The organism is Thermoanaerobacter brockii subsp. finnii Ako-1, assembly GCF_000175295.2.
GTDB lineage: Bacteria > Bacillota > Thermoanaerobacteria > Thermoanaerobacterales > Thermoanaerobacteraceae > Thermoanaerobacter > Thermoanaerobacter pseudethanolicus.
The window spans coordinates 725858-956543 of record NC_014964.1; the positions used below are offsets into that span (position 1 = coordinate 725858).

Here is a 230686-nt window from a genome sequence, read left to right on the forward strand (position 1 = left end):
AAGTCATGGGGTGGAATTTGAATTTCCTGATTTAGAAGAATTTCCTAAAAACAGATTGTTGTCCATGGAAAAAGAAACTTTAGGCCTTTATATAAGTGGGCATCCTCTAGAAGAATACATGGAGGATATTCCTAAAATTACTAATGCCACTACTTTGGATTTTAAAGTTAGCGAAGAGGAAATGTTTCAGCCTAAATTGCAAGATAACCAAGAAGTAGTGATAGCAGGAGTTATAGCTACAAAAAAAATTAAATTTACCAAAAATAACAATATGATGGCTTTTGTCACAATTGAGGACTTATATGGTACTGTAGAAGTAATAGTATTTCCAACTGTATATGAAAAGTATTCCAGTATAATAAAAGAAGACAACCCGGTTGTAGTGAGAGGAAAGGTTAGTTTAAAGGAAGAGGAAGAGCCTAAGATTTTATGCGATGAAATTAAGCTGTTGTCACAAGCGATAGTGAAAAAACTTTATCTTAATTTGCAGGATTCTACAAAGATTGAGATTGTTAAACAAATATTACGTAAAAATCCTGGTAATATGCCAGTAGTTTTAAAGCTTAATAGTAAAAAATTATTGGCGGCTAATAGAGACTTGTGGGTAAATGGAAGTAAGGAATTAATTAAACAACTGTATGTTGTTTTAGGAGAGGAAAATGTCAAAGTAATTTGAAATAAGCATTTGCAAATTTTTGAGTTGATAACTGCAAAAAAATAGATTAAAATATAATTTAGAAATACTAAGGAGGCCGTTTTATGTGGACGGTAATATACATGGCACAAGATATGGAGACAGCAGAAAAGGTCAAAGACGTTTTAACAAAAGAAGGTTTTTTGGTAAAATTGCGTCCACTTAATAAAAAAATAGACAAAAAAGGTTCTTATTGTGAGGTTTTAGTTCCAAAAGCAGAAGCTCAAGATGCGCAAAGCATTATTATTGAGTATGGCTTATAATTTTTTGCCCGAAAGGGCTGCTTTAACGAAAATGGGACAAGTAAAGTCCATGTGGGATAAAATGAGGAGGTAAAGTATGAAAACAATTGGTATACTTACGAGTGGTGGAGATGCACCAGGGATGAACGCAGCTATAAGGGCTGTGGTGAGGACAGGAATTTATTATGGGCTTAAAGTAAAAGGTATTATGAGGGGATATGCAGGCTTAGTAGAGGATGAAGTTATTGACTTAAATCTTTCTTCAGTAGGAGATATATTGCAAAAAGGCGGTACTATTTTGAGAACTGCTAGATGTGAAGAATTTAAGAAAAAAGAGGTGCGCAAAAAAGCTTACGAAACCCTTCAAAAACATGGAATAGAAGGTCTCGTTGTAATTGGAGGAGATGGCTCTTTTAGAGGAGCACAGCTTTTGAGTGAAGAATGGAATGTAAATACAATTGGAATTCCAGGTACAATTGACAATGACATACCTTGTACAGATTATACAATAGGTTTTGATACAGCTTGTAATACTGTTATTGATGCAATAAATAAAATAAGGGATACTGCTACTTCCCATGAGAGAGCAAATATAATAGAAGTGATGGGAAGAAATGCGGGTTACATTGCTTTGTATGCTGGTCTAGCTGGTGGAGCGGAGATGATTATACTTCCTGAAGTGGAATGGAGCATCGATGAACTTTGCGATAAAATTACTTACGGGATAAAGAGAGGAAAGCTTCATCATATAATTGTCCTTGCAGAAGGAGTTATGAGCGCTCCAGAACTAGCGAAAATGATTAAAGAAAGGCTACCAAAATTGGACTTAAGGTATACTATTTTGGGGCACATTCAAAGAGGTGGAGCTCCTACAGTGATGGATAGGGTATTGGCAAGCCAAATGGGAGCAAGAGCAGTGGAGTTGCTTTTAGAAAATAAAACCAAGAGGATAATAAGTATACGAAACAATCAAATTGTAGACGATGATATAGATGAAGCCCTTTCCATGAAAAAGGAGTTTAACAGAAAACTTTATGAGCTCAGCAAGATATTGTCTATATAAATAAATTTTAGGGAGTGAAGGTATGCGCAGAACAAAAATAGTGTGTACAATAGGACCTGCCAGCGAAGACTATAATATACTGAGAAAATTAATTGAGAAAGGTATGAACGTTGCTCGATTGAATTTTTCTCATGGGGATTTTGAAGAGCATGGGGCAAGAATTGACAATATTAAAAAGATAAGAGAAGAATTCGGGCTACCTGTTGCTATTTTGTTGGATACTAAAGGTCCAGAGATAAGGACAGGAAAGTTTAAAAATGGCGGAGTGGAATTAAAAGAAGGACAAACTTTTGTCATTACGACAAGAGATGTATTAGGAGACGAAACTATATGCAGTGTATCCTATAAAGGGTTGCCTCAAGATGTGGAAAGAGGTAGCCGCATACTAATTGACGATGGGTTAATTTCTCTAAAGGTTACTGATGTTAAAGGAGAAGATATAGTTTGTATTGTAGAAAATTCTGGTCCTGTAAAAGACCATAAAGGAGTAAATGTTCCAGGAGTAAAACTCAATCTTCCTGCTTTGACTCAAAAAGACGTAGATGATATAGAGTTTGGAATTAAAAAAGGTATTGATATAATTGCGGCTTCTTTTGTTAGAAAAGCAGCTGATGTTTTGGCAATAAGAAGACTTTTAGAAGAAAATAAGGCAGAGCATATTTTAATTATTGCTAAGATAGAAAATCGCGAAGGAGTAGAAAATATAGACGAAATCATTAAGGTTTCAGATGGAATAATGGTAGCCAGAGGAGATTTAGGTGTTGAGATTCCTCTTGAAGAAATACCAATCGTTCAAAAGATGATTATACAAAAATGCAATAAAGCAGGGAAACCTGTAATTACTGCAACTCAAATGTTAGACTCTATGATGAGAAATCCAAGGCCTACAAGAGCAGAAGTTACAGATGTAGCAAACGCTATTCTAGATGGGACAGATGCTATAATGCTATCAGGGGAGACAGCTCAAGGTAAATACCCCATAGAGGCCTTTGAGACAATGGCAAAGATTGCAGAAAAGACAGAAGCTTATGTGGGATACAGAGATATCATTGATAGAAATATTGATACAAATGTTTCTATTACAAACGCTATAAGCCATGCAACTTGTACTACTGCAAGAGATATAGGTGCAGCTGCTATAATAACTTGTACTAAATCTGGCTATACAGCGAGAATGGTATCAAGGTACAGACCTCAAGCTCCGATTATTGCTACTACTCCAAGCGAAAGTGTTGCAAGGAAGCTCTCTATAGTCTGGGGAGTATATCCTTTAGTTACAGAAGAGGTTTCTACTACAGATGAAATGATAGATGTTGCAATACAAAGTGCTTTAACTGCTGGACTTATAAGAAATGGCGATATCGTAGTAATTTCTGCAGGAATTCCTGTAGCTATGACAGGTACCACCAACATGTTGAAGGTACATATAGTAGGAGATGTTTTGTTGAGAGGAATAGGTATAGGTTCTAAGGCTACTACAGGTGTTGTATGTGTTATTAATGATATCAGCAAAGACAAAGATAAATTTAGAGAAGGCGATATAATAGTAACTGCAAAGACAGAAAGAGATTTTATGCCTCTTATAGAGAAAGCTTCTGCTATAATCACAGAAGAAGGAGGGCTTACTTCTCACGCAGCTATTGTGGGATTAAACTTAGGAATTCCTGTAGTTGTAGGTTGTGAAGGAGCGACTTCTAAATTAAAAGATGGCATGACTGTAACGGTTGACACAGTTAGAGGATTTGTGTATAAAGGAATTGTAAATATTAAATAAATAAGACAAGATTTTCTCTTGTCTTTGTTTTTTTAAGGAGTGATTTAAATTATGCATGTATGGGATGCCGAGGTAAGGGCTCGATACGGAGAAACGGACAAAATGGGTATAGTTTACTATTCTAATTATTTTAACTGGTTTGAAATTGGCAGGACAGAGTTTTTTCGCTCTTTAGGGATGTCCTATAGAAGTTTAGAAGAAAAAAATGTAATGCTACCTGTGATTGACGCACAGTGTAGATATTTTTCTTCTGCTTTGTACGATGACCTTATAATAATACGTACTCGATTAGAATTTGTTAAAGGAACCCGTCTTAAATTTTTATATGATATAATGCGAAAAGAGGATAACAAACTTTTAGCACAAGGTTATACAGAGCATCCCTTTACAAATCTTGAAAAAAAGCCTATCAATTTAAAAAAAGTCATGCCAGAAGTTTATGAAATGCTTGCAAAATGCTGTGATTAAAATTTATAAAAAATGGTATAAAATACTATAAAAATGAGTTATAATAAATAATAGGGTAACCGATTTTTTCTCAATACACTTTCTAAGTGTATTTTTTCTTTTTTATTCATAACAAACGTTTGCACAAATTTATGAAAACCCCTATATTTTTTTGCTATATAACGGTATAATAATTATGGGAAAAAGGAGGCGTTTTTGAATTGCACGACATAAAAGTAGGGGAAAAATACGAGGTATATATTGACAATATGGCCCATGAAGGCCAAGGAGTTGGAAGAATTGAAGGAGTGGCTGTCTTTGTAGAAGGAGCATTGACAGGAGAGAGGGTCGTTGCACAAATAGATAAAATTTCTAAAAATTACGTTATAGGTCATGTAGTAGAAATATTGGAAAAGTCCCGTGATAGAGTAGAACCTTTATGTCCTTATGCAGATAAGTGCGGTGGCTGTTCTTTACAGCATTTAAGCTACGAAGGGCAGTTAAAATATAAAACACAAAAAGTCAAAGACAATTTAGAGAGAATAGGCAAAGTGTATACTAGAGTCCACGATACCATAGGTATGGAAAAGCCTCAGCGGTATAGAAATAAAGCACAATTTCCAGTTGGAATGGTTGAAGGGAAAGCTGCTGTTACAGGTTTTTACGCTCCTCGCTCTCATGACATTGTGCCTGTGGAAAGTTGTATGATACAGCATGAGATTAGTGATGAGATTGCTAGGATTGTAAGGAATTGGATTAGAAAATACAACATATCTGTATATGACGAAAAAACAGGAAAAGGTCTGATAAGGCATATTGCCACAAGAGTTGCTTTTAAAACTGGGGAAGTTATGGCTGTTATTGTGATTAATGGAAAGGACATACCATATAAAAAACAACTGATTGATGCTTTAAAAGAAGAGATAAGGGGGCTTAAAAGTGTAGTAATAAATATTAATACCAAAAAAACTAATGTGATTATGGGGGAGGAAAATATAACTATTTACGGAAGCGATAATATTATTGACTATATAAAAGACATAAAATTTGAAATATCCCCTTTGTCATTTTTTCAGGTAAATCCTGTTCAAACAGAAGTCTTATACGGAAAAGCCCTTGAATATGCTGATTTAAAAGGTGAGGAGACTGTAATAGATGTGTATTGTGGTATAGGGACTATATCTTTGTTTGCAGCACAAAAGGCAGCCTTTGTCTATGGTATTGAGGCTGTCCACCAAGCAGTGGAAGACGCAAAGAGAAATGCTTACATAAATGGCATTAAAAACGTAGAATTTATTTCAGGGGATGCGGAAAAAGTAATGCCTGAGTTAGTTGATAAAGGAGTCAAAGCAGATGTAGTTATAATGGATCCTCCAAGAAAGGGCTGTGATACATCTGTTTTAGAAGCAGTTATAAAAATGAATCCGAAAAAAATTGTATACGTCTCTTGCAATCCTTCCACATTAGCACGGGATTTAAGATACCTTGAGGACAATGGATACAAAACGATGGAAGTTCAGCCTGTTGATATGTTTCCTTATACGTATCATGTGGAAAGTGTGGCGTTGGCGTTGCGTTCAATTTTTAAAGACCTATCAAATTAATGGAGGGTATTAACCCCTCACATTAATTTGATAAAAAATTATACACCATTGACTGATTTAAAATTTAAAACTAAGATATTACATAAAGAAAATTTTTATTTTTTTGTTGAACATGTATTAATGCCAAATAAGGCATATAATGGGCAGAAACCAAAAGCAGCTGTTAATATTGGCACAAGTCCTATTAATCCCAAAAATCTTAGGTTACTATGAACTAAAAACAACAGACTCAACAAAGCTATTCCTATTATATATCTGATTATTTTATCAATTTTTCCAACATTTTTCATTTTTATAACCTCCTCAATTTATTTTTCCTATCTTGATATCTATTATACAAGACTATAAAATTTAATTCAGTGACAAAGTCACATTAGAGTTATTTCCTTTCCTTCAGGAGAAAGTTTATATACTCTTACTACTCCATTTATAACAAAAACTATGTCGGTACAGTAATCTCCTTCTTCTAAAAGTTTTTCTCCATTTTTCAACTTGATAATTTTGATGATTTTCATAAAATTGTCTAACTTATTTTTATCCTTTAGGTTTTTAATAAAAGGGAATTTATTTTTGATTTCATGGATTAAGCCATCGTCAATCATTTTCTTTCCTCCAGTTGATTTTATAAAATGCTTAAATGGTGATAAAAAGGTGCAGTAAAGCGTATTAAAAATCTTTTACTGCACCTTTCAATTTGTTTATTTCTTTTCTAAAGTATAGATACATTGTACTTCCTTCAAAAGCCCATTGGATAGCTGTTACAAACCATACATATACAACTCCTAACTTTAAAATGTAGATGACTACGTACATAAGAGGAAGTCTTATAAACCAGCTGGATATTGTAGAGATAATAAAGGGAATCTTTGTATTTCCACTTCCTTTAAGGCCACCTCCATAAACCATGCCAACTGCCATAAAAGGTTGTTCAATAGAGGCTACCATAAGGCAGAGAATTCCTACTGCAATTACATCAGCATCTTTTATAAAAGCTCTCATAAAAAGATGAGGTATTGTAAGAAATAGTATAGACATTGTACCCATAATAGCTACAGCGAATAATGCTGCAATATTTGTATATCTTTTTGCACTTTCAAAGTCTTTTGCGCCAACCATTTGACCTGCCATTGTGGTTGCAGCCACTGCAAAACCCCATCCTGGCATAAAGGAGATAGATTCAATCGTAGTTGCAATTTGATTCGCTGCAAAAGCTACAGTTCCAAGGTGCATTATCATGAATATTGAAATAAGTCGACTTATGTCAAAGGCAGCTTCTTGAAGAGAAGCAGGAAAAGCAAGTTTTAGTATATTTACAATTATTTGTTTATCAAAGTTTACTATATCATGAAGCTCAATATTTAATATTTTTTGGCTGAAGTAATATGACATTATAAATATAAAGCCAGTGATTTGTGCTATAGTAGTAGCAATTGCAGAACCTTTTGCACCTAAAGCAGGAAAGCCTAATTTTCCAAATATTAAAATCCAATCCAATAAAATATTAATAAATATGATTATACTTGCTCCTATCATAGGTGTTTTTGTATTTCCTTGTGCTCTTAAAATTGTGTTTAATACATTCATAAACATATTAAAGAAAATACCTATTGATGCAAATTTTACGTATATTTTGCCTAAGAAAAGCACATTACCAGTAGCACCTGCTATTATTAAAAAATACTCTGCAAAAGTAAAAAGTATTAAAGAAATAAATAAAGCAACAATAAATCCTAAAAAAATTCCTTGAGATGCGTATTTTTCAGCAGCTTCAAAATCTTTCGCTCCTATACTGCGGGCGACATAAGAAGTTATTCCTATAGAGATTCCCATTGCAATAAAAATATTAGAGAAGGTATATATAATTTCTGAAGCAAGACCTACAGCGCTGACACTGTCTTTACCGCCAAATTGCCCCACCATCATCGTATCGACTACCCACACAACCATGTATAAAAGCATTTCTCCAACTGCAGGTAGTGCTAAATTAAGTATTTCTTTTATTTCTTTTTTAGTTGCCATATAACACCTCCTGTTTGTTGAGGAATTGGCGGTGGGCAAGTCATTTTACATCTAGCTTATTTACATGAAAGGAATCGTACTACTAATAGTATTATAGCACAACAGGAAAAAAGAAAGTAATGGAGTCGGAAGAATATAAATTTTTCTCTTCACTTTATCAGTTCAATTTGATAAAATATGTACTATACATAAAAAAGGTATAAAGGGGGATGCATTGTGAGGAACATACGGATATACGACACAACATTAAGAGACGGAGTTCAAGGACAAGGTATATCTTTTACTGTAGAAGACAAATTAAAGATAGTTAAGGTTCTTGATGAGTTTGGTGTAGCCTATATTGAGGCAGGTAATCCTGGGTCTAATCCTAAAGATATTGAATTTTTTGAAAGAGTTAAAAGTATTAAATTAAAAAATGCTAAATTAATCGCTTTTGGCAGCACAAGAAGAGCAAATACAACTACCAAAGAGGATGCTAATGTGATTTCTCTTTTAAATGCTGACACAGAGGTAGTAACTATTTTTGGCAAGTCATGGGATTTTCAAGTTACAGAAATTTTGAAAACCACTTTAGAAGAAAACTTAAAAATGATTTATGATACAGTAAAGTTTTTTAAAGACAAAGGTAAGTCAGTTATATTTGATGCAGAGCATTTTTTTGATGGTTACAAACAAAATCCAGAGTATGCTTTAAAGACATTAGAAGTAGCATTAGAGGCGGGAGTAGACAGTGTTTGTTTGTGTGATACAAAAGGTGGAGCTTTTCCGATGGAAGTTTATGATATAACAAAAACTGTTGTAGATAAATTTAATACGGAAGTAGGAATACATTGTCACAATGATAACGGAATGGCTGTTGCAGATTCTATAATGGCAGTACAAGCAGGGGCAATACAGCTGCAGGGTACAATAAATGGCTATGGGGAAAGGTGTGGCAATGCGAATTTATGTACCTTGATACCGAATTTGCAATTACTTATGGGATATAAATGTGTGCCTGATGAAAATCTAAAACAATTGACTCATTTAGCCAGATTTGTAAGTGAAATTGCAAATGTCACTTACGATGAAAGGGCGCCTTATGTTGGGAAAAATGCTTTTTCCCACAAAGCGGGGATGCATGCTGATGCTGTAAATAAAAATACTTATTCTTATGAACTGATTGACCCTTCTTTAGTGGGAAATAGTAGGACCTTTTTGATTTCTGAAGTTGCAGGCAGAGGAACAGTGCTAAATGCCATAAATGAAATAGATCCAACTATTACAAAGGATTCTCCTGAAACAAAGTTAATTTTAGATAAATTAAAAGAAATGGAGTATTTAGGGTATCAATATGAAAATGCAGGAGGTTCTTTAGAACTTTTGATAAGAAAGGTTCTTGGAAAATATAAACCAGCATTTAATTTAAAAGAGTTCAAAGTTATTGTAAATGAGCCTTCTGTAAATAGTGTTAATTCTTCAGCACTTATAAAAGTGGAAGTCGATAGTATAGAGGAGATAGCTGCAGCTGAGGGAGATGGGCCAGTACATGCTCTTGATAATGCTGTAAGAAGAGTACTGGAGAGATTTTACCCACAGATAAAAGAAATGAGGTTGACAGATTATAAAGTGAGGGTTTTGGATTCTAATTCTGCAACTGCTGCTAAAGTTAGAGTTATAATAGAGTCGACAGACGGAAAAGATTCATGGAGCACAATTGGGGTTTCTACAGATATTATTGAGGCCAGTTGGAGAGCCCTTGTTGATTCAATAGAGTACAAACTTAACAAAGAAAGTTAATTCAAAAGCGGAGAAATTGACATGAATTGTCATTGATGTTAAAGTAAAAATGAACATGTCAATTTCTCTTTTTTTGAAAGGAGAAATTTGAATGATAATAAGTGCAAGCAGGAGAACGGATATTCCGGCTTTTTACAGCGATTGGTTTTTTAAAAGAATTGAGGAAGGCTATGTTTTGGTGAGGAATCCTTTTAATTTTCATCAAGTCAGTAAAGTTTCTTTAAAGAAAGATGCAGTAGATGGCATTGTGTTTTGGACAAAAAATCCAGAAAAAATGATACCGAAATTGCATTTGATAGAGGACTATGCTTATTATTTTTTATTTACTTTAAATCCCTATGATAAAAGAATAGAGAGGAATGTGCCAGAAAAATCACATATAATTGAAGTTTTTAAAAAGCTGTCTAGCAAAATAGGGAAAGAGAGGGTAATTTGGCGTTATGACCCTATTATTTTAATTCCCGAATTTGATATAGAATACCATGTAAAAAGCTTTAAGGAAATAATGTCTGAACTTTATGGATATACATCAAAATGTATAATCAGTTTTGTGACTCTTTATCCTAAAGTTTACAAGACTTTGGAAAAAATAGGGGCTTATGAGATAAACAAGGAACAGAAGTTAGAAATTGCATATAGATTTTATGAAATAGCGAAAGAGCACTCAATTAAACTTGAGACTTGTGCAGAAGAATTGGATTTATCGCCCTATGGTATAGAGCATGCGAGATGTATAGATAAAACTTTAATAGAAGAGCTTTCAGGTAAAAAACTCAATATAGGAAAGGATAAGAATCAAAGGAAGTTTTGTGGTTGTGATGAAAGTATAGATATTGGTGCCTATGATACTTGTCTACATGGCTGTATTTATTGCTACGCAAACAGTAGTATCAGTACTATAAAAAGAAATACAAAGCAGTACAATGTAAATTCTCCTTTGTTGTGTAGCAAATTGACAGAAGAGGATGTAATAAAAGAAAGGGAAGTTAAATCTTGTGCTGTTTGGCAAACTTCAATTTTTGATAGATAAAAAATCTGTCTATGTGGAAAAGTTTTCTTGACTGTAGTATAATTGAATTATGAAATATTTGGAGGTGTTATTATGCAAAAGGCTGTTGAAATTACATATAACGGCAAAACTTTAAGAGGAATGATGCATTTGCCTGATGATGTTAAGGGTAAAGTGCCTATGGTAATAATGTTTCACGGTTTTACAGGCAATAAAGTAGAGTCTCACTTTATTTTTGTGAAGATGTCAAGAGCTTTAGAAAAAGTAGGTATTGGGAGTGTAAGGTTTGACTTTTATGGTTCTGGAGAAAGTGATGGGGACTTTAGTGAAATGACATTTAGCAGTGAATTGGAAGATGCAAGACAAATTTTAAAGTTTGTGAAAGAGCAACCTACGACTGACCCTGAGAGAATAGGACTACTTGGTTTGAGTATGGGAGGAGCTATTGCAGGGATTGTAGCAAGGGAATATAAAGATGAAATAAAGGCGTTGGTGCTATGGGCTCCAGCTTTTAATATGCCTGAGCTTATAATGCACGAAAGTGTAAAGCAATACGGAGCTATTATGGAACAATTGGGCTTTGTAGACATAGGAGGACATAAACTGAGTAAAGATTTTGTTGAGGATATTTCAAAATTAAATATATTTGAGCTGTCAAAAGGATACGATAAAAAAGTGCTTATAGTTCATGGGACAAATGATGAAGCGGTTGAATATAAAGTTTCTGATAGAATCTTAAAAGAGGTTTATGGGGATAACGCTACAAGAGTGACAATCGAAAATGCAGACCATACTTTTAAGAGTTTAGAATGGGAGAAAAAGGCGATTGAGGAGTCAGTAGAGTTTTTCAAAAAGGAATTGTTAAAGGGATAGCTCCATCGCTATCCCTTATTTTTCTGCGTAAAGCTCAATTATTTTTATTATAACTTCGACTGCTTTTTCCATTGCATATGTCGGTATAAATTCATATTTACCGTGAAAATTATGCCCTCCTGTGAATAAATTAGGTGTTGGAAGCCCCATATAGCTTAATCTTGCTCCATCAGTGCCTCCTCTTATAGGCACTATTTTAGGTTCCACTCCTACTAATTTCATTGCTTCTAATGCTGTATCGACTATGTGCATATGCTTTTCAATTATTTCTCTCATATTGTAATACTGGTCTTTAAGTTCAAGCTCTAGTGTGCCTTCACCATATTTTTTATTTAATGTTTCTACAATGCTTTTTAGGTATTCTTTTTTATCTAAAAAAGTTTGTTTATTAAAATCTCTGATAATATAATACATTTTAGTTTGTTCTACATTGCCTTCAAAATTGTTCAAATGATAAAAACCTTCATATCCTTCAGTATGGGCAGGAGTTTCATGTTCAGGTAACATATTTTGGAGTTCTATTCCAATCAAAATGGAGTTTTTCATCTTGCCTTTTGCTGTTCCAGGATGCACATTTCTGCCATTAATTTTGATTTTAGCACTGGCAGCATTGAAATTTTCGTATTCTATTTCTCCAATTCCACCGCCATCTACAGTATAAGCAAAATCACAATTAAATTTTTTTACATCAAATTTGTCTACACCCCTACCAATTTCTTCATCAGGTGTGAAGGCTACTTTTATATTGCCATGCTTTATTTCAGGATGATTTATTAAATATTCCATAGCTGTTATTATTTCTGCAATTCCTGCTTTATCATCAGCTCCCAAAAGAGTTGTTCCGTCTGTGGTGATTAAAGTTTTTCCTATGTAATTTTTAAGCTCTGGAAATTCAGTAGGAGATAATACTATGTTTTTTTCTTTGTTTAAGATTATATCTTTGCCATCATAATTTTCTATTATCTGAGGCTTTACGTCTTTGCCGCACATGTCAGGACTTGTGTCCATATGAGCTATAAATCCTATTGTAGGGAGTTTTTTGTCAGTATTTGAAGGAAGTAAAGCCGTAACATAACCGTTTTCATCTACATTTACCTCTTTAAGGCCTATTTCTTCAAGCTCATTTGCTAATTCTTTTGCAAATATTACTTGTCCCTCAGTGCTGGGATAAGTTGTTGAGTTTTCATCCGATGTTGTATGATATTTTACATATTTTAAAAATCTCTCCACTACTTTTGACATATTATAACCCTCTTTCATTTAAAATTTTTCCCAATGTAAAACTTCAGATAAAGCTTTTTTATATTTTGGTTGTGGCTCTTCTGCGGGATATCCTAATGATATAATAGAAATCATTCTTAAGTTGTCAGGAATGTTGAGGTATTCGTTTATTTCTTTTTCATAGGTTCTGTTATACCCAGCTACCCAACAGGAACCTATGCCGTAGGCAGTAGCTGCGAGTAATATATTTTCTGTTGCTGCTGAACCATCTTCTAAGTGATGTCTGTTATTTTTATCGCAGTAGACGATGACACAAGCTCCTGCATCTTTAATAAATTTCCCATATGTAGCTTTTTCTGCTATGAATTTAAGTCTTTCTTTGTCTGTTATAACGACGAAATGCCAAGGCTGTGCGTTATTTCCACTGGGAGCAAGCCTTGCGCAGTCTATTATGTCTTCTAATATTTCTTTTGGAATAGGTTTATCTATGTATTTCCTTATACTTCTTCTCTTTTTTAAAGCCTCTAATGCCTCCATAACTTTTGCACCTCCTCTTTATATTATATCCCATAAAGTAAAAATTCCAAAAAGATTGACAAAAATTTATGGGTATGTAAAAATAAAGCTAAGTAAACTTATACATACTTTTGAAAAACTTGAACAACATAGATTTATGGTATAAAATAAGTATGTAAATAAGGAATGGAGGTTTACATATGAAGAAATTGATAGGTTTTGATTATTCAAAAGCTCTACAATTTGTAAGTCAAAAAGAAATTGAATATATGGAAAAGCATGCAAAATTATCTCTTGATATGGTGCTTAGTAAAAATGCTCAAGGAAATGACTTTTTAGGATGGGTGAGTCTTCCCAAAAACTATGATAAGGCAGAGTTTGAACGCATTAAAAAAGCAGCAGAGAAGATTCAATCAGATTCTGATGTGCTTGTAGTAATAGGTATAGGTGGGTCTTATTTAGGGGCAAGAGCGGCAATTGAAATGCTTTCTCATTCCTTCTATAATTTGTTGCCAAAAGGCAAGAGGAATATGCCGGAGATTTATTTTGCTGGAAACAGCATAAGCTCTACATATTTAAGTGATTTATTTGAACTTATAGAGGACAAAGATGTATCAATAAATGTGATTTCTAAATCTGGTACTACCACAGAACCGGCAATAGCTTTTAGAGTTTTTAGAGATTTTCTTGAGAGAAAATATGGAAAAGAAGGGGCTAAATCGAGAATATATGTGACAACAGATAGAGCGAAAGGAGCTTTAAAAAAATTAGCTGATGAAGAAGGATATGAAACATTTGTGATTCCTGACGATGTTGGAGGAAGATACTCAGTTTTGACAGCTGTAGGCCTTCTACCAATAGCAGTAGCAGGCATTAGCATAGACGATATGATGCAGGGAGCTTTTGATGCTTCAACAGTCTATACCAAAGATAACCTTAATGAAAATATCAGCATGCAGTATGCAATTTTGAGAAATATTTTGTACAGAAAAGGCAAAGCTATAGAAATACTTGTAAATTATGAGCCAAAGCTTCACTATTTCTCTGAATGGTGGAAACAGCTTTTTGGAGAAAGTGAAGGTAAAGACAATAAGGGAATTTATCCTGCTTCAGTAGATTTTACGACAGATTTACACTCAATGGGGCAGTTTATACAAGAGGGAAGCAGAAATATTTTTGAAACAGTTTTAAATGTTGAAAAACCTGTTAAAGATATAGTTATAAATGAAGACAAGGACAATATAGATGGGCTTAACTTTTTAGCAGGAAAAACTATAGATTTTGTCAATAAAAAGGCTTTTGAAGGTACATTATTGGCTCATACAGATGGGAATGTTCCTAACCTTGTAGTAAATATCCCTGAAATATCAGCTTACTATTTTGGCAATCTGGTCTACTTCTTTGAAATGGCTTGTGCTATAAGCGGATATATAAATGGGGTTAATCCATTTGACCAACCAGGAGTAGAGGCTTACAAGAAAAACATGTTTGCACTTTTAGGAAAACCAGGATATGAAAAAGAAAAAGAATTGTTAGAAAAAAGATTGGGAAAATAAATTAAAGGCCGGACAATTGCGCGGCCTTTTTAAATAGGGGTTGACTTATTTTTTTGTGTACATTAAATCGTAGTATTCTTTTAACATTCTATTAGCTGAGAAAGCTTCATAAGTCGTCCTTATACTTTCTCTCATCATGTTTTCCCATTTCGCTTTATCATTGTAGTAGGTTGGAACTACTTTATTTAAAAGGACGTCATAGAGTGCTTCAAGGTCGTGTTTGTCTAATTCTTCTATATTGTCAGACTCAAAACCATCCCCAAATTGCCAGCCATTTACTCCGTCTATACAAGCTTCTGCCCACCATCCATCTAAAATACTTAAATTTAACACTCCGTTCATGGCGGCTTTCATGCCGGAGGTACCACTGGCCTCTAATGGTCTTCTTGGATTGTTTAACCACACATCAGTGCCTCGAGTAAGCATTTTTCCTATTGTCATATCGTAATCTTCTAAGAATACTACGCTTTCAGGATATTTCTTTGTCATCTCTATTAATTTTGCGACAATTTTTTTACCCACGTCATCTAATGGATGACCTTTTCCTGAAAACACCATTTGAATTTTTTTAGACCTTAGATAATCACCTATGACTTCGTCATTTGTAAATATAAGGTCGCTTCTTTTGTAAGGAGCAGCTCTCCTTGAAAAACCTATCAAAAGCTTGTCAGCGTCTAATTTAACTCCTGTCCTTTGATATACAAAATCAATTAATTCTTGTTTTAAAATATTATGAGTTTCTAAAAGTCCTTCACCTTTGTTGTAGGCTTCTATTATCCTTTTATCTACCCAAGTGTTTCTGTCAATTCCGTTTGTTATTGAAATTATAGGAGCCTTGTTGTCAACATGTTGCCACATTTTGTTTGCAGTTTGACCGTGAAGTTTTGAGACACCGTTTGCAATACGAGAAAGTCTCAAACCTGCGACTGTCATATTAAAAGGAACACCACCAATTTGAGCCATTTGCTCAATTGAAAGGCCATTGTTTGCACCCATGTACATGAGAAGTTCTAAATCGTGAGATTCGTTTCCTTCTTTAACAGGGGTATGGGTTGTAAATACTACTTCTTCCCTTGTGGCTTTCCACGCCTCTTCAAAACTCATATTTTGATTTTCCATTTTCTCTCTTATAAGCTCAATGGCTGCTAATACTGCATGCCCTTCGTTAAAATGATAAACATCAACATCAATTCCCAAAGCTCTTAAAGCTCTTACTCCGCCAATGCCTAATACTATTTCCTGTGCAACTCTTTCTTCACCAAACCATCCATAAAGTTGACCTGTTATCCATCTGTCCCCATTTTCTGGTATATCTGTGTCAAGCAAATACAGAGGAGCATTGTCAAAGTTGTCTATCAACCATACTTTGCAATACACATTTCTATTTCTTATTTTTACTTTTACCTTTACTCCAGTGTCCTTTAAAAAGTCGTACTTACGTGTGTAATTGCGATAGGCATCATAGGGGTATCCGTCTTCACCGATATGTTGTTCTGTATAACCTTGTTTCCACAGTATGCCTATTCCTACTAAAGGCATACCTAACTCTTTTGCAGCTTTTAGATGGTCTCCTGCTAAAATGCCTAAGCCACCTGCATATAGTTTGAAATCTGACTGTAAGCCATATTCCATGCAGAAATAGGCTACTCTTGGTAATTTTTCATTACCCATATTAAACCTCCTCATTTTCCAAGTGTTAAGTATATTATAATATTAAAAAAATCATTATGCAAGTGTTTGCACAAGTATTAAAAATAAAAACAGTGTTATTGCTCAATAATTTTTATATCTATGTACGGGCCACTCAGTGAATGCTAATACTAAAAGCATTATAAAATTCACAATAGGTATAAACATCAAAAGACCATATGCTCCTCCATAACCAGTTTTATCAAAAATTTTCCACCAGATTAAACCGTAAAGTATAATTGATCCAATAGAAAGGATACCAAAAATAAGAGATGAGAACATTCAAAACATTCCTTTCTCGAAAATTTATATTCTTTACAATTATAGTATAGCAAATAACATAAAAAATTTACAGATTTATTTTAAAAAAGTTAAAAGCCTGCAAAATCTTTAGAGAGGGACAAAAAAATTTCTATTGACATAGGAGTTAATCCATAGTATCATATAGCTTAAATAGTTTAACAATTTAATACTTTAAAATCTCTTATCGAGAGTGGTGGAGGGACTGGCCCGATGAAACCCGGCAACCGGCATTTTATATGCGTCTTGGTGCCAATTCCAGCAGCGTTTCGCTGAAAGATGAGAGAGTTTTGGTGTCTCTTCTTTTGGCGAAGAGACTTTTTTATTTTTAAAAATGGAGGCGATGTAGATGTTGAAAAATGAAAATTTGTGTACTAAACTTAAGAAAAGGAAGTTTGTTGTGACAGCAGAAATTTCTACGCCAAAAGGGGTAGATATAACGAAAACTATTGAAGAAGCGAGAAAATTAAAAGGCATTGTAGATGCCTTAAATATAACGGACTGTCCTATGGCGAATATGCGGATGAGTCCTATAGCAGTCGCTCACCTTTTACAAGACCACTTAAACATTGAAGCTATTTTTCATTTGACCTGTAGAGACAGAAATCTGATAGGCCTTCAGTCAGAGCTCTTAGGAGCTTATGCGTTAGGTGTGAGAAACATACTAGCCTTGACAGGAGATGAACCTTCCCGTGGAGATACTCCTCAGGCTAAAGGGGTATATGATGTAGATTCTGTTGGGCTTTTAAAGATTATCAGTGCTTTTAATAGAGGTTATGATTACAATGGAAATAAATTAGATTCCCCAACAGAATTTTGCGCCGGTACGACTGCAAATCCAAATGATTTAAGGGATGAAGCACTAGAGAAGCTTAAAGTTAAGATAGAGGCAGGGGCAGAATTTATTCAAACACAACCGGTTTATGATGAGGAAATTTTATTTAAGTTTATTGAAAAGATTAAAAATTTCAATGTACCACTTTTGATAGGCATATTACCTCTTAAAAGCTATAAAATGGCAGTCAATTTAAATGAAAAAGTGCCAGGTATAGATATTCCAGAAAAAGTTTTAGAAAGGCTAAAGGATGGAGGAAGAGAAGAGGGAATAAACATAGCTGTAGAGTTTATAAAGCGGATACGCAGTGAAGTTGCAGGAATTCACATTATGCCTTTAGGGAGTACAAATGTTGTGTTAGAAATAATTTCAAGAGTCGATGATTTAGTCTGTGATTTTGCAGAAAATAACGTACAGATGAATTAAATGGAGGTTAAAAATGTTAGACATTTTTAAAGAACTTTCAAATAGAGTGATTGTTTTTGATGGAGCAATGGGGACACAACTTCAAGAGAGGGGTTTAAAAACTGGAGAGTGTCCCGAATATATGAATATAACCCATCCAGAAGTAGTATTTGATATCCACAGGTCCTATATAGAAGCAGGAGCGGATGTGATTGAGACAAATACCTTTGGCGCTAACAGGATAAAATTAGCAAAATATGGACTGGAAAATGAGGTTTTCAATATTGTCACTCAGGCTGTCAAAATTGCCAAAGAAGCTTCCAAAGATAAACCTGTGGCACTTTCTATAGGACCTATTGGAGAACTTTTGACCCCTTATGGAGACATGACTTTTGACGAAGCTTATGATGTTTTTAAAGAAGTAGTTATAGCTGCAGAAAGAGCGGGAGCAGATATTGTTTTAATTGAAACAATGTCAGATATGCTGGAGGCAAAAGCTGCCATTCTTGCTGCTAAAGAGAATTCAAACATGAAAGTTATATGTACAATGACTTTTCAAGAAGATGGAAGGACTCTCATGGGGTCAGACCCTATAACTGTAGTAGTTAGTTTACAAGGGTTAGGATTAGATGCCATTGGCGTTAACTGCTCGACAGGCCCCGATAAAATGGTAAGTGTAGTGGAAAAAATGTCTCAAGTTTCTCGCATACCTATTATTGCACAACCTAATGCAGGTATGCCTGTCATTCGCGACGGCAAAACAGTTTACGACTTAAAACCAGAAGAATTTGCTAGTTTCTTTCCTTTACTTGTTGAAAAAGGCGCTTCTATAGTGGGAGGGTGCTGCGGTACTACTCCTCACTATATAAAACTTGTTAAAAAAGCTGTAAAAGATTTAAAGCCAAAAGTCAAAGTCAACAAATTTACAGCTGTAGCTTCCAATACAAAAACAGTTTTCATAGGTGAAAATTATCTTTTAAGGGTTATAGGGGAACGTATAAATCCTACTGGAAAAAAGAAGTTAAGTGAGGCTTTTTTGGCGGGAAATGTGAGTTTAGCAGTAGAGGAAGCTATAAAACAGCAAAAATGCGGAGCGGAAATATTGGATGTAAATGTGGGAGTTCCTGGGGTAAACGAAGAAGAATTACTTCCTAAAGTAGTTTCTGAAATACAAAATGTGGTAGACATTCCTCTTCAAATAGATAGCACTAATATTAAAGCTGTAGAAAAAGCTATAAGAATTTTAAGAGGTAGACCCATAATCAACTCTGTAAGTGCAAAAGAGGAAAGTTTAAAAGAAGTGCTTCCTATTGTCAAAAAATACGGAGCTTGTGTTGTAGGACTTACTGTAGGAGATAAAGGGCTTCCCAAAGATAGGCATGAAAGAATTGAAAATGCGAAAAAAATTATAAAAAAAGCGGAAGAGTATGGCATACCTAAAGAGGACATATTGATAGATTGTATTGTGCTGACGGTTTCTTCTGAGCAGGAGGCTGCAATTGAGACTTTAGAAGCGATAAAATTGGCTAAAGAAGAGTTAGGAGTAAATACTGTTGTGGGACTTAGCAATGTTTCCTTTGGTTTACCTGAAAGAAGGTTGATAAACTCTACTTTTTTAGCAATGGCAGCATCTTATGGGCTTACTACTGCTATTATAAATCCCTGCGATGAAGCCATGATGGACACTTTGAGGGCTTCAATGGTTTTACTAAACAAAGATAAAGGGAGTGTAAATTATCTAAAAATATATGGTAACAGGCAAAAAGAGGAAGGTAAAGAAAAAGAACAGCAAAAAATTCAGGAAGAAGATTTAAAGTCAAAGTTCTATATCCAAATTTTAGAAGGTAAAAAATCAGGAGTAGAAGATATAGTAAAAAATATTTTGGAGGAGGAAGTTCAACCTCTTTCTATAGTTGATAACATAATAATTCCTGCCTTAAAAGAAGTGGGAGATAGATATGAAAAAGGCATATATTTCTTGCCACAACTTTTGAGCTCTGCAGAAGTGGTGCAAAGCGCTTTTAAGATAATAAAAGAAAAGCTTCCAAAAGGTTCAGTATCTAAAGGCAAAATAATACTTGCTACAGTTGAAGGAGATGTACATGATATAGGAAAAAATATAGTAAAAGTTTTGCTTGAAAACTATGGATATGATGTAATTGACTTAGGAAAAGATGTCAAAGGAGAAGTGATATTAGAGGAAGTAAAGCGAACAGGGGCACCGTTAGTAGGTCTAAGTGCTTTGATGACGACAACTTTGTTTAATATGGAGAAAATTATCAAACTGCTTAAAGCAAATACTGATGTGAAAATAATGGTAGGCGGGGCTGTTTTGACTGAGGAATATGCCTATAAGATTGGAGCAGATTATTACGGAAAAACGGCTCAAGATGCAGTTAAAATTGCTGATAAGTTTTTCTTAAAAAATGCTCTTTTATGTAAAACTTGTGGTATTTAAAGGTGGTGTAGAGGTGTCAGTAGAAGCGGTGAAAGAGTTTTTTAAAGAGAAAGGATATGATATTAAAATAAAAATTTTTGAAGATACAAGCACTGTGGAAAAAGCAGCTAAATCTTTAGGGGTAACTCCTGGGGAAATAGCAAAGTCTATGCTTTTTAGATTAAAAGATAAATATATTATGAATATAACAGCAGGGGATAGAAAAATAGACAATAAAAAATTTAAAGATACTTTTAAAACAAAAGCAAAAATGGCATCCCCAGAAGAAGTGTTAGAAGTTACAGGGCATCCTGTTGGTGGCGTTTGTCCTTATGGGCTGAAAAATCCGATTGAAGTATATTATGATGTGTCTTTAAAAAATTATGAGGTAGTATATCCTGCAGCTGGTGATACAAATGCTGCTGCTACCATAAAAGTCGAAGACCTTGATAAAATAGTAGAAGGAAAATGGGTAGATGTATGCCAATAGACATACATCTACTTTTTTAAAAGAATTTTTTACTTTCCATATATTCTCTTACCTGTACTAAAGTTTCTCCAAATCTTTGAAAGTGTACAATCTCCCTTTCTCTCAAAAACCTTAGAGTATCTTTTACACAAGGGTCATCTGTGAGATTTATTAAATGTTCATAAGTTGCTCTTGCTTTTTCTTCGGCTGCCATATCTTCGTGTAGATCAGCGATTGCATCTCCTTTAGCCTGGATATAGGCGGCGGTCCATAACATTCCTGTTGTATCTGCATAGAATAGGCCTCTATCATGTTCTGTATAGTATTCCCCTAATCCTTCTCTTTTTAATATTTCTACTGGTACTCCCTTTAAAAGCTTGAAAACAAGAGTTGCTATTATTTCAAGGTGTGCTAATTCTTCTGTAGCAATGTCTGTCAAAACTGCTTTTGCTTTTCCTGTAGGCATGACGAATCGCTGAGTTTGATATCTTAAAGCGGCTGCCAATTCTCCATCAGGGCCTCCATATTGGGCGATGAGGTATTTTGCCATTTTTACATCTGGTTTGCATACTTTAGCAGGATATTGTAGTTTCTTTTCATAAACCCACATAGCAAAGTCCTCCTCAATATTCTATTTCCCAAGGCCATGGGTCATCTACCCATTTCCAAGGATATTGACTTTGTGAATGACCAAAAACCATCAAGGGCCCGTAAAATTGTTCATATTGCTGTTTTAGCATAGACAATTGATTAGAATAATAGTTGTAGTCTTGAAGAGCTTTTTGGTCCTCGGGATGAGTGTCTAAATATAGATTCAAATCTATGCAGGTAAACTCTATTTCCATGATTTTCTTAAGCATAGATATTTGATTGCCATCCATTTTATCACCTCATTTTTTCGCCTACATAAGGCATATCAAGTTCAGGAAAGACAGTGCCTTTTTTAATGGCTTCTTCCGGAGGATAAAGAGATACATACTTCTGTAAAGGCACATAAGCCTGTGCAAGCTTTAGAGAAGGAAAAGCATAATCCTGCACATAAGGATTATAGTCGTACATTTTTAAACCTCCCAAATCTGTATATTTACTAATATAATATTCTTGTATATATGTTTGTGATACAATAAAAAAACAATCAAAAGTGTGTACAACTTTATTAAAATTATGTAAAGGTTATTTTATTTTTTGATAAAAACATTTTAGTGAATTATATTAGAATTATTGAGAAAAAAGAGGTATAATCTAAATAGCGAAGGAGGAATGAGAGTGAAAAGAAATGATATTATAACAGTTGAGATAAAAGACATGGAATTTGGTGGATTTGGGATAGTCTATTTTGAGGGGAAAAAAGTAAAAATAAAAGGAGCACTTTTGGGGCAAATAATAAAGGCAAAAGTTAAAAAAGTAAAAAAGGATATGGTAGAAGGCGAAATAGTGGAAGTAATAGAGAATTCTCCTTTGGAGAAGCAAAGCTTTTGCCCTCACTTTGGAGATTGTGGTGGTTGTATTTATCAAAATGTTGATTATTCAGATCAACTTAAGATAAAAGAAGATATTGTAAAGAAGCTTCTTGAAAAAGAGGGAATAAGAGATTATGAATTTTTAGGGATTGTGAAAAGTCCTAAAGAGCATGGTTATAGGAATAAAATGGAATATACTTTTGGAAAAGATAAAGAAGGTAATGAGGTGTTAGGACTTCACAGAAAAGGTAGATTTTATGAAGTGGTTATGACAGATAAGTGTAATATTGTTGATGATGACTTTCTCAAAGCTTTAAATCTCACTTTTGATTATGCAATAAAAAAAGGACTACCTTTTTATGATAAAAAAACTCATAAGGGTTTTTTGAGACATTTGGTGGTTCGGAAAGCTTCAAAAGCAGGGGAAATTTTGTTAAATATTGTAACAACAACACAGTTGGAACATGACTTTAAAGAGCTTATTGAGATATATAAAAATGTGGATTTTGAAAGTCGGCTTGTAGGTGTACTACATACTCAAAACGATTCCTGGTCAGATGCTGTAGTATGTGAAAAGTTAAATGTGTTATATGGAAAAGATTATCTTATTGAAGAGCTTTTAGGATTAAAATTTAAAATAAGTGCATTTTCTTTTTTCCAGACCAATTCATATGGTGCAGAAAAACTTTATGAGACGGTGAGGGAATTTGCAGGAGATGTATCTGACAAAATAGTTTTTGATTTGTACTCTGGTACAGGGACCATAGGCATAATTATGGCTCCAATGGCTAAAAAGGTGATTGGGATAGAACTAGTAGAAGAAGCAGTTATGTCAGCAAGAGAGAATGCCAAACTAAACGGCCTTGAAAATTGCACTTTTATTGCCGGTGATGTATCTCAAAAGTTAAAGGAGATAAAAGAAAAACCTGATGTAGTAATTGTAGACCCCCCAAGGTCTGGAATCAATCCAAAAGCGCTTGAAGACATTGTGAAATTTAACGCTGAAAAAATAGTGTATGTTTCGTGTAATCCTGAATCTCTTGTAAGGGATTTAAAAACCCTCAGTGAAGATGTATATAAAGTGAAAAAAGTAAAATGTGTAGACATGTTTCCTCATACCTATCATGTTGAGACGGTAGTTTTAATAGAGAGAAAGTAAGAATGAGGAGGTGAGCCGTTTGGCCAATCAGAATTTAAAAAGGATTATTTTAGAGGTTGTAAATAACCAGATTAGAGACAATAATCCACCAATTACCAAAGTGACACTGGAAAGACTAAAAAAATCAGGATACACAGAACAACAGGCAAAAGAAAAAATCGCCGCAATATTAATAGAAGAAATATACGATGTGCTAAAAAATGGTGAAGCCTACAATGAAGAACGATATGCTAAGAAACTGTCGACTTTGAAATAGATGTCATAGTAAAAAAATTGACACTCATGCTATTATATTTGACATCATGGAAAGAAGAAATTATGGAGCTAAAATATCGTAGAATTCAAAAAGCTTTAAAATAAGATTTTATTGAAAAGGACATTAAAGTAGATTTTGAAGCAGGAGAAACCTTAGTTCATAGGTATGGTAAACAACAAAATACATGGATTACTCATGCTGCTCCTCTTGTTATTCCAGAAAGGAAATACTTAATTCCTGTATTAAAAGATGAATTGCTTTTATCGAGGATTGCCAAGCAAAAAAATACGGGGACTGACATAGAGATGGATATAGCTTATGTAAATAGTACAATAAGAGATAAACGGTATGAACGGCCTATTGCTATTAGAAGTTGTATTTTAGCTGATTCCCGAACAGAAATGGATAGATCAATATTTACTTGCTCCTGAAGATGATGAGGTCCAATATGTTTTAGATATGGTAATCAATTATATTTTAAATATAGGAAAGCCCAGAAGGATTTTTGTAAGAGATGAATATTTGCTTTATCTATTGACGGATTTATGTGAACGTGGAAAAATAGATTTACAGGTTAAAGAAAGGTTAAAAGCTATTGATAGATTTGTAGAAAGCTTTTCTGAATTTCAATTTTAATAAGAAAGCAGATAGTTTTGGGAGAATGAATTGCTATCTGCTTTTATTTATTTTCTAGGTAATATATGGTATACTTAATAGTGCAAAGTAGCGAAAAGGCAGGGATATAAAATGTATGGAGTAGTATTAGAAGGTGGAGGAGCGAGAGGGGCCTATCAAATAGGAGTTTATAAGGCACTGATAGAGGAAGGAATAGAAGTAGGAGGAATTGCAGGCACTTCTGTAGGCGCTTTAAATGGGGCTGTATTAGTGCAAGGAGATTTTGAAAAGGCTTATGAGCTATGGTATGATATTTCTTATTCCAAAGTCATAAAGGCTGAGGATGAAGAGATAGAGAAATTGAAAAAGGGTAAGCTGGAAAGAGAAGATATCCTTTTATTAGTTCAAAGATTAAAAGGCATCTTTGGAGATGGAGGCTTAGATATAACTCCTTTGAGGAATTTATTACAAGAAGTTATAGATGAAGACAAGATAAGAAGGTCAGGGAAGGATTTTGGCATTGTGACAGTGTCTTTAAGTGATTTAAAGCCGTTGGAATTATACATTGAAGACATTCCTCAAGGGAAATTGGTAGATTATTTGATGGCAAGCGCTTACTTGCCTGTTTTTAAGAGGGAAAAAATTGATGGAAAAAAGTATATTGACGGAGGGATATACAACAATCTTCCTGCTAATTTGCTAATGGACAAGGGATATAAGGACTTGATAGTCATAAGGACAGGAAGCTTTGGAATCGTGAGGAAACTTGATTTTAAAGGCTTAAATGTTTTGGTCATTTCTCCAAAAGAGGATTTAGGAGGGATATTAGATTTTGATAAAAATCTTTCCAGGTATAATCTTAAATTAGGGTACTTTGATGGTCTAAAAGCTTTAAAAGGACTAAAAGGATATAAATATTATATACACCCAGAGGAAAAAGAAGAATTTTTTATAAATTATCTTTTAAACTTAGAAGGGGAGAAAATAAAAGATATAAAGGAGATTTTTAGAATCAATCAAGAAATACCTGACAAAAGGGCTTTGTTTGAATTTATAATACCAAGACTTTGTGGAATCTTGGACTTAAAAGATACTGCTGATTACGAAGAAATATTTTTAGCATTGTTAGAAAATTTAGCAGAAACCTATGATGTAGATAGGTTTAAAGTTTACACCTATGCTGAACTTATAGAAGAAATAAAGAGAAAAGTTAGAATAGAGGAAGAGGAAGAAGAGGGCAATATAATCGAGAAAATAATTAAAAAAGTGGATGTGCTTTCTTTGTTTACAAAAAGTGAAGTCATAAAAGAATTAGGTAGGATTATTTTTAGTTAAAATTATGACAAGTTTTTTTTATTCCAATAATAGAGTATAATTAGTGTGAATACTAAAATATAAAACTGGAGGTAGTAAAAGTGTCAGAAGAAAAGGCAAATAGAATATACGATGTAAAAACATTTTATAAGTTTGTAGAAGATTTATTGACCCATGGAGGGCAGCCTAAACCTTCTAAAAAAGTGAAGTTAAGCAAAGATTTTATGGAAAGGATTATGCTGGCGGTAACACAAGTGAATGGTTGCCCCTATTGCAGTTATTTTCACGCCAAAGAGGCTTTGAAGTCAGGCATGTCAAAGGAAGAGATAAAAAATTTGTTAAATGGAGAATTTGGAGATGTTCCGGAAGACCAAGTGGTAGCTTTAATGTTTGCTGAGCATTATGCTGAGACTGCAGGACATCCTGATCCAGATGCCTATAAAAGACTTTTGGAGACTTATGGAGAGGACTATACTTATAGCATTATGAACGCTATAAGAGCTATTATGGTAGGTAATACTCATGGCAATGCTTTTCATGCTTTAAGAAGAAGATTAGGAGGTAAACCTCTTCCTAACAGCACATTGGGAAATGAATTAGGAGTAGTGTTTGGCATATTTGTATTTGTACCGGTCATACTAATTAAACAGCTTTTTAGAAGAAAGAATTAGCTTCTTATTTTCCTTTTATATGGCACGGTTTTTTATAAATAAAGGAAAGGGGGATTTAATTTTATTTATTTTAAACTTATTCCAATGTAAATCAGTAAAGGTATAGCTATTATATGGATAAGAAGCCACCAACCCCAACCTATAGAAGGAGTCCATTTTGTCATGTTATCACCTCCTCTTCCTATACAAACCTTATTGTGTTCAGTATAAGAAGTATTTATTCATTTATTAGAAGGAGATGAAAAGTATTGGAAGTAGATGAAAAGACTAAAAAAGTGTTTTTAAAAAATTCCTAAAATTAAAATAAAAGAGGGTCTTGTATGACTGTTTTGATTTTATCAATTATAGGAGTTATTAGTGGTTTTATATTATTTTCACGAGTTATTATTAAAAATGGTGTTCAACATTATACTGGTAATGTAAGGGTTTCTGTAATTATTCCTGCTAGAAATGAAGAAAAAAATTTACCATATCTTCTCGATAGTCTACAAAAACAAACTTATAAGCCTTATGAAATAATTGTAGTTGATGATTTTTCTGAGGATTATACAAGCGAAATAGCTAAAACTTTTGGAGCTAAAGTGATAAAAAATAGGGAATTACCCAAAGGATGGACAGGGAAAAATTGGGCTTTGTGGAATGGCTTTTTGGAGTCTAGTGGAGATGTACTTATTTTCCTTGATGCAGATGTGAGACTATCTCCTTTTGCAGTAGAGTCTCTTCTTAAGGAACAGGTGAAAGTTGGGGGAGCAATATCTGTAATTCCTTATCATTACACAGATAAGTTTTATGAAAGGCTTGCTCTTATAACTAATATTTTAGGGATATTTGCTTTTACTTCTCCTTTTGAAAGAAAAAGTCCAAAAGGCTTATATGGATCATGTATAGTAGTGGATAGGGAGAATTATGAGAAAGTTAAAGGGCACTATAGTGTAAAGGGAGAGCTATTAGATGACCTTAATTTAGGTAAAAAGTTCTCAGATGCCAAAATTAACATTAAAAATTTTATTGGATATGACCTTGTCTCTTTTAGGATGTACCCTTATGGTATTATAAGCGAAATACAGGGATTTAGCAAAGGAGCAATTTTGAGTGCAAATACTTTAAGTTTTGGAACGATTTTCTTGATAGTTTTATGGCTTTTAGGACTTGTATTAGTGGGATTTATAACTCCTTTTTTGGTTTTTTCTCATTCGCCTATTGCTATTTTTTACGAAATTGGCTATCTTTTTTATACTCTGCAAATACTATATTTTACAAAGTATACAGGAAGATTTGGTATATTTATTCCTATTTTTCATTTTATTTCGACAGCCTTTTTTATACTAGTAACTTTACATTCCTTTTATCAGGTGGCATTTAAGAAAAAAGTTTTATGGAAGGGTAGGGAAATAAGTGTAGAAAGAAGGAATAATGTATGATTATTCTGCTCAGTATATTGGAGTTTGGCTGTGGTTCATTGATGTTTTCATATTGGATGGGGCTTATGCTGGGAAAAAGATTAGAAGAAGTGAGGGATGGAAATCCCGGAGCTTTCAACTTAGGTCATGCAGCAGGCTTTAAAATGGGAGTCGTTGGCGCTACTTTTGATTTTATGAAGGGCTATTTTCCGCTGGTGTATTTTCTTGAAAAAGGGTATGTTACAGGAAATGCTATTGCAATTGTGGCAATAGCTCCTATTTTAGGCCACGCTTTTTCACCCTTTTTAAAATTTAAAGGGGGCAAAGCATTAGCCACTACTTTTGGAGTGTGGAGTGCCATTACTCGTTTTAAAGCTTCTTTGACCTATGCTGTCATTTTAGGTATTTTAAAATTAGGTGAGAGGCGGTATAATAGAGGAAAGCCTTCTATACCTGAAATAGATGCTGTATTAGACCTTGTAGGTTTTGGTATTCTAGGTGGGCTGTTGTTTTTGAGTAGTGTTGAAAGTTATTTACTTTTACTGTGGATGCTCAACTTTGCTGTGCTTTTATATAAAAGAAAGAATGATATGAATATTGTTTTAAAGGCCAAAATGGTAAAATAAAATATAATTTTAATTAAAATCAAGTTGGGAGTGTATGAGGTGGAATCTATTTATATTGCAATAACTGGATGTCAATATTATTACGGCACAAAAGTTTTGAAACCAGGCACGATTGTAAGATTAGAAAAGGATTTGTACAATGACTATGATGATGAAGCAATATCTGTTACCCTTGCCCCATTAGGACAAGTAGGATATGTAGCTAATAGTGTTGGAACTGTTCCAAGAGGTTGTTATAGTGCAGGGCGAATTTACGATAGATTTGGGAGTCATGCCTTTGCTGTGGTAAAATTTGTGACAAAGGACCTTGCTATTGCAGAATTTTTAGAAGAGGACTTTGTAAAAGTTACTATAAAGTTCCGACTAAAAGAAAAAAGAAAGAAAAAGTACAAAAATAAAACTTAGATGGTGAGAAAATATGGAATACAAACAAGCATCTATATTTGATAATGAAGTGAAAAAAAATAAACCTTTGGCCGACAGGATGAGACCCAAAACTTTAGATGAGTTTGTAGGTCAAGAACATCTTTTAGGTAAAGGGAAATTACTTAGGGAATTGATTGAAAAGGACAATATTACTTCAATGATTTTGTGGGGGCCGCCAGGGGTAGGTAAAACTACCCTTGCTATGATTATAGCCAATATGACAAATTCTAAATTTATCACCTTTAGTGCTGTTTTATCAGGAATCAAAGAGATAAAGGAGATAATGGCAAAAGCTGAATTGGATGCTATGTATGGAACTAGAACTGTTGTATTTATTGATGAAATTCATCGATTTAATAAAGCCCAGCAGGATGCTTTTTTGCCTCATGTGGAAAAGGGGAATATAATATTAATTGGTGCAACTACTGAAAATCCCTCTTTTGAGGTAAATTCTGCTCTTTTGTCTCGTTCTAAAGTTTTTGTCATGAAACCTCTTACAGAAGAGGATTTACTTATACTGCTTAAAAGAGCGTTAAAAGATGAACAAAATGGATTTGGCATGTACAAAATTGGTATAACAGATGAACAGCTCAAAAAAATTGCACTTTTTGCAAATGGTGATGCAAGGGTTGCTTTAAACACATTAGAAATTGCGGTTATGGGGGCTAAAGTAATTGAAGGGGAAAGAATTGTCACAGATGATATATTAGCTGATGCAATGCAGAAAAAGACTCTGCTTTACGACAAACAAGGAGAAGAACACTATAATTTAATATCTGCTTTTCATAAATCTTTAAGAAATAGCGATTGGGATGCGGCAGTGTATTGGCTTGCAAGGATGTTAGAAGCTGGAGAAGACCCTCTTTATATTGCGAGAAGAATGATACGATTTGCTTCTGAAGATATTGGGCTTGCAGACCCTCAAGCTCTTGAAATGGCTGTTGCAGCTTATAATGCTTGCCATTACATTGGAATTCCTGAGTGTAGTGTAAATCTCGCTCAAGTGGCAATATATTTAGCGTTAGCTCCTAAATCTAATGCGGTATACATGGCATATAATAAAGCGAAAAAAGATGCAGAAGAGACAATTGCTGAAAGTGTGCCTATACACTTAAGAAATGCTCCTACAAAGCTTATGAAAGAATTAGGATATGGCAAAGGGTATAAGTATGCTCACGATTTTGAAGAGAAAGTCACTGATATGCAATGCCTACCGGATAATCTTAAAGACAGGAAATACTATGTACCGACGGATTCTGGTTTTGAGAAGGACATACAAAAGCGATTAGAGCAAATTAGCAACTTAAAAAAGAAAGGAAAATAATTTTGAGTTATTTAATATAAAAAGGGGCAGATGCCCCTTTTTATTAAATAGTATTTTTAGGCTCTTCACATATAATGATGCCAGGTACAAATAACAAAATTATCAAAATGATGATTATGATCCAAATCCATTGATTTTCATGATGTTTGTGTTTGTCAGACATAAACTTACCTCCTTTTTTAGGTTGACTTCTACTTTATAATATGAAAGACATAATATAATGGCTACAAATTATAAAAGTCTCCTAGCAATACGCACTGCAAGGAGACTTTATGTTTTTAAACATTTGGGCCTGATTTTTTGATATCATCAGTTACACCTTTGTATTTTTCCGAAAAAGAGAGTGGTATCTCCATCTTTGCCCATATTTGCAGAACAGTGCATAGATAAAACTCCGCGCTTTGGCATCAGATAGTTCATGAGGGTAAAGATTGACTTTTTGATTTCTCCTCCATACTGAGAGCCACCGATTATAATTAGTTTTTTAGTGAAACTTAATATAATAAAAGCTTCAGAATTTACACCGTCTAATTCAGCTATAGAGTTAGAATTCTATATTCAGGGTCAGCTCCTACAAATCCATCAAATATAAAAAGGTCACGATTTTGCATATGGGCAGTTAAACGGTTGTACAACCTTTCAAATTTATCCATAGAAATAGCTTTATTATTTTCCCACCATATATCTTCATGAACTTCTGGTTCATCCACAATAAATTTATCATTTGGAGAACGACCTGTGTATTTACCAGTATAGACATTAAAAGCACCGTTGTTTGCAAGTACTCCTTCCTCTCTTTTTATAGCTTCTTCGATTAATTTAGAGACAGGAAGATTTCGGTAAATGTTTTTAACATTGATTATATTTATTTTTTCAAGGTCATACATTTAAGTGGCCTCCTTTTTGATGTTATGAAGACGTTTTTGCAAGCTAGATTATTAAAAATTGCAAAAAATATCTTATAAAGTTTAAAATTAACATTTACATTAAAATTCTAACATTATTCAAATAATATTTCAAGGGGTACGAAATTTTTGGCTAAAAATTTAAGGGATTTATGTCGAAATTTATGATATAATCAAATAGATAATTTCTTATCAACTTACCAAATTGACGGACAAGGAGTGAAACAAATGGAGAAATGCTTTTGTGGAGGTAAAATAGAGATAAAAAATGTGGATTATAAGTTGGTAAGAGGGAAAAAAACTATTATAATTAAAGATGTGCCGGCATATGTTTGTCAAAAATGTGGGGCAGTTTATTATGATACAGAAGTGCTTGATGAGGCTTTTAAAAATAAAGATAAGTACGAATACATTTCAACAAAATAGTTTATAATTTAAATTACCGAAAGGATAAAAGGTCGGGGGACAATTTATTATATACCACATAAATTTATTGCATTAAAATAAATTAGAGAATGGTGAATAAGATGAGATTAGTTGTTGGAGAAAATGAAAAGGGTGTTATATTAGAAAATTTTTTGAGGAACAAAGGTTTTTCTAAAAGACTTATTAGAATTTATAAGTGGCAAGGAGAGATATTGGTAAATGGCATAAAATCAAATGTGAAAAGAATTTTACAACCGGGGGATGTGATTGATTTAATCCTTCCTGAAAATGATTCGAATATTGCTCCGGAAAAGTTGGATTTGGATATATGTTACGAGGATGAGGAAATTTTAATTGTTAATAAACCTGCTAATATGGTTGTTCATCCTACCAAAAGATATCAGAGTGGGACTCTTGCCAATGGAGTTGCTTGGTATTTTAAAGAAAAAGGATTAAAGGCTTTAATCCGTCCTGTGAATCGTTTAGATAGAGGAACATCTGGGTTGGTTGTATTTGCTAAGCGCCCTTTTATGCAGTATTATCTTCAAATTATAAAACCTATGACTAAGCTCTATTTTGCAGTAGTAGAAGGAAAAATGGAAGGGGAAGGTCGAATTGACCTTCCCATATCGAGAAAACCACAAAGTGGAATTGAAAGAATGGTATCCGAGGAAGGGGACAGAGCTATCACCAATTACAAAGTGGTAAAAAGCAGTAAAAGGTTTTCTCTCCTCAAGGTAAAAATTGAAACAGGAAGAACTCATCAAATAAGAGTTCATTTGAGCCATATTGGTCATCCTATTGTAGGAGATACATTGTACGGCTCTTCTGATGATTATATTAAAAGGCAAGCATTGCATGCATATAGACTTACTTTTGTACACCCTTTAGAAGAAAAAAGTATTTCTGTTTATTCACCTTTGCCACAAGATATACAAAATTTACTAAAATTATTCTAATCCTTCCAAGTCAAAATCGGGAATGTAGTCTTCACTGGCGCTTTCCATTTCTTGAATTAGTCCATTTTCAAGACCGATATCAAAGAAAAAATTTATAGCTTCATCATATTCTTTAGGAGTGATTTTTCTATTTATTTCTGGATACTTTTGAGCTTGATAATAAGGGGTATATTGACTCATTAAGCTTACATATATTTCTTTTGGGAGGTTTTCTTTAATCCACAAAAGAATTTTTTTAGTGTCCTCTACACATCCCGGCATTATGAGATGTCTTATCACTAAGCCTTTTTTTAGTATTCCTTCTTCATCAAATTGAGGTATTCCTACCTGTCTGTACATTTCTAATATTGCTTTTATTGCATGCTCAAAATAATTAGGGGCTTTGGAATATTTTTTTGCAAGAGTGTCATCGTAATACTTAAGGTCGGGAAGATATATGTCAATTAGTCCTTCCAACATTTTTAAAGTTTCTACATTTTCATAGGCATTTGTATTATATACTATAGGTATTTGAAGCCCTTGATTTTTTGCTAATAAAATCGCCTCTTTTATTGAGAAGGCATGGATTGTAGGAGTAACAAGGTTTATGTTATGAGCTCCCTGCTTTTGCAAGTTTAAGAAAATTTGAGCTAACTCCTCAACAGATATAAACTTTCCAAATTGGTATTGACTTATTTCGTAATTTTGACAAAAGACACACTTTAGATTGCAACCACTAAAAAAAACTGTTCCAGAGCCTCTTGTACCACTTATAAAAGGCTCTTCCCAATGATGTAGATATGCTTTTGCTACTTTTACCTGCCAAGACATGTTACAAAATCCTTTTGATTTTGACCTATCTACATTGCAGCTTCTTGGACATATATTGCATTTTATTGTTGATTGCATACTATTCCCTCCACTCAATATTATATCACTCTTTATTTTTTTTATATAAAACTTGTATTTTCCACATTTTACACTTGAAATTAAAAAGTATTTGTCGTAAACTATAATTGAAAACGAAAAACAAAAGCAATCCTGGGAAGTTTGTATTAGGCTAATTTGTTTTCAACCAACGCACCTTTTTCGGGAATCCGGGTTCATCAGTGGAAGAAATGCCTGCTAAGACAGGACTTCAGAAGCTGATGACAGGGTACCCACCTGCGAGAGCGGGTATGAAAACATAGCCTTACGGCTTCGTGGGACAAAAATTAAAAGTCCTTCCGGAAGGAAGGGCTTTTAATTTTTGTTACAATAATGTATAATCCTAGTGAGGTGGTTTTATGAAAATTGCTATTGCGGGTGATATTTATGAATACCCAGAAGGGACAAAATTAGAGGATATTGCCAAAGATTTTGAGCATCTTTACAATGGGATAATAGTAGCTGCGAAAGTCAATAATGAATTAGTCGATCTAAACTGCACAGTTTCAAAGGATAGCACAGTGGAGTTTGTAGATACGACGATTGAGGAAGGTACGAGGATATATAGAAGAAGTTTGACTTTTGTTTTTATTAAAGCTGTAAAAGAGCTACTTCCTGGAGCTACAGTTACTATTGAACATTCTTTAGGGAAAGGATTGTATTGCGAGATACATGGTTATTCTCTCAACAATAAAATTGTTTCTATGATTAAAAAGAGGATGGAAGAAATAATAGAGAAGGATTTAAAAATAGAAAGAAAAATGTTGCCTAAAGAAGAGGCAATAAAGCTATTTGAAAAAGAAGGATTGACTGAGAAAGTAAAATTGTTTAAAGATACTGACAAAGACAAAGTTCCTGTTTATTATTGTGATGGTACAGTGGACTTTTTCTATAGCCCTTGTGTACCTTCTACAGGCTATCTAAAAGTATTTGATATACGATTTTATTTCCCGGGTGTTATTTTAATTGCTCCAGATGTATATAATCCCCGTTCATTGCCTGTATTTGTCGATGTTCCTAAACTTGCTTCAATTTTTAAAGAGGCAGAAGATTGGGCAAGCATTTTAAACATAAGTTATGTTTCTTCTTTGAACGACATGATAAAGCAGGGAAAAGGTAGAGATTTAATATTGGTTTCAGAAGCATTTCATGAGAAGAAAATATCCAAAATTGCAGATTATATAGCTTCAAACAAAATGATAAAAGTAGTTTTAATTGCAGGTCCTTCTTCTTCAGGTAAAACTTCTTTTATTCATAGACTTAGTGTGCAGTTGAGAGTAAATGGACTAAGGCCTTTTCCGATATCATTAGACAATTATTTTGTGCCGCGAGAACTTACTCCCAAAGATGAATTTGGAAATTACGACTTTGAATCAATTGATGCCTTAGATTTGCCACTTTTCAATGAGCATTTAATAAAACTTATACAAGGTGAAGAAGTAGAAATTCCTATTTTTAACTTTAAAACAGGGGAAAGAGAGCCAGAAGGAAGAAAAGTAAAACTTGACAAAAATCAAATTATTTTGATGGAAGGGATTCACGGTCTAAATGAAAAATTGACTTTGCAAATACCTAAAGATAATAAATATAAAATATACGTGAGTGCTATTACGCAGCTAAATCTTGACGAGCACAACAGAATACCTACTACTCAAACGAGGTTGATACGACGTATAGTGAGAGATAGCCAATTCCGTTCTAGCGATGCGGCAGAGACTATAAACATGTGGCCTATGGTCAGAAAAGGAGAAGAAAAATGGATTTTCCCTTATCAAGAACAAGCGGATGTCATGTTTAACTCTTTTTTACCTTATGAGCTACCTGTATTAAAAAAATATGCAGAGCCTTTGCTTAAGAAAGTTTCCCAAGACAATCCTGCTTATTCTATCGCTAAAGAAATATTAGAGTTTTTGAGTTATTTCCTTCCATTAGAAGATGAATTAGCAATACCACCTAATTCTATCATAAGAGAATTTATAGGTGGCAGTTGTCTTGATGTTTAAGTTTAGGAATCCTCAATGGATTCCTACTCGATTTTGTAGAATTTTTGCAAAAAAAGAAGGAATATTTAAAGTTTTGTAGAAATAAAGAGAAAAGGCTTTATATTTTTTGCAAATGCCAAATTTACGTATTAAATCAGGAGGAAAGGGGGATAAAAATGAATATAAGTATAGATGAGAAGGTAAAGGAATACCTGAAAAAGAAGGGTGAGTCAGCCATAACAATCAAACTGGTGACTGCTGATAACTGCTGTGTACCCGGTGCCTTTCCATCAGTTGAGATTGGAAAGCCCAAGGATAATGAACTGGATAGGTTTAAGAGATTCGATATAGATGGTGTCGATATCTATGTGCATAAGATGATAGAGGTTAAGGAGAGAGGCCTTAAGATTTATATGGAGGGCCTATCATTCTTGAGCAGGCCAGCTGTAGATGGTGTAAAGGTTTTATAGGGGGGTGAACTATGAGGATAGATATGGGAGATAAGGCCGGGCGCACATAAAGTAGGAATCCTCAATGGATTCCTACTTTATTTTGTAGAATTTTTGCAAAAAAAAGAAGGAATATTTAAAGTTTTGTAGAAATAATAAAAAAAGGCTTTACATTTTTTTGCAAATGGCAATGTTGTAATTAATGCAACTTAAAGAGGGGGGAATTTTATGCTTAAAAGTATCAAATTTAGGCTTTTGATGTACGGAGGTATTTTAGCTGGTGTAAACAGTATTTTAGTTGCTTTTACGGGTTATTGAAGGAGAAATAACAGTAACAGATCCTTACATTTCTTTAGCGACAAACGAAATTTGTACCACAATTGCAATTCCTGTTTACAATTCAGAGAAGAAAATAATAGGAGTTTTTGGAGGGGATGTACAATTAGGTAAATAAAATAGTACTTGTAAGCATAAAATATAATAAATATTACTTGAAATGTTATTTTTAAAGTGGTATAATGTTCTTGAAATGGAATTTTGGTTTTTTGGGTCAGTTTGATATTTTGGGATAAAAAATAAAGTAGAGGAGGATTTATGATGAATGTGATTGACCCGCTTGTCAGTACCATTATTAACTATGTGGATAAAAACCCAGAGAAAAATTTAGACACGTTAGCCAACCTCATGTCAAAAATTGCAATAATGCCACGGCATAAACAACAGATAGAAAGTGTGAAAAGATTTTTAAATGATAAGGAGAGCAACTGGTACAAATTTACAGTAAAGGGCCTTAAAAATATTGACAAAAATATTTTAAAAACGTTAGTGGTTAATTTCTTAGTAAATGCCAGTTTGAAAGGTATTCCTAAGCAGCAAGAGTGGGAAGAAAAGTTAGGTGTTTCTGTGCCATGGGCAATTTTAATGGATCCAACAGAGGCTTGCAATCTCAGATGTGTTGGTTGTTGGGCAGGACAGTACAAACCCCATAATCTCTCCTTTGAAGTGATGGATAGAGTATGTGCAGAAGCGGAAGAGTTAGGTATATATTTTATAGTTTTATCAGGGGGAGAGCCTACTGTTAGGATGAAAGATATTATAAAACTTGCGGAAAGGCATAAAAACCAGGTATTCCATTTATTCACTAATGGAACTTTAATTGACGAAGATATGATAAAAGAGGTTAAAAGAGTCGGAAATATCACCTTTGCAGTAAGTATCAATGGTTTCAGAGAAAGTAACGATGCAATACGTGGAGAAGGTACTTTTGATAAAATTATGAGAGCAATGGATTTGATGAGAGAAAATGGATTGCTGTTTGGATATTCAGCTACATATACAAGAACAAATGTAGAGGAAATTTCAAGTGATGAATTTGTAGATATGATGATAGATAAAGGTGCATATTTTGCTTGGTACTTTACTTACATTCCTATTGGTAGAGATCCAGATGTCAAGTTTATAGTAACCCCTGAACAGAGAAAGTACATGTATGAAAGAATAAATTATATAAGAGCTACAAAAGAGCTTTTCGCAATAGATTTTTGGAACGATGGTGAATTCAGCGGTGGATGTATTGCAGGTGGCAGAAGATATTTGCACATAAATGCAGCGGGAGAAGTTGAACCTTGTGCTTTCATCCATTATTCCAATGTAAATATAAATGAAGTGAGTTTGAAAGAAGCGCTGCAGTCTCCTATTATGAAAGCTTATAGAAAGAGACAGCCTTTTAATCAAAATCACTTAAGGCCTTGCCCACTGATTGATAACCCAGAAAAACTTTTAGAAATAGTAGAAGAGTCAGGAGCTAAACACACAGAAGCTAGTGAAGCCTCTCACATCAAAAACCTCTACGATGATTTAAGAGTGGTTGCTGATAATTGGGGTAAAGTAGCCAACGAAATTTGGGAGAAAAAAATGGAAATGAAAAAAGAGGCTTGACATAAATACTAAAATCCCCTATAAATTTAGATAGTATTACTTAATGGGGTGTTGAGATGCTGACAAATAGGAGGGTGGAATTTTTAAAAACACTAACTGAACTTTATGATTCAAAAGGTGAGCCTGTTCACTATACAGATGTGGCGCAGGCAATGAAAATTAGCAAATGGACAGCTTATGATATTTTAAAGGAATTAGAGAAAGGTGATTTTGTCAAGACTGAGTATTACCTTGGGGAGGAAAAAAGCCAAGGAAGATCTACTTTAAGATTTTTACCAACAGAAAAAGCTTATGAAATATTTAAAAAAGCGGATAAAGATGAATGGAATTCCCTGAGAGATACTTTGATTAAAAAAGTAAAAAATAGTAAGCCTAATTCTCTTGAGGAAATATTAAATGAGATGTTTCAGGCTACTAAGCCTATAGAATTTTGTGCATATGCTATTACTGCATTTTTACTAAAACTTAGGATGGCGGGAGGCCTTTCCATGGAGAGTATAGAAAATTTACTGGCCTCTGTTAATCCTACTTCTTCTTTAGTTTTATTTGTAGGAGCAGTATTAGGTGCTTTGTTGTACACTAAAATAAAGAGCGATATAGACAAAAAATTGGCTGAAAACATTCAAAAATTTTATATCAATTTAAATAAACTGAATTCGCAAGATGTCAATTTACTTAATAACTTTTTGAGAGAACTCCTTGCAATTGTATAAGGCTATATGCCTTATTTTTTTGCATATTTTCAAAGAGAAAGTTAAAAACTATTGAAGCAAGGGGAGGTTAATGATATAATGTATGTGTAAAATTTTACATAAAAAATTAGGAGGTAATCTTATGAGAGTATATGTTGACCAAGACGAATGCATAGCTTGTGGGGTTTGCATAGACATGTGTCCAGATGTTTTTGACTGGAATGATGAAGGAAAGTCCCATGTAATCGTAGATGAAGTTCCAGCAGATTTAGAAGATTGTGTGCAAGATGCTATGAGTTCTTGCCCAACAGAGGCAATAAAAGAAGAATAACCCGGATTTACCGGGTTTTTTCATACATTTTTAAAGAAGCTTTAGGGGAAAATATTGATAAAACGAAGTATGGAGGGTTTTTATGGGGAAAAGAAAAAAGTTATACCCTAAAGCTGAGAATGAGTTGGATTCTTTGAAGCAAGAAGTTGCTGAAAAGCTTAATTTAGATGACGATATTGAAAAACGCGGATGGGAAAATATGACTACAAGAGAGGTAGGTAAAATAGGAGGAAACATGGTAAAGAAAATGATAAAATTTGCAGAAAAAGAAATGGATGAAAGAGACGGAAAAATTGATGAAGAAGATTAATTGGCTGGAGGACTATCCTTCAGCCAAAATTTATTCTTTGTGTAAAAAGAGGAAAAATTGATTTGTTGGCGAATAATTATTATTAAAAAGATTGGGTGGGTGTTGTTATGGGAAAGTTGAGTTTTAACAGATTAAAAAGATATGTAAATCCAGAAGTTTTTGATTTTGACACAACTGAAGAAATCCCTCCATTAGAAGGAATAATAGGACAAGACAGAGCGAAAAAGGCAATGGAATTTGGAATTAAAATAAAACAGAAAGGTTACAACATATTTATAACAGGAATAACTGGAACTGGTAAAACTAGTTTTGCCTCCAGTTACATAAAGAAGATTGCAAGAACGGAAGAAAGGCCAAATGATTGGGTTTATGTATATAATTTTGAAAAACCTGCTCAACCAATAGCGATAGAATTACCAGCTGGAATGGGCAAGCAATTCAAAAAAGACATGGAGGATTTTGTGGAACAACTCCAAAGGGATATACCTAAAGCTTTTGAATCGGATTCTTATGATATGCAAAAGAGTGAGATAATAAAGAAATACCAAGAAAAAAAGAGTGAGCTAATGGAAGAATTAAATACGCTTGCAAAAAGTTTTGGATTTGTCTTAAAAGATACTCGCACAGGTATTATAAGCATTCCTGTTATAGAAGGAAGGCAAATAAGTCAAGAAGAGTTTCAACAGTTAGATGAAGAAGTAAGAAAGGAAATTGAAAAAAGAGCTGCAGAATTTGAAGTAAAAGCTCTTCAAATATGGAAGGAAATACAATCTATTGACAAACAAGCGAGAGATGAAATTAAAAATTTGGACAATAATATAGGTCTCTTTGCTGTAGGTCATTTGATTGAGGATTTAAAGGGGAGATATAAAGTAAATGAAAGTGTGCTAAAATATTTAGAAAGCGTCAAAAAGGACATCTTAGAAAATATTGGAAGTTTTAAGAGTACTGATGGAGAAGATATGCCATTTCCTCTTTTGATGAGGAAAGAAAAAGCCTTTTTAAAAAAGTACATGGTTAATTTGCTTGTAGACAATAGCAATACTGACGGTGCTCCAGTTGTGTTTGAGTATAATCCTAACTATAATAACATAATAGGAAGTATAGAATACGAAAGTGACTTTGGAGTTGCTACAACGGACTTTACTAAAATAAAAGCTGGAGCATTACATAGAGCAAATGGCGGTTATTTAATTTTGCAAGCAAAAGATCTGTTATCTTATGCTTATGCTTGGGATGCTTTAAAAAGGTCTTTAAAGACGGAAAAAATTATAATTGAAAATATATCTTCTCAATATGGATTTTTGTCAATTTCTTCTTTAAAACCAGAGCCTATAAAGTTGGATGTAAAGGTGATTTTAATAGGTACCCCTTATCTTTACTATTTGCTTTACAATTATGATGAGGACTTTAGCAAACTTTTTAAAATAAAAGTAGATTTTAACGAAGAGATGGAGCTAAATGAAGAAAATATGAAAAATATGGCTTCTTTTATAAAGACCCACTGTGTAGAAAACAATTTAAAGCCCTTTGACAGGGAAGGTGTTGCAAAAGTTATAGAGTATAGTACTAGACTTTCTGAGGACCAGGACAAATTAACTACCCGCTTTAACGAAATTGTGGAAGTATTGTATGAGGCAGATGCCTGGGCAGGTTTGGAAGGAAGTCAAGTAGTTACAGGAGTCCATGTTAAAAAGGCTATAGAAGAAAAAATAAAGAGGGTAAATAAGCTAGAAGAAAAAGTTTTAGAATATTTCAAAAGGGACATATATCTTGTTGATGTTGAGGGAGAGAGAGTAGGAGTTGTCAATGGATTAGCTGTTATAAATTTAGGGGATTATGAATTTGGTAAGCCTTCAAGGATAACTGTCACCACATACCCAGGGGAAGAAGGGGTTGTAAATATTGAAAGAGAATCAAAAATGAGTGGTAGAATACACGACAAAGGAGTTATGATATTGACAGGTTATTTAGGGAGTAAGTTTGCAAAAGATTTCCCTTTGACCCTCTCTGCTAGAATCGTTTTTGAACAGTCCTATGAAGGAGTAGAAGGAGATAGTGCTTCCAGTACAGAACTTTATGCACTCCTTTCCAGCCTTGCAGAAGTTTCTATAAAACAGGGAATTGCCGTAACAGGGTCAGTCAATCAATTTGGGGAGGTACAACCGGTGGGAGGAGTGACCCATAAAATAGAGGGATTTTACAAGGTTTGTAAAGAAAAAGGTTTGACAGGGGAGCAAGGAGTAATAATTCCTCATCAAAATGTCAATAATTTGGTTTTAACAGAAGAAGTTATAGAAGCAGTTAAAGAAGGGCTTTTCCACATCTACAGTGTAAAAACAATTGAAGAAGGGATAGAAATTTTGACAGGAAAAAGCTTTGAAGAAATTTACGATAAAGTTTATAGAAAGCTTAAATATTATTATGGATTATTGTCTAATAAAAAAGAAGATAAAGGGGATAAATAGTGGATTGTGTAACTAAGGAAGAGATAAAAAAATTTGCACAACAAATTGGTGTTGACTTAGTAGGTTTTGCAAGTCCTGATTGTTTGAAAGAATATGATAATTTTCTAAAAGAAAGAGAAAATTTAGGCTATAGTTGTTCTATTGAGGAGAGAGATATTCAAAAAAGAATCTCTCCTGAATTTATTTTGCCTGAAGTGAAATCCATTATAGCCATAGCTTTGTCATATAATGTAGAATATGAGATTAAATATTACAGCAGAAGCTTTGGTATAGTTTCAAGAAGCAGTTGGGGAATAGATTATCATAAAGTTTTAAAAGAAAAGATGGAAAAACTTTCTGAATTTATAAAATCAAAATGTGAAGGAGTAAAAACAGTATGTTTAGTGGACAATAACCCGCTTTTAGAAAGAGAAATTGCCTACCATGCAGGGATAGGGTGGTTTGGAAAAAATGGACTTATAATAAACGATGAATATGGTTCATATATTTTTTTAGGAGAAATACTCATAAACAAATATTTTGAGCCGGATGCACCGCAAAAAACTAAATGTGGGGATTGTGATTTGTGTATAAAAGCTTGTCCTACAAATGCTATAGTTGAACCTTATATAATAAATGCTCATAAATGTTTGTCTTATATCACAGTCAAAAAAGGGAAAATAGAAGAAAAAATGTCTAAGAAAATGGGTAGAAGAATATATGGCTGTGATACTTGCCAGCATGTATGTCCTTTTAATAAAAGAGCAAAAAAGGTAGTAAGGTCAGAATTTGTACCGGATAAGTTACTGCCAAGGCATGACTTAATAGAAATTTTAAATATGTCAAAAAAGGAGTTTGCAGAAATTTTTGGACCAACTTCTTCCTCTTGGAGGGGAAAAAGTATTATAATAAGAAATGCTATAATTGCTTGTGTCAATACAAAGGAAAAAAGTTGTATAGAGCCTCTAAAAAACTTGTTGAAGTCACAAAGTCCTCTTTTGAGAGGATATAGTGCATGGGCTCTTTCTCATTTGTGTGACAAAGAGATTTTAAGTGAAATAGAAAATGCCTTACTTAAAGAAAAAGATGAAATGGCAAAGAAAATGATGATAGAAGTATTAAATAAATTAAAGGGTGATAAAATTGAGAATAACGAAAGATGAAGCTTTAAAAGTTATAGAAATATTAAAAGAAACATATCCTAATGCTAAGTCAGGGCTTAAATTTACTAATCCGTTTGAACTTTTAATCGCTACAATTTTGTCAGCGCAATGTACAGACAAAAGAGTGAATATAATTACTGACAGGCTTTTTAAAAAGTATAAAACGCCGGAGGATTTTTTAAAGCTTACTCCAGAAGAACTTCAAGAGGAAATAAGGGAATGTGGTTTGTATAGGAATAAATCAAAAAGTATATTAGAGACATGTAAAATTTTAAAAGAGAAATACAATAGCAAAGTGCCTGAAACCTTAGAGGAATTGATGACATTGCCAGGGGTGGGGAGAAAGACTGCCAATGTAGTTTTAAGCAATGCTTTTTCCAAGCAGGCTATAGCAGTGGATACTCACGTTTTTAGAGTGTCCAATCGCATAGGTCTGGCGGACAGTAAAGATGTTTTTACAACGGAAAAACAGCTTATGGAATTAATACCAGAAAACTTATGGTCTTTGTCTCATCATCTTTTAATACATCACGGAAGAAATTTATGTATGGCGCGAAAGCCTAAATGTGATGAGTGCCCTGTAAATCATCTGTGTTTGTATTTTAAAGGAAGGAAAAATTAATATTTTCGTAACCTTTTTAAGAAATTATTAATTGTATTATAAAACTAATTGTAATATTATACTATTGTAAATGGAAGAAAGGAATAGGAGAGAACAAAATGCAAGCGAAGGGTGGTACTAAAAAAAATAATTATTTTTATATTGCAATTATTTTATTGCTTTTGGTTTTCTTATCATCTTCTTTTGCGTATTTTTATTTAATGCTTAATTCTAAAGTTATTGCAAAGGGGATTTTTGTAAATGGCATAAGCATAGGAGGGATGACAAAAGAGGAATCGGTAAATTTTCTTAAAGATAAGATAAAAATTTCTTCTTTTTCCGTTACAGCTAAGTATCAAGATAAAATTTTTGTTATCACATCAGAAGATATCAATTTATCTTATAACTATCAAGAAATGGTAGAAGAGGCTTACAAAATAGGTAGAGAAGGAAATCCTGTTGAAAGAATAAGAGAAATTTATGTAACAGAAAAAGAAGGAAAATATTTTAGCTTTTATCCCAAGTACGATGAAAATAAATTAAAAGAGTTTGTTAATAGAATTTCTCAAGAGATTGATAAAGAGCCAATTAATGCGAAAATAAAAATTACAAGAGGAGTAAAACAAATTACACCAGATGTAGAGGGTGTAAAAGTTAATAAAGACAAAACTTTAAAAAATTTAAAACAGCTTATGGATGAGTTAATAAAAGGAGAGACAGAGAAGCCAGAAGTAGAGATTGTTGCGGATAAAGTTGAAGCAAAAGTTACAAAATCAATGCTAGAAATGATTAATGGACGAATTTCTACTTTTTCTACTGTATTTAATCTTCAAGATGCAAACCGTTCAGGGAATATAGCAGTGGCGGCAAGAGCTGTAAACGGTACCTTGCTTATGCCAGGTGAGACATTTTCTCTTAATAAAACTTTAGGGCCGAGAATAATACAAAACGGTTACAAAGAAGCCCCCGTGATAATAGGCAATAAACTTGTACCGGATATAGGAGGAGGAGTATGCCAAATTGCTACAACCTTGTATAATGCAATTTTACGGGCAGATATAACAATTACTGAGAGATACCATCACAGTTTTCCAGTAGCTTATGTACCGCCAGGACAAGATGCTACTATTTCGGGAGATGTTTTAGATTTAAAATTTAGAAATTCTACTCAATATCCTATATATATCGAGTCCTACATAGAGGGCAACAAATTAGTAATGAACATATATGGCTATGTGACGAATCCTTCAAAATGGGTAGATATTCAGTCAGAGGTTGTTGAAAAATATGAACCTAAAATAAAATATATAGATGACCCCAAACTACCTCAAGGAGAAGAAGTTGTGGAGATACAGCCTCATATTGGCTATAAAGTCAATGTATATCGTTTGATTTATGAAAATAATAAATTGGTTAAAAGAGAATTTTTATATACAGATGTGTATAGGCCAGTGGATGGAGTAGTTAAAAAAGGAACTAAAAAAGTAGAAAATTCAAAATCTCAAGAGTCACCGACAGAAAAGGAAAATAATGCTCAAGTTAATCCAGAGCCACCACAGAATTCAGAAGAAGAAACTTCTTCGCCTTAACATAATATCACCTCCCATTTTTTATCAATGAAAATGGGAGGTGATATTTAATTATTAAGTTTCTAGCGACAGATCGGACAATAACCGTAGAAATAGAGCTTTTGGTCTACGAGTTTGTAATCAGTATACTGACTAACTTCATCTAAAACGTCTTTTAGAAGAGATTCATCGAGGTCTTCTACTTTGCCACAACTTATACAGACGACATGGGGATGAGAATTGGTGTTAGCATCGTATCTGAAGCTACCTTCCCCTACATTCAATTCTTGTATTAATCCCATGTTTTTCAAAATTTCCAATGTTTTATATACAGTCGCTAAGCTCATTGTGGGAAAATCAGAGGCAAGCTTTTTGTATATAGTTTCTGCTGTAGGATGTTCTTTTGAATTTCTAAGTAGATTAAGTATTGCTAATCTTTGAGGTGTTACTTTAAGCCCTTTTTGCTTTAAGAGGGCAGCAGCTTCCTCCATTATATCACTCCATTTCATAAAAGATAATATTTTTCTTTTGATATTTTGTGTCTTAATTATATCTCTATTCATTAATAATGTCAATTATTTTTGAACATATCGGCGATATGGCAATTTACAGTGATATAATGTATAATATAATTGAACACAATAAATTAAGGAGTTGAAAGGAATGCAATACAAATTAATTGCCATCGATATGGATGATACTCTTCTAAGACATGATAAAACTATATCTAAAGAGAATATAGAAGCATTACATAAAGCTCGGGAAAAAGGAGTATATGTAGTAATATCTACAGGAAGGGTTTTTGCTTCCGCGTATGCCTACGCAGATATGATTGGTTTTAGAACTTACATAATTGCAAGTAATGGTGCTTTGATAAGAGACCCTGATAATAATACTATTTATGAAAGCCTTCTAAACTATGACAGCATGGAGGAAATTATAAAAGTATGCCAAAAGTACAATACATATTTCCAGCTTATAAGTGACAAAACGGTGTTTTCTCCGGAGATAACAAATAAGTTTCAAAGGTATGCCGAGTGGAATGAGCTATTTAAAACAGAGTTAAAAGTGGATGTCCAGGAGGTAAAGGAACCGTTAAAAGAGTTGGACAAATTAAAAAGTAGTATTTTGAAAATCATAGTTTTTAACGATGATGTTGAAGTATTAAAAAGCATAAGAGAGGAATTGTCAAAGAATACCTCAATACAGATAACCAGTTCTTATATGGACAATATTGAAATTGTCAATAAAGGAGTCAGCAAAGGAAGGGCCCTTAAAATTCTAGGAGGTTATTTGGGAATAGAAAGAGAAGAAATGATAGCAATAGGAGATAGTGAAAATGATATAGAAATGATCAAATTCGCAGGACTGGGTGTGGCGGTTGAAAATGCTATTGATGAGGTCAAAAAAGTGGCAGACTTTATAACGAAATCTAATATGGAGGACGGTGTAAAGTACGTTATTGATAAATTTATATTACAATCATAAGAAAGGAGTATTTCTATGAAAAAAACAGTACATTTGCGCATAACCGGACATGTGCAAGGGGTGGGGCTGAGGTATTCTGTGTATCAAAAGGCAGTTTCTTTGGGAATTGCAGGTTATGCGGAAAATCTTTATGATGGCAGTGTAGAAGTTGTTGCAGAAGGGGAAGAGGAAAGTATTAAAGAATTGATAAATTTTATTAAAACAGGTTTGAGATGGGCAAAAGTAGATAATGTAGAAGAAAGATGGTCGGATTACAAAGGGGAGTATCGGGATTTCCGGATTTATTAGTTGCTCTTTTTTTTATTCAATAAAACGTTTAAATGTGATATAATAATTAAAAAATAGTTTTACTATTTTAATGAGTTAATTTATTAATAGCGATTGAGGGTGCATGAATATGAGGATGGAATTCGATTTAAAACTTCAACAAACTCAAAAACTTATAATGACTCCTGAACTAAAACAGGCTATTGAGATTTTACAATTAAATTCCTTAGAACTTAATGCTCTTATAGAACAGGAATTAGAGACTAATCCTCTTCTTGAAAAAGAAGAAGTTATCGAAGAAGATATATATGAATCTAATGATTTTACTGAGTTGGCTAAATATATACGAGAAACAGAAGAGAGAATGTATTATGATGATTCCGATGATGAAGAAATAGAAGAAGTCAATTATGAAAACTTTGTGTCCACAAAGCCTTCTTTGACTGACCACCTTTTGTTCCAACTTCACATAACCCCTGTTTCTCCTAAAATCCAGAAAATATGTGAATATATAATATTTAGTCTAAGTCCGAGTGGTTATTTGAGAGAGGATATAAAAGATATTGCGGAAATTCTGGAATGTACTGAAGAAGAGGTATTAGAAGGATTATCTATAGTTCAATCTTTTGACCCCCCAGGAATTGCAGCACGTAATTTGCAAGAATGTTTAAAACTTCAGCTTTTAGCCCAAGATAGTTACAAAGGCATTGTAAAAGAATTGGTAGACTATCATCTTGAGGAAATTGCTGAGGGGAAGTATTCATACTTAGCAAAGTTGTATAATATTTCCCTAAAAGAAGTGCAACAAGCTGTAGATTTTATAAAAAAACTCAATCCTAAACCGGGAAGCAGCTTTTCTTCTACAGCAGATGTTAGATATATTGTACCAGATGTGGAGGTAATAAAAAGAGAGGGAGAGTATTTTGTTATAGTAAACGATTCAGTCACTCCTAAGCTCAAGATTAATAATTACTATCATTCTATTTTAAATAGCCATGATGAAGAAGCTAAAAAATATATAAATTCAAAACTGCAATCAGCCATGTGGCTTATAAAGAGTTTAGAAAGTAGAAAAGAAACTTTGTATAAAGTAGTTAAAGCAATAGTGGAGTTACAAAGGGATTTTCTTGACAAAGGTATCAATTACTTAAAGCCTATGACACAAAAACAAATTGCTGATATTGTAGGTATCCATGAATCTACTGTCAGCAGAGCTATAAATGGGAAATATGTTGCGACTCCAAGAGGGCTTTTTGAACTAAAATTTTTCTTTCAATCTGGAATTTCTAATAAAAATGGGAATGAATTTTCTGCTGAAACTATTAAAAATCTCATAAAAAAATTGATCGAAGAAGAAGATCCAACAAATCCTTTAAGTGACCAGAAAATAGCGGATATTTTAAAAGAAAAAAATATTAATATTTCAAGAAGAACAGTGGCAAAATATAGAGAGGAATGCAACATTCCTTCTACTATCAAAAGAAGAAGATATTAAATGGGCATGTAAATGCCCATTTAGGCTATTGAAAAAGCTTTATTAATAGTATAAAATAGTTAATGTAAATACTTTTTATGAAATGTGGGACATTTATAGAATAACGGGACTTTAACCGTCCTGAAGAGGGAAATGGCATGAAAGATATTATAGCTTTACAACAAAAGATAGTACCAGAGTTAATAGATTTACTTCAAAAGAGATATACTATAATGCGAAACATATATTTTAATCAACCCATAGGGCGAAGGGCACTTTCACACCAGTTGAATATGGGGGAACGAATAATTAGAAGTGAGGTATCCTTTTTGAAGGCTCAAGGTTTGGTGGATATAAATCCGATGGGAATGACAATTACTAAAGAAGGAGAAGAACTTATTGAAAACCTCAAAGATTTTATTCATGAGCTTAAAGGATTAAATAACATTGAAAATCTTTTAGAAGACAAGCTACAGGTAGAAAAAGTTATAGTAGTACCAGGTGATGTTGAAGAAGACTCCATGATAAAAAAAGAGTTAGGCAAATCTGCAGCTAATTACCTAAAAACAATAATAAAATACGACAGTATAATTGCCTTAACGGGTGGCTCAACTGTCTTAGAAGTTGCAAATGGTATGCCTCAACTTTATTCCCAATCAAACATAGTAGTTGTGCCAGCCCGTGGTGGATTAGGCCGGGAAGTAGAAAAGCAGGCAAATACAATCGCTTCAATTTTAGCTAAAAAACTTGGCGGTACATACAAGATGTTGCACGTGCCGGACAATTTAGGCAAAGAGGCGGTAAAGAGTCTCATCAAAGAGCCGGATATAAAAGATGTGGTAGAAACCTTGAAAAAAGCAGATATTTTGATATTTGGAATAGGTCGCGCAGATATAATGGCAGAGAGAAGGAATTTACCACAAGATATTAGAGATTTTTTAGAAGCGAACAATGCTACAGCTGAAGCTTTAGGCTATTACTTTGATAAAGAAGGGAAAGTAGTCTATGCTACACCAAGTATTTTTCTGACTTTAGAAGACCTAAAGTTTGTTAAAAATTTAATAGCAGTATCTGGCGGAAAAGGTAAAGCAGAAGCTATTGTTTCTACTTGCAGAAGTGGCAATGTACAAGTGCTTGTCACTGATGAAGGAGCTGCTTTTGAGATTTTAAAAATTGTTTAAAACACCTTTTCAGGTGTTTATAAAATAAAAATCAAGGAGGAATACATAATGGGTGTTAAAGTTGCTATCAATGGTTTTGGAAGAATTGGAAGAAATGTATTCAGAGCTGCATTTAAGAAAAATGTTGACCTTGAATTTGTAGCTATCAACGATTTAACAGATGCAAAAACATTGGCTCATCTATTAAAATACGATTCTACTTTTGGTAAATTTGAAGGAGAAGTATCTTATACGGATGATGCGTTAATTGTAAATGGCAAGGAAATTAAAATTTTCAAAGAAACTGACCCTGCAAAGCTTCCATGGGGAGAATTAGGAGTAGACATTGTAATTGAATCCACAGGAAGATTTACAAACAAAGATGATGCTATAAAGCACATCCATGCTGGAGCTAAAAAAGTTATAATTTCTGCACCTGCTAAGAATGAGGACATAACAATTGTTATGGGTGTTAATGAAAACATGTATGACCCAGCTAACCATCATGTAATTTCAAATGCTTCTTGTACAACCAACTGCTTAGCACCAATAGCTAAGGTTATTAACGACAAATTCCGCATTAAAAAAGGTATGATGACAACAGTTCACTCTTACACAAATGACCAAAGAATACTTGACTTACCTCACAGCGATTTGAGAAGAGCAAGGTCTGCGGCTATGTCAATAATACCTACTACAACAGGTGCAGCAAAGGCTATTCACTTAGTAATTCCTGAATTAAAAGGAAAAATGAATGGTTTTGCGATGAGGGTTCCAACTCCAGACGTATCTGTTGTTGATCTTGTTGCAGAAGTTGAAGTACCTGTTACAGTTGAAGAGGTTAATGCAGCATTAAAAGAAGCTTCTGAAACATATATGAAAGGCATTTTAGGTTATTCTGAAGAGCCATTAGTTTCAATGGACTATAAAGGAGACGACAGATCTTCTATAGTTGATGCACCTCTTACAATGGTAATTGAAGGAACATTAGTGAAAGTTGTTTCTTGGTATGACAATGAATGGGGTTATTCCAACAGAGTTGTTGACCTTGCAAAATATATTGCTGACAGACTCTAAGTAGTAAAGGGTCCGTGTCCTTTGTGGACCGGACCTTTAAATCCTAATATAAGGAGGTTTTTGTGATGAAAAAGACAGTGCGTGATATAGATGTGGCAGGAAAAAGAGTTTTAGTGAGAGTAGATTTTAATGTGCCTATGGATGAAAACAAAAATATAACAGATGACACTCGTATAAAAGCAGCACTTCCTACTATTGAGTATTTAATAAATCACAATGCTAAAGTAATACTGGTATCCCATTTAGGAAGACCAAAGGGCAAAGTAAATCCAGAATATTCTTTAAAACCTGTTGCAAAAAGGTTGTCAGAGCTTTTAGGCAAACAAGTCATTATGGCAGAGGATGTAATTGGAGATGATGCTAAAACAAAAGCAGCTGCATTAAAAGAAGGAGAAGTATTGCTTTTAGAAAATGTGAGATTCCACGCAGAAGAAGAGAAAAATGACACTCAATTTGCAAAAGAGTTAGCTTCTTTAGCAGATATATATGTAAATGATGCTTTTGGCACAGCTCACAGGGCCCATGCTTCTACAGCAGGCGTTGCAGCTTATTTGCCGGCAGTATCAGGCTTTTTAATTGAAAAAGAACTTACTATTATGGGAGAAGCTTTAGAAAATCCAAAGAGACCATTTGTCGCTATATTAGGAGGAGCTAAAGTTTCTGACAAAATAGGGGTTATAACAAACCTATTAGAAAAAGTAGATAGCCTTTTAATTGGCGGTGGTATGGCTTACACCTTTATAAAAGCAAAAGGATATGAAATTGGTAAGTCGCTTTTAGAAGAGGATAAAATAGAGTTAGCTAAAGAATTAATGGAGAAGGCTAAGCAAAAAGGTGTTAATTTGATGCTTCCTGTTGATACAGTTATTGCTAAAGAATTGAAATCAGGCGTACCTTATGAAGTAGTCGATATAGACAAAATGCCTCAAGACCAAATAGGAGTAGACATTGGACCTAAGACTATTGAAGAATACTCAAAAGTGATAAAACACGCCATGACAGTAGTGTGGAATGGGCCTATGGGAGTTTTTGAAATTCCTGAGTTTGCAAAAGGTACAGAGGCTATTGCGAAAGCTTTGAGTGAATGCAAAGGTACTACTATAGTAGGCGGTGGTGATTCTGCAGCTGCTATAGAGCAATTAGGATATGCGGATAAAGTCACTCATATTTCTACTGGAGGAGGAGCTTCTCTAGAGTTTTTGGAAGGCAAAGTATTGCCAGGAATTGATGTTTTAAATGATAAGTAAAGGGGTGTTTGTTTTGAGAAGACCAATAATTGCAGGTAACTGGAAAATGCACATGACCCCTTCTGAAGCGGTGAAGTTAGTTGAGGAATTGATACCTCAAGTGAAAGACGCAAAAGCAGAAGTTGTAGTAATACCTCCTTTTGTTGACTTGACAGAGGTAAATAAAGTAATTCAAGGTACTAATATTCTTCTCGGAGCACAAGATATGTTTTGGGAAGAAAAGGGCGCATATACGGGGGAAATTTCACCTTTAATGCTTAAAGAGATTGGGGTGAAATATGTTGTAATAGGCCACTCTGAAAGAAGGCAGTATTTTGGTGAGACTGATGAAATGGTGAATAAAAAAGTTTTATCCGCTCTATCTCACGGCTTAAGTCCTATTGTGTGTGTAGGAGAATCTCTTTCTCAAAGAGAAGAAGGAAAAACTTTTGAAGTAGTTTTAAATCAAACTAAAGAGGCTTTAAAAGGTGTTTCCCACGATGATATTGTAAATGTAGTAATAGCTTATGAGCCAATTTGGGCTATAGGTACTGGCAAAACTGCTACAGCTAAAGATGCCAATGAAGTGATAAAAGCTTTAAGGAATACTATAGCTTCCCTTTATGGAAAAGAAAAAGCAAGTTTAGTTAGGATACAGTATGGGGGGAGTGTAAAGCCCGAGAACATTTCTGAACTCATGGCAGAGAGCGATATAGACGGGGCTTTAGTAGGGGGAGCAAGTCTTGTAGCATCAGATTTTGCAAAGATTGTCAATTATTAAGGAGAGGATTATATGCCTGAAAAATTAACCATGCTAGTTATACTGGATGGGTTTGGACTATCAGACAAAAAAGAAGGAAATGCAGTATATCAAGCTAATACTCCAAATTTAGATTTTTACTTTAAAAACTATCCCCATACGATTCTTTCCGCCAGTGGCCTTGCAGTAGGACTTCCTGAGGGACAAATGGGAAACTCAGAAGTAGGGCACTTAAATATTGGAGCGGGAAGAATAGTATATCAAGAACTTACGAGAATTAGTAAAGATATAAAAGAAGGTACTTTTTTTAAGAAAAAAGAATTTTTAGATGCGATAGAAAATGTAAAGAAAAACAACTCAAAACTACATCTTTTTGGCCTTTTGTCAGATGGAGGGGTTCACAGCCACATAACTCATTTATTTGCTTTAATGAAATTGGCAAAAGAACATGGGTTAAAAGAAATATATATTCATGCTTTCTTAGATGGAAGAGATGTTCCACCCGCCTGTGCAAAGGAATATATAAAGCAGTTTGAAGAAGAGTCAAACAGGATTGGCATAGGAAAAATTGCAACGATTTCTGGAAGATATTATGCAATGGATAGAGACAAAAGATGGGATAGAACTAAAAAGGCTTATGATGCAATAGTGTTGGGAAAAGGTGTTTATGCTAATTCACCAATGGAAGCAATAGATATAGCTTATTCAAAAGACCAAACTGACGAGTTTGTAGAACCAACGGTAATTTTAGAAAATGGAAAGCCAGTTGCTACGGTAGAAGCGGGGGATTCTATAATATTCTTCAATTTTAGACCTGACAGAGCAAGGCAACTTACCAGAGCTTTTATTGACGAGGTATTTAACCATTTTGAAAGAGAAAAAGGGTATTTGCCTGTATTCTTTGTGTCTATGACGCAATATGATGAAACCTTTGAAAACACACATGTGGCGTATAAGCCAGAAAGACTGGAGAATACTCTTGGTGAATACTTAAGTAAAAAAGGGATTAAACAGCTTAGAATTGCAGAAACAGAAAAATACGCCCATGTGACTTTCTTCTTCAACGGTGGCGTAGAAGAGCCAAATGAAGGGGAAGAAAGAATTTTAGTTCCTTCGCCTAAAGTAGCTACTTACGACCTAAAGCCAGAAATGAGCGCTTATGAGGTTACAGATACTGTAATACCTAAGATTATGTCAGATCAATATGGCTTTATTCTTTTAAACTTTGCAAATCCTGATATGGTAGGGCATACAGGAGTTTTAAATGCTGCAATAAAAGCGATTGAAGCAATAGATGAGTGCCTTGGAAGAATAGTAAATGCTGTTCAAAGTGTAGGAGGGACAATAATTATAACAGCTGACCATGGCAATGCGGAAGAGATGATTGACCCTGTGACAAAAGAGCCACAGACAGCTCATACTACAAACCCAGTTCCATTTATTGTTATAGGTGAGGGAGATATTGATTTAAGAAAAGATGGGATACTGGCTGACATTGCTCCTACAATTTTGGACATAATGAAACTACCAGTTCCTAAAGAGATGACGGGAAAATCTTTAATCATTGGAAGAAGATAAAATTTAAAATAAAATTTAAAAAGAAAGGAGAAATTGTCATGTCATCAATAATTGATATTTTTGCAAGAGAAATACTTGACTCCCGTGGAAATCCCACAGTTGAAGTAGAGGTAGAGTTAGATAGCGGTGCCGTAGGAAGAGCTGCTGTGCCTTCAGGGGCTTCTACAGGAGCTTTTGAAGCAGTTGAGTTAAGAGATGGAGATAAATCAAGATATTTGGGAAAAGGAGTGCTAAAAGCTGTTCAAAATGTCAATGACATTATTGCTCCTGAGCTAATTGGCATGGAAGCACAAGACCAAGTAGCAATTGACAAAGCGATGATTGAACTAGATGGAACTCCCAATAAGAGCAAATTAGGAGCAAATGCTATCTTAGGGGTATCTTTGGCAGTGGCAAAGGCAGCAGCTGAGGAATGTGGTTTACCTTTGTATCAATACATTGGTGGAGTAAATGCAAAAACTCTTCCTGTGCCAATGATGAACATATTAAACGGTGGAAAACACGCTGATAACAATGTAGATATACAAGAGTTTATGATAATGCCTGTTGGTGCTCCAAACTTCCGTGAAGCATTAAGAATGTGTTCAGAAGTTTATCACAATTTGAAAAACGTGTTACATTCTAAAGGGTTAAGTACAACAGTTGGTGATGAAGGAGGTTTTGCTCCCAACCTTACCTCAAATGAAGAAGCTATACAAGTCATATTGGAAGCTATAGAAAAAGCGGGATATGTGCCAGGAGAAGATATAGTATTAGCATTAGATCCTGCTTCAACAGAGCTTTATAAAGAGGATGGGAAATATCATTTTGAAGGAGAAGGAATTGTAAGAACCCCCGAAGAAATGGTAGATTTTTGGGAACAACTTGTTAACAAATATCCTATTGTCTCTATTGAAGACGGTCTTGCAGAAGAAGACTGGAACGGATGGAAACTATTGACTGAAAGATTAGGCAAGAAGATACAGCTTGTAGGAGACGACTTATTTGTAACGAATACTCAAAGACTTTCAAAAGGTATAAGCATGGGAGTAGCAAATTCAATCCTTATAAAACTCAATCAAATAGGAACTTTAACAGAAACTCTTGATGCTATTGAAATGGCAAAAAGAGCAGGATATACAGCTGTTGTGTCTCACCGCTCAGGAGAGACAGAAGATTCAACAATTGCAGACCTTGTAGTTGGAGTAAATGCAGGGCAAATTAAAACTGGAGCACCTGCAAGAACTGACAGAGTCGTAAAATACAATCAGCTTTTAAGAATTGAAGAAGCTTTAGGAAGCACAGCTCAATATCTTGGCAAAAATGCTTTTTACAATATTAAGAAATAAGGGGATCCAAAAAGGATTCCCTTTTTATATAAAAACCTCTTGATCAACATAGCAATTCTTTGTATAATATAAACTGTGGTATTGTGTTTCAAAAATTAGGATAAGGCGGTGTAAATATGCTAAAAACTGTACTCATGGTTATACATGTTTTAGTTAGTCTTTTCTTAATAGCTGTGATACTTTTGCAAAAAGGTAAAAGTGCAGGCATTTCAGGAGTAATAGAAGGAGGAGCAGAAACCTTTTTTGGGAAAAATAAAGCTCGAACCATGGAGGGGACATTAGAAAAGCTCACAACCATAGCGGCAGCGTTGTTTATAATTTTGTCTATGGTGTTGACCGTAATGATGGCTAAATAAAAAAGACGGTATCAAGAAAAGAAATGGAAAAACCCTTTTATGGGTTTTTATTTTTACCACCATAAATAAAAAAGGCTAGGTGGTCAAATGAAAATTAGAGAAATTACAGAGGAATTAGAATATCAACTGCTTTCTCCTTATGCGACAAAAAGCCGTGAAACTCGCGGCAGGGATAGAGAAGAAGAAAAATGCGATATAAGAACAGAGTTTCAAAGGGATAGAGACAGGATTATTCATAGCAAAGCTTTTAGAAGATTGAGCCACAAAACACAAGTCTTTATTTCTCCAGAAGGTGACCATTATAGAACAAGGCTAACTCATACTTTAGAAGTAGCTCAGATTGCAAGAACAATTGCAAGAGCTTTGAGGTTAAACGAAGATTTGACAGAAGCTATTGCTTTAGGTCATGATTTAGGACATACTCCTTTTGGCCATTCTGGTGAGGAAGTTTTAAATAGACTTTTAAAAGATGGCTTTAGACATAATGAACAAAGCATTAGAGTGGTTGAGATTTTGGAAAAGGATGGAAAGGGTCTTAATTTGACTTGGGAAGTTAAGGACGGCATTTGTAACCACTCTACCTCAGGAAATCCCCAGACTTTAGAGGGACAAGTAGTACAAATTTCTGATAAAATAGCTTATATTAACCATGATATTGATGATGCGATAAGGGGAAAAGTTTTAAATCCGGAGGATTTACCAAAAGATTTAATAGCAATTTTGGGTGATAAGCATAGTAAGCGAATAGATACAATGGTAAAAGATGTTATAAATAATAGCTTAGGAAAGCCGAAAGTTTCAATGAGTAAAGAGATTTATGAGGCTACTTATAGCCTGAGGGATTTTTTGTTCAAAAAAGTTTATATTGGGTCAAAAGCTAAAAAAGATGAGGAAAAAGCAAAAAGAATAGTAGAACAATTGTTTTATTACTTTTATGACAATATTGAAAAGATGCCTCAAGAATTTATAAAACTTGCTGAGATTTATGGAAGAGAAAGAGCTGTTGCTGATTATATTGCTGGTATGACAGACAAATATGCTTTTTTAAAATACAAAGAGATTTTTTTGCCCAGTCCTTGGTTTGAGTAAAATATTTTTTGATTTTAATAAAAATTTAATAAAACCAAAGAAGGATTTTTGAATCTTTTGTCGAATATATATTGGTCGTCACTAATAAATTAATTTGGTAAAGAGGAATTTAACAATTTTTGTCGAATAGAATAATTAGGTGATATTGATGGCTTACTCAAAAGAAATGATTGAAAAGGTCATAGAAGCAAATGACATAATAGATGTTATATCAGAGTATGTAGAACTAAAAAAAGCGGGAAAAGAATTTAAAGGTCTATGTCCTTTTCATAGAGAAAAAACCCCATCTTTTATGGTAAGTCAAGAAAAACAGGTTTATCACTGTTTTGGCTGTAATGCCAGTGGAAATGTTGTTACTTTTATAATGGATATTGAAAATTTGACTTTTAAAGAAGCAATTGAATTTTTAGCAGATAGAGTAGGAATAACTCTTGAAGAAACTGTGCTTACAGAAAGGGAGTACCAAAGAAAGAAACTTATTGACGAAATATATAAAGTAAATAAATTAGCAACTATGTATTTTTACAATAAGCTTTTTTCTGAAGAAGGTAGACAGGCTTTAACCTATATAAGAAAAAGAGGTTTGACAGAAGCAACGATAAAGAAGTTTGGAATAGGCTATTCATCACCTCATGGAAATGGACTTTTAAACTTTTTAAAAGAAAAAGGCTATACAGAAAGTTTTCTGGTAAAGGCTGGACTTTTGTCTCAAAAAAATAACCGCTATTACGACAGGTTTAGAAATAGAGTAATGTTTCCTATTATAGATGTAAAGGGTAATGTTATAGGTTTTGGAGGCCGTTCTATTGATGATAGTTTGCCTAAATACTTAAACACTCCGGAGACAGAGGTCTTTAAAAAAGGCAAAACGCTATTTGCAATAAATTTTGCTAAAAAAACTCAACAAGACAAATTTATAATTGTAGAAGGATACATGGACGCTATTTCCTTACATCAAGCCGGAATAGATTGTGCTGTAGCATCTTTAGGAACCGCTTTGACAGAGGACCAAGCAAGACTCATAAAAAGGTATAAAGGAAATGTTGTAATTGCTTATGATGCGGATGAAGCTGGTATTAGTGCCGCATTAAGAGGACTTGACATTCTTGATGAATTGAATTTAAATATAAAAGTACTGACTATTCCTTATGGGAAAGACCCTGATGAGTTTATAAAAAAAGAAGGAGTAAACGCATTTAATCAATTAATAGAAAATGCCGATAGTTTAATTGAGTTTAAAGCAAAGGTATTTAGAAAAAATCTCGACCTTGATAATCCTCAAGATAGAATAATATATGTTAAAAAAATTGCAAAAGATATTGCAAAACTTTCTGATGAAGTGAAAAGGGAAGTCTATATTTCTTCAGCTGCTAAAGTTGCTCAAATACCTGAGAATGCAGTGAGAACAGAGGTTGCGCGTTTTGTCAATAGGGAAATTGAAAAAAATCAAAAAAATATGTATATGGCTGGCAATATAAGGCATAATATATACAGTAGTAGTAAAATATCACCAGAAAAGTACTTAATTGCATTGCTGCTGTATGATAATAATCTTTACAAAAGGGTGAAAGAAACAATTACCGCCGATATGCTGGAGAATGTTAAATTAAAGCCAATTTTTGGAGAAATAATGTCAAGGTTGGAGGATGGAAAAAAAACTCAAATAAATGATATTGTTTATTTATTACAAGAGGAAAATCTCATATCTGATTTTAATGATATTATTAAAGCTTTTTATGAGAGTGAAAATGTTACTGAACAAGCTGTTGATGATATTATAAACAAGATTCTCATTAACAGTTTGGCAGTTAAAAGAGAAAAGATTAAAAGAGCTATCAATGAAGCTCATATGTTGGGGGATATAGAGAAAGAAAGGCAACTTTTAATAGAATTACAAAATTGTGAAAAGGAGATGCTAAAGATAAAAAATGGCTAAAAAGAAAGAAACCCATAGGGAGGGGAAACCTATGAACAACGAAGAATTGTCTAAAGAAGCCATTACAGAACTTATCAATAAAGGAAAAAAAACTGGGATGCTCACCTACAATGAGATAATGGATTCTTTAGAAGATATTGATTTAAATCCTGACCAAATTGAGAAAGTATATGATGCTTTTGAAGACATGGGAATTGAAATTGTTGGGGAAGAACCTCGTCAGGAAGAAATAACTGAAGAAGATTTAGATTTAGACCTTTCTCTTCCTGAAGGAATCAGTATAGATGACCCTGTTAGAATGTATTTGAAGGAGATAGGCAAGATTCCCCTTCTCACTCCTGAAGAAGAGATTGAATTGGCAAAAAGAATCGAACAAGGAGACGAAGAAGCTAAAAAAAGACTTATAGAAGCTAATTTGAGATTGGTTGTAAGCATAGCCAAAAGATACGTAGGAAGAGGAATGCTTTTCTTAGATTTGATACAAGAAGGAAATTTGGGGTTACTCAAAGCAGTTGAAAAATTTGACTATAGAAAAGGCTATAAATTTAGTACTTACGCTACATGGTGGATAAGACAGGCTATTACAAGAGCTATTGCAGATCAAGCAAGAACCATAAGAATCCCTGTACACATGGTAGAAACTATCAATAAATTGATAAGAGTCCAAAGGCAATTGCTGCAGGAATTAGGTCGTGAGCCCACTCCTGAAGAGTTGGCAAAAGAGATGGGGATGCCAGAAGAAAAAGTAAGAGAGATAATGAAAATAGCACAAGAACCTGTATCTTTAGAAACTCCTATTGGGGAAGAGGAAGACAGCCACTTAGGCGATTTTATACCCGATGAAGATGCACCAGCTCCAGCAGAAGCTGCTGCTTTTACAATGCTAAAAGAACAGTTGATGGATGTTCTTGATACCCTAACGCCAAGGGAAGAGAAAGTACTAAGACTTAGGTTTGGCCTAGATGACGGTCGAGCAAGAACTTTAGAGGAAGTAGGAAAAGAGTTTAATGTTACAAGAGAACGCATAAGGCAAATTGAAGCAAAGGCTTTGAGAAAATTGAGGCATCCCAGCAGGAGCAAAAAATTAAAAGATTTCCTTGATTGAATAAGCTTCTTGACAATAGGGCAAAAATCTGTATAATTATTATTGTATTCCTCAGTAGCTCAAGGGTAGAGCAACCGGCTGTTAACCGGTAGGTTGTAGGTTCGAATCCTACCTGAGGAGCCACTTTTTGGGCCTTTAGCTCAGCTGGCAGAGCGGTCGGCTCATAACCGATTGGTCCGGGGTTCAAATCCCTGAAGGCCCACCATTTAGAGAAAAAAAGCATTTAGCTTTAAATGCTTTTTTATTTTTTTATACTTTTAGGAGGATTACATGAAACTTACAGAGCGATTAGGGAAAATTGCTGAATATATTCCTCATGGGTCAAAAGTTGCAGATATAGGTACTGACCATGGTTTTATTCCTGTTTACCTTATCAAAAGTAAAATAGCTACCTACGTTGTTGCTTCAGATTTAAATAAAGGTTCATTAAATAAAGCTGTAAAAGAAGTTCAAAAGCGAAATTTGCAATCTTTGATAGACACAAGGTTAGGGAATGGTCTTAATGTTTTATCGCCAGGGGAAGTAGACGTAGTTGTTATTGCAGGTATGGGAGGAATTTTAATTACAAAAATATTAGAAGAAGGAAAAGATATTGCAAAAACTATTAAGAAATTTATACTTCAACCTATGAAAGATTCTGCATATTTGAGGAAATACTTAATAGAAAATGGATATAAAATTTGTGATGAGGAATTAGTTAAAGAAAATCAAAAATATTATGAAATAATAGTAGCAGAACATGGTAGACAAAAAGTCAAAAATGACATATATTATGAAGTAGGGGAAAAACTCATACAAAAAAAGCATCCACTATTAGAAGAATTCTTGCAGTATAAAATCGACAAAATGAAGAAAATCATAAATAAACTTCCCAAGACCAATGAAAAGCGTAAGCAATTAGATGAAAAAGTAAAGAAATTCGAGGTGTTGATAAATGGGCTTAAAATGCCAAGTAATAGCTTCCATAATGGATAAGCTTGCGCCGCGTAAATTCGCTGAAGAATGGGATAACGTAGGATTATTGGTAGGAGATGGTTCTAAAGATGTCTCAAAAATTTTAGTAGCTTTGGATGCCACTTTTGAAGTAGTTAAAGAAGCAATTGACAAAAAAGTAGATATGATTGTAACTCATCATCCGTTAATTTTTAAGCCAATAAAAAATGTCAAAGCTGATAATCCAGTGGGCTCATTGTTAATACAACTTATTAAAAATGATATCTCGCTTTATGCAGCCCATACCTCTTTTGATATAGCTCCAAATGGGATGAATGATATTTTGTGTAACGTCTTAGGAATATATGATAGGGAAGTTTTGGATGTCACTTATTCCGAAGGATATAAAAAAATTGCAGTTTATGTGCCACAAGGGTATGAAGAGATTGTAAAAAATGCTATGTGCAATGCAGGAGCTGGTTTTATTGGAAATTATAGTAATTCTACTTTTCAGACCCAAGGCATTGGAACTTATAAGCCTTTAGAGGGGACGAATCCATTTATTGGTGAAATAGGGAAGATAGAAAAAGTGGAAGAAGTAAAAATAGAAACAGTAGTGCCTCAGAAATATTTAGAAAAAGTAATAAATGCAATGCTAAATGTTCATCCCTATGAAGAGGTTGCCTATGATGTATATCCTTTGGAAAATCTTAAAGAAGAATATGGGCTTGGAAGAATTGGAACTATTTCAGAAACAACTTTAAAAGAATTGGCACTACAAGTAAAAGCAAAACTTAAAATCAATAATTTAAGAGTGGTAGGAGACCCTAATAAAAAGATAAAAAAAGTGGCTGTGTGTGGTGGAAGCGGTGCAAGTCTTATTCACAAAGCTGTTTCTAGAGGAGCAGATGTGTTGATAACGGCAGATATTGGCTATCACGATGCTGTAGAAGCCCAGCACCTCGGATTATCTTTAATTGATGCGGGACATTTTGCTACAGAGAATATTGCAGTTAGGTTTATTGCAGAATATATAATTGATGAAACTCAGAAACAGGGGAACGAAATAGAAGTATTAGTTAGTGAAAGTCAAAAAGATCCTTTTATGTATCTATAATTATGTTGACAAAAACGGATATATATGATAATATATACTCGCCTGATATTAGAAAGATATATAAGAAATAACGTATGTGAGTAAGTCGGATGGCCGCGTGCGATTTTCGCACGAGGAAAGTCCGAGCTCCACAGGGCAGGGTGCCGGGTAATACCCGGTGGAGGCGACTCCAAGGAAAGTGCAACAGAAATATACCGCCTGGCACTCAACTTGCTGAGTGCTGGGTAAGGGTGGAAAGGTGAGGTAAGAGCTCACCAGGGACCAGGCGACTGGTCTGCTCTGCAAACCCCACCCGGAGCAAGGCGAATAGGAGGGAGTAGGTGGCCCGCCGTTTCCCTCGGGTTATGCCGCTGGAGGTGTCAGGCAACTGACCCCCTAGATAGATGGCCATCCTCGACAGAACTCGGCTTACAGACTTGCTCACATGTGTTTAAAAATACCATAATTTTGTGGTATTTTTTATTTTTTTTTATACAAAATTAAAAAAATGTTTGATCCATAAATTTTTGTTTGATTTAAAAGTTGTTTTTTGCTAATATTATATATGGGCAAAACTATTATAGAAGGAGAGATTTAAATGAGCATACATATTGGGGCTAAAGAAAACGAAATCGCTCAAACGGTGTTGTTGCCAGGAGATCCTTTAAGAGCTAAATATATAGCAGAAAATTTTCTTGAAGATGCAAAATGTTACAATGAAGTTAGAGGAATGTATGGTTTTACAGGATATTATAAAGGGAAAAGAGTGTCAGTTCAAGGAACAGGGATGGGAGTACCTTCCTTGTCTATTTATGTAAATGAGCTTATAAACAGTTACAACGTGAAAAATCTTATAAGGATAGGTACTTGTGGCTCTTTACAACCAGATATCAAGCTTAGAGATATAGTAATTGCCATGAGTTCTTCGACAGACTCTGCAATAAATAAAATTAGATTTAATGGTATGGATTATGCTCCTACAGCAAGTTTTAAATTATTAAAAAAAGCCTATGATAAAGCAATGGAGTTAGGGATACAACCTAAAGTAGGGAATATTCTTACAACCGATACTTTTTATAACGATGACCCAGACAGTTGGAAACTATGGGCGAAGTTTGGTGTTTTGGCAGTAGAAATGGAAACGGCAGGACTATATACTTTGGCTGCTAAGTACAATGTAGATGCTCTTACAATATTGACAGTGAGCGATAGCTTGGTTACCGGAGAAGCAACGACAGCTGAAGAAAGGCAAAAGACTTTTATGAACATGGTAAAAATTGCACTAGAAATAGCTGAATAATAATTTTTTAAAAGAGGATAACCTTGTTTATCCTCTTTTAAAATAATCGAAAAAGGAGCTGATAGTTGATGAAACCTTTAAAATTTAAGCCTATTTTTATGGAGAGAATATGGGGAGGTACTGCATTAAGAGATAAATTTGGATTTGATATTCACGAGGGTAAAAAAATTGGAGAATTGTGGACAATATCTGACAATAGAACAGCTGTCAGTGTAATTGAAGGTGGAGAATTTGACGGGCAAAAATTAAGTGATATAACTTACAAATTTTCTGAGGATATATATGGCAAGGGGGTAAATTATCAAAGATTTCCTTTGCTTATCAAAATAATTGATGCGCAAGACAAACTTTCTGTCCAAGTTCATCCAGATGATGAATATGCTTTTAAATACGAAAATGGCGATTCTGGAAAAACAGAGATGTGGTATATAATAGATGCAAAACCAGGGGCTAAACTTGTATGTGGTTTAAAGGAAGGAACTACAAAAGAAGAATTTAAAAGGCTATTGGAGGAAGAAAGATTAGAAGAATGTTTAAAAGAAATAGAAGTAAAGCCAGGAGATGTGGTTTACATACCTTCAGGGATGGTGCATGCTATAGGTGAAGGCATACTTATTTGTGAAATTCAACAAAATTCAGACCTCACCTATAGAGTATATGATTACAATAGAGTAGATGAATTCGGGAGGAAGAGAGAGTTACATATAGAAAAAGCATTAGATGTTATAAATTTTAATTTAAAAACAGATAAAATAATACCTGAATTTAAAGGAATACAAGGCGGACGCATATCTCATGTTGTTAAATCTCCATATTTTCAGGTAAGTATAATTGAAATATATGAAGAAGTAAAAATAGATACAGAAGGAAAATTTAACACTTTAACAGCTGTAGAAGGAAATTGTAAAATTGACTATTATGAAGGTACTGTTGAATTAAAGGCAGGAGAAACTGTATTAATACCTGCTTCTATTCCAAGTTATACAATAGAGGGCAATTGCAAGGTGCTCAAAGCTTATATATAGAAAGCGTAAATATTGACAACCTTTTATTAAAATTGTATAATAAAAAAGCAAGAAGTGGGGTTATAGCTCAGCTGGTCAGAGCGCTACGTTGACATCGTAGAGGTCACAGGTTCGATCCCTGTTAACCCCACCAATAATATGAAGGCTTTCCGCATCTATTTAATGTCGGAATTTTTATTTTGGTGCCGTTTTGGTGCCCAAAAATTTTTCTATTTTTTGTATGGCTTCTTTTTTTATTTCAGGAGTTGTAGCTAAAAATTATCCTACAGTAACTGGACCGCTGGGGGATATATACCGGCCTTAGGAAAATGGAGAACTGTGCCGGGTTTTTTGTGGCCTGCGACCTGCTCTTTCTGAACGCAGAGCTCATAAAAGAATTGCTCAACGGCTTCGAGAGCTTCAATGTGGTGTGCTCCCGATACCGGGACTGCTGGAGCCTCTTCACGCCGTTTACAACAAAAACTGCATTGATGCCATCGAGGTCCTTCCATCGAGGTTATTATTGAAAAGAGTGGTCCCGTTCGGATCAGGGACCTTTTTGTTCTGGTCAGAACCCGCCTCAAATTTTTTGCATTAATACCAGTGAAGACTATGAAAGAGCGCTGTTGTTGGAAAAGGATTCGATTCCGGTAAACCGATTTTTAAGGAGGGTTCACTCGTGACCTTACTGGAACTTGCCATAATACTGGGAATATCCAGGATCGGCGGTTATCTGGCGGCAAGGTTCAACCAGATGAATGTACTGGGCCAGATCATCGCCGGCCTTCTCATAGGACCTTCGGTCTTCGGCTTGGTCCACTCCGATTATGTGCTGGAGTTCATGGCCGAAATAGGTGTGGTCCTGCTAATGTTCCTGGCAGGCCTCGAGACCGACACGTCGGAACTTATAGCGTCAGGATTTTCGTCTACGGCCATCGCCGCCGGAGGGGTTATAGTGCCCTTCGCTGCAGGTGCTTGGGGCGGACTGGCTGCGGGTGTTACCCTGCCCGAGGCCCTGTTCCTGGGGACCATGTTGACAGCCACCTCTGTCAGTATAACAGTGCAGGCACTGAGGGAAATGGGAAAGCTGAATTCAAAAGAGGGTATTGCCATTATGGCTGCTGCGGTAATCGACGACGTGATAGGTATAATCGTCCTCACCTTTGTGACCGGCTATATCTCCGGTGGAACCAGGATCCTGCCGCTGATGGAGAAAATAGGAGTATTTGCGGTCGCAGTGGTAGTTATTACAGTCGTGCTTCGGAGATACGGTGAACGCATAATGGAATTAATGAGACCGGGAACCAGGATCATAACCTTCGCCTTGGTACTATGCTTTAGCGTGGCTTACTTCGCCGAAAAGGCGGACATTGCCGCCATCACCGGTGCTTACATAGCGGGCTTGATTCTTTCAAACTACAGTACAAAAGAAAAAATTGTCCGCGGCATAGAAGAAATAGCCTACCTTTTCTTCACGCCCATATTTTTCATCAGCATCGGACTGAAGACTGATGTAAGGGCTGTGCTAGGCGATATCGGCTTCAGTCTTATCATAATAGCCATTGCTGTGCTCGGCAAGATCATCGGCTGCGGGCTGACGGCAAGGCTCGTGGGATTCAACTGGAGTGAGGGCTTTACAGTAGGCGCGGGCATGGTGCCCAGGGGAGAAGTGGCCCTGATCATCGCCAACCTGGGCTTGAAAAAGGGTATTGTTTCCCAGAGGATTTTCGCTGTTTCGGTGCTGATGGTTCTTGTAACTACTCTTATTGCCCCGCCGCTTTTAAAGCTGTTTTTCCATAGGGCAGAAAATACAGAAAACGGGGAGTGAAGGCAATGTACCTGATCGTTATCATCCTTAACCGGCCAGAACTTTTAAAAAAGCTCCTGACGGTAATGAAAAGGAACGGGGCCAAGGGGGCCACGGTGCTGGACTCCATGGGTCAGGGCGTTATTATGAAAAGTTTTGAAGAAGACAGGCCAATGATCGCCAGCATTAAAAAATTGAAAGAAGAGGGACTTTTCGTGAATAAGACCATCCTTTCGGTTATAGAAGACAAGCAAAAGCTCCAGAACATAGCCGATGCCGTAGAAAGAGAGATAGGTAGTTTCGCCGAAGACAGCGAAATGGGTATAATGTTTTCTGTGCCCCTCAACATGGTTAGGGGCGGTAAGCTCGGCCGTTACGATGGGCCATTCGAATAAGAAAAGACTCTTAGAGTTGTGCTCATGTAAGGAAGCAGGATCAGTAAGGACCGTAGCCTGCACAGTAGCTATAAAAGCAAGAGACTTTAAATTGCATATAAAAAGGTTTGCAACAAAATAAGAGGTGCAAAAATCGCACCTCTTATTTTGTATATTCTTCAATGTATTTTTTAATTTCATCCTTTGTTGCAACTCTGCCTGCAACTTTGACTTCTTCATTAATCACGAGAGCAGGTGTAATCATTACGTATTCTATAATTTTATTTAAATCCTGAACTTTTTCGACTTCTGCTTCAATTCCTAGTTCTTGTAATGCAGCTTTTGTATTTTCCTCCAAAGCTTTGCACTTTGCGCATCCCATTCCAAGAATTTTAATATCCATTGTATTTTCCTCCTTTAATTTCATTTATTTGCTTTATTTTCATATAAACATTTTAATTTTATCATAAATTTTTAAAAGAAAATCATTTAATCTAAAATAGTTTTAAAAAAAATTTCCAAAAACAAATCCAATAAAAGTCGACATTATAATTACTAAACTTACATAGGTAACAGTCTTTTTTGGTCCGAGGACGCTATTAATTACAAGCATGCTGGGGAGACTCAAAGCAGGTCCTGAGAGCAAAAGTGCGAGGGCAGGACCTTGCCCCATACCGTAACCCAAAAGGCCCTGAATTATGGGAACTTCTGTAAGAGTAGAAAAATACATAAAAGCACCTATTATTGAAGCAATGAAGTTTGAAAGTAATGAGTTTCCACCGACAAGAGCTTCAACATACCTTGAGGGGAGTATTCCCGCATCATACCCAGGCCTTCCCATTAAAAATCCTGCTATCGCAACACCTGCAAAAAGAAGGGGAAGTATCTGTTTGGCAAGACTCCAAGTAGCTTCAATCCATGAGGTAATTTCTTCTTTTTTGAACCATTTAACAAGGATTATTGTAAGGATCACAAGGAAAAATACTGTCAAGTACCATTTTACGTTATATACAGTACTGAAAAATCCTACAGGCTGTGCGGGTTTACCCCATGCTGCAAAAATTAATATAAATACAAGGCTTGCAAAAAACAAAAAATCCTGCAATAGGCTTCTTCCTTCATTTTTTGTTGAAACTTGATAGATTTTTGACAACCTTGCCACATCTTCTTTTTTAAATATTATTTCCATGATTAAGCCAATAACAATTGAAAATAACACTGCCCCAACTGCCCTTGCTATTCCCAATTTGTATCCCAAAATTCTTGCTGTCATTATTATTGCAAGGACGTTTATTGCAGGTCCCGAATACAAAAACGCTATTGCGGGACCAAGACCAGCTCCTCTTTTATAAATTCCCGTGAAAAGTGGCAAAATCGTGCACGAGCAAACAGCAAGAATTGTTCCGGATACTGAGGCGACCGCGTAGGAAAGCCATTTTTTTGCCCCACCGCCGAAATATTTCATAACCGCCTGCTGGGAAATAAAGTTTGAAATTGCACCTGCTATGAAAAGAGCAGGTATTAAGCAGGTTAATACATGATGCCTTGCATAATCTTGAAGCATGTAAAGGGATTCTATGACAGCCCCTTTAAAGTGCATACTCTCTAAAGGCATATAGTAAACAAAAAAGAAAACACCTGCAATGACTAGAAATTTTTTAATTTCTTCCTTCATTTGTAGCCTCCTTTTTAATAAATTTTAATATTAACAAAATTATTCAACTTTCTCCTTACTAGAATCAATAAAGGAAACCTTAGTTACAAGATCACACTTTATGGTTTTGTCAATACAGATAAAATAATCTTTCATACAAGGGAATCTTACTTTGTAAAATACTGAAAGACCTTCTTTTTTGCTTTCTAAAATGCCAGCTTTTTTTAATATATTTAAATGTTTTGATATTGTTGATTGATCTACACCTATTTTATTTACAATTTCGCATACGCAAATCTCCTTTTCATTTAAAATTACGTCTAAAATTTTCAGCCTTGTCGGATGAGAAAGGGCCTTAAAAAATTCTGCGCGGAGTTCATAGATGTTTTCTGCCATGGGATTCACCTCCTATATTCCTATATTAGCATATAGGAAATATTAGGTCAACAAAAAATTTTCAAAAACCTAATAAGACAAAAGTTGGCTCATTGTATAATTAAATACAGCAAGATAAAAAAGAGAGTTAAAGCAAAAAAACTAGTACGATATTGGTACCAAATCAAATACATGGAAGATTGTTGCTATGGTGGTTCTTACTATTTGAATAGATGAATTCAAAGTATATTCTGGAGGAGTGATTGAAGAAGAAATTACAAAAAGGTGAAAACATATTGAAAACATTTAAATGAAAGCATATAATAGAAGGTGTGATTACCAAAGTATTGGGGGGATTTTTATGGATTTAAATTCCTACATAGACAATATGAGAGATGACATTATAAAATCAGTTCAAGAGTTGGTCAGGATAAAAAGCGTACAAGATGAACCGAAACCAGGAATGCCTTATGGAGAAGGTATTGCTAAGGCATTGGACAAAGCTTTAGAGATTGCACAAAGTTTAGGCTTAAAAACTAAAAATGTGGATGGCTATGTAGGGTATGCAGAATACGGCGAAGGAGAAGAAATGATAGGAGTTTTGGGACATTTAGATGTGGTTCCAGAAGGTGATGGGTGGACTTATCCACCTTATGGTGCTGAAATCCATGATGGAAAGATATATGGAAGAGGTACTGTAGATGATAAGGGACCGATAATCGCTGCTTTATATGGCTTAAAAGCTATAAAAGATGCAGGATTAGAACTTTCCAGAAGAGTGAGGATTTTATTTGGTACAAATGAAGAGACTGGTTCTCATGAAATTCCTTATTATTTAAAACACGATGAAGCGCCTACAATGGGCTTTACTCCTGATGCTCAATATCCCATCATATATGCAGAAAAGGGAATAACAATGTTTAATGTAGTAAAAGACTTTAATAAAAAGCCCAGCAATATAGTTATAAAATACATCAAAGGTGGAGAAAGGCCTAATGTAGTGCCAGGCTTTTGTGAAGCTGGATTAAAGGTAAAAGAGGCAAATAAGAAGAAAGAAATTCAAGATAAGCTAGAAGCTTTCGTAAAAGAGACGGGTTACAATTTGAAGGCTGAAGAAAAAGACGAAATGCTTGTAATCAAATCAGTAGGGGTTTCGGCTCATGGCAGCCTTCCACACTTAGGGAAAAATGCTATAATGCAGCTATTTCTCTTCCTTGACAGAATCGATTTAGAAGATAGCGATGTCAAAGATTTTATACATTTCTTCGCTACAAATATTGGAATAGAAACAAACGGAAAAACTTTTGGAATATACTTAAAAGATGAAACAGGAGAATTGACTTTTAACGTTGGTACTATTCAATTAGATGAAAGCAAAGGAGTATTAGGTTTAAATATCAGGTATCCTGTAAAATATAAATATGAGGATTGGATGAATATTTTTGAGAATAAAATCAAAACTAATGGAATGAGAATAGAAGACATGCTCCATCAGCCACCTTTGTATTTCCCACCAGCCCATCCTTTGATAAAAACTTTGAGCAAGGTTTATGAAGAACAGACAGGACAGAAGGCAGAGCTTTTAGCAATAGGTGGAGGAACTTACGCGAAAGAGATGCCTAACACAGTGGCTTTTGGGCCTGTTTTCCCAGGCAAGCCAGAGTTAGCACATCAAGCGGATGAATATATAGAAATTGAAGATTTGATATTAAATGCAAAAATTTATGCTCACGCTATATATGAATTAGCAAAATAAAATCCCTCTTTTGAGGGATTTTATTTTAAACTAAAATATAGTTTGTTTTCCTCTACTATAAATCCTAATTCTTTCCAAGGCAAAGATATAACACAAAATGATATTCTTATTTGGCGATTTTTACTATATAGTATATGTTATTATGCAACTAAGTGGTTTTATATTATAAATTCTATTAAAACGTTTAAATTCCTTCTTTGTATTAAAAAATTTGAGATTGACATGTTTTAGAAGGATGTGTATAATAAAAATATAGAAAGTGGGGTTATAGCTCAGCTGGTCAGAGCGCTACGCTCACATCGTAGAGGTCACAGGTTCGATTCCTGTTAACCCCACCAGTAAAATAGCGAGTTTCCGGTACTTAGTTAGTACCGGGTTTTTTGTTTTATTGCCTATTTGGTGCCAAAACTTTTTATGGTTTGGAAGATTCTTTTTATTTCAGGGCCACATAAAAGCATTGTAAGGAAATAAAAGTCGCCTCTTGACATATTATCGAAATGCTGTAGAATGGTATTATAATGAAAATCTTATCAGAGTTTTCTGTTTAAAAACTATTGTATGGAGGTTGTATAATGTACATTCCGACAATTAGCCCTTATGCTTTTAAAATTGGACCTATTGACGTTCATTGGTATGGAATTTTTATGGCTATTTCCATTGCTATTGGTGGATATTATTTGTACCGACAAGCTATGAAATTGAACTACGATGAAGATTTTTTGCTTAATCTTTTGATGATTGTAGTAATTTCGGGAGTTGTAGGTGCCCGACTTATGTTTGTGTTGGCAAATTACCCTGAGTGGTTTATTAAAGATCCTGTTCAGGTTTTAAAAATTTATGAAGGCGGATTATCTTGGCATGGAGCAGTTTTAGGTGGTTTTTTGGCAGGGCTTTATTATTGTCGTAAAAAAGGTGTGAGGATAAATCCTTTGGAGGATTTTGCTGTTTTAGGACTTTCAATTGGTAATATATTAGTCAGAATAGGCAATATATTTAACCAAGAAGTATTAGGAAGGCCTACAGAATTTGCTTTTGGCAGATGGCCTGCACAGCTGGTAGGAGTTGCAATGGGAATAATTCTTCTTATAAGGTATTTTTATATACAAAAAAAACATATGCCTGATGGATATCAATTTTGGTCTTTTATATTTTATTATCAGTTGATGAGAGGATTAATTGAAGAAACCGTAAGGGATAATCCTTTGATATGGCCTGTATATTTAAATGAAAAATGGGGAATAGGTTTTTTTACTTTAACTCAGTTAGTAACACCTTTCATTTTAATTTTGGCCTATTGGATGATTAGAAGGGTTTTAAATGACCCCAATAAACAATTTTACAATTAAACACTGCCCTTGAGGCAGTTTCAGACTGTAGACAAACTTTCGAGAATAGGATATTTTGCATAAGGAACGACTTGTGACAAAGCGGCAACAAAACTTAGCAAGACCAAGGGTGGAGGCAGGGCCGAAGCCACGGATGGCGGAGGCGGGCACTAAGACAGGGATGTCGAATGTGCCCGGTACCCTGCCAGAACCCGAAGGTCGAGCTTTAGTTTTGTCGCTTTGGAACATCGGAGTGACGATGCAAAATATCCTATTTTAAAATTTTTGACTTTGTCAACAAGCTGAAACTGCCGTTGAGGCAGTTTTCTTATTTAAGGCAAATTGAATTAATCTTTAACTATTGATAAATCTAAAAGGGAACTACTTTATTTTACAACATTTTAATGGTAAAATTATATTTGATAAATTTTTTACAGAGGAGCTGAAAAGATGGAAAAAAGAAAAGTTTTTGATGATTTATTAGTTAGGATTGACCAAATGGCAAGAGAAATTGATGATATGGATGAATTTTATGGTGAAGTTGTTAAGATATTAGCAGACAATGTTCCTTACTACAATTGGACAGGTTTTTATTTCATGAAGGATGGAGAGTTAGTAATAGGACCTTATATTGGTAGACCTACAGAGCATGTGAGAATTAAAGTAGGACAGGGAGTTTGTGGAAGAGCTGTTGCAGAAAAAAATACTATAATTGTTGATGATGTCACTAAAGAAGACAATTATCTTGCCTGCAGCCTTGAGACGAAATCGGAAATTGTAGTGCCAATATGGGCTAATGGCGACATAATAGGAGAAATAGATATTGACAGCGATGATTTAGCTGCTTTTGATGAAGAAGATAAAAGATTTTTAGAAAAAGTTGCAGAAATTATAAGTCGAAAACTCAAAAAATAGATTTCCATTGATTTTTTGTGGTATAATAATTGTGTCAGGAAGGAGGATAGGCTATGAGAGAAAGAGTAGAAGAAGTATTAGAGCTTCTAAGGCCATCTCTTCAAGCAGACGGAGGAGATGTGGAACTTATTGACGTTACAGAGGATGGAATTGTAAAGGTAAGGCTGACAGGTGCTTGTGGAGGGTGCCCTTTTGCTACGTTGACGCTGAAAGAAGGCATTGAAAGGGCCATCAAAGAAGAAATTCCTGAAGTTAAGGAAGTAATAGCAGTTTAAAAATCCGGGTTATCCGGATTTTTTTATTATATAAGCGGAAATTTTTAACAATACATAGAATAGTGTAAGAGTATTGTTATCAAGATTAAGATTGTATATAGAGGATTGTATGTATGTCAGAATTGTGGGATTGTAGTAAATGGCGACGTGAATGGAGCAGTAAACATATTACGAAGAGTATCTCCGAATCTTAAAAAAGATAGGGGTAGAGGGTTCTTGGACAACCCAGTTAGGATAAAAGTATCCTAACGAATCTCCCTTTTCTATAAGAGGGAGAGGTTCAAGGGATTGATGCTAAAGGTGGTATTTTTACTAATTATAAAGGAAATGATATTAAAGAAGAAATGGTTACACTGGATTTTGTAAAATTAAAAGGTAATTATTTTGATTTAAGAAATCCAGAGACAAATGCTCATGATATAGCAAGAAGTTAAAAAATAGATAAAATTTCTTTGATTAAATCTGGCTATGTGAATAATTTTTATTTGACTGGTAAACCAGCTGTGAATATGATTGGAATTTTATAATGATAATATAACTATTGAAACAAATAGGGAAGGAATAATTGAAAATTGGGAGGAGGATTAAAATGGACAATGAAATTTTGAAACTTGAAGCGGCTGAAGAATTAGGACTTCTTGAAAAGGTAAAAAAAGTTGGATGGTCGAAGTTGTCTGCCCAAGAAACAGGGAAGATAGGTTCAATAGTTAAGAAAAAGATGAAATTGCAACAAGAGGTAGGAAAAAAGGAAAAGTTGTGATATACTCTATTTGAGGTGAATTGCCATGGGGGATAAAAATTTGTTTGAAAAAGCTGCTCGCCTCATTAAGCAGTCAAGAAAAACTATTGTATTGACAGGAGCAGGTATATCAACGGAAAGTGGTATACCTGATTTTAGAAGTCCCGGAAGGGGTTTGTGGGAGAACTTAGATCCAATGGAGGTTTTGTCAACGGGAGTATTGTACAATTTCCCGGAGGAATTTTATAAAGTTGGCTTCAAGATTTTGTCTTCAATGAGAAATGCTGAGCCTAATGAAGCTCATTACATATTAAGCGAAATGGAGAAAGAAGGTATAATTTTTGGAGTAATTACACAAAATATAGACAATCTTCATCAAAAAGCTGGTTCTAAAAATGTATTTGAAGTCCACGGCAATACGAGAGAAGGAAGTTGTTTACGTTGTGGTAAAAAAGTTTCTTTTGAAGTTTTAGAGGAAAAAGTAAGTAAAAAACAAATTCCTCCTCGCTGTGATGATTGTAATGGCGTATTGCGCCCAGATGTGGTGCTTTTTGGAGACCCTATGCCTTATGCATTTGATTTGGCAGTAAAAGAAGTAAAGTCCAGCGATTTATTAATAGTCATAGGTTCTTCCTTGGCAGTTTCGCCAGTGAACTTTTTGCCAGATACAGTAAGACATTTGATAATTATAAATGCGACAGAGACTCCCTATGATTATAAAGCTGATGTAGTTATAAGAGAAAAAGCAAGTTATGCTCTTAGAAATATATGGGATATAATAAAATTTCAATAAAAAAATTTGACAATTTGATATATAAGTGCTATGATAGAGAAGTAAATTATTTATCAAGTTTGGAGGAAGATATAAATGGTAAGAGGTAAAGTAAAATGGTTTAATGCCGAGAAAGGCTATGGCTTTATTGAAAGGGAGGATGGCACAGACGTATTTGTCCATTACTCAGCAATTGAAGGCGATGGCTTTAAGACATTAGAGGAAGGACAAAAAGTTGAATTCGAGGTAGTTGAAGCTACAAAAGGACCACAAGCTTCTAAGGTAAGAAAGGTAAACTGACGCGAAATCAAACCCTAACATTAAATATGTTAGGGTTTTTTGATATAGGAGGTATTTACGATGAGGGATTATATTGTGCGAGCTACAGCTTATAATAATAAAATATTAGCTATTGCAGCTTTTTCAACACAAACTGCCCAGAAGGCTAAAGAAATTCACAATCTCACACCTACCACTTGTGCAGCTTTAGGAAGAGCTTTGACAGCTGTCGCGATGATGAGAGTTATGATGAAGGGAGAAAAAGATAAGGTTACCTTAGTTATAAAAGGTGATGGACCGATTGGGAATATCGTTGTAGTGTCAAATTACCCGGGAATTGTCAAAGGGTATGTAGGGAATCCTACAGTGGATTTACCACTGTCTGAAAAAGGGAAATTAGATGTAGGCAAAGCTGTTGGTAAAAATGGATATGTGACTGTCATAAAGGATATAGGTTTAAAAGAACCCTACGTTGGAACTGTAGAGCTTCAAACTGGGGAAATCGGAGAAGATATAGCCTATTATTTTTATACCTCTGAACAGGTACCTTCTGCTGTTGGGGTAGGAGTGTTAGTTGGAAAAGAAGGAAATGTTTTAGCTTCTGGAGGCTTTATTATACAATTATTGCCTAATATTGAAGAAGAAGTTGTAGCAAAGGTAGAGGAAGCACTCAAGAATATTTCTTCAGTGACAGAATTGTTAAGGAAAGGATATCTGCCAGAAGATATATTGAACCATATATTAGGGGAGATGGGACTTAATATTTTAGAAAGAGTAGATTTAAAATATGAATGTGATTGTTCACAAGAAAGATTTGAAACTGCTATAATTGCTCTTGGAAAAGAGGAGATAAAAAAACTTATTGCAGAAGGACAATCAGTTGAAGCTGTATGCCATTTTTGTGGTAAAAAGTATCTGATAGAGGAAAGTAGGCTTAAAGAATTGCTGAGAATTGCAGAGGAATAAAGCAAATTTAAGAGAATAATTGATATTTTTTATTCTTAATTAGACGTAAAGGCGAAAAAATCCTCAAAATAGTGTTGACTAATAGCAGTTTTTTATGTATACTATTACTTGCACGGCAGTAAAATGGTCGTATAGCTCAGCTGGGAGAGCACCTGCCTTACAAGCAGGGGGTCATAGGTTCAAGTCCTATTGCGACCACCACGGCCCAATAGCTCAGTTGGTTAGAGCGCCAGCCTGTCACGCTGGAGGTCGAGGGTTCAAGTCCCTTTTGGGTCGCCAGTTATGCCTCGATAGCTCAGTAGGTAGAGCAAGGGACTGAAAATCCCTGTGTCAGTGGTTCGATTCCACTTCGAGGCACCATTTGTGCGGACATAGCTCAGTTGGTAGAGCATCACCTTGCCAAGGTGAGGGTCGCGAGTTCGAGTCTCGTTGTCCGCTCCAGTATGGCGACATAGCCAAGTGGTAAGGCAGAGGTCTGCAAAACCTTTATTCCCCGGTTCGAATCCGGGTGTCGCCTCCATAAAAATATGAAACTTTAGTGAATAAGGTTATGAAAAAGCCCTGGAAGGGGCTTATATTTTTTAATTTTTAAAATCTAATTGTTTATAGTCTTTTGGGTAGGAGGGAAATTATGGAGAAAATTATCGACATAGAAAATATAGAACAAATTATAAAGGAAAATGATATGGTATTTCTTTATTTTTCTACACAAGATTGCGGAATATGTACTTCATTGCTTCCTAAACTTGAAGGAATGCTAGTAAACTATCCAAAAATAAAAAGTTTTCACATTCCTATTGACGAGATTCCGCTGGCTTCTGGTAAGTTTTCTGTTTTTACTGTTCCTACTGTAATAGTTTATGTGGATGGAAAAGAGGCAATAAGAGAGGCTCGTTTTATAAGTATGGACACATTGGAAGAAAAAATTTCAAAATATTACTCTCTTTTCTTTGAAGAAACTGCATAAAATTTTATGTAAAATTTTTTCATTTTTAATTTAAATTTAATTTGCTAAAGTAGTAGTTTTTTTGCCAAAATTTTTATATAATATTATGGGGTTGTTAAATGTTTTTTTGTGGAGGAAGCATTGTGAAGGGGAGAAACATTCTTATTGTCGATGATAACAAACTTACAAGGAAAATTTTGAAAGATATTTTAGAAAATGCTGGGTATGGGGTGCTAGAGGCTAAAGATGGAGAAGAGGCTTTACAAATATACAGGAATAAACTACCTGATATGGTAATATTAGATATAGTTATGCCAGGCATGAATGGCTTTGACCTTTTAAGAATTTTGAGGAAAGAAGAAGAAAATTTGATGCTTCCTATAATACTTTTGACTTCACAGGACAATTTTGAAGAAAAAATTAAAGGGTTGGAATTGGGTGCAGATGATTATTTAGTGAAACCTTTTAATGACAAAGAACTTCTGTTTAAAGTCAATAATTTGTTTCAGCGGATAGAACACAACAGAATGGCCAACCCTCTTACTGGTCTTAGAGGAAATATTGACATTAAAGAAGAAATAAAAAGGCGAATTAAAGAAAACAAGCCTTATGCCATTTTGTATATTGATTTGGACAATTTTAAGTCTTATAATGATTACTATGGTTTTCTAAGAGGAGATAATGTAATAAAACTTACAGCCAAAATTTTATCAGATGCTGTAAATCTGATTGGAAATGAAAGAGATTTTTTGGGACACATAGGTGGAGATGATTTTGTGATAATTACTACTCCTGATAAAGCTGAAGAGATGTGTAAGTATATAATTTCTCGCTTTGATGAGGAAATAAAGTATTTATATGACGATGAAGATAGAAAACGGGGTTACATAGAGACAATTGGTAGGACTGGCGAAAAGATGATGTTTCCACTGGTGTCAATTTCTATTGCTATTGTCACAAATGAATTTAGAGATTTTAAAAATGATTTGGAAATAAGTGCAGTAGCTGCTGAATTGAAAAAGAAATTAAAGACAATGGATGGAAGTTGTTATTTAAAAGATAGAAGAAAAGGTTAAAGAAAAGGTTAAGGGCATACAACAGTATGCCCTATCTTTGTATAAAAGAGGTGAAAAAATGTCTAATCCCTTTGTTCCCCATGGCAATTTTAAATGGGTTGTAATTGATGGAAGAGAGAGGGAAATTGGAGATAGTTTGTCTAAGTTAGGGATAAAAGTCTTATATACTGAAAAATGTGCAGATTTATACGATGCTATTTCTTTTCATCCCGATATACTTTTGCATCCCTTAGGAGACAGAGAAATCATTGTAGCTCCCAATGTGACACCAGAGTTTATACGCAAATTGAAATTAATAGGTTTAAAAGTAAAAATAGGACAAACTTTTTTGAAACGTAACTATCCTTATGATATCGCATATAATGTAGCAAGATTGGGAAACACAGCTTTTCACAATTTCAAGTACACAGATCCTGTTTTGAGAGAGTCCTTAGAAAAAAAAGGTGTCAAGTTTTTAAATGTAAAGCAAGGTTATACAAAATGTAATATGGCAATCATAGATGATAATAGCTTTATAACTTCAGACAAAGGAATATTTGAGGTAGCAGTTAGCAATGGTTTTGAAGCGCTTTTGATAGAACCCGGAGGTGTTTTTTTAAAGGGTTTTGAATACGGGTTTATTGGCGGTGCAATGGGGCTTATAGGAGAGAAAAAATTAGCAGTAACTGGTGTATTTAATTCACATAAAAATTATGAAAAAATTATTGAATTTTTAAATAAAAAAGGAATTGAAATTGTTTATCTTACTTTTAAACAAATAAAAGACATTGGTTCCATCATTCCACTGATTTAAAACAGATAAAAATGATAAAAAGACACATATACTATTAACGAAGGGAGTGAGAAAATTGCAACTATTTTCCATAGGTGTTTCAAAGGATTTAAAACTAGATGCAGAAAATTTAAAACATGGCTTAAAAAATTTAGCTGAAAATGGTATAAAGATTGCGATAAATTCTAATGTGTGTGGCTCAGTTACCTATTATAGCTTAAAAGTGGAGGATAAACAAGGCTTTAGCAATGTTGCGAGAATAAGAAATTATATAGCGGAAGCTATTTCAGATATAATTGTTAACCAAATTGACAAACGGATAATAAAAAAATTAATCAATAAATATTACCATTATTTTTCAGAAGATGAAAAGGAGGAAATAGAAAAAATCGCTTACAATATTTTAGAAGATGATGTGAATAAAGAGACATTTAAATTAGCAAAAAAAGAGCAAATTTTTGTATTGGTAAGAGATTTTTTAAAAGAGAGTGATTATATAGACTTAGAAGGGTTTGTGAACTTTAGACTGAGGGATTTTATTGGTGAACTTAGCGAAGTAACAGATAAGGCTGTTGATGAATTTTTAATGAAAAAAGAGTACAATGAGTTTATAGGTTTACTTAAATACTTCGTCGAATTACAGGATTCAAAAGTTGAAATATTGAATATCATTGTCGATAAAAATGGCAAATTTAAACTTTATGATGAAAATGACAAACCAATATCTAATGATTTTATTAATGAAATAGTTGCTGAATTAAAAGATGGTGTTATAAGTGATGAAGATGCTTTGATAAGCACGCTTATAACCATTGCTCCTAAAAAAATATTTTTTCATTCTATTAACAATATGAGAGATAATGAAATTCTAGAGACGGTTAAAAAAGTTTTTAATGACAAAGTAGAAATTTGCTATGGCTGTGAATTGTGTTCAAAGATTAAATGTGAAAAATAGCCCAGCTTAAGGCTGGGTTTTAAAATTCGTCAAAATCTGATATTATTATATTTGTGATTTTTTAAAATTTAGAGGTGGTGGAATGCAATTTTTAACAAGGATGCTATTTTTAGCTTTTGTAGGAGCAGCTATTGGATGGCTTACGAATTTTGTCGCCGTTAAAATGTTATTTAAGCCTTTGAAACCTGTAAAAATTTTCGGTATTACGTTACAAGGACTTATCCCTAAAAGAAAATATGAAATTGCTAAATCAATAGGTGAAATTGTGGAAAGGGAATTGTTATCTTTTAATGATTTATGGGACAGGCTTTTAACAGAAGAAAATCGCAAGTTTCTATTATCGAATTTGGACTTAAAAGTTAAAGAAGTTACAGAAAATAAACTTCCTTCTTTTCTTCCCAAGGCTATAAAAGAGATGATATCAAACTACATTGGTGATATTATAAATAGAGAAGTAGAAGTATTTTTAAATTCTCCTTCTAATGAAGTGGTAGAGATTATTTCAACAAAACTTAAAATATCAGAAATTGTAGAGGAAAAAATAAAAAGCTTCAAATTAGAAAAATTGGAGGATGTGGTGATAAAAATTGCTCACAGTGAACTTTATATGATAGAGATTATGGGGGGAGTTTTAGGGTTTCTAATAGGAGTATTGCAAGCAATTGTGATACAATTTTTATAAGTTATTATTGACAAATGTCCGAGAGGAAGATATAATGATTAAAAAATTAAATATTAAAGCAATGAGGGGGAAAGTAGATATTTAAAGAACATCACAGAGATTGAATGACATAGGCTGAGATCATTCAAATGTTCTGAATATCGAAGACCACCCCGGAGCTGCGGATGATGAGTCCGAACGGTTATTCCGATATAATACCAGAGTATAAAAAAGAGTGGAACCGCAGATAACCTCTGCCTCTTTACGGGGTAAGAGGTTTTTTATTTAAGAGAAAAATTTTACAAAGGAGGTAATTGAATGATTATAATATTAAAGGATGGCACACAAAGAGAATTTGAAAAGGGTATGACAGTTTATGAAATAGCTAAAAGTATAAGTGAAAGATTAGCAAAAGAAGCCGTCGGTGGAAAGTTTAATGGCAAAGTAGTGGAACTTAATACAAAAATTGAAGAGGACGGAAAATTAGAAATTTTGACTTTTGATGATGAAGAAGGAAAAAAAATTTATTGGCACACTTCTTCCCATATTTTAGCACAAGCTGTAAAAAGGCTTTTTAAAGATGTGAAATTGGCAATTGGTCCAGCCATAGACAATGGTTTTTACTATGATTTCGACACAGATAGGCCTTTTACAACGGAAGACTTTGAGGCTATAGAGCAGGAAATGAATAAAATTATAAAAGAGGATTATAAGTTGGAAAGATTTGTTCTTCCAAAGGATAAAGCTATAAAATTAATGGAGGGAAAAGGTGAACCTTATAAAGTGGAGCTAATTAAAGAGATACCAGAAGGGGAGGAAATTTCTTTTTACAAACAAGGAGAATTTACTGACCTTTGCGCAGGACCTCACCTTATGTCAACAGGTATGGTAAAGACTATTAAATTGTTATCAGTTGCTGGTGCCTACTGGAAAGGCGACGAAAAAAATAAAATGCTTCAAAGAATATATGGAATAAGCTTTCCTAAAAAAAGCATGTTAGATGAATATTTACATATGTTAGAAGAAGCAAAAAAGAGAGACCATAGAAAATTAGGGAAAGAGCTGGATTTGTTTAGTATCCACCCTGAAGGACCAGGCTTTCCATTTTTCCATCCTAAAGGAATGATTATAAGAAACATTTTAGAAGATTTTTGGCGTAAGGAACATATGAAGCACGGTTATCAGGAAATAAAAACACCTATAATTTTAAATGAGGAATTGTGGCGTAGATCTGGACACTGGGACCATTACAAAGAAAATATGTATTTTACTGAAATAGACGGTGAAACTTACGCGATAAAACCCATGAATTGTCCTGGAGCAATGCTTGTTTACAAATCTACAATGCATAGTTACAGGGATTTACCCTTAAGACTTTGTGAATTGGGTTTAGTGCATAGACATGAACTTTCAGGAGTTTTGCATGGGCTTATGAGAGTAAGAAGTTTTACTCAGGATGATGCTCACTTGTTTATGACTCCTGAGCAGGTAGAAGACGAAATTTTAGGGGTTATAAATTTAGTGGATTATTTCTATAAAATCTTTGGCTTTGAGTATTTTGTTGAATTGTCTACACGTCCTGAAAATTCTATGGGGTCTGATGAAGACTGGGAATTGGCCACAAATGCTTTGATTTCTGCTTTAAACCGCGTGAATTTACCATATAAAGTTAATGAGGGGGATGGTGCATTTTACGGACCCAAAATAGATTTTCATTTAAAAGACAGCATAGGTCGTACATGGCAATGTGGAACTATCCAATTAGATTTCCAGATGCCTGAAAGGTTTGAACTGGAGTATATAGGCCCAGATGGAGAAAAACACAGACCTATAATGTTACACAGGGTAATTTACGGAAGTATAGAAAGATTTATTGGAATTCTTACTGAACATTTTGCGGGGGCTTTCCCAACTTGGCTGGCGCCAGTACAAGTTAGAGTTTTGCCTATATCTGATAAACACTATGCTTATGCCCAAAATGTATATGGGCGTCTGTTGGAAAATGACATAAGAGCTGAATTGGACGACAGAAATGAAAAAGTAGGATACAAAATACGAGAGGCACAACTTCAAAAGATTCCCTATATGCTGATTGTAGGGGATAAAGAAGTAGAACAAGGGACAGTATCTTTAAGGTCAAGAAAAGAAGGGGATCTAGGTGCTATTTCCTTAAGTGAGTTTATAGAAAAAATTCTTAAAGAAATCGCTACAAAAGCTTTATAAAATCAAAATGCTCCTTTAAGGGGCATTTTGATTTATTGTTTATTGAAAGAATTTAAAAAACGTGATAATCTAAAATTAAAATATCAATTTTGAGGGAGAGGTATGAAAAAGAACTTAGAGGTTTACAAGCATTTGAAATACAACATAAAAATGAATATGATAAATGGTCTTGCATGGGCTATAGGCTTTAATATGGTTAACCCTTTTATTGGAATATATGCCATAAAATTAGGAGCCGACGATTTTCAGGTATCTCTTTTAAATTCTCTTCCCGCCCTTATGGTGGTAATTGGAGTAATTCCTGTGACCTACTTGATTAATAGCTTAAAGAATGTTCATAAATTTGCTTATATTGTTCTTTATATTGCACGAGCTTTTTATTTTTTACTTGCTCTTGCTCCCTTTTTTGATAAGGAGTTCCAACCGTGGATTGTAGTCATATTAGTAGGAGTAATGAATTTACCTTCTATGGCAGTTGGTATGTGTTGGCAGTCTTTTATGAGTGAATTAATTCCTCCAGAATATAGAAGTAAAGTTTTCGCTGACAGAAATTTTTGGACGACAATTGTGGCAACAATTACAGTTTTGGTAACAGGATGGTTGCTTGATAAAATAGTTTTCCCTATTAATTATCAAGTAATATTTACTGTTGCATTTATTTTCGGATTAATAGAATCTTATTATTTTTCAAGGTTTCATGTAGTAAAAAGAGATTTGGATGAAGCCAAGCCCGGAAGTTTTTATGAAGCTTTTAGAAACATGTTTGAGTCTAAGAAATTTATATATTTTAATGTAACTTCTTTTATATATTATTTTGCATGGATGATGGCTTGGCCCATCTTTACCATATATAAGGTAAATTTTTTGCATGCTAACAATGCATGGATGAGTATATTTACTATTGTTTCCTCTATTGGGTCTATTTTAGCTTTTTATAAATGGGCTGACCTGTCCAACAAAAGGGGAAACGGATTTGCTGTTGCATTAAGTGCATTGCTTCTAGGATTTATTCCCCTCATGTGGGCTACAGCTAAAAACCTTTATGTTGGCGCTATTTTTGATTTTTTAGGGGGTATAGCTGTAGGAGGTTATAACATGTTGCTCTTAAATTGGCTGTTAGAGCTTTTACCTCCTACTTCAGAAAAAATGAATTACATCGCCGTGTTTACATTAATTACTCAAATTTCCGCTTTTATTGCTCCTATGTTTGGAATGTGGCTTTATACACAAATGGGTTATGTAGCTTTTATGATTTTAACAGGTATTGCAAGAATAGTAGTGAGTATTTTGTACTTTTTAGTAGCTAATTATGAAGATGAGATTAAAGAAATTGAAGCAAAGCAGTGAGGAGGTAAGATATGAGATATATTACTGCTGGTGAATCCCATGGAGAAGCATTAATTGCTGTTATTGAAGGTCTTCCTTCAAATCTTTTGATAGATGAAGAGTTTATAAATAAAGAACTTAAAAGAAGGCAAGGGGGGTATGGAAGAGGAGGAAGAATGGCAATTGAGGAAGATAAAGTTCATGTATTAAGTGGTATAAGAAACGGTAAAACTATTGGCTCACCTTTAACTTTAGAGATTATAAATAAGGATTATGAAAACTGGAAGAATAAAAAGACGCCTGAAGTGACAAGGCCTAGACCGGGTCATGCGGACCTTGCAGGAGCAATAAAGTACAATCAGAGAGATTTGAGAAATATTTTGGAACGTTCAAGTGCGAGAGAGACGGCTGCAAGAGTGGCGGTGGGAAGTGTAGCGAAATTACTCCTCAAAGAGTTAGATATATATGTGAAAAGCAAGGTTTTGGAAATAGGTGGTGTAAAGGCAGAAGAAAAGTGGAGAAGGACAATTGATGAAGCTAAATCAAAAGGAGATACCTTAGGAGGTATAATAGAGATAGTAATAGAGGGTGTGCCTGTTGGATTAGGAAGTCATGTGCAATGGGACAGAAAATTAGATGCGCTTTTAGCCTATCATGTCATGAGTGTGCAGGCGATTAAGGCTGTAGAAATAGGCTTGGGCTTTGAAGCAGCAAGAAAACCTGGCTCTTTAGTCCACGATGAAATATATTATGACGAAGAAAGAGGATTTTATAGGAAGACCAACAATGCAGGAGGAATTGAAGGTGGAATTTCAAATGGAAGTCCTATAGTTATAAAAGCTGCTATGAAGCCAATTCCTACTCTTTTAAAACCCCTTACTTCTATTGACATAAATACTAAAGAGGAAGTAAAAGCTGCTTATGAGCGTTCAGATGTGACTGCTGTTGAAGCTGCTGCCTGTGTTTTAGAAGCAGTTTGTGCTTGGGTGATTGCTGATGAATGCCTTAAAAAATTTGGCGGTGATTCAATTGAGGAACTAAAGAAAAATTATGATGCATATTTAGTATATGTAAAAAATTTTTAAATCTCCAAAATGGAGGTTATTTGACTAAAAGATTAGCAAAGGCAATCTAAAATAAATATTGACAAAAAAATAAAATAATGATAAACTAAAAAAGCGAATAAGTAGAAGCGCCCGCTTCTCACCTTTCACCGAAGGTGCAAAGGTTTCTTCAAAAGTATTTATCTTTGTTTTATTGTAAAGAAGCGGGTATTTCTATATCCGCTTTTATTTTTTCATAATTTTTAGGAGGTGCGTATTTATTAACAAAGAGCTGCAGGTCAATGAGGAAATAAGGGACAAAGAGGTAAGGCTGATTGACCAAGACGGTAAGCAAATAGGTATAATGTCGGCAAAGGAAGCTTATAAAATTGCTCAAGAGCGACATCTTGATTTGGTTAAGATTGCCCCTCAAGCCAATCCGCCCGTGTGCAAATTGATGGATTTTGGTAAGTATAGGTATGAACTTAGTAAAAGAGAAAAAGAGGCAAAGAAAAAGCAAAAGATTATAAATGTAAAAGAAATAAGGATGTCCCCGACTATTGAAGACCATGACTTTGGTGTAAAGTTAAAAAGTGCTATTAAGTTTTTAAAAGAAGGTAATAAAGTAAAAGTTACTATAAGATTTAGAGGAAGGGAAGCAGCTCACACTTCGCTGGCAGAAGACCTTTTAAAAAGGTTTGCAAATGAGCTCAGTGAGTATGGCGTTATAGAAAAAGCTCCTAATATTGAGGGGCGAAATTTAATGATGGTATTAACACCAAAAAGTTAGCAAAAATTACAGAAGGAGGATATATTTATGCCTAAAATGAAAACACATAGAGGAGCAGCAAAAAGGTTTAAAGTGTTAAAGTCAGGAAAAGTTAAAAGGTCGAGAGCTTATAAAAGTCACCTTTTGACACATAAAAATGCAAAAAGAAAAAGAAGATTGAGAAAAGCTACTTATTTGGTAGGTGCGGATGCTAAAAATATCAAACGCTTATTACCTTATTCATAATAGATTAGGAGGTTTTTAAAATGGCTAGAGTAAAATTTGGGAAAGTGACGAGGAGAAGACGCAAGAAAATATTGAAGCTTGCAAAAGGTTATTTTGGAGCTAAGAGCAAGCTTTTTAGAGTTGCCAATCAAGCAGTAATGAAATCTTTAATGTATGCTTATATTGGCAGAAAATTAAGAAAGAGAGATTTTAGAAAGCTTTGGATAACAAGAATAAATGCTGCTGCAAGAGCCCACGGAATTTCCTACAGCAGGTTTATAAATGGGCTTAAAAAGGCTGGAATAGAAATTAACAGGAAGATGCTTTCAGAAATGGCGATAAACGACGAAAAAGCCTTTGCAGAATTAGTAAATATAGCTAAGCAGCAGTTAAACGCATAAGGCCAGTTTGTATGGCCTTTTGCTTTAACTAATTTTGTAAAAGAGTGGTTGAAATGTTAATTACGAGTGAAAACAATGACCTTATAAAAAAAATAAAAAAGCTAAAAGACAAAAAGGGCCGATATGAAGAAGGGATGTTTTTTGTAGAGGGTACTACAAATGTATTGGAGGCTTTAAAAAGTGACTTTGAAATAGAGTACATAGTTATGGGGGAAGGGGTTAAAATAGATATTCCCAAAGGGGATTTTGAAATTGTACATACTACTGAAAGAATCTTTAAGAAAATAAGTGATACAGTAACTCCACAAATGGTCATGGCGATTATAAAAATACCAAAATATGTAGAAAATACTTATATAAAAGAAAAGGGTGTATATGTTATAGCAGACAATATTCAAGACCCAGGAAATTTAGGTACTATAATACGTACGGCTGATGCATTTGGAGTTAGTGCTATTTTTACTATAAATAACTGTGTGGATGTTTTTAATCCAAAGGTTTTAAGAGCCTCTATGGGTTCTATTTTTCACATTCCTGTCATAGCTGCTACTTCACAAATTTTGTTAAAACTTAAGCAAAGGGGAATAAAAGTTTTTGCAACTTACTTAAAAGCCCAAAAATTAGTTCATGAATGCAATATTTCGGATAAAGTAGCTTTTGTTTTGGGGAATGAAGCGAAAGGTGTCAGCGTTGTAGACTTGGTAGATGACTTTGTGAAAATACCTATGACAGGGGAGGCAGAGTCTTTAAATGTTTCAATCGCTGCTAGTATATTTTTATACGAATCTCAAAGGCAGAGGTTGATAAAAAATAATTAGGATGGTATAATCTTAAAAAAATATTTCAAAATGCTATGAAGGAGTAAAGTACATTATCGAAAATCACAGGGAGATAACACCGTAGACTGAGAGTGTTATCGTTAAGTAGATAATGGAAAGTTCCCTCCGGAGCAGCGTGCTGAACTAATAGTAGGCATTGCCGGTCATACCGTTATCCAAATGAGTGAGCATTTTTTATAAAATGCTAATTTAGGTGGTACCGCGGATTCTTCGTCCTATTGACGGAGGATTTTTTATTTTAACTAATACACCAAAAGAGGGGTTGGTTTAAAGATGGAAGAATTGTTGCGCAAGCTTTATGAAGATGCACAAAAAGAAATTCTGTCAGCTGATAGTTTACAGCAAATTGAAAACTTAAGAGTTAAATACTTAGGTAAAAAAGGCGAATTGACGCAAATTTTAAGGGGAATGGGAAGTTTAAAGCCTGAAGAAAGACCTGTAATTGGTCAAATTGCCAATGAAGTTAGAGAGAAAATTGAGGGTTTACTCACAGAAACAAAAAATAAAATTGCCCAATTAGAAAAAGAAAAGAGGATAAAAAGTGAGTACATAGACATAACTATGCCGGGTAAACCTTATGAGTACGGTCACAAACATCCCATGACACAAGTATTGGATGAAATTAAAAAGATATTTTTAGGATTAGGCTTTTCTATTGCAGAAGGGCCAGAAATAGAGTTTACTTATTACAACTTTGAGGCATTAAATACTCCAGAGGACCATCCAGCGAGAGACTTACAGGATACCTTTTATGTGACTTCTGATATACTTTTGAGGACTCAAACATCCCCGGTACAAGTAAGGACTATGGAGAAAAATAAGCCTCCAATAAGGGTTATATCTCCTGGAAGGGTTTATAGGTCTGATGAGATAGATGCAACTCACTCTCCAGTATTTCATCAGATGGAAGGGCTTGTAGTAGATGAAGGAATAACAATGGGAGATTTAAAAGGAGTTTTAAATATATTTGCGAAGAAATTTTTTGGGGAAGACACTCAAACCAAATTTAGACCTCATTATTTTCCCTTTACAGAACCCAGTGCAGAAATGGACGTGAGCTGTTTTGCTTGTGGTGGAAAAGGTTGTAGAGTTTGCGGTTATACTGGTTGGATTGAAATTTTAGGTGCAGGCATGGTACATCCTAATGTTTTGAGAATGTCTGGTATTGATCCTGAAAAATACAGTGGATTTGCTTTTGGATTGGGGATAGATAGGATTACAATGCTGAAATACGGAATAGAAGATTTGAGACTTCTTTTTGAAAATGATTTAAGGTTTATACAACAGTTTTAAAGGGGTGGTCGTATGTTAGTGTCACTTTCGTGGTTGAAAGAGTTTGTTGACATAGATGAAGATGCGAAAGCTATTGCTGAAGGCCTTACTATGTCAGGGTCAAAGGTAGAGACTATAACAAGTTATGGGAAAGAAATTTCAAATGTGGTGGTAGGGAAAATTATTTCATTAGAAAAGCACCCTAATGCTGATAAATTGTTAGTTGGTATTGTAGATGTAGGCACTGAAAAACTACAAATTGTAACCGGAGCACAAAATATTAAAGTGGGGGATTACATACCAGTAGCACTTCATGGCGCAACTCTTCCTGGAGGAGTTAAGATAAAAAGAGGCAAATTAAGAGGAATAGAATCCAATGGCATGATGTGTTCTGCTGAAGAGCTAGGACTTGATGAAAGCCTGCTGCCAGAATATCAAAGAAACGGAATTTTTATATTACCACCTTTTCCATTAGGAATGGATATAAATGAAGCTCTTCAGCTAAAAGACGATGTATTGGAATTTGAGATAACGCCCAACAGACCTGATTGTTTGTCAATGGTAGGAATAGCGAGAGAGGTAGCTGCGACTTTTAAGAAAAAATTTAAAATGCCAGTGGTAGAAGTTAATGAAAGCGAAAAACAAAATCCTGCAAAAGTGACTATTGAGGCTACGGATTTATGCTTTAGATATGTGGCAAGGGTCGTTAAGAATGTGAAGATAGGTCCTTCTCCTATGTGGATGCAGATGCGTCTTTTGAAAGCGGGAATAAGACCTATAAATAACGTGGTGGATGTTACAAACTATGTGATGTTAGAATTAGGTCAGCCCTTACACGCTTTTGATTTGGACAAAGTTGAAAACAAGCATATAATTGTGAGAAGGGCAAAAGAAGGAGAAAAATTAGTTACATTGGATGGAAAAGAGAGAACTTTAGACAGCTCAATGTTGGTTATTGCTGATGAGAAGGAAGCTATAGGTTTGGCAGGTGTAATGGGAGGAGAAAATACGGAGATAACTGACACTACTGTAAATATTTTAATAGAAAGTGCTAATTTTAAAGGAAGCAATATAAGGCATACTTCTAAGAAATTGGGTTTAAGAAGTGAAGCTTCTTCAAGATTTGAAAAAGGTTTAGACCCAGAGATTACAGTTTTAGCTTGTGAAAGAGCAGCACAGCTTATGGAAAAATACTGTGGTGGTACAGTTTTAAAAGGGCTTGTGGACGAGTATCCAAAGCCAATTGAAAAAACAGTTTTAACTGTAAATCCTCACAGGATTAATAGATTTTTAGGCACAGAGCTTCCGACATCTCAAATGATTGAAATATTGGAGTCTTTAGAGTTTAAAGTTCTACAAAAAGGCGATGACCTTGAGATAACAGTTCCGCATTTTCGCAGAGATGTGACAATGGAGGCAGACATTGCAGAAGAAATAGCGAGGTTATTTGGATACAACAACATACAAGATAGCTTAATGAAAAACGCTCAAACGACATTGGGGGCAATGACAAAAGAACAGGAATTAGAGGAAAAAATAAAAGAAGTGCTGTTGGTTTGCGGATTGAATGAAATAGTTACGATATCTTTTATGGGAAGCAAAGACTTAGATAAAATCAATGTGCCTTTAGACAGTCCATTGAGGAAAGCAGTTAAAATTATAAATCCTTTGGGAGAAGACCAAAGCCTTATGAGAACTACTCTACTGCCTTTTATATTGAATGTAGCTTATACCAACTATAGTAGAAAAGTACAAGATTTCAAAGTTTTTGAAATATCTAAAGTCTTTATGCCAAAAGAATTACCCTTAAAAGAATTACCACAGGAAATAAAGACTATTGCAATAGGAATGTACGGGAAAGATGTGGATTTTTACTCATTAAAAGGAGTAATAGAAGCACTTTTTGAAGTAATGGGTATAAAAGGAGTAGAATATGTAAGGGCAGAAGATCCTTCCTATCATCCAGGAAGGTCTGCAAAAATTCTCCTAGGTGACGAAACATTAGGTATATTTGGAGAGATACACCCTGATGTTTTAGAAAATTACGACATACCTGTTAGAGTCTACGGTGGAGAAATAAACTTAGATAAAGTAATACAATATGCTAATGTAGAAAAGAGGTACATGCCTCTTCCCAAGTATCCAGCTGTAGAAAGGGATATAGCAGTTTTGGTAGATAGAGATATTTTTGTAAAAGATGTGGAAAAAGTTATACTTGAAACAGGAGGAAAACTTATAGATAAAGTCGAATTGTTTGACGTCTATAAAGGTCCTAACATCCCTGAAGGCAAAAAAAGCGTTGCTTTCTCTATCTGGTATAGGTCTTATGAAAGGACTTTGACAGATGAAGAGGTAAATGTAATTCACAACAACATTGTAGAGGCTCTTGACAAAAAATTAGGAGCCAAATTAAGATAAAAAAGGCAATTTTACAGCCTTTTTTATCTTTTATCTTAATTAAGAAGGAAATTGCACTTTAATGTAGAAGTAAATAAAATAACAAAAGATTAAGGGGATGTTTTTGTGGAGTTAAATAAAGTTACCGTGATTATCAATGGGAATGAATATATTTTAAAATCTGATTATCCTGAAGAGCATGTAATAAAACTTGCCAATTATGTAGACAATGTAATTAAAGAATTGCTCCAAAACTACGTAAAGTTATCACAAATGCAACTACTACTTTTGTCGTCTTTAAATATTGCAGATGAACTTTTTATTGCAAAAGAAGAAAATAATGCTATCAAAAAGGAATTGCTTTCTTTAAAAGCAGAATTAGAAGAAAAAAATCGCTATATAAAACAATTAGAGGAGGAGCTTACTAAAACTAAACAACAGCTTTTAGAGACAGAGGAAGAGTTTCGGCAGTTTATAGAAACTTTTGATGAAGAAAAGTAAAGGTGATTGGATGAAAAAAGTTGAATTATTAGCTCCAGCAGGAGATTATGAGGCTTTAACGAGTGCAGTTAATGCAGGATGCGATGCAGTGTATCTAGGAGGAAAAAATTTTGGTGCAAGAGCTTATGCAACCAATTTTGACTATAATGATTTAAAATCTGCTGTAGAATTCTGCCATTTAAGAGATGTCAAGGTATACGTTACTGTAAATACCCTTGTAGCGAATGAAGAATTTGAAAAGCTGGTGAACTATTTAGATTTTTTGTATTCTATAGGTGTTGATGCAGTTATAGTGCAGGATATGGGAGTATTAAAGTTTTTACGAGAAAATTATCCTGATTTAAAAGTTCATGCCAGTACTCAAATGACAGTTCATAATTTAGAAGGAGTACAAGAATTAGCTCAAAAGGGAGTTTCACGGGTTATTTTATCAAGAGAGCTCACATTAAAGGAAATAAAGGATATAGTTCAAAATTCTAACATTGAAATAGAAGTTTTTGTTCATGGAGCTCTCTGCGTCAGTTATTCCGGACAGTGCTTTATGAGTAGTATACTAGGAGGAAGAAGCGGAAACAGGGGAAGATGTGCACAACCCTGCCGTTTAAAGTATTCTCTTGTAGATAAAGAGGGAAAAGTTTTAGAAAAGGATTTACACCTTTTGAGTATGGCGGATTTATGTACTATAGAACATATACCAAAACTCATTGAGGCGGGAATCACTTCTTTTAAAATAGAAGGTAGGATGAAAAATGCCGAGTACGTCGCTTCGGTTGTAAAAGCCTACAGAGAAGCTATTGACAGTTTTTATGAGAGCAAAGCTTTTGATTCAGGTAAAGCTATAGAAGAGATGTCTCGAATTTTTAATAGAGGATTTTCTACTGGCTATCTTTTTGGAGTTAAACCCTCTAAAATGAGTTATATTTCCCCTAAAAACACGGGAGTTGCTGCTGCAGAAGTGATAAGTGTAACTTCAAAAACTTCAAGACTGAGGCTTTTAAGGGATATTGCAAAAGGTGATGGAATTTCTAATGAAAAAGGAGAAAAAGGACAAAAAGTTGAAATAATATTTAAAAATGGGAAGAAGGTAGATAGAGCTTATGAAGGAGACATAATAGAACTACCTCTTAAGTTTTATGTAAAAGAAGGAGAAATATTAAATAAAACTTATGATGTATTGTTAAATGACAAGCTGAAAAACTTACTTTCTAAAAAGATTCCTATAAAAATTTATGCGGAGTTAAAAAAGGACAAACCTTTGTATATAAAGATACAAGAAGGAATTCATACAGTAGAAGTTTATAGTGATGAAATAAGTCAGATAGCAGAAAAAGTTTCTATTGAGGAAGATTTTTTGAAGGATAAACTTACTCAAATAAATGACACAGCCTTCTACGTAGAAGAAATAGAAGTAGTAGTTGAAAAAGGCCTTTACATGTCTGTAAAGGGAATAAAAGAGGCGCGAAGAAAAGCAATAGAAATGTTAGAAAAGAAAAAGTTAGAGTATTACAGAAGAGAAGAAAAACACACCTTTTTTAGTCTACTTCCTTTTAAAGAGAAAAAGGAAAAAGTGAGTTTAACTTTTTATACTGATAAAGTTGAGCACTTGAAGATAGCCAGCCAATTGGGTATAGAATACGTCTATTTCAATTACAAGCTTGATATAAAACTTTTAAAAAAAGGTTTAGAACTGACAAAAGATTCAAAGACAACGGTTATACCTGCTTTTCCTTCTATATTGAGGGAAGAGATAAAAAGAATAAAGCCTCAATTAGAATTTTTACAAGATATGGGGATAAACAAAATTTTGGTTTCAAATTTAGGGCTTTATCATATTGCAAAAAATTATGACTTTGAGATATTTATAGATTATCCTTTAAATATTTTCAACAATTTAGCTGTAGATTACGTTAAACCTTACGCTGTGACTTTATCTTATGAACTTACGCTGGAGCAGATTAAAGATATTGCCAAAAGAAGTGATGTAAAATTTGAAGCTTTAATATACGGTAGACTGCCTCTTATGACAATGGAATATTGTCCAATAAGGAATTTAGTAGGCTGTGACAGAGAAAGGTGTGAAAAAGGTTATTATTTTCTAAAAGACAGAAAAGGCAAATTAATGCCTCTTAAAAGCAATGGTTTTTGCAGGATGCAGATTTTAAACGCAGATGTGCTTTTAATGTTAAGCATAAAGGAGCTTAAACAAGCTGGACTTTCTTTTTTGAGGATACATGATACAATAGAAGAAGATGAAGAAATAGAGAAAGTTTTAAAAATGCATATTGAAGCTTTAAAAGGGAATGAAATTGAAATTTTAGAAGGAAAATATACAAAAGGACATTTTTACAGAGGAGTTTTGTGATGGTGAGGGGAATTAATAGTAGAGCAATAAAAAGTCTTGAATTTGACAAGATAGTGGAGTTTATTGTTGGCTATTGTGATTCGGATTTAGGCAAACAAAAAGCTTTAGATATTGTCATAAAAAAAGACATAGAGGAAATAGAGAGGGAATTAGATTTACTGAATGAGGCAATTAGCTTTATTTCCTCCTATGGAGGTATTTCTTTTGCTTTTGAGGACATAAGGGATTATATAAAAAAAGCACAAATAGATTCCGTGCTTTATAACCAAGAGCTTTTAAAGATAAAGAAATTTCTTAACTTGGTAAGCCAAATAAAAGGCTATTTTAAAAATCTTCAAGAAAGTGATAGATTTGTAAGGTTAAAAGAATATGATAAAAAAGTCTTACCGATAAAAAATTTGGAAAAAAGGATTGAAAATATAATAATTTCAGAAGATGAAATAGCAGATGATGCTTCTCCAATGCTTAAAGCTTTAAGAAGGCAGAAATTGAGCATAAATGAAAAAATAAGGGCGACATTGAATTCAATAATTTCTACACGTCAAAAAGAATTGCAAGAGCCTATTATAACTGTAAGACAGGGAAGATACGTTGTACCTGTAAAACAAGAATATCGCAGCACTTTTAAAGGTATCGTCCACGACCAATCCTCCAGTGGTGCTACTCTTTTTATTGAACCTATGCAAGTGGTTGACTTAAACAACGAATTGAGACAAGTGGAATTAAAAGAGAAGCAGGAGATACAGAGAATACTTTTTGAACTTTCTCAAGAGGTCAAAAAGTATTCACAAATTTTATTTAATGACATTGAAATAGTTTCAGAATTAGATTTTATATTTGCTAAGGCTAAATATTCTTTAAAGCTAAAAGCTGTAAGGCCAGAGCTAAACACAATGGGATATATTAATTTAAAAAAAGCAAGGCATCCTCTCATAAATCAGGAAGTAGTTGTTCCTATAGATATACATATAGGAAAGCAATTTAATACTTTAGTCATTACTGGTCCTAATACCGGTGGGAAAACTGTAACTTTAAAAACAGTGGGACTTTTAACTTTAATGGCAATGGCGGGGCTTAATATTCCTGCGGAAGAAAAGTCACAGGTTTCAATATTTGAGGAAGTTTTTGTGGATATAGGAGATGAGCAGAGTATTGAACAAAGCTTAAGCACTTTTTCTTCTCATATGACGAATATTGTAAGTATACTCCAAAAAGTAAACAAAAATTGCCTTGTTTTGTTAGATGAATTAGGGGCAGGTACAGATCCTATAGAAGGTGCTGCTTTGGCTATGAGTATTCTCGATACCTTGCATAAGATTGGTGCGAAGACAATAGCCACTACTCATTATAGTGAGCTAAAGCAGTATGCCTTAAAAATTCCAGGAGTAGAAAATGCCAGTGTGGAATTTGATGTTGAAACTTTAAAGCCTACTTATAAACTTATAATAAGCCTTCCTGGCAAAAGCAATGCCTTTGAAATATCTAAAAGATTGGGACTTCCTCAGCAAATAATAGAAAATGCGAGAAAGTATATTTCAGGAGAAGCTTTAAAATTTGAAGACATAATTGCAGACGTCGAAAGTAAACGAAGGGAATTGGAAAAGGCAAATCACGAAATAGCTTTTTTAAAGAAAGATGTGGAAATTTTAAAAGAGGAATTAGAAAAAGAAAAGAAAAAATTGCAAAGTGAAAGGGATAAAATATTAAAAGAGGCGAAAGAAAAGGCGAGGAAAATAATACAAGAAGCGAAATTTACTGCTGAAGAAATAATCAAAAAGATAAGAGAGGCAGAAGAAAGCACACAAAATAAAGACAGGATAATACAAGAAGTAAGAGAAGAATTAAAGAAAAATTTAGAAGAATTAGAAGAAGAAGTTTTAAAGCCTAAAGAGGCTCACTACAGCAGAATCCCTGATAATTTAAAAGAGGGACAGACAGTCTATATAGTACCTTTGGACCAAAATGGGATTGTACTTTCTCTTCCTGACAAATCGGGAAATGTAGAAGTGCAGGCAGGAATTTTAAAGATGACAGTTCATATAAGTAATTTGAGGGTAGCAGAGGAGAAAGAAGAGGAGGAAGTAAAAAAAGGCTACAGCAAATTTGTACACGAAAAGTCTCAATCTATAAGCACTTCCATAGATGTAAGAGGTAAAAACCTTGACGATGCTTTATTAGAGGTGGAAAAATATATAGACGATGCTTATTTAGCTGGACTTAAGGAGGTGACAATTATTCACGGACGTGGTACAGGGGTGTTAAGGACAGGGATATCACAATTTTTAAGAAGCAATAAGCATGTTAAATCTTTTAGATTAGGTAAATACGGTGAAGGAGGAGACGGTGTTACAATAGTAGAATTAGCCAATAAATAGGGGATGGTAAAATGTATTTGGTAAGTGCTTGTCTTGCCGGAGTTAACTGTAAATACGATGAAGGAAACAATGAAAAAGAAGAAATAAAAAAATTAGTAGAAGAAGGAAAGGCTATTTTAGTTTGCCCTGAGCAATTAGGTGGACTTCCAACTCCGCGTCTACCTTCTGAGATAAAAGGTGATAAGGTTTTTAACATTGAAGGAGAAGAGGTTACAGAATATTTCTATAGAGGAGCCTATGAGACTTTAAAAATTGCTAAAATGTATAAAATAAAGGAGGCAATTTTTAAGGCTAAAAGCCCCTCTTGCGGCTGTGGAGAAATTTACGATGGCACTTTTTCGGGAAATTTGATAGAGGGAGATGGAATTACCACAAGTATTTTAAAGGGAAACGGGATATCTGTTATGACAGAACATGATTTTTATAAAAAAATAAAAAAGGAGTAACCAAAACACCTCATCTAACATAAAATGTAGGGGAGGTGTTTTGCTTGAAAAGGAAAAAATGGGGACTGAGGCGGGTTAATTCGTTTTACATATATTTGATTTACATAGCTGTTTTATTTGTGATTTTATACTATTTTACAGAATATCGATTAAAACCGGCTATTATAGCAGCAAGTGAAACTTTAGCAAAAGAAACAGCTGTAAATACTATAAATGATGCATTAAATGAAAAAGTATTAAAAGGAATAGAGTATAAAGATTTAATTTATGTAAGAACAGATAACAATGGAAAAGTGTCAATGTTACAGGCAAATACTATTGAAATGAACTTGTTAGCTTCTAAGATTACAAAAGAAGTAAAAGAAAATTTAAATAATTTAGGTCCTCTCTATGCTAAAATTCCTTTAGGTTTAGTTTTTTCTACTGATTTATTCGCTAATACAGGGCCCCGGATAAAAGTAGGGCTTTTGCCAGTTGGAGCGGTAGATGTTGATTTTAGCTCACAGTTTGAACCAGCTGGAATAAATCAAACAAGGCATAGGATATATTTAGATATTCAAACTACGATACGAATAATTGCGCCTTTAGCCTCAGAAAAAATAACTGTTACACTTCACATGCCTATTGCAGAAAGTATAATAGTTGGAGATGTGCCTTCAAGCTATGTGGATGTAAATGGAGATAAATTTACAATTCCTGTGCCTCAATCTCCAAATTCAAATATAGAAATACAAAAATAACTATTGAATTTTTTTGATAATGTGATATAATAAAAAACGTGTGATGAGTGGGGGTGTAGCTCAGTTGGGAGAGCACCTGCCTTGCAAGCAGGGGGTCAGGAGTTCGAATCTCCTCATCTCCACCAATTAAAGATAAAGATTACCCGAGAAGGGTATTTTTTTTTTGCTTTCTTATAACTTAGCAATTTTTTCTTTAAAATGCAGGATTTTTTTGTTTTTTGTCGAATTATTAAAAAGATGGTGCTCAAAGAGGTGAATTAAATGAATGCCAATGTAGAAGTCACTTATAAAAAACGATTGGATAATATTGTAGAAAAAACAATAGAAGTAATTGAAAGCAGTAAAGAACAAATTTTTGATATTTTAGAAAAAGCAAAAGAAGAGGCGAGAAGATTAGAAGCGCAATTAGAAGAACTGAAAATCCAAGTTATAAATGTCATAAAAGAAGTAGAGCTGTGTGAAAGGAAAGAAAAAAAGTGCAGGCTAAAACTCGCATTTGTAAGTAAACAATTTGGGCACCTATCTGAACAAGCTATAAGAGAAGCTTATGAAGAGGCAAAAGAGGCTCAAATAGAGTTAGCGTTAAAAAGGCGGGAGGAAAAAGAATTAATAGAAAAAAGAAACGAACTGGAGAGGAAACTTGTAGACAATAAGGCTATTATAGAAAAAGCTGAAAAGCTTGTTTCTCAAATTAATGTAGCTCTCAATTATTTAAATAGGGATTTAAAAAAAATGAATACTCAATTAGAGCAATTGAAAGACAAACGAGCTTTGAGTGTAAAAATTATTGAAGCACAGGAAGAGGAACGAAAAAGAATTGCAAGGGAGATTCACGATGGCCCTGCGCAAGCGATGGCAAACGTGTTATTGAAATCTGAACTTTGTGAAAAATTGATAACCAAAGATATTGAACAGGCGAAAATAGAACTTAAAAATCTAAAAAATATTGTACAACAATCTCTAAAAGAAGTAAGGAAAATAATATATGACTTAAGACCTTCTGCTCTTGATGATTTAGGTCTTATTCCAGCACTATCCAGGTATATAAAAAATTTTTCGGAGGAGACAGGCATATTTGTAGATTTTAGTGTTTTGTCGGATTACAAGAGACTTAGTCCCGAGATTGAAATAACTTGTTTTAGAGTAGTACAAGAGGCTCTTACAAATATAAAAAAACATTCCAAGGCAAAAAATGCCTCTGTTAAATTTGAGTTTGGCATGCGATTTATCAGCATAATTATCAAAGACGATGGCATTGGATTTGATAAAGAAAATATTGGGCAAGGATATGGTCTGATGGGCATGAGGGAAAGAATAGAAATTTTAAACGGTAAATTTGAAATAAGCAGTTTTAAAAATAATGGTACTCAAATTTATATTTCTATACCTGTAAGGGGTGTTGAGGATGATCAGATTGTTGGTGGCTGATGACCATGCTTTGATAAGAAAAGGGTTAGTCCAGCTTATTGAAATGGAAAAAGATATAAAAGTTATCTCTCAGGCTTCGAATGGGGAAGAGGCTTATAAACTTGCAAAGAAATTTATGCCTGATTTAATACTTATGGATGTGAATATGCCTGTGATGAATGGTATAAAGGCAGCAAAAATGTTAAAAGAAGAAAAACATCCAAGTAAAGTGTTGTTTTTAACTATTTACAATGATAGGGAGTATCTTTTGGAAGCGCTTAAATTAGGAGTAGAAGGGTACATATTAAAGGATGCGGAATATGACGATTTAATAAAAGCAATAAAGACTATTTACAATGGAGGAGTTTATATTCATCCTTCTTTAATGGAAGAAATAGATAACATAGATCAGGAAACCTTGAAAAAAGACCTAACACCAAGGGAAATAGAAATTCTCAAACTTATTTCTAAAGGGTATAGCAATAAAGAAATTGCACAAAAACTATTTTTAAGCGAGAAAACTGTCAAGAACCATGTTTACAATATTTTTAAAAAATTAGATGTGAAGGACAGAACTCAAGCTGCTATTTATATGCTTAAAAATGAGACGATTTTACAGAACTAATTATTTTTAAGGTTAAATTTGACTTTTATACAAAAAAAGCGTATCATATTGTTGATACACAGTGTCATTCATACAAAAAACCACGGGGGGTAATTTCATTGGAAGATAAAGATTTAAAGGAAATTGAAAAGCGTTTGGGTTACAAAAACGTAGATGCATGGACAAAAATTTCTGATGAAGAAAAAGAAAAAGTTTATCAGTTTGCAGAAGACTACAAAGACTTTATGGCACAATGTAAGACGGAAAGAGAAACGGCAGAGAAAATTATAGAAATAGCAGAAAAGAATGGCTTTATCAATATTGAAAAAGTTACAAATTTAAAGCCGGGCAGCAAAGTGTATTACAACAACAAAGGGAAATCAGTAGTTTTAGCTGTAATTGGTAAAGAGTCAATGCAAAAGGGGATAAAGGCGGTAGCATCCCATATTGATTCTCCGAGAATTGACCTAAAGCCTAATCCAATGTATGAAGATGGCGGCTTGGCTTTATTTAAAACCCATTACTATGGCGGTGTTAAAAAATACCAGTGGGTGACAACTCCTTTGGCTCTCCATGGAGTAATTGTCAAAGCAAACGGTGAGAAGATAAACATTGTAGTGGGAGAAGATGAAAATGACCCTGTCCTTTATATAACAGATTTATTGCCTCACTTAGGTAAAGACCAGATGGAGAAAAAAGCAGCAGAAGTGGTTACAGGAGAAGCATTAAATGCTGTAATTGGAAGCATTCCTCTTTCTGAGGAAGTCAGCGTGAAACCCAATATTTTGAAATATTTAAATGAAAAATTTGGCATAGTGGAAGAAGACTTTTTAAGTGCTGAGTTAGAATTAGTGCCTGCCTATAAGCCTCGCGATATAGGTTTTGATAGAAGTATGATTGGGGCTTATGGTCAAGATGACAGGGTTTGCGCTTATACTTCTTTAAGAGCTATTCTTGAGCTTGAGGTGCCAGAGAGGACGGCTGTTGCGATATTCGCTGATAAAGAAGAAATTGGAAGTATGGGCAATACTGGTTTTCAATCAAGATTTTTCGAAAATGCTATTGCAGAAATATTAGAAAAATACGAAGGAAATACAGATATCAAATTGAGAAGGGTTTTAGCTAATTCTGAACTGCTATCTGCTGATGTAAATGCTGCATTTGATCCTACTTATCCAGAAGTCAGTGAAAAGCAAAACACTGCTTATTTAGGAAAAGGCGTATGCATTACTAAATACACTGGTTCAAGAGGAAAAGCAGGGTCAAATGATGCAAATGCTGAGTTTGTCGGCAAAGTGAGAAAACTCTTCAATGAAAATGGAGTAGTATGGCAGACAGGTGAGCTGGGCAAAGTTGACATGGGAGGCGGCGGCACAGTAGCACAGTTTGCAGCGAATTACGGCATGGAGGTTTTAGACTGCGGTGTTGCTCTTTTAAGCATGCATGCTCCTTATGAACTGTCTTCTAAAGTGGATGTGTATATGGCTTATAAAGCTTATAAAGTGTTTATGGAAAAAGATTAAATCCGGGAAAACCCGGATTTAATCTTTTATAAACATTTCAACAACTATTATCCCATTGCCTTCCTTATTTTTTACTATTCCCACTCCAACCTTATTGTAGTAAGGATTTAAAATGTTTGCCCTGTGTCCTTCTGAGTTCATCAAGGAATAGTGAGCTTTTATAACATTAGAATTTAATGCTATATTTTCACCTGCCAAGTAGTAATTTATTCCAAATTTTTTCATCATGTCGAAAGGTGAGCCGTAAGTTGGAGAAGTATGAGAGAAATAGTTGTTTTCTTTAATGTCTTCTGCTTTTAGTCTGGCGACTTTACAAAGATTTTCGTCTATCTGAAGAGGATTTAAGTTGCGGCTTACTCTTTCTCGATTTATTAATTCTACTAAAGTTTTTTCCTCTTGAGAAAGAAAAATATTTGTTGTTTGAAGTGTTAACCCTTTATTTTGCGAAGTAGAACCATTGCTAGTAGTGGTATTAGAAGCATTTGATGGGTTTGATGTTGTTTGTTTAGCTGTGACATTATAAGAAACTGGTTGTTTTATAGTTATTAAGTTCTTTGAATTAGAAAATCTTATTGAATTATTTACTACAGTATTTTTAGTGAAATATCCATAAGAATAAAAAATTGAAGCACTGGCAGGATTTAAAGAAAAAATTATAGTTATTGCTATTAATACTGCTATTATTGATTTTATTTTCATTTTTATTACCTCCTCAAAATCATATATTCTACAAACAGTTGCAAATTCCTTCAAGTAATTTATGGTGAGATAGGAACATTGTATCAACTTTTACTTTGTTGGAATATACTGATTTTGAGGTGGTATTAGTGAAATATGGATTGATTGTCTTTTACTCTTATCAGCATGGTTTAATGGCAGAAAAAATGTTAAAGAAAAATAATATTCCGGTGGAGTTTGTACCAACTCCCAGAAGTATTACGGAAAGCTGTAGCCATTCTCTCAAGTTTGGATTAGAATCTTTACGAATAGTACAAAACCTTTTGCAAAGGCTCAACATTCCTTATAAGGGGATATACGAAGTAGAGAGAATTCCTGCGGGATATAAAATAGTCAAAATTATTTAATGTTCGTCGCTTTTTATAAATATACTTTTTATTTTTTGAAAAGTGCTGACATTTTGAAGAGATTCAAGCTTGCTGTTTAAAGTTATTATTTGATTTTGCAAATCTTTTATTTGTTTTTTAAGATTTTCATTTTCTCTTATCAAACTATTTACCATTGTATTGTAATTGTCCGCTTTAAGGGCAATTTTTATTTTTTCGTCATTTGTTTGTTTTAATAATTCTTGTAAATCGGCTATATTTTTGTTTTTTATTGTAATTTCAACATTTTTTCTGCTTAGTTCTTCTTCTAATCTTGTTTTTTCCTCCTTGATAGTTTCAAGCTTTTTTATTAGGATATTTAAATACTCCTGAACTTCTTTTATATAAAAAGTGAAGTAAGAATCTTTTTCTCCGTTTTTGCTGGTTAATGTGTACTGCAAAGAAGGAATTACTTCTCCTTTATCGTTTATAAATAAATAATTGCTTTGAAATTTGTCTATTGGGGTTTTTAACTTAAAAAAGTTGTATTCAGAAAAAGAAGGAGGAATTTTAAAAGGCTTGCACCAACTATTTCCTCCATCAGAGGACATGGTGGCAAAAAAGCTATCGTTTTGAAGGTAAGTGCACCATAAAGTATTTTCTAAAAGGGAGATATAGCAATTTTTAATATTTGTAGAATAAGCCAAAGTTATGGGACTACCCCAACTGCCTTTTGGCCAGCTTCCAGGGGTTTTCTTTCTATATTTTATTTCTTGAATTATATCTTCTTCTACCCATAAGGTATGTACATTTTTTTGCGAATCTACAGTTATTGTAGGATAGAATATTCCTTCTGCTTCTGAAATTAGAAATTTTGGCGACCAGTTATCTTTTACGTAGTAAAGATAATAAAGTTGGTTCTTATTTTTTTCTTTTGTAACATAAATTAAATGAATATTTTCCTCTTCATCAATGAATAAGTCATAAAAAGGAGTGAAAGAAATATTTTTTATAAGAGCTATATTATTGCCGCTCCAATTTTTGGCCCATTTTTGGTGTATTAAATGGACTTCTCTAGGATTATTAGAATTACTAATTGTAAAAAATATGTGAAGCGTTTTATTTTTTGTTAAAAGGTTAAAATTGCTTATATACGTTTTTTTATCTTTATAAGTGTATAAAGCTTTTCCTACCCATCCTTCTTTCTTTTGAATTAAAAAAACTATTTCTCCTTGTGAATTATAGTATATCAGGTTTAGTTTTCCTTCTTCGTCGTAACAAGCGTCAAAATCACTTAAACAGTCTTTTACAATGATTTCTTCTGTTGTTTTTCCATTTTCTATAGTGTTCAATAGGATTTTTCTATCTTTAAGATAAAGATACTGTAAAAAATCCTCATCTTTTTTAGTCACAATCTTGTCCATAAATTTCCCTCCCTTTGCTTAAATATATGCATAATGATTATTGAATAGAATTGACATGTTATTGACATGATGAAAGAAGGATTTTTGAGGTTAAGTGTAGAAATAAATAAAAAGATAAATCAAGCATCAATACACTCAAAAAGGAGGATAAAAATGGATTACGATGTAATAGTTTTAGGCGGAGGGCCTGGTGGCTATACTGCTGCTATTAGACTCAGCGAATTAGGGAAAAAAGTCGCTGTTGTAGAAGAATATTCGTTAGGGGGTACTTGTTTAAACAGAGGTTGCATACCGACGAAAGTCTATTCTCATGCGGCAGAGCTTATAAATGCCATAAAAGATGCTAAAGACTTTGGAATAATGGCCCAGTATGCAGTGGATATTGCAAAACTTCGTCAGAAAAAAGAAAGAGTAGTAAAAAGACTTGTCGGTGGAGTAGGCTATTTAATGAACTTACACCATATAGATGTTATAAAAGGGAGAGGTAGGTTTGTTGATGAAAATACTATAGAAGTTGATAAAAGATACACAGCAGAAAATTTTATAATTGCAACAGGTTCAAAGGTGTTTTTACCTCCTATTGAAGGGATTAACTTAGAAGGTGTTATTACAAGTGATAAAGCGTTAGAACTTGAAAGAATTCCTGAAAAAATTGTCATCATAGGGGCGGGAATTATAGGATTGGAATTTGCAAATATTTATTCTGCTTTAGGAAGTAAAGTTGTCATCATTGAAATGCTTCCTCAACTTTTGCCTATGTTAGATAGAGACATAGCAGATACGATGGAAAAAATTTTGAGGCATAAAAAATTTGAACTACATTTAAACAGTAAAGTAGAAAAGATAGAAGAAGGTTTAAAGGTAGTTTATACCACAGAAGGGAATACTCAGGTAGTGGAATGTGATACTGTTTTAGTCGCTGTAGGAAGAGTTGCCAATGTAAATGGAATTGAAGCTTTAAATCTTGATATGGATAAAAAGGGCATAAAAGTCGACTCCCACATGAGGACAAGCATAAAAAATATATATGCAATTGGAGATGTTACAGGAGGTATACAACTGGCTCACGTGGCTTCTTATCAAGGTATTGTAGCTGCTCACAATATAGCAGGGGAAGAAAAGGAAGCGGATTTAAGTATAGTTCCAAATTGTCTCTATACAAATCCTGAAATAGCGTGGGCAGGTTTGAATGAGGTTCAAGCAAGAGAAAAATTTGGAGATGTAAAAATAGGCACTTTCCCTTATACTGCTTTAGGAAGAGCAATGACTATGGGGCAAAACGATGGATTTGTTAAAATAATTGCGGAGGCAAAATACAATAGAGTAGTGGGGATGGAAATAATAGGGGCTGGTGCTACAGAGATAATTCATGAGGGTGTACTTGCCATAAAAGAAGAGTTCACATTAGAAGAATTAGCAGATGCAATTCATGCTCATCCTACGCTTTCAGAAAGCGTAAAAGAGGCAGCAGAAGACGCATTAGGAATGCCTATAAATAAAGGATAAGTTAAAGGAGAGATTCACTTGAGAAAAGGAGAAGTGTTAAAACTGGGAATTGTACCTTATATGGAGGGAAAAGAGATACAGCTTAAAGCCTTTGAAAGAGTTAAAAAGGGCGAGACGGACGGGATTCTTATATTGCTTCAACATCCACCAGTATATACTATAGGAGTTTCAGGTGGTTTTGACGAAAACATCCTTGTGCCTTTAGCGGAACTTAAGAAAAAAGCGGAGCTTTATAAAGTAGAAAGGGGAGGTAAAATAACTTTTCACGGACCAGGACAAATAGTTGCCTATCCTATATTTAATTTGGCAAAGTGGCAAAAAGATGTTCATCTTTTTGTTTATAAATTAGAAGAGACGATTATAAAACTCTTGGAGGAGTATGGTATAAAAGCGGGAAGGAAGCCTAAATATACCGGAGTATGGGTAGGAGATGAAAAGATATGCGCCATAGGTATCGCTGTTAGGCGATGGATTACTTGGCATGGAATAGCCTTTAATGTAAATACTGACCTTTCATATTTTGGCTTAATAAATGCCTGCGGCATCACTGAGTTTGGAGTTACTTCTATGCAAAAACTTGGAATAAATGAAGACATAGAAAAAGTAAAAGAAAAAATGGTTGATAAATTTAGTGAAGTATTTGGTATACACTTTAATGAGATAACTTTAGATAGATTGGCGGTGATTGATAATGCAAAAGCCTGAATGGCTCAAAGTGAGGCTATTAAACGAAGATTTAAACAGGATGGAAGCTTTTTTAAAAAGTATGTCTTTAAACACAGTTTGTCAAAGTGCCAATTGTCCCAACATGGGGGAATGCTTTGCGAGAAAGACAGCTACTTTTATGATTATGGGAAATATATGTACACGAAACTGTAGGTTTTGTGCGGTAGAAAAAGGCCATCCTCAGCCTCTTGATGAGGATGAACCGAGAAGAGTAGCTGAGGCTGCTCAAAAATTAGGATTAAAGCATGTGGTGGTTACTTGTGTTACAAGAGATGATTTGCCGGATGGTGGGGCATCACATTTTGCAAAGACAATCTATGAACTTAAAAAATTGCCAGGAGTTACAGTCGAGGTACTTGTATCTGATTTCATGGGCAAAGAGGAGTCTATTGCTAAAGTAGTAGAAGCCAAGCCAGATATAATAAATCACAATATAGAAACAGTGCCTAGACTTTATTCAAAAGTGAGGCCAAAAGCTGATTATTCAAGGTCTTTAAACCTTTTAAAAAAGTCAAAAGAACTAGACCCTTATATTCTTACTAAGTCAGGAATTATGGTGGGGCTTGGGGAAACAGAAGAAGAGGTTATACAAGTTATGAAAGACTTAAGAAGTGTTGATTGTGACATGATGACTATAGGACAGTATTTGAGACCTTCAGCAAAACATATAGAAGTAGCAGAATATGTTACTCCACAGCAATTTGAGAGATATGAAGAGATAGGATATGAATTAGGTTTTAAATACGTAGCTTCTGGTCCCTTAGTCAGAAGTTCTTATCATGCTGATGAGGGGTTGAAGGTGACAAAGGCTTAGTTTTTAAGCCTTTGTTTTTGCTTGAGGAGAATTTTAAAATGATTTAAGGGGGAGTGTCATGAAAGATTTTATATCTTTTATGGAGAGGGCTTGGTGGAGATACGTTAATGAGGGGGTAATTACTGAAGGCGTTAAAGAAGAGGTTAGAGAGTCATGGGAACTTTGTAAGTTCTATGGTGTAGACCCTTTTGGAGGCGTTGGAGAAATATTAGATGAAGATAACATGAAAATAAGGTTGAGGCAAAATGAGGATTTAATATCTGTTGCACATCCTATTATGGAAAATGTATATAAACAAGTAACTGGCTCGGGTTTTTTGTTTGTTCTGGTGGACAGGGACGGTTATCTTATTGACAGAATTGGCGATGATAGTATAATGGGAGAGACGAGAAAATTAAACTTTGTTGAAGGGGCTTTATGGACAGAAGAGGCAGTGGGGACTAATGCGATTGCTTTGGCTTTAAGACTTAATAAACCTATACAACTGGTGGGAGCCGAACATTATTGCATTACCCATCACATAGCCACATGCTCTGCAGCACCTATTCATGATGAAAACGGCAATATTATAGGATGCCTTGATATGACTGGATTAAAAGAAGACGCACATCCACATAATTTAGGTATTGTACTTGCTGGAGCTTGTTCTATTGAAAAGCAACTTGCGCTTATCAAATCTCATAAACTTATAGACGCTACTTTTGATTCTATTCACGAAGGCATGCTTATAATGGATCATAATTTTGTTGTTCAGAGGGTTAATGAAATAGCATTAAAGATATTAAATATTTCAAAGAAGGAAATTATAGGCATGCATATACAGTCCATACTTGAAGATGTGGATATAATTGAAGATATACTAAGTCAGACAGAACCCTATTACGATGTTGAATGTGTTTTTTATGGTCGAAACCAAAAAATACCATGTCGTATAAATGCTGTTCCTATAGTAGCTAACAGAAAAATTATAGGTACTGTTATAACTTTTAGAGAAGAGAAATATGTTCGTAATGTTGTTAATAAATTAGCAGGATTTAAAGCGAGTTATACATTTGAAGATATAATCACAAATGATGAAAATATGAAAAAAATCATAGAAACTGCTAAAAAAGCTGCGAGGAGTGATTGCAATATCCTTATAGAGGGTGAAAGTGGAACAGGTAAAGAACTTTTTGCGCAAGCAATTCATAACTATAGTAAACGTTCAAAAGGGCCATTTATTGCAGTAAACTGTGCTTCTATACCACGAGAATTAGTAGAAAGTGAGCTTTTTGGGTACGAAAGAGGAGCGTTTACTGGGGCAAATAAAGAAGGTAAACCTGGTAAATTTGAACTTGCTGACAATGGAACGATATTTTTAGATGAAATTGGAGAGTTGCCCTATGAGGTGCAATCTAAACTTTTAAGAGTGCTGGATAACCATAAAATTGTAAGGGTAGGCGGTACTGAGGAAAAGAAATTGAATGTAAGGGTTATTGCGGCAACTAATAGGAATTTAAGTGAAGAAGTGAATAAAAAGAATTTTAGAAATGATTTATATTATAGGATAAATGTCATAAAAATAAACATCCCTCCTTTAAGAGAGAGAAAAGGAGACGTTGAACTTCTTGCTAAAGTGTTTGTAGAACGACTTAATAGATATAATGCTTTAAGCGTTTCAGATTATAAGGTTTTAAGCGAATCGTTTATAGAACGATTGATGAATTACAACTGGCCAGGAAATGTTCGAGAGTTACAAAATGTTATCGACAGGGCGTATTACCTTACGGAAGGCAAAGTAATTATCGAAGAGTATTTCCCTGAAAATATAAGTGAAAATAGTAATGCACAACAGGAAAATAATACTACAGTCTTTCCAATTGAAGTTATTGAAGAAAAAAACATAAGAGAAGCACTAAAAATAGCCAAGGGTAATATATTGAAGGCAGCTGAAATGTTAAATTTGAGTAGAGCTACTATTTATAGAAAGATAAAAAAATACAATATAAGTGTAAAGGAATTGCTGTCTCAAATTGAGACTAAATAAAAGGAATCTCAAAATGAGACAAATGATTTTGTATAAATATGAGATTGATAATTTATTAACCCTTAATTTAAGGGGTTTTTTATTTTGGCATGAAATTTGAATATTAATTTTAATAGCATTGTTTTTGATAAAAAATTTTAAGAAATGGAGGCGGTACTTATTAAAAGGTTTATAGTCGAGTTTGGATATGGAGTAGATTTACACGGTCAAGATGTCAATAAAGCTGCTCAAAAGGCAGTAAAAGATGCGATATCTCATAGTTGTCTATGTGGACTTACGGAAATATTGGGTGTTGACTTAAATGAGATAGTTGTAGAGGCTACAGTGGCAGTATCAAGGCCAGAAGAAATTGAAGAAGAAGGAATAAAGGCTGTACTTCCCATTGGGGAAAAATATGTAAAAGCAATAAAAGGGGGGATGAGGGTAGCAGGAATAAAAGAGCCGGAATTTGGAGACAAAGATGACACCATTGAAGTTGCAGTGGCTTGCATAACGGTAAATATAAAATGAGGAGGAGATGAATAGTTATGGAAATTTCAAGAGATGTTCTTCTTGATATGTACACCAGAATGGTTAAAATCAGGAAGTTTGAAGAAAAAGTCGCGGAACTATTTGCTCAGGGGAAGGTTTTAGGTTTTGTACATTTATACATTGGTGAAGAGGCTACAGCTGTCGGTGTATGCGAAAATTTAGAGGATAAAGACTATATTACCAGTACTCACAGAGGTCATGGTCATTTAATAGCAAAAGGTGGCGATCTAAAATATATGATGGCCGAATTATATGGCAAAGAAACGGGATACTGTAAAGGGAAAGGCGGATCTATGCATATAGCGGATGCCACTAAAGGAATTTTAGGAGCTAATGGTATTGTAGGTGGAGGTTTTCCTATTGCAGCGGGTGCAGCTCTTTCCGCTAAAATGAGAGGAACTGATCAGGTGGCAGTATGTTTCTTTGGTGATGGCGCCTCCAACCAGAGTACTTTTCACGAGGCGTTGAATATAGCCTCTATATGGAAGTTACCAGTAGTGTTTGTCTGTGAAAACAACCTTTATGGTATATCTATGAGGCAGGATAAGCACCAAGCTATCAAAGATGTAGCTGACAGAGCTATTGGTTATGGTATTCCTGGGGTTACGGTGGATGGAAACGATGTATTGGCAGTGTATGAAGTAGCAAAAGAAGCTATAAACAGGGCTAGAAGTGGCGCCGGTCCGACTTTAGTTGAATGTAAAACGTATAGATATAGAGGGCATTTTGAAGGGGATCCTACTATTTATAGGTCTAAAGAAGAAGTGGAAGAATGGTTGGCAAAAGATCCAATACTTCGATTAAGTAAACATATACTCGACAATGATGTGGCAACTGAGAAAGAATTAAAAGATATAGAGGCAAGGATAGTTGAAGAGGTAGAAGAAGCGGTAAGGTTTGCTGAAGAAAGCCCATATCCAAAAGAAGAGGCAGCGGTAGAGGATGTTTATACAGATATAGTAGAGGAGGTAAGGGTAAGATGAGGAATATGACGTATGCAGAGGCTTTAAGAGAAGCTATTTTAAATGAGATGAGAAGAGACCCGGCAGTGTTTTTATTAGGAGAAGATATTGGGAGATTTGGAGGGACTTTTGGCGTAACTCGCGGCTTGATAGATGAATTTGGAGAGGACAGAGTAAGAGATACTCCTATTTCAGAAACAGCAATTACAGGTGTTTCGATAGGAGCTGCAGCTACTGGCATGCGACCTGTTGCTGAGCTTATGTTTATGGATTTTGTAACAGTGGCAATGGACCAGCTTGTCAATCAGGCTGCAAAAATGAGGTATATGTTTGGCGGGAAAATCACAATACCTATGGTTTTAAGAATGCCAGCAGGTGCAGGAATACAAGCAGCAGCTCAGCATTCACAAAGCCTTGAAGCGTGGTTTACTCATGTGCCGGGATTAAAGGTGGTTTATCCTTCTACTCCTAAAGATGCTTTAGGTCTAATGATATCTGCAATACGTGATGACAACCCGGTGGTTTTTGTGGAACATAAAGTTTTGTACAGTATGAAAGGGGATGTTCCTGATACTAATGAACCCATACCTCTTGGAGTAGCAGATATCAAAAGAGAAGGCAGCGACGTTACCGTAGTTGCAACAGGTCTCATGGTCCATAAAGCGTTAAAAGCAGCAGAAATATTGTCAAAAGAGGGTATAGAAGTGGAAGTAATAGACCCGAGGACTTTGTTCCCTCTTGACAAAGAAAAAATTTTTAATTCCCTAAAAAAGACTCACAAGATAGTAATAGTTACAGAAGAAGTTAAGAGGGGTAGCTGGAGCGGTGAGTTAGCAGCATTGATAGCTGAAGAAATGTTTGATTATCTAGATGCACAGATAGTACGCATTGGAGCTTTAAATACAGCAATTCCATTTACGACGGTTCTTGAGAATGTTGTAATCCCTAATGAAGAAGATATAATAAAGGCGGTAAGGGCAATAGCATAGGACGTAAAGCATTTTGTTTGATAAATATAAGGAGGCAGACATGAAAACCATAGGGATAATTGCAAATCCGTCATCGGGGAAAGATATAAGGCGATTGGTTGCACATGCGACGGTAATTGATAATTATGAAAAGGTAAACATAGTAGAAAGAATTATATTGGCTGCTCAAAAATTTGGTACTGAGAAAATATATATAATGCCTGACACTTATGAAATTGGATATAAAGCCAAAAATAACTTAATTTATTTAAAACAATTGGGAATAGATGTGGAGATACTTGATATGACTATAACTGGTAGTTTTGCAGATACAATGGTAGCTACGAAAATAATGGAACAATTTGGTGTGGGATGCATTGTTTCATTAGGGGGGGATGGAACCAACAGAGTTATTGCAAAAGTGATTAACGAGACACCACTTTTGCCAATTTCGACAGGTACCAATAATGTATATCCTATGATGTTGGAAGGAACTATAGCTGGCATTGTAGCTTCTGTAGTATCTTCTGGTAAATTTGACAAAGAGATATTGTGTAAAAGAGACAAAAGATTAGAAATATACAAAAACGGTAAGTTAATAGACATTGCTTTGATAGATGCTGTAATCTCTAAAGAGAACTTTACAGGTACTAAGGCAATTTGGGATATATCGACAATAACTGATATTTTTGTTACAAGGGCTCACCCTAATAACATCGGCTTTTCTTCTGTAGCTGGTTATAAAACAACATTGTCAGAAGATGAGGATGGAGGTATATATGTAAAAATAGGGGAAAGCCCGGAGTCGGTCATGGCGCCTATAGCTCCGGGCGTCGTTGAAAAAGTAGGGATAATTGATTGTAAAAGATTGAACATGGATACAGATTATTCTTATGAGGTGATGGAAAAAGGTACTATTGCGTTGGATGGAGAAAGAGAAGTGATAATAAAAGAAGGTGATATATTAATTTTTAGAATATCGCGGAATGGACCTTATCGAGTTAATGTAACAAAAACGCTTGAAATTGCACAGCAAATAGGATTTTTTGTAAAGAGGTGATTTTATGCCGGTAAATGTAGTGATGCCTAAATTGGGACTTACAATGAAAGAAGGCAGAGTAGATAGATGGCTTAAAAAAGTTGGTGATATTGTAAAAAAAGGAGAAGAGATTGTCGAGGTTTCTACAGATAAGATTACCAATGTTGTAGAATCTCCAGCGGATGGAATTTTGGCGAAGATCTTAGTAAATGAAGGAGAAATTGTACCAGTAGCTACTCCTATTGGAATAATTACAGCTGAAGGGGAAAAGTTAGAAGAAGTAGAAAAAAGTGAGGAAAAGTTTATAAAAGCTACTCCAGTAGCAAAAAGGTTGGCGAAGGAGAATAACATAGACCTTTCTTTAATAACTGGAACAGGACCAGGTGGAAGGATTACTGAAGAAGACGTAAAAAAGTTTATTTCTGAGCAAAAAGTAAAAACAGAAGAAGAGGGACCAAAAAAAGAAGTAGCAGTAATAGAAGGACAAGCATTGGAAAAAGTTGAAAGAATGCCAATGGACAATATTCGCAAAACCATAAGTCAAAGGATGAAAAAAAGCTGGTCAGAAATTCCTCATGTTACAGAAGATATTAAAGTGGATGTGACAGAACTGGTTAACTTAAGAGAAAATTTAAATCATATTAGCGATAATAAATTTACTTATACCGATTTAATTGCAAAAGCATGTGTAATAGCTATAAAGAAAAATCCTGTAGTTAACTGGTCTATAGAAGGTGAATATATAATTAAAAATAGCAGTATAAATCTCGGAATTGCAGTGGCTTTAGATAATGGTTTAATAGTTCCTGTAGTGAAAGAGGCGGACAAAAAGAGTCTATTAGAATTGTCAAAAAATATAAAAGAATTAAGTGAAAGAGCGAGAAATAATAAGCTTACTCCAGACGAAATAATCGGAAGTACATTTACTATCACTAACCTTGGAATGTATGAAATAGATAGTTTCACGCCTATTATAAATCCGCCCGAAAGTGCTATATTGGGTGTCAACAAAATATATAAAGAACCAGTTGTTCTAGACGACAATATTGTTATAAGGCATATTATAAAACTTAGCCTTTCTTTTGACCATCGATTAATAGATGGGGCTACCGCTGCTAAATTTTTGCTTGACTTAAAGAAAACATTAGAGAATCCACTATCTTTACTTATTTAAATTAAAATTTTAAATAAAGCAAGCTGATGTTGAAAATAAAGTTATATTTTCACATTGGCTTGTTTTATTTGATACTGAAATAAATAACAAATACGTTGAGTTGATTCGACTTTTTGAAATTTTTTGATATTACATGAATTTATGATATAATAAAATCAATACATAAGGAGAGGGGATGTTAGTTATGCCTGAGTTTGGAACTCCTTTTTCTGGACTCACTGAAAAAAGGAAGGTCACCCATGAAGAGTTGGTACGGGCTATACGCTTTATGGTGGCGGCAGAGTATGAGGCAATTCAACTTTATACTCAGTTGGCAGAAGCTACTGATAATGAATTAGCAAAAGCAGTTTTAATGGACATAGCAGATGAGGAAAAAGTGCATGCGGGAGAGTTTTTGAGGCTTTTGAAAGAACTAGCTCCTGATGAGGAAAAATTTTACGAAGAAGGGGCAAAAGAAGTAGAAGAAATGATTGAAAAGATTAAATAAAAGAAGGAGTTTGCGTTTATAGATGATTGAAAAATCAGGAACAATTTATGTGGCAAGCTAAAATAAGTACCTCAATCGAGGTACTTATTTTTTTGATTTTTTGTAACAGTCTAATACATTAAAACGTATATTGTAGATAGATAAGATAATTTAAGTTAATAAAAGCTGTAACTGTAAAGGGGGAAATAATATGGCTTTTTCTAAAAAAATGGTGGGGCAGCAAGAGATAGTGCCAGGCCCTGTACAGCCAGGGCAACTTCCAGAACCTACAGAAATAGCTTGCATTGAAGTGACTAAGATATATGATGCTTGTTCGCAGAGACTATGCCTTGATAATATACCTCCTATTACGTTTGTACCAACAAGTCTAACTTTAACTCCTTCTTTTGGAGGATGTGAAAATATAACAGTATCTTTGGTAACGCCGCCGGGTTTTGTGATAACTCCACTTCCGGATAGGCCAGGATTTGCGAGGGTAGAAGCAACTTTTCAAGTGACTTATGATATTGTGATTAACTATCCGGATGGAACCACACAAACATTGCCAGGAAATATTACTACTTTCAACAAAGATATTGTACTTTACGTGCCAGACCCAAATGTAGCGATAATGAAATACGAGGCGTTAGCAGAGTGCTTGTATGGAAAGGTTAATCTAGGAGTTACTACCACTGTAGAAGTGATAATTGGAGTATGGATTGTGATAAAATCCGCAGTAGATGTACAATTATTAGTTCCTTCTTATGGATTCTGTCCTACTCCAGCAGCTTGTGAAGAATTTACAACAGATGTATGTGAGATTTTCTACAAAAAGCCTTTCCCATCTTTTGAGCCGCCACAAATGTATCAAAATCCTTATTAAAAGCCAGCAAATTAGCTGGCTTTTTTACATAGGAATTGACTCTTTGCAAATTTTGTGGCAAAGTTAATATATAAGGAATTAAATTAGTAAAGGGTGTGTTGTAAATGGGCGATAATTTGAGAAATGATATTTTGATGAGATTAAAGACGATAAAAGGGCACATAGCAGGGATAGAAAAAATGGTAGAAGAGTCAAAAAGTTGTGAGGAAATTTTATTGCAGATAGCAGCTGTAAAAGCTTCTTTAGAAAAAGTGGGCATGTCTATAATACAAGAGCATGCTAAGGAGTGTATATTAGCAAGTGAAGATGGAAAGGCTACCTATGAAGAAGTACAGCGAACTATTAATTTGTTAATCAAGTTTGCAAAATAGATAAAAGGGATGATGTCTATGGAAGTATACCTTGACAACAGTGCTACTACACGAGTTAGGAAAGAAGTTATAGAGAAAATGGTAGAGGTTTTAGAAAATGAATATGGCAATCCTTCTTCGTTACATTTGAAAGGGTATCAGGCTGAAAAATTGATGAAGGAAGCAAGAGAAAATGTTGCTAAACTAATTAACGGAGATATTGAGGGGATTGTTTTTACTTCTGGTGGTACAGAATCAAACAATCTTGCTTTAATTGGAGTAGCGGAGAGTTTGAGAAAAAAGGGTAATCATATAATTTCTTCCGCTATTGAACATCCCTCTGTACTTAATGTGCTAAAATATTTAGAGGAAAATGGCTTTGAAGTAACCTATTTAGCTGTGGATAAAACAGGAAAAGTAGATGTAAAAGACTTAAAAAGAGCTATAACTGACAAAACGATTCTCATTTCAATTATGGCTGTTAACAATGAAATAGGTACGATTGAGCCAATAGAGGAAATAGGTGAAATAGCAAAGGAAAGAGGTATAATTTTTCATGTTGATGCTATACAGGCAGTGGGAAAAATAAATATAGATCTAAAAAAGCAAAATTTAGATATGATTTCTTTAAGCAGTCATAAAATACACGGTCCTAAAGGAGTAGGAGCCTTATATATTGATAAATCAGTAAAGATTAGGCCAATAATTTTTGGAGGGGGACAAGAAAAAAATTTAAGGTCTGGGACAGAAAATATGCCAGGAATTGTGGGATTTGGTGTGGCTAGCAAATTAGCCAAAGAAAATTTCCACGGTAATGTAAGCAAATTAATGACCTTAAAGAAGCGACTTTATCAAGGCATAGTTTCTGAAATAAAAGATGTTCATTTAAACGGGCCAAATGTTGAAGAGGGAGCGCCACATATACTCAATATTTCTTTTGCCGGTGTGAGGGGAGAGGTGCTTTTACACGCTCTTGAAGAAAAGGGCATATATGTTTCTACGGGATCGGCTTGTTCTTCCAAAAAGAAAGGACAAAGTCATGTTTTAAAAGCGATAGGTCTTAAAGAGGACCTTATTGAAAGCGCTATAAGATTTTCCATTGGAATTTTTAATACAGAAGAAGAAATTGACTATACTATATCAGTGTTAAAAGAAAAAGTGAATTTTTTAAGAAAGTATAAACGGAGGTAAAATATGCAAGACATATTATTGATTAAATATGGAGAATTAGCTTTAAAAGGAGATAATAGGTCTTTTTTTGAAAATAAATTGATAAAAAATATAAAACATGCTCTTTCTGACTTTAAGGAAGTTAAAGTTGAAAAAACTCATGGCAGAATTTATGTAGAATGTGATGGAGATATTGAAGAGGTAATAGAAAGATTAAAAAAAGTCTTTGGTATTGTAGGAATAACAAAAGCTAAAAAAACCGATTTAAACTTGGATGAAATATTTAAAGCTGCAGTAGAACTTATGAAAGGACACGAAGGAAAGACTTTTAAAGTAGAGACTAAGAGGCCAAATAAGTCTTTTCCTTATAACAGCATGGAGGTCAGCCGCAGAGTAGGAGCAGCAGTATTGAAAAATATCAAAAACTTAAAAGTAGATGTCCATAATCCTGATGTGCTTTTAAATGTAGAGATAAGAGAAATGGCTTTTGTATACGCGGGAGTGATTGAGGGAATAGGAGGCCTTCCTCTTGGGACAAACGGTAAAGCGACTGTACTTTTGTCAGGAGGAATTGACAGTCCTGTAGCTGCTTGGATGATGATGAAAAGAGGCGTAGAAGTAGAAGCAGTTTATTTTCACAGCCCTCCTTATACTTCTGAAAGGGCTAAAGACAAAGTTGTAGATTTGTGCAAAGTCCTTTCTCAATATGGACAAAGGATAAAATTACACGTAGTTCACTTTACTGATTTGCAATTAGAAATTTATGAGAAATGTCCACCTAAATTTACTACTATAATTATGAGAAGAATGATGATGAAGATAGCAGAAAAAATTGCTCAAAAAAATGGTTCTATGGCTCTAATCACAGGGGAAAGTTTAGGACAAGTTGCAAGCCAAACGATTGAAAGTTTATATGTAACCAATGCTTCTGTCTCTATGCCAATATTTAGACCTCTTATTGGGATGGATAAGACAGAGATTATAGATTTAGCTCAAAAGATTAGTACGTTTGAGATCTCTATAAGACCCTATGAAGATTGTTGCACTATCTTTGTGCCAAAACATCCTGCTACAAAGCCTAAGTTAGACAAAGTAATTGAAGCAGAAGAAAAAATGGAATATCAAAAATACATTGATGATTTTGAAGAAGAGGTTATAGAAGTTTAAGCCAAGCAGCTTTGCTTGGTTTATTTTTAACCTTTAAAAAATTAATTTTTTTAAACTAAAACTTAAAATAATTTAAAATTTTTATTGGCATTTTTAAAATAAGTGTTATAATAAAAACAAGATGACGAATGAGAACAGGTTTTTTATAATAAACTTGTCTTTTAAGAGGTGATATTAATGAATGAAGTAATAGGTAGATGTCCAGTTTGCAGTGAAAAAATGGTGGTAACAAGGCTGGAATGTCCTCAATGTGGAACAGCAATTGAAGGCAAATTTGAACTTTGTAAATTTTGCTATTTGTCAAAAGAGCAAAGAGATTTTTTGGAACTTTTCATAAGGACGAGAGGAAATATAAGGGAAATGGAAAAAGAATTAGGTTTATCCTATCCTACCATCAAAAATAAATTGGATAATTTAATTGCTGCTTTAGGATATAAAGTTGAGAAAGGGCCAAGAGTAGACAAAAAAGAGTAACGTATAAAAATCGCCATAAAAGGCGATTTTTATACGTTAAATCTGAAGACTACTATATCCCCATCCTGCATCACATAATCTTTTCCTTCCAGTCTCATAAGTCCCATTTCTCTTGCTGTTGCCTGTGAACCGGCTTTTACTAAATCTTCATAAGAGATTACTTCTGCCCTTATAAATCCTTTTTCAAAATCTGAATGAATTTTCCCTGCTGCTTGAGGTGCTTTTGTGCCTTTTTTTATTGTCCAAGCGTGGACTTCTTTTGGTCCAGCAGTGAAAAAGGTTATAAGTCCAAGGAGAGAGTAACCATGTCTTATTATGTTGTTAAGGCCGGGTTCGGCAAGGCCGTATTCTCTCAAAAGTTCATTTCTTTCTTCATCACTTAAAGAAGCTAATTCTTCTTCAATTTTTGCACTTATAACCAAAACTTGAGAATTTTCTTTTTCAGCATATTCTTTTAGTTGCTTTACATATTGATTTTCTTCTCCTGAAATTAAATCTTCTTCTGATATATTTGCTACATACATGACGGGTTTAGAGGTAAGCAACATAAGTTGACATACAAAACTTTTTTCTTCTTCGGTAAATTGAAGAGCCCTTACAGGTTTCCCTTCATTCAATCCTTTTTTTATTTTTTCAAGTATTTCCAATTCAAAGGCTGCTTTTTTGTCATTTCGCGCAAGTTTTGATGTTTTTTGAAGCCGCCTTTCGACAACTTCCATATCAGCAAGTATAAGCTCTAAAGTTATTATTTCAACATCTCTTATAGGATCAATACTTCCTTCCACATGGACAATATTGCTATCTTCAAAACATCTTACCACGTTTAATATAGCGTCAACTTCCCTAATATGAGAAAGAAATTTATTTCCTAAACCCTCTCCTTTACTTGCTCCTTTTACAAGGCCTGCTATGTCAACAAATTTTATAGTTGCGGGTATAACTTTTTGCGGATTTTCAATTTTTGCCAAAAAATCCAGCCTTTTATCTGGTACAGCTACAATTCCCACATTTGGTTCAATAGTACAAAAAGGATAGTTTGCACATTCTGCCCCTGCTTTTGTAATGGCGTTAAACAAAGTGCTTTTGCCGACATTAGGTAGTCCAACAATTCCTATTTCCATTTCATCTTCCCTCCAATAGTTTTACATATGCATTATATATTACTCACAAAATTTTTTCAAATGTTTTTCGTAAAAATTCCATAATTTAGTATAATACTTTTTAATAAAAGTGAAAAAATATATTTTGAGGAGGTGCATAGCTTTGAAAAAAATAAAAAGTATAATTACAATAATGCTTATTGGGATAATGATAATGGTTTCAATGGCAGGATGTAAAACTGCGACTAGAAAGCCTACTCCTGCTCGTTATACACCGGCACCTACAAGGACTACTCCTGCGCCTTCTAAGACTCCAACTGCTGTAAAAAAACCGACTACAGAAAGTGCAAGAGCAAGTAGAATAGCTTCAAATGTTGCTAAAATTCCAGAGGTAAATAAGGCTACAGTGGTAGTATATGGAAGCACTGCTCTTGTAGGAGTGGATTTGAAAGCAAGAGTACAGGGAACTCTTGAAACAGATGTAAAAAAGAAAATAGAAAAGACTGTAAAAGATACTGATAAGTCTATAACAAGGGTCTATGTAACTGCAGATCCAGATTTGTACAAAAGAATAGAAAATATTGCTAAGGGTATTTCTGCAGGAAGACCAGTTTCTGAATTTGCAAAACAAATTTCAGAAATTATAAAACGCATTACACCTGGTATGTAACAGAAACCTGGGGTTTTTCCCCGGGTTTATGTATTATTGACTTTGTGTTACAATTATCATATAATCAAAAAATAATTGGATTATTTTAGAAGGAGTTGATGACATGGAATTAATTAGGAAACAATTAAACAACGGAATAAATTTATACATAGATACTACAGACAAATTTAAAACAGTGACAATTAATCTTTATATCCACAATCAATTAGGAGAAGAGGCTACAAAATACGCTTTGCTGCCTGCTGTTTTAAAAAGGGGTACTTCTAGTATTAAAACCTATAAAGAAATGGTGAAGTTTTTAGAAAACTTATACGGCACTACTATGGCTGTTTCTGTGTATAAAAAAGGAGAAAGGCACCTTCAACAATATAGATTGGAATTACCTCAAGAGGAGTACATAAAAGAGAATATTTTAGAAGAGGGAGTAAAATTTTTAAAAGAGTTAGTTTTCAACCCTCTTACAGAAGGAAATGCTTTTAATAAAGATTATGTACTTCAAGAAAAAGAGATTCACAAAAATTTAATAGATTCAAGAATAAATGACAAAACCAAATATGCGGTAGACCGTTGTTATGAAGAGATGTGTAAAGGGGAGCCTTTTGCTATTTTTGAATTGGGTAGAAGTGAGGATTTAAACTCCATTGATGAAGTCAACCTTTACCAGTATTATCAAAATTGTATTAATACTTTGCCAATGGATATATATGTTGTAGGAAATGTGGACCCTAGATATGTAGAAGAGGTTTTTACAAAATATTTTTCTTTTCAAAGAGGACAGATACTAAATATTCCTTCCCCCAATATATATAAAGAGGTAAAGGAAGTAAAGTATGTGACAGAAAATTTAGAAGTAACACAGGGGAAGCTTACTCTTGGCTTTAGAACTAATGTACCGGCTAACAGTGAGGAATATTTTCCTCTTTTGGTATACAGTGGTGTGTTAGGAGGAGGACCTTTTTCTAAACTTTTTATGAATGTGAGGGAAAAGGCAAGCCTTGCTTATTATGCTTATTCAAGGCTAGAGAGATTTAGAGGTTTAATGGTGGTAAGTTGCGGCATAGAGATAGAAAATTACAACAAAGCTCTTGACATAATACTTAAACAGTTAAAAGAAATTGAAGAAGGTAATATCTCAGATTATGAATTAGATTCCACAATAAAAGCCTTAAAGACCTCTTTGAATGCAATGAAAGACAATGCTACTTCTAAATCTGACTACTATTTGTCACAAAAAATTGCAGGAGTAGATTTAAATATAGAAGAATTTATTAAAAAAGTAGAAAAGGTGACAAAAGAGGACGTAGTGGAAGTTGCTAAAAAGGTTAAATTAGATACGGTGTATTTTATGACCGGCAAAAAGGAGGAATAATTATGCAGCAGTTGTACAATGAGAGAATAGACGAAAAAATGCTTTTACAAGAATTGGATAATGGCCTAAAAGTGTATATAATGCCGAAAAGAGGTTATACAAAGCAGTTTGCAATATTTGCTACCCATTTTGGTTCTAATGACAGTAAGTTTATCGCTCCAGGGGATACTGATGTAACGGAGGTACCTGATGGGGTTGCACATTTTTTGGAACACAAAATGTTCGAAGAGGAAGAAGGTAGTATTTTTGAGCAGTTTTCAAAATTAGGGGCTTCAGCTAACGCTTACACTAATTTTACTACAACTGCTTATTTATTTGCGAGTACTGAAAACTTCTATGAAAATCTAAAACTTTTAGTAAAGTTTGTACAAAATCCTTATTTTACAGATGAAAATGTGGAAAAAGAAAAGGGAATAATAGCTCAAGAAATAAGGATGTATCAAGATGACCCCAATTGGAAAGTTTATTTTAACGCATTAGAGGCTCTTTATCATGTACATCCAGTTAGAAAGGACATAGCTGGCACAATTGAATCAATTTCTCAGATAAATAAAGAAATTTTGTATAAGTGTTATTACACATTTTATCATCCTGAAAATATGGTATTGTTTGCGGTAGGAGATATTGATATAGATAAAACTCTTGACATTATAAAAGAAAATGTGAGACAGGATAAAAAACAAGGAGAAATAAAAAGGATATATCCTAAAGAGCCTTTAAGCGTTTATAAAAAAGAAGTGATACAAGATATGCAAGTATCCATTCCTCTTTTTAATCTAGGTTTTAAAGATACAGATGTGGGTTTTGGTGGAAAGAAATTATTAAAGAAGAACTTAGAGATACAAATAGGGTTGGAAATGGCATTAGGCAGAAGTTCTGACTTGTATGAGAGGCTTTACAATGAAGGGCTTATTGACAGCACTTTTAGCTTTGATTACGGTGGAGAGATAGATTACGGTTATTCTATAATAGGAGGTCAATCTAAAGATCCTTTTAAAGTGAGAGATATCATTTTAAATGCAATAAATAATCTACAATTTTTAAAGGAAGAAGATTTTGAGAGAATAAAGAAAAAATACATAGGAAAATTTTTAAGAACATTTAATTCGGTCGATAGTATAGCTTACAGTTTTATAAACTTTTATATGAAAGAAATAAATTTACTGGATTATTTAGATGTGCTTTACAGTATAAGCTTTGAAGATGTTAGAGAAAGATTTCAAAATCATCTGAGAGAAGAGAATAGTGTACTTTCCGTTGTGAATCCTATAAAAAAATAAAAAAATCAGGCGCAAAGCCTGATTTTTTTATTTTTTTATAAAAATTTAGCAGGATTTTTTAAATTTATATAGAATAACATATTAAGTGGTGCAATGTGGTGGTAAGTGGGAGAATGTGAAATGAAAGTTTGGTGTTTTGTATGTTGATGGGTCAATACGAACACACAATTGATGCAAAGGGAAGGGTCATAATCCCCGCTAAATTCAGAGGAGAACTGGGGGATAGGTTTGTATTGACTAAAGGATTGGACAATTGCTTATTCGTATATTCACTGGAGGAGTGGAAAAATATTGAGGCCAAACTTAAAACTTTGCCACTTACCAAAAAAGACGCAAGAGCATTTACGAGATTTTTCCTAGCTGGAGCTGTGGAATGCGAAATTGATAAACAGGGAAGAATACTTATACCTGCTAATTTAAGAGAGCATGCCAAAATAGAAAAGGATGTTATATTTATTGGAGTTTCTACAAGGGTTGAAATTTGGAGTAAAGAGGTTTGGGAAGAATACTCTAACAATACAGATGTTTCTTTTGAAGAGATTGCTGAGCATCTTGACGAATTAAATATATAGGTGTGATAAAAAATGGAATACAGCCATAAAAGTGTTTTGCTTAAGGAGACAATTGAATATTTAAATATAAAACCAGAGGGAATATATGTAGATGGTACTTTAGGTGGTGGAGGCCATTCTGAAGAAATATTAAAAAGGCTTACCACCGGAAAGTTAATTGCGATAGATAGAGATTTAGATGCGATAAAGGCTAGCAAAGAAAGGCTTAAAAATTACAAAAATGCAGAGTACATAAATGATAATTTTAAAAATATAAAAGAGATACTTAAAAGTTTGAATATTGACAAGGTTGATGGCATCCTTTTGGATTTGGGGGTATCTTCTTATCAATTAGAAGAAGTTAAACGGGGTTTTTCTTATATGAAAGATGCTCCGATGGATATGAGAATGGACAAAAATTCACCTTTTTCTGCCTATGATGTGGTGAACAAGTATTCACAGCAAGAATTAGAAAGAGTGATAAGAGAATATGGAGAAGAGAAATGGGCATCACGTATTGCTAAATTTATTGTAAAAGAAAGAGAAAAAGGAGAAATAAAAACTACTTTTCAGTTAGTAGAGATTATAAAAAATGCTGTTCCTGCCTCTGCCAGGAGAGAAGGACCACATCCAGCAAAAAGAACATTTCAAGCCATACGAATAGAAGTCAATGAAGAACTTAAAGGTTTAGATAAGGCGATTGAGGATATGGTAGAGGTATTACGGGGGAAAGGGCGCATTGCGATAATCACATTTCACTCTTTGGAAGATAGAATTGTGAAGAATACTTTTAAAAAATTAGAAAATCCCTGCACTTGTCCACCTAATATGCCATGTACTTGTGGTAAAAAACCGGTAGTGAAGATTATAACAAAAAAACCGGTACTACCTTCCAAAGAGGAAATAGAAACAAATTCCAGGTCCCGTAGTGCAAAACTTAGAGTTGCGGAAAAACTGTAAGTTCTAAAAGAAATGGAGGTAGAATAAATTGATAGTAGCACAAAGAGAATATAATTACGAGTATCCCCCATATACCTCAGAAAAGAAAGAGCAAATAAGAAAAACTAAAAAAAATGCGAAATTAAAGAATTTACTTTTGGTGTTTTTTATAAGTTCTCTAAGCATTTTGATACTTTACAGGTATACTGTAATTTATCAAAGGTCAATTGCTTTAGACAAAATGGAAAAACAAGTACAATATGCAGAAAATTTAAATCAACAATTAAAAGCCCAAATTGCTTCTTTAACCAATCCCGCTCGAATTGAAGAGATTGCAAAAGAAAAATTAGGAATGCAATTGCCAGAAGAAAATCAGATAGTCTACATAAATGTGGGAGAAAAGCCTAAAGTAGCTGAAGAGAAAAAAGGTGAAGAGAAATCACAAGATAAAAGTAACTTTTTTATGAGGATATTGGGGGTGTTGAATAGATAGGGGGGATAATAAATATATCCAACCATATCTGTAAAGAGAAGAATTCTTTTTTTACTTTTTTTATCTTCTATAGTAGTTTTTGGACTTATACTCAGACTTTTTTGGATACAGGTAGTAAAAAGTGAAGATTATCAAAAGATGGCACTTCCTCAATGGACTTTAGAAGTATCTGTTAGTGGTAAAAGGGGAAATATATTTGATAGAAATGGCAAAGTATTAGCAGAAAATATAAGTGTTAATAAAATAAGTGTTATCCCTAAAGAAATACCTGATTCTCAAAGAGAAGCAGTAGCTGAAGCTTTAGCCCAAATATTAAATTTAGATAAAGGAAAAGTTCTTCAAAAGATTTCTAATAAAAACTTACAAGAAGTGTTAATTGCTAAACAAGTTGATGACGAAAAGGTAGCAGAGATAAGAAAGCTTAATATAGATGGAATAATAATTTCTGAGGACATGAAAAGATTCTATCCCAATAATACTCTTGCATCACATGTCTTGGGTTTTACTGGAATTGACAACCAGGGTTTAGATGGCGTTGAATTAGCATTTGACAACTTTTTAAGAGGTATTCCGGGAAGAATTTTTACTCCAATGGATGCTATAGGTAGAAAGATGGATGTGGGAGAGGAAGAGTATTTTGAACCTCTTCCAGGTTATAACGTAGTGCTTACAATAGATGAAACTATTCAGCATTTTGCAGAAAAGGCTCTTAACCAAGCGATGGTTCATTCTAAGCCTTCAAAAGGAGCAGTAGCCATTGTTATGGACCCCAAAACAGGGGAAATATTGGCTTTGGCTAATAGACCAAATTTTAATCCTAATAATCCTTTTGAAGGACCGCAGGAAGAATGGTATAAAGTTTGGCGAAATAAAGCTATTTCTGATTCTTATGAACCTGGTTCTGTTTTTAAGACAATTACTGCTTCTGCAGCTTTAGAAGAAAAACTTGTAGGTCTTAATGAACAGTTTTATTGTCCGGGCTATACTATAGTTTCTGGACATAGAATAAATTGCTGGGCTACCCATGGCAGTGAAAATTTTGTTCAAGGTGTTCAAAATTCTTGCAACGCAGTTTTTGTGACGTTAGGACAAAGGCTAGGAGTAGAAAAACTCTATAAATACATACATGATTTTGGATTTGGACAAAGGACAGGAATACTTCTTCCTGGTGAAGCTCCAGGTCTTGTATTGGCAGAAAGTAGTGTTGGGCCTGTTGAGTTAGCCACTAATTCTTTTGGGCAAGGTATTGCTGTGACGCCTCTTCAGATGATTACTGCTGTCTCCGCAATAGCCAATGGAGGAAAATTGATGCAACCTCTAATTGTGAAATCAATTGTAGATTCAAATGGAAAAGTAGTGAAGGAATTTAAACCAAAAGTAGTGAGGCAAGTCATTTCTGAACAGACCTCTTCTACAATGAGAGAAATACTAAAAAGTGTAGTGTCAGAGGGAACAGGCAAAGCAGGATATATTGAAGGATTTGATGTAGCTGGAAAGACTGGTACTACAGAAAAATATATGCCAGGCAAATATGTGGCATCTTTTATAGGTTTTGCACCAGCGGAGGATCCAAAAGTTATTGTGTTGGTGGTAATAGATGAGCCTAATAATCCGGAAACCCATTTTGGAAGCCAATTGGCTGCACCTGTAGTAAAGAGTATTTTAGAAGATACCTTAAGATATTTGGAAGTACAGCCAAGAGGAATAGAAAAACCTGCATCAGTTGTAGTACCGGATGTGAGGAATATGAAGCTTTATGAAGCAGAAAACATTATTTTATCGAATAAGCTTAACTTTATTATAGAAGGAAATGGAGATACTGTTTTTGACCAAATGCCTAAACCAGGAGCAATTGTAGAAGAAAACACACAAGTTATTTTGTACTTAAATGCTGAAAAAATACAAGAGGTAGTAGTTCCTGATTTAACTGGTAAAAGCGTAAAAGAAGCTACAGAAATTTTAAATTCTTTGGGGCTTAAAATAAGAATAAAAGGCAGCGGTTTTGCTGTGAATCAAAGTCCGAAAGAAGGCACGATTTTGAAAAAAGGCGAAACTGTAGAAGTGGAGTTTAGGCCTAAGGAAAAATAAACTTCCTCTATGCAAAATCTATAATTGTGCTATACTATTTAGTGGTGGTATGCTTTTTAGATATTTTTGTGAGGAGGCCTAACATGAAACTAATAGATATTTTGAAGGGTGTTAAGTGCGAGATAAAAGGAGATCCTAATATAGACATCAGTGGGGTGTGTTACGATTCCCGTAAAGCCAAAAAGAAATATTTATTTATTGCTATAAAAGGGTTTAAAACCGATGGTATTTTCTATGTGGAAGAGGCTATTAAAAATGGGGCAGTTGCAGTGGTAGCAGATAGGGAAATAAAAGAATATCCTGGCATTACAACAGTATTAGTAGAAGATGCTCGAGCTACCATGGCAAAAATAGCTTCTAATTTTTACAATAACCCCACCAGCAAACTTACTTTAATTGGTGTAACAGGAACAAATGGCAAAACCTCTGTTACTTATATGCTAAAAGCGATTTTAGAAAGGCAAAATAATAAAGTGGGCCTGGTGGGGACTATACAAAATATGATAGGGGATGAAGTGATACCTTCTGTACATACCACACCTGAATCGTTAGATTTGCAGGAGCTTTTTAGCATTATGGTGAACAAAGGTGTTAAGTATGTAGTTATGGAGGTATCGTCCCATTCTTTAGCATTAAATAGAGTAGACGAATGTGAATTTGATATAGCAATTTTTACCAACTTATCCCAGGACCATTTAGATTTTCACCAGAACATGGAAGAGTATGCTAAGACAAAGAGTAAGTTATTCAAGATGGCAAAGAGGGCGTCGGTTATCAATATAGATGATAAATACTCTTCTATGATGATTGAGAGTTCTAAAGCAAAGGTTTTGACTTATGGTATAGAAGATTTTGCTTATGTTATGGCAAAGGATATTAGGAATAGTTTAGATGGTGTAAAGTTTAAAGTTCAGATTGAAGATAAAAAAGAAGAGATGTCATTGAAAATTCCTGGTTTGTTTAATGTCTACAATGCTTTAGCTGCTATTACAGTGGCTGATTTTCTTGGTATTTCTTTGCGAAGTGTGAGAGAGGCTTTAAGTCAAGTTACAGTAAAAGGTCGATTTGAACCGGTGGAGACAGGAAAAGACTTTTATGTGTTCATAGATTATGCCCATACTCCTGACGGAATACAGAATATAATGGAAGCCTTGAAGGAATATAAAACTGGGAGAAAAATACTTCTTTTTGGTGCTGGAGGAGATAGGGATAAAACTAAAAGGCCTTTGATGGGAGAAGTTGCAGGAAAATATGCAGATTTTTGCATTTTGACATCAGACAATCCTCGTTCGGAGGACCCAAGAGAAATAATTTCACAAATTGAGGAAGGCATAAAAAAGACTAATTGCCCTTATGTTGTAATAGAAAATAGAAAAGAAGCGATAAGATACGCTCTGACTAATGCTCAAAAAGACGATGTAATAATATTAGCAGGCAAAGGCCACGAAACTTATCAAATTATAGGAAATAAGGTTATTCCCTTTGATGAGAGAGAAATAGTTAAAGAAATTTTGTCTGAAGGTGGTAATAAATGATGGAACTTTTAATAGATGAAATTGTAAGAGCCACAGAGGGAAAATTGATAAAAGGAAATTTAAAGGACAAAGTAATGGGAATTTCGACTGATTCGAGAAAAGTCAAAAAAGATGAATTATTTATCCCTTTGAAAGGGGAAAAATACGATGGAGAAGATTTCGTAAAAGATGCAATAGACAAAGGTGCTAGTGCAGTTATTACTGCGAGGTTGGATAATGTAGAATGTTTGAAAGATTTTTCAGTTAATGTCATTTACGTTAATGAGACTTTAGAAGCTTTGCATAAAATTGCTTCTTATTATAGAAAAAAATTCAATATTCCTTTTATTGCTGTGACAGGTAGCAGTGGAAAAACTACTACGAAAGATATGATTGCACAAATATTGTCTAAAAAGTATAAAGTTTTGAAAACAGAGGGAAATTTTAATAATGAAATTGGCTTGCCATTGACAATTTTTAATTTGGAAGATACTCATCAGATTGCGGTAGTGGAAATGGGAATGAATGGTTTTGGAGAAATTAGGAGGTTAAAGAATATTGCAGAGCCTCAAGTAGCAGTTTTTACAAATATAGGAGTTGCTCATATCGAAAAATTAGGCTCAAGAGAAAATATATTAAAAGCAAAAACTGAGTTAATTGAAAATTTTAAAGAGGAAAATGTGATTGTATTAAATGCAGATGATGATATGCTATCAAAAATTCCTCTGCAGTATTCAAGTAAGTATTACAGATATGGTATAAAAAGTGGAGAAATTAAAGCTTGCGATATAGAAAAAGAAGAAAAAGATATAAAATATACTTTAAAATATAAAAATTTGGCGAAAGAAATAAAGCTTTCGGTTCCTGGTATTCACAATGTGTACAATTCTCTTGCTGCAATTTGTGTTGGATTAGAGTTTGGTATTAATGTAGAGGACATGGCAGAGGCTTTAAAAGATTTTCAACCAGGCAAAATGAGACTTAATATAATAAAAATAGGTGATATAAAAATTATTGACGATGTATATAATGCTAATCCGGATTCTATGAAAGCAGCTTTAAGCGTATTAAGGGATTTACCTGCTAAGAGAAAAATAGCAGTTTTAGGAGATATGCTGGAATTAGGTGAGTATGCAGTAGAAGCCCACAAAGAAATAGGAAAATTGGTGGCAGATAGCCATATAGATATTTTGATAACCTCTGGTGATATGTCGAAATATATTGCAGAAGAATCCAAGGTTTGTGGGATGAAAGAGAATAATATTTTTGTTTGTAACACTAATAAAGAGGTTAATGAAATTTTGAAAGATATTATCAAAGAAGGGGATTCAATTTTAGTAAAAGGTTCAAGAGGTATGAAAATGGAACAAATAGTACAATTTTTACAGGAGAGGGTAAAGTAAAATGTTACAAAAGATAATTTTGGCTACAGTTGTTGCTTTTGTGCTAAGCTTGGCCTCTGGTCCTCTTTTTATACCTTATCTTAGAAAATTAAAATTTGGGCAAAAAGTAAGGGAAGATGGGCCTAAAAGCCACATAAAAAAATCTGGAACCCCTACAATGGGGGGAATAATGTTTATTACAGCCACAGTTATTTCTACTTTAATTTTTTCTCATTGGAATAAATATTTGGCTATTTTGTTATTAGGTTTTTTGGGATATGGTTTAATAGGATTTGCAGATGATTTTCTAAAGGTTTATTTTAAAAGGCCTTTAGGTTTAAAAGCGAGAGAAAAACTTATTGGACAGTTTTTACTTGCGATAATCATTTCATATTTTGCTCAAGAATATGTAGGAACAGAAGTGATTTTTCCTTTTTTAAAAACTACTATTGACCTTGGCAATTTTTATATTCCTTTTATAGTTTTTGTGATTGTAGGAACAGTAAACAGTGTAAACTTGACAGATGGGCTTGATGGATTAGCAGCAGGTGTATCTTTTATTGTTATGGCTTTTTTCACTATGACAGCTTTATTTTTAAATAATATAACTTATGGAGCGTTCAGTGCCGCTTTGACAGGAGGATTGCTAGGATTTTTGAGGTATAACCGTCATCCTGCGGAAATTTTTATGGGAGATACTGGTTCCTTAGCTATTGGAGGAGCTATAGCTACTGCCGCGGTTTTGACTAAATTGCCTTTGATTTTGCCCTTGATAGGTATTATTTATGTGGCTGAAGCTTTTTCAGTGATTATTCAGGTATTGTCTTTTAAATTGTTTGGTAAAAGAGTTTTTAAAATGAGTCCTTTACACCATCATTTTGAACTGTCAGGATGGCAAGAACAAAATGTAGTCTACGCTTTTTGGATTGTTACTTTAATTGCGATGTTTTTATCTTTTTATAGTTTAAGCTAAGGAGTGCAAATTATGGAACTAAAGGGTAAAAAAGTTCTTGTGGCAGGTTTAGGAGTTAGCGGAATAGCTTTGTGTAAAGTGTTGGACAGCTTGAAGGCGAAAGTAATAGCTTATGATGAAAAAGAATATGATGTATTAAAAGAAAATTTAGAAGAAATTAAAAGTTTGTCCATAGATTTTAGGTTTGGTAAATTCAAAAAGGAATTTTTAGAAGGTGTGGATTTGGTTGTTTTAAGTCCAGGTGTTCCTACTGATTCGGATATAGTAAAAACAGCACAAGAAAAGAAAATTGAATTATTGGGAGAAGTGGAGTTTGCATATAGGTTTTCTAAAGCTCCTATTTATGCAATTACAGGTACAAATGGCAAGACAACTACTACTTCTTTATTAGGAGAAATGTTTAAAAATACGGGGAGAAAAGTATATGTTGCTGGGAATATTGGTTATCCACTTATTTATGCTGTCATGGAAGCGGCAGAAGGGGATTTCATAGTAGCAGAGATTAGTAGCTTTCAATTAGAGACTATAAAAGAGTTTAAACCTAAAATAAGCTGTATAATAAATATTACTCCTGATCATTTAGACAGACATAAAACCTTTGAAAATTATAGGGATATAAAAGGAAGAATTTTTGAAAATCAACGAGAAGATGAATATACTGTTCTCAATTACGATGACCCTGTTACTTGGAGTCTAAAAAATAAGGCTAAATGCAGAGTTTTTCCTTTTAGTAGAAAAAGTTTATTAGAAAATGGGGCATATATAAAAGATGGAAGTATTTATATAAGTGTTAATGGAAATGCTGAAAAAATTATTGACATAGAGGAAATTTATATTCCTGGAGAACACAATTTAGAGAATGCATTGGCCGCTTCTTCAGTAGCATATCTTTCAGGGATTAGTGCAGATGTTATTGCAAATACTTTAAAGACTTTTAAAGGTGTAGAACATAGGATTGAGTTTGTTGATGAAATAAATGGTGTAAAATTTTATAACGATTCTAAAGGGACTAACCCAGACGCTTCAATTAAAGCAATACAGGCCTTAAAAACCCCTATAGTTTTAATTGCTGGTGGTTATGATAAAGGTAGTGAATTTGATGAGTTTGTAAAAGCCTTTAATGGGAAAGTAAAGAAATTGATTTTGATAGGGCAAACTGCAAAAAAAATCAGAGATACTGCAAGGAAGTATTCTTATCCTGAAGATGACATACTTTTTGCTGGTACCTTAGAAGAAGCTGTTAAAAAAGCTTATGAAAGTGCGAAAGAGGGAGATAGTGTACTTTTATCACCAGCTTGTGCCAGTTGGGATATGTTTAGGAATTTTGAGGAGAGGGGAAGAATCTTTAAAAAGGCAGTGGCAGAGTTGAGGAGGTAAAATAATGAAAAAAAAGTACCCTGTGGATTATGGCATTTTACTCACAGTTTTAATACTAGTCTCCATTGGTGTAATTATGGTCTTTAGTGCTAGTTCTGCCAGTGCTGAGTATATGTATAATGACCCTTATTATTTTTTAAAAAGGCAATTGTTATGGGTAATATTGGGTTTTTTTGCTATGGTTTTTATGATGAATTTTGATTACACTATTTTAAAAAAGTTAGCTGGTCCTTTACTTATTATTTCGATTGGATTGCTTATTGCAGTCTTGATTCCTGGAATAGGAGTTGAAAGGTATAATGCAACCAGATGGATAGGAGTTGGAAGCTTTACAATACAGCCTTCTGAAGTGGCAAAATATGCTCTTATTATATACTTGGCAAAATATTTTGACAAACATCCTGATTATGCAAAGAGTTTCAAAAAAGGAGTTATGCCTGTCTTAGGATTGGCAGGATTGTTTTTTGGTCTTATAATGTTACAGCCTAATTTTAGTACAGCTGGTATTATATTTATTGTGGCTGTAATAATTCTCTTTGTAGCAGGTGCTAAATTATCTTTTATGGGAGCTTTATTTGGAGCAGGAATTGGGGCAGCGGTCGTTGTTTTTTCATCTTTTGAGTATATACGGGAAAGGGTATTTACATTTTTAAATCCGTGGCAGGATATTCAAAAATCTGGGTATCAAATCGTACAATCCCTTTATGCATTAGGTTCTGGAGGACTGTTTGGAGTTGGACTTGGAGGAAGCAGGCAAAAACTTATGTATCTGCCTATGCCTCACAATGATTTTATATTTTCCATAATTGGAGAAGAATTAGGACTTGTTGGTACAGTCACTATACTTTTGATGTTTTTATACCTTATTTTGCGAGGTTTGAGAGTGGCAGCAAAAGCTCCAGATATGTTTGGATGCCTTTTAGCTACAGGAATTACAAGTCTTATAGGAGTGCAGACACTTATAAATGTTGCGGTTGCAACTTCTTCTATGCCACCTACAGGGGTGTCTCTTCCTTTTATAAGTTATGGAGGTACTTCTACAGTTATTATGATGGCAGGAGTAGGAATACTATTAAATATTTCACGATATGCAAATTTAGATAGGAGTTGATGATAATTGAAATATTTGTTTGCAGGTGGAGGTACTGGAGGACATATTTATCCTGCCATAGCCATTGCTAAGGAAATATTAAAAAATGAAAAAAATGCTCAAATTTTATTTGTAGGTACAAAAAAAGGTTTAGAAAATGAGTTAGTACCAAGAGAAGGTTTTGAATTAAAGACGATTACTGTGCAAGGATTTAAAAGGAAATTATCATTGGATACGTTAAAAACTATTTATAAAGCAATGGTGGGTCTTAAGGAAGCAAATAATATTTTAAATGAATTTAAACCAGATGTAGTAATTGGAACAGGGGGATATGTTTGCGGTCCTGTTTTAATGATGGCGGCTTTAAAAGGGATACCTACTTTGATTCATGAACAAAATGCTTTTCCAGGCCTTACAAATAAGGTACTATCACGATTTGTGAAAGTAGTAGCGGTAAGTTTTGAAGAATCAGTTAAATATTTTAAAAATAAAGAAAAAGTTGTGGTAACAGGTAATCCAATTAGAAGAGAATTGCTAAAAGTTACTAAAGAGGAAGGTTTAAAAAATTTGGGTTTTTATTCTGATAAACCTTTAATAGTATCAGTAGGGGGAAGTAGAGGAGCAGAAAAAATAAATTTTACAATGGTAGAATTTTTAAAGCAAAAGGATAAAAACTTGCAAGTTTTAATAATTACAGGAGCTAATCAATATGAAAAAGTGTTGGAAAAAGTTAAAACTGAAACTATAGACATAGATGAAACAGTTAAAATAATTCCTTATTGTCACAATATGCAGGATGTATATGCTGCCGCAGATATTATAATCTGTAGGGCTGGGGCTATTACTTTGGCAGAAATTACTGCAAAAGGTGTTGCTTCTATTTTGATTCCTTCTCCTTATGTTGCTAATAATCACCAAGAGTATAACGCCCGGGTGTTAGAAAAAGCCGGAGCTTCTTATGTTATTTTAGAAAAGGATTTGACAGCAGAAAAATTATACAAAAAAATCAAATATCTTTTGGATAATCCTCAAGTACTTTCAAAAATGAGAGATAATGCCCAAAAAATTTCTAAAATTGATGCTGCGGAGAAAATATACAAGCTTATAAAAAGCATAACTTAATACCCTATGTAACACCCCATCTTATTTATGCATAGTATATGGTGTAAGCTGTATTAAATTTAGGGGTGATAAGATGGGGAAATTTAAAATTAATGGAGGGAACAGGCTGTATGGTGAGTTAAAGGTAAATGGCGCTAAAAATTCTGTTTTACCCATCCTTGCAGCATCAATTTTAAATGAAGGGATTTCTGTAATACATGATTGTCCTAAATTAAAAGATGTTTATTCAATGATAGAAATTTTAGAACATTTAGGTTGTAAGGTAACTTTTAAAGGCAGAGACATTATTGTAGATGCAAGGGATGTAAAAGATAGTGAAATACCTGATAGCTTAATGAGAACCATGAGGTCATCTATATTTTTGATGGGGGCTTTAATATCAAGAAACAAAAAAGCTTTGATGAGTTTTCCAGGAGGTTGTGATATAGGACACAGACCTATAGATTTACACCTTAAGGGTTTGAGAAGATTAGGAGTTAAAGTGGAAGAATCTTATGGATATATTAAATGTGAAGGTGGGAAGATAAGAGGAAATGAAATTCACTTAGACCTTCCTAGTGTAGGAGCCACAGAAAATATCATGTTGGCGGGAGTTTTTGCAGAAGGCGTCACCATCATTAGAAATGCAGCAAAAGAACCGGAAATAGAAGACTTGCAGAATTTTTTAAACTCTATGGGGGCTAAAATATCAGGAGCTGGTACTAACACGATTATCATAGAAGGAGTAAAAAGATTGCATGATGCGGAATACACCATAATTTCAGATAGAATTGTTGCGGGTACTTATCTTTGTGCTGCGGCGATGACACGAGGAGAATTAACAGTAGTAAATGCTTTAAAAGAACATTTAGAACCATTGTTGTCAAAATTGAGAGAAACGGGATGCGAAATACATGCTGGAAATGATTATATAAAAATTATATGCGATAAGCGCCCCAAAGCAGTAGATATGATTGTTACATTGCCATACCCTGGCTTTCCCACAGATTTACAGCCCCAGATGGTTTCGGTTTTATCTGTAGCAGATGGGACATCTATTGTTACGGAGACAATATTTGATAATAGATTTAAATACACAGAAGAACTTATACGAATGGGAGCAGATATAAAAGTGGATGGAAGAGTAGCGGTAATACGTGGTGTTGAGAAGCTAATGGGTGCAAAAGTAGTAGCAAGAGATTTAAGGGGAGGAGCTGCTTTGATTATTGCAGGTTTGGGAGCAGAAGGTGCTACAATAGTAGAAGAAGCAGAACACATTGATAGAGGATATGAATCAATCGAAAAGGCTTTAAAAAGTGTGGGAGGGGATATTGTAAGAATAATGTAAAACAGCGTCATGCTGTTTTACATATGCGAAAGAAAAGTACAAGCAGGGGATGGTTTAATGGTTAAAAGGGCTTTTAAGAAGCGGTTTTTAATATTTATGTTTGTGATGCTAGTATTTATAGTTTTGCTTTACCTTTTTATGTTTCAATCAAATTATTTTGAGATTAAAACTATAAAAGTTGTAGGCAATCAAATTTTATCTTATAATGATATTAAAGAGTTGGCTATGATAGATTATGGAATGAATATTTTTAAAGTTACTCCTAAAAAAATAGAAAGTAATTTACTTGCTAACCCCTATATAAAAGAAAGCAAAGTAAAAATTCAATATCCTGATACTGTAGAAATATTTATAAAAGAAAGACAAATAGTTGCACAAGTCAAATATCAAAAAGACTATTTAATGATAGATAAAGAAGGAGTGGTAATAAAAAAGGACGATTATAACCCTGAACTTCCTGTTATAGAAGGAATAAAAGTTGAGAAATATCAAATTGGCAAAAAGTTGAATGATATTTTTGAAAAAAGTTATTTGGGAACGCTTTTAGAACTCATAGAAGGTACTGATTTTTGTTCTGTTATAAAATATATGAATGAAAGACAAATTATATTAGTTACAAAAAATGGCATAGATATATCTTTTGACAATCCTTTGGATATTAATTATTCTTTCAAATTTGCCGAATTAATATTAAAAGATTTGGTTGAAAAAGGGTATCATAAAGGTACAATTCAAATTATTGGAGACAGCAATCCAGTATTTATGCCATAGAGGATGGGGGTACTTATGAAAAAAAGTGTATATATTTCCGTAGCTTTAGTTTCAATAGTATTAGGAATAATGCTTTCTACTCAATTTAAAATAGTAAAAAAAAGCGGCGTAGTTACTGTGCAGAGAGCAGAAGAATTGGCAGCTCAATTAAAGGAACTGCAGTCAGAAAAAGATGCTCTTCTAAAACAGATTAATGATTTAGAAGCAAAAATAAATGCTTACGAAGATTCTGCGTCCAAGAATAGCGTAATTACTCAAACTTTGAAAAATGATGTAGAAAAATATAAAGAATTAGCAGGACTGACTGACCTTCAAGGTCCAGGAGTAATTGTAACTATAAATGATAGCAAACAAGCCGTTCCCCCAGGACAAGACCCTAATTTATTTTTGGTTCACGATGAGGACTTATTGCGAGTTGTAAATGAGCTAAGAGCGGCAGGAGCGGAGGCCATATCTTTAAATGACCAAAGATTAATTGCTACTTCAGAAATTAGGTGCGTTGGTCCTACAGTAAATGTAAATTCTGTGCGTTTTTCTGCGCCGTATGTCATAAAGGCTATTGGAGACCCTGATACATTAGAGGCTGCTCTTAAGCTAAAGGGTGGAGTAGTAGATACTTTAGCTACTTGGGGAATAGAGGTAAATATCAAAAAATCGGACAATATATTGATTAAAAAATATGACGGAGTGATAAAGTTTAGATATGCAAAACCTTTAGTTGAAGGAGAGAACAAGTAATGGCTTATATTATAATAATTAGTTTATTAATAGGAATAGTGATAGGTTTTATTTTGCCAATTAATATCCCCAGCACTTATGTTTCTTATTTATCTGTTGCTATTCTTGCAGCGTTGGATTCAGTTTTTGGTGGTATTAGAGCTAGTCTTGAAGAGAAGTTTGATAATCTTATTTTTATAACTGGCTTTTTTGGCAATGCGATATTGGCAGGAGGCCTTGCTTATATTGGAGATGTGTTAGGAGTTCCTATTTATCTTGCGGCAATTTTTGTATTTGGAAGCAGGCTATTTGTCAATTTTGCATATATAAGGAGATATCTGATAGACAAGATGCGAAAAAGATAGCAGTCTCCTGAAGGAGGATTTGATAATGGGTGATTTAATAGTTGGTTTAGACATTGGCACATCTAAAGTATGTACAATTATTGGAGAAGGGGATAAAAATGGAGAACTGCATATTGTTGGGATTGGCTATTATCCGTGTTATGGGGTTAAAAAAGGGGTTATTGTAGATATAGATGAAACTGCCTATTCTATAAAAAAGTCTGTGGAGCAAGCGGAAAGAATGGCCAACCAAAAAATATCCTCTGTGTATTTGAAAATATATGGAGGGTTGACGACTATATATAAAAACAATGGAGTAGTAGCAGTATCGAGAGAAGATAGAGAAATAACAAAACAAGATGTGGATAGAGTTTTACAAGCTGCTAAAATCATTGCTATTCCTTCTGATAAAGAAATTATCGATGTTATACCATTAGAATATATTGTGGATGGGTATGGGGAAATAAAAGACCCTGTTGGAATGGCGGGTATAAGGTTAGAGGTAAATGCCGCTATAGTAACAGGTAGTGTTACCGCTATTCAAAATATGGAAAAGTGCGTTAAAAAAGCAGGGTTAGAGGTAGAGGGAATAATTGTAGGCCCTTTAGCTACAGGAGAAGCAGTACTTTTAAAAGATGAAAAAGAGTTGGGGGTTGCATTAATTGATGTGGGTGCAGGAGTGACTGATATTTCTGTTTTTAAGTATGGCAGCCTTATTTATTCATCTATGATAGCAGTCGGTGGATGGCATATCACAAACGATTTATCTATAGGGTTAAAGATTTCTTTTGAAGAAGCCGAAAATATAAAGAAGAAATATGGAACTTTAGAAAAATTATCCCCTGAAAAGCTGGAACCAATTAAAATTGCTAGTTTAGCAGGTAAAAGCAAATCAGCTACAGATGTAAATGAAATATCTGATATAATAGAAGCGAGGGTTTCTGAACTTTTAATGCTTGTGTATGAGAGATTGGAAGAAGCAAAAGTTCTGGAAGACATTGTTACAAATGTAGTCATAACAGGTGGAGGCATTTCCTTTTTAAAGGGAAATATAGAGTTGGCACAAAAAATTTTTAATAGAAACATTCGCATTGGTTCTCCGCAAAATATCGGAGTAGCAACTCCTATTTACTCGGCAGGGGTAGGAGTGGTAAAATATGTATATAACAATAAGAGGTTTATGCATAATGTCCAACCGACTGATAAAAAAGAGAAAAAGAGTTCTAAATTAGTTGATAAACTCAAAGAAATATTTAGCGATTTTTGGGCGTAAAGAGGAGGGTTTTTTGTGATAGGTATAGAAACTGATATGGAACAATTTGCTGCTATTAAAGTAATAGGAGTTGGTGGTGGAGGCGGAAATGCTGTAAATCGAATGATTGATGCTGGCCTTCGCGGTGTTGAGTTTATTGCAATTAATACAGACAAGCAGGCTCTTTATTTATCGAAAGCTGAAATAAAAATACAAATTGGTGAAAAATTAACAAAAGGGTTAGGAGCAGGAGCAAACCCTGAAATTGGGAAAAAAGCTGCTGAAGAATCTAGAGAAGAAATAGAACGAGTTATAAAAGGTGCTGATATGATATTTATCACTTCTGGCATGGGAGGAGGCACAGGAACAGGAGCTGCTCCTGTTGTGGCGGAAATAGCAAAAGAATTAGGAATTTTGACTGTAGGAGTAGTTACCAAGCCTTTTACCTTTGAAGGGAGAAAAAGGATGGCCCATGCAGAAATGGGCATTGAAGAACTTAAAAAACATGTAGATGCTCTTATTACTATTCCTAATGATAGATTATTGCAAGTTGTAGAGAAAAAGACTTCAATGATCGATGCTTTTAAATTAGCGGATGATGTTTTAAGACAAGGTGTTCAAGGTATATCCGATCTTATTGCAGTTCCTGGACTTGTCAATGTGGATTTTGCTGATGTAAAAACGATTATGACAAATACAGGTCTTGCACATATGGGAATAGGCATAGCTTCTGGGGAAAATAAAGCTACTGAGGCAGCGAAACAAGCCATTCATAGTCCACTATTAGAGACTTCAATTGAAGGCTCAAGAGGAATTCTTTTGAATATTGCAGGAGGTCCGAATTTAACCATATTTGAAGTTAATGAAGCGGCTAATTTTATCTATGAGGCTGCTGACCCTGATGCAAATATTATATTTGGTGCAGTAATAGACGAGGCATTAGAGGACCAAATAAGGATTACTGTTATAGCTACAGGATTTGAAAGAAATGAAAAATCTAAGGATACAGCAAAGAAAAAAGACACTAGGGAGCCTGAAGTAAAATTAGAAAATGTTATAGAGAGTGATGATTTAGATATACCTACTTTTTTAAGAAGAGGGAGACGATAAATCTGCAAAGGTTTCTTTGCAGATCAGTTTGTTGACAAAGTTAAAAAATATTCAAAGGAGATATTTTGCATCGTCGCTCCGATGTTCCAAAGCGACAAAACTAAAGCTCGACCTTCGGGCTCCGGCAGGGTACCGGGCACAATCGGCATCCATGCCTTAAGGTGCCCGCCTTCGCCATCCATGGCTTCGGCCCTGCCTCCACCCTCGGTCTTGCTAAGTTTTGTTACCGCTTTGTAACAAGTCGCTCCTTATGCAAAATATCTCCTTTACGAAAGTTTGTCTACAGTCTGATCTGCAAAGGTTTCTTTGCAGATTTTTTTATGCAAAAATTCTACAAAAACAACCTTATTTTTATTCCAAAATATTACAATAAATTTGAGATTTTTATTTTATAATATGAATAAAATAAGCAAATGGGAATATACATTGTATAAGGATTAAAAGAGTCCCCGGGGATGGTATGAATGTATTTAGACGTAATTTTTTTCGAAAATTTAATTATTAACTATCTTATTTTATCCCTTACACGAAAATTTTCTAAAAAGGGCAGCAAACCTATTAAGCTTTTTTTAGGTGCATTATTGGGAGCGTGTTATGTCCTAATATTTTTTTTGTTACCTTATAAGATGATTCACGAAGTTTTCGCAAAAATTATTTTATCTCTCTTAATAATATATATGGCATTTACTCCAAAAACATTAAAAGAATTTTTGAGAATTTTAGCAGTTTTTTATCTAATTTCTTTTGCGATAGGTGGGACAATTTTTGCAGTTTTGTATACGGCAAAATTTAATTTACACAGTTTATGGATTGGAATATTGATAGCTATTTTACTTTTCTATACTAATTGGGATTATATAGTGAGAAAATCAAAAGAGGAAAAAATGTTATACAGCATAAAAATAGAAATTTTTCAAAAACAAGTAGAGATAAAAGGATTATTGGATACTGGAAATAGATTATACGACCCTTTAACTAAATCGCCTGTTGTGGTAGTAGAGTTTTTGGCTATGAAAAATATACTTCCTGATAATATGGAAATTTTATTAAATGAAGAGAAGATAGATTTTAACAAAATTTTTGAAGTTTTGAAAGAGGAAAGATGGTTATCAAGGATAAGGTTAATACCCTTTATATCAGTAGGACAGTCTAAAGGAATAATGTTAGGATTTAAGCCAGATAAATTAGTGGTAGGTGAAAAAGAGATAAGGAATGTAATAGTAGGAGTATACAAAAGCCAAATAGATAAATATGGTAATTATGCGGCGTTGTTAGCACCAGAAATTTTAGTATAATGGGGGTGTTGGAAGTGCAACTAAAAACAAAAGTAAAAATAGAAATGCTATTGTTGTGGAAAAAAATCCTTGATTTTTTAGATTTATCTGAAGGCATATTTTATATTGGAGGAAGTGAAGCATTACCTCCACCTCTTTCTGTAGAAGAAGAAATATATTTAATTTCAAAAATGGAAAAAGGAGATAATGAAGCAAAAACGGTACTTATTGAAAGAAATTTAAGATTGGTAGTATATATAGCAAAAAAATTTGAAAACACAGGAGTAGGAATCGAAGATTTAATATCTATTGGCACGATTGGACTTATAAAAGCTATTAATACTTTCAATCCTAAGAAAAAAATAAAATTAGCTACTTATGCTTCTCGATGCATTGAGAATGAGATATTAATGTATTTAAGAAGGAATAGCAAAACTAAATTAGAGGTTTCTTTTGATGAACCTTTAAATGTAGATTGGGATGGAAATGAACTTTTGCTTTCAGATATTTTAGGCACTGATAATGAAACAGTTTATAAATATATCGAAGATGAAGTAGAAAAGGAATTATTGACTTCTGCATTAAAGAAATTACCAGATAGAGAAAAAAAGATAATAGGACTTAGATTTGGATTAGAGGGTGGAGTAGAAAAGACTCAAAAAGAAGTGGCAGATATGTTGGGAATTTCACAGTCCTATATTTCTCGCTTAGAAAAAAAGATTTTAAAAAGATTAAAAAAAGAAATGAATAGACTAGTTTAAGCGTTTCTGTATATTTTTTTATCCTGCCGGCAATACTGTTAATAAGCTAAACATGTGGGGGCAGGATTTATGAATAACAAAGTTGAAATTTGCGGTGTCAATACCTCTAAGTTACCTGTTTTAAAACCTTCCAAGCAAAAAGAGCTACTGCAGCGGATGAAAAATGGAGACAAAAAAGCAAGAGAAGAATTTATAAATGGCAATTTGCGATTGGTACTAAGTGTTATTCAAAGATTTAATAATCGCGGGGAATACGTAGATGATTTGTTTCAAGTAGGATGTATAGGGCTTATAAAAGCTATTGACAATTTTGACTTAAATCAAAATGTAAAATTTTCTACTTATGCTGTTCCAATGATAATTGGAGAAATAAGAAGATACTTAAGAGATAACACTCCTATAAGGGTGAGCCGCTCTTTAAGAGATATAGCCTATAAAGCATTACAGGTAAGGGACAAATTAGTATCGGAAAATTCCAAAGAGCCGACAGTAGGCGAAATAGCTAAAGAGCTGGACCTTCCAAGAGAGGAAGTGGTAATGGCTCTTGATGCTATTCAAGAACCGGTTTCTTTGTTTGAACCTATATATCATGATGGTGGAGATGCAATTTATGTGATGGACCAAGTCAGCGATGACAAAAATATGGATGAAGTGTGGCTAGAGAAAATTGCATTAAAAGAAGCAATACAAAAACTAAGCGAAAGGGAAAAAATGATATTGACGATGAGATTTTTTGAAGGGAAAACCCAGATGGAGGTAGCAAAAGAGATAGGAATATCTCAAGCACAAGTTTCAAGATTAGAAAAAGCGGCTTTAAATCACATGAGGAAATACATCTAGCTTATCAGGAATGATAAGCTAGATTTTTTCATATAATTTTATGAAAAGGACAAAAGGGGGAAATGAGGATGATTAAAGCTTCAGAATTAAGAGATAAAGATGTTATAGATATAAATACAGGAGAAAAATTAGGGAATATAATTGACATTGAAGTAAACCTTGAAGAAGGAAGAGTAGAGGGAATTGTTATACCGAAAGAAACAAGTTTTTTTAGGTTTTTTAATAAAGATATAGAAATATACTTGCCGTGGGAATCTATAAAAAAGATTGGAACGGACGTTATATTAGTAGATTTCAAAGACAGAGAAGCTTAAGTTTGACTAATGAAAACAAGTTTATTATAATTTTATTAAACAATTAAGAATTGTTGGAGGTAATAAGATGAAATGCCCTTATTGTGGGTATCCAGATTCAAAAGTTATTGATTCTCGACCTACAGATGATAACACTTCTATAAGGAGAAGAAGGGAATGTTTAAAATGTGGGAAGAGATTTACTACTTATGAGAAAGTAGAACAATTGCCTATACTTGTAATAAAAAAAGACAATCGCCGAGAAGTCTATGACAGAGATAAAATATTAAAAGGCATGATAAAAGCTTGCGAAAAAAGGCCAGTGCCTATAAAGGTGTTAGAAGAAATTACAGATGAAATTGACAAAAGAATAATAAATTCAATGGAAAGGGAAATAACCTCCACCGAAATCGGAGAAATGGTAATGGAAAAACTTAAAAATGTAGATGAAGTAGCTTATGTCAGATTTGCTTCTGTTTATAGGCAGTTTAAAGACATAAATACTTTTATGGATGAACTTAAGAAACTTCTTAAAGAGAATGAGACAAAAAAAGAAAAGACATAATTTTATTTTTTGCTTCAAATGTGTACAAGCCATATTATCTGGAGGTGTCAAAATGGCCCATACGGTTTTGGTTATAGAAGATGAAATTCATATATTGGAACTTTTAAGATACAACTTGGAAGCAGCAGGGTACAAAGTTATTACTTCGGAAAATGGAAAAGAAGGCTTGGATAAAGCATTTGAAGGAAAACCCGATTTGGTTATATTAGATTTGATGTTGCCAGATGTAGATGGACTGGAAATATGTAAAATTTTAAAAAAGAATGATGAAACGAAAAATATACCGATAATAATGTTAACAGCAAAAAGCGAAGAATTTGATAAAGTATTGGGATTGGAGTTGGGAGCAGATGATTATATAACAAAGCCTTTCAGCGTAAGAGAATTGTTAGCTCGAATTAAAGCTGTTCTTCGGCGAACCCAACAACCAGAAGAAGAAAAAGAAGAAATAATAAAATTTGGTGATATAGTTATAGATACTGGGAAGCATTTGGTTTATAAAAAAGGAAAAGTCCTAGAATTGACTTTAAAAGAGTTTGAGCTTTTAAAACTTTTGTCTCAAAATATGGGTAAAGTATTAACTAGAGACTATCTTTTAGACAAAGTATGGGGATATGAATATGCTGGAGAAACTCGAACTGTTGATGTACACATCAGGCATTTAAGAAAGAAAATAGAAGACGATGATAAATCCCCTGTATATATTGAAACTGTAAGAGGAATTGGGTATAAGTTAAATGATAAAGGTGAAGCGTAATGTTGAAAAAATCCTATTGTAAATTGTTTTTTATAAACCTACTTGGAATTTTAATAGTCGCCATATTTTTTTTAGGCTATGTTCCAATGACTAAATTTATTTTTGCTATTTTATTAGGAATTTTAGTAACATTTTTTTTAAGTTATAGATTTATAAAAAATATAGTAGAGCCTATAAAAGAGATAACTGAAATCACAAAGGATATTGCAAAGGGGATATACAGTCATAGGCTTGAAAGCGATTCTATTGATGAAATAAAAGAACTTTCTCTTGCAGTAGATTCTATGTCTTATAAATTAAAAGAAACAATAGAGGAATTAAATGATAGAAACGCAAAATTAGAAGCCATTTTAAAAAGCATAGTAAATGGGGTTATCGCTTTTGATAATAATGAGAAGATATTACTTATAAATGACGCTGCGAGGAAAATTCTAAATATAAAAGAGAAAGATTTAATTGGAAGACATATCTTAGAAATTGTAAGAAATAGTAAATTACATGACTTTTTTGAAGATGTTAAGAAAAATAAAAATTCCCCTTCCAAAAGTTTAGAACTAAATGTTTTCAACAAACACCTCAAAGTGTATACTAGTCCAATTCTTCATCCAATTTCCCATCAAAATTTAGGTTTTGTGTTAATAATAGATGATATTACAGAAATGAGAAGATTGGAAAAAATAAGAAGCGAATTTGTTGCAAATGTGTCCCATGAGCTGAGAACTCCTTTGACTTCTATTAGAGGCTTTATTGAAACTTTAAGAAATGGTGCTATTGACAATCCGCAGGCAAGAGATAAATTTTTAGATATAATTGATTTTGAGTCTGAAAGACTTACAAGACTTATAAACGATATACTCACTCTTTCTGAAATAGAAAATGTTAAAGAAGGTTATCCTAAAGAAGAAATAGAATTAGATAATGAGATAGAGGATATATTATATATAATGGACAAGGTCGCGAGAAATAAAAATATAACGTTGAAAAAAGATTTAAATTGTACAGATTTAGTGATAAAAACTAATAAAGATAGATTTCATCAAATGATGATTAATTTAATAGATAATGGTATAAAATACACTCCAGAGGGAGGATTTGTAAAGGTATCTACCAGAGAAGAGGGGGATAAAATAATTGTTACAGTTGAAGACAACGGTATAGGAATTTCGAAAGAAAATATTCCTAGGCTTTTTGAGAGATTTTATCGAGTTGACAAAAGTCGCTCAAGAAAATTAGGTGGTACAGGATTGGGACTTGCTATAGTTAAACATATTGTGGAATCTATGAAAGGAGAAATTTTTGTAGAAAGTGAAGTAGGGAGAGGTACAAAATTTATTATAAAATTCAACAAAACTGATTTAACAAAGACTTAACAATATCTTAATATTGAATTTACAATAGACTGTTACAATGTACTTGTACAAAAAAATTTAAGGAATTTTGGAGGTGCTTTAATGTTAAAGAGTCGATTTGCAAAAGTTGTTATTGCAGTACTGTTGATTGCAAGCTTTTTTACTTTTGCTGCGTGTGGTTCAAAACAACCCCAAAGCAATAATTCTACTACAACCACTGACAATCTTTCAGGTAAGATAACAATTGCTGGTTCTACAGCGTTACAGCCATTAGCTGAACAAGCTGCCAAAATGTTTATGGAAAAATATCCCAATGTAGTGATAACAGTGCAAGGCGGTGGTAGTGGTACAGGATTGACACAAGTAGTTCAAGGGGCAATTGATATTGGAAATTCTGATATTTTTGCTGAAGAAAAATTAGATGCCAACACAGCCAAATCTTTAGTAGATCATAAAGTTGCGATTGTAGGTTTTGCTGTAGTTGTTAATAAAGATGTTACAGTTGATAATTTAACTCAACAACAATTAATAGACATTTTTACAGGGAAAATAACAAATTGGAAAGATGTTGGCGGGTCAGATGAAAAGATAACAGTTATTTTGAGACCTGCAAGTTCGGGCACAAGAGCAACTTTTAAGAAGATCGTGTTAAAAGGTCAGGAAGAAGCAGAAGGTCTTGCTTTGACAGAAGATTCTAATGGAGCAGTTAAAAAAGCTGTAGCAGATACAAAAGGTGCAATTAGCTATATCGGTTTGGCATATATTGATGATACTGTAAAAGTGCTAAAGTATGATGGCGTAGAGCCAACTGCCCAAAACATAATAGATGGCAAGTATCCTATTTGGTCATACGAGCATATGTACACAAAAGGAGAACCTACTGGTGCAGTTAAAGCTTTCTTAGATTTCATGATGTCAGATGAAGTACAAAAAGAACTTGTTCCTAAGGTGGGATTTATACCTGTTAGTGAGATGAAAACAAAATAGAAAATAATTAAAAAAGGAGCTGACATGAATGCCAGTTCCTTTTTTAATATATATATAGATATAGATATCGATTTAACATAGATTTAACACATATTTAACATAAATTTAATGAATTTTTTTTTTAGAGTTGATACTATAAAAGAAGTGCCATTATTGTCATTATAATTTCTTATAATTCATAAATGGGGGAAAGCACATGACAGTTGATAAAAATTATGAAAGAAAGCGGAAATTGGTTAATTCGTTTGGAAAGGCTATCGTTTTCATATCTGCTTTGCTATTAATAATTATCACTGTTTCTCTCTTTTTATTTGTAGCATCTAAAGGTCTTTCCACTTTTATAAAAGATGGCATCTCTATAAAAGAATTTTTGTTTTCTACTACCTGGAAGCCTGATAGAGAGGTACCTGCGGTAGGGGCATTACAATTTATATTAGGTTCTATATATGTGTCTGTTTTTGCTATTATGATAAGCGCACCTATTGGAGTTTCCTCTGCAATTTTTATGGTAGAAATTGCTAAAAAATTAGGTCAAAAGATTTTACAACCAGCTATTGAAATATTCGTAGGCATTCCTTCTGTAGTGTACGGTTGGGTTGGTCTTACAGTATTAGTTCCTTTTATAAGTAAACATTTTGGAGGATTGGGATTTAGTTTGTTGGCAGGTATATTAGTTCTCACGATTATGACACTTCCTACAATTACCAGTGTTAGCACTGATGCTATAAAGTCGTTACCTACGGAGATAAGAGAAGCCAGTTATGCTCTCGGTGCGACAAGGTGGCAAACAATAAGACATGTGATTCTTCCTGCAGCGAAACCGGGAATTTTAACTGCTATTGTATTAGGACTGGCAAGGGCTTTTGGAGAAGCTTTGGCAGTTCAAATGGTTATAGGAAATCGACCAGTGATTCCTAAATCTTTTTTAGAACCTATGAGTACTATAACTTCTATCATTACAATGGACATGGGAAATACAGTAATGGGTACTGTGTGGAATGATGCCCTTTGGTCTTTGGCATTACTCCTTCTTATGATATCTTTTACTTTCATCATTGTAATTAAATTGGTTGGCAGGAGGGGAATGTATAAATGAAATCTAAACTGTATGATAAAATAGCGAATATATATTTTTACGTTGTTGCTGTGTTTTTAATCTTGCTTTTGGTTTCATTAATAAGTTATATATTGTATCAAGGGAGAACTAAACTGAATATAGATTTTTTAACTTCCCCTCCAAAATTTATGGAAGCAGGAGGAGGCATAGGGCCACAGCTTTTTAATTCATTACAATTATTAATAATAACTTTGATAATTTCTGTTCCCATAGGCTTAGGTGCAGGAATCTATATGGCAGAGTATGCAAAACCGGGTTTATTAACGGAAATTATAAGGTTGTCAGCAGAAACTTTATCTTCAATGCCTTCTATTGTAGTAGGTCTTTTTGGACTTTTAGTGTTTGTAACCATGACTGGATGGGGTTATTCCCTCGTTGCAGGAGCTCTTACTCTTACGGTGTTAAATCTTCCTGTAATGACAAGAGTAAGTGAAGATTCGATTAGAAGTGTGCCCAATAGTTTAAGAGAGGCAAGTTACGCTTTAGGTGCTACTAAATGGCAAACAATTGTAAAAGTTGTAGTGCCTGCTGCAATGCCTGGAATTATAACAGGAATAATTTTAACTGCTGGAAGAATTTTTGGAGAAGCTGCTGCTTTGTTGTATACTGCAGGCATGAGTAGCCCTGCCTTGAATTTTTCAAACTTAAATCCCTCAAGTCCTACTTCGCCTTTAAATATCTTTAGGCCTGCAGAGACTTTGGCTGTTTATATTTGGAAGGTAAATAGTGAGGGGTTAGCACCTGATGCAAGACAGATTGCAGACGGTGCTGCAGCAGTTTTATTGCTAATGGTATTGATCTTCAACATTCTTGCTAGATGGTTAGGAAATACATTATATAAAAGAATGACAGGAGAAAAATAAAATGGTATAATATAGCTAATAGGAAGGGGAATGACTGGTAAATGAAAAAAATACAGGTCAAAGATTTAGACTTGTTTTACGGAGATGTCCAAGCCCTCAAAAAAATAAATTTGGATGTAGAAGCGAATAGCGTTTTGGCACTTATAGGTCCCTCTGGTTGTGGTAAATCTACCTTTATTCGTACTTTGAATAGGATGAACGATCTTATTGAGGGAGTTAAAATAAGTGGTACTGTTTTACTTGATGGTCAAGATGTATACAAAGAAGTGGATGTTATTGAACTTAGAAAGAGAGTAGGAATGGTTTTTCAAAAACCTAATCCTTTTCCTATGACGGTTTACGACAATGTAGCTTATGGCCCAAGAATTCATGGTATAAAAGACAAAAAAAAGTTAAATGAAATTGTTGAAAAAAGTTTGAAAGCTGCAGCTTTATGGGATGAAGTAAAAGATAGGCTCGACAAATCAGCTCTCAGTTTGTCTGGTGGCCAACAGCAAAGGCTTTGTATTGCTAGGACATTGGCAGTAGAACCAGAGGTAATTTTGATGGACGAGCCTACTTCAGCCTTAGATCCTATTTCTACTATGAAAATTGAGGAATTAATTAATGAGTTGAAAAATAAATATACAATAATAATAGTAACTCATAATATGCAACAAGCAGGAAGAGTGTCAGATTACACGGCCTTTTTCTTAAATGGTGAATTAATTGAAAGTGGACCAACAGACAGGGTTTTTTATAATCCTAAAGATAAGAGGACGGAAGACTACATTACTGGAAGATTCGGTTAAAAGGAGGTGACACAGTGAATCGTACTCATTTTGAAAAAGAATTAGAAGAACTTCATTATGATGTTTTAAAAATGGGTAGCCTTGTAGAAGAGGCCATAGCAAATTCTATTGCTTCTTTAGTAAACCATGATACAGAATTAGCTCAGAAAGTTATAGATGACGATGACAGAATAGACAAAATAGAAGTAGAAATTGATAATAAGTGTGCAAAGATTATTGTAACCCAGCAGCCAATTGCAAGAGATTTGAGAATAGTTTTGACGGGTCTTAAAATTGTTACAGATTTAGAAAGAATGGCGGACCATGCAGTAGATATAGCAAAGACTACGTTGAGGATTGCTCATCAAAATTATATAAAACCTTTAATCGATATTCCAAGAATGGCAGAAATTGTAAGAGAAATGGTTAAAATGTCTTTGGATTCCTATGTACGACAAGATTTAGAACTGGCGAGAGCTATTGGCGAAAAAGACGATATAGTAGATGCTCTTTACAAACAGATTTTTAGAGAACTTTTGACATATATGATGGAAGACCCTAGAAACATTGACCAGGCAACACAATTTTTGTTTGTTGCTCGTTATCTTGAAAGAATTGCTGACCATGCAACTAATATATGTGAATGGGTAATTTATCTAGATACCGGTGAACATATAGATTTAAATTGAAATGCAAAAAGCGCTCACTCGAAAAAGTGAGCGCTTTTTGCATATTTTTTTTGCATTGTGTAAAACATATTTTTAAGAAAAAAAGTTAGGGAGTGATTTTGATGCCATTAAGCTATATTTTGCTTTCTATTACAGGATTGGTCGTTTTGTTCGGATTTGCCCATAGAGTATTAGATAGGATGAAAATGACAGATACATGGGCTTTTTTGGTGATAATTGGGATGATTATAGGGACATTAATACCTAATATTCCTATAACAAAAACTGTGTCTATAAACATAGGTGGAGCTGTTATCCCTATAGCAGTATGTGTGTATCTTTTTTTGAAAGCAGAAAGTACCAGAGAAAGAGTAAATGCAGTTGTAGTATCAATTGTTGCAGGAATAGCTGTTTTTATTGCAGGGCGAATACTTCCTGCAGAACCTGAAGCCATGATTATTGAGCCTAAGTATATTTATGGTATTGTTGGAGGTTTAATTGCGTATCTTTTTTCACGTTCGAGAAGAAGTGCTTTTATTGCAGGGGTGATGGGAATAATACTGGCAAATGTAATGCAGGCAGTCTCAAACTACTTGACAGGGACAAGAGGAGCCGTATCCATAGGAGGAGCTGGATTTTTTGATTCGGTAGTTATATCTATGATAATTGCCGTGTTTTTGTCTGAAATAATTGGGGAAACAAGAGAAAAAATACAAGGAGGTACTTCTAAAAAGCATCTTGAACCTAGGGAGGGTATGGCTAGCAGCTTGATAGATACTAACAAAAAAGAAGAGGGTGATAAAAATGAACAAAAGGAAGATGAATAAAGTTACAATATTAATCTTATTGGTTATTGGATTTTTATCTTTTGCTATTAGCAGTTATGCAGAGAAGCAGGCTGAATTACAACCCGATTATTACACAGTGTATGATGCAAAGACAAATAAAGTGCTTTTCAGAACTGCAATGGAGGTTTATAAGGGGGATAGATATTTATCAGGAGATAATAAATTGTATGAAGTGTTCAAAGTGAATAAAAATGAAAATACAGCTTATGCAAAGTATTTGCAAACAGAAAAACTTCCAGATGTGAATATAGAAGAAATTTTACAAGCAATGGCAGTAACAGAAAATACTGGTGAAAAAAGAGTGGCGATATATTCTACCCACAGTGACGAATCCTATCTTCCTTCAGATGGTGCTGCAAGTATCAATGGACATGGCGGCATATACAAAGTAGATGCTGCCTTACAAAAAGCTTTAGAGGCAAAAGGAGTCACAGTCAAAGTGGACAGGACTTTGTATCTACCTCATGATGCTATGGCATACAGCCGATCAAGAACTGGAGCGGTCAAACTTTTAAAGGATTTTAAACCGGACCTACTTTTGGATGTTCATAGAGATGCAGTACCACTCGAAGAATATATACGAAAAATTGCAGGGAAGAATGCTACAGGCGTAAGAATTGTCTTAGGACGAAACAATCCTAATTTAAAAGCAAATCAGCAATTAGCCTATAGGATAAAAGCTATTGCGGATAAGACATATCCAAACATGATCAAGGATATATTTTTTGGAAAAGGAGATTTTAATCAAGATTTGACTCCAAACTCTTTATTGTTAGAATTTGGTACCTATTCTCATACAAGAGAAAGAGCAGAAGTTTCTGCTTCTTTAATAGCAGACGTATTGACTAAAGCACTTTATGGTTCAGATGAGCAAAAACAAGTAGGTACTGTTACAAAAGCTCAAAGACCGCTTCCTGGACAGAACAAAGCTGCAGGTACCGGAATATGGGTTTTGATTGGAGTTGTCGTAGTGTCAGCAGTAGCTTTCATGTTTTTGAGTACTGGTGGGCGAGAGATGTATCACAAGTTTTCTAAAGCTACGCGCAAAGAATTTGCAAGTTATTTGGGTAAGTTTAGGCGGAAAAAAGGAGATGAGCCATGAGCATAAATCATGAATTTTATATCAATATTGTGGTTTGTGGAATTGCTTTGGGGACACTTGCCCGCTTTATATATTTAAGAGTGGACTATAGGCAGTATCCTACTTATCCTCAAGGTTATATGACTCATTTAACCTTAGGGATAATTTCAGCGGCTTTAGGAGCTTTTTCTGTGCCTGCATTAATTGAAAAACAGTACACTGCTGTCACCTTTTTAGCTTTGGCAGCACAACAATTTAAAGAAGTAAGAGAAATAGAGAGAGCCAGCTTAGAAAAAATGGAAGCAACAGAATTAGTTCCAAGAGGAGCAGCGTATATAGAAAATATAGCTAAAATTTTTGAAGCAAGAAACTATATTGCTATGGCAGTAGCTGCTCTTACTTCTTTGGCAGTTTATCTTTCTAAAAGTGTTATAATAGGTACAATTGTGGGAGGATTAGCAATTTATTTGTCTCGTTATGTAATGAAAATCGCTTATATTAGAGATATTGCTGAAGTTCTTCCTTCAAAGATTGTTTTTAAAGGACCTTTATTGTGCGTTGAGGATGTGGTTTTAGCAGATATAGGTCTAAAAGAAGGAAGAGAAATAATAGAGAAATTTGGAATGGCTGTTATAATACGTCCGAAAGGGTTAGATAGTTTAATTTCCATAAATAACTTAGGAATAAGACAGGCTATTCTCCATGAAGCTGCTAATCAATTAGGATTAAAAATGAATATTGATACTCCTGAATTAGCTCCTCTTACTATGAACAACAATGAAAATGGAGATATTATTGTGGTTATGGTAGCGATGAAGCCTGATATAGATGCATTTGTGGAAATTATAAAGAATGTGCCAGCAATTGAAACTGTAAGAAAGTATCCTTCAAAGTCAAGGGGCGCGAGAAAAGCTTTCAATTGAGGTGATAGAATGGAAGTACATGTTACAGGATATATAATAGCAATAGTAGCTTTAAGAAAAGCAAAAGACAATGTCTCAAGTGGTACTGCACCCATCATTTATGTAGAAAATGAAGAAGAACAGCAAAAGCTTTCTATGTATTTGAGCAGAATTTTTAAGGCAGCCGTTCACGACCTTGAAAATGGAGTATTTATTTTAGTTAAACAATATTAGGTGGTATCTATGAAAGTAGTGTATTATAGCTATTATGGGTGCTATTCTTCTCCTATATGTGCATATCTTCATTTAAATGACAAATCCAAAATTGAAAAAGAGGAATTTTTTAAAATTCCTTTTTTGTTTCAAGTTGATTATGGACAAATGAGATTTATTGGGAAAGATAATAATCAAAATGAAGTCTTCATAATAGGAATGAAAAATTTTAGTGAAAATATCAAGAAAACTTTGTATGATTTGATGGAAGTTTTTAAAATAAAAGAAGATATAATTTTTATAGACACTTCCCACTATGATGTAATTTTTTTTAAAGTGCTGATGAATCTAAGAGGTAAGAAAATACTAACACAAACTATAGACAATTTTTTATATAATTACTATTTGATGAGACACAAGAATATAAAAAGATTTGTAGAGAGATATAAAAAAATACTATGAGGTGGTAGGTTTGTGATTATTGTATATATGTGTTATGGAAGTGCTCACTCTTCTGTTGTAGCTGCTTCTATACACATAGGACTTTTACCTATTGACAGAGTGCCTACTTATGAAGAAATTGTTTCTCTTCCTCATTATGATAAAACTTCCAACGATGAAATTGGCACTCTTTTTTATATGGGTAAGGATGAATTTGGAAACTATGTGTACATTGTCGGTGCGAGAAATGGGCGAGAAATAGTGACAAAAGCTATTTACAGTTTTTTGTCTTTATATGGAATTTCTGAAAAAGATATATTAGTCGTAGATGCACTTCCTACCATAGGACTTACTACAAAGATTGGAGGTATTACGTCAAGGCGCTTAGGAATTATCTTTTTAGGTAGGCCTATAACGGTATATGGTATATTGAAAAAATACAACAATTTCGTAAAATTAGTAACAGATATTAAAACAAAGTTGCAAATAAGGTCTTGACGTATTGATAGGATTAATTCATAATTGAAAAGAGAGGAGTTAATTTAGGAGGAAAAATATGCATAAAATAAATATAAAAGATGTAATAAAAGGAAGTATAGCATGGGATTTAGATATACAAAAAGGAGACAAACTCATTACATTAAACGGAAAAGAAATAATTGATATAATAGATTATCGATATGAAGTGTCAAATGAGTTTATACAATTAGAAATTGAAAAGGCTACAGGAGAAAGATATATTTTTGAAGTGGAAAAAGACTATGATGAGGATTTAGGGTTAGTCTTTGAAGAAGAAATAATTGACAGGCCAAAACATTGTAGAAATAAGTGTATTTTTTGCTTTATTGACCAGTTACCTAAAGGAGTCCGCAAATCTCTTTTATTTAAGGATGACGATTATAGGTTTTCCTTTTTACAAGGTAATTTTATTACTATGACTAATATGAGTGAAGAGGAAATTGCCAGGGTAATAAAATATAAGCTCTCTCCCTTATATGTTTCAATTCATGCCACTGATGATGATGTAAGAGTGAAAATGATAAATAACCCGAATGCAAAAGGTATAATGGATAAATTAAAAAAACTTGTTGAGAACGGAATTGAGGTACATGGTCAAATCGTATTATGTCCAGAAATAAATGATGGTAAAATTCTTGACAGAACTATCAAGGATTTGTCGAGCTTGTATCCAGGAGTAAAATCAATAGCAGTTGTTCCAGTAGGACTTACAGACCACAGAGAGAGACTTTATAAACTTAGGACATTTACCAAAGAAGAAGCTAAAAATGTAGTCGAACAAGTGTCTTCATGGCAAAAGAAATTAAAGAAAGAATTAGGTTCTTCTTTTGTTTTTTTATCAGATGAGTTTTATGTGATGGCAGGTGTTACTATACCTTCTTATTATTATTACGAGGGGTTCCCTCAAATAGAAAATGGCGTAGGACTTATGGCATTGTTTAAACATCAATTTGAAAGGAGTCTAAAAAGATTAAAAGCGAATAAAGGGAAAAATATAAACACCACCCCTTACCTTATTGTTACAGGAATAGCTGCCTATAATTTTATGGAAGAAGTAGCGAAAGAATTAAGAAAAACAGGGTTTAATGTAAAAGTGGAGAAGATACACAATGAGTTTTTTGGTCACAATATCACAGTAGCTGGACTTGTGGTGGGGAAAGATATAATAAACCAATTAAAAGGTAAAATAAATGAGGAAGTTTTAGTTATTCCCGATGTCATGTTAAAGGAAAGTTCAAATGTTTTTCTTGATGATACTACTGTTGAAGAAATAGAAAGAGAACTGGGGACAAAAGTTATAGTTTCTGAAGTCGATGGGAGAAAATTTTTACAAAGGATACAGAGTGGAAGGTGATAGATATGGCAGGAGCAATGGTAAGTATTGTAGGTAGACCAAACGTGGGTAAATCTACTCTTTTTAATAAAATTATGGGAAAAAGAATTTCTATTGTTGAAGACAAACCAGGAGTTACAAGGGATAGAATATACGGCAATGTAGAATGGCTGGACAAAAAATTTATATTAGTAGACACAGGAGGATTAGACCCAAATGCTGAAGATATCCTCTTTTCAAAAGTTCGTTTACAAGTGGAAGCAGCAATTGATGCTTCCGACGTAATATTATTTTTAGTTGATGCAAAAGAAGGTTTAATGCCAGAAGATGAAGAAATAGCAAACATTTTAAGAAGAGCAAAAAAAGAAGTTATTTTGGTTTGCAACAAGGTGGACAGTTTTAAAGAAATGCCTCCTACTTATTATGACTTTTTTAGCCTTGGTTTAGGCAATCCCATTCCAATTTCAGCGTCAAATGGGTTGGGCATCGGAGAACTTTTAGACGAAGTAGTAAAAAAATTGCCACAGGAAGAGTTAGAATACACTGAAGAGACAATTAAAATTGCTGTTATTGGCAAACCTAATGTGGGGAAATCCTCACTAGTTAACAAAATATTAGGGGAAGAAAGGGTAATAGTCAGTAACATACCTGGCACTACACGGGATGCAATAGATACTCCTTTTTCAAAAGATGGGAAGAACTATGTTCTTATTGATACAGCAGGGATACGTAGAAAAAGTAGAATTAGCGAATCTATAGAAAGGTACAGCGTACTAAGAGCTTTAGCTGCAATTGAAAGGTCTGATATATGCCTTTTGATGATAGATGCTACAGAAGGTCCAACAGAACAGGACACTAAAATAGCAGGATATGCGTTTGAAAATGGAAAAGGAATCATCATAGTTGTTAATAAATGGGATGCAATAAAAAAAGATAATAATACTGTTAATGAGTATACTAAGATGGTAAGAGAAAAACTATCTTTTATATCTTTTGCTCCTATACTATTTATTTCAGCAAAAACAGGGCAAAGAGTACACAGAGTTTTAGAGACTGTAGATAAAGTATGGGAGGAATATAATAAAAGAATTACTACTGGTCTTTTAAATAATGTGCTAAATGAAGCTATGCTTATGTTTCCGCCACCTGCTGATAAGGGCAAACCATTAAAAGTATATTATACTTCACAAGTAGGAATTAAGCCGCCTTCTTTTGTAGTATTTGTCAATGAACCTGAGCTTATGCATTTTTCCTATTTAAGATTTATTGAGAATACATTAAGACAAAATTTTGGCTTTGAAGGAGTACCTGTTGTGATTTCTACGAGAAAAAGAGGGGAAAATTAAAAGGGAAAGGGGGGGAAATATGTACGCTGTTTTGACAGCCATCATTGCTTATTTGATTGGTTGCATAAACAATGCATATATTTTAACAAAATATACGCGAAAAATAGACATTCGCAATTATGGGAGTGGAAATGCGGGGGCTACTAATGTTTTAAGAGTATTAGGGTATAAAGCTGCAGCTCCTGTTTTTGCATTGGATGTGTTAAAAGGAGTTATAGCCGTATTAATCGGTAAGTATTTAATGGGTAATACTGGTGCTATGATTGCAGGAATAGCAGTGGTATGCGGTCATAACTGGCCTGTGTTTTTAAAATTTAGAGGTGGAAAAGGAATTGCTACAAGCGTTGGAGTTGTAATGACTGTAAGTCCTCTTTTAGGGCTCATAGCCTTAGCAATTGGGGTTACAGTAATTGTTTTGACAAAATACGTATCTTTAGGGTCCATAACAGGGTCGGTTACTTTTGTGCTTTTAAATGCAATCTTTTGGAATTCAACACAAATATTCATATTTTCGCTTATTCTGGCATCTTTAGCAATTTTCCAACACCGTTCTAATATAAAACGTTTGCTGGCGGGAACAGAATCCAAGCTGGGACAAAAGACGGAAATAAAATGAGAAAGGAAAGTGGTCATGAAAATATCAGTATTAGGTGCGGGAAGTTGGGGAACAGCTATAGCGATACACTTAAACCGACTTGGGCATCAAATTACATTGTGGCTGAGAGATAAAAATCAGTTTGAGGAAATTGTGTCTACTCGTCACAATAAAAAATATCTTGATGTTGATATTCCTCAAGAAATTTCCATTACTACTGATTTAAAAGAGGCAGTAACTAACTCTGAAATAGTAGTAATCGCAGTACCTTCTCATGCTGTGAGAGAGATATCGGAAAAATTAAAAGAGGTAGTTGATAAAAACTTTATTGTGGTAAATCTTGCAAAGGGAATAGAGACTTCCACTTTAAAAAGAATGTCTGAAGTCATAAAAGAATATCTTTCAAATGATGTAGTTGTTTTGTCAGGTCCTAGTCATGCTGAGGAAGTAGTCAGGCAAATTCCTACAGCCTGTGTTTTAGCCTCTTTGAATGTTAAAGCCTGTGAAATAGTGCAAGATGCCTTTATGGATGAAAACTTTAGGTTGTATATAAACAAGGACGTTGTGGGAGTGGAATTAGGAGGATCATTAAAGAATATTATAGCCTTGGGAGCTGGAATTTCAGACGGGCTTGGATTTGGCGATAATACCAAAGCTGCTCTTATGACAAGAGGTCTTGCGGAAATTACTCGTTTGGGTGTCGCGTTAGGTTCTGATCCGTTGACGTTTTTAGGTTTGGCAGGTGTAGGAGACCTCATTGTCACTTGTACCAGCATGCTTTCACGAAATAGAAGAGCAGGGATACTTATAGGTAAAGGTAAAAGTTTAGAAGAAGCATTAAAAGAGATAGGAATGGTAGTAGAAGGAGTTAATACTACAAAATCCGCCTACAGACTTTCTCAAATTAATAAAATAGAAATGCCAATAACTAAAGAAATTTATTCCATACTTTTTGAGGGTAAAAATCCCTATGAGGCTGTTTATAGCCTTATGACGAGAGATAAAAAACATGAATTGCACGGTATTTGATCTCCGGTTTTCCGGAGATTTTATTATATTTCAATATTTTTTACATATAAATGTACTGTTAAAGCATATATATATGAGTGAGAAGAAAAGGATATGGGGATATAAAAAGGAGGGAAATGGGTTGGAAAACTACGATATCTATAAAAATATTGCAGAAAGAACACAAGGGGATATCTACATAGGAGTAGTAGGCCCAGTGAGAACAGGTAAATCGACTTTTATTAAGCGATTTATGGACATATTAGTACTGCCATACATAGAAAATCTTCCCCAAAAAGAGAGAATAAAAGATGAATTGCCACAAAGTGCAGCAGGCAAAACCATAATGACTACTGAGCCTAAATTTGTTCCTGAAAAAGCGGTAGAGATAACAATTAATGAAAACACGAGGTTTAAAGTGAGATTAGTAGATTGTGTAGGATATATGGTCAAAGGTGCACTGGGATACATGGAAGGGGATAAGCCACGTATGGTGTCTACTCCTTGGTATGATTATGAAATACCTTTTGAGGAAGCGGCAGAAATAGGAACAAAAAAAGTCATAAATGACCATTCTACAATAGGATTAGTGATGACCACTGATGGAAGCATAACCGACATACCGCGAGAAAATTATGTAGCAGCAGAAGAAAGGGTAGTAAAAGAATTAAAAGAATTGAATAAACCTTTTATAATAGTGCTAAATACAACTGATCCTCAAAGTCCCGAAACAATTAATTTAGCAAAAGAATTAGAGAAAAAATACGATGTACCTGTTGTTGTTTTAAATGTACTTAAAATGGAAATACCAGACATTCATGCAATTTTGGAAAAAGTCTTATTTGAATTTCCCATACGGGAGATTGCAATTGATTTGCCTAAATGGGTAGATGCTCTTGATAAAAGTCATTGGCTTAAGCAAAATATAATGGAAACAGTAAAAGAAAACATAAAAGATTTGTTTAGATTAAGAGATATACCTAAGTTAGTTGGTGGTCTTAAAGCAAATGAAAACTTTTCTGAGGTGTTTATAAAGAAGATAACTCCAGGTGAAGGCTGTGCAAATGTTGAAATAAAAACCCAGGAAGGCTTATTCTTTAAGATATTAAGTGATGAAAGCGGACTTGAAATTCAGGGTGATAAAGAATTAATGACAATGATGAGAGAATTGGCTTATGCAAAAAGACAGTATGATAGAGTTAAAGATGCTTTTTTACAAGCTGAAAAAACAGGTGTAGGAGTGGTACCTGCAAGCCTTGATGACATGAAGTTTGAAAAACCCGAAATAGTAAGGCAAGGTGGGAGATTTGCGGTAAGGCTTAGAGCTTCTGCTCCTTCATATCACATATTTAGAACTGATATTACGGCAGAAGTATCGCCAGTTGTAGGAACAGAAAAGCAAAGTGAAGATTTTGTAAAATATTTGACAGAACAGTTTGAGAGCGATCCAGAAAAAATTTGGGAATCTAACATTTTTGGCAAGACCTTGAGTGACCTTGTAAAAGAGGGAATGCAAAACAAGATTGGCACCATTCCCGAAAACTTAAGTCATAAACTGAGAGATACATTAGAAAGAGTAGTGAATGACAGCGGAGGCGGAATAATCTTTATAATCATTTAACTATTGATTTTTTCTTTTATCTCGTTTATAATAAAAGCTGAACATAGTTTCTTTCTGGGTGTGGCGCAGCTGGTAGCGCGCCAGAATGGGGTTCTGGAGGCCGGGGGTTCAAGTCCCCCCACTCAGACCAGTGTTTACAGCATAGTACCGCTTACCTCTAAATGAAAAGGAGGTAGGCGATTTTTATTTTAAAGATTTTTTATACAGGGATTTAAAAACTTTTTAGTGAAAACATTAATTAGTAAACGTAACATATGCAAAATTTTAAAAACTGTGGTAATATTGAATTAAAGGATTTTGCATTTAGAATTAATTTAAAGGAGACTAAAATGATGAACGAAATAAGTATTGCGCATCTTAGGCTTTGCTACTTTTATTCATGTAGATGAGAATGGAAGGCCAGCGCCGCATAATGTTACCTTACCTGAGCCTGAGAATGAAGAAGAAAGAATGCTTAGGGAAAGGGCAAAACAAATTATCTAGGAGATGAGAAATAAATATCAACTGGAGAAAAAACCACTTCTGTGAGGAAGGGGAGTTTATGGGGTAGTGATAAAATGGATACAATAAGGATTTATACCAATATTATAAAAGAGAATATGGATAGACCGGAAAAAGTAAATAAGCTAATAAACTTTGGTCTTACCGCTGCTTATTATTATGTGAGCTTTTTCAAAGACAAGAGGATTCCCAAATCTCTTAATTACCTAAATAAATACTCTATAAAAAGCATAAAAGATTCTTTAGCAAATCCTCAAAATTCTGCTTGGGTAAACCTCTTTGCACCCTCTGAATTTTTGATTGCTATGGACATAAAACCCTTATTTATTGAAGCATATTCTTCTTTCATGTCAGGCTTCTTCATCGAAGATTATCTCGTCGATACTGCCGAATCGAGAGGCATGTCAAATACTTTATGCAGTTACCATAAAACTTTTATAGGAGCCAGTGAGCTTAATATTCTCAAAAAACCTAAATTTATGATGACTACTTCCATGATCTGTGATGCGAATATACCTACTTTCAAGTATCTTTCAAAAAAGCACGGGGTTCCACTGTACATTATTGATATTCCCTACAAATATTCTAAAGACGCTGTAGTGTATGTAAAAAAACAACTTTTAGAAGTGGCGGAAAAGCTTGAGGAAGTCTTTAACAGAAAGCTTGATACTGATAAATTGAGGGAAGTCGTAAAAACGGAAAATAAAACAAGAGCACTTATGAGAGAGTATTTAAATTATGCGGGAGAAAAAAGATTTTTACCTACTATGACCTTTGAAATGTATATGCTTTTTGCATCCCATGTATTCATTGGAAGCAAGGAAGTATTGCATTTTTATGAGATGTTAGTGGAGGATATAAAAAGAGCTCCTGAAAGAAGTGGAAAAAGCATATTTTTTATACACCTTCTTCCTATGTTTGAGAAAAATTTTAAAGATTACTTTAATTTCAACGATAAATTTCACATTGCTGGTAGTGATTTAAATTATGATTTTCTTGAGGAAATTGATGAAAACGACCCATTCAAGGGAATTGCTGAAAAGCTTATCTTAAACTCTTTTAATGGTGAAATAAATAGAAAAGTTGCAAGAATCAGAGAACTGATAGAAAAAATAAAACCGGACGGCATTATACAGTTTTGTCATTTGGGCTGTAAACAGTCGATGGGTGGAACGTTTATAATTAAAAATCTTGCTTCAGAATTGGGTATTCCATTTCTTTATTTAGATGGGGATTGTGTAGACAAAAGAAATAATCAAGAGGGACAGAATAGGACGAGGCTCGAAGCCTTTCTTGAAATGCTCTAGTAATCCTTCTGGAGGTGAAAAATTGATAGGGTACATTTGCAAATACACGCCTGTAGAAATAATCGAAGCTTTTGGAGAAAAACCGGTAAGACTTGATCCAGGATATAAGTCTCATGAGCGTGCTGAAGCACTGATTCATTCAAATATGTGCAGCTTTGCAAAAGGGGTTTTGGAAAATATAATTGAAAATAATATTGAAGAGGTTGTATTAACTGCCTGTTGTGATAGTATAAAAAGACTTTATGATGTGTTAAAAGATAAAGTAAAATTTATCCATCTTCTAGACCTCCCCAGAAAAAAAGATCTTCTCGCAATAGATCTTTTTTACAATGAAATAATTGAATTTATAGAAGCGTATCAGGCCTTTAAAAACAAGAGTTTTGATGAAGAGAGTTTGCTAAAAATTCTAGAAAGCAAGTCTTTTAATAAAGAAGAATCCGCTGAAAGCATTGCTATATTAGGTGCGAGGCTTAAAGATGATGTTATAGAAAAAATCAGAAATTCTTGTACAGCAAACGTAATAAATTTTACCTGCACAGGTGAAGAAAGAGTATTCAATATTGAAGCAAAAGATAATTTATTAAAAAGCTACGCGGAATCGCTTCTTAATTTTACACCCTGTATGAGAATGGCAGAAGATCGAAGCAAGTTAATCAATAAAGAATTGAAGGGGATAATATACAACACCATAAAGTTCTGTGATTTTTATTCCTATGAATATGCTGAACTCAAAAGCAGAGCAGACATCCCACTTTTAAAAATTGAAACTGACTATAACGATTCAAATAGCGGACAGATTTTAACAAGAATAGATGCTTTTTTGGAATCAACCGGTATAAAAAAGATGGAAAAACAGAAAGCCAAGAAAGGATATTTTGTAGGAGTGGATAGTGGCTCTACTTCTACAAATGTAGTCATAATCGACGAAAACAAAAACGTAATATCATATTCTATTATTCCAACAGGTCCTAAAGCTCTAGAAAGTGCTTTTAAAGCTTTTGAAATTGCTTTAAACAGTGCGGGCCTTCAAAAAAAGGATATTACATCAATAGTAGCAACAGGGTATGGAAGAGTAAGCATTCCCTTTGCAGATAGAATTATAACTGAAATTACCTGTCACGGAAAAGGCGCATTTTTTATAGACAATGCTATTAGAACTGTTATAGATATAGGTGGACAGGATAGCAAAGTGATAAGGTTAGATGACAGCGGCAATGTTATTGATTTTGTGATGAATGACAAATGTTCAGCAGGGACAGGCCGGTTTCTTGAAGTAATGGCGAGAACGTTAGGCATTTCAATAGAAGAAATGGCAAAAGTCCATAAGGAAGTAAAAGAAAATATCACGATTACCAGTATGTGCACTGTATTTGCAGAATCGGAAGTAATATCTCTTATTGCCCAAAATAAGGACCAGAGGGATATAATACATGCCCTCAATAAATCCATTGCTTCAAAAGCTATTTCCCTGGTCGACAGAATAGGGAGAAAAGGAAAATACATGATGACAGGGGGCGTTGCCAAAAATCAGGGAGTAGTTTATGCCATCGAAAGCAGGCTCGGCGAAAAACTTATAATTCCATTTGAACCACAGATTATTGGAGCACTTGGAGCAGCGCTAATTTCACTTGAAGGTAAATGAGGGTATCACTATAGTCAATTAATTTTTAAGAGGGATGCTTATGCTCAGTCATGAGGATTATCAAAAGATTGTAAATAGGCTTATGAATATTCTTGGCAAAAATATAAACATTATGGATACAAAAGGGGTAATTATAGCATCAGGAGATTCTACAAGGATAGGCTCTTTCCATGAAGGGGCAAAAATTGCAGCCTCGAGAAAGATTGATGTTATTATAGATGATAGCAATATAGAATATTACAAAGGAACTAAAAAAGGGATAAACATTCCTTTGTTTTATAATGGTGAAGTAATAGGTGTTGTTGGAATTACGGGTGAACCAAAAGAAATAATTGGCTTTGGCAGAATAATTAAGGAATTAGTTGAGCTTATGGTCCAAGAATATGAGAATAAAAAATATGAAACATTACATTCAAGAGCAATGGTAAGTTTCATTAAAGAAATTCTCAATCATCCTAATATAGGGCATGAGGAAGAAAAAATTTTAGAAAGCAGAGCTAAACTTATAGGCTTTGATATAAAAAAGCAGAGAAGTTTAATTGTTGCTGATATTAGAGGCTTTAATGATTTTATTTTATCCAAAAACTTAAAAGAGATAGATATTCAAGAATTAAAGGAAAACATTGTAGAATTTATAAAAAGTAAATTAAATCACGATGAGATAGTCTTTAACTTTAACGAAGATAGATTTGTTATAATGCTGAGCTCTAAAAACCCTATGCCTTTCTGTAAAGAACTTCAAGAAGGGGTTAAAAAGAAATTTAATCTTTCCTGCATCATAGGAATAGGTCCAGATTGTAAAGATATAAAAAACTATCATACTTCTTTTACAATTGCAAATAAATTAATAGATATTGGGAGAAAGATTGACAAAGATATTTTAGATTTTAAAGATTATAAAATAGAACTATTGATTCACAGCTTATCCATCAATGATAGCATAATATTCTTTGAAGAGTATAAAGATATTTTAAATTCGAAAAACAAAGATATAATAAACACTATTAAAGTTTATTTTATAAATTGCAATATTAAATGCAACACCTAATGAAAATCATGTAGATATAGGATTTGGAACAAATCATATATAACCTTAAGCCCATCTTAGTTAACAAGTTGAGCGAAGGTCGTGATTTGTCAAGGGTTAAAGTCAGGCGAAGCCTGCCCCTTGACAAATCACGAACGAGCTCTAAACTTTATAATGGATGGGCTTAACAGATTTTTGCCAGCTCTTCATAAAAGTATTCCTTAGGCGTTTTGTAATTTAACAATTTTCGTGGAAGGTTATTAAGCCAGTTTTCTACTCTCTTTATCGTATCTATAGATAAATCTTTAATACTTTTACCTTTAGGGATGAAACGTCGTATAAGACCGTTATGTCGTTCATTTGTAGCTCTTTCCCAAGATGAATATGGATGTGTATAATATACTTCTACGCCATATTCTAAAAGAGCACTTTCTAAATCACTAAACTCTGTACCATTATCAGATGTTATTGTTTTAAAGACCTTGCTTAAATTGTCACCAAACATATCTTTTAATTTTGATAATGCATCTTTAACAGATTTATTGTCTTTTGCATCTAATAAGAATATTATTTCATGGCGAGTCTTACGCTCTATTAATGTTAAAAGGACCTTGTCATTAGATTTCTTGCCAATTAACGTATCTATTTCCCAATGCCCAAAAACTTCACGGCTTTCAACTTCTTTAGGCCTAAAATCAATACTTTTACCCATAATACGTTTATTTTTACGATTTTGTTTCTTTCTTGGTTTTAAACGTAGTTTTAAAGGTAAATCAATGTTTTTAACTTTTAATAATCCTCTATCTATATAGTTGTACAGTGTTTTAGTACAAACAATAGTTTTATTATTCCAGCTTGGGTCTTTTTTACAATAGCCTACAACTGCATCTGGTGACCATTTTTCATTTAATATTTTATTTTCAGCATATTTCAAAAAATCTTCTGCTTTAGCTACTTTAAATTTAGCTCCGCAATTTGAGCGATTTTTTTCGTAGATAGCTTGACCGGTTTCAGGAAAATAGCTTGTATAAGAAGATAAATCACTTCTAAGTTGTGTAGTAGTTCCACGTTTAATTTCACGGCTTATAGTGCTTGGAGATCGATTAAGTTTTTTAGCAATATACCGAATACTTCTTCCTTCTTTGAGTAATGCATAGATTTCTCCTCGTTCATAGCTACTTAAGTGTTTAAAAGAACGCTTTTTTGTGGTATCATTATTATGAACCATAGTGAAAATCCTCCTTGTATGATGTTTAGTTGACACCTATATCATACACGATTTTCACTATGGTTTCTATTCTTTTATCTGTTGCATTTAATTATACAACTAACCATAAAAAAATAAAAAATATATTGCATTTTTATTTTCTTATGTTATAATAAAGGCAAGAGGGTAGATAGTTGAGAGGGGGTAAGAAAATGAGGGGGAAGCTCAAGGTGCTACTCACATCACTGATACTCCTTGCCTATGTATATGGGGCTTTTATTTTAATTCCACTTGAAAATCCTCCTATTTGGGTAGGTTAAAAAGACAATAATATCAATAGCGGATTAAAATTGATCCACTTTCAATGGTTTTAACTTAACTTATTCTAACTTTCTTAATCTAGACCTTACTGATTGTCCTACTGTAAAGACTAATCTTTGACCTATCCTTTAGAGGGGTCAATTATACACCTATTAGTTGCCCAAAAGAAGTCTTTATATACTTTCAATCCTCTTAAAGAATGTTCTCTTCATGAAATTTATTTTTAATTAGAACTACCTGAAAACATTTGTTTAACAGAGTGATGAACACTTTGAAATATTTATTTGTTTAAATCATAATAAATGTCACCCGTCTCAATATCTTTGTTATGTTTTAATGTAGGAACCATTGCCATTAGGAAAGAAAAATTTAATAAGATGGTATTTTGTATTGCCCAGGGGATGATAAACACAAAAGAACTAATTATTTTAATTTAAGGGAAAGTTTAATTTCAATTATAATTAAAAGTCAGAATATGTCAATATATAGTAATCAAGGCTGATAAAGTAAGGGATAAGGGAAAAGAAAAGACAAAAAGAAGAGCTAAAAAAGGGCATAAATATCCTGTAGAAGTCAAATGTTAAAAAGTGGCATGAACTAAATTCAGCAAAAGTTAAGCCGATTGCATCAGACCAACAAGGGACTTAAACTCATCAAATTTACCCAGTTTAATAGCTACAATAGCGACAGTAAGCAAAGTAATATGGCCAAAAGTATTAAGGTTGCTGACAGAATTAATATTTCTAACATAAGCTTTTTCAAAATCCAGAGCTTTAAATCTAAATTTATCTTTCTGATTCTACTCTTAGTCTATAGATAGCCTTAAAATATAGGGAGTCTCTATTAATAGAAGACCTATAATCAGAAGATATAATAGCATAGTTAGTACAGCCTCTATGCTTTTTGCCATTAAAATATTTAGGATGCTTTATAGGGCAGGCAGAGTCATCTTTAGAATTATATAACTTGCAAACAAATTTTTGCTTAATAAAACCATCAAAATACTGCTTGCCGTCTTTGAGCATTTTAATACCCGCTTCATAAACCATATAACAATCATCAGTCAGTGGGAGATTTTTAGAATTACGCCAGTTTCGAGGAATAAAACAATGACCATGGAGAGTATTTCTAACATAATTATAAACTCTCTTAACATCATACCCCTTATCGGCAATAAAATTAACATACTTAAGGTTAAACCACTTATTAGTCTTTTCAAGTAAAGACAAAGCAACTTCAAAATCGGGGACATCAGCGGGAGTAGTAGTTTCAGCGATAGGTATAAAGAGATAGCATCAACAATAATATGATTTTTATAGCCCCAATAAAACTTGAATCATTAGAAGCAGAATAAACGCCTAATTTACAATCTTTATCAGACTTAGGCTGATTATCTTTAGAGAATTTATTTTTAGAAAAAGACTTAGGGTTATTTAACTTAGTATTAGCTTTAATAGGGGTAGAGTCCATGGAAATAAACTCACCGGAGATGATGCCCATATTTTTGAGGATATTGACCTGATTTTGAAAGATAGAGCTCAAATAATCATGAGAGAACTCATTAATAAAACGGCGGAAAGTCCAATAAGAAGGAAGATGTTTTAAAAATATTGAAGCCACAAAGATGAGCAATGATAAGATTATTGCGGAGATAATCCAGGAGATCAGAAATTGTACCGAATCTTTCAGCTTTTATAACAACAAAAGCTCTAAACATTGCATGATGAGAATAACCTTTACGTCCATGATTAGAGGGAGGAAATTCAGATATTGAAGACAAGTCTAGATTTTTAAACATAGAAGAATAGAAATCAATTTTAGACTGAAAAGTAAAGATTTCAGGTATATTTAAAAGCAATTAAAGCTGGTACATGTAGGATTTCCTCCTACTTAAAAATATTTTCATGCTGTGTATATGATAATTCGACAAATGAGAGGGAAAATCGTACATAAAAGATAAAAAATTCAAGAGCGATAGGAAAAAGTATGTCTGCAGAATCGCTTAAATAAAAGCTCTTGAATTTTGCATAAGTCTATACTTTTGTCAGAAAGGAGGTGATATTTATTAAAAGATATGTAGTGGAGTTTGGATATGGAGTAGATTTACATGGACAGGATGTCAATAAAGCTGCTCAAAAAGCAGTAAAGGATGCTATATCTCATAAGGCATGGTCATTTAATAGCAAAAGGTGGAAACCTTAAGTACATGATGGCTGAACTGTTTGGAAAAGAAACGGGTATGAAAAAGTTAATATTGTTGAAAGGGTAATAGCAGCTGCGCAATATATCAATATATCTAATAAAATTCAATAGGGGGGTGGTTTCTTGTGTTTGGGTATGCCGGCAAGATATTGAGAGTTAACTTAACAGAAAGGAAATTCAAATTTGAAGATCTTAATTTAGAACTTGCAAAGAAATACATAGGCGGAAGAGGGCTTGCAAGCAAGATATTTATGGATGAAGTTGATCCAAATGTTGAACCCCTAAGTCCAGAAAATAAGTTAATAATTGCAACAGGACCACTTACAGGAACACCAGTTCCAACTGGTGGAAGATACATGGTAATCACTAAATCACCGTTAACAGGAACTATTGCATGTTCAAATTCAGGTGGATATTTTGGTGCAGAATTAAAGGCAGCAGGGCTTGATATGATTATTTTTGAAGGAAAGGCAGAAAGCCCAGTTTATGTTGCAATTGAAGATGATAAAGTTGAAATCAGAGATGCATCACATCTATGGGGAAAGCTTGTTTCTGAAACAACCGATGAACTTAAAAAAGAATATGGTGATAAATCAAAGGTTCTTTGCATAGGACCTGCGGGTGAAAAGCTTTCTAGGATTGCAGCGGTTATGAATGACTATGATAGAGCAGCAGGACGTTCTGGTGTTGGTGCTGTTATGGGGTCTAAGAACGTGAAGGCGATAGTTGTAAAGGGTTCCAAAGGGATTAAATTATACGATAAAGAGAAGGTTAGAGAAGTTGCTAGAAATAAAACAAAGATGCTTCGCGAAAATGGAGTTACGGGTGAAGGGCTACCAACTTATGGAACGGCAGTTCTTGTCAATATAATCAATGAACACGGAATTTTTCCAGTTGCTAATTTCCAAAGGGCCTATACAGAACATGCTGATAAAATAAGCGGAGAAACTATGACAAGGGAAATACTTGTGAGAAAGAATCCTTGTTATGGGTGTCCAATAGCTTGTGGAAGATGGATAAGATTAAAGGATGGCCGTGAGGTAGGAGGTCCTGAATACGAAACTCTCTGGGCATTTGGTGCAGACTGTGAGGTTTATGATATAAACGCTATAGCTGAAGCAAATTATTGGTGCAATGAATATGGTCTTGATACTATTTCAACTGGAGCTACTATTGCAGCTGCTATGGAATTATATGAAAAGGGATATATAAAGGATGATGAAATAGAAAAAGATGGATATTCCTTAAAATTTGGTGATGCAGAAGCTGTTGTTGGATGGGTTAAAAAGATAGGTGCAAGGGAAGGATTTGGAGATAAGATGGCAGAAGGTTCATATAGACTTTGCGAAAGCTATGGTGTGCCAGAACTTTCGATGTCAGTTAAAAAACAAGAACTTCCCGCTTACGACCCAAGAGGAGCTCAAGGACATGGACTTGAATATGCGACTTCTAACAGAGGTGGTTGTCATGTAAGAGGATATATGATATCTCCTGAAATATTAGGTATACCTCAAAAGCTTGATAGATTTTCTCTTGAGGGAAAAGCTGAATGGGTTAAAACATTCCAAGATTTAACTGCTGTTATAGATTCGCTGGGACTGTGCCTATTTACATCTTTTGCCCTTGGTGCTCAAGATTACGTTGACCTTGTAAATGCAGTTTGCGGAACTGATTATACTGCAGAAACATTATTAGAGGTAGGCTCAAGGATATACACATTAGAAAGGCTGTTTAATTTGAAGGCAGGAATCGATCCAAAAGAGGATAAACTGCCAAAGAGACTTTTAGAAGAGCCTATTCCTGAAGGCCCATCTAAAGGACATGTTCATAAATTATCAGAACTGTTACCAAAGTATTATGAGGTAAGAGGATGGGACGATAATGGATATCCAACGAAAGAAACTTTACAAAAATTGGGAATTTGAAAAATTATTAAGGCCCGTAAAAGGCTAATGCCTTTTAGGGCCCTTGTATATATATTAAAAATCAATAGCATGGAGGATAATATGTGAGCTTCAAAAAATTATACATTGAGTTGACAGATAAGTGCAATTTAAACTGCAAGATGTGTTATAGACGCTCATGGGCTGAAAAACCAAAGGATATGGAGAAAAAGGTTCTATATAAGATACATAGTGAAGTTGTAAATAAAAAATTAAATGAAATCGTCCTTGGTGGCATTGGCGAACCAACGTATTCACCCCTTATATATGATGCTATCTCATTATTTTCAAGCTTTAATTTAACAATTACAACTAACGGAACGCTTCTTGATGATAAGTTAAAAAGTCTTATTGTTGATAATGTAAATAAAATCGTTGTTTCTATTGATGGACTTGAGGATAAATATAAAGATATTAGAGGATTTAATTTAAAAGAAGTTTTAGAGAACTTGAAGGATATATATTTGATAAAAAGAAAGAATAATAAAGAATATCCGCACGTTGTAATTCAATTTGTTGCATCAAAAGATAATATAGAAGATATTTTTAGTGTATTGGATATAGCAGAGACGGTAAGTGCATACCAAGTTATTATTTCAAATGTCATTCCTCAAACTGAAGATTATAAAGATAAAATATTATATACGAGGTATGAAAATAAATTTTTTAAGGATTTATTTGAAAGACTAAGAATACATTCGTTTAGAAAAGGCATAAATCTTACTCTGCCGAATATTGAACTAAAAACGGAACGATATTGTAATTTTATTGAGGAAGAAGCAGTAGTTGTTGGCTCTGATGGATATGTTTATCCGTGCTATAGGTTTTCCCATACTACTACTGAGTATGTTTTCGGAAGAAAAAAGAAGGTTTTTAAACACTCATTTGGAAATATATTGGAAAAAAGCTTAGATGATATTTATGAAAGCAATGAATATAAAAATTTTAGAGCGAGAGTTTATAATAATAGATATCCTTCGTGCCTCGATTGCGATCTCGTTGATGGGTGTGATTTCGTTAGAACTTCCGAATATGACTGTTATGCTATAAAACCTTCATGTGCAGATTGCCTTTGGAGTAGAAGGTTTGCTATATGTCCTTAATTGAAGGGGTGATATATTGATTAAAGTAAAATTATTTGCAACCTTTAGAGAAGGAAGACAAAAGGAAGTAAATTTTGATTACTTTGAAGGAATTACCGGAAGGTTTATAATAAACAAACTTAACATAAAAGAAAAGGATGTAGCAATATTTTTAGTAAATGGACTTGATGGGAAGCTTGATGATCCTCTTAGTGATGGAGATGTGATTTCCCTTTTTCCACCTGTTGGTGGTGGTTGAGGGAAAGGAGTGTCTTTATGGGAAGATACGACAGAAATATGAATATGCTATCTAAGGAAGAAAATGAAAAACTAAAGGACTTCAGGGTTTGTGTATTGGGATGTGGAGGATTGGGTGGGTATGCTATTGAAATGCTTGGTAGATTAGGTATAGGATATATAACTGCAGTTGATAAGGATGTTTTTGAGGAAACGAATTTAAACCGCCAGATTTTAAGTGATATGAATTCATTGGGTAAAAGTAAAGCATTAATGGCGGTGGAAAGAATGAAACTTGTCAACCCAGAAGTTTTTGTAAATGCTATTGTAGATGAATTTAATTTTGAAAATGGAAAAGATATCATAAAAGGACATGATATTGTAATCGATGCTCTTGATAATATTGAGGGAAAGCTTACTTTACAGGATATCTGCGAGGAGCTTGGCATTCCATTTGTTCATGGTGCTATTGCGGGCTGGTATGGGCAGGTTACTACAGTTTTTCCTGGCGATAAGACGCTTAAGTTTTTGTATAAAAAAGAAATGAGGAAGGGAATTGAAAAAGAACTTGGCAATCCTTCGTTCACTCCTGCTCTTGTTGCTTCCATTCAAGTTAGTGAAGCACTAAAAGTTTTGATAGGAAGAGGAGAAGTATTAAGACGTAAGGTGTTATTTATAAATACCTTTGAGCAAGAATATGAGATTATAGTTCTTTGAAATTGGTGTACTATTGTAACGAAAGGACGAAATAAACTTAATATTTTATTACTTATTCTCCGAGTCTATAATCCTAAGGCAAGAGCTATGGATTATAGGCCGATAGGGTAGTGCTGGAAACGGTGCTGCCTCCCGCCTGGAAAGGAGAATAGGAAGGCTGCTATTCTCCTTTCGCATACTAAAACGAAAGGAGTTTTTTTATGAAGGTTCTTTGTCAATAGTTGGGGTGGGTATTTTTTCTGAATGTTGTTATTGTAGGTCCTAAGAGTGATCCTGCAAAGGTACATCAAGCGGGTTCCCGCGGCGAGGGCTAAAGGTGGCTTGTTTCCGAAGGTAATATGAGGTTTCAAATGCTTGTAGAAGAGCTGTGAGAAACCTGAACTTGCGAGAATGTTTTATAATAGTAAAAGTGGCTTTCTACAGATTTAGAGCATAGTCGCAGAAAGGGCAACGATAAGTATGATGATTTTTTAGGAGAGGGCTTTTCAGGTGCCCACTTATGTTTATACACTTTACGTTGTAGCTTCTGGTAGTCCTCAAGGTCTTTGCCGAAACTGCGCAAAAAGAGAGGAGGAGTGCTGCATACAGGACATTCATCGACATCTACTTCAGGAGGCTTAATGTGCCTGACATTCGACAACTACCAACTTCGACTCCAAGGGGAGGGAATCTTTCTTTTTTCTCAAATTTTCTCAAATCTTTTGGTATCAAATGTTGTAAGGTTTGATAGCCCTTAAAGGAGGAAGCATATCTGACAAACTGTCAATACCCTAGGAGGTATTAAAATTGAAGATAATAGGTGTTATAGGAACAAAAGATACAGGTAAAACCACTCTTGTAACAAAAATTGTTAGAAAATTAGTGGATGAGGGGTACAGGGTTGCCACCCTGAAACACACCCATACAGGCTTTGATTTTGCAGATAAAGACACTGGTAAACACAGAGAAGCAGGGGCAGAGCTTGTAGTCGGTAGTGGAGAAGAAACCTTTTTTCTTCTTGGTAGGAAAATGGTGCTTGATGAACTTGTAGGTACTATCCAGCTTCTTGGGGATTTCGATTTCCTGGTTATCGAGGGTTTTAAAGAGATGCCCCATGCAAACATTTCTACTTCCACTGAAAATGAATTCACGATAAGAAAGGTGGATCCATTCTCCCTTAAGGAGGAAGAATTGGATGAACTCATTGAAGTCATAAAGAACAGAAGTTACTGTTTGCTGCAGGGGCTTAACTGTAAAAAGTGTGGTTTTGAATCATGCAGGGACTTTGCAATGGCAAAGGTCCAGGGAGCTGCAGATGATATAAACTGTAAGAGCCAGCCAAAAAGGGCTCTTCTGAGAATAAATGGTCACCCGGTACCTATGAATCCATTTGTACAGGAATTTATATCAAAAACAGTTCTTGGTATGATCGATGCACTTGACATGAAAAACCACGAAATTGAGAAGGTTGAGTTAATTATAAGAAATAATTATGAATAATGCACCATAAACGCATAGATGAATTGAAATTATTAGTTTAGGATAATTACCACAGACTTAAGGATCTTATGACAGGAAGAGTAATGTGAAGTGTTATTAGTCTTTTTAACCAATGCTGGTGTTCTTACTATAAATAATGTTGGGGTGGACAAAAATTATGTATCTAAGATCGCTTGACGAAGCTAATTAATCGAGATAAAAAAATTATTAAAGTAAGGAGAATAACTCTCCGAGCCTTTATGTCTAAGGGGCGAAGAGCCCTATGAGATAAAGGCCGATAGGGTATTGATGGAAACATCAATGCCTCCCGTGTTGGAAAGGAGAGGCAATGCATTTGCATTTATGCAAAGCAAGAATGCGTAAGGTAAAGTAATTGTGTCCTTGCTTTGCGAAAACGATGCAGTGCCTTCTCCGGAAGGCATTTTTTTGTACCTTTGTTAGGGACTAATTTCAATGGTAAAAGCTAAAGAATGGAATCTTTCCAGTTTTAATGGGTAAGGTTTAAACAAAAACTAATAGTGATGATGGAGGATGAATACCATGGCAAGAATATCAAAGAAGTTTTTGATGATCCTTTTATATTCTATTTTGTTGTTTAGTTTATTTTCTCTGAACGGTTGTACAGGTTCTAAAACTTCAGAGAAGATTTCCCCAGGTAATCGAGATGTAATTTTGGCGACAACAACAAGCACGCAGGATAGTGGGCTTTTGGATTACCTTTTACCGATCTTTGAGAAAGAAACAGGATACAAAGTAAAAGTGGTTGCCGTGGGGACAGGACAGGCTTTGGAGATGGGAAAAAGGGGGGAAGCAGATGTTCTTCTTACACATGCTCCTGCGGCAGAGAAAGAACTTGTGGACAACAAGGATGTTATAAACTATCAGTTGGTAATGCACAATGATTTCATTGTGGTTGGTCCTTCAGAGGATCCAGCGCAAGTTAAGAATGCGGTTTCAGTAGAAGCAGCCTTTCAGGCGATTGCTGAAAAAGGTGTACCGTTTGTTTCGAGGGGTGATGATTCGGGTACACACAAAAAGGAATTGAGTTTATGGAAAGCAGCAGGGATTGATCCCAAGGGAAAGTCGTGGTATATAGAAAGCGGCACAGGAATGGGACAAACGCTCCTTATTGCTAACGAAAAACGGGCGTATACACTAACTGATCGGGGAACATACCTTGCATACCGCGATAAATTAGATCTTACCATTGTTCGAGAAGGAGATAAGGGTCTTCTTAATATTTATCACGTCATGCAGGTTAACCCCGAGAAACATCCTGGGAAACACATAAACAGCGATGGAGCCAAAGCTTTTGTGGAGTTTATGATTTCGCCCAGAACGCAGGAACTTATTGGCAAATTTGGGGTAGACAAATACGGAGTGCCGCTCTTTTTCCCCGATGCCCAAAAAGGGGAAGTAGAATAAGGAGTTGAATAAAAGTGGAACTTATTTGGGAAGGCCTGAAAGGAGCATTCAAATTTCTTTTTCATGGGGTTCCAGAAATCAGAGAAATTACTCTTCTTTCTCTTAGGATTGCTGCGTGGGCTATAGGGATAAGTTCAGCCATTGGCCTTCCACTTGGGATTGCACTTGGAGTAAGCACGTTCCGTGGCAGGGATTTTCTTCTGACTTTAGCCAATACCGGCATGGGACTTCCACCGACAGTTGTGGGGCTTTGGGTAGCTATTGTGCTATGGCGTACCGGCCCTTTAGGAGGACTAAAGCTGATTTATACTCCTACTGCCATCATCATTGCTGAAGTAATTCTTACCGTGCCTATTATTATAGCTTTGGTAGCTGCAGCTGCGTCGGATAAAAAAGCTAAATTACACGATTTTTTTCTTTCTTTAGGGTTGAACCCTCTTCAATATATGTGGCTTTTACTTCGGGAAATTCGTAGCTCAGTTTTAACAGCAATCATTGCCGGTTTTGGACGTGCAATTTCGGAGGTAGGAGCAGCAATGATGGTAGGAGGGAACATCGCTGGGGAAACCCGCACGCTTACCACCGCTATTGTTCTTGAAGTATCTAAGGGTGAGTTTGACCGCGCGTTAGCGATAAGTTTTGTACTTCTTGCCTTATCGTTTTCTATTACTGCCTTTATTACCCATCTTCAGTATCAACAAAACTTAAAGTAGAAGCGGGAAAAACAAGAAATAATTAGATTAAAGAAAGGAGGTAGAGGAGTATGAATTATATGTTTGAACGCAAAGCTACCGATTTTCGGGATATAGAGAATCAAACGCCGGTTATTATAGCCGAAGATATTAGTGTACGGCGCAATGAACGCTTTATCCTGCGAAACATAAGCCTCGTTTTGCATCAAGGGGAACGTTTGGGACTTGCGGGTCCCAATGGTTCAGGAAAAAGTACGCTCCTTAAAGTCTTATCCTTACTAATTCCACCGTCTTCTGGGAGGCTTACAGTTCTTGGCTTTATGGGAGACGGGCGGTCTTCAGTGACTGTTCGCCGAAAGATGTCTATCGTCTTTCAACAACCGACGACGCTCACAGGGAGTGTTTTGCAAAACGTGAGTATTCCCCTGCGCATGCGAGGACTTTCTGCCCGAGAAGCAACCAAGCGGGCATATGAGTGGCTTAAGTGTTTTGATTTAGAAAAGCTTGCTTTTCAGCGGATACATACACTTTCTGGGGGAGAACTTGCACGTCTTCAGCTAGCAAGGGCGTTTGCTATGGAACCGGAAATTTTGTTCCTTGATGAACCTTTTGCAGCAGTGGATGCTACTTCACGGAGTCCACTAAAGGCCCTTCTTCGGGAGATTCTGGCAAAAAACAAGGTTTCACTGCTTCTTATTAGTCATGATTTTCGTGACCTTCTCGATCTTACTGAGCGCACGCTGGTTCTTTTGGATGGGCACATTGTTGCACAAGGTAAAACCCAAACTTTGCGCATACAATCTCCACTCGTGCGTGAGATTTTTCCGGAGTAAAGTTTTTCGGGATACAAAGGTTGCTCAATATGTCTCTACTCTATACCATACTTATTTAAGCAGTTTGCGAAAAAAGTTTTTTATTTCAAGTAGAAGGAATACTAATTACTATACTTTTATTATAAATGAAGGCAGGATAAAAAAATAAATTAGTGGGGGAAAGCAAGAAAGGGGATGATAAATTAATGATTAAAGTTGCTATTTTGACTGTTAGTGACAAGGGTTTTAGAGGAGAGAGAATTGACACAACATCATCTGCTATAAAAGAAGTTTTAGATCCAGCGATATATTCTATTGAAGAAATAAGAATCGTTCCAGATGAAATAGAAGATATAAAACGTGAACTAGTAAGATTTTGTGATGAATTAAAAGTTGACCTTGTTTTGACAAATGGAGGAACTGGATTTTCAAAGAGGGACGTAACACCAGAAGCAACGATGGCTGTGGTTGAGAAATTGGTTCCTGGAATTCCAGAAGCAATGAGGGCAAAGTCTTTAGAAATAACTCCACATGCTATGCTATCCCGCGCTGTTGCAGGAATTAGAAAGAGCACTTTAATCATAAATCTTCCAGGAAGCCCTAAGGGGGCTGTTGAAAACTTAAATGTTGTTTTACCTGCTCTTAAGCATGGAATTGAGATTTTAAAGGGTGAAGCTTCAGAATGTGCAAGAAAGGACGATTAAAATGGAACTTTTAAAACTTGTTACAGTAAAAGAGGCAAAGGAGATAATAGAAAAAAATATTAGTTTTAAACTTGGAAAAGAGAAAGTCAATATTTTAAGCTCATTGGGGCGAATTCTGGCAGAGGATATATATGCACCAGAAAATGTTCCCGATTTCAGAAAATCAACTGTTGATGGATATGCTGTGATTTCGGGTGATGTTTTTGGAGCAAGTGAGAGTTTACCTGCAATTTTAAAGCTTGTTGGAGAAGTCAAGATAGGAACGGAACCAACCCTGGATATAATGCCAGGAGAGTGCATGTATGTTCCAACAGGGGGTATGCTTCCTAAAAGTGCCGATACTGTTGTTATGATTGAATACACAGAAAAACTTGATGATGAAACTATTTTAGTCAATAAACCAGCTGCGCCCTTTCAAAACATAATTGAAATTGGAGAAGATGTAAAAAGAGGTGAACTTGTTTTAAAAAAGGGAACAAAATTAAGACCATATGAAATAGGAGTTCTGTCAAGTCTTGGAATATTAGAGGTGGAGGTTTATAAAAAAGTAAAGGTTGGAATTATTTCCACAGGTGATGAGATAGTGGACCCTAAGGAGAAAATTAATAAAGGACAGGTCAGGGACATAAATAGCTATCTGTTATACTCTTTATGTATCGAAGAAGGAGCAGAGCCTATTCTATACGGCATTGTTAAAGATGATTATGAAAAATTAAGAGAGAAATTGCAAGCGGCAATAAGTGAATGCGATTTAGTTTTGATGTCGGGTGGCAGTTCAGCCGGCAACAAAGATGAAACTCTCAGGGTTATAAGTTCATTTGAAAATTCGAATATTTTTATTCATGGAGTTGCTATACGACCTGGGAAACCTACGATTGTTGGAAAAGTAGGTGATAAATTCATATTTGGACTTCCGGGGCATCCACTGGCGTGTGCGGTAATATTTAAGACCCTTGTTATTCACTATTTGGACAGGGTAAGGAATTTTGAAAGAGAAGAATATCCGGTTGAGTGCAGGTTTGCCGTAAACTATCATAAGGCTGAGGGTAGAGCAGAATTTTTACCTGTTAGTATAAAAGAAGCGGAAGGAAAATTAATTGCGTATCCCACTTATTATGAATCAGGGCTTATATCTCGTTTTGCAAAATCCTTTGGATATGTTTACATTGAAAAAGAATTAGAGGGCATATCTGAAGGACAAATAGTTAAAGTTTATAAATTTTAGGAGGGTGCTATGAGGCAAAATATTTATCTTTCAAATATAAGTTTGAATGAAGCAATAGATATTTTTCTTGAAAAAATAAAAGATTTTAAGCTTGGAAGAGAATATGTAAAAACTTATGGAGCAAATGGTAGAGTTACAGCAAAACCTATATTTGCTAAAATTTCATCACCTTTTTACAGCTGTTCTGCTGTTGACGGGATTGCAACAGTAGCAAAAAAGACATTTACTGCAACAGACAAAAATCCTGTAAGGCTTAAAGAAGGAGTTGATTATGTAGTTATTGATACAGGTGATCCTATTCCAGATGAATATGATTGCGTAATTATGGTTGAAGATTTAATTTGGGTATCTCAAGATGAGGTTGAGATAATAAAGCCTGCTATTCCATGGCAAAATATACGACAAATTGGTGAGGATATAGTAGAAGGACAACTTATACTTCCTCAAAGCCATAGAATAAGACCTGTTGATATTGGTGCTTTGATTGCAGGAGGAGTATTTGAAGTTGAAGTTTATAAAAAGCCTAAAGTTGCAATCATTCCAACAGGAACAGAGCTAGTAGAACCAGGGGAAGAACTTAAAGTTGGAGATATAATAGAATTTAACTCGAGAGTTTTTGCCGCGCAGGTTGAAGAATACGGCGGAATTCCAACAAGATTTGATATTGTAAGAGATGATTTTGAGAAATTGAAAGCTGCTGTTGATAAAGCTTCAAAGGAATACGACATTATCCTATTAAATGCTGGTTCATCTGCAGGACGTGAGGATTATTCTAAAAAGGTTATTGAAACCTTAGGTGAAGTCTATATTCATGGAATTGCTATAAAACCTGGAAAGCCAGTTATACTAGGAAAGGTAAACAATAAGCCTATTGTTGGAATACCAGGTTTTCCTGTTTCAGCTTATTTTATAATGGAAAACATAGTTAAGAAGCTTATCAACTTTGTTCAAGGATATGATATAAAGGATAAGAGATATATAGAAGCAACTCTTTCAAAAAGAATTATGTCATCTTCAAAATATCTTGAGTTTGTAAGAGTAAAACTTGGTTTTATAGACGGTAAATACATCGCAGCGCCAATTGAACGGGGAGCAGGTACTACAATGAGCCTTGTAAGGGCTGATGGGGTTTTGGAAATACCTGAGGAGCTTGAGGGTTATGAAAAAGGGACAAGGGTTAATGTAAACATATTAAAAAGCGAAGACGAGATTAAAAATACAATTCTTTGTATAGGAAGCCACGATTTGATACTTGATATTGCAGCAGATCTTCTTGCCAAAAGAGGAAAATTCACGCTATCTTCAGCCCATGTCGGAAGCATTGGGGGAATACTCTCATTGAAGGATAGGGAAACACATTTTGCAACAATTCACCTTCTTGATGTGGAAACGGGTGAGTATAATAAATCTTATGTGAAAAGATATATTCCAAACAGAAAAATTGCCCTTATAAAATTTGTAAAAAGAATTCAGGGGCTTATGGTTAAAAAAGGTAATCCACTAGAGATTAATTCTTTGGAGGATATTGTAAAAAAAGGTGCAAGGTTTGTGAACAGGCAAAAGGGATCTGGTACAAGGATTTTGCTTGATTATGAATTAAAAAGATTGGGTATAAATCCCAAAGACATCATAGGTTATGATAGGGAAGAATATACTCATATTTCGGTTGCAGCACAAATAGCTAAAGGAAATGCAGATGCTGGACTTGGGGTATTTTCTGCTGCTAAGATTATGGACCTTGATTTTATTCCGATAGCAAATGAAGAGTATGACATTGCAATTCCCGTTGAGTACTTAGAACTTGAAGGGGTAAAGCAGTTTTTGGAGGTTATAAATTCAGAAGAATTTAAAAATGAGCTTGATAAGCTTGGAGGGTATGACTATAGCAATTTAGGAGAAATTATCATTATCGAGTAAAGGAGAGTTTTTATGAGAGATAGGTTAGGAAGAAATGTTGATTATTTAAGAGTTTCTGTTACGGATAGATGTAACTTAAGGTGCATTTATTGTATGCCGGAGGAGGGAATACCCAAAAAAGATCATAATGAGATTCTAAGGAACGAAGAAATTTTAAAAATAATTAGGATTTCAGCAGAACTTGGCATTAAAAAGGTAAGGTTTACAGGAGGCGAGCCACTTGTAAGGAAGGGAATTGAGAACATAATTTATGAAACATCAAAAATAAAAGGCATTGAAGACATTGCACTTACAACTAATGGAACAAAACTTTATGAAATGGCAGATACTTTAAAAGAAGCAGGACTTAAAAGAGTTAACATAAGCCTTGATAGTCTTAAAAAAGATCGATACCGTATGATTACAAGGCTTGGGAATATTGATGATGTATTTAGGGCTATTGACAAAAGTTTATCTATTGGACTTGAACCTGTAAAAATTAATACGGTTGTAATAAAAGGTATAAATGACGATGAAATTTTTGATTTTGTGAAGCTTGCCGATGAAAACCCGCTTCATATCAGATTTATTGAAATAATGCCGATAGGTGAAGGAGCAAAATTCAAAGATAACTATATATCGTCGGATGATTTAATAAGTAGCATTCCCGGACTGACTCCGGTTGAAACAGAACCGGGTAACACTGCAAGGGTTTTTAAAAGAAAAGGAGCAAAGGGAACGGTTGGTTTTATTACACCTTTGTCATGTAAATTTTGTTCAAGTTGTAATAGGATTAGACTTACTGCAGCTGGAACTATAAAACCTTGTCTGCATTCAAAATATGAAGTAGATATTAAAAGTTTTTTAAATGATGAAGACAAGATAAGAGCAATGCTGGAACATGCAATCTTAAGTAAGCCGGCAGGGCATAATCTTGAAAAGGAAATAAGCCAGAATCAAAAAATGATGTTTCAAATAGGAGGATAGTATATGAATTTAACACACATTAATGAAGAAGGTAGAGCAAGAATGGTCGATGTTAGCGAGAAAGCTGAGACAAAAAGAGAAGCTGTTGCAATAGGAAGTATTTATATGAAAAATGAAACTTTAAGAAGAATACATGAAGGAACTATTAAAAAAGGAGATGTCCTAGCTGTTGCACAGGTTGCAGGTATTATGGCTGCGAAAAATACATCTCATATGATTCCGATGTGTCATCCTATCATGATAACCGGATGTGATATTAGTTTTAATTTGGATTTTGAGAATTCAAAGATTGACATTAAAGCAGTAGTTAAAACTGTTGGACAAACAGGGGTTGAGATGGAGGCATTGACTGCAGTTACGGTTGCAGCTCTTACGATTTATGATATGTGTAAAGCAATAGATAGAGACATGGTTATAAGCGAAATAATGCTTGTGAAAAAAAGTGGTGGAAAATCAGGCCTTTATGAAAGGGAGGTTTAATAATGGCAAAGGTGGTGTCAGTTAATATTAGCGAAAAGAAAGGAACTGTAAAAAAGCCTATAGAAAAGGGATATTTTAGAGAAAACCACGGGCTTGAAGGAGATGCTCATGCTGGAAGGGGACACAGGCAGGTCAGTCTTCTTGCAGAGGAGAGTATAGAAAAGATGAAAGCAAAAGGCATTTGGGATTTGGCTGCAGGAAAATTTGCAGAAAATATAACAACAGAAGGAATTGAACTTTACACTTTGCCGGTAGGAACAAAACTTAAAATAGGAGAAGAGGTTATTCTTGAAATATCTCAAATAGGGAAAAAATGTCACGAAGCTTGTGAGATCAGAAAGATTACAGGTGATTGTATAATGCCAAGGGAAGGTGTATTTGCAAAGGTTATAAAAGGTGGATATATAAAGCCGGGTGATGAGATAGTATTACTGCATGAAACTGAAAATTAATTTAAAATTTTGGTTCTTTGTCAAGAGTTGGGGGGTATTTTCTTAATGCCTGTCCTTACTTTTGAGGTTAGAGCATAATGTCATTATTAGAAACTTTATACATTAAATGTAACGATATTATACTCTAACCCTCATTTAGTACAGAAGATTCCACTATTTAATTTTATCTCACCTTGCTATTTTCCTCTATACACAATAAAGTATCCTCTTTCTAAATCTTTCAAAATTCCTATATCCATATGCATTCCTCTTTAGTACTTTAATCTTGCTATTAAATCCTTCTGTCACGGCATTTGTGTATGGGACATCAAATGAACGAGTATTTCCTCAAAGCAAAAGTGAATATAGTAAATAAAAATATTTAGACAATGTAAAATTTTCATAAGAGAGTGATGTTACAATCCTTTAATAAGAAGTTTATTTAAACTGTTTTCTACAAAAACTTTACACCATCTGCTAATATTAATATCTATTCAAACTGTGGGTATATTTTTTTATTGCTATCAAAACATTCTAATATGGTATAATAAAGGCGAACAAATAAGAATAAGAAGCTTAGCAATGTCAAAAAAGCAAAAAAGTTCAGAAAGTGGGTATTATAAACAAAAAGACAAGGTTAAATCTATATACATTGTATGAATTGTATGAAAAGTAACAAACAAAAAAGGTTAAATCATTTTCTACAAATAATACAAGCTAAAAACTAACCCAAGATGATGACATGTCTAGTGCTAGGGTTATGTGGACATAAATATTTTTCATTTTTATTTTTTGCATAAAAAGCACTTTAAGCACAAAAAGCTTGTTTTTAAAATTTTCAACGTGCTCAATAACTGCACATTTACTGCACGTAAGGATGGAAGTTATTGTGCACTTAATGAGCACTTTTTGTATGCTTGAAACACGCATGGTTAAGCTTTTTTTTGCTTTTTGTGCAATAAGTAAATAGGTTTTATCTGAAGGACCATATTTTTCTTGGCCTTCCTTTTGTTTTGTCTATTTTACAAACAATTTTGTTTTTGGCAGATAGTTTTTGTGAGATATGGAGGCGAGGAATTTCTCATATTTCGTTTTTGGTTTGTCATATATAAAAGTTCGAAAAAAGCGGGGGAATTCCTTTGAAAATATATAGCAGAACCCCTGAATTTATGAGGGTTTTGGGGTTCTGCAAGAACCTAAATGTTAAAATAAAGAACGTGGAATTTATAAATGTTAAGCTTCCAGAGGAAATTGTTCGTGAGGAATATTTAGGGAATTTCGACCAAGCAAATCACCTCATTGAAAGATGGCTGGAAAGAAGACTTCCAAATGACCTTAGAATGAGATTAATTTTTGAAAAGGAACGAGTAAAAAGGCTTTTAAAGAATTATCATTATGATGAGGAGACAGCTATTAACAAAGCAAGAGAGCTTATAGATAATTTTACAAATGAAGAATTTTATACTTTGCGTGATAAAGGATTTTTAGATTACATTATGGTTGATGGAAAAAGAATGTATGAGGAAAGATTTGTTCAGAATATTGCTTATGCGATTCCGGATTACCAGAAAAGGATGAAAAAAGACAAAAGTAGAGAAGAGTCACGAAATCTTAATGACAATAGGTTAGGAGAACTTCTGAATGGTGATAAGCCGAAAGAATATAAGGTTCGTGCTAAAATTTCTCTAAAAATTGTAGAAGACATCGAGGAAGAGAAAGTGAAAGTTTGGTTACCATTTCCAAAAGAAGAATTTCAGCAGAAAGATGTAAAACTTGTTTCAGCAAGTCATGAAAAGTATTTTTTAGCATCTTCCGATATCCCTCAAAGAACAATCTATTTTGAAGGTAAAAAAGAAAATGAATATTTTGTAGAATTCGAATATGTTATAAAAGAATGGGTAAATACAGTTGTTCCAGCAAATACTGAAGAAATAAATAATTATGACTTTTTATCAGAGGAGCCGCCTCATATAATTTTTACACCATATTTAAAGAAACTTGCTAAAGAAATAGTAGGAGATGAGAAAAACCCCTATCTAAAAGCAAAGAAGATATATGATTGGATAACCTTAAATGTTAACTACTCTTATGTACATCCTTATGCATTATATGAAAATATTCCTGAATTTGTCGCATGTAATTTAAAAGGAGACTGTGGATTTCAAGCGCTCCTCTTTATAACTCTTTGCAGGATTGTAGGTATTCCTGCCAGATGGCAATCCGGCTGGTATATAACCCCATTCCTAGCGTCACCGCATGATTGGGCATTATTCTTTATACCACCTTATGGATGGCTTCCTGCCGATCTATCTTTTGGTGGGCGTTATAAAAACAATCAAGAATTAAGAGAATTCTATTTTGGTAATCTTGATGCATTTAGAATGGTGGCAAATTCTGATTTTATGAAAGACTTTACACCTAAGAAAGTATTCTGGCGTAATGATCCTTATGATAATCAGGTTGGTGAAGCAGAAACAGAGCATAAAAATATTTATGATTTTAAATATGAGATTCAAGTATTAGATTTTAAAGAAATACGGAGGTAGAGAAAATGGGAAAAATTCAATATGCAGTGCTTGATGCTTTTTCAGAAGAAATAGGAATTCCTGTTTATCAGATATTAGGTGGTGCAAAGGATAAAATTGAAACGGATAAAACAGTAGGAATAGATAGTTTTAAGAATCGTATAGAGGAAGCAAAATCTATATATAATGAGGGCTTTAGGGTTATAAAAATCAAGGTTGGTGAAAACTTAGCAGAAGATATTGAAGTTATGGAATCAATTTTTGAGGTAACAAAAGGAGCAAAATATATTGTTGATGCAAATATGGGATATACTCATAAGCAAGCAGTTGAATTTGTCAAAAAGGTATACAATATGGGAATTGATATATCAGTATTTGAGCAGCCTGTTACAGCAAACAATATAAATGGCTTAAAATTTGTTAGGTTTAATTCTCCATTTCCTGTAGCAGCAGATGAAAGTAAAAATCCGAATCAAAAGGCGCACCTCTGCTTATTTTCGCAGACGTGCACCTTTTGTATTTGGCAGTATATGTAGTGCAGCTTTACGGCAAATAATGAGATACAGTGACATTTTCGCAATTGTAGCCCAAGTTTCTGCTGACTTCTCTTACGGCTTCTCTGTCCTCTTTATCTCTTGAGCCTTTTTTGTTTGTATTCTTCATTATATTTTCTTTGTCCCTTTGGCATTTTATAGACACTTTCTCTCTTTACATCATCAAAATTCTTTGTCAAGAGTTGGGGTAGGTATTTTCTGAATGCCTGCCCTTACTTTTTAGATCAGAACATAATGTAATTATTAGCAATTTTATACATTAAATGTAAATAACTTCATTATACTCTAGCCCTCATTTGATAAAGAGGCTATCCAGTATTTGCTTTTATATTCCCTTGTTACCCTTATTTACACACAATAAGGTATCCTCTTTCTAAATCGTTCAAAATTCCTATATCCATATGCCTCCCTCTTTGATACTTTAACTTTTGTTATGACATTTTGATTATATCTTCAGCTTTTAAAAGTTTTGTGATATAATTGTTATGCACTTATTCTGGCCTTTTGAGTGTTTTTAGTATTTGAACAATTATAATATAACAGGTATTTAGAACAAGTGCTCTATTTTTTTAAATAGGGTGTTATTACCCACCATTATAGAATTTTTTAAAAAATTGAAAAAGGAGAGGCGGACTTCTCACCTCTCCTTTTTCAATGTATTTTTTGGGAAGTGCAGAGATGGGAAGTACGATTAAGGGAGAAAACCACTCCTTAATACCATACTTACCACCTCCTGCACATACTAAATTGTATTTCTACTTTAATTAATATTATAAAGGTCAAAGAAAGTCAAAATTAAATAATTAAGTTTATCCACAATTTTTCGCCCAAAACATTAAAAAACACAAGGTAAATGAGATTTTTCTCTTTTTATTTCAATATTACGTTATTTTTCACTGGGTTTAATATTAAAATTTTTGACAACAAAGGAGTGCAAAAAATTTTATAATCATTAAAAAAATATTGATAAGCCATAAATATTAATGATATAATATTCTATGTATTCAGATTTTACATATTGTATAACACTTTTACTGAAAGGATGAAAATAAATGAAAACCATAATAAACACCGATGCTGCGCCAAAGGCTATTGGACCATATTCGCAAGCTATCATGGTAGACGGCTTTTTGTACACATCAGGGCAAATAGCAATTGATCCTGCTACAGGAGAACTTGTAGAAGGAGGTATTGAAGCGCAGACGGAAAGGGTTTTAGAGAATATAAAAGCGATTTTAAAAGCTGCGGGGATGGACCTTAACAATGTTATAAAGACAACTGTATTTGTCACTAACATGGGGGATTTTGCTAAAATTAACGAAATTTATGGAAGGTATTTTAAAGACAATCCACCTGCCCGTTCCTTAGTTGAAGTAAAAAGTCTTCCTAAGGGTGCGCTTATAGAAATAGAAGTTGTAGCACATAAATAAAATTTTCTCTTATGGTGATAGTTTTACAATGTCTGGCCAAAAAGATGCGCTTGAGCCTTCAATATTAAGACATTTTACTGCGAGATTAGAACTGATAGAATTAATAAGGGGATGGCAATTCACCATCTCCTTTTTCTCTATAAAAATATTGAAAACTGTGATAAAATGAATATATGCATAAATTTGTAGAAGGAAAATCGGCATTTATATAGAATATATTGATAGGTGAGAGATGTGAAAAGGTTAGCTAAAATTATAGTTATATTATTAGTGATAGTTTACATAAGTAAAGTAGGGATAACGACTTTTGCAGGCAAAAATAAAACTACAGTAGTGATTTATGGAAGTATTTTAATAGCCTTTAATGCCCAAGGATATGTTATAAAGAATGAAATGATGATAAATGCTCCTTTTGATGGTAAAATAAAAAAACTTGTACCAAGTGGAGAAAAAGTTTCCAAAGGTACTCCTATTGTGCAAGTTTATTCTGCCGATTTTGATGAGGAGAAACTACATCAATTAGATGAGATAAACAGAGAACTAAAAAATCAGGATACTAATATACCTTTTTATTCAGATGTTCAAAAATTAGACAACATGATAAAGACAGAAGAGCAAAATTATCAAAATGCGATACAGCAAAATAGCCCTGATGCAGATAAAATACAAAAAAGGATTGAAGACTTAAAAGCCAAAAAAGAAGAAATTTTAAGTAAAGGGCCAATAATACTTCAAAGAATTGAAAACTTAAAAGAGCAAAAAGAGTATTTAGAAAAGTATGTAGAAAAAAATGCGATTACTATAAATTCACCAGAGTCAGGAATTGTAAGTTACTATTTTGATGGCAGTGAAAGTATTCTAAATGAAAGAAATATGTTCAATTTAAATCCGACACAACTTGAAAATTTAAACTTTCAATCCAAAGAAATTAGTACAGAAGTAAAAGGAGATTACCCTTTTGTAAAAATAGTGGATAATTTGGAGTGGTATTTAGCGTTGGTTTTAAATGAAAAACAACAGGACTTATTAAAAGAAGGTAGTAATGTGAAAATTTTGATTGATAATTATAGTGGTGAATTGCGGGGAAAAGTTATAAAAACCTACAAAGGTGACGATAAATTATATATAGGAATAATTGAGATGATAGATGAATATCCCAACTTTTATAAAACTTCTAAAATAAATGTAAAAGTTAAAGTTAAAGAGTTCAATGGACTTAAAATACCTCTTTCTTCTATTGTGCAAAAAGAAGGAAAAGAAGGAGTTTTTGTAATAAAAAATGGCAAAGTTCCTACTTTTAAAGAAGTAGTAATAAAGGCTACAGATGGCAAATATGCAATTGTAGAAAGCGTTGATAAAACATCTGGATTAAAAATATATGACGAAATAGCGGTAAATGGAGAGGATTACTTGAGCAAATAAGGGGGGATAAATACGACTATATGTGAAAATATAAGAAAAATAAAGGAAAACATAAAAGAGCATGCGTTAAGGGTAAACAGAAATCCAGAGGAAATATTAATTGTGGCAGCTACTAAAACTTTCGGTGTAGAGACTATAAAAGAGGCTATTGCTTGTGGCATAACTGACATAGGTGAGAATAAGGTTCAAGAGTTAAATGAAAAATATCCTTATTTAAAAAATGAGGTAAAATTTCACTTTATAGGACATTTACAGACAAACAAAGTGAAATACATTATTGACAAAGTTAAGTTGATACATTCTTTAGATAGTATTAAACTGGCAGAAGAAATAGACAAAAGGGCTAAACAAAAGAGTCTCATAATAGATTGTTTGGTGGAAATCAATATTGGTGGAGAGGAAAGTAAATACGGAATTCCTCCTGAAGAAATGCATAATTTTGTTAAAGAAATGGAAAAATATGATAATATAAGAATTAGAGGGCTTATGGCAATAGCTCCTTACCTTCCACCAGAAGAGGTAAGGCCCTATTTTAGAAAGATGAAAGAATTATTTGAAGAGCTAAAAGAAATTAAGCAACATAATGTACAAGTAGAATTTTTGTCAATGGGTATGTCCAATGACTATTGGGTAGCAGTTGAAGAAGGGGCGAATATTGTTAGAATTGGCACTTCTATTTTTGGGCAAAGACAATATAATGTGGAGGGATAATTAATGTCTTCAAAAATGATTGATAAATTAATGAGTTTCTTTGGTATCGATGAGCCAGAAGAAGAGAAAGAAGAAGTAGACTCTTTACAACCTGTCATACCTTACGATAGAAAGCCTAAAATTGTCAATATTCATACACAGCCCCAAGTAAAAGTTTTGATTTTAAAGCCAGAAAAGTTTGAACAAGTGATGAATATATGTAATGAATTGAAAAATAAAAAACCGGTGATTGTAGATTTACAAAAGATGGACAAAAATGAAGCTCAAAGAGTAGTGGATTTTTTAAGCGGTGCAGCCTATGCTCTTAATGGAGAGATAAAGAAGATATCTGGCTATATATTTTTAGTTGCGCCTGAGAATTTTGATATTACAGGGGATATAAAAGATGAAGTAAATTCTTTATACAATCTAAATTGATAAGGAGGAAATGATTTTGCCTGTAAATTTTGCAATTTTAACAGCATTAGATTATTTTTTTGAAGTTATAAATTGGCTTATATTGATAAGGGTTATTTTATCTTTGCTACGAATGGAGAATATGTCAAATCCACTTTCTCGCTTTGTGATCGTAACGACAGAACCAATACTTGAGCCTTTTAGGGCATTACAATTTAGGTCTTCTATTGGAAGAAATTTAATGATAGATTTTTCGCCAGTTTTGGCGATTTTGGTGATTCAGTATTTAGTTCGTCCTTTAGTTTTTAAATTAGTATTATTACTGATGAGGTATATATGATGGACAAGGAATTTACTGTATCCCGATTTGAAGACATAATTAAAGGCGTTTTAAAATCTAAAAGAGTAAAATATACAGACTTTTTAAGCCTCTCTGAACAAAAAATTTTTGAAAAAACTATATTAAAGTATCGACAGCAAGATATAAACTATAATCTAGATGGAGGATATCCTTTAGCAGAAAGAAAGATAGCAATTATTTACCCCGATTTTTTACAGCCGGAAGATACCCCTATTTGCGCTGTAAGAATTGAAGGCAATTTTTCTAAGCTATCTCATAGAGATGTGTTGGGTTCACTTTTAGGGTTAGGGATAAAAAGACAAAAAATAGGCGATATAATTGTAAAAGAGGATAAATGTGACATATTGTTACATAAAGATGTGGAAAGTTATGTACTTATGAACCTTTTTAAAGTCGGGAAAGAGAAGGTAAGAGTTAATTCAATTGACTTGAAAGATGTGATAGAACCTGAAATAAAATATAAGGACATTTTTTCTACCGTAGCCTCACTACGGGTTGACAGTGTGGCAGCTGCAGGTTTTGGTATATCAAGGACGAAGGCTTCAGAACTTATAAAGTCCGGTCTTCTTCAAATAAATTGGGAGTATACAGAAGACCCTTCTTCAGAAGTAAAAGAGGGAGATGTAATTTCTTTACGTGGTTTTGGAAGAATTAGATTAGAAGAAGTGAGAGGTAATACAAAAAAAGGTCGCGTTTCTGTACATATTCTAAGGTTTATATAATGTTACAAAAGAAAAGGAGGTAATATTATGCTGACGCCTATGGATATACATAATAAAGAATTTAAGCGGTCTTTTAGGGGTTATAATGAAGAGGAAGTGGACGAGTTTTTGGATAAAATTATGGAAGACTATGAAATGTTATACAAAGAAAATGCGGAGTTAAAAGATAGAATTAATATAATGAATGAAAAACTTCAAAGTTACATAAATATGGAGAACACTTTAAACAATACTTTGATTGTTGCTCAAAATACTGCAGAGGAATTGAAAAGAAATGCAGAAAAAGAAGCACAACTTATCATACAAAATGCACAACAAAATGCAGAAAAAATATTAGAGAAGGCAAATCAAGAAGTTGTAAGAATAAGAATGGAGTTAGAAAGATATCGCAAGCAATTAAATGTTTTTAAAGCGAAATTTAAATCTCTTTTAGAAGCCCAGTTGGAATCAATACTTTCAATAGATGAGAAAGAATTGATTCCAGATGAGGATGAGGAGAAGGATGCAGAATAGATTAGGGGTTGTTGGAATATTGATTCAAAATAGAGAAAATGTGGCGGATAGGGTAAATCACATATTGAGTGAGTACGGCCACATTATTGTAGGAAGAATGGGTATACCCTATAAAGATAGGGGAGTATCGGTTATCGCTTTAATAGTTGATGGTACAACGGATGAAATAGGGGCTCTTACTGGTAAACTTGGAAGTCTTCCTGGTGTAAAAGTGAAATCTGCTCTGACTGCATGAGATATGCATACTATTGACGAAAAACTTGTGGTATTATATAATTGTGTAAAAAATATTGTTAAAAGCTATGATGAGGACGAGTAAGTAGAAGCGACTTCCAGAGAGTTGGCGGTAGGTGCGAGCCAATAAGTTCGTTTCTACTGAAAATCACCTCGGAGCTGCAGGCTGAACTACAGTAAGCTGTGCCGGGCTTCCCGTTATCTTAAATGAGAGATTAAGGCAAAGTTTTTCTTTGTCTTAATAAGTAGGGTGGTACCGCGAACTTCTCGTCCCTGACGAGAAGTTTTATTTTTAGTTTGAAAGATAATATTTGAAGAGGAGGTAATGTTCAGTGGATTACAACAAGACACTTAATTTGCCGAGGACAGATTTTCCTATGAAGGCTAATTTGCCAACACGAGAGCCAGAGATATTAAAAAGATGGGAAGAAATGGATATTTATCATAAAACATTGGAAAAAAATAAAGGCAAGGAAAAATATATTTTACACGATGGGCCGCCTTATGCTAATGGAGATATACACATTGGAACTGCTATGAATAAGGTATTAAAAGACATTATAGTGAAATACAAAACAATGAGGGGTTATGATGCTCCTTATGTGCCAGGATGGGATACACACGGTCTTCCTATTGAACAGCAAGCTATAAAAACTTTAGGTATAAAAAGGCATGAAGTAAGTCCTACAGAATTTAGAAAAGTGTGTAGGGATTTTGCTTTTTCTCAGATTGAAAAGCAAAAAGCTCAATTCAAAAGATTGGGAGTAAGGGGAGATTGGGATAATCCTTATCTTACCTTGAATCCGGAGTATGAAGCTAAACAGATAGAAGTATTTGGTGAAATGGCTAAGAAAGGCTATATCTATAAAGGTCTAAAGCCTGTATATTGGTGCCCCAGCTGTGAGACTGCTTTGGCAGAAGCAGAAATTGAATACTTTGATGAAACCTCTGATTCTATTTATGTAAAATTTAGAGTTAAAGATGATTTAGGGAAATTCAAGGGAATTGTTGAGAATCTTAATAATGTGTATTTTGTAATATGGACAACTACTACATGGACTATTCCGGCTAACCTTGCAATTGCTTTAAATCCAGAGTTTGATTATGCGCTTGCAAAGTTTGGAGACGAAGTATATATAATGGCAAAAGACATGTTAGATACTGTAAAGAAAGAAGCTAACCTTTCAGATTATGAAATAGTTGCTGTATTTAAAGGAAAAGATTTGGAGGGCATGAAGGCTACCCATCCTTTATATGACAGAGATTCTTTAATAATCTTGGGTGAGCATGTAACTTTAGAAGCTGGTACTGGATGTGTTCATACTGCTCCCGGCCATGGCGAAGAAGACTTTTTAGTTGGGCAAGAGTATGGGCTTGAGGTTTTAAATCCAATAGATGATAAGGGATATTTTACAGATAAAGCGCCAGGATATGCTGGTCTGTATTATGAAGAGGCTAACAAGGTCATAAAGGAAGACTTGAAAAAAGCTAATGCATTAGTGGCAGAAACCCGTATTACCCACTCATATCCTCACTGTTGGAGATGTAAAAGTCCAATAATATTTAGGGCGACAGAACAGTGGTTTGCTTCTGTGGAAGGATTTAGAGAAGAGGCACTAAAAGCTATTAAAGAAGTTAATTGGTATCCTTCATGGGGCGAAGAGCGCATAACTAACATGGTAAGAGATAGACGAGACTGGTGTATTTCAAGGCAAAGGGTATGGGGTGTGCCAATTCCTATATTCTACTGTGAAAAGTGTGGGAAACCGCTTATAAATGATGATACAATAAATGCAGTTAAAAAGATCTTCAGGCAAAAGGGTTCAGATGCATGGTTTGAAATGTCAGCTGAAGAGATATTGCCAAAAGGGATTACTTGCGAATGCGGTTCTACGAAGTTTAGGAAAGAGACAGATATAATGGATGTGTGGTTTGATTCAGGCTCCAGCCATGCAGCTGTGTTGCAAACTCATCCTGACCTAAAGTGGCCTGCAGAGCTTTATTTAGAAGGTTCAGACCAACACAGAGGATGGTTCCAGTCTTCCCTTTTGACATCTGTGGCAACACGTGGAAAAGCACCTTATAGAAACGTATTGACCCACGGGTTTGTTGTAGACGGTGAAGGAAGGAAAATGTCAAAATCTTTAGGGAATGGTATTGACCCAGCTGATGTAATTAAAGAATATGGAGCAGATATTTTGAGGCTTTGGACTGTTTCTGCTGACTTTACTTCAGATATGAGAATTTCACAAGAGATTTTAAAACAGATGACAGAAGCGTACAGAAAAATACGTAACACTAGTAAGTTCTTGTTAAGCAATCTTTATGACTTTGACCCTGATAAGGATATGCTCCCTTACGAAGAGCTTTTAGAGATAGATAAATGGGCTTTATTTAGGCTTAACAGAGTAGTTGAAGAGCTTACAGAGGCTTTTGATAAATATGAGTATTACGATTTTCTCCATCTGGTTCATACCTTCTGTGTAGTAGATATGAGTAGCCTTTACCTGGACATTTTAAAAGACAGATTGTATACTTATCCTGCTACTTCTAAAGAGAGAAGAGCGGCTCAAACGACACTTTACATTATTTTAGACACTCTTGTAAGGTTGATAGCACCAGTGCTTACATTTACTTCAGAAGAAATATGGTCATATATGAAGCACGACAGTCAAAATAATTTTGAAAGTGTTCAGTTAGCTGATTGGCCTCAAGTCCAAGAAAAATACAATAATCCTTATATAATAGAAAAATGGGAAAAACTTTTTGACATAAGAAAAGATATTTCTAAAGCTCTTGAAATAGCGAGAACTGACAAAAAGATAGGTCACTCTTTAGAGGCACAAGTGGATATATATCCATCTCAAGAGCTTTATGATTTCTTTAAAGGCTTTAATGACCTCGAATATGTGTTCATAGTTTCAAAAGTGGTACTTCACCAACCAGAAGAACCTGCTCCTCAAAATGCTTATGAAAGTGATGATTATAATTTGAAGATTGTGGTAACCCATGCACCGGGGGAAAAATGCGAACGCTGCTGGATGTACAGTGAAACAGTAGGAACTATAAAAGAGCATCCAACTATTTGCGCAAGATGTGCTTCTCACATTGAGCAGCAAACACAAGTTTAAAAAGGGGATTTTTCCCCTTTTTAAACATTATTTTTAGGAGGGATATTATGAATCTGCTTATAAAAAATGTAGCTTTGCTATCTATGAAAGAAGAACAGCCACTTATGGAAAACACCAATATCTATATTGAAGGCGACACGATAACTTACATAGGAGAAATTAATCCGGATATAAAAGTTGACAGAGTCATAGATGGAACAAAAAAAATTGCAACGCCGGGTCTTATAAATGCTCATACTCATTTGGGAATGTCTTTACTTAGGAATTATGCAGATGATGTGCCGTTATTTGATTGGTTGAGTAAACATATCTGGCCTGTTGAATCTAAACTTTCAGCAGAAGACGTTTACTGGGGTTCTTTATTGAGTATGATAGAGATGATTTATTCTGGTACTACTACTTTTTGCGATATGTATTTTTTTATGGATGAAGTAGCTAAAGCAACAGAAGAAGTAGGGATAAGAGGAGTGTTGACAAGGGGTATTATAGAAGAAAGTGACGCTGAAATAAATAAGGAAAAGTTAAGAGATACGCGAAAACTTTATAATACCTGGCATAATAAAGCGGATGGAAGAATCAAAGTAATGGTGGGTCCTCATGCACCTTATACTTGTAGCTCCTCTTATTTGAAGGAAGTAGTAGAATTGGCTAAGGAGTTAAATACAGGAATTCATATTCATGTATCAGAAACAAAAAAAGAAGTAGAAGAAAGTTTCCAAAAGCATGGAAAATCTCCTGTGAAACATTTAAAGGACATAGGAGTATTTGATGTTCCGACTGTAGCAGCTCATTGTGTTCATGTAAGCGATGAAGACACTGAAATATTAAAGGAAATGAAGGTATCACCAGTTTACAATCCTACCAGTAATGCCAAGTTAGCCAGTGGTTTTGCTCCTGTGGATCAAATGCTAAAAAAAGGAATAAACGTAGCTTTGGGAACAGATGGTCCAGCCAGTAACAATAACCTAAACATGTTTGAAGAGATTCATTTTGCTGCCACTATTAATAAGGCGTTAAATTACGATGCTCTTGCCGTACCGGCCTTGGAAGCTCTAAAAATGGCGACAATCAATGGCGCTAAAGCTTTATTGTGGGATAAAGAGATAGGTTCCATCGAAGTAGGGAAAAAAGCGGATATAGTGATTATTGATATTGACAAGCCGCATTTTTATCCACACCACAACTTAATTTCTGCTTTAGCTTATACTGCTCAAGCATCAGATGTGGATACAGTAATAATAAATGGCAAAATAATAATGGAAAATAGAGAAATAAAAACTGTAGATGTGGAAAAAGTAATGTATAACGTGGAGAAAAGAGCAAAAAATTTGATACAAAGATAAGGTGTTCTGGATTGTAGACAAGGTCTCATTTAAGAAGTTTTTGAATTTGGCATAAAAAGTTTGTCAAAAAATTGAGGTATTCTGACAATAAGTCAGAATACCTCAATTTTTTTTGTAAATTGTTTAAATAACAAACTTGACAGTTTATTTGCAATACTATATAATTTTCTCAGAACAACTTGTCAGACAAGTTGTTCTGCAAAATGATTAAAAATCGAGGGTGATGACGTTGCTAATGCAATCAGAAAGGGAACAAATAGTAGAATATGGTAAAAAACTCATAACCTCTAATCTTACCAAAGGTACAGGTGGAAACTTAAGTATTTATAATCGAGAAAAAGGATTAATGGCTATAACTCCTTCTGGAATGGATTATTTTGAAATTCGACCGGAAGATATTGTTGTGATGGATTTAGATGGCAAAAGGATAGAAGGCGATAGAACTCCTTCCTCGGAATATGAAATGCATAGAATTTTTTATGCTAATAGGCAGGATATAAATGCCATTATACATACACATCCAGTGTATTCTACTACTCTTGCCTGTTTAAATTGGGACCTTCCACCAGTTCACTATTTAGTAGCTTTAGCTGGACCAAATGTGAGATGTGCGAAATATGCGACTTTTGGTACTAAAGAATTAGCGGAAAATGCTTTTGAAGCAATGAAGGACAGAAAAGCTGTTTTATTAGCTAATCATGGATTACTAGTGGGAGCCGAAGACCTTCCAAATGCTTTTAATATAAGTGAACAGATTGAATATGTTGCGGAGTTGTACTATAGAGCAAAGTCCATAGGAGAACCGGTAATTCTTTCTGAAGATGAGATGAAATTGATGTTAGAAAAATTTAAAACTTATGGACAAGTTAAAAAATAATTTTAGGAAGGATAGTATGACAGAGTTTAGAAAAAGTAAGAAGTCTGTTTCTTTAAGCCAAGAAGTAAAGAAAAAAATATTGGAGTACATAGAAAAAGAAAATTTACAACCAGATGATAAATTACCTTCGGAAAGTCAACTGACAAAAATGTTCAAGATTAGTAGATATACTATAAGAGAGGCTTTGGCCCTTTTAGAACAGGAAAAGATAATATATAAAATTAAAGGTAAGGGTACTTTTGTAAACAAAAAGCCTATACAGATAAAGAGTGGATTAGAATATTTGGATAGCATAACAGAAATTATTAGAAAATTTGGATATGAGCCGGGAACAAAATGGGTTAGTATTGAGGAAACTATACCTACAAAAGATATGGTGAAAAAACTAAATCTTAAACCAAAGGAAAAGGTGATTACTTTTAAAAGAATTAGAACGGCTGATGGCAAACCTGCTGCTTTTTTAGTAGATACAGTTGCGAAAAAAATACTTGGTAACAAAAAACCTGATCAAATTAATTTTGAATCCCTGTTTGAATACATGGAAAAGGAGTTTGGAATAATTATTGAATATGCCATTTCAGAAATTATACCGACTTTCCCTACTGAAGAGATGATTCAATATTTAGGTGTAGATAAAAATTCCCTGTTTTTGTTGCTTTATCAATTACATTATGACAAAGAAGGAAGGACTATATTTTATTCTTTAGATTATTTTGATCCAAAAATATTTAAATTTAAAGTTATACGAAGTCGGTAAATTAAGTTGGAAGAAGGGATAAGAATGAGGGGCTTGCATTTTGATAGCAAGTTAGAGCTGCGGACTGATTTGCAAAAGCCTAAGGCCCAAAAAGGCGAATCTTTGATTAAAGTTGTGTTGGCTTCTATCTGCAATACAGATATTGAGATAATGAAAGGATACAAGAATTTTAAGGGAATATTAGGCCATGAATTTGTAGGAATAGTAGAGGAATCTGATGACCCTAATTTAATAGGAAAAAGAGTAGTAGGCGATATCAATATAGCCTGTGGTAAATGTGACCTTTGTAGAATTGGACTTTACCACCATTGCCGTAATAGAAAAGTATTAGGGATAAAGGATAAGGATGGCGCTTTTGCTGAATATCTTACGCTGCCAAATAAAAACCTTTATATTGTACCAAATGAAATCAAAGATGAAGAAGCAGTTTTTACGGAACCTATTGCTGCAGCTTTAGAAATTATTGAGATGTATCACGTAAAACCCACTGATAAAGTAATAATAATTGGGGATGGTAAATTATCACAGTTTATTACTCAAGTTGTTGCTCTTACTGGGGCTAATTTATATGTGGTAGGGAAGCATCAAGAAAAGCTGGATTACCTAAAAAGTAAAGCAAATATTATTTTACTAGATAATTTAGATAGACTAAGTTTAAAAAATAAATTTGATATTGCTATTGAATGTACAGGAAATGAAGGAGGTTTGCAATTAGCTCAAGAATTAGTAAAACCTACAGGTACTATTATATTAAAAAGTACCTACAATTTCCTTGCTACTCTGAGTCCCACTGATTGGGTTGTTAATGAAATAAAAATGGTAGGTACGCGGTGTGGACCTATGGAAGCAGCCCTGAGACTACTCCAGAGAAAATTGATTTCTACAGATTATTTGATAAGTGGCATCTATTCTTTAGAGGAATATCAAGAGGCTTTTTCAAAAAAGAATAAATTAAAAGCAGTTATAGATCTGCGAAAATAATGAAGAGGACGAGGTGAAAAAATGAAAGAAATTAAATCAATAGAGTTTAAAAACGAAGTTTTGTATTTAATTGACCAAAGGAAATTACCTAATAGTTATGAGATTTTTGAATGCAAAACTTATAGGGATGTAAATTTTGCTATAAAAGAAATGGTAGTAAGAGGGGCTCCTGCTATTGGTGCTGCAGCAGCCTATGGTGTTGTGCTGGCAGCTAAAGAATTTCTCAAAGAAGATAGAGAAATATTTTTTGAAAAAATAGAGGAGGCCTTAGAAGTTATTGCAAACTCGAGACCTACAGCTGTAAATCTTATGTGGGCAGTAAAAAGGATGAAGAAAGTTATAGAGAAAAACAAGGAGTTAGAACTAATAGATATATATCAAGCTTTAAAAAAGGAAGCAGATAGTATTTATTTAGAAGATATAGAGACTAATAAAAAAATGGCTAAGTTTGGTAACGAAGTAATTAAAGAAAATGCTGTTATTTTAACCCACTGCAATACAGGAGCGCTTGCCACTGTAGGATATGGTACAGCCTTAGGAGTCATTAGAGAGGCTCACTATAGTGGTAAGAATATATTTGTGTACGCTGATGAGACAAGGCCTCGATTACAGGGCAGTAAGTTGACAGCTTGGGAATTAGTACAAGAAGGAATTCCTGCAAAATTAATTGCTGATAGTGTTGCTGCTACTTTAATAAGGGATGGGAAAATAGATGTGATATTAGTAGGAGCTGATAGAATTGCTTTAAATGGAGATACTGCTAACAAGATTGGGACTTTTATGTTATCTGTAATTGCAAAAGTATATAATGTTCCCTTTTATGTAGTAGCTCCTACCAGTACAATTGATTTTGAAATTGAGAGCGGAAAAGAAATAATAATAGAAGAAAGAAGTCCTGAGGAAGTTACTCATATAAACGGTGTTAGAATTGCTCCAGAGGGGATAGAAGTATACAATCCAGCTTTTGATGTGACTCCTCATGAAAACATCACGGGTATAATAACAGAAAAAGGGATAATTAAACCTCCATATAAAGAAAATATATTAAAACTAAAGTGAGGGAGATAGGATGTCAGTTATTGAAACAAATGTTAATTCAAAGGAGATTGTGATAAAGGATTTAACTTTTAGATATAAAGACCAAAAAGAAAGAAATGCAATAGAAAATATTAACTTAGAAATTGAAAAAGGAGAATTTGTAGTGATTATGGGACCAAGTGGGGCAGGGAAATCTACATTAGCGCAATGCTTAAATGGCCTCATCCCTCATTTTACAAAAGGGCACTATAGCGGAGATGTTATAGTGAAAGGTATAAAAGTAAAGGAAACAAGAGTAAGCAAGATGGCAAAAGAGATAGGGCTCGTGTTTCAAGATTTTGAATCACAACTATTTTCTACAAACACAAGGTTGGAAATAGCTTTTGGTCCGGAAAATTTTGGAGTAGAAAGAGAAGAAATACAAAGACGAATAGAGAGAATATTAAAAATTGTTAATTTAGAAGGACTTGAAGATAGACAGCCTTCTACTCTTTCTGGTGGTCAAAAGCAAAGATTAGCTATAGGTTCTGTGTTAGCATGTATGCCAAGTATAATCTGTATGGATGAACCTACTACTGATTTAGATCCGATAGGCAAAATAGGTATTTTTAATATTGCAAAAGAATTACATAAAGATAAAGATTTGACTCTGATTATAATAGAGCATGAAACGGAAGAGGCGTTGAATGCTGATAGAGTGATTATAATGGAAAAAGGTAGAATTATAAAAGATGGGAAACCTGAAGAAATTCTCAAAGAAGTAGAATTAATGGAAGAAATAGGAATAATGCCTTTGCAAATTCCCAAGTACTTTTTACAAGTTTCTTCTTTAAAAAGAGAAGAACTACCACTTACTTATGAAGAAGGGATTGAGAGGTTTAAAGAATTAGGACTTAAAATAGACGAGGATAAGTATAATGAAATTCTTAGGAAAGAAGAGGAAAGAGAACAAAGTTATGGTGATGTGATAATAGATGTTAAAGATGTAGAGCATGTGTATGCTAATGGTACAAAAGCATTAGATGGAATTAACTTGCAGATAAAAGAAGGAGAATTTTTAGCACTTTTAGGACATAATGGAAGTGGCAAAACTACGTTGGCAAAACATTTAAATTGTCTCTTAAAACCTACCAGTGGTAGTGTGATAGTATATGGAAAAGATACTAAAAAGTCGAATGTATTTGAAATAGGAAATTATGTAGGGTATGCTTTTCAAAATCCCGACCATCAAATATTTGCAGATACCGTATATGATGAAATAGCTTTTGGACCTCGTATGAGAGGGTGTTCTGAAGCAGAAGTGAAGGAAAGAGTAAGTGAAGCATTAAAAGCTGTTGATATGGAGGGTTTTGAAAAAGAAGATCCTTTTTCACTATCTAAAGGAGAAAGACAAAGAATTGCTGTGGCTTCAATTTTAGCAGCAAGGCCAAAAGTCATTATTCTGGATGAACCTACTACTGGGTTAGATTATAAAGAACAGAAGAGAATGATGGAATTAGTGAAAAAATTGAATGAGAGTGGCCATACAATAGTGATGATAACTCATACAATGTGGATTGTATCAGAGTACGCTCATAAAGTAGCTGTGATGAAAGATGGCAAAATAGAAATGTATGGCAAAGTAAGGGATGTATTCAGAGAAGACGAAAAATTTTTTCAACTTTTTTTAAAAACACCTCCTATTGTTAGCATGAGTAATAGGTTGGGTAAAACTTTTTTGTCAGTAGAAGAAATGGTAAGTTGCACAAGGAGGTAAATTAAAAAATGGATATGTTTCTGTATCTAGATAAAGATAGCTTTTTACATAAACTTGACCCACGTACAAAAATTTTCGTTATGCTTGTAAGCTTTGCAATAGCTCTCATGTTTAGTTCTTTAACAGTTCTTTTACTCTTATCAGCAGTGATAATTGTATATGGTTATATAGGGAAGGTACTTTCTAATCTTAAACGCATACAAGTAATTTTAATTATGATTGCTCTTATGTCGATTTTGTTATGGGCCTTTACTTATCCAGGAACTACTCGCCTTTGGGGGCCAATAACAAAAGAAGGAATAATTTATGGCATAGCTATAGGATTAAAATTTGATATTATGATAATTTCAGGAATGATTTTTTTAAGTTCTACAAAAATTGAAGAAATATCTCTCGGCTTAGTTAAATTAGGCATACCTTATAGGCCTGCTTTTGCTTTTTCTACAGCTATTAGATTGGTTCCAATGATAGTAGCTACTAGTTACACTATAACTCAGGCACAAAAATCAAGGGGATTAGATTTAGATACAGGTAGTTTTCTTCAGAGAATCAAAAAATATATTCCTTTATTAATACCTGTTTTGATTTCTGTAATACGACAAGCAAATATATTGGCTATGGCTTTAGAATCAAAAGGATTTGGATATAGCGACAGGAGGACAAATTATTTGGAAATAAAATATACAGCTAAAGATTATATACTAATAGCAATCGCAATTGTAGTATTGATAATTGCTATATTTTTCAAAGTTAAATACAAAATGTAGGAGGTACATTTTAAATGGAAAAGGCGATCATTGGTGGTACTGGATTTTACGAAATAGGACAAAAGGTGTCAAAAAAATTGGTAGAGACAAAATATGGAGAAGTGGAAATTGATATTGTGACTATTGAAGGGGAAAAAATTGGCTTTTTGCCCCGACACGGGAAAGGTCATGCAGTTCCACCTCATCTCGTAAATTATAGGGCAAATATTATGGCATTGAAACAAATGGGAGTAAAATATGTGTATGCAACAGCTGCAGTTGGTTCTTTTAATGAAAATTATGAGCCAGGGGATGTTGTAGTACTTAAAGATTTTTTAGATTTCACTAAATCGAGACCATTGACCTTTTTTGAAGGGGAAGATGGAGTGGTAAGACATGTAGATATGAGTGACCCTTATTGTAGCAATTTAAGGGCAAAATTTTACAATGCTGCTAAAAAAGAAGACTTATTAATAAAAGGAGATGCAGTTTATGTATGCACTGAAGGTCCACGATTTGAAACTGCACAAGAGATAAGAATGTATAAAAATTTAGGTGCCGATGTAGTAGGGATGACTAATGTTCCAGAAGTAATTTTAGCGAAAGAATTAGGAATGTGCTATGCTGCGGTGGGAATAGTTTCAAATTGGGCTACAGGAATGAAGGGCAGTATAACATTACATGAAATAAAAGATACTTTAGAATTGAACAAAGAAAAAGTGATAAAAACATTTATAAGAGTTTTTTTAGAAGAAAAATTAGATCAAAATCACTGTAGTTGTAATAGAGCAGTGATTGAATTATAATATTTTTGATTATTTTTATAGTTGAGGACAAAATTTATGGTATATTTTCATAAAAAGGAAGGAGGTGGGAAAGTTATTTGGGTATAACTGTTAGATGGCAAAAATAAATATTTAAAAAGAAGGGAGTTGGAGTTGTGAAGGAAATTTTTAGCATGTGGAAGAACACTAAAATGGTTGTTTTAGTTGCTTTAAGTGCAGGATTATATGCAGCAGTTTTAATACCTTTCAAAGGTTTTGTCCTCATTCCTGGCATAACAGAAATAAGACCTGCTAATACTTTACCACCTGTTTTAGGATTACTCTTTGGACCTGCAGGGGCATGGGGTTCTGCTTTTGGAAATTTAATAGGTGATTTCTTTGGTACGCTGGGAGTTGGAAGTATTTTTGGATTTATAGGAAACTTTATGCAGGCTTATGTCCCTTATAAACTTTGGAGAAATCTTGGAATGTTGAAAGCAGACGACTTAGAACCAAACTTAAATTCTGGAAGAAAAGTTTTTGCATACATAGTAGCAGCATTAATTGGAGCTTTTGCATGTGCTCTTACCATAGGATGGGGTTTGGACCTTCTTAAAATGGTTCCTTTTGCGGCTTTAGCTTCTATAATAGCTGTAAATAATTCTATTCCTTCAATTGTATTAGGAATACCTTTATTGTTAATTTTGTATCCAAGAATTAAGAAATGGAATTTATTGTGGACTGATATAATGGAGGAAGAAGATATTTCTAAACCGGATGCAAAAGCAAGAGTAGCTGCAATAATAATGACGCTTGCAGTAATCATAGGACTTTTTGGTGGTTTAGCAGCAGCAGTAGGAGTAGGGCAGGCTTTGTTTGCTGCAGGTTTTGCAGCAGGTGGAACTGGTTCTCTTAGTGTACAAATAATAGCGGGATTAAGCACAATAATATTTATACTCTCTGGTTTATTGCAATAAATTTATAAGCCGGGTATGCTATAATTAAAGAGCATACCCGGTATGTCATTGATATGGAGTATTGTGATTAAATTATAGGAGGAAGTCCTATGGGAGTAAATAAAAACTATCGGTTTGACACAAAAGTAATTCATGGAAATGAGTTTAAGAAAAACCCTGAAAATGCTTTGAATCCTCCAATTTTCCAGACGACTACTTTTGTTTTTGATGACCTTGAACATGTTGAAAAGGTGATGTCTTTTCAATCTCAAGACTATGTTTATACAAGAGGTAATAATCCTACATTAAGATTATTTGAAAACAGATTAGCGGAGTTAGAATATGGTAAAGGGGCAGTAGCTTTTTCTTCCGGGATGGCCGCTATTAGTTCAGTTTTATTTTCTCTTTTAAAACCCAAAGATAATGTAATAATTCATAAGACTCTTTATGGTTCAAGTTATAACGTGGTGACAAATATTTTGCCTAAATATGGAGTAAATTATAAAATAGTGGATCTTACAGATATAAGCGAATTAGAAAAAAGTATAGATGACTCTACAAAAGTTGTGTATTTTGAGACCCCTTCTAATCCAAATTTATCTATTATAGATATTGAAGAGGTTGCAAGGGTATGTCATAAAAAAGATATTAAAATTGTTGTTGATAATACTTTTGCTACCCCCTATTTTCAAAATCCTCTTCTATTGGGAGCCGATGTAGTTGTTCATAGTGCTACTAAATATATAGGAGGTCACGGTGATGCACTTGGGGGAGTTGCAGTTTCCCAAGATGAAAAGTATATACATTATTTAAAATTTGATTATATGTGTGAATTTGGTGGAGTAATGAGTCCTTTCAATGCTTGGTTGATGTTGAGAGGTATAAAAACTTTAGGTATAAGAATGAGACAACATGAAAAAAATGCAATAGAGGTAGCAAATTTTTTAAATTCGCATCCTAAAGTAAAAAACGTTATGTATCCTGGTCTTAAAAGTTTTAAAGGTTATGAAATAGCGAAAAAACAAATGAGAGGATTCGGAGCTATCATAAGTTTTGAAATAGAGGGAGGAACCAAAAATTTAGAGAAGTTTATAAGTAATTTAAGATTGTGTCAGTTAGCGGTAAGCTTGGGAGATACAGAAACATTAGTGGAAGTACCTTCCCTTATGACTCACAGAGGGTATCCAAAAGAAAAACTTGTGGAGTTTGGATTGAGTGAAAGTATGGTGAGAATATCAGTAGGGCTCGAAGATTACAATGATATCATAGAGGATTTAGATCAAGCTCTTAATCAAATTTAGGGATATATTGAGGTGAGAAAATGCCTATTGTCAATTTAAGCCTGCAAGTATTGCCTGTAGTTTCTGAAGAAAATATATATCCAATTGTAGATAAAGTCATAGAATATATAAAGAGTACAGGTGTGAAGTATGTAGTAGGGCCAATGGAAACTACAATGGAAGGAGACCTTGATGCACTTTTAGAGATAGTGAAGAAAGCACAAGAAATTTGTATAAAAGAAGGTACAAATAGGGTCATCTCTATTGTAAAAATTGATTATAAACCGGAAGGAGTTACAATTGACGAGAAGATAAAAAAATATGAGAATCTTTAAAAGGATGAAAAATTATCTTTGGAGTTGATTTGATGCTTTTTAATTTGAGGAAAAAATATTTTATAATATTAGCTTTCTTGATATTCTTATTATTTTTAATGAGCGGGTGTAACTTTTATACAAGTACTGATATTCCTACAAAGGGAGCTTTGTCAGAAGAGAAGAAAGATATAAAAACTATTACTATAACTGCAGTAGGAGATATAATGGTTCATATGCCACAAGCTAAAAGTGCTATAAAGCCAGATGGAAGCTATGATTTTACCCCTCACTTTGAGGAGGTAAGGGAGTACATAAAAGACAGTGATATAGCGATATGTAACCTTGAGACCACTATAAGTACTCCCGTAAAGGGTTATACTGGATACCCTCGTTTTAGGTCACCAGAGGAAATTATTCCAGCAATAAAGTATACAGGTTTTAATGTAGTCATTACTGCTAATAATCACAGCTTAGATAATTTAGAATTTGGAGTTGTAAATACTTTAAATGCTTTGGATAAATATGGTCTATTTCATGCAGGCACTTATAGAAATGAGGAAGAAAGCAAAAAAATATTAATTATTGATAAAAAAGGTATAAAAGTAGCGATACTTGCTTATACTTTCGGAACAAATGGTATGGAGGTTCACATTGATAGGGGTAAGTTAAAATATATGGTAAATTATATCGAAGAAGAAAAAATTTTAAAAGATATAAATAGAGCAAAAGAAGAAGGAGCAGATATAGTAATCTTGTATTTACATTGGGGAATGGAGTACGCTAGAACGGTTGATGAAGAAAGGAAAACTTTAACTGATAAATTATTTAGAGCTGGTGCGGATATAATATTGGGTACACATCCTCATGTAATACAGCCTATGGAGAAAAAGAAAATAACTACAGATGATGGAGAAGAAAAAGAAGTTTTTGTGGCATATTCATTGGGAAATTTTATATCTAATCAAAGAGATCGCTATCAAGATAGTGGTGTAATTGTAAATATCACTATTACTAAGAAAAATGATAAAACAAGTATTACTGAAGTAAGTTATGTTCCTACTTGGGTAAGAGTCTTTAAAAAAGAAGGCAAGACACAATATAGAATATTGCCTGTAGGGAAATTTTTAAATTGTGAAGAATTATCAAGTACTGAACTTGAGCGAATTAGAGAAGTATGGCAAGAAACAACTGACATAGTAGGTAGTGATGGGATAAAAATTAAAGACTAATTAGAACCAGCTAATTTGCATAATTATTTTTATTTTGCATAAAAATATATTGACAAATAATTTAATGCGTTATAGAATTAAAATAACACAATTTAAATATGTGTGAAAACCAATGACCGGGAAGAGTAGATATCAGCGTTTAGTCAAAGCGAGCTCGGGAGGGTGGAAGCCGAGTACTGTAGCTGATATTGAATGGGCCCGTGAGGTGAGATGCGAACTTTAAGTAGCAGTATCCGGTAGTCTACCGTTAAAAAGACAGGGTATCGAGGAATTTCCGTACCCGAAAGAGTGGTCCTGTGTTAAAAAGGTGGCACAAGCGAGCATTTCGCCCTTTTGGTGAAATGCTTTTTTTTTTTAGTAATACAGGACAAATTGGGTGGCACCGCGAGTCACTTCGCCCCAATGGGCGGAGTGACTTTTTTAAGTGCGCCCGGCATGGGCGATAACTAGGCGGTGAAAGTCCGCTGTGGGCTTGGTAGTGGGAACCACTAGCCAAGAGCAAGGGTGTCCATCGTGAGGTGGAATCTGAAGGAAGCTTAAGGCAAAATCTCGGTCTGATGAACAAGAACCAGATAAGAGGCTGAATTGGGATGGATGAGTTTGCGTAACAAAACGAAGTCCAACACTACCCGAATCCCATACAGTAAATCTGGCAGATATATGAGATGAAAGTTATCGTTCTTACCCGGGGAGGTCTCAAGGATAAGTCACTAAAGTGAACTCTGAAGTGACAACCCATACAGTGATGTATGGTTGAACCTTGAGAAGTCAGCAGAGGTCATAGTACTTATCTAGTCATGAATAGATAAGGAAGGGCCGAACGTTAGGAGGTTTTGGAAATCTTATGGACTCGAAAGATATGCAGAGACTGCAGACAACTCAACAAAGAGGCTATCCGTTGAATAGAGAAATGGAATTTCAAAAGACAACGGAAGTGCATAGTATATCATCGGCGTCAAAAGATAGAAGAAACGATGTACAAAGATATACCAGCAAGATGCTTGAAATGATAGTAGAACGAGGAAACATGAGAGCAGCATACAAGCGCGTTGTTGCAAATAAAGGAAGCCATGGAGTCGATGGGATGGAAGTAGATGAACTTCTACCGTATCTCAAAGAAAACTGGGCAACCATAAAACAACAACTGCTGGAGGGGAAATACAAACCACAACCAGTGCGAAGAGTAGAAATTTCCAAACCAGATGGAGGAGTAAGACTACTAGGAATACCTACAGCACTAGATAGGCTAATACAACAAGCAATAGCCCAAATACTAAATAGAGTCTACAACCATACATTTTCTGATAGCAGTTATGGATTTAGACCAGGACGCAGTGCAAAAGACGCAATAAAAGCCGCAGAAGCATACATAAATGAAGGATACACATGGGTTGTAGATATGGACTTAGAAAAGTTCTTTGACAGAGTAAACCACGACATAATAATGTCCAAACTAGAAAAGCGGATAGGAGACAAAAGAGTACTAAAGTTAATACGAAGATACCTAGAATCAGGAGTAATGATAAACGGAATCAAAGTATCAACAGAAGAAGGGACACCCCAAGGAGGGCCATTAAGTCCACTATTAGCAAACATAATGTTGGACGAACTAGACAAAGAACTTGAGAAACGAGGGCATAAATTCTGCCGATATGCAGATGACTGCAACATATATGTAAAAAGCAGGTCTGCAGGAAACAGAGTAATGAAGAGCATAAAGAAATTCATAGAAAGCAAATTAAAACTAAAAGTCAACGAAGCAAAAAGTGCTGTAGATAGACCATGGAGAAGAAAATTTCTTGGATTTTCATTCTACACAAAAGAAAACGAAGTAAGAATAAGAATCCATGAAAAATCCATCAAAAGGTTTAAGGAAAAAGTAAGAGAAATAACCAATCGGAACAAGGGAATAAGCATGGAAAACAGAATAAAAAGACTAAATCAAATAACAACAGGATGGGTCAACTATTTTGGATTAGCAGACGCGAAAAGCATAATGAAAACCCTTGACGAATGGATAAGGCGAAGACTAAGGGCATGTATATGGAAACAATGGAAGAAGATAAAAACGAAGCATGATAACTTAGTAAAACTAGGAGTAGAAGAACAAAAAGCCTGGGAATACGCCAATACAAGGAAAGGCTACTGGAGAATATCCAATAGCCCAATCCTAAATAAGACTCTTACAAATAAATACTTTGAAAGCATAGGTTATAAGAGTTTATCCCAAAGATATCTAATTGTACACAATTCCTAATGAACCGCCGTATACCGAACGGTACGTACGGTGGTGTGAGAGGACGCTGAATAAAATAATTATTCAGCTCCTACTCGATTTTCAGGAGGTGATAAAGTGGTAAACATTTCTAAAGAAGATTTTTGCGAACACAAAAAAAGAGGATATGTCTTCCCAGTCTATGCAGAAATAAACGGAGATGAACTGACACCAATAAACATTTTTTATAGTCTTAAAGGCAAAAACAAATTTTTACTGGAAAGTGCAAATGGAGGCACTAACTGGGGCAGGTACTCCTTTATAGGAAAAGACCCTTATTTATCAATTTTAAGTTATGGAAAAAGGATAAAACTTATAGGTGAAAGTGAAGAAGAAAAAGAAGGCTTAATTCTTGATGAAATAAGAGATATTATGAATTTTAAGTACAATTCCTTAGGGCTTGATATCCCGTTTGTAGGTGGGGCTATAGGTTATGCTTCCTATGATCTGATTAGACTTTATGAGAAGCTACCAGATAAAAACCCTGATGAAATAAATATACCGGACGTATACTTTATGTTTTATAAAAGTTTTATTTGCTATGACCATCTTAAACACAGAATCTATGTTGTTTATAATGTGTATCCTGAGGAAGACGTAGAATATGAAGAAGTTTTGCAAAAAATTAATGAACTTTTGCAAGAGGTAAAATCAAATGCTCCTCAATTTCATGACCTTCCATCACAACAAGAAAAGGAAATTTATTACAATTTTACAAAAGAAGAGTTTTGTAAAATTGTTGAAAAAGCAAAAGAATACATCGAAAAAGGAGACATATTCCAAGTAGTGTTGTCTCAAAGGTTAAAAGCAGCAGTAAGCTCCCACCCTTTCGAGATATACAGAAGATTAAGGTCAAAAAATCCATCTCCATATCTTTTTTACATCGATTTTGGTGATTTTCAGCTTCTTGGTTCTTCACCTGAAAGCCTTGTAAGTGTTTTTGGAGACAAAGTGACTACAAATCCCATTGCAGGCACAAGGCGAAGAGGAAAAGATGAAGAAGAAGATTTAAGACTTAAAGAGGAACTTTTAAAAGATGAAAAGGAAAGGGCAGAGCATGTGATGTTAGTTGACCTTGGAAGAAACGACATAGGAAAAGTTAGTGAATTTGGAAGTGTAAAAATAGAGCGTTTTATGGAAGTAGATTTTTACTCTCATGTAATGCATATTGTATCGACTGTTTCAGGAAAGTTAAAAAGAGGACTTACGGCTTTTGATGCTCTTATAGCTTGTCTTCCTGCAGGTACAGTTTCTGGGACACCAAAAATAAGGGCGATGGAAATAATAGACGAACTTGAAAATGTGAGAAGGTCTTTTTACGCAGGAGCTGTTGGATATTTTTCCTACAATGGCAATATGGACATGTGCATAGCAATAAGGACTATTCTCTTCAAAGAAGGTTATGCTTACGTTCAAGCGGGAGCAGGCATTGTATATGATTCAATTCCTGAGATGGAATACTGTGAAACTTTAAATAAGGCAATGGCTCTTAAGGAGGTTCTTTGATGATTCTGATTATAGATAATTACGATTCCTTTACCTATAATCTTTATCAATATGTGGGAGAAATGAACAAAGAAATATTTGTAATAAGAAATGATGAAATGGATATTGAAGAGATTGAAAAACTGAATCCTGAGAAAATTATATTATCCCCTGGACCAGGAAGACCTGAAAATGCTGGTATATGTGTTGATGTCATTAAAAATCTAGGGCATAAAATTCCAATATTAGGAATATGTCTTGGCCATCAAGCGATTGGATATGCATATGGTGCAAAAATTGTAAAAGCAGATAAGATAATGCATGGCAAAACTTCTCTCGTATTTCACGAAGGTGAAAAAATATTTAAAGATATTAAGAATCCTATAGAGGCAATGAGATATCACTCTCTTGTTATAGATAGACAAACTCTTCCAAGAAATTTAGAAATTACAGCCTATACAGAGGAAGGAGTGATTATGGGAGTAAGGCATAATAAATACCCTGTATATGGTTTACAGTTTCATCCAGAGTCTATCTTGACAGAGCAGGGTAAAGAAATTTTGAGAAATTTTTTGGAGGTGGGATACCATGTTACAAGAAGCTATTAAAAAAATTGTTTCAAAAGAGAACCTTGAAGAGAGAGAAGCTTATGCTGTTATGAATGAAATTATGAGTGGTAATGCAACTCCTTCTTTAATAGGGGGTATATTAATAGGACTCCGATTAAAAGGGGAAAGTGTAGAAGAAATAACAGGTTTTGCAAAGGCAATGAGAGATAACGCCATAAAATTAGAACTTGCTTCGGATTATGTAATAGATACTTGTGGTACAGGTGGCGATGGTGGGAAGACATTCAATATTTCAACGGCAGTGGCGATAATTGCCTCTGCTGCAGGAGTAAAAGTTGCAAAACACGGCAACAGAGCTGTTTCCAGCAAAAGCGGAAGTGCAGATGTTTTGATGGAATTGGGATTTGACATTGAAATGGTGCCAGAAAAAACAAAAAGATTAATTGAAGAAAAGGGTATGGGATTTTTGTTTGCGCCCAAATATCACGTCGCAATGAAAAACGTAGCAGGCATAAGAAAAGAGTTAGGCACAAGAACGGTATTTAATGTTTTAGGACCATTGACAAATCCCGCATTTGTAAAAGGACAGGTATTAGGAGTTTACGATAAAGAATTGACTCATCCTCTCGCTGAAGTACTTTTAAGATTGGGAACTGAAAAGGCTATGGTGGTCCACGGCTTTGATGGCCTTGATGAAATAACTACTACTTCTCCTACTTTTGTCAGTGAAGTAAAAGAAGGCAAAGTCATTGATTATGTGATAGACCCAGAGGATTACGGTATCCCTTATGCAAAACTTGAAGATTTAGAAGGCAAAGATGCAAAAGAGAATGCTCAAATAATCTTAAACATCTTAAAAGGTGAAAAAGGGCCTAAAAGAGATATAGTCGTTTTAAACGCAGCAGCAGCCTTATATATAGGAAAAGTTGTGGAAGATTTAAAAGAGGGAATAAAAGTCGCAAATTATCTAATAGATACGGGTTTAGCTCTTGATAAGCTTACAGAGATTTTGGAGTACCAAAGGAGGCTTAATTGATGGTATTAGATGAGATTGTGAGACACAAAAAAAAGGAGGTGGAAGAGAAAAAAAGAATAAAGCCAGTAGAGGAACTAATTAACGAAATTAAAGGAGGCTATTCTGGCAATTTCAAGAAAGTACTTCAAAAAGAGGGTATATCAATTATTGGAGAGATAAAAAAAGCCTCTCCATCTAAAGGAATTATAAAAGAAGACTTTGATTCAGTAAAAATTGCAAAAGTGTATGAGAAAGTTGATGTTGACGCTATTTCCGTTTTGACAGAGAAGGAATTTTTTAAAGGGGATGACAACTATATCAGGGAAGTAAAAAAAGTGAGTTCAAAACCTATTTTGAGAAAAGATTTTATTGTGGATGAATACCAAATATATGAATCAAAAATTTTAGGGGCCGACGCAGTACTTCTCATTGTATCTGTATTAGGTGACAAATTAAGAGATTTTTATAATTTATCTAAAAGTGTAGGTTTAGATGTGCTTGTGGAAATTCACGACAGACAACAGCTTGAAATAGCACTGGAAGCTGGATGTGATATAATAGGCATAAATAACAGAGACCTCAAGACTTTTAACGTAGATATAAACACAACAGAAAACTTGATTAAATATATACCTCAAAATACAACAATTGTTTCTGAAAGTGGAATAAAAACGCCGGAAGATATAAGGTATCTGGCTTCTTTGGGAGTAGATGCTGTATTAATTGGTGAGACTTTTATGAAAATCATAGATGATATTGATAAAATCAGCGATTTTGTAAAGGAGGCCAAGGGAGGAGGATAAATTGGTAAAAGTAAAGATTTGCGGACTGAGAAGAAAAGAGGATATTGAATATGCCAATGAGCTAAAACCTGATTATGTAGGATTTGTCTTTGCAAAAAGCAAAAGACAAATAGAGGTAGAACAGGCTTTAGACCTCATAAGCCTTCTTGATAAAGAGATCAAAACAGTGGGAGTTTTTGTAAATGAACCAGTGGAAAATGCATTAAAAATAGCTCAAACACTAAATCTCGATGTTTTACAGTTTCACGGTGATGAAACACAGGATTATATAGATAATTTTAAAAATTTCACAGTGTGGAAGGCAATACGCATAAAAGACAAAGAAGATTTGGAAAAAACAAAACAATTTAAAGTAAATAGTTTTGTATTTGACACTTTGACAAAAAACGAATACGGTGGTACAGGAAAAACATTTAATTGGAAAGTTTTGAAGGGGATGGAATTGAATGTTCCAATAATTTTGGCAGGAGGGCTAAATGAAAACAATGTAGAGGAAGCTATAAAAATAGTAGATCCCTATGCTGTTGACGTCTCCAGTGGCGTTGAGACAGAAGGTTATAAAGATTTTAAAAAATTGAAATCATTTATTGAAAAAGTGAGGGGTATTCGATGAGTGGAAGATTTGGACGTTTTGGAGGTCAGTATGTGCCAGAGACTGTGATGAATGCGCTTATAGAATTAGAGAGGGAATTTGAAAAAGCTAAAGAAGATAAAGATTTCATGGAAGAATACAGGTACTATTTGAGGGAATATTCAGGAAGGCCTACACCTTTGTATTATGCAGAGAATCTTACTAAAAGGCTTGGTGGGGCAAAAATTTATCTAAAGAGGGAAGACCTAAACCACACAGGAGCTCATAAGATAAACAACGTATTGGGACAGATTTTGTTAGCAAAACGGATGAATAAAAAGAGAGTTATAGCAGAAACAGGAGCTGGGCAGCATGGAGTTGCAACGGCTACCGCTGCTGCGATGTTTGGGATGGAATGCGAAATATTCATGGGAGAAGAAGATATAAAAAGGCAATCTTTAAACGTCTTTAGAATGAAACTTTTAGGTGCAAAAGTGACGCCAGTAACTACAGGGACAAAAACCCTTAAAGATGCGGTAAATGAAGCAATAAGAGATTGGGTGACAAATATAGATAATACTTTTTATGTGATAGGTTCTGTTGTTGGTCCTCATCCTTATCCTACAATGGTGAGAGATTTTCAAAGAGTGATAGGGGATGAAGCAAAAGAACAAATACTTCAAAAAGAAGGAAGACTTCCTGATTATGTGATTGCTTGTGTTGGTGGAGGCAGCAATGCAATGGGAATTTTCTATCCCTTCATTGAAGATAAAGAGGTAAAATTGATAGGAGTAGAAGCAGCCGGAGAAGGGATTGAGACAGGGAAACATGCAGCTGCAATGGCGAAAGGCTCTGTAGGAGTATTGCACGGCATGATGACTTATCTTTTACAGGATGAAGAGGGGAGAATAATGCCAGTATACTCTATATCTGCAGGACTGGATTACCCAGGTGTAGGTCCAGAACATGCCTTTTTAAAAGAAAGTAATAGAGCTCAATATGTATATGCGACAGACGAAGAAGCATTGGCGGCTTTTATGGATTTATCTCAAACAGAAGGGATAATACCAGCTTTGGAAAGTGCTCACGCTTTGGCATATGCTATGAAACTGGCTCCAAATTTAACGAAAGACAATATTATCATTGTAAATTTGTCAGGCAGAGGAGATAAAGACGTAAATACAGTTGCAAAAGTATTGGGGGTGGAGTTATGAATAGGATTGACAAAAAGTTTGAAGTTTTAAAAGGAGAAGGGCGCAAAGCCTTAATAACCTTTATAACAGCGGGAGACCCGGATATTGAGACAACTTATGATATAGTTTTGGCTATAGAAGAAGTAGGAGCGGATATAATAGAACTTGGAATACCTTATTCTGATCCCTTAGCTGATGGACCTACAATACAGGCATCTTCTCAAAGAGCTTTAAATAAAGGTGTAAAAATTCCTGATATAATGAGAATAGTAGAAAAAATAAGGTTTAAAAGCGATATCCCGCTGGTTTACCTTGTATACTATAACTCTATATTCAAATATGGTATACAAAAGTTTTTAAAAGAGTCAAAAGATGTAGGGATAGATGGACTTATCATTCCAGATTTGCCTCTTGAAGAAAGAAAGGATATTTTAGAAGAAGCAGATAAATACGGTATTTATTTAATACCTTTAGTCGCTCCCACATCAAAAGAAAGAATAAAATTAATCACTGAAAATGGCAAAGGATTTGTATATTGCGTATCAATTACAGGTGTCACAGGAGCAAGAGAAGACATTGAAACTGACATTGAAGAATATATGAAGACAGTCTCTCAATATACCAATATGCCAAAGGCAATAGGGTTTGGCATATCTACTCCGGAGATGGCGAAAAAATTAAAAGATTTTAGTGATGGGATTATTGTAGGGAGTGCCCTTGTAGAAAGAATTGCTAAAGGGTATAATAAATCTGAAATGCTGCAGGAAGTTAAGAGTTTTGTATCCATCTTAAAAGAAGTGTTATGAAGGTGATGAAAATGGACCTTAAAATAATTGGCGACAAAAATAATAAAATATCAATAAAAATAGGAGATATAACTGTTGGAAAAGATAAACTAATAATAGCGGGACCTTGTGCTATAGAGAATGAAGAAATGCTAGTAAAAACAGCAGAAAAAGTTAAAAGCTGTGGCGCAAATGCTTTAAGAGGAGGAGCTTATAAGCCCCGCACCTCCCCTTATTCTTTTCAAGGTTTAGGGATTGATGGACTTAAAATGCTTAAGAATGTGGGAGATATGTTTAATTTGCCAGTTGTAACTGAAGTTTTAGATGTGAGAGATGTTGAAATTGTGGAAAGATATGTTGATGTTCTTCAAATAGGTTCAAGAAATATGCAGAATTTTTCGCTTCTCAAAGAAGTAGGAAAAACCAAAAAGCCTGTTTTGTTAAAAAGGGGATTTTCAGCTACCTATGAAGAATGGCTTTATGCAGCGGAATATATTGCAGTTGAAGGAAACACCAACATCATCATGTGTGAAAGAGGTATAAGGACTTTTGAAACTTATACACGAAATACGCTGGATATTGCTGCAATTTCAGTAATTCATGAACTTTCAAACTTGCCTATTATCGCAGATGTAAGCCATGGTACAGGGAAAAGAAGCTTAATCATACCGATGGCAAAAGCTTCAATAGCTGCTGGCGCAGACGGAATAATGGTGGAAGTTCACCCTGAGCCCGATAAAGCTTTATCTGATGGAGAACAGTCTCTTGATTTTTCCCAATTTGAAGAATTGATGAGAGAGATAAAAAGCTATTGAAATTTTGCGTGAGAAAATATATAATAGAAGTAACAGAAAATAATTATCTAAAGAAAATAATTTTAGAAAGTAGGGATAGCATGGTAGAGCTAAATAAAAAAGCTCCTGACTTTACTTTAAATACTCATGATGGAAAACAAGTTTCCCTTTCAGATTTTTTAGGTAAAAAGGTTGTTTTATACTTTTATCCAAAAGATAACACTCCAGGTTGTACAAAAGAAGCTGTTTCTTTTAGGGACAACATAAAGTCAATAGAAGAGAAAAATGCTGTTATAATAGGTATAAGTTTAGATGATGAAATTTCTCATAAAAAGTTTATTGAAAAATTCAATCTTCCTTTTATTCTTCTAAGTGACAAAGATGCTAATGTGTCTACAAAATATGGGGTATACAAAGAAAAAAACATGTATGGCAAAAAGAAAATGGGAATAGAAAGGTCAACTTTTATCATTGACTCTGAAGGAATTGTTAGGAAAATATTTAGAAGGGTAAAAGTAGATGGACACGTTGAAGAGGTATTAAAGGTGCTAGATGAAATATAAAAAAAGTTTAGGGAAAGCCCTAAACTTTTTTTCTTATATCTTGTCAAGAGCTTGTTTAAAGTCTTTTATAATATCTTCTATCTCCTCTATTCCAACAGAAACTCTTATAAGTCCTTCTGAAATTCCTAACGCGTTTAATTCTTCCTTGCTGAGAGACCTATGGGAAGTGGATTTTGGATGAGTTATCATGGTTTGTACTCCTGCCAGTGAAGGAGCAAATTTCACCAGTTTCAGCTCTTGCATAAACTTATCTACTTCAGGTTCTCCACCTTCTATTTCAAAACTTAACATACCTCCAAACTCATCTTTAAACAACTTCTTTGAAACACTGTAGTCAGGGTGAGAAGAAAGTCCGGGATAATACACTTTTTTGACTTTTGGATGGCTTTCTAAGAATTTAGCCAATTCCATTGCGTTTTTACAGTGTTCTCTCATTCTTAAGAATAGAGTTTTTGCTCCTCTTAAAGTCAGCCATGCGTCAAAGGGGCTCATTGAACCGCCGAAGTTTTGCGTAATTCTTTTTGTGCGAGAGATAAATTCTTTATTGCCTGCTATAAGTCCGGCGATGACATCGCTGTGGCCGTTAATGTATTTTGTTGCGCTGTGTATTACAGCATAGGCTCCTAATTCAATTGGTTTTATCAAATAAGGTGTTGTAAAAGTATTGTCAACAATCAATTTTATATTGTGCTTTTTTGCGATATTTGCAACTTCTACTACATCAAAAACTCTTATTAGAGGATTTGTCATGATTTCCATGTATATCACTTTAGTGTTTGGTTTTATAGCTTTTTCAACAGCTTCTAAATCGGAGAAATCCACTAAAGTTACATCAATATTAAGTCTTTTAAATTCTGCATTAAAAAGACTGTTTGTACCACCGTATATATCTTTTGCGGCGATTATGTGGTCTCCTGAATTTACTTCTGCCAACAAAGCTGAAGAAATTGCCGCCATTCCGGATGAACAAGCCTGTCCTGCTTCCGCGCCTTCTAAACTGGCAATTAATTCTTCCACTGCAGTTTGATTAGGGTTTCCAAGTCTTGTGTACATATACCTTGAAGGATTACCACCAAGATAATCGTAAACTTCTTCCAACGTATCAAAAGTGAAAACAGAAGTTTGATAGATAGGAAGAGTTTTTGGCATTGGAGGAATTTCTTTATCTATGTAGTTTCCAGTATGTACTACTTTTGTTTTAAAACTTAAATCCATTTTATCAACTCCCACAATTTGTACTTTAAATTAATGATAATATGTGCAAAATTAAAAGTCAACAACACTTCACTTTAAATACATTTTGAGGTAAACTATTATTAAATACAAAATTGATTGCATATTTTTTCTAATGAATAAATAAACGTTTATAAAGGCTTTATTTTACAGTAATAAAGAAAACGATACTGGAAAAATTAAATGTAAGGAGGAAAAAGTCTTGAATAAAGACGAATATAAAAACAATAATAATATTATGTTAACTGCAATAAAAAAGCAGTTGGACCAAATGTCAGAGATGATGGAGAAGATGAAAATTGCTGATTACGTCGAACTTATGCAAAGCCCTTATAGGCTTTTGTGGCTAAACTTTATAGGCGGGGTAGCAAGAGGTTTTGGAATAGCAGTAGGCTTTACAATACTTGGTGCGATAATTCTTTATATTCTTCAAAAACTAGTGGTGTTAAATTTGCCTGTGATTGGCAGTATTATAGCGGATATAGTTAAGATTGTAAATCAAAAGCTATATTAGATAGGAGTTGGTATAATGGATAGTGAAAAGCTGGAACACTTTAGACAGTTACTGTTAAAAGAAAAGGAAAAGGTCTTAAGTACTATAAATCAAATGAATTTGAATGATGGTATAGGAGGGATTGCACAAAGAGAATATTATCAAGAACTTTCTCTTTTGGATAATCATCCGGCAGATTTTGCTTCTGAAGTTTATGAAGTAGAGAAAAATTATGCTCTCAAAGATAATGAAAAATATATTTTAAGGCAAATAGAAGATGCTTTTAAAAGAATGGAAATAGGTACTTACGGCATATGTGCTCACTGTCATAAGCCAATTGAAGAAGAGCGTTTAGAAGCCCTTCCTTATACTGTTCTTTGTGCAGAGTGTGCTAAAAATAATGATTTAGAACTTAAGGATTTAAAAAATTCAAGGCCTAATGAAGAAAGAATGATAAAATACCCCTTTGGATGGGGGTATAAGGATTTAAAAGGTGAAATTCAATTTGATGCAGAGGATTCTTATCAAGAAGTTGCACGGTTTAATAAGACGAAAAGTGGCTTGGACAATTATGACGATGTCTATGATGATGAAAATGCTGGCTATGTAGAAGAAACTGATAAAATAAGTAATGAGGATTATAAGAAGACATTATAAATCTCCGGGAAACTGGAGATTTTTATTCACCTATAATTTTGACCAACACTCTCTTTTTTCTTTTTCCATCAAATTCACCGTAAAAGATTTGTTCCCATGGTCCGAAATCCAATTTTCCATCTGTTATTGCAACAACCACTTCTCTTCCCATTATTGTACGCTTTAAATGAGCGTCTGCATTATCTTCGTAAGTGTTATGATAATATTGTTCATAGGGTTTTTCAGGAGCTAATTTTTCTAAGAAATTTTCAAAATCTTTATGTAAACCCGGTTCATCGTCGTTTATAAAAACACTTGAGGTAATGTGCATTGCATTACATAAAAGAAGCCCTTCTTTGATGCCACTTTCTCTCACACATTCCTCTATAAAAGGTGTAATGTTTATAAATTCTCTCCTCTTTTTTGTTTCAAACCACAACTCTTTTCTATAGCTTTTCATGGTGATACCTCCTACATTGTTGTTTTATTTATATTTTACCACAAATAAATTGTTTGCAAGAGTAATAATACTCTGGTATATTAATTTTAAGAGGAAGAGGGTGTCGTAAAACGGACACAAAAAAATTGGCGTTTGAAGGTTATATTAGGAAAGAAAATAAAAAATTAAGGAGTGTTTATAATGTCAAAAAAGCTTTATCGCTCAAGGACACAAAGAATGATAGGAGGAGTATGTCGTAAAACCCGATACAGTTAGCCATTTTTACCTTGCTATCTTCCCCTCAAATGCAGTCGCTAACTGGTTTAGGAGAAGAGTTTGTCGATAGCATCGATACTAGATACCGTTGTCGGTGGTTATGAGCAAAGGTCTAATTAAGATAAACAAAAAAGCTTTCGGAGGCTAATTCCGAAAGCCTTGTTTTTCCTACTGGCAGGGGAGACAGGAATCGAACCCGCAGCCCACGGTTTTGGAGACCGTTGCTCTACCAATTGAGCTACTCCCCTGCGCGCTTTTTATTATAGCATACAAAATAAACCCTCGTCAATAATTTATATCTTTTTTTGTTGAATTATTCATGAAAAGTTTTTTAATATATAGTATAATTAAAGAAAAGCGAAGACTTGCCGTACTATATACTAAAGATTAAAAATTCAGGAGGTTAAACAATGCGCAAAAGTGCATTTTTGTTAGTTATAATTGCTGTAATATTGTTTTTGATGTTTTTTTCCTTTAATTTTACAAACTTAATACCTACATTTAATGAAGGAAGAATTTCTTTTGAGCAAAATCCAGTTGTTAAAAATATACAAGAATTTATACTTAACTCTCTAAAATATATTGAAACAGTAATTGGAAATAGAATAATATTGGATAATGGACGCTTAATAATTGATTTTAGGACTAAGACAGGAGTTCTTGAATTACCCTCTTCAAAAGAGTCTGTGGGAACTGATTCTTCTTCTTTTGCTAATTTGCCTTCTGTTAATAGTGAAAAGGATTTGTATCTTTTAATAAAGAACACTCTTCACAAGAATGAAGAAGAGATAACGTTTATTGCTAAATCCTCTTTTTGCGATTCAATGGGAAGTAGCTGTTCAAGTGAAGACATTATAACAAGTATGTCGGATGTTGTGAAATTGGTATTATCTCACCATCCTGAAATTGGATATACTGATAAATGGACTGTGTCTGTAGTTAGCTACAATAATGATGTAAATAAGGTAACCATAAAGTTTGATTACTTTTATCCAAAAGATAAATTGGAAAAAATAAAAGAAGAAGTAAACATAAAAGCTAAAGAAATAATTAGCAAAATAATAACTCCAAATATGACTGAATTACAAAAAGCTAAAGCTATTCACGATTATATAGTTAAACACACTAAATATGATTATAAGAACTATCTAAACAATACTATACCATTAGAATCTTTTACTGCTTACGGAGTTTTAATAAAAGGAGTGGGAGTGTGTCAAGGATATACTGCAGCTTTTAATTTATTAGCTCATATGGCTGGAATAGATAGTCTTGGAGTGTCAGGTACTGGTTTTTACAATGGCAAAGCCATGCCACATGCTTGGAACATGGTAAGAATCGATGGTAAAATTCGTTATATAGATGTTACTTGGGATGACCCTGTGCCTGATAGGGGGAATAAAGTAATGTATACTTATTTTAATGTAACTGAAAAACAATTAGAAAAGGACCATAAGTGGGATAAAGAAAAATTTTCGGAGAAATATTTTGATTATAAGTAAAAGGGTTTTAGAAAAACACTAAAACCCTTTTTTGATATAAGAGTTTTACAAATTTTTTTAAAATAATTAGTTTACCACGCAAATAGGCACAAGGTATTCATTTCCAGAAGAAGAAACGATGACAAATTACCTTGTAAGGGTATGATAAAATGAGCATAACTTTCTGCAGTTTCTATGCCGTTTTTAGAGAAACAGAAACTATAGCTTCATGAACAGCCACTTCTTTAATTTTTTGTTCTGTGAGACTTCCACCAACTTTAGCAACTTGCCTTTAAACTCCTGGGATATAAAAATAGAGTAAATATTTGTAACATTCTATATGATGCAAGAATTGTATCAAAAATATTCATGACATTTATTATTCATTTTATGGAGGATTTTTTATTTTTATATAGAATAATTATATATTGCAAACAAAATCTAATGAGAGTGATAGATTGGTAAGAAATAAAGAACTCATGATAATAGAAGATAATTATACAAAATTAAGCAAATTACTCAATACCCCCTTTATATCCTGCAGTTAACCAAATTCTAAGTGTGGAGGTGTTTAAAGAAATGTACCATAACAAGGAGTTCCTTAAAAAACTCGAAGAGGAAAAGAAAAGATGGGAAAGCACTACCGTAGAAAAAGTCATAAGTAAGGCCCCCGAGAGGTATGAAAAATTCTATACAGGTTCCAACTTAGAAGTAGACCGCCTGTATACACCGTTGGATGCACAGGAAAACGACTACATAAAAGACTTAGGGTTTCCCGGCGAATACCCATTTACCAGAGGAATCCAGCCTACCATGTACCGTGGTCGCTTGTGGACCATGAGACAGTATGCAGGTTTTGGCACAGCAGAGGAATCCAACGAGAGATATAAGTTTTTGTTATCCCAGGGACAGACGGGCCTGAGTGTGGCTTTCGACCTGCCCACCCAGATAGGCTACGATTCCGACCACCCCATGGCTCAAGGTGAGGTGGGCAAAGTAGGTGTGGCCATCGACTCGCTGAAAGACATGGAGATACTGTTTGACGGCATACCCCTGGACCAAGTCAGCACTTCAATGACCATAAATGCTCCTGCCGCGATACTTCTTGCCATGTATATAGCTGTAGCAGAAAAACAGGGAGTCAGCCCGGAGAAACTTTCCGGTACCATCCAGAACGACATACTGAAAGAATATGTGGCCAGGGGTACCTATATATTTCCACCTGAACCTTCTATGAGACTCATAACTGACATTTTTGAATTCTGTTCCAGGAACGTGCCCAAGTGGAACACCATAAGCATAAGCGGCTACCACATAAGAGAAGCTGGAGCCACGGCGGTACAGGAAGTGGCCTTCACGTTGGCCAACGGCATAGCGTACGTAGAAGCTGCTATAAAGGCAGGGCTTGACGTCGATGACTTTGCTCCGAGACTTTCCTTTTTCTTCAATGCCCATAATGACCTTCTGGAAGAAGTCGCTAAATTCAGGGCCGCGAGGAGACTATGGGCGAAAATAATGAAAGAACGTTTCAAAGCTAAAAACCCAAGGTCTATGATGCTGCGCTTCCATACCCAAACTGCTGGCTCTACTCTAACTGCCCAGCAGCCCGACAACAACATAGTAAGAGTAGCCATCCAGGCCCTGGCGGCAGTGTTAGGAGGCACTCAATCGCTGCACACCAACTCAAGGGACGAAGCCTTGGCTTTGCCTACCGAAGAATCTGTGAGAATAGCCCTGAGGACCCAGCAGATAATAGCCTACGAAAGCGGAGTGACAGAGACCGTAGACCCGCTGGCTGGCTCTTACTACGTAGAACACCTGACAAACCTCATAGAACAAAAGGCCATGGAATATATACAAAAAATAGATGAACTAGGGGGTGCTCCGAAGGCCATAGAAAAAGGCTACATCCAGCAGGAAATCCAAGACAGTGCCTACAGATACCAGCAGGAAATTGAATCAGGTCGCAGGATAGTAGTGGGAGTAAACAAATTCCAGATAGAAGAAGAACCGCCCAAGAACCTTTTAAAAGTGAATCCCGAAGTAGAAAAAATCCAGAGGAAGAAACTGGAAGTACTGAGGGCTACGCGGGACAACATAGCCGTCAAAAGCGCTCTGGAAGAACTTTCCTGTAAGGCGAAAACCAGTGAAAACCTCATGCCGAGCATAATAAACTGCGTAAAGGTGTATGCTACCCTAGGTGAAATAAGTGACACCCTGCGAGGGGTATTTGGTGAATACAAGCCCACTGTAACCTTTTAGTGGGAGGTGGAATAATGGAACAAACAAAGAAGATAAGAGTATTAATAGCAAAACCAGGTCTTGACGGCCATGACAGGGGAGCAAAAGTAATAGCCAGGGGTTTGAGGGATGCAGGGATGGAAGTAATTTATACTGGCCTTCGGCAGACTCCCGAACAGATAGTCGAGGCTGCCATACAGGAAGATGTGGACGTAATTGGGCTTTCGATACTGTCCGGAGCCCATAATGTGCTCTTTCCCAGGGTAATGGAACTTTTAAAACAAAAAGGAGCCGAGGATATCCTAGTGATTGGAGGAGGCGTGATACCCCACGAAGACATACCCTACCTGAAAGAGTGCGGCATAGCCGAGATATTTACCCCTGGAACCTCGATATCCGAGATAGTGGAGTTTATCAAAAATAACGTCAAAAAACGGGGAGAGGTGTGAAATTTGGACCTGGCCGACAGAGTACTAAAAAAGGACAAAAGAGCCGTAGCAAGGCTCATAACCCTCATCGAGCGCGAAAGCCCGGAAGCCACAGAGGCTTTGAAACAACTTTATAAGTACACCGGAAATTCCTTTGTCATAGGCATTACCGGACCGCCCGGGGCCGGCAAGAGCAGCCTTGTAAACGAGCTTGCCAAAAAAATCCGGGCGAAGGGCAAAACGGTGGGGATAATAGCCGTCGACCCCACCAGCCCCTTCACCGGCGGCGCTTTACTGGGCGACAGGATAAGGATGCAGGATTTAACGCTAGACGATGGCATTTTCATCAGAAGCATGGGCAGCCGTGGCTCCCTGGGCGGCATTGCTAAAGCCGCTTACGATGCGGTAAAAGTACTGGATGCTTTTGGCATGGATTACATCATAATCGAAACCGTGGGTGTAGGCCAGTCGGAGATAGACATAGTGAAACTGGCGGATACGGTTGTGCTTGTACTGGTCCCCGGCCTTGGCGACGACGTGCAGGCCATTAAAGCCGGTATAATGGAAATAGCCGATATATTTGCCGTGAACAAATCCGACAGGGAAGGAGCGGATAGATTAGTTACCGAAATCGAAATGATGCTGGACCTTTCACAGAAACAGTTCGACTTTAGACCTCCAGTTGTCAAAACCGTTGCCGTTACCGGTGAAGGCATCGATACCCTGGAACGCAGGATAAGGGAACACCTGGACTACCTTAGCAAAAATGGAATCCTGGAACAGAAGAGAAGAGCCAAAGTAAGGGAAGAGTTCATGGAATTATTGAAAGACCATATCACCAGACTGATACTCCAAAAGAACTCACCCAAAATAGACATGCTGTTACAGGATATATCCAAGAAGGCGGTTGATCCGTATACGGCCCTTGATATTCTTACAAGAGAAATCCTTTAGGAGGTAAAAAGCCATGAATATCCTGAAAATAGACCACATAGGCATAGCCGTGAACAGCATAGAAGAGGCATCCAAAATATACACAGAACTTCTGGGACTTGAGATGCACGGTGTGGAGGAAGTGGCGGAGCAGAAAGTAAAAGTGGCCTTCATACCGGTTGGGGAAAGCGAAGTGGAACTTTTAGAATCCACCGATCCCGAAGGCCCCATCGCACGGTTCATAGAAAAAAATGGTGAGGGTGTACAGCACATAGCCTTCCGGGTGGAGGACATCGAAAAAGCTCTAGAAGAACTCAAGCAAAAGGGTGTAAGGCTCATCGACGAAAAACCAAGGTATGGTGCCGGGGGTGCAAAAATCGCCTTCATCCACCCCAAAGCCACAAAAGGCGTTCTCATAGAATTATGCGAGAGATAAAAGGGGAGTGAAAGGGCAAAAGAAGGGGATGAAAAAATGATAGAAGCATTAAGTACCACTGTTTTAGGCTTTGGAATAACCCTCATCTTCCTTTACCTGCTGTCCCTCATTCTTGACCTTATGAGGGTTGTATTCTACAAGAAGGACAAAAAAGAGCCCAAAATACTGCCGTCACGGGAACAGGAAAAAACAAAGTTCCAGGAAGATGAAACCGAAGAAGATGAAGGGGAACTTATAGCCGTAATAACATCCGCCATTTTAGCATGCTCCCAGAAACCTGCTGACGAGATAAAAATAAGGCTTATCAGGAGAATTAATCAAAGGACCCCTATCTGGGCCATGGAATCAAGGCTTAATCTAATGAAACACCAACAACACTTAAGAAGCCTCCGCTGACACTGTATAAAGTAAAACCAAAAAAATAAAGAAGAGGTGAAACCAATTGTTCGAGGCAATAATAAACTTTCTAAAAACTACTGGCTACTTTAATGTAACGCTATCCCAGCTCATAATGATAATCATAGCCTTTGTACTCATGTATCTTGCAATAGTAAAAAAATATGAGCCGCTGCTTTTAGTGCCCATAAGCTTTGGCATGCTTTTAGCCAACATACCTGAAGCCGGCCTAATGGAGGAGGGGGGATTTTTATACTGGATATACCAGGGAGTAAAACTCGGCATATACCCGCCTCTTATATTCATGGGGGTTGGGGCTATGACCGACTTTGGTCCCTTAATATCAAACCCCAAGAGCCTCCTTTTGGGAGCTGCCGCCCAGCTCGGTATATTCATCACATTCCTTGGAGCAAGACTTTTGGGGTTTGATGCAAAAGAAGCCTCCTCCATAGGCATAATAGGCGGGGCTGATGGTCCCACGGCCATATTTGTGACAAGCAAGCTTGCCCCTCATCTTCTGGGAGCCGTGGCGGTAGCCGCCTACTCCTACATGGCTCTAGTACCTATAATCCAGCCCTCTATAATGCGCCTTCTGACCACCAAAAAAGAGCGCACTGTAGTAATGGAACAATTAAGGCCCGTATCAAAGACCGAAAAAATAATATTCCCGATAATAATTACGGTACTGGCGAGCTTTTTAGTGCCCCCTGCCACGCCGCTCATCGGCTCCCTCATGTTGGGCAATCTCTTCAGAGAATCCGGCGTAGTAGACAGGCTTTCCAAGGCTGTCCAAAACGAATTGATGAACATACTAACCATATTCATAGGGCTGAGCGTAGGGGCTACAGCCAGTGGAGACAATTTCCTGAGGCTCGAGACCATAGAGATAATAATTCTAGGGTTGATAGCCTTTGCAGGCGGTACTGCTGGGGGAGTGCTTTTTGGCAAGCTGATGTATCTGCTCTCTGGTGGAAAGGTAAACCCTTTGATAGGCTCTGCCGGAGTGTCGGCGGTACCCATGGCTGCTCGTGTGTCCCAGAAAGTGGCTCAGGAAGAGATGCCTGGTAACTTCGTACTGATGCACGCCATGGGTCCCAACGTGGCAGGAGTCATAGGCTCTGCCATCGCCGCAGGCGTGTTGCTTTCACTGTATGGTGGATAGTAAAAAGCCGCTTCAATTTTTGAAGCAGTTTTTGTGACGTTGGGGCAGGATATTACAGTTTCCTGGGTCACATAGGAGGAGATGACTTTGTAGCGATTGTAAAAACTTATGATGTAGAAAGGCTTTGTAAGAACATAATAGAAGAGTTTGATTATAACATTGTAAGGTTTTATAATGAGCTGGATGTGAAGAGAGGTTACATACATGCCACAGACAGGCTTGGCAATGAAAGTGACTTCCCCATCATGGGAATATCCATTGCTGTTGTGAATAATTCCAACAGGAAGTTTTCTGATATAGATGAGATAAGCAGAATTGCATCGCAAATTAAAATGGAGTGTAAAAAGTACGAAAAAAGCCATTACATAATTGAGTCATTGGAAAAGGGAAAACAGGCGGTGATATAATAGAACAACCGCCTTTTTCCCTTTGTAGCAGGACCTTTGATTTTTGTTATATTAACTTTCGCAGATATGCGATGGTTTAAGGAAAAGGATGTACTCGATTGAGTTAATAAGGAGTTGTAACTATACCTAAAACTGCTCCCCTTATAATTGAATTAGAGGACAACTTTTGTAAGGATTCAGGATGTCCCACCACTACAACTCCGTAGTATTTTATGCCTTTTTCCTTTAAAAAATTTACTGTTCTTTTTAGATTTGTCGAAGAATAACTTTGCAAATTACTGAGTTGTTCCAGCTGTTTTAAAAATTCTTTTTCGCCATCATGGCTGTCAATATAGGGGTTTCCCACCAATCTTTCTGCAAGATAGTTTTTTTCTTTATAGTCGTTTTCTTCAAAAACCAAAACAGCACCCCACATTAGCTTTAAATCCTCAGGTATAATAGTTTTAATTTCGATAAAGGTTAAAGGCCTGTAAAAAGATAAAGCCATTTCAACGAGATTATCGTTAGGTATATTTTTTAATACATCAAACTCTCTTATAACTTTATCGTATTTTACTACGGGATTGTAAAATTTTAATTTTGGCACGGCATAAGGAGCAAGGTATTCTTTTGTACCTTCTGGTATGACTGTGGAGATTTCGGAATAGGGGATTATGTGGTCAGTTTCGACAACACAAAAAGATTTGTTTCCTTGAAATTGCTCTCCTCCCCAGATATCAAAATCAACTGTGACTATTCCGGCAGGATAAGGCTTATTTCCTATTAACCTTAAAAGATAATATTCTTTTTGCCGCCCGAATAGCCTGACATTATAACTTTCTCCTGAAATTGCGAAGGTATTAGGTTCTGTAAATTTAACAATATCCGGATAAAAGCTATCTATGCGGTTTTCTTGATTCTGCAGCATCATTTCGGGAATTATGAAGGTTAATACAAAAACACCTATGGCGATAATTAAAGAAATTATTATTATGCGAAGTATGCTTTTAAAACGAGCTTTGCGCAAAAAAGCTTTTTCGTCAAAAGATATATCGCTTATTGGCTTATTTAAATCTGATCCCATTTAACTTTTCTCCTCCTCTTTTAAATATTCTTTTAATTTTTTTCTTAGTCTCCATACCATTGTCTTTTCTGTATTGGAATTGGTTTTTAAGTAAGAGGAAATTTCTTCATTTGACATTTCTAATATGAATTTAAGGTAAAAGAGCTTTTGCTCATTGAGAGTAAGCCTATTAACTGCTTTTTTTATTACTTCTTTATTTTCAATCTGTTGAAACTCTGAAAAGGTACTTTGAGGAAAGACATCTATAATAGAAACTGTCATATCTTTTTTGGTTTTGCGCAGATAATCAGTGTATTTGTTTCGCGCCGCAGTCAAAACATAAGCTTTTAATTTTCCCTCTTGAATGCCGTCTAAATTCAAGTATGTGGAAAGCAGAGCTTCTTGGGCTATGTCTTCAGCATCAGCCTGTGGTACACCCAATTTAAGTAAATAATAGAATGCAGCTTTGTACAAATCCTGCCACATTAACCCCTCCTCCTTATAGCTTTTCATTAATAAAGACGTTTTGGGGATGAAAAAGTAAACAAATTAAAAATATGCAAAAGTTCATTGTTATTTCGATTATAACTCAAAAGAGTTTGTTCTAAAGCTTTTTTTTAAAAAGGCAGGAAGGATTTCATACTTTTATAGAGAATATAAATCTATTATCGGCATTTTTTAAAAACTGGCATACCAATTTTAGGTTAGCTTTGTAATTCTGGATTAAAAAAAGGAGAGTGTATAAGCATGAAAGAATGCCAGAAACTTATAACAGAGAGAAGGTCTATTACATTTTTTGACCCTACAAAAGAAATATCTGATGACTTTATAAAAGAAGTCCTTGAGGTAGCTGCTACAGCGCCTTCAGCTAATAATCTTCAGCCTTGGGAGGTCATAGTTGTAAAGGACAAAGAAAAAAAGAAAATTCTCAAAGAAATCTGTTTTAACCAACAAAAAGTGGAAGATGCATCGGCTGTAATTGTCTTAATAGCAAATCCAAAAGCAGCTTTTGAGCATATAGACAGAGTTTTAGACAGTTCTATAGAACTGGGGTATATTCCAAAAGAAAGGAGAGAATCAGCAAAAGAAAGGGTCCTTGAAGTGTGGAAAGATATGGAGCAAGCTAAAAGAAAGTCCATAAGAGATACTGCGCTTTTTGCAATGAATATAATGATAGTTGCAAGAGTTTATGGCCTTGAAACTCATCCTATGGATGGTTTTAACGAGGAAAAGATGAAGGAATTTTTAGGAATAGATGCGGAAAAAATAGTTCCCATGATAATAGCGATAGGTTACAAGGACCCGAGTAAAGAGTTACTGCCAAGAGCCTATAGATTTAAATTTGAAGAATTTGGGGAGATAGTTTGATGAAAAATTACATATTGATTTTAATGGCATCTATCCTAGCAGGAGCCACTAATTCCATAGCAGGAGGAGGTACTTTAATAACTTTTCCTGCCCTTGTATGGGTGGGCATTAATCCGTTAGCTGCCAATATGACAAATACAGTAGCTTTATGGACAGGATCTGTCACAGGGGCATGGGGATTTAAAGAAAGACTTTCTCAAACAAAGGAGCTTTTAAAATTTTTGACATTGCCTTCTTTACTTGGAGGTATCTTAGGAGCTTATCTTCTTATGATAACTCCTCACAAGGTCTTTAATTTTGTTGTACCTTTTTTAGTTTTATTTGCAACTGTAATTTTAGCATTAAATGATAGAATAAATAAGTTTAATTTAGATAGTGAGGAAGGTAGAGAGAAAAAATCGTTAGTATTTGTGTTTATACTTCAATTTCTTACTTCTCTTTATGGTGGATATTTTGCAGCAGGAATTGGCATTTTAATGCTTGCCACTTTAGGCATAGCAGGTATTACTGATATACACACAGCAAATGGTATAAAAAATGTTCTTTCACTTTTTATAAATATCACCTCCGGTTTAGTTTTACTTTTTAGTGGAAAAGTAGTATGGCCTTTTGCTATTATTCTCATGATAGGATTTGCTTTAGGAGGATATTTGGGAGCTAAGATATCACAAAAGTTTGATAGCAAAAAAGTAAAAAGCTTTGTAATTTTATGGGGAATTATATTGGCAATAGTGTTTTGGATTAGAGGAGTATAGGATTATGGAGGAGCAAGGTAATTTCTTCTTGCAAAAAACATTTTGATTTGCTACTTCTTTCTAATAAAAGTTTTGTGATAGGATATATAGGGTGGACAATTAATTACTTGTTGAAAGGAGGAAAATATGTTAAAAGGGTTTAAAGAATTCATTATGCGTGGAAATGTTTTGGATTTAGCAGTAGCTGTAATAATAGGTTCAACCTTTAACAAAGTAGTAAATTCTTTAGTAGTAGATGTTTTAACTCCATTGATTGGAGCCATATTCGGTGCTCCAGATTTTTCTGCTATTAAATTAGGTCCAATAGCCATAGGCAATTTTCTTAACGCTGTTGTTAACTTTGTTATTGTTGCTGCAGCCATTTATTTTTTCATAGTAGCTCCTATGAATGCCATTAAGCGACGTAAACCAAAAGAAAAAGAACAAACACCACCTGAACCATCAGAAGAGGTAAAAATTTTAAGAGAAATATTAGAGGTATTAAAGGAAAAGTAAGGTAAGAATATTGATTAATATAAATTTGTCGTCGACATAAGATAATGCAAAAAATGTTGAGGATCGACGACAAATTATTTTTTCAATTTTAGAAAATAGTTGATTTTGTCGAGCGATATGGTATAATAAAGTAGAAATACTTGACAAATAAGATGAAAAAAGAAAAATTTGTTCTTTATTATATTTGATTATAATGGGTTTTTAGCCTACCTATAAGGAATTGAAACGATAAAGATTGGCAAATAACTGTGATGTAAGGTTACGTTTTTAGCCTACCTATAAGGAATTGAAACGCACAAGAAAAACCTGTACAAGCAGGTAACTGGATTGGTTTTTAGCCTACCTATAAGGAATTGAAACTTTGACGTTGTTTCTTGCTCCACTTCTTCTTTTTGCGTTTTTAGCCTACCTATAAGGAATTGAAACAAGGCTGAACTTGAACAATCTGAAGTGAAGTTGGTACAAGTTTTTAGCCTACCTATAAGGAATTGAAACTTATATTGAAATTGACTGGAATTTTAGAGAATTTTACCTGTTTTTAGCCTACCTATAAGGAATTGAAACAAATATGCTTGTACAACTTTATTGATGAGTTCTTGACGTTTTTAGCCTACCTATAAGGAATTGAAACAAAAATTGGACAGCACAAGGACTAAAAACGAGAGAAGTTTTTAGCCTACCTATAAGGAATTGAAACATAAACTTTTTTACGTCTTGCAGTTTCATTTTTACCGTTTTTAGCCTACCTATAAGGAATTGAAACAGCAATTGTACAGAGCACACTCAAAGAAAAAAAAGAGTTTTTAGCCTACCTATAAGGAATTGAAACATTCCGCTTCTCTTAAAAAACTTTTGTGCGGAAAAATGTGTTTTTAGCCTACCTATAAGGAATTGAAACCCGGCATCCGGGCCACCTCCCTGTTACTGTTACTCTCGTTTTTAGCCTACCTATAAGGAATTGAAACTGGGACCACTACTATGAGCTGATAGAATACGACAAAGTTTTTAGCCTACCTATAAGGAATTGAAACATGGGAAGCATTCGTATATTTCGTAGGTTTTGCAATGTTTTTAGCCTACCTATAAGGAATTGAAACAGGTGGGAGAAAGACAACAAAAGCAATGCACTTGCGTTTTTAGCCTACCTATAAGGAATTGAAACGCATTAAAAATTGCCAAACTGTTGAATGAATATGAGGTTTTTAGCCTACCTATAAGGAATTGAAACACACGCCACCCAAAACACAGTAACCACAATTGCAAACGTTTTTAGCCTACCTATAAGGAATTGAAACTGGTACTTAGGCTAACAAAAATGCCGGCCGTATTAACAGTTTTTAGCCTACCTATAAGGAATTGAAACAATTATTGCAGAGGCAATGGCAAAAGGCTTAAGCAAGTTTTTAGCCTACCTATAAGGAATTGAAACATGCGGTGATGGCTTATGAGGATACGTATATTGCGTAGGTTTTTAGCCTACCTATCCTGAAAATAGTGTCTCTCAAAAAGGCAACAAAAAACTAAACCCATACCGATGTAAAAATATGGGATAAATAAATGGTTAATAAAGTT

General features: G+C 34.4%; 232 protein-coding genes, 12 tRNA genes, 2 other RNA genes, 3 pseudogenes, 1 CRISPR repeat array, 3 riboswitches and 5 other annotated features (1 of these 258 only partly in view). Of the genes and pseudogenes, 221 read left to right on the forward strand and 28 right to left on the reverse strand.

The genetic code is table 11. The features are described 5' to 3' along the window. From THEBR_RS03465 to rlmD (THEBR_RS03490), 6 genes are all read left to right on the forward strand, one after another. On the forward strand, nt 1-676 hold the 3' end of the coding sequence (locus tag THEBR_RS03465; protein WP_012269130.1) for a DNA polymerase III subunit alpha. The gene continues 2762 nt to the left of window position 1, outside the view; 676 of the gene's 3438 nt are visible here — the last part of the coding sequence; its start codon lies beyond the left edge, outside the window; the stop codon is at nt 674-676. A gap of 83 nt (nt 677-759) precedes the next feature. Continuing rightward, nucleotides 760-957 carry a hypothetical protein gene (locus tag THEBR_RS03470; protein ID WP_003868324.1) on the forward strand — a complete coding sequence of 66 codons (198 nt, stop codon included), beginning with the start codon at nt 760-762 and terminating at the stop codon, nt 955-957. A 76-nt stretch (nt 958-1033) separates the two neighbouring features. Next, nucleotides 1034-1999 carry a 6-phosphofructokinase gene (pfkA, locus tag THEBR_RS03475; RefSeq protein ID WP_003868325.1) on the forward strand — a complete coding sequence of 322 codons (966 nt, stop codon included), beginning with the start codon at nt 1034-1036 and terminating at the stop codon, nt 1997-1999. A 22-nt stretch (nt 2000-2021) separates the two neighbouring features. Next, a complete protein-coding gene (gene pyk, locus THEBR_RS03480) occupies nt 2022-3773 on the forward strand; it encodes a pyruvate kinase (RefSeq protein ID WP_003868326.1) in 1752 nt (583 codons plus the stop codon). 51 nt (nt 3774-3824) lie between these two features. Continuing rightward, on the forward strand, nt 3825-4241 hold the full coding sequence (locus THEBR_RS03485; protein WP_012269131.1) for an acyl-CoA thioesterase: 417 nt from the start codon (nt 3825-3827) through the stop codon (nt 4239-4241). Nucleotides 4242-4441: 200 nt separating this feature from the next. Then, a complete protein-coding gene (rlmD, locus tag THEBR_RS03490) occupies nt 4442-5824 on the forward strand; it encodes a 23S rRNA (uracil(1939)-C(5))-methyltransferase RlmD (protein WP_012269132.1) in 1383 nt (460 codons plus the stop codon). Between the two features lie 95 nt (nt 5825-5919). On the opposite strand, the gene THEBR_RS03495 is transcribed toward rlmD (THEBR_RS03490), so the two are convergent. The 3 genes from THEBR_RS03495 to THEBR_RS03505 all read right to left on the reverse strand — a co-directional run bounded on the left by THEBR_RS03495 (nt 5920) and on the right by THEBR_RS03505 (nt 7843). Beyond that, complete coding sequence (locus tag THEBR_RS03495) at nt 5920-6114, reverse strand: YgaP family membrane protein (protein ID WP_004401566.1); 195 nt, start codon at nt 6112-6114, stop codon at nt 5920-5922. Between the two features lie 78 nt (nt 6115-6192). Continuing rightward, nucleotides 6193-6426, reverse strand: a complete 234-nt coding sequence (locus THEBR_RS03500; RefSeq protein WP_013570794.1) for a cyclic nucleotide-binding domain-containing protein — start codon at nt 6424-6426, stop codon at nt 6193-6195. A gap of 64 nt (nt 6427-6490) precedes the next feature. Then, nucleotides 6491-7843 (reverse strand): MATE family efflux transporter, encoded by a 1353-nt coding sequence (locus THEBR_RS03505; protein WP_012269133.1) that lies wholly within the window; start codon nt 7841-7843, stop codon nt 6491-6493. A gap of 216 nt (nt 7844-8059) precedes the next feature. Here THEBR_RS03505 and cimA point away from each other — a divergent pair, with 216 nt between their 5' ends. The 3 genes from cimA to THEBR_RS03520 all read left to right on the forward strand — a co-directional run bounded on the left by cimA (nt 8060) and on the right by THEBR_RS03520 (nt 11504). Continuing rightward, nucleotides 8060-9622: a citramalate synthase gene (gene cimA / locus THEBR_RS03510; protein WP_012269134.1), complete on the forward strand. Its 1563-nt coding sequence runs from the start codon at nt 8060-8062 to the stop codon at nt 9620-9622. Between the two features lie 91 nt (nt 9623-9713). Further along, a complete protein-coding gene (locus THEBR_RS03515) occupies nt 9714-10652 on the forward strand; it encodes a DUF1848 domain-containing protein (RefSeq protein WP_003871324.1) in 939 nt (312 codons plus the stop codon). A gap of 72 nt (nt 10653-10724) precedes the next feature. After that, complete coding sequence (locus THEBR_RS03520; protein WP_003871325.1) at nt 10725-11504, forward strand: alpha/beta hydrolase; 780 nt, start codon at nt 10725-10727, stop codon at nt 11502-11504. A 15-nt stretch (nt 11505-11519) separates the two neighbouring features. Here the strand turns inward: THEBR_RS03520 and pepT are convergent, their stop codons facing one another. Together pepT and THEBR_RS03530 are read right to left on the reverse strand one after the other, a co-directional pair. Beyond that, nucleotides 11520-12746, reverse strand: coding sequence for a peptidase T (gene pepT / locus THEBR_RS03525; RefSeq protein WP_004401542.1), 1227 nt, complete (start codon nt 12744-12746; stop codon nt 11520-11522). 18 nt (nt 12747-12764) lie between these two features. After that, entirely contained in the window at nt 12765-13262 is a 498-nt protein-coding gene (locus tag THEBR_RS03530; protein ID WP_004401536.1) for a nitroreductase family protein, read from the reverse strand. Nucleotides 13263-13441: 179 nt separating this feature from the next. Between THEBR_RS03530 and THEBR_RS03535 the strand changes: the two genes are divergently transcribed. Then, nucleotides 13442-14797 (forward strand): glucose-6-phosphate isomerase, encoded by a 1356-nt coding sequence (locus tag THEBR_RS03535; RefSeq protein ID WP_004400033.1) that lies wholly within the window; start codon nt 13442-13444, stop codon nt 14795-14797. 45 nt (nt 14798-14842) lie between these two features. Here the strand turns inward: THEBR_RS03535 and glgP are convergent, their stop codons facing one another. Next, nucleotides 14843-16468 carry an alpha-glucan family phosphorylase gene (gene glgP / locus THEBR_RS03540; protein WP_004400034.1) on the reverse strand — a complete coding sequence of 542 codons (1626 nt, stop codon included), beginning with the start codon at nt 16466-16468 and terminating at the stop codon, nt 14843-14845. A gap of 499 nt (nt 16469-16967) precedes the next feature. Further along, nucleotides 16968-17072: riboswitch (SAM riboswitch) on the forward strand. Between the two features lie 63 nt (nt 17073-17135). On the opposite strand from glgP, the gene THEBR_RS03550 reads away from it, so the two are divergent. The 3 genes from THEBR_RS03550 to THEBR_RS03560 are packed head-to-tail and all read left to right on the forward strand — an operon-like array spanning nt 17136 to nt 20953. Beyond that, a complete protein-coding gene (locus THEBR_RS03550) occupies nt 17136-18047 on the forward strand; it encodes a methylenetetrahydrofolate reductase (RefSeq protein ID WP_004400036.1) in 912 nt (303 codons plus the stop codon). 13 nt (nt 18048-18060) lie between these two features. Next, entirely contained in the window at nt 18061-20484 is a 2424-nt protein-coding gene (locus THEBR_RS03555; protein ID WP_012269136.1) for a homocysteine S-methyltransferase family protein, read from the forward strand. After that, nucleotides 20453-20953: a YbaK/EbsC family protein gene (locus THEBR_RS03560; RefSeq protein ID WP_012269137.1), complete on the forward strand. Its 501-nt coding sequence runs from the start codon at nt 20453-20455 to the stop codon at nt 20951-20953. Before THEBR_RS03555 ends, THEBR_RS03560 begins: the two co-directional genes overlap by 32 nt. Before the next feature lie 16 nt (nt 20954-20969). Here THEBR_RS03560 and THEBR_RS03565 read toward each other — a convergent pair whose 3' ends face one another. Genes THEBR_RS03565 through THEBR_RS11730 form a run of 3 tightly spaced genes read right to left on the reverse strand, consistent with a single transcriptional unit; the run spans nt 20970 to nt 21991 of the window. Next, on the reverse strand, nt 20970-21542 hold the full coding sequence (locus THEBR_RS03565; RefSeq protein ID WP_003868341.1) for a manganese catalase family protein: 573 nt from the start codon (nt 21540-21542) through the stop codon (nt 20970-20972). Nucleotides 21543-21555: 13 nt separating this feature from the next. Continuing rightward, entirely contained in the window at nt 21556-21813 is a 258-nt protein-coding gene (locus THEBR_RS03570; protein WP_004400038.1) for a spore coat protein CotJB, read from the reverse strand. Between the two features lie 4 nt (nt 21814-21817). Next, nucleotides 21818-21991, reverse strand: a complete 174-nt coding sequence (locus THEBR_RS11730) for a spore coat associated protein CotJA (protein ID WP_006569952.1) — start codon at nt 21989-21991, stop codon at nt 21818-21820. A gap of 201 nt (nt 21992-22192) precedes the next feature. On the opposite strand from THEBR_RS11730, the gene rlmD (THEBR_RS03575) reads away from it, so the two are divergent. The 10 genes from rlmD (THEBR_RS03575) to THEBR_RS03615 all read left to right on the forward strand — a co-directional run bounded on the left by rlmD (THEBR_RS03575) (nt 22193) and on the right by THEBR_RS03615 (nt 30183). After that, nucleotides 22193-23551, forward strand: coding sequence for a 23S rRNA (uracil(1939)-C(5))-methyltransferase RlmD (rlmD, locus tag THEBR_RS03575; protein ID WP_425274001.1), 1359 nt, complete (start codon nt 22193-22195; stop codon nt 23549-23551). 10 nt (nt 23552-23561) lie between these two features. Further along, nucleotides 23562-23807 (forward strand): hypothetical protein, encoded by a 246-nt coding sequence (locus tag THEBR_RS03580; RefSeq protein ID WP_234949234.1) that lies wholly within the window; start codon nt 23562-23564, stop codon nt 23805-23807. Nucleotides 23808-24112: 305 nt separating this feature from the next. Then, nucleotides 24113-24238: a hypothetical protein gene (locus THEBR_RS12840; RefSeq protein WP_483027678.1), complete on the forward strand. Its 126-nt coding sequence runs from the start codon at nt 24113-24115 to the stop codon at nt 24236-24238. Between the two features lie 28 nt (nt 24239-24266). After that, the gene (locus THEBR_RS12845) at nt 24267-24443 is read left to right on the forward strand and encodes a DUF6930 domain-containing protein (RefSeq protein WP_156770934.1); all 177 of its coding nucleotides are present in this window, start codon (nt 24267-24269) and stop codon (nt 24441-24443) included. A 111-nt stretch (nt 24444-24554) separates the two neighbouring features. After that, on the forward strand, nt 24555-25757 hold the full coding sequence (locus THEBR_RS03590; protein ID WP_012269139.1) for a patatin-like phospholipase family protein: 1203 nt from the start codon (nt 24555-24557) through the stop codon (nt 25755-25757). Between the two features lie 80 nt (nt 25758-25837). Further along, nucleotides 25838-26407, forward strand: coding sequence for a carboxymuconolactone decarboxylase family protein (locus THEBR_RS03595; RefSeq protein ID WP_003868552.1), 570 nt, complete (start codon nt 25838-25840; stop codon nt 26405-26407). Nucleotides 26408-26727: 320 nt separating this feature from the next. Beyond that, nucleotides 26728-27828, forward strand: coding sequence for a glycosyltransferase family 2 protein (locus tag THEBR_RS03600; RefSeq protein WP_006569959.1), 1101 nt, complete (start codon nt 26728-26730; stop codon nt 27826-27828). Further along, nucleotides 27825-28433: a glycerol-3-phosphate acyltransferase gene (locus tag THEBR_RS03605; RefSeq protein ID WP_003868555.1), complete on the forward strand. Its 609-nt coding sequence runs from the start codon at nt 27825-27827 to the stop codon at nt 28431-28433. Before THEBR_RS03600 ends, THEBR_RS03605 begins: the two co-directional genes overlap by 4 nt. A gap of 39 nt (nt 28434-28472) precedes the next feature. Next, on the forward strand, nt 28473-28838 hold the full coding sequence (locus tag THEBR_RS03610; protein ID WP_003870945.1) for an HIRAN domain-containing protein: 366 nt from the start codon (nt 28473-28475) through the stop codon (nt 28836-28838). 13 nt (nt 28839-28851) lie between these two features. Then, on the forward strand, nt 28852-30183 hold the full coding sequence (locus THEBR_RS03615) for a replication-associated recombination protein A (RefSeq protein WP_012269140.1): 1332 nt from the start codon (nt 28852-28854) through the stop codon (nt 30181-30183). 330 nt (nt 30184-30513) lie between these two features. On the opposite strand, the pseudogene THEBR_RS12760 reads toward THEBR_RS03615, so the two are convergent. Then, nucleotides 30514-31070, reverse strand: a pseudogene (locus THEBR_RS12760) (phosphoenolpyruvate carboxykinase (ATP)); the annotation flags it as partial. A 246-nt stretch (nt 31071-31316) separates the two neighbouring features. On the opposite strand from THEBR_RS12760, the gene THEBR_RS03625 reads away from it, so the two are divergent. After that, nucleotides 31317-31514 (forward strand): YgiT-type zinc finger protein, encoded by a 198-nt coding sequence (locus tag THEBR_RS03625; RefSeq protein ID WP_012269141.1) that lies wholly within the window; start codon nt 31317-31319, stop codon nt 31512-31514. A 101-nt stretch (nt 31515-31615) separates the two neighbouring features. Next, a complete protein-coding gene (locus THEBR_RS03630; RefSeq protein WP_012269142.1) occupies nt 31616-32473 on the forward strand; it encodes an RluA family pseudouridine synthase in 858 nt (285 codons plus the stop codon). Here the strand turns inward: THEBR_RS03630 and THEBR_RS03635 are convergent. Then, nucleotides 32465-33361: a radical SAM protein gene (locus THEBR_RS03635; protein ID WP_012269143.1), complete on the reverse strand. Its 897-nt coding sequence runs from the start codon at nt 33359-33361 to the stop codon at nt 32465-32467. The genes THEBR_RS03630 and THEBR_RS03635 overlap by 9 nt on opposite strands. Nucleotides 33362-33487: 126 nt before the next feature. On the opposite strand from THEBR_RS03635, the gene ssrS reads away from it, so the two are divergent. From ssrS to THEBR_RS03690, 12 genes are all read left to right on the forward strand, one after another. After that, nucleotides 33488-33665: non-coding RNA, 6S RNA (gene ssrS / locus THEBR_RS11735), on the forward strand. 73 nt (nt 33666-33738) lie between these two features. Then, nucleotides 33739-35382, forward strand: a complete 1644-nt coding sequence (locus THEBR_RS03640) for a nucleoside kinase (RefSeq protein WP_012269144.1) — start codon at nt 33739-33741, stop codon at nt 35380-35382. A 155-nt stretch (nt 35383-35537) separates the two neighbouring features. After that, nucleotides 35538-35831 carry a CC/Se motif family (seleno)protein gene (locus THEBR_RS03645; protein ID WP_003868662.1) on the forward strand — a complete coding sequence of 98 codons (294 nt, stop codon included), beginning with the start codon at nt 35538-35540 and terminating at the stop codon, nt 35829-35831. Between the two features lie 277 nt (nt 35832-36108). Then, nucleotides 36109-36264: a PDC sensor domain-containing protein gene (locus tag THEBR_RS03650; protein ID WP_012269145.1), complete on the forward strand. Its 156-nt coding sequence runs from the start codon at nt 36109-36111 to the stop codon at nt 36262-36264. Between the two features lie 143 nt (nt 36265-36407). Beyond that, on the forward strand, nt 36408-37748 hold the full coding sequence (locus THEBR_RS03655; RefSeq protein ID WP_009052856.1) for a radical SAM/SPASM domain-containing protein: 1341 nt from the start codon (nt 36408-36410) through the stop codon (nt 37746-37748). A gap of 56 nt (nt 37749-37804) precedes the next feature. Next, entirely contained in the window at nt 37805-38461 is a 657-nt protein-coding gene (locus THEBR_RS03660; protein ID WP_012269147.1) for a helix-turn-helix domain-containing protein, read from the forward strand. Between the two features lie 121 nt (nt 38462-38582). Beyond that, entirely contained in the window at nt 38583-38771 is a 189-nt protein-coding gene (locus tag THEBR_RS03665; protein WP_003868665.1) for a ferredoxin, read from the forward strand. An 82-nt stretch (nt 38772-38853) separates the two neighbouring features. Then, the gene (locus THEBR_RS03670) at nt 38854-39081 is read left to right on the forward strand and encodes an alpha/beta-type small acid-soluble spore protein (RefSeq protein ID WP_012269148.1); all 228 of its coding nucleotides are present in this window, start codon (nt 38854-38856) and stop codon (nt 39079-39081) included. Nucleotides 39082-39188: 107 nt separating this feature from the next. Beyond that, nucleotides 39189-41549 carry a Lon protease family protein gene (locus THEBR_RS03675; protein ID WP_012269149.1) on the forward strand — a complete coding sequence of 787 codons (2361 nt, stop codon included), beginning with the start codon at nt 39189-39191 and terminating at the stop codon, nt 41547-41549. Then, nucleotides 41549-42691 (forward strand): tRNA epoxyqueuosine(34) reductase QueG, encoded by a 1143-nt coding sequence (queG, locus tag THEBR_RS03680; protein ID WP_009053011.1) that lies wholly within the window; start codon nt 41549-41551, stop codon nt 42689-42691. Before THEBR_RS03675 ends, queG begins: the two co-directional genes overlap by 1 nt. Then, nucleotides 42672-43313, forward strand: coding sequence for an endonuclease III (nth, locus tag THEBR_RS03685; RefSeq protein WP_012269150.1), 642 nt, complete (start codon nt 42672-42674; stop codon nt 43311-43313). The genes queG and nth overlap by 20 nt, the downstream gene beginning before the upstream one ends. A gap of 98 nt (nt 43314-43411) precedes the next feature. Continuing rightward, nucleotides 43412-44881 (forward strand): VanW family protein, encoded by a 1470-nt coding sequence (locus THEBR_RS03690; protein WP_012269151.1) that lies wholly within the window; start codon nt 43412-43414, stop codon nt 44879-44881. Between the two features lie 62 nt (nt 44882-44943). Here THEBR_RS03690 and perR read toward each other — a convergent pair whose 3' ends face one another. After that, a complete protein-coding gene (gene perR / locus THEBR_RS03695; RefSeq protein WP_012269152.1) occupies nt 44944-45351 on the reverse strand; it encodes a transcriptional regulator PerR in 408 nt (135 codons plus the stop codon). A gap of 172 nt (nt 45352-45523) precedes the next feature. Here perR and THEBR_RS03700 point away from each other — a divergent pair, with 172 nt between their 5' ends. The 23 genes from THEBR_RS03700 to THEBR_RS03805 all read left to right on the forward strand — a co-directional run bounded on the left by THEBR_RS03700 (nt 45524) and on the right by THEBR_RS03805 (nt 66239). Next, nucleotides 45524-46348 (forward strand): Cof-type HAD-IIB family hydrolase, encoded by an 825-nt coding sequence (locus THEBR_RS03700; protein WP_003867198.1) that lies wholly within the window; start codon nt 45524-45526, stop codon nt 46346-46348. Nucleotides 46349-46363: 15 nt separating this feature from the next. Continuing rightward, the gene (locus THEBR_RS03705; protein WP_012269153.1) at nt 46364-46636 is read left to right on the forward strand and encodes an acylphosphatase; all 273 of its coding nucleotides are present in this window, start codon (nt 46364-46366) and stop codon (nt 46634-46636) included. Between the two features lie 109 nt (nt 46637-46745). Beyond that, nucleotides 46746-48110 (forward strand): RNA polymerase factor sigma-54, encoded by a 1365-nt coding sequence (gene rpoN, locus THEBR_RS03710; RefSeq protein ID WP_003870202.1) that lies wholly within the window; start codon nt 46746-46748, stop codon nt 48108-48110. Between the two features lie 137 nt (nt 48111-48247). Beyond that, nucleotides 48248-49270 (forward strand): sugar-binding transcriptional regulator, encoded by a 1023-nt coding sequence (locus tag THEBR_RS03715; protein ID WP_003870201.1) that lies wholly within the window; start codon nt 48248-48250, stop codon nt 49268-49270. A 48-nt stretch (nt 49271-49318) separates the two neighbouring features. Further along, nucleotides 49319-50326 carry a type I glyceraldehyde-3-phosphate dehydrogenase gene (gene gap / locus THEBR_RS03720; protein WP_003870200.1) on the forward strand — a complete coding sequence of 336 codons (1008 nt, stop codon included), beginning with the start codon at nt 49319-49321 and terminating at the stop codon, nt 50324-50326. A gap of 65 nt (nt 50327-50391) precedes the next feature. Continuing rightward, nucleotides 50392-51573, forward strand: coding sequence for a phosphoglycerate kinase (locus tag THEBR_RS03725; protein ID WP_003870199.1), 1182 nt, complete (start codon nt 50392-50394; stop codon nt 51571-51573). Nucleotides 51574-51586: 13 nt separating this feature from the next. Then, entirely contained in the window at nt 51587-52333 is a 747-nt protein-coding gene (gene tpiA / locus THEBR_RS03730; RefSeq protein ID WP_012269154.1) for a triose-phosphate isomerase, read from the forward strand. 12 nt (nt 52334-52345) lie between these two features. Then, nucleotides 52346-53890, forward strand: a complete 1545-nt coding sequence (gpmI, locus tag THEBR_RS03735; RefSeq protein WP_003870197.1) for a 2,3-bisphosphoglycerate-independent phosphoglycerate mutase — start codon at nt 52346-52348, stop codon at nt 53888-53890. Between the two features lie 38 nt (nt 53891-53928). Further along, nucleotides 53929-55218: a phosphopyruvate hydratase gene (eno, locus tag THEBR_RS03740; RefSeq protein ID WP_012269155.1), complete on the forward strand. Its 1290-nt coding sequence runs from the start codon at nt 53929-53931 to the stop codon at nt 55216-55218. Between the two features lie 116 nt (nt 55219-55334). Next, the gene (gene secG / locus THEBR_RS03745) at nt 55335-55574 is read left to right on the forward strand and encodes a preprotein translocase subunit SecG (RefSeq protein WP_009053021.1); all 240 of its coding nucleotides are present in this window, start codon (nt 55335-55337) and stop codon (nt 55572-55574) included. Nucleotides 55575-55661: 87 nt separating this feature from the next. After that, nucleotides 55662-56663, forward strand: coding sequence for a deoxyguanosinetriphosphate triphosphohydrolase (locus THEBR_RS03750; RefSeq protein WP_009053022.1), 1002 nt, complete (start codon nt 55662-55664; stop codon nt 56661-56663). A 148-nt stretch (nt 56664-56811) separates the two neighbouring features. Then, complete coding sequence (dnaG, locus tag THEBR_RS03755) at nt 56812-58599, forward strand: DNA primase (RefSeq protein ID WP_012269156.1); 1788 nt, start codon at nt 56812-56814, stop codon at nt 58597-58599. Nucleotides 58600-58630: 31 nt separating this feature from the next. Beyond that, nucleotides 58631-59704: an RNA polymerase sigma factor RpoD gene (gene rpoD / locus THEBR_RS03760; protein WP_003867211.1), complete on the forward strand. Its 1074-nt coding sequence runs from the start codon at nt 58631-58633 to the stop codon at nt 59702-59704. Between the two features lie 48 nt (nt 59705-59752). Then, nucleotides 59753-59827 (forward strand) — tRNA-Asn (locus tag THEBR_RS03765). Nucleotides 59828-59833: 6 nt separating this feature from the next. Further along, a tRNA-Ile gene (locus THEBR_RS03770) sits at nt 59834-59909 on the forward strand. Nucleotides 59910-59974: 65 nt separating this feature from the next. Further along, entirely contained in the window at nt 59975-60679 is a 705-nt protein-coding gene (locus THEBR_RS03775; protein ID WP_012269157.1) for a tRNA (adenine(22)-N(1))-methyltransferase, read from the forward strand. Beyond that, on the forward strand, nt 60639-61754 hold the full coding sequence (locus THEBR_RS03780) for a Nif3-like dinuclear metal center hexameric protein (RefSeq protein WP_009053025.1): 1116 nt from the start codon (nt 60639-60641) through the stop codon (nt 61752-61754). The genes THEBR_RS03775 and THEBR_RS03780 overlap by 41 nt, the downstream gene beginning before the upstream one ends. A gap of 77 nt (nt 61755-61831) precedes the next feature. Then, an RNA gene (gene rnpB, locus THEBR_RS11665) (RNase P RNA component class A) lies at nt 61832-62181 on the forward strand. A 150-nt stretch (nt 62182-62331) separates the two neighbouring features. Further along, nucleotides 62332-63033, forward strand: coding sequence for a purine-nucleoside phosphorylase (gene deoD, locus THEBR_RS03785; protein ID WP_003867214.1), 702 nt, complete (start codon nt 62332-62334; stop codon nt 63031-63033). Nucleotides 63034-63101: 68 nt separating this feature from the next. Beyond that, nucleotides 63102-64058 carry a type I phosphomannose isomerase catalytic subunit gene (locus THEBR_RS03790; RefSeq protein ID WP_012269158.1) on the forward strand — a complete coding sequence of 319 codons (957 nt, stop codon included), beginning with the start codon at nt 63102-63104 and terminating at the stop codon, nt 64056-64058. 56 nt (nt 64059-64114) lie between these two features. Then, a tRNA-Val gene (locus tag THEBR_RS03795) sits at nt 64115-64191 on the forward strand. Nucleotides 64192-64716: 525 nt separating this feature from the next. Further along, entirely contained in the window at nt 64717-65865 is a 1149-nt protein-coding gene (locus THEBR_RS03800) for a cation:proton antiporter (RefSeq protein ID WP_003867216.1), read from the forward strand. Nucleotides 65866-65870: 5 nt separating this feature from the next. Next, nucleotides 65871-66239: a P-II family nitrogen regulator gene (locus THEBR_RS03805; protein ID WP_003867217.1), complete on the forward strand. Its 369-nt coding sequence runs from the start codon at nt 65871-65873 to the stop codon at nt 66237-66239. A 142-nt stretch (nt 66240-66381) separates the two neighbouring features. Here the strand turns inward: THEBR_RS03805 and THEBR_RS03810 are convergent, their stop codons facing one another. The 3 genes from THEBR_RS03810 to THEBR_RS03820 form a co-directional block, all read right to left on the reverse strand. Then, nucleotides 66382-66621: a thioredoxin family protein gene (locus THEBR_RS03810; RefSeq protein ID WP_003867219.1), complete on the reverse strand. Its 240-nt coding sequence runs from the start codon at nt 66619-66621 to the stop codon at nt 66382-66384. Nucleotides 66622-66723: 102 nt separating this feature from the next. Continuing rightward, nucleotides 66724-67893 (reverse strand): permease, encoded by a 1170-nt coding sequence (locus THEBR_RS03815; protein ID WP_012269159.1) that lies wholly within the window; start codon nt 67891-67893, stop codon nt 66724-66726. Between the two features lie 39 nt (nt 67894-67932). Next, nucleotides 67933-68268: an ArsR/SmtB family transcription factor gene (locus tag THEBR_RS03820; protein ID WP_003867221.1), complete on the reverse strand. Its 336-nt coding sequence runs from the start codon at nt 68266-68268 to the stop codon at nt 67933-67935. A gap of 340 nt (nt 68269-68608) precedes the next feature. On the opposite strand from THEBR_RS03820, the gene pepV reads away from it, so the two are divergent. The 37 genes from pepV to THEBR_RS04010 all read left to right on the forward strand — a co-directional run bounded on the left by pepV (nt 68609) and on the right by THEBR_RS04010 (nt 100137). Beyond that, nucleotides 68609-70003, forward strand: coding sequence for a dipeptidase PepV (gene pepV, locus THEBR_RS03825; protein ID WP_003867222.1), 1395 nt, complete (start codon nt 68609-68611; stop codon nt 70001-70003). 261 nt (nt 70004-70264) lie between these two features. Then, nucleotides 70265-70341 (forward strand) — tRNA-Val (locus tag THEBR_RS03830). A gap of 234 nt (nt 70342-70575) precedes the next feature. Continuing rightward, complete coding sequence (locus tag THEBR_RS03835; RefSeq protein ID WP_003867223.1) at nt 70576-71349, forward strand: prolipoprotein diacylglyceryl transferase; 774 nt, start codon at nt 70576-70578, stop codon at nt 71347-71349. Nucleotides 71350-71778: 429 nt separating this feature from the next. After that, nucleotides 71779-72243, forward strand: a complete 465-nt coding sequence (locus tag THEBR_RS03845; RefSeq protein ID WP_012269161.1) for a GAF domain-containing protein — start codon at nt 71779-71781, stop codon at nt 72241-72243. A gap of 53 nt (nt 72244-72296) precedes the next feature. Further along, on the forward strand, nt 72297-72518 hold the full coding sequence (locus THEBR_RS03850; protein ID WP_003867225.1) for a NifU family protein: 222 nt from the start codon (nt 72297-72299) through the stop codon (nt 72516-72518). Between the two features lie 589 nt (nt 72519-73107). Next, the gene (locus THEBR_RS03855) at nt 73108-73278 is read left to right on the forward strand and encodes an alpha/beta-type small acid-soluble spore protein (protein ID WP_003867226.1); all 171 of its coding nucleotides are present in this window, start codon (nt 73108-73110) and stop codon (nt 73276-73278) included. Between the two features lie 25 nt (nt 73279-73303). After that, the gene (locus THEBR_RS03860) at nt 73304-74050 is read left to right on the forward strand and encodes an NAD-dependent protein deacylase (protein ID WP_009052587.1); all 747 of its coding nucleotides are present in this window, start codon (nt 73304-73306) and stop codon (nt 74048-74050) included. 75 nt (nt 74051-74125) lie between these two features. Then, entirely contained in the window at nt 74126-74329 is a 204-nt protein-coding gene (locus tag THEBR_RS03865) for a cold-shock protein (RefSeq protein ID WP_009052586.1), read from the forward strand. Between the two features lie 60 nt (nt 74330-74389). Further along, nucleotides 74390-75274 carry an Hsp33 family molecular chaperone HslO gene (gene hslO, locus THEBR_RS03870; protein ID WP_009052585.1) on the forward strand — a complete coding sequence of 295 codons (885 nt, stop codon included), beginning with the start codon at nt 74390-74392 and terminating at the stop codon, nt 75272-75274. A 125-nt stretch (nt 75275-75399) separates the two neighbouring features. Further along, a tRNA-Val gene (locus THEBR_RS03875) sits at nt 75400-75475 on the forward strand. A 1-nt stretch (nt 75476) separates the two neighbouring features. Next, nucleotides 75477-75553, forward strand: a tRNA-Asp gene (locus THEBR_RS03880). Between the two features lie 5 nt (nt 75554-75558). Next, nucleotides 75559-75634 (forward strand) — tRNA-Phe (locus tag THEBR_RS03885). Between the two features lie 5 nt (nt 75635-75639). After that, a tRNA-Gly gene (locus THEBR_RS03890) sits at nt 75640-75715 on the forward strand. A 4-nt stretch (nt 75716-75719) separates the two neighbouring features. Then, a tRNA-Cys gene (locus THEBR_RS03895) sits at nt 75720-75794 on the forward strand. Between the two features lie 111 nt (nt 75795-75905). After that, on the forward strand, nt 75906-76241 hold the full coding sequence (locus THEBR_RS03900) for a thioredoxin family protein (protein WP_003867230.1): 336 nt from the start codon (nt 75906-75908) through the stop codon (nt 76239-76241). A gap of 122 nt (nt 76242-76363) precedes the next feature. Beyond that, on the forward strand, nt 76364-77296 hold the full coding sequence (locus tag THEBR_RS03905; RefSeq protein ID WP_003867231.1) for a GGDEF domain-containing response regulator: 933 nt from the start codon (nt 76364-76366) through the stop codon (nt 77294-77296). Nucleotides 77297-77354: 58 nt separating this feature from the next. Continuing rightward, on the forward strand, nt 77355-78089 hold the full coding sequence (locus tag THEBR_RS03910; RefSeq protein WP_003867232.1) for a DUF6873 family GME fold protein: 735 nt from the start codon (nt 77355-77357) through the stop codon (nt 78087-78089). Between the two features lie 55 nt (nt 78090-78144). After that, nucleotides 78145-79023, forward strand: a complete 879-nt coding sequence (gene ytxC, locus THEBR_RS03915; protein WP_012269163.1) for a putative sporulation protein YtxC — start codon at nt 78145-78147, stop codon at nt 79021-79023. Between the two features lie 82 nt (nt 79024-79105). Continuing rightward, a complete protein-coding gene (locus tag THEBR_RS03920; RefSeq protein WP_012269164.1) occupies nt 79106-79705 on the forward strand; it encodes a DUF445 domain-containing protein in 600 nt (199 codons plus the stop codon). A gap of 52 nt (nt 79706-79757) precedes the next feature. Continuing rightward, nucleotides 79758-79949 (forward strand) — a binding site (T-box leader). A gap of 53 nt (nt 79950-80002) precedes the next feature. Beyond that, complete coding sequence (gene thrS, locus THEBR_RS03925) at nt 80003-81907, forward strand: threonine--tRNA ligase (protein ID WP_012269165.1); 1905 nt, start codon at nt 80003-80005, stop codon at nt 81905-81907. Between the two features lie 102 nt (nt 81908-82009). Continuing rightward, entirely contained in the window at nt 82010-83254 is a 1245-nt protein-coding gene (locus THEBR_RS03930) for an MFS transporter (protein ID WP_012269166.1), read from the forward strand. 11 nt (nt 83255-83265) lie between these two features. Continuing rightward, complete coding sequence (locus THEBR_RS03935; protein WP_012269167.1) at nt 83266-84318, forward strand: chorismate synthase; 1053 nt, start codon at nt 83266-83268, stop codon at nt 84316-84318. Between the two features lie 93 nt (nt 84319-84411). Continuing rightward, nucleotides 84412-84534, forward strand: a sequence feature (ribosomal protein L20 leader region). Continuing rightward, entirely contained in the window at nt 84515-85066 is a 552-nt protein-coding gene (gene infC / locus THEBR_RS03940; RefSeq protein WP_004401900.1) for a translation initiation factor IF-3, read from the forward strand. It overlaps the preceding feature by 20 nt. Before the next feature lie 27 nt (nt 85067-85093). Next, nucleotides 85094-85291, forward strand: coding sequence for a 50S ribosomal protein L35 (rpmI, locus tag THEBR_RS03945; protein WP_004401892.1), 198 nt, complete (start codon nt 85094-85096; stop codon nt 85289-85291). Between the two features lie 20 nt (nt 85292-85311). Next, nucleotides 85312-85671 (forward strand): 50S ribosomal protein L20, encoded by a 360-nt coding sequence (rplT, locus tag THEBR_RS03950; RefSeq protein WP_003871005.1) that lies wholly within the window; start codon nt 85312-85314, stop codon nt 85669-85671. Between the two features lie 53 nt (nt 85672-85724). Beyond that, on the forward strand, nt 85725-86489 hold the full coding sequence (locus THEBR_RS03955) for a TrmH family RNA methyltransferase (protein ID WP_003867241.1): 765 nt from the start codon (nt 85725-85727) through the stop codon (nt 86487-86489). Nucleotides 86490-86515: 26 nt separating this feature from the next. After that, nucleotides 86516-86731: a binding site (T-box leader), on the forward strand. Between the two features lie 52 nt (nt 86732-86783). Then, nucleotides 86784-87803: a phenylalanine--tRNA ligase subunit alpha gene (gene pheS / locus THEBR_RS03960; RefSeq protein ID WP_004401887.1), complete on the forward strand. Its 1020-nt coding sequence runs from the start codon at nt 86784-86786 to the stop codon at nt 87801-87803. A 12-nt stretch (nt 87804-87815) separates the two neighbouring features. Next, on the forward strand, nt 87816-90200 hold the full coding sequence (gene pheT / locus THEBR_RS03965) for a phenylalanine--tRNA ligase subunit beta (RefSeq protein WP_012269168.1): 2385 nt from the start codon (nt 87816-87818) through the stop codon (nt 90198-90200). Nucleotides 90201-90305: 105 nt separating this feature from the next. After that, nucleotides 90306-90680 (forward strand): cell division protein ZapA, encoded by a 375-nt coding sequence (locus THEBR_RS03970; protein WP_012269169.1) that lies wholly within the window; start codon nt 90306-90308, stop codon nt 90678-90680. 10 nt (nt 90681-90690) lie between these two features. Then, nucleotides 90691-93042, forward strand: a complete 2352-nt coding sequence (locus tag THEBR_RS03975) for a U32 family peptidase (protein WP_012269170.1) — start codon at nt 90691-90693, stop codon at nt 93040-93042. Next, nucleotides 93042-95417, forward strand: a complete 2376-nt coding sequence (locus THEBR_RS03980) for an endonuclease MutS2 (protein WP_009052574.1) — start codon at nt 93042-93044, stop codon at nt 95415-95417. Before THEBR_RS03975 ends, THEBR_RS03980 begins: the two co-directional genes overlap by 1 nt. Nucleotides 95418-95428: 11 nt before the next feature. Next, nucleotides 95429-95863 carry a 2-thiouracil desulfurase family protein gene (locus THEBR_RS03985; RefSeq protein WP_009052573.1) on the forward strand — a complete coding sequence of 145 codons (435 nt, stop codon included), beginning with the start codon at nt 95429-95431 and terminating at the stop codon, nt 95861-95863. A 44-nt stretch (nt 95864-95907) separates the two neighbouring features. Beyond that, on the forward strand, nt 95908-96603 hold the full coding sequence (gene yunB / locus THEBR_RS03990) for a sporulation protein YunB (protein WP_003867250.1): 696 nt from the start codon (nt 95908-95910) through the stop codon (nt 96601-96603). 49 nt (nt 96604-96652) lie between these two features. Next, nucleotides 96653-96728, forward strand: a tRNA-Ala gene (locus tag THEBR_RS03995). 136 nt (nt 96729-96864) lie between these two features. Then, entirely contained in the window at nt 96865-98031 is a 1167-nt protein-coding gene (locus THEBR_RS04000) for a sensor histidine kinase (protein ID WP_013570796.1), read from the forward strand. Beyond that, on the forward strand, nt 98009-98635 hold the full coding sequence (locus THEBR_RS04005; RefSeq protein WP_012268762.1) for a response regulator: 627 nt from the start codon (nt 98009-98011) through the stop codon (nt 98633-98635). The genes THEBR_RS04000 and THEBR_RS04005 overlap by 23 nt, the downstream gene beginning before the upstream one ends. A 98-nt stretch (nt 98636-98733) precedes the next feature. Then, nucleotides 98734-100137 (forward strand): aminopeptidase, encoded by a 1404-nt coding sequence (locus THEBR_RS04010; protein WP_012269171.1) that lies wholly within the window; start codon nt 98734-98736, stop codon nt 100135-100137. 18 nt (nt 100138-100155) lie between these two features. Here THEBR_RS04010 and THEBR_RS04015 read toward each other — a convergent pair whose 3' ends face one another. After that, nucleotides 100156-100836 carry a CAP domain-containing protein gene (locus tag THEBR_RS04015; protein WP_012269172.1) on the reverse strand — a complete coding sequence of 227 codons (681 nt, stop codon included), beginning with the start codon at nt 100834-100836 and terminating at the stop codon, nt 100156-100158. Between the two features lie 128 nt (nt 100837-100964). Between THEBR_RS04015 and THEBR_RS04020 the strand changes: the two genes are divergently transcribed. Further along, nucleotides 100965-101222 (forward strand): putative Se/S carrier protein, encoded by a 258-nt coding sequence (locus THEBR_RS04020; protein ID WP_012269173.1) that lies wholly within the window; start codon nt 100965-100967, stop codon nt 101220-101222. Here THEBR_RS04020 and THEBR_RS04025 read toward each other — a convergent pair. Further along, complete coding sequence (locus THEBR_RS04025) at nt 101219-102604, reverse strand: coiled-coil domain-containing protein (RefSeq protein ID WP_012269174.1); 1386 nt, start codon at nt 102602-102604, stop codon at nt 101219-101221. The two genes, THEBR_RS04020 and THEBR_RS04025, sit on opposite strands and share 4 nt — an antisense overlap. 153 nt (nt 102605-102757) lie before the next feature. Here THEBR_RS04025 and lpdA point away from each other — a divergent pair, with 153 nt between their 5' ends. From lpdA to THEBR_RS04100, 15 genes are all read left to right on the forward strand, one after another. Continuing rightward, nucleotides 102758-104110 carry a dihydrolipoyl dehydrogenase gene (lpdA, locus tag THEBR_RS04030; RefSeq protein ID WP_013570797.1) on the forward strand — a complete coding sequence of 451 codons (1353 nt, stop codon included), beginning with the start codon at nt 102758-102760 and terminating at the stop codon, nt 104108-104110. An 18-nt stretch (nt 104111-104128) separates the two neighbouring features. Then, the gene (gene lipB / locus THEBR_RS04035) at nt 104129-104815 is read left to right on the forward strand and encodes a lipoyl(octanoyl) transferase LipB (protein WP_012269176.1); all 687 of its coding nucleotides are present in this window, start codon (nt 104129-104131) and stop codon (nt 104813-104815) included. Beyond that, on the forward strand, nt 104802-105650 hold the full coding sequence (gene lipA, locus THEBR_RS04040; protein WP_003870171.1) for a lipoyl synthase: 849 nt from the start codon (nt 104802-104804) through the stop codon (nt 105648-105650). The genes lipB and lipA overlap by 14 nt, the downstream gene beginning before the upstream one ends. A 58-nt stretch (nt 105651-105708) precedes the next feature. Further along, complete coding sequence (locus tag THEBR_RS04045; protein ID WP_003870170.1) at nt 105709-107676, forward strand: sigma-54-dependent Fis family transcriptional regulator; 1968 nt, start codon at nt 105709-105711, stop codon at nt 107674-107676. Between the two features lie 144 nt (nt 107677-107820). After that, a complete protein-coding gene (locus THEBR_RS04050) occupies nt 107821-108186 on the forward strand; it encodes a Lin0512 family protein (protein WP_003867261.1) in 366 nt (121 codons plus the stop codon). Between the two features lie 17 nt (nt 108187-108203). Continuing rightward, nucleotides 108204-109190, forward strand: coding sequence for a pyruvate dehydrogenase (acetyl-transferring) E1 component subunit alpha (gene pdhA / locus THEBR_RS04055; RefSeq protein ID WP_003867262.1), 987 nt, complete (start codon nt 108204-108206; stop codon nt 109188-109190). Further along, nucleotides 109187-110158, forward strand: coding sequence for an alpha-ketoacid dehydrogenase subunit beta (locus THEBR_RS04060; protein ID WP_004401866.1), 972 nt, complete (start codon nt 109187-109189; stop codon nt 110156-110158). Before pdhA ends, THEBR_RS04060 begins: the two co-directional genes overlap by 4 nt. A 40-nt stretch (nt 110159-110198) precedes the next feature. Further along, a complete protein-coding gene (locus THEBR_RS04065; protein ID WP_004401864.1) occupies nt 110199-111197 on the forward strand; it encodes an ATP-NAD kinase family protein in 999 nt (332 codons plus the stop codon). 4 nt (nt 111198-111201) lie between these two features. Then, nucleotides 111202-112350, forward strand: a complete 1149-nt coding sequence (locus THEBR_RS04070) for a dihydrolipoamide acetyltransferase family protein (RefSeq protein ID WP_004401863.1) — start codon at nt 111202-111204, stop codon at nt 112348-112350. Nucleotides 112351-112525: 175 nt separating this feature from the next. Next, nucleotides 112526-112837: a ferritin family protein gene (locus THEBR_RS04075; protein WP_003870164.1), complete on the forward strand. Its 312-nt coding sequence runs from the start codon at nt 112526-112528 to the stop codon at nt 112835-112837. A 190-nt stretch (nt 112838-113027) separates the two neighbouring features. Beyond that, nucleotides 113028-113699, forward strand: a complete 672-nt coding sequence (locus THEBR_RS04080; RefSeq protein WP_003870163.1) for a hypothetical protein — start codon at nt 113028-113030, stop codon at nt 113697-113699. 104 nt (nt 113700-113803) lie between these two features. Beyond that, nucleotides 113804-114070 (forward strand): metal-sensitive transcriptional regulator, encoded by a 267-nt coding sequence (locus THEBR_RS04085; protein WP_003870161.1) that lies wholly within the window; start codon nt 113804-113806, stop codon nt 114068-114070. A gap of 18 nt (nt 114071-114088) precedes the next feature. Beyond that, entirely contained in the window at nt 114089-115240 is a 1152-nt protein-coding gene (locus THEBR_RS04090) for a cysteine desulfurase family protein (RefSeq protein WP_012269177.1), read from the forward strand. Nucleotides 115241-115243: 3 nt separating this feature from the next. Beyond that, nucleotides 115244-116386, forward strand: a complete 1143-nt coding sequence (gene thiI, locus THEBR_RS04095) for a tRNA uracil 4-sulfurtransferase ThiI (RefSeq protein WP_012269178.1) — start codon at nt 115244-115246, stop codon at nt 116384-116386. A 177-nt stretch (nt 116387-116563) separates the two neighbouring features. Continuing rightward, the gene (locus tag THEBR_RS04100) at nt 116564-116860 is read left to right on the forward strand and encodes a DUF2089 domain-containing protein (protein ID WP_012269179.1); all 297 of its coding nucleotides are present in this window, start codon (nt 116564-116566) and stop codon (nt 116858-116860) included. 29 nt (nt 116861-116889) lie between these two features. On the opposite strand, the gene ychF is transcribed toward THEBR_RS04100, so the two are convergent. Next, nucleotides 116890-117981, reverse strand: a complete 1092-nt coding sequence (gene ychF / locus THEBR_RS04105; protein WP_009052557.1) for a redox-regulated ATPase YchF — start codon at nt 117979-117981, stop codon at nt 116890-116892. 142 nt (nt 117982-118123) lie between these two features. Here ychF and THEBR_RS04110 point away from each other — a divergent pair, with 142 nt between their 5' ends. From THEBR_RS04110 to ftsZ, 19 genes are all read left to right on the forward strand, one after another. Continuing rightward, entirely contained in the window at nt 118124-118630 is a 507-nt protein-coding gene (locus THEBR_RS04110; protein ID WP_009052556.1) for a YhcN/YlaJ family sporulation lipoprotein, read from the forward strand. Between the two features lie 103 nt (nt 118631-118733). Further along, a complete protein-coding gene (gene yfmF, locus THEBR_RS04115; RefSeq protein WP_012269180.1) occupies nt 118734-119999 on the forward strand; it encodes an EF-P 5-aminopentanol modification-associated protein YfmF in 1266 nt (421 codons plus the stop codon). 2 nt (nt 120000-120001) lie between these two features. Then, the gene (gene yfmH, locus THEBR_RS04120) at nt 120002-121279 is read left to right on the forward strand and encodes an EF-P 5-aminopentanol modification-associated protein YfmH (RefSeq protein WP_012269181.1); all 1278 of its coding nucleotides are present in this window, start codon (nt 120002-120004) and stop codon (nt 121277-121279) included. Nucleotides 121280-121419: 140 nt separating this feature from the next. Then, the gene (gene mraZ / locus THEBR_RS04125) at nt 121420-121851 is read left to right on the forward strand and encodes a division/cell wall cluster transcriptional repressor MraZ (protein ID WP_012269182.1); all 432 of its coding nucleotides are present in this window, start codon (nt 121420-121422) and stop codon (nt 121849-121851) included. A gap of 12 nt (nt 121852-121863) precedes the next feature. After that, nucleotides 121864-122790: a 16S rRNA (cytosine(1402)-N(4))-methyltransferase RsmH gene (gene rsmH, locus THEBR_RS04130; protein WP_012269183.1), complete on the forward strand. Its 927-nt coding sequence runs from the start codon at nt 121864-121866 to the stop codon at nt 122788-122790. Nucleotides 122791-122818: 28 nt separating this feature from the next. Next, nucleotides 122819-123262 carry a cell division protein FtsL gene (gene ftsL / locus THEBR_RS04135; protein WP_012269184.1) on the forward strand — a complete coding sequence of 148 codons (444 nt, stop codon included), beginning with the start codon at nt 122819-122821 and terminating at the stop codon, nt 123260-123262. Between the two features lie 69 nt (nt 123263-123331). Further along, entirely contained in the window at nt 123332-125350 is a 2019-nt protein-coding gene (locus THEBR_RS04140; protein ID WP_483027679.1) for a stage V sporulation protein D, read from the forward strand. Nucleotides 125351-125433: 83 nt separating this feature from the next. Further along, entirely contained in the window at nt 125434-126885 is a 1452-nt protein-coding gene (locus THEBR_RS04145) for a UDP-N-acetylmuramoyl-L-alanyl-D-glutamate--2,6-diaminopimelate ligase (protein ID WP_009052550.1), read from the forward strand. Beyond that, nucleotides 126882-128267: a UDP-N-acetylmuramoyl-tripeptide--D-alanyl-D-alanine ligase gene (locus THEBR_RS04150; protein WP_009052549.1), complete on the forward strand. Its 1386-nt coding sequence runs from the start codon at nt 126882-126884 to the stop codon at nt 128265-128267. The genes THEBR_RS04145 and THEBR_RS04150 overlap by 4 nt, the downstream gene beginning before the upstream one ends. A gap of 1 nt (nt 128268) precedes the next feature. Continuing rightward, a complete protein-coding gene (mraY, locus tag THEBR_RS04155; RefSeq protein ID WP_009052548.1) occupies nt 128269-129219 on the forward strand; it encodes a phospho-N-acetylmuramoyl-pentapeptide-transferase in 951 nt (316 codons plus the stop codon). A gap of 12 nt (nt 129220-129231) precedes the next feature. Then, entirely contained in the window at nt 129232-130596 is a 1365-nt protein-coding gene (murD, locus tag THEBR_RS04160; RefSeq protein ID WP_012269185.1) for a UDP-N-acetylmuramoyl-L-alanine--D-glutamate ligase, read from the forward strand. A gap of 4 nt (nt 130597-130600) precedes the next feature. After that, entirely contained in the window at nt 130601-131707 is a 1107-nt protein-coding gene (spoVE, locus tag THEBR_RS04165; protein WP_003867927.1) for a stage V sporulation protein E, read from the forward strand. A gap of 6 nt (nt 131708-131713) precedes the next feature. Next, entirely contained in the window at nt 131714-132808 is a 1095-nt protein-coding gene (gene murG, locus THEBR_RS04170) for an undecaprenyldiphospho-muramoylpentapeptide beta-N-acetylglucosaminyltransferase (protein ID WP_009052546.1), read from the forward strand. Between the two features lie 73 nt (nt 132809-132881). Next, on the forward strand, nt 132882-134135 hold the full coding sequence (gene murA, locus THEBR_RS04175) for a UDP-N-acetylglucosamine 1-carboxyvinyltransferase (RefSeq protein ID WP_012269186.1): 1254 nt from the start codon (nt 132882-132884) through the stop codon (nt 134133-134135). A 57-nt stretch (nt 134136-134192) separates the two neighbouring features. Next, entirely contained in the window at nt 134193-134906 is a 714-nt protein-coding gene (locus tag THEBR_RS04180; RefSeq protein WP_012269187.1) for a cell division protein FtsQ/DivIB, read from the forward strand. A 15-nt stretch (nt 134907-134921) separates the two neighbouring features. Further along, nucleotides 134922-135644 (forward strand): DUF881 domain-containing protein, encoded by a 723-nt coding sequence (locus THEBR_RS04185; RefSeq protein ID WP_004402385.1) that lies wholly within the window; start codon nt 134922-134924, stop codon nt 135642-135644. Continuing rightward, complete coding sequence (locus THEBR_RS04190) at nt 135644-135988, forward strand: small basic family protein (protein WP_012269188.1); 345 nt, start codon at nt 135644-135646, stop codon at nt 135986-135988. The genes THEBR_RS04185 and THEBR_RS04190 overlap by 1 nt, the downstream gene beginning before the upstream one ends. A gap of 25 nt (nt 135989-136013) precedes the next feature. Next, nucleotides 136014-137240: a cell division protein FtsA gene (gene ftsA, locus THEBR_RS04195; protein WP_004402384.1), complete on the forward strand. Its 1227-nt coding sequence runs from the start codon at nt 136014-136016 to the stop codon at nt 137238-137240. Nucleotides 137241-137255: 15 nt separating this feature from the next. After that, complete coding sequence (ftsZ, locus tag THEBR_RS04200) at nt 137256-138329, forward strand: cell division protein FtsZ (RefSeq protein WP_004402383.1); 1074 nt, start codon at nt 137256-137258, stop codon at nt 138327-138329. A 23-nt stretch (nt 138330-138352) separates the two neighbouring features. On the opposite strand, the gene THEBR_RS12210 is transcribed toward ftsZ, so the two are convergent. Beyond that, nucleotides 138353-138511, reverse strand: coding sequence for a hypothetical protein (locus THEBR_RS12210; protein ID WP_003869009.1), 159 nt, complete (start codon nt 138509-138511; stop codon nt 138353-138355). A gap of 282 nt (nt 138512-138793) precedes the next feature. Here THEBR_RS12210 and spoIIGA point away from each other — a divergent pair, with 282 nt between their 5' ends. The 27 genes from spoIIGA to THEBR_RS04335 all read left to right on the forward strand — a co-directional run bounded on the left by spoIIGA (nt 138794) and on the right by THEBR_RS04335 (nt 162978). After that, nucleotides 138794-139624 carry a sigma-E processing peptidase SpoIIGA gene (gene spoIIGA, locus THEBR_RS04205; protein WP_012269189.1) on the forward strand — a complete coding sequence of 277 codons (831 nt, stop codon included), beginning with the start codon at nt 138794-138796 and terminating at the stop codon, nt 139622-139624. Between the two features lie 14 nt (nt 139625-139638). Continuing rightward, complete coding sequence (gene sigE / locus THEBR_RS04210) at nt 139639-140364, forward strand: RNA polymerase sporulation sigma factor SigE (protein ID WP_003871580.1); 726 nt, start codon at nt 139639-139641, stop codon at nt 140362-140364. Nucleotides 140365-140433: 69 nt separating this feature from the next. Further along, a complete protein-coding gene (gene sigG / locus THEBR_RS04215) occupies nt 140434-141204 on the forward strand; it encodes an RNA polymerase sporulation sigma factor SigG (protein ID WP_004402381.1) in 771 nt (256 codons plus the stop codon). A 68-nt stretch (nt 141205-141272) separates the two neighbouring features. Then, nucleotides 141273-141518 (forward strand): YlmC/YmxH family sporulation protein, encoded by a 246-nt coding sequence (locus tag THEBR_RS04220; RefSeq protein ID WP_003867938.1) that lies wholly within the window; start codon nt 141273-141275, stop codon nt 141516-141518. A gap of 67 nt (nt 141519-141585) precedes the next feature. Next, nucleotides 141586-142062 carry a transcriptional regulator NrdR gene (gene nrdR, locus THEBR_RS04225; RefSeq protein WP_003867939.1) on the forward strand — a complete coding sequence of 159 codons (477 nt, stop codon included), beginning with the start codon at nt 141586-141588 and terminating at the stop codon, nt 142060-142062. Nucleotides 142063-142114: 52 nt separating this feature from the next. Continuing rightward, nucleotides 142115-142819, forward strand: coding sequence for a response regulator transcription factor (locus THEBR_RS04230; RefSeq protein ID WP_003867940.1), 705 nt, complete (start codon nt 142115-142117; stop codon nt 142817-142819). Beyond that, a complete protein-coding gene (pnpS, locus tag THEBR_RS04235) occupies nt 142819-144189 on the forward strand; it encodes a two-component system histidine kinase PnpS (RefSeq protein ID WP_012269190.1) in 1371 nt (456 codons plus the stop codon). The genes THEBR_RS04230 and pnpS overlap by 1 nt, the downstream gene beginning before the upstream one ends. Nucleotides 144190-144270: 81 nt before the next feature. After that, the gene (locus tag THEBR_RS04240; RefSeq protein ID WP_012269191.1) at nt 144271-145155 is read left to right on the forward strand and encodes a phosphate ABC transporter substrate-binding protein; all 885 of its coding nucleotides are present in this window, start codon (nt 144271-144273) and stop codon (nt 145153-145155) included. 196 nt (nt 145156-145351) lie between these two features. Next, nucleotides 145352-146251 carry a phosphate ABC transporter permease subunit PstC gene (gene pstC, locus THEBR_RS04245; protein WP_003867943.1) on the forward strand — a complete coding sequence of 300 codons (900 nt, stop codon included), beginning with the start codon at nt 145352-145354 and terminating at the stop codon, nt 146249-146251. Next, on the forward strand, nt 146248-147135 hold the full coding sequence (gene pstA / locus THEBR_RS04250; protein WP_003867944.1) for a phosphate ABC transporter permease PstA: 888 nt from the start codon (nt 146248-146250) through the stop codon (nt 147133-147135). The genes pstC and pstA overlap by 4 nt, the downstream gene beginning before the upstream one ends. A 41-nt stretch (nt 147136-147176) precedes the next feature. After that, entirely contained in the window at nt 147177-147926 is a 750-nt protein-coding gene (pstB, locus tag THEBR_RS04255; protein WP_012269192.1) for a phosphate ABC transporter ATP-binding protein PstB, read from the forward strand. Between the two features lie 14 nt (nt 147927-147940). Beyond that, nucleotides 147941-148594 carry a phosphate signaling complex protein PhoU gene (gene phoU, locus THEBR_RS04260; RefSeq protein WP_012268757.1) on the forward strand — a complete coding sequence of 218 codons (654 nt, stop codon included), beginning with the start codon at nt 147941-147943 and terminating at the stop codon, nt 148592-148594. Nucleotides 148595-148695: 101 nt separating this feature from the next. Then, on the forward strand, nt 148696-149400 hold the full coding sequence (locus THEBR_RS04265) for a DUF1614 domain-containing protein (protein WP_003867948.1): 705 nt from the start codon (nt 148696-148698) through the stop codon (nt 149398-149400). Continuing rightward, nucleotides 149378-150523, forward strand: a complete 1146-nt coding sequence (spoIIP, locus tag THEBR_RS04270; protein WP_012269193.1) for a stage II sporulation protein P — start codon at nt 149378-149380, stop codon at nt 150521-150523. The genes THEBR_RS04265 and spoIIP overlap by 23 nt, the downstream gene beginning before the upstream one ends. Further along, nucleotides 150520-151425, forward strand: coding sequence for a YIEGIA family protein (locus THEBR_RS04275; protein ID WP_003867950.1), 906 nt, complete (start codon nt 150520-150522; stop codon nt 151423-151425). The genes spoIIP and THEBR_RS04275 overlap by 4 nt, the downstream gene beginning before the upstream one ends. A 9-nt stretch (nt 151426-151434) precedes the next feature. Then, nucleotides 151435-151638: a capping complex subunit for YIEGIA gene (locus tag THEBR_RS04280; RefSeq protein WP_003867951.1), complete on the forward strand. Its 204-nt coding sequence runs from the start codon at nt 151435-151437 to the stop codon at nt 151636-151638. Between the two features lie 9 nt (nt 151639-151647). Beyond that, the gene (locus THEBR_RS04285) at nt 151648-152079 is read left to right on the forward strand and encodes a DUF3189 family protein (protein WP_003867952.1); all 432 of its coding nucleotides are present in this window, start codon (nt 151648-151650) and stop codon (nt 152077-152079) included. A gap of 12 nt (nt 152080-152091) precedes the next feature. Further along, on the forward strand, nt 152092-152556 hold the full coding sequence (locus tag THEBR_RS04290) for a DUF3189 family protein (protein WP_003867953.1): 465 nt from the start codon (nt 152092-152094) through the stop codon (nt 152554-152556). A 58-nt stretch (nt 152557-152614) separates the two neighbouring features. Continuing rightward, complete coding sequence (locus tag THEBR_RS04295; RefSeq protein ID WP_012269194.1) at nt 152615-153931, forward strand: DUF512 domain-containing protein; 1317 nt, start codon at nt 152615-152617, stop codon at nt 153929-153931. A gap of 5 nt (nt 153932-153936) precedes the next feature. After that, nucleotides 153937-155256 carry a ribosome biogenesis GTPase Der gene (gene der / locus THEBR_RS04300; RefSeq protein ID WP_003867955.1) on the forward strand — a complete coding sequence of 440 codons (1320 nt, stop codon included), beginning with the start codon at nt 153937-153939 and terminating at the stop codon, nt 155254-155256. 19 nt (nt 155257-155275) lie between these two features. Further along, a complete protein-coding gene (plsY, locus tag THEBR_RS04305) occupies nt 155276-155872 on the forward strand; it encodes a glycerol-3-phosphate 1-O-acyltransferase PlsY (RefSeq protein WP_003867956.1) in 597 nt (198 codons plus the stop codon). A 15-nt stretch (nt 155873-155887) separates the two neighbouring features. After that, complete coding sequence (locus THEBR_RS04310) at nt 155888-156880, forward strand: NAD(P)H-dependent glycerol-3-phosphate dehydrogenase (RefSeq protein ID WP_012269195.1); 993 nt, start codon at nt 155888-155890, stop codon at nt 156878-156880. A 121-nt stretch (nt 156881-157001) separates the two neighbouring features. Beyond that, on the forward strand, nt 157002-158480 hold the full coding sequence (gene spoIVA / locus THEBR_RS04315) for a stage IV sporulation protein A (protein ID WP_006570266.1): 1479 nt from the start codon (nt 157002-157004) through the stop codon (nt 158478-158480). A 54-nt stretch (nt 158481-158534) separates the two neighbouring features. Beyond that, a tRNA-Pro gene (locus THEBR_RS04320) sits at nt 158535-158610 on the forward strand. A gap of 427 nt (nt 158611-159037) precedes the next feature. Continuing rightward, nucleotides 159038-160288, forward strand: a complete 1251-nt coding sequence (locus THEBR_RS04325; RefSeq protein ID WP_012269196.1) for a 2-hydroxyacyl-CoA dehydratase subunit D — start codon at nt 159038-159040, stop codon at nt 160286-160288. Nucleotides 160289-160310: 22 nt separating this feature from the next. Next, the gene (locus tag THEBR_RS04330) at nt 160311-161930 is read left to right on the forward strand and encodes an acyl-CoA dehydratase activase (protein ID WP_009052497.1); all 1620 of its coding nucleotides are present in this window, start codon (nt 160311-160313) and stop codon (nt 161928-161930) included. 40 nt (nt 161931-161970) lie between these two features. After that, nucleotides 161971-162978 carry a CdaR family transcriptional regulator gene (locus THEBR_RS04335; protein WP_012269197.1) on the forward strand — a complete coding sequence of 336 codons (1008 nt, stop codon included), beginning with the start codon at nt 161971-161973 and terminating at the stop codon, nt 162976-162978. A gap of 163 nt (nt 162979-163141) precedes the next feature. Here the strand turns inward: THEBR_RS04335 and THEBR_RS04340 are convergent, their stop codons facing one another. Next, nucleotides 163142-164185, reverse strand: a complete 1044-nt coding sequence (locus THEBR_RS04340) for an IS30 family transposase (RefSeq protein ID WP_011025138.1) — start codon at nt 164183-164185, stop codon at nt 163142-163144. A gap of 913 nt (nt 164186-165098) precedes the next feature. Beyond that, nucleotides 165099-166343, reverse strand: a pseudogene (locus THEBR_RS12375) (transposase). 197 nt (nt 166344-166540) lie between these two features. Between THEBR_RS12375 and THEBR_RS11755 the strand changes: the two are divergent. The 15 genes from THEBR_RS11755 to THEBR_RS04415 all read left to right on the forward strand — a co-directional run bounded on the left by THEBR_RS11755 (nt 166541) and on the right by THEBR_RS04415 (nt 180818). Next, the gene (locus THEBR_RS11755; RefSeq protein ID WP_083767548.1) at nt 166541-166687 is read left to right on the forward strand and encodes a Lin0512 family protein; all 147 of its coding nucleotides are present in this window, start codon (nt 166541-166543) and stop codon (nt 166685-166687) included. A gap of 125 nt (nt 166688-166812) precedes the next feature. Next, complete coding sequence (locus THEBR_RS04350; RefSeq protein WP_009052265.1) at nt 166813-168612, forward strand: aldehyde ferredoxin oxidoreductase family protein; 1800 nt, start codon at nt 166813-166815, stop codon at nt 168610-168612. Nucleotides 168613-168695: 83 nt separating this feature from the next. Then, nucleotides 168696-169733, forward strand: coding sequence for a tungsten cofactor oxidoreductase radical SAM maturase (locus THEBR_RS04355; protein WP_012269198.1), 1038 nt, complete (start codon nt 168696-168698; stop codon nt 169731-169733). 16 nt (nt 169734-169749) lie between these two features. After that, nucleotides 169750-169971 (forward strand): MoaD/ThiS family protein, encoded by a 222-nt coding sequence (locus tag THEBR_RS04360; RefSeq protein ID WP_003868640.1) that lies wholly within the window; start codon nt 169750-169752, stop codon nt 169969-169971. A 17-nt stretch (nt 169972-169988) separates the two neighbouring features. Then, nucleotides 169989-170666 carry a HesA/MoeB/ThiF family protein gene (locus THEBR_RS04365; RefSeq protein WP_003868641.1) on the forward strand — a complete coding sequence of 226 codons (678 nt, stop codon included), beginning with the start codon at nt 169989-169991 and terminating at the stop codon, nt 170664-170666. Nucleotides 170667-170711: 45 nt separating this feature from the next. Next, nucleotides 170712-170829: riboswitch (molybdenum cofactor riboswitch) on the forward strand. A gap of 623 nt (nt 170830-171452) precedes the next feature. Further along, nucleotides 171453-172145 (forward strand): molybdopterin-guanine dinucleotide biosynthesis protein B, encoded by a 693-nt coding sequence (mobB, locus tag THEBR_RS04370; RefSeq protein WP_003868642.1) that lies wholly within the window; start codon nt 171453-171455, stop codon nt 172143-172145. A gap of 215 nt (nt 172146-172360) precedes the next feature. Beyond that, nucleotides 172361-172484: riboswitch (molybdenum cofactor riboswitch) on the forward strand. A 201-nt stretch (nt 172485-172685) separates the two neighbouring features. Next, nucleotides 172686-173570 carry an ABC transporter substrate-binding protein gene (locus THEBR_RS04375; protein WP_009052266.1) on the forward strand — a complete coding sequence of 295 codons (885 nt, stop codon included), beginning with the start codon at nt 172686-172688 and terminating at the stop codon, nt 173568-173570. A 14-nt stretch (nt 173571-173584) separates the two neighbouring features. Continuing rightward, nucleotides 173585-174283 (forward strand): ABC transporter permease, encoded by a 699-nt coding sequence (locus THEBR_RS04380; protein WP_012269199.1) that lies wholly within the window; start codon nt 173585-173587, stop codon nt 174281-174283. 50 nt (nt 174284-174333) lie between these two features. Continuing rightward, on the forward strand, nt 174334-175095 hold the full coding sequence (locus THEBR_RS04385; protein ID WP_003868645.1) for an energy-coupling factor ABC transporter ATP-binding protein: 762 nt from the start codon (nt 174334-174336) through the stop codon (nt 175093-175095). 185 nt (nt 175096-175280) lie between these two features. After that, nucleotides 175281-175778 carry a MogA/MoaB family molybdenum cofactor biosynthesis protein gene (locus tag THEBR_RS04390; RefSeq protein ID WP_009052268.1) on the forward strand — a complete coding sequence of 166 codons (498 nt, stop codon included), beginning with the start codon at nt 175281-175283 and terminating at the stop codon, nt 175776-175778. Then, nucleotides 175759-177003 (forward strand): molybdopterin molybdotransferase MoeA, encoded by a 1245-nt coding sequence (locus THEBR_RS04395; RefSeq protein WP_012269200.1) that lies wholly within the window; start codon nt 175759-175761, stop codon nt 177001-177003. Before THEBR_RS04390 ends, THEBR_RS04395 begins: the two co-directional genes overlap by 20 nt. A gap of 9 nt (nt 177004-177012) precedes the next feature. Next, the gene (locus THEBR_RS04400; RefSeq protein ID WP_012269201.1) at nt 177013-178920 is read left to right on the forward strand and encodes a molybdopterin biosynthesis protein; all 1908 of its coding nucleotides are present in this window, start codon (nt 177013-177015) and stop codon (nt 178918-178920) included. Between the two features lie 12 nt (nt 178921-178932). Then, complete coding sequence (gene moaA, locus THEBR_RS04405) at nt 178933-179886, forward strand: GTP 3',8-cyclase MoaA (RefSeq protein ID WP_009052271.1); 954 nt, start codon at nt 178933-178935, stop codon at nt 179884-179886. Between the two features lie 3 nt (nt 179887-179889). Next, a complete protein-coding gene (gene moaC / locus THEBR_RS04410) occupies nt 179890-180366 on the forward strand; it encodes a cyclic pyranopterin monophosphate synthase MoaC (RefSeq protein ID WP_003868650.1) in 477 nt (158 codons plus the stop codon). A gap of 2 nt (nt 180367-180368) precedes the next feature. Beyond that, the gene (locus THEBR_RS04415; protein ID WP_012269202.1) at nt 180369-180818 is read left to right on the forward strand and encodes an MOSC domain-containing protein; all 450 of its coding nucleotides are present in this window, start codon (nt 180369-180371) and stop codon (nt 180816-180818) included. Between the two features lie 186 nt (nt 180819-181004). Here THEBR_RS04415 and THEBR_RS11760 read toward each other — a convergent pair. Beyond that, nucleotides 181005-181139: pseudogene (locus THEBR_RS11760) on the reverse strand (transposase); the annotation flags it as partial. An 875-nt stretch (nt 181140-182014) separates the two neighbouring features. Between THEBR_RS11760 and THEBR_RS04420 the strand changes: the two are divergent. Further along, on the forward strand, nt 182015-183343 hold the full coding sequence (locus THEBR_RS04420; RefSeq protein ID WP_041589974.1) for a transglutaminase family protein: 1329 nt from the start codon (nt 182015-182017) through the stop codon (nt 183341-183343). A gap of 5 nt (nt 183344-183348) precedes the next feature. Further along, a complete protein-coding gene (locus tag THEBR_RS04425) occupies nt 183349-183858 on the forward strand; it encodes an enolase C-terminal domain-like protein (protein ID WP_012269204.1) in 510 nt (169 codons plus the stop codon). A gap of 366 nt (nt 183859-184224) precedes the next feature. On the opposite strand, the gene THEBR_RS12765 is transcribed toward THEBR_RS04425, so the two are convergent. Beyond that, nucleotides 184225-184311 carry a transposase gene (locus THEBR_RS12765; protein WP_129545180.1) on the reverse strand — a complete coding sequence of 29 codons (87 nt, stop codon included), beginning with the start codon at nt 184309-184311 and terminating at the stop codon, nt 184225-184227. 617 nt (nt 184312-184928) lie between these two features. Here THEBR_RS12765 and THEBR_RS04430 point away from each other — a divergent pair. The 31 genes from THEBR_RS04430 to bcp all read left to right on the forward strand — a co-directional run bounded on the left by THEBR_RS04430 (nt 184929) and on the right by bcp (nt 214893). Beyond that, nucleotides 184929-185306 (forward strand): RidA family protein, encoded by a 378-nt coding sequence (locus tag THEBR_RS04430; RefSeq protein ID WP_003867663.1) that lies wholly within the window; start codon nt 184929-184931, stop codon nt 185304-185306. 234 nt (nt 185307-185540) lie between these two features. After that, complete coding sequence (locus THEBR_RS04435; protein WP_012269205.1) at nt 185541-186728, forward strand: biotin/lipoyl attachment domain-containing protein; 1188 nt, start codon at nt 185541-185543, stop codon at nt 186726-186728. Nucleotides 186729-186734: 6 nt separating this feature from the next. Beyond that, the gene (locus THEBR_RS04440) at nt 186735-187439 is read left to right on the forward strand and encodes a YggS family pyridoxal phosphate-dependent enzyme (RefSeq protein ID WP_172632707.1); all 705 of its coding nucleotides are present in this window, start codon (nt 186735-186737) and stop codon (nt 187437-187439) included. A gap of 3 nt (nt 187440-187442) precedes the next feature. Continuing rightward, the gene (locus tag THEBR_RS04445) at nt 187443-187856 is read left to right on the forward strand and encodes a cell division protein SepF (RefSeq protein WP_003867666.1); all 414 of its coding nucleotides are present in this window, start codon (nt 187443-187445) and stop codon (nt 187854-187856) included. A 16-nt stretch (nt 187857-187872) separates the two neighbouring features. After that, nucleotides 187873-188175 (forward strand): YggT family protein, encoded by a 303-nt coding sequence (locus THEBR_RS04450; RefSeq protein ID WP_003867667.1) that lies wholly within the window; start codon nt 187873-187875, stop codon nt 188173-188175. Further along, on the forward strand, nt 188172-188918 hold the full coding sequence (locus tag THEBR_RS04455) for a YlmH family RNA-binding protein (protein ID WP_003867668.1): 747 nt from the start codon (nt 188172-188174) through the stop codon (nt 188916-188918). Before THEBR_RS04450 ends, THEBR_RS04455 begins: the two co-directional genes overlap by 4 nt. A 27-nt stretch (nt 188919-188945) precedes the next feature. Next, on the forward strand, nt 188946-189431 hold the full coding sequence (locus tag THEBR_RS04460; RefSeq protein WP_003867669.1) for a DivIVA domain-containing protein: 486 nt from the start codon (nt 188946-188948) through the stop codon (nt 189429-189431). After that, nucleotides 189421-189666, forward strand: coding sequence for a TM1266 family iron-only hydrogenase system putative regulator (locus tag THEBR_RS04465; protein WP_003867670.1), 246 nt, complete (start codon nt 189421-189423; stop codon nt 189664-189666). Before THEBR_RS04460 ends, THEBR_RS04465 begins: the two co-directional genes overlap by 11 nt. 58 nt (nt 189667-189724) lie before the next feature. Then, nucleotides 189725-189943, forward strand: a binding site (T-box leader). Between the two features lie 54 nt (nt 189944-189997). Beyond that, nucleotides 189998-192796 carry an isoleucine--tRNA ligase gene (gene ileS, locus THEBR_RS04470; RefSeq protein WP_009052491.1) on the forward strand — a complete coding sequence of 933 codons (2799 nt, stop codon included), beginning with the start codon at nt 189998-190000 and terminating at the stop codon, nt 192794-192796. 47 nt (nt 192797-192843) lie between these two features. Beyond that, complete coding sequence (locus tag THEBR_RS04475; protein ID WP_009052490.1) at nt 192844-194139, forward strand: amidohydrolase; 1296 nt, start codon at nt 192844-192846, stop codon at nt 194137-194139. A gap of 229 nt (nt 194140-194368) precedes the next feature. Continuing rightward, nucleotides 194369-195016, forward strand: coding sequence for an L-fuculose-phosphate aldolase (locus THEBR_RS04480; RefSeq protein ID WP_003867673.1), 648 nt, complete (start codon nt 194369-194371; stop codon nt 195014-195016). A 16-nt stretch (nt 195017-195032) separates the two neighbouring features. Then, nucleotides 195033-195773, forward strand: coding sequence for a GntR family transcriptional regulator (locus tag THEBR_RS04485; protein WP_009052489.1), 741 nt, complete (start codon nt 195033-195035; stop codon nt 195771-195773). 24 nt (nt 195774-195797) lie between these two features. Next, nucleotides 195798-196754 (forward strand): MDR/zinc-dependent alcohol dehydrogenase-like family protein, encoded by a 957-nt coding sequence (locus THEBR_RS04490; protein ID WP_003867675.1) that lies wholly within the window; start codon nt 195798-195800, stop codon nt 196752-196754. A gap of 21 nt (nt 196755-196775) precedes the next feature. Beyond that, a complete protein-coding gene (gene mtnA, locus THEBR_RS04495; protein ID WP_003867676.1) occupies nt 196776-197813 on the forward strand; it encodes an S-methyl-5-thioribose-1-phosphate isomerase in 1038 nt (345 codons plus the stop codon). Nucleotides 197814-197823: 10 nt separating this feature from the next. Further along, nucleotides 197824-199548: an ABC transporter ATP-binding protein gene (locus THEBR_RS04500; RefSeq protein ID WP_003867677.1), complete on the forward strand. Its 1725-nt coding sequence runs from the start codon at nt 197824-197826 to the stop codon at nt 199546-199548. 8 nt (nt 199549-199556) lie between these two features. After that, nucleotides 199557-200315, forward strand: a complete 759-nt coding sequence (locus THEBR_RS04505) for an energy-coupling factor transporter transmembrane component T family protein (protein WP_003867678.1) — start codon at nt 199557-199559, stop codon at nt 200313-200315. A gap of 14 nt (nt 200316-200329) precedes the next feature. Continuing rightward, nucleotides 200330-201100, forward strand: coding sequence for an S-methyl-5'-thioinosine phosphorylase (locus tag THEBR_RS04510; RefSeq protein WP_003867679.1), 771 nt, complete (start codon nt 200330-200332; stop codon nt 201098-201100). Nucleotides 201101-201234: 134 nt separating this feature from the next. Beyond that, nucleotides 201235-202035 carry a QueT transporter family protein gene (locus THEBR_RS04515; RefSeq protein WP_003867680.1) on the forward strand — a complete coding sequence of 267 codons (801 nt, stop codon included), beginning with the start codon at nt 201235-201237 and terminating at the stop codon, nt 202033-202035. An 89-nt stretch (nt 202036-202124) separates the two neighbouring features. After that, the gene (locus THEBR_RS04520; protein WP_003867681.1) at nt 202125-203315 is read left to right on the forward strand and encodes a trans-sulfuration enzyme family protein; all 1191 of its coding nucleotides are present in this window, start codon (nt 202125-202127) and stop codon (nt 203313-203315) included. Nucleotides 203316-203335: 20 nt separating this feature from the next. Beyond that, a complete protein-coding gene (locus THEBR_RS04525) occupies nt 203336-203629 on the forward strand; it encodes a thiamine-binding protein (RefSeq protein ID WP_003867682.1) in 294 nt (97 codons plus the stop codon). Nucleotides 203630-203661: 32 nt separating this feature from the next. After that, nucleotides 203662-204840 carry a CapA family protein gene (locus THEBR_RS04530; RefSeq protein WP_012269207.1) on the forward strand — a complete coding sequence of 393 codons (1179 nt, stop codon included), beginning with the start codon at nt 203662-203664 and terminating at the stop codon, nt 204838-204840. 103 nt (nt 204841-204943) lie between these two features. After that, nucleotides 204944-205245 (forward strand) — a binding site (T-box leader). 439 nt (nt 205246-205684) lie between these two features. After that, nucleotides 205685-207097, forward strand: coding sequence for a group II intron reverse transcriptase/maturase (ltrA, locus tag THEBR_RS04535; RefSeq protein ID WP_012268831.1), 1413 nt, complete (start codon nt 205685-205687; stop codon nt 207095-207097). 96 nt (nt 207098-207193) lie between these two features. Continuing rightward, nucleotides 207194-208621, forward strand: a complete 1428-nt coding sequence (trpE, locus tag THEBR_RS04540) for an anthranilate synthase component I (protein ID WP_012269209.1) — start codon at nt 207194-207196, stop codon at nt 208619-208621. Beyond that, complete coding sequence (locus tag THEBR_RS04545) at nt 208621-209208, forward strand: anthranilate synthase component II (RefSeq protein WP_003867685.1); 588 nt, start codon at nt 208621-208623, stop codon at nt 209206-209208. The genes trpE and THEBR_RS04545 overlap by 1 nt, the downstream gene beginning before the upstream one ends. Then, nucleotides 209189-210205, forward strand: a complete 1017-nt coding sequence (gene trpD / locus THEBR_RS04550) for an anthranilate phosphoribosyltransferase (protein ID WP_003867686.1) — start codon at nt 209189-209191, stop codon at nt 210203-210205. The genes THEBR_RS04545 and trpD overlap by 20 nt, the downstream gene beginning before the upstream one ends. Beyond that, nucleotides 210205-210987, forward strand: coding sequence for an indole-3-glycerol phosphate synthase TrpC (gene trpC / locus THEBR_RS04555; protein WP_012269210.1), 783 nt, complete (start codon nt 210205-210207; stop codon nt 210985-210987). The genes trpD and trpC overlap by 1 nt, the downstream gene beginning before the upstream one ends. 1 nt (nt 210988) lies before the next feature. Continuing rightward, entirely contained in the window at nt 210989-211600 is a 612-nt protein-coding gene (locus THEBR_RS04560; RefSeq protein WP_012269211.1) for a phosphoribosylanthranilate isomerase, read from the forward strand. Continuing rightward, nucleotides 211597-212772: a tryptophan synthase subunit beta gene (gene trpB / locus THEBR_RS04565; protein WP_003867689.1), complete on the forward strand. Its 1176-nt coding sequence runs from the start codon at nt 211597-211599 to the stop codon at nt 212770-212772. The genes THEBR_RS04560 and trpB overlap by 4 nt, the downstream gene beginning before the upstream one ends. Then, nucleotides 212769-213557, forward strand: a complete 789-nt coding sequence (trpA, locus tag THEBR_RS04570) for a tryptophan synthase subunit alpha (RefSeq protein WP_012269212.1) — start codon at nt 212769-212771, stop codon at nt 213555-213557. Before trpB ends, trpA begins: the two co-directional genes overlap by 4 nt. An 11-nt stretch (nt 213558-213568) precedes the next feature. Next, nucleotides 213569-214351, forward strand: coding sequence for a 3-deoxy-7-phosphoheptulonate synthase (aroF, locus tag THEBR_RS04575; protein ID WP_012268743.1), 783 nt, complete (start codon nt 213569-213571; stop codon nt 214349-214351). 80 nt (nt 214352-214431) lie between these two features. Further along, nucleotides 214432-214893 (forward strand): thioredoxin-dependent thiol peroxidase, encoded by a 462-nt coding sequence (gene bcp / locus THEBR_RS04580; protein WP_012269213.1) that lies wholly within the window; start codon nt 214432-214434, stop codon nt 214891-214893. A 33-nt stretch (nt 214894-214926) separates the two neighbouring features. Here bcp and THEBR_RS04585 read toward each other — a convergent pair whose 3' ends face one another. Then, nucleotides 214927-216108: a trans-sulfuration enzyme family protein gene (locus tag THEBR_RS04585; protein WP_012269214.1), complete on the reverse strand. Its 1182-nt coding sequence runs from the start codon at nt 216106-216108 to the stop codon at nt 214927-214929. Between the two features lie 220 nt (nt 216109-216328). Here THEBR_RS04585 and THEBR_RS04590 point away from each other — a divergent pair, with 220 nt between their 5' ends. Next, on the forward strand, nt 216329-216640 hold the full coding sequence (locus tag THEBR_RS04590) for a DUF5665 domain-containing protein (RefSeq protein ID WP_003867694.1): 312 nt from the start codon (nt 216329-216331) through the stop codon (nt 216638-216640). 15 nt (nt 216641-216655) lie between these two features. Next, nucleotides 216656-217276, forward strand: coding sequence for a TraR/DksA C4-type zinc finger protein (locus tag THEBR_RS04595; RefSeq protein ID WP_003867695.1), 621 nt, complete (start codon nt 216656-216658; stop codon nt 217274-217276). Between the two features lie 22 nt (nt 217277-217298). On the opposite strand, the gene THEBR_RS04600 is transcribed toward THEBR_RS04595, so the two are convergent. Beyond that, nucleotides 217299-217715, reverse strand: coding sequence for a secondary thiamine-phosphate synthase enzyme YjbQ (locus THEBR_RS04600; RefSeq protein WP_009052479.1), 417 nt, complete (start codon nt 217713-217715; stop codon nt 217299-217301). A gap of 180 nt (nt 217716-217895) precedes the next feature. Here THEBR_RS04600 and THEBR_RS12770 point away from each other — a divergent pair, with 180 nt between their 5' ends. Beyond that, nucleotides 217896-217970 (forward strand): PspC domain-containing protein, encoded by a 75-nt coding sequence (locus THEBR_RS12770; protein WP_156770530.1) that lies wholly within the window; start codon nt 217896-217898, stop codon nt 217968-217970. A gap of 172 nt (nt 217971-218142) precedes the next feature. Here the strand turns inward: THEBR_RS12770 and THEBR_RS04605 are convergent. Next, nucleotides 218143-218218 (reverse strand) — tRNA-Trp (locus tag THEBR_RS04605). 162 nt (nt 218219-218380) lie between these two features. Here THEBR_RS04605 and THEBR_RS04610 point away from each other — a divergent pair. The 8 genes from THEBR_RS04610 (at nt 218381) to THEBR_RS11640 (ending at nt 225454) form a co-directional block, all read left to right on the forward strand. Continuing rightward, nucleotides 218381-219472 (forward strand): transglutaminase domain-containing protein, encoded by a 1092-nt coding sequence (locus THEBR_RS04610; protein ID WP_012269215.1) that lies wholly within the window; start codon nt 218381-218383, stop codon nt 219470-219472. Nucleotides 219473-220030: 558 nt separating this feature from the next. Further along, nucleotides 220031-221713 (forward strand): acyl-CoA mutase large subunit family protein, encoded by a 1683-nt coding sequence (locus tag THEBR_RS04615; RefSeq protein WP_012269216.1) that lies wholly within the window; start codon nt 220031-220033, stop codon nt 221711-221713. Between the two features lie 14 nt (nt 221714-221727). Continuing rightward, nucleotides 221728-222141: a coenzyme B12-dependent isobutyryl CoA mutase small subunit gene (gene icmB / locus THEBR_RS04620; RefSeq protein WP_003867699.1), complete on the forward strand. Its 414-nt coding sequence runs from the start codon at nt 221728-221730 to the stop codon at nt 222139-222141. 3 nt (nt 222142-222144) lie between these two features. Beyond that, the gene (meaB, locus tag THEBR_RS04625; RefSeq protein ID WP_003867700.1) at nt 222145-223074 is read left to right on the forward strand and encodes a methylmalonyl Co-A mutase-associated GTPase MeaB; all 930 of its coding nucleotides are present in this window, start codon (nt 222145-222147) and stop codon (nt 223072-223074) included. 13 nt (nt 223075-223087) lie between these two features. After that, nucleotides 223088-223489: a methylmalonyl-CoA epimerase gene (gene mce / locus THEBR_RS04630; protein WP_003867701.1), complete on the forward strand. Its 402-nt coding sequence runs from the start codon at nt 223088-223090 to the stop codon at nt 223487-223489. 36 nt (nt 223490-223525) lie between these two features. Then, a complete protein-coding gene (locus THEBR_RS04635; RefSeq protein ID WP_003867702.1) occupies nt 223526-223885 on the forward strand; it encodes an OadG family transporter subunit in 360 nt (119 codons plus the stop codon). Between the two features lie 46 nt (nt 223886-223931). Further along, nucleotides 223932-225047 (forward strand): sodium ion-translocating decarboxylase subunit beta, encoded by a 1116-nt coding sequence (locus THEBR_RS04640; protein WP_003867703.1) that lies wholly within the window; start codon nt 223932-223934, stop codon nt 225045-225047. Nucleotides 225048-225232: 185 nt separating this feature from the next. Next, nucleotides 225233-225454, forward strand: coding sequence for a hypothetical protein (locus tag THEBR_RS11640; protein ID WP_012268741.1), 222 nt, complete (start codon nt 225233-225235; stop codon nt 225452-225454). Between the two features lie 103 nt (nt 225455-225557). On the opposite strand, the gene THEBR_RS04650 is transcribed toward THEBR_RS11640, so the two are convergent. Together THEBR_RS04650 and THEBR_RS04655 are read right to left on the reverse strand one after the other, a co-directional pair. Continuing rightward, nucleotides 225558-226517 (reverse strand): sigma factor regulator N-terminal domain-containing protein, encoded by a 960-nt coding sequence (locus THEBR_RS04650; RefSeq protein ID WP_012269218.1) that lies wholly within the window; start codon nt 226515-226517, stop codon nt 225558-225560. Next, a complete protein-coding gene (locus THEBR_RS04655; RefSeq protein WP_012269219.1) occupies nt 226518-226982 on the reverse strand; it encodes an RNA polymerase sigma factor in 465 nt (154 codons plus the stop codon). It abuts the gene before it with no gap. Nucleotides 226983-227243: 261 nt separating this feature from the next. Between THEBR_RS04655 and THEBR_RS04660 the strand changes: the two genes are divergently transcribed. The 3 genes from THEBR_RS04660 to mscL all read left to right on the forward strand — a co-directional run bounded on the left by THEBR_RS04660 (nt 227244) and on the right by mscL (nt 229114). Then, nucleotides 227244-227864 (forward strand): nitroreductase family protein, encoded by a 621-nt coding sequence (locus tag THEBR_RS04660; RefSeq protein ID WP_012269220.1) that lies wholly within the window; start codon nt 227244-227246, stop codon nt 227862-227864. Beyond that, nucleotides 227864-228619: a sulfite exporter TauE/SafE family protein gene (locus THEBR_RS04665; RefSeq protein WP_012269221.1), complete on the forward strand. Its 756-nt coding sequence runs from the start codon at nt 227864-227866 to the stop codon at nt 228617-228619. The genes THEBR_RS04660 and THEBR_RS04665 overlap by 1 nt, the downstream gene beginning before the upstream one ends. Before the next feature lie 126 nt (nt 228620-228745). Continuing rightward, on the forward strand, nt 228746-229114 hold the full coding sequence (gene mscL, locus THEBR_RS04670) for a large conductance mechanosensitive channel protein MscL (protein ID WP_012269222.1): 369 nt from the start codon (nt 228746-228748) through the stop codon (nt 229112-229114). Between the two features lie 197 nt (nt 229115-229311). Next, nucleotides 229312-230543: direct repeats of the CRISPR family, unit length 30 nt; unit sequence GTTTTTAGCCTACCTATAAGGAATTGAAAC. Nucleotides 230544-230686 lie beyond the last annotated feature (143 nt).

Coding starts and splice junctions, on each gene's coding strand:
- THEBR_RS03470 (WP_003868324.1), top strand. CDS start 760: ATGTGGACGGTAATATACATGGCACAAGATATGGAGACAGCAGAAAAG.
- pfkA (WP_003868325.1), top strand. CDS start 1,034: ATGAAAACAATTGGTATACTTACGAGTGGTGGAGATGCACCAGGGATG.
- pyk (WP_003868326.1), top strand. CDS start 2,022: ATGCGCAGAACAAAAATAGTGTGTACAATAGGACCTGCCAGCGAAGAC.
- THEBR_RS03485 (WP_012269131.1), top strand. CDS start 3,825: ATGCATGTATGGGATGCCGAGGTAAGGGCTCGATACGGAGAAACGGAC.
- THEBR_RS03495 (WP_004401566.1), bottom strand. CDS start 6,114: ATGAAAAATGTTGGAAAAATTGATAAAATAATCAGATATATAATAGGA.
- THEBR_RS03500 (WP_013570794.1), bottom strand. CDS start 6,426: ATGATTGACGATGGCTTAATCCATGAAATCAAAAATAAATTCCCTTTT.
- THEBR_RS03505 (WP_012269133.1), bottom strand. CDS start 7,843: ATGGCAACTAAAAAAGAAATAAAAGAAATACTTAATTTAGCACTACCT.
- THEBR_RS03515 (WP_003871324.1), top strand. CDS start 9,714: ATGATAATAAGTGCAAGCAGGAGAACGGATATTCCGGCTTTTTACAGC.
- THEBR_RS03520 (WP_003871325.1), top strand. CDS start 10,725: ATGCAAAAGGCTGTTGAAATTACATATAACGGCAAAACTTTAAGAGGA.
- pepT (WP_004401542.1), bottom strand. CDS start 12,746: ATGTCAAAAGTAGTGGAGAGATTTTTAAAATATGTAAAATATCATACA.
- THEBR_RS03530 (WP_004401536.1), bottom strand. CDS start 13,262: ATGGAGGCATTAGAGGCTTTAAAAAAGAGAAGAAGTATAAGGAAATAC.
- THEBR_RS03535 (WP_004400033.1), top strand. CDS start 13,442: ATGAAGAAATTGATAGGTTTTGATTATTCAAAAGCTCTACAATTTGTA.
- glgP (WP_004400034.1), bottom strand. CDS start 16,468: ATGGGTAATGAAAAATTACCAAGAGTAGCCTATTTCTGCATGGAATAT.
- THEBR_RS03550 (WP_004400036.1), top strand. CDS start 17,136: ATGTTGAAAAATGAAAATTTGTGTACTAAACTTAAGAAAAGGAAGTTT.
- THEBR_RS03555 (WP_012269136.1), top strand. CDS start 18,061: ATGTTAGACATTTTTAAAGAACTTTCAAATAGAGTGATTGTTTTTGAT.
- THEBR_RS03560 (WP_012269137.1), top strand. CDS start 20,453: ATGCTCTTTTATGTAAAACTTGTGGTATTTAAAGGTGGTGTAGAGGTG.
- THEBR_RS03565 (WP_003868341.1), bottom strand. CDS start 21,542: ATGTGGGTTTATGAAAAGAAACTACAATATCCTGCTAAAGTATGCAAA.
- THEBR_RS03570 (WP_004400038.1), bottom strand. CDS start 21,813: ATGGATGGCAATCAAATATCTATGCTTAAGAAAATCATGGAAATAGAG.
- THEBR_RS11730 (WP_006569952.1), bottom strand. CDS start 21,991: ATGTACGACTATAATCCTTATGTGCAGGATTATGCTTTTCCTTCTCTA.
- rlmD (WP_425274001.1), top strand. CDS start 22,193: ATGAGAGTGAAAAGAAATGATATTATAACAGTTGAGATAAAAGACATG.
- THEBR_RS12840 (WP_483027678.1), top strand. CDS start 24,113: ATGGATATAGCTTATGTAAATAGTACAATAAGAGATAAACGGTATGAA.
- THEBR_RS12845 (WP_156770934.1), top strand. CDS start 24,267: ATGGTAATCAATTATATTTTAAATATAGGAAAGCCCAGAAGGATTTTT.
- THEBR_RS03590 (WP_012269139.1), top strand. CDS start 24,555: ATGTATGGAGTAGTATTAGAAGGTGGAGGAGCGAGAGGGGCCTATCAA.
- THEBR_RS03600 (WP_006569959.1), top strand. CDS start 26,728: ATGACTGTTTTGATTTTATCAATTATAGGAGTTATTAGTGGTTTTATA.
- THEBR_RS03605 (WP_003868555.1), top strand. CDS start 27,825: ATGATTATTCTGCTCAGTATATTGGAGTTTGGCTGTGGTTCATTGATG.
- THEBR_RS03615 (WP_012269140.1), top strand. CDS start 28,852: ATGGAATACAAACAAGCATCTATATTTGATAATGAAGTGAAAAAAAAT.
- THEBR_RS03625 (WP_012269141.1), top strand. CDS start 31,317: ATGGAGAAATGCTTTTGTGGAGGTAAAATAGAGATAAAAAATGTGGAT.
- THEBR_RS03630 (WP_012269142.1), top strand. CDS start 31,616: ATGAGATTAGTTGTTGGAGAAAATGAAAAGGGTGTTATATTAGAAAAT.
- THEBR_RS03635 (WP_012269143.1), bottom strand. CDS start 33,361: ATGCAATCAACAATAAAATGCAATATATGTCCAAGAAGCTGCAATGTA.
- THEBR_RS03640 (WP_012269144.1), top strand. CDS start 33,739: ATGAAAATTGCTATTGCGGGTGATATTTATGAATACCCAGAAGGGACA.
- THEBR_RS03645 (WP_003868662.1), top strand. CDS start 35,538: ATGAATATAAGTATAGATGAGAAGGTAAAGGAATACCTGAAAAAGAAG.
- THEBR_RS03655 (WP_009052856.1), top strand. CDS start 36,408: ATGAATGTGATTGACCCGCTTGTCAGTACCATTATTAACTATGTGGAT.
- THEBR_RS03660 (WP_012269147.1), top strand. CDS start 37,805: ATGCTGACAAATAGGAGGGTGGAATTTTTAAAAACACTAACTGAACTT.
- THEBR_RS03665 (WP_003868665.1), top strand. CDS start 38,583: ATGAGAGTATATGTTGACCAAGACGAATGCATAGCTTGTGGGGTTTGC.
- THEBR_RS03670 (WP_012269148.1), top strand. CDS start 38,854: ATGGGGAAAAGAAAAAAGTTATACCCTAAAGCTGAGAATGAGTTGGAT.
- THEBR_RS03675 (WP_012269149.1), top strand. CDS start 39,189: ATGGGAAAGTTGAGTTTTAACAGATTAAAAAGATATGTAAATCCAGAA.
- THEBR_RS03690 (WP_012269151.1), top strand. CDS start 43,412: ATGCAAGCGAAGGGTGGTACTAAAAAAAATAATTATTTTTATATTGCA.
- perR (WP_012269152.1), bottom strand. CDS start 45,351: ATGGAGGAAGCTGCTGCCCTCTTAAAGCAAAAAGGGCTTAAAGTAACA.
- THEBR_RS03700 (WP_003867198.1), top strand. CDS start 45,524: ATGCAATACAAATTAATTGCCATCGATATGGATGATACTCTTCTAAGA.
- THEBR_RS03705 (WP_012269153.1), top strand. CDS start 46,364: ATGAAAAAAACAGTACATTTGCGCATAACCGGACATGTGCAAGGGGTG.
- rpoN (WP_003870202.1), top strand. CDS start 46,746: ATGAGGATGGAATTCGATTTAAAACTTCAACAAACTCAAAAACTTATA.
- THEBR_RS03715 (WP_003870201.1), top strand. CDS start 48,248: ATGAAAGATATTATAGCTTTACAACAAAAGATAGTACCAGAGTTAATA.
- gap (WP_003870200.1), top strand. CDS start 49,319: ATGGGTGTTAAAGTTGCTATCAATGGTTTTGGAAGAATTGGAAGAAAT.
- THEBR_RS03725 (WP_003870199.1), top strand. CDS start 50,392: ATGAAAAAGACAGTGCGTGATATAGATGTGGCAGGAAAAAGAGTTTTA.
- gpmI (WP_003870197.1), top strand. CDS start 52,346: ATGCCTGAAAAATTAACCATGCTAGTTATACTGGATGGGTTTGGACTA.
- eno (WP_012269155.1), top strand. CDS start 53,929: ATGTCATCAATAATTGATATTTTTGCAAGAGAAATACTTGACTCCCGT.
- secG (WP_009053021.1), top strand. CDS start 55,335: ATGCTAAAAACTGTACTCATGGTTATACATGTTTTAGTTAGTCTTTTC.
- THEBR_RS03750 (WP_009053022.1), top strand. CDS start 55,662: ATGAAAATTAGAGAAATTACAGAGGAATTAGAATATCAACTGCTTTCT.
- dnaG (WP_012269156.1), top strand. CDS start 56,812: ATGGCTTACTCAAAAGAAATGATTGAAAAGGTCATAGAAGCAAATGAC.
- rpoD (WP_003867211.1), top strand. CDS start 58,631: ATGAACAACGAAGAATTGTCTAAAGAAGCCATTACAGAACTTATCAAT.
- THEBR_RS03775 (WP_012269157.1), top strand. CDS start 59,975: ATGAAACTTACAGAGCGATTAGGGAAAATTGCTGAATATATTCCTCAT.
- THEBR_RS03780 (WP_009053025.1), top strand. CDS start 60,639: ATGGGCTTAAAATGCCAAGTAATAGCTTCCATAATGGATAAGCTTGCG.
- deoD (WP_003867214.1), top strand. CDS start 62,332: ATGAGCATACATATTGGGGCTAAAGAAAACGAAATCGCTCAAACGGTG.
- THEBR_RS03790 (WP_012269158.1), top strand. CDS start 63,102: ATGAAACCTTTAAAATTTAAGCCTATTTTTATGGAGAGAATATGGGGA.
- THEBR_RS03805 (WP_003867217.1), top strand. CDS start 65,871: ATGTACCTGATCGTTATCATCCTTAACCGGCCAGAACTTTTAAAAAAG.
- THEBR_RS03810 (WP_003867219.1), bottom strand. CDS start 66,621: ATGGATATTAAAATTCTTGGAATGGGATGCGCAAAGTGCAAAGCTTTG.
- THEBR_RS03815 (WP_012269159.1), bottom strand. CDS start 67,893: ATGAAGGAAGAAATTAAAAAATTTCTAGTCATTGCAGGTGTTTTCTTT.
- THEBR_RS03820 (WP_003867221.1), bottom strand. CDS start 68,268: ATGGCAGAAAACATCTATGAACTCCGCGCAGAATTTTTTAAGGCCCTT.
- pepV (WP_003867222.1), top strand. CDS start 68,609: ATGGATTTAAATTCCTACATAGACAATATGAGAGATGACATTATAAAA.
- THEBR_RS03835 (WP_003867223.1), top strand. CDS start 70,576: ATGTACATTCCGACAATTAGCCCTTATGCTTTTAAAATTGGACCTATT.
- THEBR_RS03845 (WP_012269161.1), top strand. CDS start 71,779: ATGGAAAAAAGAAAAGTTTTTGATGATTTATTAGTTAGGATTGACCAA.
- THEBR_RS03850 (WP_003867225.1), top strand. CDS start 72,297: ATGAGAGAAAGAGTAGAAGAAGTATTAGAGCTTCTAAGGCCATCTCTT.
- THEBR_RS03855 (WP_003867226.1), top strand. CDS start 73,108: ATGGACAATGAAATTTTGAAACTTGAAGCGGCTGAAGAATTAGGACTT.
- THEBR_RS03860 (WP_009052587.1), top strand. CDS start 73,304: ATGGGGGATAAAAATTTGTTTGAAAAAGCTGCTCGCCTCATTAAGCAG.
- THEBR_RS03865 (WP_009052586.1), top strand. CDS start 74,126: ATGGTAAGAGGTAAAGTAAAATGGTTTAATGCCGAGAAAGGCTATGGC.
- hslO (WP_009052585.1), top strand. CDS start 74,390: ATGAGGGATTATATTGTGCGAGCTACAGCTTATAATAATAAAATATTA.
- THEBR_RS03900 (WP_003867230.1), top strand. CDS start 75,906: ATGGAGAAAATTATCGACATAGAAAATATAGAACAAATTATAAAGGAA.
- THEBR_RS03910 (WP_003867232.1), top strand. CDS start 77,355: ATGTCTAATCCCTTTGTTCCCCATGGCAATTTTAAATGGGTTGTAATT.
- THEBR_RS03920 (WP_012269164.1), top strand. CDS start 79,106: ATGCAATTTTTAACAAGGATGCTATTTTTAGCTTTTGTAGGAGCAGCT.
- thrS (WP_012269165.1), top strand. CDS start 80,003: ATGATTATAATATTAAAGGATGGCACACAAAGAGAATTTGAAAAGGGT.
- THEBR_RS03930 (WP_012269166.1), top strand. CDS start 82,010: ATGAAAAAGAACTTAGAGGTTTACAAGCATTTGAAATACAACATAAAA.
- THEBR_RS03935 (WP_012269167.1), top strand. CDS start 83,266: ATGAGATATATTACTGCTGGTGAATCCCATGGAGAAGCATTAATTGCT.
- rpmI (WP_004401892.1), top strand. CDS start 85,094: ATGCCTAAAATGAAAACACATAGAGGAGCAGCAAAAAGGTTTAAAGTG.
- rplT (WP_003871005.1), top strand. CDS start 85,312: ATGGCTAGAGTAAAATTTGGGAAAGTGACGAGGAGAAGACGCAAGAAA.
- THEBR_RS03955 (WP_003867241.1), top strand. CDS start 85,725: ATGTTAATTACGAGTGAAAACAATGACCTTATAAAAAAAATAAAAAAG.
- pheS (WP_004401887.1), top strand. CDS start 86,784: ATGGAAGAATTGTTGCGCAAGCTTTATGAAGATGCACAAAAAGAAATT.
- pheT (WP_012269168.1), top strand. CDS start 87,816: ATGTTAGTGTCACTTTCGTGGTTGAAAGAGTTTGTTGACATAGATGAA.
- THEBR_RS03975 (WP_012269170.1), top strand. CDS start 90,691: ATGAAAAAAGTTGAATTATTAGCTCCAGCAGGAGATTATGAGGCTTTA.
- THEBR_RS03980 (WP_009052574.1), top strand. CDS start 93,042: ATGGTGAGGGGAATTAATAGTAGAGCAATAAAAAGTCTTGAATTTGAC.
- THEBR_RS03985 (WP_009052573.1), top strand. CDS start 95,429: ATGTATTTGGTAAGTGCTTGTCTTGCCGGAGTTAACTGTAAATACGAT.
- THEBR_RS04000 (WP_013570796.1), top strand. CDS start 96,865: ATGAATGCCAATGTAGAAGTCACTTATAAAAAACGATTGGATAATATT.
- THEBR_RS04005 (WP_012268762.1), top strand. CDS start 98,009: ATGATCAGATTGTTGGTGGCTGATGACCATGCTTTGATAAGAAAAGGG.
- THEBR_RS04015 (WP_012269172.1), bottom strand. CDS start 100,836: ATGAAAATAAAATCAATAATAGCAGTATTAATAGCAATAACTATAATT.
- THEBR_RS04025 (WP_012269174.1), bottom strand. CDS start 102,604: ATGGACAAGATTGTGACTAAAAAAGATGAGGATTTTTTACAGTATCTT.
- lpdA (WP_013570797.1), top strand. CDS start 102,758: ATGGATTACGATGTAATAGTTTTAGGCGGAGGGCCTGGTGGCTATACT.
- lipA (WP_003870171.1), top strand. CDS start 104,802: ATGCAAAAGCCTGAATGGCTCAAAGTGAGGCTATTAAACGAAGATTTA.
- THEBR_RS04045 (WP_003870170.1), top strand. CDS start 105,709: ATGAAAGATTTTATATCTTTTATGGAGAGGGCTTGGTGGAGATACGTT.
- THEBR_RS04050 (WP_003867261.1), top strand. CDS start 107,821: ATGGAGGCGGTACTTATTAAAAGGTTTATAGTCGAGTTTGGATATGGA.
- pdhA (WP_003867262.1), top strand. CDS start 108,204: ATGGAAATTTCAAGAGATGTTCTTCTTGATATGTACACCAGAATGGTT.
- THEBR_RS04060 (WP_004401866.1), top strand. CDS start 109,187: ATGAGGAATATGACGTATGCAGAGGCTTTAAGAGAAGCTATTTTAAAT.
- THEBR_RS04065 (WP_004401864.1), top strand. CDS start 110,199: ATGAAAACCATAGGGATAATTGCAAATCCGTCATCGGGGAAAGATATA.
- THEBR_RS04070 (WP_004401863.1), top strand. CDS start 111,202: ATGCCGGTAAATGTAGTGATGCCTAAATTGGGACTTACAATGAAAGAA.
- THEBR_RS04075 (WP_003870164.1), top strand. CDS start 112,526: ATGTTAGTTATGCCTGAGTTTGGAACTCCTTTTTCTGGACTCACTGAA.
- THEBR_RS04080 (WP_003870163.1), top strand. CDS start 113,028: ATGGCTTTTTCTAAAAAAATGGTGGGGCAGCAAGAGATAGTGCCAGGC.
- THEBR_RS04085 (WP_003870161.1), top strand. CDS start 113,804: ATGGGCGATAATTTGAGAAATGATATTTTGATGAGATTAAAGACGATA.
- THEBR_RS04090 (WP_012269177.1), top strand. CDS start 114,089: ATGGAAGTATACCTTGACAACAGTGCTACTACACGAGTTAGGAAAGAA.
- thiI (WP_012269178.1), top strand. CDS start 115,244: ATGCAAGACATATTATTGATTAAATATGGAGAATTAGCTTTAAAAGGA.
- THEBR_RS04100 (WP_012269179.1), top strand. CDS start 116,564: ATGAATGAAGTAATAGGTAGATGTCCAGTTTGCAGTGAAAAAATGGTG.
- ychF (WP_009052557.1), bottom strand. CDS start 117,981: ATGGAAATAGGAATTGTTGGACTACCTAATGTCGGCAAAAGCACTTTG.
- yfmF (WP_012269180.1), top strand. CDS start 118,734: ATGGAATTAATTAGGAAACAATTAAACAACGGAATAAATTTATACATA.
- yfmH (WP_012269181.1), top strand. CDS start 120,002: ATGCAGCAGTTGTACAATGAGAGAATAGACGAAAAAATGCTTTTACAA.
- mraZ (WP_012269182.1), top strand. CDS start 121,420: ATGTTGATGGGTCAATACGAACACACAATTGATGCAAAGGGAAGGGTC.
- rsmH (WP_012269183.1), top strand. CDS start 121,864: ATGGAATACAGCCATAAAAGTGTTTTGCTTAAGGAGACAATTGAATAT.
- THEBR_RS04145 (WP_009052550.1), top strand. CDS start 125,434: ATGAAACTAATAGATATTTTGAAGGGTGTTAAGTGCGAGATAAAAGGA.
- THEBR_RS04150 (WP_009052549.1), top strand. CDS start 126,882: ATGATGGAACTTTTAATAGATGAAATTGTAAGAGCCACAGAGGGAAAA.
- mraY (WP_009052548.1), top strand. CDS start 128,269: ATGTTACAAAAGATAATTTTGGCTACAGTTGTTGCTTTTGTGCTAAGC.
- murD (WP_012269185.1), top strand. CDS start 129,232: ATGGAACTAAAGGGTAAAAAAGTTCTTGTGGCAGGTTTAGGAGTTAGC.
- spoVE (WP_003867927.1), top strand. CDS start 130,601: ATGAAAAAAAAGTACCCTGTGGATTATGGCATTTTACTCACAGTTTTA.
- murA (WP_012269186.1), top strand. CDS start 132,882: ATGGGGAAATTTAAAATTAATGGAGGGAACAGGCTGTATGGTGAGTTA.
- THEBR_RS04180 (WP_012269187.1), top strand. CDS start 134,193: ATGGTTAAAAGGGCTTTTAAGAAGCGGTTTTTAATATTTATGTTTGTG.
- THEBR_RS04185 (WP_004402385.1), top strand. CDS start 134,922: ATGAAAAAAAGTGTATATATTTCCGTAGCTTTAGTTTCAATAGTATTA.
- THEBR_RS04190 (WP_012269188.1), top strand. CDS start 135,644: ATGGCTTATATTATAATAATTAGTTTATTAATAGGAATAGTGATAGGT.
- ftsA (WP_004402384.1), top strand. CDS start 136,014: ATGGGTGATTTAATAGTTGGTTTAGACATTGGCACATCTAAAGTATGT.
- THEBR_RS12210 (WP_003869009.1), bottom strand. CDS start 138,511: ATGGATGGCGAAGGCGGGCACCTTAAGGCATGGATGCCGATTGTGCCC.
- spoIIGA (WP_012269189.1), top strand. CDS start 138,794: ATGTATTTAGACGTAATTTTTTTCGAAAATTTAATTATTAACTATCTT.
- sigG (WP_004402381.1), top strand. CDS start 140,434: ATGAATAACAAAGTTGAAATTTGCGGTGTCAATACCTCTAAGTTACCT.
- THEBR_RS04220 (WP_003867938.1), top strand. CDS start 141,273: ATGATTAAAGCTTCAGAATTAAGAGATAAAGATGTTATAGATATAAAT.
- nrdR (WP_003867939.1), top strand. CDS start 141,586: ATGAAATGCCCTTATTGTGGGTATCCAGATTCAAAAGTTATTGATTCT.
- THEBR_RS04230 (WP_003867940.1), top strand. CDS start 142,115: ATGGCCCATACGGTTTTGGTTATAGAAGATGAAATTCATATATTGGAA.
- pnpS (WP_012269190.1), top strand. CDS start 142,819: ATGTTGAAAAAATCCTATTGTAAATTGTTTTTTATAAACCTACTTGGA.
- THEBR_RS04240 (WP_012269191.1), top strand. CDS start 144,271: ATGTTAAAGAGTCGATTTGCAAAAGTTGTTATTGCAGTACTGTTGATT.
- pstC (WP_003867943.1), top strand. CDS start 145,352: ATGACAGTTGATAAAAATTATGAAAGAAAGCGGAAATTGGTTAATTCG.
- pstA (WP_003867944.1), top strand. CDS start 146,248: ATGAAATCTAAACTGTATGATAAAATAGCGAATATATATTTTTACGTT.
- pstB (WP_012269192.1), top strand. CDS start 147,177: ATGAAAAAAATACAGGTCAAAGATTTAGACTTGTTTTACGGAGATGTC.
- THEBR_RS04265 (WP_003867948.1), top strand. CDS start 148,696: ATGCCATTAAGCTATATTTTGCTTTCTATTACAGGATTGGTCGTTTTG.
- spoIIP (WP_012269193.1), top strand. CDS start 149,378: ATGAACAAAAGGAAGATGAATAAAGTTACAATATTAATCTTATTGGTT.
- THEBR_RS04275 (WP_003867950.1), top strand. CDS start 150,520: ATGAGCATAAATCATGAATTTTATATCAATATTGTGGTTTGTGGAATT.
- THEBR_RS04280 (WP_003867951.1), top strand. CDS start 151,435: ATGGAAGTACATGTTACAGGATATATAATAGCAATAGTAGCTTTAAGA.
- THEBR_RS04285 (WP_003867952.1), top strand. CDS start 151,648: ATGAAAGTAGTGTATTATAGCTATTATGGGTGCTATTCTTCTCCTATA.
- THEBR_RS04295 (WP_012269194.1), top strand. CDS start 152,615: ATGCATAAAATAAATATAAAAGATGTAATAAAAGGAAGTATAGCATGG.
- der (WP_003867955.1), top strand. CDS start 153,937: ATGGCAGGAGCAATGGTAAGTATTGTAGGTAGACCAAACGTGGGTAAA.
- plsY (WP_003867956.1), top strand. CDS start 155,276: ATGTACGCTGTTTTGACAGCCATCATTGCTTATTTGATTGGTTGCATA.
- THEBR_RS04310 (WP_012269195.1), top strand. CDS start 155,888: ATGAAAATATCAGTATTAGGTGCGGGAAGTTGGGGAACAGCTATAGCG.
- THEBR_RS04325 (WP_012269196.1), top strand. CDS start 159,038: ATGGATACAATAAGGATTTATACCAATATTATAAAAGAGAATATGGAT.
- THEBR_RS04335 (WP_012269197.1), top strand. CDS start 161,971: ATGCTCAGTCATGAGGATTATCAAAAGATTGTAAATAGGCTTATGAAT.
- THEBR_RS04340 (WP_011025138.1), bottom strand. CDS start 164,185: ATGGTTCATAATAATGATACCACAAAAAAGCGTTCTTTTAAACACTTA.
- THEBR_RS04365 (WP_003868641.1), top strand. CDS start 169,989: ATGGGAAGATACGACAGAAATATGAATATGCTATCTAAGGAAGAAAAT.
- THEBR_RS04375 (WP_009052266.1), top strand. CDS start 172,686: ATGGCAAGAATATCAAAGAAGTTTTTGATGATCCTTTTATATTCTATT.
- THEBR_RS04385 (WP_003868645.1), top strand. CDS start 174,334: ATGAATTATATGTTTGAACGCAAAGCTACCGATTTTCGGGATATAGAG.
- THEBR_RS04390 (WP_009052268.1), top strand. CDS start 175,281: ATGATTAAAGTTGCTATTTTGACTGTTAGTGACAAGGGTTTTAGAGGA.
- THEBR_RS04400 (WP_012269201.1), top strand. CDS start 177,013: ATGAGGCAAAATATTTATCTTTCAAATATAAGTTTGAATGAAGCAATA.
- moaA (WP_009052271.1), top strand. CDS start 178,933: ATGAGAGATAGGTTAGGAAGAAATGTTGATTATTTAAGAGTTTCTGTT.
- moaC (WP_003868650.1), top strand. CDS start 179,890: ATGAATTTAACACACATTAATGAAGAAGGTAGAGCAAGAATGGTCGAT.
- THEBR_RS04415 (WP_012269202.1), top strand. CDS start 180,369: ATGGCAAAGGTGGTGTCAGTTAATATTAGCGAAAAGAAAGGAACTGTA.
- THEBR_RS04425 (WP_012269204.1), top strand. CDS start 183,349: ATGGGAAAAATTCAATATGCAGTGCTTGATGCTTTTTCAGAAGAAATA.
- THEBR_RS04430 (WP_003867663.1), top strand. CDS start 184,929: ATGAAAACCATAATAAACACCGATGCTGCGCCAAAGGCTATTGGACCA.
- THEBR_RS04445 (WP_003867666.1), top strand. CDS start 187,443: ATGTCTTCAAAAATGATTGATAAATTAATGAGTTTCTTTGGTATCGAT.
- THEBR_RS04455 (WP_003867668.1), top strand. CDS start 188,172: ATGATGGACAAGGAATTTACTGTATCCCGATTTGAAGACATAATTAAA.
- THEBR_RS04460 (WP_003867669.1), top strand. CDS start 188,946: ATGCTGACGCCTATGGATATACATAATAAAGAATTTAAGCGGTCTTTT.
- THEBR_RS04465 (WP_003867670.1), top strand. CDS start 189,421: ATGCAGAATAGATTAGGGGTTGTTGGAATATTGATTCAAAATAGAGAA.
- THEBR_RS04475 (WP_009052490.1), top strand. CDS start 192,844: ATGAATCTGCTTATAAAAAATGTAGCTTTGCTATCTATGAAAGAAGAA.
- THEBR_RS04485 (WP_009052489.1), top strand. CDS start 195,033: ATGACAGAGTTTAGAAAAAGTAAGAAGTCTGTTTCTTTAAGCCAAGAA.
- THEBR_RS04490 (WP_003867675.1), top strand. CDS start 195,798: ATGAGGGGCTTGCATTTTGATAGCAAGTTAGAGCTGCGGACTGATTTG.
- mtnA (WP_003867676.1), top strand. CDS start 196,776: ATGAAAGAAATTAAATCAATAGAGTTTAAAAACGAAGTTTTGTATTTA.
- THEBR_RS04500 (WP_003867677.1), top strand. CDS start 197,824: ATGTCAGTTATTGAAACAAATGTTAATTCAAAGGAGATTGTGATAAAG.
- THEBR_RS04505 (WP_003867678.1), top strand. CDS start 199,557: ATGGATATGTTTCTGTATCTAGATAAAGATAGCTTTTTACATAAACTT.
- THEBR_RS04510 (WP_003867679.1), top strand. CDS start 200,330: ATGGAAAAGGCGATCATTGGTGGTACTGGATTTTACGAAATAGGACAA.
- THEBR_RS04520 (WP_003867681.1), top strand. CDS start 202,125: ATGGGAGTAAATAAAAACTATCGGTTTGACACAAAAGTAATTCATGGA.
- THEBR_RS04525 (WP_003867682.1), top strand. CDS start 203,336: ATGCCTATTGTCAATTTAAGCCTGCAAGTATTGCCTGTAGTTTCTGAA.
- THEBR_RS04530 (WP_012269207.1), top strand. CDS start 203,662: ATGCTTTTTAATTTGAGGAAAAAATATTTTATAATATTAGCTTTCTTG.
- ltrA (WP_012268831.1), top strand. CDS start 205,685: ATGGACTCGAAAGATATGCAGAGACTGCAGACAACTCAACAAAGAGGC.
- THEBR_RS04545 (WP_003867685.1), top strand. CDS start 208,621: ATGATTCTGATTATAGATAATTACGATTCCTTTACCTATAATCTTTAT.
- trpD (WP_003867686.1), top strand. CDS start 209,189: ATGTTACAAGAAGCTATTAAAAAAATTGTTTCAAAAGAGAACCTTGAA.
- trpC (WP_012269210.1), top strand. CDS start 210,205: ATGGTATTAGATGAGATTGTGAGACACAAAAAAAAGGAGGTGGAAGAG.
- trpB (WP_003867689.1), top strand. CDS start 211,597: ATGAGTGGAAGATTTGGACGTTTTGGAGGTCAGTATGTGCCAGAGACT.
- trpA (WP_012269212.1), top strand. CDS start 212,769: ATGAATAGGATTGACAAAAAGTTTGAAGTTTTAAAAGGAGAAGGGCGC.
- aroF (WP_012268743.1), top strand. CDS start 213,569: ATGGACCTTAAAATAATTGGCGACAAAAATAATAAAATATCAATAAAA.
- bcp (WP_012269213.1), top strand. CDS start 214,432: ATGGTAGAGCTAAATAAAAAAGCTCCTGACTTTACTTTAAATACTCAT.
- THEBR_RS04585 (WP_012269214.1), bottom strand. CDS start 216,108: ATGGATTTAAGTTTTAAAACAAAAGTAGTACATACTGGAAACTACATA.
- THEBR_RS04595 (WP_003867695.1), top strand. CDS start 216,656: ATGGATAGTGAAAAGCTGGAACACTTTAGACAGTTACTGTTAAAAGAA.
- THEBR_RS04600 (WP_009052479.1), bottom strand. CDS start 217,715: ATGAAAAGCTATAGAAAAGAGTTGTGGTTTGAAACAAAAAAGAGGAGA.
- THEBR_RS04610 (WP_012269215.1), top strand. CDS start 218,381: ATGCGCAAAAGTGCATTTTTGTTAGTTATAATTGCTGTAATATTGTTT.
- THEBR_RS04615 (WP_012269216.1), top strand. CDS start 220,031: ATGTACCATAACAAGGAGTTCCTTAAAAAACTCGAAGAGGAAAAGAAA.
- icmB (WP_003867699.1), top strand. CDS start 221,728: ATGGAACAAACAAAGAAGATAAGAGTATTAATAGCAAAACCAGGTCTT.
- mce (WP_003867701.1), top strand. CDS start 223,088: ATGAATATCCTGAAAATAGACCACATAGGCATAGCCGTGAACAGCATA.
- THEBR_RS04635 (WP_003867702.1), top strand. CDS start 223,526: ATGATAGAAGCATTAAGTACCACTGTTTTAGGCTTTGGAATAACCCTC.
- THEBR_RS04650 (WP_012269218.1), bottom strand. CDS start 226,517: ATGGGATCAGATTTAAATAAGCCAATAAGCGATATATCTTTTGACGAA.
- THEBR_RS04655 (WP_012269219.1), bottom strand. CDS start 226,982: ATGTGGCAGGATTTGTACAAAGCTGCATTCTATTATTTACTTAAATTG.
- THEBR_RS04660 (WP_012269220.1), top strand. CDS start 227,244: ATGAAAGAATGCCAGAAACTTATAACAGAGAGAAGGTCTATTACATTT.
- THEBR_RS04665 (WP_012269221.1), top strand. CDS start 227,864: ATGAAAAATTACATATTGATTTTAATGGCATCTATCCTAGCAGGAGCC.
- mscL (WP_012269222.1), top strand. CDS start 228,746: ATGTTAAAAGGGTTTAAAGAATTCATTATGCGTGGAAATGTTTTGGAT.